161 protein-coding genes, 2 tRNA genes and 2 pseudogenes (1 of these 165 only partly in view) are annotated in these 172,036 nt (G+C 33.3%); 94 read left to right on the top strand and 71 right to left on the bottom strand.

Going from position 1 to position 172,036, the window contains the following annotated elements:
- The 7 genes from msrA to OF897_RS02270 form a co-directional block, all read right to left on the bottom strand.
- A protein-coding gene (gene msrA, locus OF897_RS02240; protein WP_267264060.1) for a peptide-methionine (S)-S-oxide reductase MsrA crosses the window boundary here: on the bottom strand, window positions 1-233 show its 5' portion. 322 nt of this gene lie to the left of the window's left edge; 233 of the gene's 555 nt are visible here — the first part of the coding sequence; it begins with the start codon at window positions 231-233; its stop codon lies beyond the left edge, outside the window.
- 227 nt (window positions 234-460) lie between these two features.
- Window positions 461-1,429, bottom strand: coding sequence for an ROK family protein (locus OF897_RS02245; protein WP_267264061.1), 969 nt, complete (start codon window positions 1,427-1,429; stop codon window positions 461-463).
- 81 nt (window positions 1,430-1,510) lie between these two features.
- On the bottom strand, window positions 1,511-2,719 hold the full coding sequence (locus OF897_RS02250) for a PepSY-associated TM helix domain-containing protein (RefSeq protein WP_267264062.1): 1,209 nt from the start codon (window positions 2,717-2,719) through the stop codon (window positions 1,511-1,513).
- Window positions 2,720-2,832: 113 nt separating this feature from the next.
- A complete protein-coding gene (locus tag OF897_RS02255) occupies window positions 2,833-5,019 on the bottom strand; it encodes a TonB-dependent siderophore receptor (RefSeq protein WP_267264063.1) in 2,187 nt (728 codons plus the stop codon).
- Window positions 5,020-5,171: 152 nt separating this feature from the next.
- Window positions 5,172-8,246, bottom strand: a complete 3,075-nt coding sequence (secA, locus tag OF897_RS02260) for a preprotein translocase subunit SecA (protein ID WP_267264064.1) — start codon at window positions 8,244-8,246, stop codon at window positions 5,172-5,174.
- Between the two features lie 115 nt (window positions 8,247-8,361).
- Window positions 8,362-8,583, bottom strand: coding sequence for a DUF2795 domain-containing protein (locus tag OF897_RS02265; protein WP_027382805.1), 222 nt, complete (start codon window positions 8,581-8,583; stop codon window positions 8,362-8,364).
- 139 nt (window positions 8,584-8,722) lie between these two features.
- Window positions 8,723-9,745: a GDP-mannose 4,6-dehydratase gene (locus OF897_RS02270; RefSeq protein ID WP_267264065.1), complete on the bottom strand. Its 1,023-nt coding sequence runs from the start codon at window positions 9,743-9,745 to the stop codon at window positions 8,723-8,725.
- A 189-nt stretch (window positions 9,746-9,934) separates the two neighbouring features.
- On the opposite strand from OF897_RS02270, the gene OF897_RS02275 reads away from it, so the two are divergent.
- Both OF897_RS02275 and OF897_RS02280 read left to right on the top strand, forming a co-directional pair.
- A complete protein-coding gene (locus OF897_RS02275) occupies window positions 9,935-10,726 on the top strand; it encodes a DUF2797 domain-containing protein (RefSeq protein ID WP_267264066.1) in 792 nt (263 codons plus the stop codon).
- Between the two features lie 31 nt (window positions 10,727-10,757).
- Window positions 10,758-13,457 carry an AsmA family protein gene (locus OF897_RS02280; RefSeq protein WP_267264067.1) on the top strand — a complete coding sequence of 900 codons (2,700 nt, stop codon included), beginning with the start codon at window positions 10,758-10,760 and terminating at the stop codon, window positions 13,455-13,457.
- A gap of 30 nt (window positions 13,458-13,487) precedes the next feature.
- On the opposite strand, the gene OF897_RS02285 is transcribed toward OF897_RS02280, so the two are convergent.
- A complete protein-coding gene (locus OF897_RS02285; protein WP_267264068.1) occupies window positions 13,488-13,832 on the bottom strand; it encodes a hypothetical protein in 345 nt (114 codons plus the stop codon).
- A 162-nt stretch (window positions 13,833-13,994) separates the two neighbouring features.
- Between OF897_RS02285 and OF897_RS02290 the strand changes: the two genes are divergently transcribed.
- Together OF897_RS02290 and OF897_RS02295 are read left to right on the top strand one after the other, a co-directional pair.
- Window positions 13,995-14,186: a hypothetical protein gene (locus OF897_RS02290; RefSeq protein WP_267264069.1), complete on the top strand. Its 192-nt coding sequence runs from the start codon at window positions 13,995-13,997 to the stop codon at window positions 14,184-14,186.
- A 131-nt stretch (window positions 14,187-14,317) separates the two neighbouring features.
- Entirely contained in the window at window positions 14,318-15,361 is a 1,044-nt protein-coding gene (locus OF897_RS02295) for a PA0069 family radical SAM protein (RefSeq protein WP_267264070.1), read from the top strand.
- Window positions 15,362-15,412: 51 nt separating this feature from the next.
- Here OF897_RS02295 and OF897_RS02300 read toward each other — a convergent pair whose 3' ends face one another.
- The 3 genes from OF897_RS02300 to OF897_RS02310 form a co-directional block, all read right to left on the bottom strand.
- Window positions 15,413-15,577 carry a bacteriocin-like protein gene (locus OF897_RS02300; RefSeq protein ID WP_267264071.1) on the bottom strand — a complete coding sequence of 55 codons (165 nt, stop codon included), beginning with the start codon at window positions 15,575-15,577 and terminating at the stop codon, window positions 15,413-15,415.
- Window positions 15,578-15,679: 102 nt separating this feature from the next.
- Window positions 15,680-16,291, bottom strand: coding sequence for a response regulator transcription factor (locus OF897_RS02305; RefSeq protein ID WP_267264072.1), 612 nt, complete (start codon window positions 16,289-16,291; stop codon window positions 15,680-15,682).
- A complete protein-coding gene (locus OF897_RS02310) occupies window positions 16,288-18,105 on the bottom strand; it encodes a tetratricopeptide repeat-containing sensor histidine kinase (RefSeq protein WP_267264073.1) in 1,818 nt (605 codons plus the stop codon). Before OF897_RS02310 ends, OF897_RS02305 begins: the two co-directional genes overlap by 4 nt.
- A 159-nt stretch (window positions 18,106-18,264) precedes the next feature.
- On the opposite strand from OF897_RS02310, the gene OF897_RS02315 reads away from it, so the two are divergent.
- The 14 genes from OF897_RS02315 to OF897_RS02360 all read left to right on the top strand — a co-directional run bounded on the left by OF897_RS02315 (window position 18,265) and on the right by OF897_RS02360 (window position 26,557).
- Complete coding sequence (locus OF897_RS02315) at window positions 18,265-18,693, top strand: hypothetical protein (RefSeq protein WP_267264074.1); 429 nt, start codon at window positions 18,265-18,267, stop codon at window positions 18,691-18,693.
- Window positions 18,694-18,829: 136 nt separating this feature from the next.
- Window positions 18,830-18,994, top strand: coding sequence for a bacteriocin-like protein (locus tag OF897_RS21645; protein ID WP_407648261.1), 165 nt, complete (start codon window positions 18,830-18,832; stop codon window positions 18,992-18,994).
- Between the two features lie 101 nt (window positions 18,995-19,095).
- Window positions 19,096-19,290 carry a bacteriocin-like protein gene (locus OF897_RS02320; protein ID WP_267264075.1) on the top strand — a complete coding sequence of 65 codons (195 nt, stop codon included), beginning with the start codon at window positions 19,096-19,098 and terminating at the stop codon, window positions 19,288-19,290.
- Between the two features lie 67 nt (window positions 19,291-19,357).
- A complete protein-coding gene (locus OF897_RS02325) occupies window positions 19,358-19,549 on the top strand; it encodes a bacteriocin-like protein (protein ID WP_267264076.1) in 192 nt (63 codons plus the stop codon).
- Window positions 19,550-19,717, top strand: a complete 168-nt coding sequence (locus tag OF897_RS02330) for a bacteriocin-like protein (RefSeq protein WP_407648267.1) — start codon at window positions 19,550-19,552, stop codon at window positions 19,715-19,717. It abuts the gene before it with no gap.
- A gap of 60 nt (window positions 19,718-19,777) precedes the next feature.
- Window positions 19,778-19,915 carry a bacteriocin-like protein gene (locus tag OF897_RS21650; protein WP_407648262.1) on the top strand — a complete coding sequence of 46 codons (138 nt, stop codon included), beginning with the start codon at window positions 19,778-19,780 and terminating at the stop codon, window positions 19,913-19,915.
- A gap of 342 nt (window positions 19,916-20,257) precedes the next feature.
- The gene (locus tag OF897_RS02335) at window positions 20,258-21,766 is read left to right on the top strand and encodes a vitamin K epoxide reductase family protein (protein ID WP_267264078.1); all 1,509 of its coding nucleotides are present in this window, start codon (window positions 20,258-20,260) and stop codon (window positions 21,764-21,766) included.
- A 95-nt stretch (window positions 21,767-21,861) separates the two neighbouring features.
- Window positions 21,862-22,005 carry a bacteriocin-like protein gene (locus tag OF897_RS02340; RefSeq protein WP_263002858.1) on the top strand — a complete coding sequence of 48 codons (144 nt, stop codon included), beginning with the start codon at window positions 21,862-21,864 and terminating at the stop codon, window positions 22,003-22,005.
- A 33-nt stretch (window positions 22,006-22,038) separates the two neighbouring features.
- On the top strand, window positions 22,039-22,185 hold the full coding sequence (locus OF897_RS02345) for a bacteriocin-like protein (RefSeq protein WP_267264079.1): 147 nt from the start codon (window positions 22,039-22,041) through the stop codon (window positions 22,183-22,185).
- 10 nt (window positions 22,186-22,195) lie between these two features.
- Window positions 22,196-22,354 (top strand): bacteriocin-like protein, encoded by a 159-nt coding sequence (locus OF897_RS02350; RefSeq protein WP_267264080.1) that lies wholly within the window; start codon window positions 22,196-22,198, stop codon window positions 22,352-22,354.
- 109 nt (window positions 22,355-22,463) lie between these two features.
- Window positions 22,464-22,697, top strand: a complete 234-nt coding sequence (locus OF897_RS21655) for a bacteriocin-like protein (protein ID WP_407648263.1) — start codon at window positions 22,464-22,466, stop codon at window positions 22,695-22,697.
- A 107-nt stretch (window positions 22,698-22,804) separates the two neighbouring features.
- Complete coding sequence (locus tag OF897_RS21660) at window positions 22,805-23,005, top strand: bacteriocin-like protein (RefSeq protein WP_407648264.1); 201 nt, start codon at window positions 22,805-22,807, stop codon at window positions 23,003-23,005.
- A 62-nt stretch (window positions 23,006-23,067) separates the two neighbouring features.
- Complete coding sequence (locus OF897_RS02355) at window positions 23,068-25,263, top strand: peptidase domain-containing ABC transporter (RefSeq protein ID WP_267264081.1); 2,196 nt, start codon at window positions 23,068-23,070, stop codon at window positions 25,261-25,263.
- Entirely contained in the window at window positions 25,253-26,557 is a 1,305-nt protein-coding gene (locus tag OF897_RS02360) for an HlyD family secretion protein (RefSeq protein WP_267264082.1), read from the top strand. Before OF897_RS02355 ends, OF897_RS02360 begins: the two co-directional genes overlap by 11 nt.
- A gap of 125 nt (window positions 26,558-26,682) precedes the next feature.
- Here OF897_RS02360 and OF897_RS02365 read toward each other — a convergent pair whose 3' ends face one another.
- Window positions 26,683-27,633, bottom strand: coding sequence for an isopenicillin N synthase family dioxygenase (locus tag OF897_RS02365; protein WP_267264083.1), 951 nt, complete (start codon window positions 27,631-27,633; stop codon window positions 26,683-26,685).
- 87 nt (window positions 27,634-27,720) lie between these two features.
- On the opposite strand from OF897_RS02365, the gene menD reads away from it, so the two are divergent.
- Window positions 27,721-29,397 (top strand): 2-succinyl-5-enolpyruvyl-6-hydroxy-3-cyclohexene-1-carboxylic-acid synthase, encoded by a 1,677-nt coding sequence (gene menD, locus OF897_RS02370; RefSeq protein WP_267264084.1) that lies wholly within the window; start codon window positions 27,721-27,723, stop codon window positions 29,395-29,397.
- Window positions 29,398-29,597: 200 nt separating this feature from the next.
- On the opposite strand, the gene OF897_RS02375 is transcribed toward menD, so the two are convergent.
- The gene (locus OF897_RS02375; protein ID WP_267264085.1) at window positions 29,598-30,224 is read right to left on the bottom strand and encodes an aminotransferase class IV; all 627 of its coding nucleotides are present in this window, start codon (window positions 30,222-30,224) and stop codon (window positions 29,598-29,600) included.
- Window positions 30,208-31,185 carry an aminodeoxychorismate synthase component I gene (locus OF897_RS02380; protein ID WP_267264086.1) on the bottom strand — a complete coding sequence of 326 codons (978 nt, stop codon included), beginning with the start codon at window positions 31,183-31,185 and terminating at the stop codon, window positions 30,208-30,210. The genes OF897_RS02375 and OF897_RS02380 overlap by 17 nt, the downstream gene beginning before the upstream one ends.
- A gap of 48 nt (window positions 31,186-31,233) precedes the next feature.
- Here OF897_RS02380 and OF897_RS02385 point away from each other — a divergent pair, with 48 nt between their 5' ends.
- The 5 genes and pseudogenes from OF897_RS02385 (at window position 31,234) to tnpA (ending at window position 34,698) form a co-directional block, all read left to right on the top strand.
- Window positions 31,234-31,968, top strand: a complete 735-nt coding sequence (locus tag OF897_RS02385; RefSeq protein ID WP_267264087.1) for a hypothetical protein — start codon at window positions 31,234-31,236, stop codon at window positions 31,966-31,968.
- A gap of 69 nt (window positions 31,969-32,037) precedes the next feature.
- Complete coding sequence (locus OF897_RS02390) at window positions 32,038-32,772, top strand: beta-carotene 15,15'-monooxygenase (protein WP_267264088.1); 735 nt, start codon at window positions 32,038-32,040, stop codon at window positions 32,770-32,772.
- Window positions 32,772-33,866, top strand: a complete 1,095-nt coding sequence (locus OF897_RS02395) for an AI-2E family transporter (RefSeq protein ID WP_267264089.1) — start codon at window positions 32,772-32,774, stop codon at window positions 33,864-33,866. The genes OF897_RS02390 and OF897_RS02395 overlap by 1 nt, the downstream gene beginning before the upstream one ends.
- Window positions 33,867-33,883: 17 nt before the next feature.
- Entirely contained in the window at window positions 33,884-34,138 is a 255-nt protein-coding gene (locus tag OF897_RS02400) for a DUF3820 family protein (RefSeq protein ID WP_267264215.1), read from the top strand.
- Window positions 34,139-34,232: 94 nt separating this feature from the next.
- Window positions 34,233-34,698, top strand: a pseudogene (tnpA, locus tag OF897_RS21745) (IS200/IS605 family transposase).
- Window positions 34,699-34,804: 106 nt separating this feature from the next.
- Here the strand turns inward: tnpA and uvrB are convergent.
- The 3 genes from uvrB to OF897_RS02420 form a co-directional block, all read right to left on the bottom strand.
- Window positions 34,805-36,796 carry an excinuclease ABC subunit UvrB gene (gene uvrB, locus OF897_RS02410; protein WP_267264090.1) on the bottom strand — a complete coding sequence of 664 codons (1,992 nt, stop codon included), beginning with the start codon at window positions 36,794-36,796 and terminating at the stop codon, window positions 34,805-34,807.
- A 160-nt stretch (window positions 36,797-36,956) separates the two neighbouring features.
- Window positions 36,957-38,744, bottom strand: coding sequence for a M56 family metallopeptidase (locus tag OF897_RS02415; RefSeq protein WP_267264091.1), 1,788 nt, complete (start codon window positions 38,742-38,744; stop codon window positions 36,957-36,959).
- Window positions 38,745-38,746: 2 nt separating this feature from the next.
- Window positions 38,747-39,118 carry a BlaI/MecI/CopY family transcriptional regulator gene (locus OF897_RS02420; RefSeq protein ID WP_267264092.1) on the bottom strand — a complete coding sequence of 124 codons (372 nt, stop codon included), beginning with the start codon at window positions 39,116-39,118 and terminating at the stop codon, window positions 38,747-38,749.
- A 108-nt stretch (window positions 39,119-39,226) separates the two neighbouring features.
- Between OF897_RS02420 and OF897_RS02425 the strand changes: the two genes are divergently transcribed.
- Window positions 39,227-40,426, top strand: coding sequence for a PQQ-dependent sugar dehydrogenase (locus OF897_RS02425; RefSeq protein WP_267264093.1), 1,200 nt, complete (start codon window positions 39,227-39,229; stop codon window positions 40,424-40,426).
- Window positions 40,427-40,660: 234 nt separating this feature from the next.
- Window positions 40,661-41,914 carry a pyridoxal-dependent decarboxylase gene (locus tag OF897_RS02430; protein WP_267264094.1) on the top strand — a complete coding sequence of 418 codons (1,254 nt, stop codon included), beginning with the start codon at window positions 40,661-40,663 and terminating at the stop codon, window positions 41,912-41,914.
- Here OF897_RS02430 and OF897_RS02435 read toward each other — a convergent pair.
- The 4 genes from OF897_RS02435 to OF897_RS02450 form a co-directional block, all read right to left on the bottom strand.
- On the bottom strand, window positions 41,911-42,537 hold the full coding sequence (locus OF897_RS02435) for a DUF502 domain-containing protein (protein WP_267264095.1): 627 nt from the start codon (window positions 42,535-42,537) through the stop codon (window positions 41,911-41,913). The two genes, OF897_RS02430 and OF897_RS02435, sit on opposite strands and share 4 nt — an antisense overlap.
- Window positions 42,538-42,547: 10 nt before the next feature.
- Window positions 42,548-43,129 (bottom strand): tRNA-(ms[2]io[6]A)-hydroxylase, encoded by a 582-nt coding sequence (gene miaE, locus OF897_RS02440; protein ID WP_267264096.1) that lies wholly within the window; start codon window positions 43,127-43,129, stop codon window positions 42,548-42,550.
- Window positions 43,130-43,357: 228 nt separating this feature from the next.
- Window positions 43,358-44,449: an acyltransferase family protein gene (locus OF897_RS02445; RefSeq protein ID WP_267264097.1), complete on the bottom strand. Its 1,092-nt coding sequence runs from the start codon at window positions 44,447-44,449 to the stop codon at window positions 43,358-43,360.
- A gap of 1 nt (window position 44,450) precedes the next feature.
- Window positions 44,451-44,993, bottom strand: coding sequence for a hypothetical protein (locus OF897_RS02450; RefSeq protein ID WP_267264098.1), 543 nt, complete (start codon window positions 44,991-44,993; stop codon window positions 44,451-44,453).
- A gap of 75 nt (window positions 44,994-45,068) precedes the next feature.
- Between OF897_RS02450 and OF897_RS02455 the strand changes: the two genes are divergently transcribed.
- From OF897_RS02455 to rpmA, 3 genes and pseudogenes are all read left to right on the top strand, one after another.
- Window positions 45,069-45,962: a GLPGLI family protein gene (locus OF897_RS02455; RefSeq protein WP_267264099.1), complete on the top strand. Its 894-nt coding sequence runs from the start codon at window positions 45,069-45,071 to the stop codon at window positions 45,960-45,962.
- 79 nt (window positions 45,963-46,041) lie between these two features.
- A pseudogene (rplU, locus tag OF897_RS02460) lies at window positions 46,042-46,419 on the top strand (50S ribosomal protein L21); the annotation flags it as partial.
- Between the two features lie 31 nt (window positions 46,420-46,450).
- Window positions 46,451-46,708 carry a 50S ribosomal protein L27 gene (gene rpmA / locus OF897_RS02465; RefSeq protein WP_034677604.1) on the top strand — a complete coding sequence of 86 codons (258 nt, stop codon included), beginning with the start codon at window positions 46,451-46,453 and terminating at the stop codon, window positions 46,706-46,708.
- Window positions 46,709-47,124: 416 nt separating this feature from the next.
- On the opposite strand, the gene OF897_RS02470 is transcribed toward rpmA, so the two are convergent.
- From OF897_RS02470 to OF897_RS02495, 6 genes are all read right to left on the bottom strand, one after another.
- Complete coding sequence (locus tag OF897_RS02470; protein ID WP_267264101.1) at window positions 47,125-49,653, bottom strand: DUF5686 family protein; 2,529 nt, start codon at window positions 49,651-49,653, stop codon at window positions 47,125-47,127.
- 268 nt (window positions 49,654-49,921) lie between these two features.
- Window positions 49,922-50,248, bottom strand: a complete 327-nt coding sequence (locus tag OF897_RS02475; RefSeq protein ID WP_267264102.1) for a GIY-YIG nuclease family protein — start codon at window positions 50,246-50,248, stop codon at window positions 49,922-49,924.
- A 40-nt stretch (window positions 50,249-50,288) separates the two neighbouring features.
- Window positions 50,289-50,362 (bottom strand) — tRNA-Asn (locus tag OF897_RS02480).
- Between the two features lie 181 nt (window positions 50,363-50,543).
- A tRNA-Asn gene (locus OF897_RS02485) sits at window positions 50,544-50,617 on the bottom strand.
- 80 nt (window positions 50,618-50,697) lie between these two features.
- A complete protein-coding gene (gene rseP / locus OF897_RS02490) occupies window positions 50,698-52,044 on the bottom strand; it encodes an RIP metalloprotease RseP (RefSeq protein WP_267264103.1) in 1,347 nt (448 codons plus the stop codon).
- Window positions 52,045-52,149: 105 nt separating this feature from the next.
- A complete protein-coding gene (locus OF897_RS02495; RefSeq protein WP_267264104.1) occupies window positions 52,150-52,587 on the bottom strand; it encodes a DUF6646 family protein in 438 nt (145 codons plus the stop codon).
- Window positions 52,588-52,773: 186 nt separating this feature from the next.
- Between OF897_RS02495 and OF897_RS02500 the strand changes: the two genes are divergently transcribed.
- Window positions 52,774-53,526 (top strand): nitrilase-related carbon-nitrogen hydrolase, encoded by a 753-nt coding sequence (locus OF897_RS02500; protein WP_267264105.1) that lies wholly within the window; start codon window positions 52,774-52,776, stop codon window positions 53,524-53,526.
- Between the two features lie 130 nt (window positions 53,527-53,656).
- Here the strand turns inward: OF897_RS02500 and OF897_RS02505 are convergent, their stop codons facing one another.
- The 3 genes from OF897_RS02505 to OF897_RS02515 all read right to left on the bottom strand — a co-directional run bounded on the left by OF897_RS02505 (window position 53,657) and on the right by OF897_RS02515 (window position 56,566).
- A complete protein-coding gene (locus OF897_RS02505) occupies window positions 53,657-53,956 on the bottom strand; it encodes a thioredoxin family protein (RefSeq protein ID WP_267264106.1) in 300 nt (99 codons plus the stop codon).
- A gap of 32 nt (window positions 53,957-53,988) precedes the next feature.
- Window positions 53,989-55,398 (bottom strand): MBL fold metallo-hydrolase, encoded by a 1,410-nt coding sequence (locus tag OF897_RS02510; RefSeq protein ID WP_267264107.1) that lies wholly within the window; start codon window positions 55,396-55,398, stop codon window positions 53,989-53,991.
- 112 nt (window positions 55,399-55,510) lie between these two features.
- Entirely contained in the window at window positions 55,511-56,566 is a 1,056-nt protein-coding gene (locus OF897_RS02515) for a hypothetical protein (RefSeq protein ID WP_267264108.1), read from the bottom strand.
- Window positions 56,567-56,731: 165 nt separating this feature from the next.
- Between OF897_RS02515 and OF897_RS02520 the strand changes: the two genes are divergently transcribed.
- The 14 genes from OF897_RS02520 (at window position 56,732) to OF897_RS02585 (ending at window position 71,742) form a co-directional block, all read left to right on the top strand.
- The gene (locus OF897_RS02520) at window positions 56,732-58,258 is read left to right on the top strand and encodes a helicase HerA-like domain-containing protein (RefSeq protein ID WP_267264109.1); all 1,527 of its coding nucleotides are present in this window, start codon (window positions 56,732-56,734) and stop codon (window positions 58,256-58,258) included.
- Window positions 58,259-58,381: 123 nt separating this feature from the next.
- Window positions 58,382-59,605, top strand: coding sequence for a 3'-5' exonuclease (locus OF897_RS02525; RefSeq protein ID WP_267264110.1), 1,224 nt, complete (start codon window positions 58,382-58,384; stop codon window positions 59,603-59,605).
- A gap of 259 nt (window positions 59,606-59,864) precedes the next feature.
- Window positions 59,865-61,064, top strand: a complete 1,200-nt coding sequence (gene lysA / locus OF897_RS02530; protein WP_267264216.1) for a diaminopimelate decarboxylase — start codon at window positions 59,865-59,867, stop codon at window positions 61,062-61,064.
- Window positions 61,065-61,217: 153 nt separating this feature from the next.
- On the top strand, window positions 61,218-62,456 hold the full coding sequence (locus tag OF897_RS02535; RefSeq protein ID WP_267264111.1) for an MFS transporter: 1,239 nt from the start codon (window positions 61,218-61,220) through the stop codon (window positions 62,454-62,456).
- Window positions 62,457-62,561: 105 nt separating this feature from the next.
- Window positions 62,562-62,981, top strand: coding sequence for a hypothetical protein (locus OF897_RS02540; RefSeq protein ID WP_267264112.1), 420 nt, complete (start codon window positions 62,562-62,564; stop codon window positions 62,979-62,981).
- 97 nt (window positions 62,982-63,078) lie between these two features.
- Entirely contained in the window at window positions 63,079-63,561 is a 483-nt protein-coding gene (locus OF897_RS02545; protein ID WP_267264113.1) for a hypothetical protein, read from the top strand.
- A gap of 3 nt (window positions 63,562-63,564) precedes the next feature.
- On the top strand, window positions 63,565-63,978 hold the full coding sequence (locus OF897_RS02550; RefSeq protein ID WP_267264114.1) for an energy transducer TonB: 414 nt from the start codon (window positions 63,565-63,567) through the stop codon (window positions 63,976-63,978).
- Window positions 63,979-64,073: 95 nt separating this feature from the next.
- Window positions 64,074-64,796: a hypothetical protein gene (locus OF897_RS02555; RefSeq protein WP_267264115.1), complete on the top strand. Its 723-nt coding sequence runs from the start codon at window positions 64,074-64,076 to the stop codon at window positions 64,794-64,796.
- A gap of 154 nt (window positions 64,797-64,950) precedes the next feature.
- The gene (miaB, locus tag OF897_RS02560; protein ID WP_267264116.1) at window positions 64,951-66,387 is read left to right on the top strand and encodes a tRNA (N6-isopentenyl adenosine(37)-C2)-methylthiotransferase MiaB; all 1,437 of its coding nucleotides are present in this window, start codon (window positions 64,951-64,953) and stop codon (window positions 66,385-66,387) included.
- A 64-nt stretch (window positions 66,388-66,451) separates the two neighbouring features.
- The gene (locus tag OF897_RS02565) at window positions 66,452-66,883 is read left to right on the top strand and encodes a hypothetical protein (protein WP_267264117.1); all 432 of its coding nucleotides are present in this window, start codon (window positions 66,452-66,454) and stop codon (window positions 66,881-66,883) included.
- A 95-nt stretch (window positions 66,884-66,978) separates the two neighbouring features.
- Window positions 66,979-68,283 carry a sigma-54 interaction domain-containing protein gene (locus OF897_RS02570; protein ID WP_267264118.1) on the top strand — a complete coding sequence of 435 codons (1,305 nt, stop codon included), beginning with the start codon at window positions 66,979-66,981 and terminating at the stop codon, window positions 68,281-68,283.
- Window positions 68,284-68,299: 16 nt separating this feature from the next.
- Entirely contained in the window at window positions 68,300-69,007 is a 708-nt protein-coding gene (locus OF897_RS02575) for a hypothetical protein (RefSeq protein WP_267264119.1), read from the top strand.
- A gap of 19 nt (window positions 69,008-69,026) precedes the next feature.
- The gene (lptE, locus tag OF897_RS02580) at window positions 69,027-69,548 is read left to right on the top strand and encodes an LptE family protein (protein WP_267264120.1); all 522 of its coding nucleotides are present in this window, start codon (window positions 69,027-69,029) and stop codon (window positions 69,546-69,548) included.
- Window position 69,549: 1 nt separating this feature from the next.
- Window positions 69,550-71,742: a hypothetical protein gene (locus OF897_RS02585; protein WP_267264121.1), complete on the top strand. Its 2,193-nt coding sequence runs from the start codon at window positions 69,550-69,552 to the stop codon at window positions 71,740-71,742.
- 42 nt (window positions 71,743-71,784) lie between these two features.
- Here OF897_RS02585 and OF897_RS02590 read toward each other — a convergent pair whose 3' ends face one another.
- From OF897_RS02590 to OF897_RS02605, 4 genes are all read right to left on the bottom strand, one after another.
- Entirely contained in the window at window positions 71,785-72,393 is a 609-nt protein-coding gene (locus tag OF897_RS02590) for a DUF4126 domain-containing protein (RefSeq protein WP_267264122.1), read from the bottom strand.
- A 191-nt stretch (window positions 72,394-72,584) separates the two neighbouring features.
- On the bottom strand, window positions 72,585-72,974 hold the full coding sequence (gene rnpA / locus OF897_RS02595; protein WP_267264123.1) for a ribonuclease P protein component: 390 nt from the start codon (window positions 72,972-72,974) through the stop codon (window positions 72,585-72,587).
- Complete coding sequence (locus tag OF897_RS02600; RefSeq protein WP_267264124.1) at window positions 72,974-73,699, bottom strand: tRNA threonylcarbamoyladenosine dehydratase; 726 nt, start codon at window positions 73,697-73,699, stop codon at window positions 72,974-72,976. The genes rnpA and OF897_RS02600 overlap by 1 nt, the downstream gene beginning before the upstream one ends.
- Window positions 73,692-74,318: a TatD family hydrolase gene (locus OF897_RS02605; RefSeq protein ID WP_267264125.1), complete on the bottom strand. Its 627-nt coding sequence runs from the start codon at window positions 74,316-74,318 to the stop codon at window positions 73,692-73,694. The genes OF897_RS02600 and OF897_RS02605 overlap by 8 nt, the downstream gene beginning before the upstream one ends.
- A 94-nt stretch (window positions 74,319-74,412) precedes the next feature.
- Here OF897_RS02605 and OF897_RS02610 point away from each other — a divergent pair, with 94 nt between their 5' ends.
- From OF897_RS02610 to OF897_RS02650, 9 genes are all read left to right on the top strand, one after another.
- Window positions 74,413-75,042: a TetR/AcrR family transcriptional regulator gene (locus OF897_RS02610; protein WP_267264126.1), complete on the top strand. Its 630-nt coding sequence runs from the start codon at window positions 74,413-74,415 to the stop codon at window positions 75,040-75,042.
- A gap of 97 nt (window positions 75,043-75,139) precedes the next feature.
- Window positions 75,140-76,135: an outer membrane protein assembly factor BamD gene (locus OF897_RS02615; RefSeq protein ID WP_267264127.1), complete on the top strand. Its 996-nt coding sequence runs from the start codon at window positions 75,140-75,142 to the stop codon at window positions 76,133-76,135.
- 41 nt (window positions 76,136-76,176) lie between these two features.
- A complete protein-coding gene (locus OF897_RS02620; protein ID WP_267264128.1) occupies window positions 76,177-76,500 on the top strand; it encodes a DNA-directed RNA polymerase subunit omega in 324 nt (107 codons plus the stop codon).
- 125 nt (window positions 76,501-76,625) lie between these two features.
- Window positions 76,626-77,828: a bifunctional phosphopantothenoylcysteine decarboxylase/phosphopantothenate--cysteine ligase CoaBC gene (coaBC, locus tag OF897_RS02625; RefSeq protein WP_267264129.1), complete on the top strand. Its 1,203-nt coding sequence runs from the start codon at window positions 76,626-76,628 to the stop codon at window positions 77,826-77,828.
- A 37-nt stretch (window positions 77,829-77,865) separates the two neighbouring features.
- Window positions 77,866-78,765 carry a type IX secretion system protein PorD gene (gene porD, locus OF897_RS02630; RefSeq protein ID WP_267264130.1) on the top strand — a complete coding sequence of 300 codons (900 nt, stop codon included), beginning with the start codon at window positions 77,866-77,868 and terminating at the stop codon, window positions 78,763-78,765.
- Window positions 78,766-78,835: 70 nt separating this feature from the next.
- Window positions 78,836-80,485: a DNA repair protein RecN gene (locus OF897_RS02635; protein ID WP_267264131.1), complete on the top strand. Its 1,650-nt coding sequence runs from the start codon at window positions 78,836-78,838 to the stop codon at window positions 80,483-80,485.
- Window positions 80,486-80,677: 192 nt separating this feature from the next.
- Complete coding sequence (locus OF897_RS02640) at window positions 80,678-82,720, top strand: prolyl oligopeptidase family serine peptidase (protein WP_267264217.1); 2,043 nt, start codon at window positions 80,678-80,680, stop codon at window positions 82,718-82,720.
- 337 nt (window positions 82,721-83,057) lie between these two features.
- Window positions 83,058-85,175, top strand: coding sequence for a methylmalonyl-CoA mutase (gene scpA / locus OF897_RS02645; protein WP_267264132.1), 2,118 nt, complete (start codon window positions 83,058-83,060; stop codon window positions 85,173-85,175).
- A 68-nt stretch (window positions 85,176-85,243) separates the two neighbouring features.
- Entirely contained in the window at window positions 85,244-85,744 is a 501-nt protein-coding gene (locus tag OF897_RS02650; RefSeq protein ID WP_267264133.1) for a hypothetical protein, read from the top strand.
- Between the two features lie 52 nt (window positions 85,745-85,796).
- On the opposite strand, the gene OF897_RS02655 is transcribed toward OF897_RS02650, so the two are convergent.
- Genes OF897_RS02655 through OF897_RS02665 form a run of 3 tightly spaced genes read right to left on the bottom strand, consistent with a single transcriptional unit; the run spans window position 85,797 to window position 89,037 of the window.
- Window positions 85,797-86,957: an FtsX-like permease family protein gene (locus OF897_RS02655; RefSeq protein WP_267264134.1), complete on the bottom strand. Its 1,161-nt coding sequence runs from the start codon at window positions 86,955-86,957 to the stop codon at window positions 85,797-85,799.
- Between the two features lie 6 nt (window positions 86,958-86,963).
- Window positions 86,964-87,611 (bottom strand): ATP-binding cassette domain-containing protein, encoded by a 648-nt coding sequence (locus tag OF897_RS02660; protein ID WP_267264135.1) that lies wholly within the window; start codon window positions 87,609-87,611, stop codon window positions 86,964-86,966.
- Complete coding sequence (locus tag OF897_RS02665; protein ID WP_267264136.1) at window positions 87,604-89,037, bottom strand: DUF4836 family protein; 1,434 nt, start codon at window positions 89,035-89,037, stop codon at window positions 87,604-87,606. The genes OF897_RS02660 and OF897_RS02665 overlap by 8 nt, the downstream gene beginning before the upstream one ends.
- 589 nt (window positions 89,038-89,626) lie before the next feature.
- Here OF897_RS02665 and OF897_RS02670 point away from each other — a divergent pair.
- The 5 genes from OF897_RS02670 to OF897_RS02690 all read left to right on the top strand — a co-directional run bounded on the left by OF897_RS02670 (window position 89,627) and on the right by OF897_RS02690 (window position 93,613).
- Window positions 89,627-90,376 (top strand): hypothetical protein, encoded by a 750-nt coding sequence (locus tag OF897_RS02670; protein ID WP_267264137.1) that lies wholly within the window; start codon window positions 89,627-89,629, stop codon window positions 90,374-90,376.
- Window positions 90,377-90,386: 10 nt separating this feature from the next.
- Entirely contained in the window at window positions 90,387-91,778 is a 1,392-nt protein-coding gene (locus tag OF897_RS02675; RefSeq protein WP_267264138.1) for an RtcB family protein, read from the top strand.
- Window positions 91,779-91,864: 86 nt separating this feature from the next.
- Window positions 91,865-92,410: a nucleotidyltransferase domain-containing protein gene (locus OF897_RS02680; RefSeq protein ID WP_267264139.1), complete on the top strand. Its 546-nt coding sequence runs from the start codon at window positions 91,865-91,867 to the stop codon at window positions 92,408-92,410.
- Window positions 92,411-92,412: 2 nt separating this feature from the next.
- Window positions 92,413-93,111, top strand: a complete 699-nt coding sequence (gene prfH, locus OF897_RS02685) for a peptide chain release factor H (RefSeq protein ID WP_267264140.1) — start codon at window positions 92,413-92,415, stop codon at window positions 93,109-93,111.
- The gene (locus OF897_RS02690) at window positions 93,098-93,613 is read left to right on the top strand and encodes a tetratricopeptide repeat protein (RefSeq protein ID WP_267264141.1); all 516 of its coding nucleotides are present in this window, start codon (window positions 93,098-93,100) and stop codon (window positions 93,611-93,613) included. Before prfH ends, OF897_RS02690 begins: the two co-directional genes overlap by 14 nt.
- Window positions 93,614-93,626: 13 nt before the next feature.
- Here OF897_RS02690 and OF897_RS02695 read toward each other — a convergent pair whose 3' ends face one another.
- Window positions 93,627-93,914, bottom strand: coding sequence for a cytochrome C (locus tag OF897_RS02695; RefSeq protein WP_267264142.1), 288 nt, complete (start codon window positions 93,912-93,914; stop codon window positions 93,627-93,629).
- 26 nt (window positions 93,915-93,940) lie between these two features.
- Window positions 93,941-94,234, bottom strand: coding sequence for a c-type cytochrome (locus OF897_RS02700; protein ID WP_267264143.1), 294 nt, complete (start codon window positions 94,232-94,234; stop codon window positions 93,941-93,943).
- 132 nt (window positions 94,235-94,366) lie between these two features.
- Between OF897_RS02700 and meaB the strand changes: the two genes are divergently transcribed.
- Window positions 94,367-95,350, top strand: a complete 984-nt coding sequence (gene meaB / locus OF897_RS02705; RefSeq protein WP_267264144.1) for a methylmalonyl Co-A mutase-associated GTPase MeaB — start codon at window positions 94,367-94,369, stop codon at window positions 95,348-95,350.
- Here the strand turns inward: meaB and OF897_RS02710 are convergent.
- On the bottom strand, window positions 95,347-95,892 hold the full coding sequence (locus tag OF897_RS02710) for a DUF4251 domain-containing protein (RefSeq protein WP_267264145.1): 546 nt from the start codon (window positions 95,890-95,892) through the stop codon (window positions 95,347-95,349). The genes meaB and OF897_RS02710 overlap by 4 nt on opposite strands.
- Before the next feature lie 104 nt (window positions 95,893-95,996).
- On the opposite strand from OF897_RS02710, the gene OF897_RS02715 reads away from it, so the two are divergent.
- Together OF897_RS02715 and OF897_RS02720 are read left to right on the top strand one after the other, a co-directional pair.
- A complete protein-coding gene (locus OF897_RS02715) occupies window positions 95,997-96,803 on the top strand; it encodes a M48 family metallopeptidase (protein ID WP_267264146.1) in 807 nt (268 codons plus the stop codon).
- A 65-nt stretch (window positions 96,804-96,868) separates the two neighbouring features.
- The gene (locus OF897_RS02720; protein ID WP_267264147.1) at window positions 96,869-97,186 is read left to right on the top strand and encodes a hypothetical protein; all 318 of its coding nucleotides are present in this window, start codon (window positions 96,869-96,871) and stop codon (window positions 97,184-97,186) included.
- Between the two features lie 30 nt (window positions 97,187-97,216).
- Here OF897_RS02720 and OF897_RS02725 read toward each other — a convergent pair whose 3' ends face one another.
- The 9 genes from OF897_RS02725 to OF897_RS02765 form a co-directional block, all read right to left on the bottom strand.
- Window positions 97,217-97,855: an outer membrane beta-barrel protein gene (locus tag OF897_RS02725; RefSeq protein ID WP_267264148.1), complete on the bottom strand. Its 639-nt coding sequence runs from the start codon at window positions 97,853-97,855 to the stop codon at window positions 97,217-97,219.
- On the bottom strand, window positions 97,839-98,654 hold the full coding sequence (locus OF897_RS02730) for an ABC transporter ATP-binding protein (protein WP_267264149.1): 816 nt from the start codon (window positions 98,652-98,654) through the stop codon (window positions 97,839-97,841). Before OF897_RS02730 ends, OF897_RS02725 begins: the two co-directional genes overlap by 17 nt.
- Complete coding sequence (locus tag OF897_RS02735) at window positions 98,654-99,406, bottom strand: MlaE family ABC transporter permease (RefSeq protein ID WP_267264150.1); 753 nt, start codon at window positions 99,404-99,406, stop codon at window positions 98,654-98,656. The genes OF897_RS02730 and OF897_RS02735 overlap by 1 nt, the downstream gene beginning before the upstream one ends.
- A 61-nt stretch (window positions 99,407-99,467) precedes the next feature.
- Window positions 99,468-100,838: an exopolysaccharide biosynthesis polyprenyl glycosylphosphotransferase gene (locus tag OF897_RS02740; protein ID WP_267264151.1), complete on the bottom strand. Its 1,371-nt coding sequence runs from the start codon at window positions 100,836-100,838 to the stop codon at window positions 99,468-99,470.
- 37 nt (window positions 100,839-100,875) lie between these two features.
- Window positions 100,876-101,505 (bottom strand): 7-carboxy-7-deazaguanine synthase QueE, encoded by a 630-nt coding sequence (locus OF897_RS02745; RefSeq protein ID WP_267264152.1) that lies wholly within the window; start codon window positions 101,503-101,505, stop codon window positions 100,876-100,878.
- A gap of 6 nt (window positions 101,506-101,511) precedes the next feature.
- Window positions 101,512-102,396 carry a bifunctional 5,10-methylenetetrahydrofolate dehydrogenase/5,10-methenyltetrahydrofolate cyclohydrolase gene (locus tag OF897_RS02750; RefSeq protein WP_267264153.1) on the bottom strand — a complete coding sequence of 295 codons (885 nt, stop codon included), beginning with the start codon at window positions 102,394-102,396 and terminating at the stop codon, window positions 101,512-101,514.
- Window positions 102,397-102,507: 111 nt separating this feature from the next.
- Complete coding sequence (gene pgi, locus OF897_RS02755; protein ID WP_267264154.1) at window positions 102,508-104,148, bottom strand: glucose-6-phosphate isomerase; 1,641 nt, start codon at window positions 104,146-104,148, stop codon at window positions 102,508-102,510.
- Between the two features lie 126 nt (window positions 104,149-104,274).
- On the bottom strand, window positions 104,275-105,123 hold the full coding sequence (locus tag OF897_RS02760; protein WP_267264155.1) for a hypothetical protein: 849 nt from the start codon (window positions 105,121-105,123) through the stop codon (window positions 104,275-104,277).
- Between the two features lie 155 nt (window positions 105,124-105,278).
- Window positions 105,279-106,190, bottom strand: a complete 912-nt coding sequence (locus tag OF897_RS02765; protein WP_267264156.1) for a DUF4349 domain-containing protein — start codon at window positions 106,188-106,190, stop codon at window positions 105,279-105,281.
- A 204-nt stretch (window positions 106,191-106,394) separates the two neighbouring features.
- On the opposite strand from OF897_RS02765, the gene OF897_RS02770 reads away from it, so the two are divergent.
- Window positions 106,395-107,753 carry an acyl-CoA dehydrogenase family protein gene (locus tag OF897_RS02770; RefSeq protein WP_267264157.1) on the top strand — a complete coding sequence of 453 codons (1,359 nt, stop codon included), beginning with the start codon at window positions 106,395-106,397 and terminating at the stop codon, window positions 107,751-107,753.
- Window positions 107,754-107,842: 89 nt separating this feature from the next.
- Here OF897_RS02770 and OF897_RS02775 read toward each other — a convergent pair whose 3' ends face one another.
- The 3 genes from OF897_RS02775 to lon all read right to left on the bottom strand — a co-directional run bounded on the left by OF897_RS02775 (window position 107,843) and on the right by lon (window position 111,922).
- The gene (locus OF897_RS02775) at window positions 107,843-108,220 is read right to left on the bottom strand and encodes a MauE/DoxX family redox-associated membrane protein (RefSeq protein WP_267264158.1); all 378 of its coding nucleotides are present in this window, start codon (window positions 108,218-108,220) and stop codon (window positions 107,843-107,845) included.
- 110 nt (window positions 108,221-108,330) lie between these two features.
- A complete protein-coding gene (locus OF897_RS02780; RefSeq protein WP_267264159.1) occupies window positions 108,331-109,443 on the bottom strand; it encodes an AI-2E family transporter in 1,113 nt (370 codons plus the stop codon).
- A 70-nt stretch (window positions 109,444-109,513) separates the two neighbouring features.
- Window positions 109,514-111,922, bottom strand: a complete 2,409-nt coding sequence (gene lon, locus OF897_RS02785) for an endopeptidase La (RefSeq protein WP_267264160.1) — start codon at window positions 111,920-111,922, stop codon at window positions 109,514-109,516.
- Window positions 111,923-112,180: 258 nt separating this feature from the next.
- On the opposite strand from lon, the gene OF897_RS02790 reads away from it, so the two are divergent.
- The 11 genes from OF897_RS02790 (at window position 112,181) to serS (ending at window position 125,475) form a co-directional block, all read left to right on the top strand.
- Entirely contained in the window at window positions 112,181-114,322 is a 2,142-nt protein-coding gene (locus OF897_RS02790) for a peptidylprolyl isomerase (protein ID WP_267264161.1), read from the top strand.
- Between the two features lie 130 nt (window positions 114,323-114,452).
- Window positions 114,453-115,403, top strand: a complete 951-nt coding sequence (locus OF897_RS02795) for an MlaD family protein (RefSeq protein WP_267264162.1) — start codon at window positions 114,453-114,455, stop codon at window positions 115,401-115,403.
- A 9-nt stretch (window positions 115,404-115,412) separates the two neighbouring features.
- Window positions 115,413-116,744, top strand: coding sequence for a (Fe-S)-binding protein (locus tag OF897_RS02800; protein WP_267264163.1), 1,332 nt, complete (start codon window positions 115,413-115,415; stop codon window positions 116,742-116,744).
- Window positions 116,745-116,827: 83 nt separating this feature from the next.
- On the top strand, window positions 116,828-117,613 hold the full coding sequence (locus tag OF897_RS02805) for a (Fe-S)-binding protein (RefSeq protein ID WP_267264164.1): 786 nt from the start codon (window positions 116,828-116,830) through the stop codon (window positions 117,611-117,613).
- A gap of 32 nt (window positions 117,614-117,645) precedes the next feature.
- A complete protein-coding gene (locus OF897_RS02810; RefSeq protein ID WP_267264165.1) occupies window positions 117,646-118,776 on the top strand; it encodes a hypothetical protein in 1,131 nt (376 codons plus the stop codon).
- A 23-nt stretch (window positions 118,777-118,799) separates the two neighbouring features.
- A complete protein-coding gene (locus OF897_RS02815; protein ID WP_267264166.1) occupies window positions 118,800-119,288 on the top strand; it encodes a hypothetical protein in 489 nt (162 codons plus the stop codon).
- 5 nt (window positions 119,289-119,293) lie between these two features.
- Window positions 119,294-120,415, top strand: coding sequence for a glycosyltransferase (locus OF897_RS02820; protein ID WP_267264167.1), 1,122 nt, complete (start codon window positions 119,294-119,296; stop codon window positions 120,413-120,415).
- A complete protein-coding gene (locus OF897_RS02825) occupies window positions 120,412-121,644 on the top strand; it encodes an oligosaccharide flippase family protein (protein WP_267264168.1) in 1,233 nt (410 codons plus the stop codon). The genes OF897_RS02820 and OF897_RS02825 overlap by 4 nt, the downstream gene beginning before the upstream one ends.
- A gap of 3 nt (window positions 121,645-121,647) precedes the next feature.
- Entirely contained in the window at window positions 121,648-123,549 is a 1,902-nt protein-coding gene (gene asnB, locus OF897_RS02830; RefSeq protein WP_267264169.1) for an asparagine synthase (glutamine-hydrolyzing), read from the top strand.
- Window positions 123,550-123,583: 34 nt separating this feature from the next.
- Window positions 123,584-124,093 carry a hypothetical protein gene (locus OF897_RS02835; RefSeq protein WP_267264170.1) on the top strand — a complete coding sequence of 170 codons (510 nt, stop codon included), beginning with the start codon at window positions 123,584-123,586 and terminating at the stop codon, window positions 124,091-124,093.
- 113 nt (window positions 124,094-124,206) lie between these two features.
- On the top strand, window positions 124,207-125,475 hold the full coding sequence (serS, locus tag OF897_RS02840) for a serine--tRNA ligase (RefSeq protein WP_267264171.1): 1,269 nt from the start codon (window positions 124,207-124,209) through the stop codon (window positions 125,473-125,475).
- 168 nt (window positions 125,476-125,643) lie between these two features.
- Here the strand turns inward: serS and OF897_RS02845 are convergent, their stop codons facing one another.
- The 9 genes from OF897_RS02845 to OF897_RS02885 all read right to left on the bottom strand — a co-directional run bounded on the left by OF897_RS02845 (window position 125,644) and on the right by OF897_RS02885 (window position 135,523).
- The gene (locus tag OF897_RS02845; protein ID WP_267264172.1) at window positions 125,644-126,660 is read right to left on the bottom strand and encodes an alpha/beta hydrolase fold domain-containing protein; all 1,017 of its coding nucleotides are present in this window, start codon (window positions 126,658-126,660) and stop codon (window positions 125,644-125,646) included.
- Between the two features lie 12 nt (window positions 126,661-126,672).
- Complete coding sequence (locus tag OF897_RS02850) at window positions 126,673-127,434, bottom strand: sulfite exporter TauE/SafE family protein (RefSeq protein WP_267264173.1); 762 nt, start codon at window positions 127,432-127,434, stop codon at window positions 126,673-126,675.
- Window positions 127,425-127,877 (bottom strand): FixH family protein, encoded by a 453-nt coding sequence (locus OF897_RS02855; protein WP_267264174.1) that lies wholly within the window; start codon window positions 127,875-127,877, stop codon window positions 127,425-127,427. Before OF897_RS02855 ends, OF897_RS02850 begins: the two co-directional genes overlap by 10 nt.
- Before the next feature lie 19 nt (window positions 127,878-127,896).
- Window positions 127,897-129,351 carry a cytochrome c oxidase accessory protein CcoG gene (ccoG, locus tag OF897_RS02860; protein ID WP_267264175.1) on the bottom strand — a complete coding sequence of 485 codons (1,455 nt, stop codon included), beginning with the start codon at window positions 129,349-129,351 and terminating at the stop codon, window positions 127,897-127,899.
- A 96-nt stretch (window positions 129,352-129,447) separates the two neighbouring features.
- Window positions 129,448-130,326, bottom strand: a complete 879-nt coding sequence (locus OF897_RS02865) for a c-type cytochrome (RefSeq protein ID WP_267264176.1) — start codon at window positions 130,324-130,326, stop codon at window positions 129,448-129,450.
- Between the two features lie 9 nt (window positions 130,327-130,335).
- Window positions 130,336-130,533: a cbb3-type cytochrome oxidase subunit 3 gene (locus OF897_RS02870; RefSeq protein ID WP_267264177.1), complete on the bottom strand. Its 198-nt coding sequence runs from the start codon at window positions 130,531-130,533 to the stop codon at window positions 130,336-130,338.
- 16 nt (window positions 130,534-130,549) lie between these two features.
- Window positions 130,550-132,811 carry a cytochrome-c oxidase, cbb3-type subunit I gene (gene ccoN / locus OF897_RS02875; RefSeq protein ID WP_267264178.1) on the bottom strand — a complete coding sequence of 754 codons (2,262 nt, stop codon included), beginning with the start codon at window positions 132,809-132,811 and terminating at the stop codon, window positions 130,550-130,552.
- A 5-nt stretch (window positions 132,812-132,816) separates the two neighbouring features.
- Window positions 132,817-133,038: a cbb3-type cytochrome oxidase assembly protein CcoS gene (gene ccoS / locus OF897_RS02880; protein WP_267264179.1), complete on the bottom strand. Its 222-nt coding sequence runs from the start codon at window positions 133,036-133,038 to the stop codon at window positions 132,817-132,819.
- A gap of 109 nt (window positions 133,039-133,147) precedes the next feature.
- Window positions 133,148-135,523: a heavy metal translocating P-type ATPase gene (locus OF897_RS02885; RefSeq protein WP_267264218.1), complete on the bottom strand. Its 2,376-nt coding sequence runs from the start codon at window positions 135,521-135,523 to the stop codon at window positions 133,148-133,150.
- Window positions 135,524-135,614: 91 nt separating this feature from the next.
- Here OF897_RS02885 and OF897_RS02890 point away from each other — a divergent pair, with 91 nt between their 5' ends.
- The 5 genes from OF897_RS02890 to OF897_RS02910 all read left to right on the top strand — a co-directional run bounded on the left by OF897_RS02890 (window position 135,615) and on the right by OF897_RS02910 (window position 140,305).
- Window positions 135,615-136,328: a Crp/Fnr family transcriptional regulator gene (locus OF897_RS02890; protein WP_267264180.1), complete on the top strand. Its 714-nt coding sequence runs from the start codon at window positions 135,615-135,617 to the stop codon at window positions 136,326-136,328.
- A 64-nt stretch (window positions 136,329-136,392) separates the two neighbouring features.
- Window positions 136,393-137,208 carry a 3-methyl-2-oxobutanoate hydroxymethyltransferase gene (gene panB / locus OF897_RS02895; protein WP_267264181.1) on the top strand — a complete coding sequence of 272 codons (816 nt, stop codon included), beginning with the start codon at window positions 136,393-136,395 and terminating at the stop codon, window positions 137,206-137,208.
- Window positions 137,208-137,540: a hypothetical protein gene (locus tag OF897_RS02900; protein ID WP_267264182.1), complete on the top strand. Its 333-nt coding sequence runs from the start codon at window positions 137,208-137,210 to the stop codon at window positions 137,538-137,540. The genes panB and OF897_RS02900 overlap by 1 nt, the downstream gene beginning before the upstream one ends.
- Window positions 137,541-138,221, top strand: a complete 681-nt coding sequence (locus tag OF897_RS02905) for an RluA family pseudouridine synthase (protein WP_267264219.1) — start codon at window positions 137,541-137,543, stop codon at window positions 138,219-138,221.
- Window positions 138,222-138,478: 257 nt separating this feature from the next.
- Complete coding sequence (locus OF897_RS02910) at window positions 138,479-140,305, top strand: T9SS type A sorting domain-containing protein (protein ID WP_267264183.1); 1,827 nt, start codon at window positions 138,479-138,481, stop codon at window positions 140,303-140,305.
- Window positions 140,306-140,373: 68 nt separating this feature from the next.
- Here OF897_RS02910 and OF897_RS02915 read toward each other — a convergent pair whose 3' ends face one another.
- The 3 genes from OF897_RS02915 to OF897_RS02925 are packed head-to-tail and all read right to left on the bottom strand — an operon-like array spanning window position 140,374 to window position 145,568.
- Complete coding sequence (locus OF897_RS02915; RefSeq protein WP_267264184.1) at window positions 140,374-142,503, bottom strand: outer membrane beta-barrel protein; 2,130 nt, start codon at window positions 142,501-142,503, stop codon at window positions 140,374-140,376.
- 55 nt (window positions 142,504-142,558) lie between these two features.
- Window positions 142,559-144,685 carry a TonB-dependent receptor domain-containing protein gene (locus tag OF897_RS02920; RefSeq protein ID WP_267264185.1) on the bottom strand — a complete coding sequence of 709 codons (2,127 nt, stop codon included), beginning with the start codon at window positions 144,683-144,685 and terminating at the stop codon, window positions 142,559-142,561.
- Between the two features lie 34 nt (window positions 144,686-144,719).
- Window positions 144,720-145,568, bottom strand: a complete 849-nt coding sequence (locus OF897_RS02925; RefSeq protein WP_267264186.1) for a DUF5694 domain-containing protein — start codon at window positions 145,566-145,568, stop codon at window positions 144,720-144,722.
- 169 nt (window positions 145,569-145,737) lie between these two features.
- Here OF897_RS02925 and OF897_RS02930 point away from each other — a divergent pair, with 169 nt between their 5' ends.
- From OF897_RS02930 to OF897_RS02940, 3 genes are read left to right on the top strand one after another with little or no spacing between them, the layout of a single operon-like run.
- Window positions 145,738-146,085 carry a hypothetical protein gene (locus OF897_RS02930; protein WP_267264187.1) on the top strand — a complete coding sequence of 116 codons (348 nt, stop codon included), beginning with the start codon at window positions 145,738-145,740 and terminating at the stop codon, window positions 146,083-146,085.
- On the top strand, window positions 146,082-147,098 hold the full coding sequence (locus OF897_RS02935; protein WP_267264188.1) for a sensor histidine kinase: 1,017 nt from the start codon (window positions 146,082-146,084) through the stop codon (window positions 147,096-147,098). Before OF897_RS02930 ends, OF897_RS02935 begins: the two co-directional genes overlap by 4 nt.
- Window positions 147,085-147,768 (top strand): LytR/AlgR family response regulator transcription factor, encoded by a 684-nt coding sequence (locus OF897_RS02940; RefSeq protein WP_267264189.1) that lies wholly within the window; start codon window positions 147,085-147,087, stop codon window positions 147,766-147,768. The genes OF897_RS02935 and OF897_RS02940 overlap by 14 nt, the downstream gene beginning before the upstream one ends.
- A 49-nt stretch (window positions 147,769-147,817) precedes the next feature.
- Here the strand turns inward: OF897_RS02940 and OF897_RS02945 are convergent, their stop codons facing one another.
- Window positions 147,818-150,085 (bottom strand): aconitate hydratase, encoded by a 2,268-nt coding sequence (locus tag OF897_RS02945; RefSeq protein ID WP_267264190.1) that lies wholly within the window; start codon window positions 150,083-150,085, stop codon window positions 147,818-147,820.
- A 308-nt stretch (window positions 150,086-150,393) separates the two neighbouring features.
- Window positions 150,394-153,174, bottom strand: coding sequence for a bifunctional aconitate hydratase 2/2-methylisocitrate dehydratase (locus tag OF897_RS02950; protein ID WP_267264191.1), 2,781 nt, complete (start codon window positions 153,172-153,174; stop codon window positions 150,394-150,396).
- Between the two features lie 388 nt (window positions 153,175-153,562).
- Here OF897_RS02950 and OF897_RS02955 point away from each other — a divergent pair, with 388 nt between their 5' ends.
- The 8 genes from OF897_RS02955 to OF897_RS02990 all read left to right on the top strand — a co-directional run bounded on the left by OF897_RS02955 (window position 153,563) and on the right by OF897_RS02990 (window position 162,851).
- Window positions 153,563-154,330 carry a WG repeat-containing protein gene (locus OF897_RS02955; protein WP_267264192.1) on the top strand — a complete coding sequence of 256 codons (768 nt, stop codon included), beginning with the start codon at window positions 153,563-153,565 and terminating at the stop codon, window positions 154,328-154,330.
- Window positions 154,331-154,600: 270 nt separating this feature from the next.
- Entirely contained in the window at window positions 154,601-156,703 is a 2,103-nt protein-coding gene (locus OF897_RS02960; RefSeq protein WP_267264193.1) for a TonB-dependent receptor, read from the top strand.
- A gap of 229 nt (window positions 156,704-156,932) precedes the next feature.
- Window positions 156,933-157,706 (top strand): HU domain-containing protein, encoded by a 774-nt coding sequence (locus OF897_RS02965; RefSeq protein WP_267264194.1) that lies wholly within the window; start codon window positions 156,933-156,935, stop codon window positions 157,704-157,706.
- A complete protein-coding gene (locus OF897_RS02970) occupies window positions 157,694-158,221 on the top strand; it encodes an acyl-CoA thioesterase (RefSeq protein WP_267264195.1) in 528 nt (175 codons plus the stop codon). Before OF897_RS02965 ends, OF897_RS02970 begins: the two co-directional genes overlap by 13 nt.
- A 53-nt stretch (window positions 158,222-158,274) precedes the next feature.
- Window positions 158,275-159,204, top strand: coding sequence for a 2-hydroxyacid dehydrogenase (locus tag OF897_RS02975; protein ID WP_267264196.1), 930 nt, complete (start codon window positions 158,275-158,277; stop codon window positions 159,202-159,204).
- 128 nt (window positions 159,205-159,332) lie between these two features.
- A complete protein-coding gene (locus OF897_RS02980; RefSeq protein WP_267264197.1) occupies window positions 159,333-160,595 on the top strand; it encodes a serine hydrolase domain-containing protein in 1,263 nt (420 codons plus the stop codon).
- 25 nt (window positions 160,596-160,620) lie between these two features.
- Window positions 160,621-162,393, top strand: coding sequence for an Ig-like domain-containing protein (locus tag OF897_RS02985; protein WP_267264198.1), 1,773 nt, complete (start codon window positions 160,621-160,623; stop codon window positions 162,391-162,393).
- On the top strand, window positions 162,393-162,851 hold the full coding sequence (locus tag OF897_RS02990) for a heme-binding domain-containing protein (RefSeq protein ID WP_267264199.1): 459 nt from the start codon (window positions 162,393-162,395) through the stop codon (window positions 162,849-162,851). The genes OF897_RS02985 and OF897_RS02990 overlap by 1 nt, the downstream gene beginning before the upstream one ends.
- Window positions 162,852-162,918: 67 nt before the next feature.
- On the opposite strand, the gene OF897_RS02995 is transcribed toward OF897_RS02990, so the two are convergent.
- From OF897_RS02995 to OF897_RS03015, 5 genes are all read right to left on the bottom strand, one after another.
- On the bottom strand, window positions 162,919-163,434 hold the full coding sequence (locus tag OF897_RS02995; protein WP_267264200.1) for an NUDIX hydrolase: 516 nt from the start codon (window positions 163,432-163,434) through the stop codon (window positions 162,919-162,921).
- The gene (xerD, locus tag OF897_RS03000; RefSeq protein ID WP_267264201.1) at window positions 163,431-164,345 is read right to left on the bottom strand and encodes a site-specific tyrosine recombinase XerD; all 915 of its coding nucleotides are present in this window, start codon (window positions 164,343-164,345) and stop codon (window positions 163,431-163,433) included. The genes OF897_RS02995 and xerD overlap by 4 nt, the downstream gene beginning before the upstream one ends.
- 14 nt (window positions 164,346-164,359) lie before the next feature.
- A complete protein-coding gene (locus OF897_RS03005) occupies window positions 164,360-164,791 on the bottom strand; it encodes a deoxycytidylate deaminase (protein WP_267264202.1) in 432 nt (143 codons plus the stop codon).
- Between the two features lie 33 nt (window positions 164,792-164,824).
- A complete protein-coding gene (locus OF897_RS03010; RefSeq protein WP_267264220.1) occupies window positions 164,825-165,592 on the bottom strand; it encodes an enoyl-CoA hydratase-related protein in 768 nt (255 codons plus the stop codon).
- A gap of 103 nt (window positions 165,593-165,695) precedes the next feature.
- The gene (locus tag OF897_RS03015) at window positions 165,696-167,183 is read right to left on the bottom strand and encodes a catalase (protein WP_267264203.1); all 1,488 of its coding nucleotides are present in this window, start codon (window positions 167,181-167,183) and stop codon (window positions 165,696-165,698) included.
- A 108-nt stretch (window positions 167,184-167,291) separates the two neighbouring features.
- Between OF897_RS03015 and OF897_RS03020 the strand changes: the two genes are divergently transcribed.
- From OF897_RS03020 to OF897_RS03040, 5 genes are all read left to right on the top strand, one after another.
- Window positions 167,292-168,242, top strand: coding sequence for a LysR substrate-binding domain-containing protein (locus OF897_RS03020; protein ID WP_267264204.1), 951 nt, complete (start codon window positions 167,292-167,294; stop codon window positions 168,240-168,242).
- Window positions 168,243-168,472: 230 nt separating this feature from the next.
- Window positions 168,473-169,753 (top strand): methionine adenosyltransferase, encoded by a 1,281-nt coding sequence (gene metK, locus OF897_RS03025; protein ID WP_267264205.1) that lies wholly within the window; start codon window positions 168,473-168,475, stop codon window positions 169,751-169,753.
- A gap of 88 nt (window positions 169,754-169,841) precedes the next feature.
- A complete protein-coding gene (locus OF897_RS03030) occupies window positions 169,842-170,324 on the top strand; it encodes a hypothetical protein (RefSeq protein WP_267264206.1) in 483 nt (160 codons plus the stop codon).
- A 187-nt stretch (window positions 170,325-170,511) separates the two neighbouring features.
- A complete protein-coding gene (locus tag OF897_RS03035) occupies window positions 170,512-171,099 on the top strand; it encodes an RNA polymerase sigma factor (RefSeq protein WP_267264207.1) in 588 nt (195 codons plus the stop codon).
- A 200-nt stretch (window positions 171,100-171,299) separates the two neighbouring features.
- Window positions 171,300-171,995 carry a YjjG family noncanonical pyrimidine nucleotidase gene (locus OF897_RS03040; RefSeq protein WP_267264208.1) on the top strand — a complete coding sequence of 232 codons (696 nt, stop codon included), beginning with the start codon at window positions 171,300-171,302 and terminating at the stop codon, window positions 171,993-171,995.
- The last annotated feature ends 41 nt before the right edge of the window (window positions 171,996-172,036 follow it).

Raw genomic sequence — 172,036 nt, forward strand, 5'->3', positions numbered from 1 at the left:
AATACATCCATCAACTGTTCGTAAGAAATAATTGAAGAATCATAAGTAATTTGTACAACTTCAGCATGACCGGTTTCCCCAGTGCAAACTTCCTCATACGTCGGATTATCTTTATGACCTCCGGAATAACCTGAAATGGCAGACTCTACACCTTTCAACATATTAAAACAGCTTTCCACACACCAAAAACATCCACCTCCAAAAGTGATTTGCTGTACATTATTTTTATCCATTTTTAATTGATTTTTTGTTTAAATAGTTTTTCCTTTTTAGCCATTGAATGCTTATGAAAAACTTATCAAAAATAAGAAAATATTGAGCCAAAATTGAACTAAACTAAGCTTTAAACACAAATCACACTAATAGATTTCACAAATAATCTCAAATAAATATTTGTTAAAAATATTAATTAAAAAAGCACCCCAAAAAGGATGCTCAATATTACTTATGTAAATTAAATCTATTTTTCCCAAACCAAAGCACTTGCTCCTAAAATTGCAGCATCAGCTTCGTCCAGTTCAGAGAAAACCAATCTTACTTTATTTCTGAAAATAGGAAGGAGATTTCTTTCCATATGAAGTTTTGCTGGTTTTAAAATAAAATCTCCTGCTTTAATAACTCCACCAAATAATAAAATTGCTTCAGGAGAGGAGAACATGACGAAGTTTGCCAATGCTTCACCTAATTTCTGACCTGTATATCTGAATACTTCAATCGCAACAGGATCTTCTTTTAATGCACATTCGTGAACAGTTTTAGAATTAATTGCTTCTTCAGGAAATTGATTCAACATCGAATCCGGAAATTCTGCTCTCATCTTTTTTGCTGTAATTGCAATTCCTGTTGCAGAAGCATAAGCTTCAAGGCTCCCTTCAGAACCAGTACTCCAGTGTTTTCTTCCGCCTGGCTTTACGATGGTGTGACCCAATTCGCCTGCAAAACCATCATGACCGTAAATTAAATGTCCTCCGGAAACAATTCCGCTTCCTACACCTGTTCCCAAAGTAATCATGATGAAATCTTTCATACCTCTTGCTGCACCGTACATCATTTCACCTAAAGCTGCAGCATTGGCATCATTGGTCATTTTACACGGACTTTTGAACTTAGCAGTTACTAAATCTGCAAAATTGATAACTCCTTTCCAGGGAAGGTTGGGCGCGAGTTCTATAGTTCCTCTGTAGTAATTTGCGTTGGGAGCACCTACACCGATGCCTTCAATAATTCCATCTACTGCGTGTTCATCAATTAAGGGTTGAATATTTTCGTATAATGCATCGATAAATGCTTCCGGTGTGCTGTATTGATCGGTAGGAATCGAGCCTTTGGCTAAAATTTCTCCTCTGTGATTTACAAGACCAAATTTAGTATTGGTTCCACCGATATCGATACCTAATGCAACCTGTTTTGACAAATCTACTACTGACATTTTCTTATTGTATAATTTCGAGGCAATAAATTTATAAAAAAGATTGTATTAATAGTTATCAAACCCAATTTATTTGAGAAATCAGATTGCTTTTTTAGTCTTTTTTCTTCTTCCCCACCAAACTAAAAATCCTGTTACAGGTAGTGAGGCACAAATTAAGCTGACAATAAATGCAATAATCTTTGTAGGTAATCCTAAAATAGATCCTACATGAATGTCGTAATTGGCTGCAACTGTTTTTTCCCCGAAGTTTTTATCTTCGTGATTATAAGTGTGCAAAAGTTCTCCTGAGTTTTCGTCAAAAATCAAACTGCTGTTTTTGTGATAAGAATATGAGAGATGTTTTACGAAAACTGAGAAATTGGGATGTTCGTGGTCGTCCATATGCGGATGTCCTAAATCAATTGAAAAACCATAAGAATTTGGATATTTTGCCTGAACTGTAGAAATAACTTTGTCTAAAGTACTTTCAGTTCTTGCTTCAATCGGAGCTTTTGTAGTGATATGTGAAAAGTCAGGATAAACAGTATTCCCTCCTGAAAAAACAAAATACATCATCATCTGAACGACTAAGAAAGCATAAAACAATCCTGTAATTGAGAAGATTAAAGCGAAAATTGAAGCGTAAAAACCTAAGATGTTATGAAGGTCATAATTTTTTCTTTTCCAGCTTTTGATATTTTTCCATTTGAATGAAAATCTTTGTTTTCTTGCAGCTTTGTTTTTAGGCCACCAAAGAATGATACCGGAAATTAACATGATAACGAAAATGATAACCGGAATTCCTACAACATATTTCCCCCAATCCTGCTTAAGCAAAAAGCTCCAGTGAATCATTTTTACAATTTGAAAGAACCCGTTTTTTTCATCATAAACCCTTAAAACTCTTCCGTCATAAGGATTCACGTAGGCAACTTTGTAGATGGGAAATTCATCAAAATAATTCCATGCTTCAGTATTGTGCTCGTACCAATAAAACTGATAAGCCATTTCTTTATCAATCGGAACATTTACCCAATGGATTTTATATCTTTCTTTTACCTGAGCGTCAACAGCTTTTTCTAATACACGAATGGGCAAAACTTTTTTTTGAGCAATGTTTTCTTCGCTATGATAGATAACCTCTTTTCTTGTAAAGTTTTCTACTTCATCTTTAAAGACGTACAAAGCACCGGTTATTGAGACAATGAAAATAATCAGACCAATAGATAATCCGAACCAAAGATGCAGTTTACCTGTCCATTTTTTGAAAAGACTTGGTTTCTTTTTATGATGATGTTTTTTCTTCATGAATTTCTAAAGTTGTGCAAAGATATAATTTTCAATTTTTATTTAGATTAATTCAAATTAACCTTAAATAAATCTGCCAAACTACGGTTGCAGTTTGGCAGGTTTTTTTAATTTTAGAACTTATAAGTAACTGTTCCCAATGCGTTAATAAGTTTTTGTGGATTTGCTGTTGTGTAGCCTGTCCAGTAATGTTCGTTGGTAAAGTTATCCACTTTTACTCCAATTCTGAATTTCTTAGCATCAAAGAATGCGTTTGCATTTAATACAAAATATTTTGGAAGAGTAAATTTGTCTGTGATTGTATTTAAGATTTTATTATCGTTGGCATAGTTTCCTCCTATACCAAATCCTAATCCTTTAAGTTGACCTTCTAAGAATTGGTAACTTGCATTAAAGTTAGCTAGCCATGGAGATCCTGAAGTATTTGGTCTCAAATTAAGCAAACCTTTATTGGCTTCATCCATTTTGGTATATCGCGTATCATTATAGCTTATACCTCCAATTAAAGAAAATCCTTTTACTAGATAAGCATTTACTTCAAGCTCAACTCCTTTACTTTGTAGTTCACCCGCTTCGCTTTGAATTGCAATAGAGCCTATATAACCTGAAGTCAATAGAGAATTTTTTACCTTAATATCATAGTAACTTACTGTTGCATTAATTTTTCCGTTGATAAGGTTCGTTTTAAAACCACCTTCAAATTGGTTAGCTCTTTCAGGATTTGATAATAATGTATTTAAAGCTTCATCTACTGCATAATAACCGTTACTTTTGAAACTGTTTTGATAATTACCAAAAATGGAGAATTTATCTTTTACGATTTCATATACTAAGCCTGCTTTTGGTGAAAAAGCAGATTGATTGTAGGCATCAACAACTCTTCCAGCTGTTTTTCCCTCTTTAGCATTGTTGTTTTCATATCGCAAACCAATCACAATGTTTAAGCCTGTAACAGGAGTGAATACGTTAGAAATATAACCACTGTAAGTATTAAGATCCGCATCAATATCATAATTACCAATGTTTGCAGGATTTGCGTAAAGGTTGCCCAAAGTGGTACCATTAAAATCTGAATAATCTGCTCCGTTTGCAGCAACCGGATTGTTGAATGCTTCTGCGCCGCTTACACCCAAATAAATAAAACGGGATCTATCTTTTGTTTTAAGATAATCAAAACCAGCTACCGTTCTGTTTCTCATGCCGTTTCCGAAAGTGTAATCAAAATTAAAGTTCTGCTGTACCTGAAAATATTTTTTTCTGCTATCTTTTGTTCCTTGATCGAATCTTGAAACTGTTAAAGCATCGTTTGTATTTAATCCTACTGAAAAATATGGACCGAATCCATCAGAATAGCTACTTGAAGTATTTATGTTTGTAGATGATTTAATATTATCATTAATTTTATAATTAATCTGTCCGAAAATATTATTTACTCTTGCTGTTGTGTAAAGATCATCACCGATATAAGATTCTTTGTAGTTCAAACCTTTTGCTTCAAGATCCTTCATATTATCAACACCTAAAGCTGGAGAAAGATAGAAAAAGAATTGATCTCCTACGGCTCTTGTATTGAACGTTTCATATTCAACATTAAACTGAAGTTTATCACTTGCGTTATATGTTATTGAAGGTGTAAAGGCAAAATAAGAGTTTTTTGCATCGGTTTTTTGAAAAGTTCCTTCGTTTGTGTAAGCCGTATTAACTCTGAAAAGCAGTTTGTTATCTTTAGTAAGTGGTGTGTTTATATCAGCTTGAGCTCTGTAAGTATTATAGCTTCCTCCCATAAGAGAAACATTTCCACCAAATGTTTCAAAAGGTTTTTTTGTAACTCTGTTAATAAGACCTCCATAAGAAGCAACGTTACTTCCATATAGAGTTCCTGAAGGACCTTTCAATACTTCAAGTTTTTCTAAATTTATTGCATCAATACTTGTTGTAACAGGAGACACTAAACCATTTCTCATCGAACTGTTGGAAACAAATCCTCGTAGCGATACAAAAGAACCACCATCTCCTGCTCTGCTTGTTGCTGACCACATTTTTTGTAATCCTGTTACATTTCTATATGCATCATCTACTGTAAAAATAGCTTGATTTTCTAAGGCCACTCTGCTTACTGATGATAAAACTTGAGGATCTTCGATAGCCTTTAAAGGCATTTTGTTAGAATAATCGCTATCTTTTTTTGATATAGTATTAATAATTACTTCTTCAATATTTTTTGTTTGAGCAGAATCTTTCACTTGAGCAAATGTTGTCATTGAACCTAATATTGATATACTCACCAATAGTTTCTTCATAATAGAAATTTTTTGCAAATATATTCTTTTTAATTATTCTAAATAAATTAAACAATTGATATTTATCATATTTAATTCATAAGTATTATTCATTAAATAAGAAAAACCCACTTCAATTGAAGTGGGTTTTTCTGAAATTTATAATTTGTCTCTTATGCGGGAATTTCTCCTCTGTATAAGAATGAAATAATTTCTTTGTTCATTTTGTCAACCATTTCGCTAAACAATTGGAAAGATTCTTGTTTGTAAATTACCAAAGGATCTTTTTGTTCGTAAACAGCTCCTTGAGAAGATTTTCTCAAATCATCCATTTCACGAAGGTGAAGTTTCCAGTTTTCATCGATGATTGATAAAGTAATGTTCTTTTCAAAATCATTGATTAAACTGTCACAATTTGTATCGTGAGCTTCTTTCAAATCAGTTACAATTGTGGTGGTTTTAATACCGTCTGTGAAAGGAACCTGAATCATTTTAAACATTGAACCTTGATTCTGATAAACATTCTCAATAATTGGGAACGATTTTTCTTTTAAAAGATTCAGCTTCATGTCGTAATCAGCCTGAGCCGCTTTGAAAAGCATATCAGTCAATTCAGGAATCTGTTTAGATTTAAAATCATTTTCAGAAACAGGAGATTCCATTGTGAAGTTTTTAATCACTTCAAATTCAAAATCTTTATAGTTTCCAGTTGCTTTACCTTTTGCTACAATAGAATTTGCAACATCAAAGATCATATTCGCAATATCATACTTCAAGTGATCTCCAAATAATGCATTCTTTCTTCTCTTGTAGATTACGTCACGCTGCTTATTCATTACATCATCGTATTCAAGAAGTCTCTTTCTTGTTCCGAAGTTGTTTTCTTCAACTTTTTTCTGAGCTCTTTCGATAGATTTAGAAATCATAGAATGCTGAATAACTTCACCTTCTTTATGACCCATTCTGTCCATCATTTTTGCAATTCTTTCAGAACCAAATAAACGCATCAGGTTATCCTCCAAAGAAACATAAAACTGAGAACTTCCCGGGTCACCTTGACGTCCCGCTCTACCTCTCAACTGTCTGTCAACACGTCTAGAATCATGTCTTTCTGTTCCGATAATTGCTAAACCTCCAGATTCTTTTACTTCTTTAGAAAGCTTAATATCTGTACCACGACCTGCCATATTCGTTGCAATAGTTACAACTCCCGGTTGACCAGCTCCTGCAACAATTTCAGCTTCTTTTTTGTGAAGTTTCGCATTCAACACTTGGTGCTGAATTTTTCTTAAACTTAGCGCTTTTGAAAGTAATTGTGAAATTTCAACAGAAGTTGTTCCCACCAATACAGGTCTTCCTGCAGAAGTTAGGTTTTCAATTTCTTCAATTACGGCATTATATTTTTCTCTGTTGGTTTTGAAAACCAAATCTTGTCTGTCGTGTCTCTGAATAGGACGGTTGGTAGGAATTACTACAACATCTAATTTATAAATCTGCCAAAGTTCGCCAGCTTCAGTTTCTGCTGTACCCGTCATTCCCGCCAATTTGTTGTACATACGGAAATAATTCTGAAGTGTTACCGTTGCAAAAGTCTGAGTTGCTGCTTCGATTTTTACACTTTCTTTAGCTTCAATCGCTTGGTGAAGACCGTCTGAATAACGTCTTCCTTCCATGATACGGCCGGTTTGCTCGTCAACGATTTTTACTTCACCATCAATGACTACATACTCATCATCTTTTTCAAATAAAGTATATGCTTTCAATAATTGACTCATGGTGTGAACTCGCTCAGATTTTTCAGCAAAATCAGAGAATAGTTTTTCTTTAGCTTCAAATTCTTCTTCTTTAGATAAATTTTTAGCTTCCACTTCAGCGATTTCAGTTCCGATATCCGGAAGAACGAAGAAGTTGGCATCAGAATTTCCTTGAGACATGTATTCAACACCTTTGTCTGTCAAATCAACCTGATTGTTCTTTTCTTCAATTACGAAGTAAAGATCTTTATCAACGATCGGCATATCACGGTTGTTGTCCTGCATATATTGCGCCTCAACTTTCTGAAGCAATGCACGGTTTCCGCTTTCCGATAAGAATTTAATTAATTGTCTGTTTTTAGGAAGACCTCTGTAAGCTTGAAGTAATTTGAATCCTCCCTCTTTTGTGTTTCCTGCTCCGATTAATTTTTTAGCTTCGTTAAAAATAGCAGAAACAGTTTTTTTCTGTACTTCAACGATTCTGTCAATGGAAGGTTTAAGAATGTCAAATTCTTGTCTGTCTCCTTGAGGAACCGGACCAGAAATAATCAACGGTGTTCTTGCATCATCTACCAATACAGAGTCAACCTCATCTACAATGGCAAAGTTTAGTTCTCTCTGCACCAATTCTGTAGGTGAAGTTACCATGTTGTCTCTCAAATAATCGAAACCAAATTCGTTGTTGGTTCCGTAAGTAATATCAGAGTTGTATGCTTTTCTTCTTCCGTCTGAATTCGGTTGGTGATTATCGATACAATCGATAGACATACCGTGGAATTGGTACAATGGTCCCATCCAAGCCGAGTCTCTTTTTGCAAGATAGTCATTCACGGTTACAACGTGAACTCCTCTTCCAGGAAGTGAATTTAAATAAATAGGAAGTGTTCCCACCAAAGTTTTACCTTCTCCGGTTGCCATCTCAGCAATTTTTCCGCTGTGAAGAATTACACCACCAATAAACTGAGTGTCGTAATGCACCATATCCCAAAGTACGGGTGTTCCGGCTGCGTTCCATGAGTTTTTCCATACTGCCTGATCTCCTTGAATTTCAATGAAATCTTTTCCGGCAGCAGCAAGTTCTCTGTCCCAATCTGTAGCAGTTACACGAATTTCTCCGTTTTGTGCCCATCTTCTAGATGTTTCTTTAATCAAAGCGAAAGCTTCAGGAAGAACCTGTAAAAGAACTTTTTCTTCGATTTCGTAAGAATCTTTTTTCAAAGCTTCTATTTTAGAAAAGAAAGCTTCCTTCTCATCAACATTGGTAGAGTTTTTTATCTGCTCTTTAATTTGTTCTATCTGTGCTGTGATACTGCTTGTCGCTTCTTTAATTTTAGATTTAAATTCAGCGGTTTTTTCTCTCAAACCATCATCAGATAATTCTCCGATTGCAGGCTCAACAGCTTTGATTTTTGTTACAACTTTTTTTACTTCCTTTAGGTCCTGCGCTTTTTTGTCTCCCAAAAACCCTTTAAGAACTTTATTTAAAAAACTCATAGAATTTGATTTAGGCTCAAAGCAAATTGCTTTAAGCATATTAAAATTACACGCTTTGGTGTATGTTATATATTTAAAAAGCTTTAAGTATACTACCTAAAGCTTAATGCTTTTCTTAATATTCGTCTTCGTTCCAAAGATAATCCTCATCTGTTGGATAGTCGCTCCAAATTTCGTCGATTGCATCGTAAATTTCTCCTTCGTCTTCGATTGCCTGAAGGTTTTCTACTACTTCCATTGGTGCACCAGTTCTAATCGCGTAATCGATAAGTTCTGCTTTTGTCATTGGCCAAGGTGCGTCGCTTAGGTATGATGCTAATTCTAATGTCCAGTACATAATTCTTTATTTTTTTGCAAAAGTATAAAAATAGGTTATATTATAAACTTTTTTTATGACTTGATTTTCAATTCTTTTATTAATTTTTATCTATACTGACGGCAATCGCTGTGTTGAGCATGATTGCGGTCGATTGATGTCATTTTCTCAAAAACCATTCCACAAATATTTTTGTGCCATTTTGGAAGTTTGTTGTAGGTTTATAACCGATTAAATCTTGTGCTTTTGTAATATCGGCGCTGGTTTTTTGCACATCACCTGGTTGCATTGGCAGATTTTTCTTAATGGCAGATTTTCCTAAAAGATTTTCGAGCGTAGAAAGCATTTCATTTAAATTAATAACTTCACTTTCTCCCAAATTCAAAACCTCATAAATATTCGTGTTATTTTCTAAATATTTAATCGACTTTATAATTCCATCAATAATATCATCGATGTAAGTGTAATCTCTTGCTGTATTTCCATCGCCGTAGAAAGGGATCTCTTTGTTTTCAGAAATAAGTTTTGTGAATTTGTGAATGGCTAAATCTGGTCTTTGTCTCGGTCCGTAAACCGTGAAAAACCTTAACTGAATCATGTCGATATTATAAAGACTGTGATAAACGTGACCTAAAATTTCACTACTTTTTTTTGTTGCGGCATAAGGTGAAATTGGGCAATCTACATTATCAGTTTCAGAAAAAGGAGTTTTTTCGTTATTTCCGTAAACACTTGATGATGATGCACAAACAAACTTTTTAATATTAAATTGATTACAAAATTCCCAAAGGTTCATCGTTCCTCGAACATTTACTTCTTCATATTCTAAAGGTCTTTCAATAGAAGGGCGAACTCCCGCAAGAGCCGCTAAATGAATAATTTGATCAATTTTATGCTTTGTGAATATTTCTTCTAAACCACTTTTGTCTCTTATGTCTTGGAAATATAAAGTATAATTATCAGATTTTGAAATAGAAACTAAATTCTGAATATCGCTTTCTTTATTAGAGAATTCAGATTCAATATTTTTTCCTAAAGATTCTAAAGTGTTTTTAATTTTCACTTTATAATCATAAAAATCATCAAAATTGTCAATGTTTATGACAGAATGTCCTTCTTTCAATAATTTTTCTACCAAATGAGAACCAATAAATCCGCTTCCTCCTGTTACGAGATATGTCATCTGAGTGTTTTAGTTGCACAAAAGTATAAATTTAAGAATTTCTTTCCTTTAATAAATTGATAATATTTAAAGATTTCAAGCTGAAAATAAAACGATTTTTTAAATTAGGCGAAAAAGTATGAATGTATTTAAAAAAACGATGGCTTGAGTATTTCTTGTTTTTGTACTTTTACTTTCAAATTATTTAACATGCAGTTTAAAGGGCAAATTTTAAAAATGACGAGTTTCGATGCTCAACCTATCCAATATTACCTCAACCTTTCAGGTGATCTTATTCACATGAATGAATTGTTCGGAAAGGAATTAAACATAAAACATACAGGTTTTCAATGTGTGAATTGCGGTTTAGATAAAACAATTTACAGAATGGGATTTTGCAAAAGTTGTTTTTTTGAAAGTCCTTATGCAAGTGATACCATCATTCGCCCCGAACTTTCCACGGCACATTTGGGAGTTGGCGAAAGAGATTTAGAAATAGAAAAACAAATCCAATTGCAGCCACATACCGTATATTTAGCTTATACAGGTGATGTGAAAGTGGGCGTCACGAGAAATACGCAAATTCCTACGCGATGGATCGACCAAGGCGCAACATTTGCTTTACCGATTGCCAGAACAGAAAACCGCTACGAAGCCGGAATGATAGAAGTTGCATTAAAGGACCATCTTCCAGACAAAACCAACTGGAGAAAAATGCTTCAGGATGATTTTGAAGATGAGATTGATTTAGCAGATTTTCAGCGAAAAATAAGAGAATATTTTCCTGAAGATTTCCAGCAGTTCTATTCGGAAGGTGAAGATATGTGGAAATTTGATTATCCGTTTTCGAAACCTGAAAAAGTGACCTCTTTTACTTTAGATAAAAAACCTGAATTTGCAGGGAAATTAATTGGAATTAAAGGGCAGTATCTGAGTTTTGAAGGTGGAAATTTTATGAATGTAAGAGGGCATGAAGGATATGTGATTGAGTTAACTGTTTAAAAATAATTATAATGCGTTTAAATTTATAATCATGAAAAAACCTTGGGTTAAAAAGCTTTTAATAGGTCTTGGAATTTTATTTGGAATCGTTCTGATTGCCAATTTCGGACTCAATATTTGGCTTAAAACCCAGCTTCCTGATTATATCAAGAAAAATACAGATTACAAGGTTTCTTACAAATCTTTGGATGTCGATTTGGGAACCGGAAATATTTTCGCAACAGGAATTACCGTTAACAATAAAAATCCACAAAACATTAATGTAATTGGACTTCAAGGAACGATTGATACTTTAAAAATCAGTCGTTTCGGGATTTATGATGCGTTGTTTAATAAGACAATTAGTTCATCAGATTTATTGTTGTCAAAACCTAATCTGAATATTATCCTCGCAAAACCAAAAGATGTAAAAACAGGAAAGAAACCTAATCCTGTCAATTTTGAAAATATCAGAATCAATAAAGGAACAATCAATGTTTTTAAATATACCAAGCAGAAATTTGTAAGCGTTAACGAACTCGATTTATACGTCGAAAACCTTCAATTGACCGAAGAATCCGTAGAAAATAATCTTCCTGTCGCTTTTGATGAATATAAAATTACCGGAAAAGATTTTTTCTTTCAGCCGGATGAAATTTACACTTTAAAAATTGCTAAAATCACCACTACTAACGGACAAATGTTGGTGGAGAACTTTCAGCTGTTGCCTATTATTTCGTTTGAACAGTTTAAAAAATTGTACCCGAAAAAAACTCAAATGTTCCAATTCAATATTCCTAAAATGAATTTTAAGGATATTGTTCTGAAAAAAAATAAGGCTTCTTTATCAAATGCAGATTTCCAAAATGCTTTTTTGAAAGTTTATAAAACGGGTGTTGCAGCAATAAAAAAAACAGCGAAAAAGCAAAATTTCGAGCTAAATTTAGACGATATTAAATTAAATAATGCTAAAATTCAAATTGTAAAAACGAACAATACAGATTTGTTTTTGGCAGAAGATTTAAACATAAATATTAATAAACTTCAATTTACCGAAGAAAGTTCGCAGGAAGTAATTCCGGTTTTATATAAAGATTTTAAAATCGCAGGAAAAGGAATTCACTATAATGATGCACAGGATATTTCTGTTGAAAGTTTTAATCTAAATCCCAAAGGCGGACAAATACGAAATATTGTTGCAAAGCCAACCAATTCTCCAAAAATGACATTGGATTTTAAAACAAATCTGATTCAGTTTAATATTAATGAGTTTAAATTTGTTGATAAAAAATTAAATCTTGATGTAAAAGATGTTTTAATCGACGGAATCAACGGAAAAATTGCTGCCGGAAAAACTGTTCCAAAGAAAAAAACAGCAGTGAAAGGAATTCAATTTCCTATTGTTTTGGGAAAAGTTTCACTTAAAAATTCAAATATTACATACGAAAGTGAAAACCAACCTTTAACATTCAATGATTTAAATGCGACTGTAAATCAACTTGAATTGGTTGAAAACAAAGCAAAAAATGGAATGGCTGTTAAAGTAAAAGATTATGCTTTAACAACAAAAAATTTCGTTTACAAAACGAAGTTCTATAGAATGAGCGGTGGAAATTTGGCTTTAAATAAAAACAAAGTTGAAATCAATCAGTTTGCAATGATTCCTTTGGTTTCGAGAGCGCAGTTTATAAGAATGATTCCTGTTGAAAGTGACTTGTATGACATTAAAGTTAATCAAATTTCTGCGCAGGGAAATTGGGATTTGTTTTCGGAAAATAAATCGATTAATGCGACAAATGTTACGGTAAATTCTGCGAATGCTAATATTTTCAGATCTAAAATTCCTGCAGATGACCCGAAAATAAAACCTTTGTATTCAAGAATGTTAAGGTCGATAAAAATTCCGATGTTTATCAATCAGCTTCAATTGAAAAATTCGGTTTTAGAGTATGAAGAAGATACTCCGAAAAGTAGCGGACCAGGAAAACTGACATTCACAAATTTTAATATGAATGTCAAAAATCTGAATTCTGCCAAAATGAAAGGGAAGCCAACGAATGTTCAGATAAAAATTGACTGCACTTTCATGAAAACTTCGCCACTTTCAGTGAATTGGGGCTTCAATACGGCAGATCAGGGAGATCATTTTACAATTGCTGGAAATTTAGATAATATTCCAGCGACTGCTTTAAATTCTTTTGTAGTTCCTTATTTAAGTGTTTCTGCAACCGGAACAATCCAGAAGATGCTTTTTAATTTTAAAGGAAACCCGAAAGGAATTGGCGGAACTTTTAATATAAAACATAAAGATCTTAAAGTTTCGATTTTAGATAAAAACAGCAAAGAGAAAAAAGGAGTTTTGAGTGCGGTTGCTAATATTTTCATTAAATCAGATTCAGGGAAATTTCCTGAATCAGTGATTGTTGAAGGTGTAGAAAGAGATCCTACAAAATCATTTTTCAATATGTTTTGGAGAGGAATCGAGGATGGTTTAAAGAAAACACTTATCGGAATTGATGTTGATAAAACTAAAAAGACCGTTGAAGGAGCTGTAAATACCGTGAAAGATGTAAAAAGTGGAGTGAAGGATGTGAAGAATTCTGTGAAAGAGGCAAAAAAAGATATTTCAAAAGAACTGGGTTCGTCAAAAACAAATGTCTCAACTCAGAAAAAAGAATCTGAAAAACCGAAAGAAAAGAAAGGTCTGTTTAAAAGAGTTTTCAATAAAAAAGAAGCTCCCAAAACTGAATAATTTAGGGAGCTTTATATAAATTAGTTTGATTTAATATTCATCACTTTCCTGAATCGGAATAGCTCGCAAGAAAGTATCAAATTCTTCTCCGGGATAATTACTGTCTGCACCGTAAGAATCAATAATAATTCCTAAATTCTTATCATTATCCTGCAAAACGTACAAAGCAACATTGTCATCGGGATTGCTGTCACCTTCAAAACGGTAGGTTTTTAGAATGACCAATTCCTCCGGAAGGTAACTTTTTTCAGAATTATCATATTTCATTTGGCATTCGTCATTCATTCTGAATTCTCTGTGAATACCCCTTTTTCTCAAGGTTTCCATGACTTGGCTTAGGGTTGACATTTGGTCATTGTTTTCTGAATTTTCCATAATAATATTTATGTTTGTCAGTGCAATTATTAAACCATAAATTAGGAAGCAGATTTTAACTCAGCATTAATAAATTCGCTATAAATATTAACAAAAATTGTCATATCAAAAATATAAAAAGGTATACTATTTGATAGAACACAATACAAAATCGTGAAAAACATGAAAAAAGAAGTAGGAGTTTTACTGGCAGGAGGAGTAGGTCTTTTGGCAGTAATAAGTTTTTTAAGCGTAAAGAAAATTTTAGGTAAAAAACACAAAAAGTATAATGAATACTATTCGGATCATCACAGACACTTTGATAAAAAGAGTGATGATGACGATCATGGTATCGAGTTTTACGCATTCAAATAGGAAGTAGTAACAGATATAAATTTTTTATAAATCTGGTGTCCATTTTTTGGATTGCCGGATTTTTTTTGTGGAAAACTTTAGTGTTAAAACTTATTATTTTCCAATTAAAGGTTTATAATTTTACATCAGAAATGCAGAACGAAAATATCATAAAAGGTCAGGGAGCGCAGCGAAATGTTATCAACCGTTTCGACAGATATACCTTTGAGCCTGAAGATGAAGATTTTGAAACTGTAAAAACCACTTTCACTGAAGTTTTTCCGAAAAGTATTGTGAATCAAGTTAAAAGTGAAGATTTACCGATGGAATATTCGATGAATCCATACCAAGGTTGTGAACATGGATGTTCTTATTGCTTCGCAAGACCAACTCATGAATATTGGGGTTACAGCGCCGGAATTGATTTTGAAAGAAAAATCATGGTCAAAAAAAATGCTCCTGAATTACTCGAAAAATTTTTCAAAAAAAGAGGTTACAAACCTGAATCTATTTTGCTTTCCGGAAACACCGATTGTTATCAACCTGCCGAAAAACAATTCGAAATTACAAGAAAAATTCTACAAGTTTGTCTTGATTACAGACATCCTGTCAATGTGCTGACAAAAAATGCTTTGGTTTTAAGAGATATTGATATTCTGAAACCGATGGCTGAGCAGAATTTAGTTTCTGTATCATTAAGCATTCCGACCATCAACGAAGATCTTCGCAGAAAAATGGAACCAAGAACGAGTTCTTCCAAAAACAAACTGAAAGCAGTAGAAATTTTGTCTGAAAATGGAATTCCTGTTAACGTCATGGTTGCGCCGATTATTCCGGGATTGAATAGTGATGAGCCTTTAGCGATTTTAAAAGCAATTTCTGATGCGGGAGCTCATAGTTTTGGCTATACTTTGGTGAGATTAAATGATACGGTAGAGCCCGTTTTTGTAAAATGGATTGAAGATGCGTTTCCCGACAGAGCTCAGAAAGTTTTAAATCTTATCCGTTCCACGCGTGGCGGAAAATTAGGAGATAAAAGAATATTTGAAAGGCAGAAAGGAGAAGGAAATATTGCTGAAATGATTCATAATACTTTTAAGATTGGTAGGAAAAAATATTTTGACGGCAGAGAATTTCCTAAGCTTTCCACGGATGGTTTTACTGGAGCGAAAGAGCAGCAGTTGAGATTGTTTTAAACAAAAAAACCGCTTCATAAGAGAAACGGTTTTTATCATTACTGATATTTTTTAAATAGAATCATCCGGACATTTAAAATCTTTACTGCAAGTTGCACAGACAACAACACCATTACAGTAATACATACAGAAATCTGGTTCCGGAGATCCTTTGATTCCGCCTGCTCCAGAGATTGATTTTAATTGGTCTTTGCTTAATTTTTTTAGATTTTTCATAACGTTTTGTTTTAAAATTTGATGGTTTAGTAAATATAATTAAAATTTAATTATATTTTATATTTGTTGGAAAAATTATTAAAACATTATGCTATACTTTTATTAAACATCAATTATCCCTAAACTAATTGATTTTTTCACAAGTCCCGCAATATTATTTACCTGAAGTTTGTTGAAAATGTTTTTTCGATGCGTTTCTACAGTGTGTTTGCTAATATAAAGTTTTTCAGAAATTTCATCGGTTGTAAATCCTTTACTTATAAAATTAATGATTTCCTTTTCTCTTTTGCTTACAATGCTTTTGTTAAAATCATACTTTTCTGCTGTCTGAAAATCTTTGTGAAAAACTTTTTCGTCATCCAACACAATTTTTTTAATACTATCGATCAATATTTCAGAGTTTGTATCTTTAAGTAAGTAACCATCAACATCAGAAGCAGAGATCATATTAGAATAAGAACTCATCACCAGTATTTTTATAGTGGAATAAGTCTGTCGCACCATTTTGGAAAGTTCAATTCCATTGATTTCCGGCATTGATATGTCTGTAATCAATATGTCTGGTTTTTGAAGCTTTAAATTTTTTATTAAATCAGAATAATTGCTACAGGCATATATTACTTCAAGATTTTCATCTTGTTCCAAAAGCATGTTGAGACCTTTCAAAAAAATGAGATGATCATCAATAATGGCAATTTTTATTCTTTTTTTCATAATTTGATTTCAATAATGATTGAAGTGCCTTTATTTGTGTTTGATTGTATATTAATTTCACCTGATATTATATCTAATCTTTCCTGAATGTTTTTTAACCCAACTCCTTTCTTATCAACAGAAAATCCTATTCCATTATCGGTAATAATGATATTGAGATCATTAAAATGTCTGTTAATGGATAATTCTACTTCTGTAGCTTTGGCGTGTTTTGATATATTGTTGAGTAATTCCTGCAAAACCCTGTAAATATTTATCTTTTTTGTCTCGTTTAAATCATCAAGAGCATTTTCAGGATAAATATGAATATCAAAATTGAATTCATTTCTTTTCCGATAGCTAAGCTCCAAATCTAATATAAGATTCCTGAGATTTTTTTCTTTGAGATTATTGATACTCAGATTGTGAGAAATCTCTCTTATTTCCTGAAATACATCAGAAAGGTTATTTTGGATTTTTTCTAAATTTTCATTATTAAGATTAACATTTTCTTTAGCTAATAATAATTTTATTCCTGCCAAATCTCCTGCAACGCCGTCGTGTAAATCTTTAGCAATTCTGTTTCGTTCAAAATCTTGTCCTTTTACAAGAGCGCTCATTTCTTTAAGTTCCTGATCCTGTATTAATTTTTCTTTTTCCTGTTGATGATTGATACTTTCCTGTTGTCTCAATTTTTTCTGAAACTGCGATCTTTTATACATAAAATATAAAAATCCGATCAATATAAAAATAAGCAATACAGAAGTGATAATCATTAGTTTGCTCTTTTTACTCTGTAGTTCTCTTTGTTGATTTAACAGCTGAATTTGACTGTTTTTTTTATCAACTTCATATTTGGTTATAATTTCATTGATGCTTTTAGCTTTTTCTATAGTAAAAATGCTGTCATTTAATCGATTAAATATTTTTTGATAGTGATATGCTTGTTGGTATTCTCCGTTTTTTTCGAGAACGGTATTAAGATCATCCATTAAAGACATTCTATAATCTAAAGGAACAGAATGGTTTTCTGCAACTTTTTCTGCTTTAAAATAATAATCTCTCGCCTGAGAATACTGTCCTTTTTTGTAGTAATATCCTCCGAAATTGTAGTAGTACAAAAAATAAAGGCTGGAATCATCCAAATCGTCAATCAGTTTTTTTGCAGCATTGAGGTGTGATAGTGTTTTATCAAAATTTCGATATTTATTTTCACTCATATAAAGAACAGACAAATTGATATGAATGTCATACTGTTTTTGTTTGTTTTCAAGTTGTTTGGCTATTGAAAGTGCAGTATTAAAATATTTTAGTGCAAGTCCCGGATTTTTCTTTCGCTCAATCATTCCTAAATTATTACAGCTACCGAATTGATCTGCGATTAAGTCATTTTCTTTTGTAAACTGATAGTCTTCTTTATAATATTTCATCGCCTGAATCGTATCATTTTGCGATAAGAACAGGTTTCCTAAATTTTTTAAAGCAATGGTTTTTTCTTTAAGTTTATTTTTTTCGGATATTTTCAATGATTTAAGGAAAAGCTGAATGGCAACAGGATAATTACTTTCATTTTTTTTAATAAGTCCCAACTGATTGTATGCTAAAGCAAGCGTTTGATAATTATTAGATTCATTAGCAATAGGAATTGAAGTATTGATATATTTTTGAGCCTTATTAATATCTCCTTTTTGATAGAAACAATATCCTAATCCATAATATCCTTTTGAAAGGTAAAAATTATCTCCCTTTTTCTCACTAATTATTCTGACCTGATTAATGTAATAGATTGAAGAATCTAAATCTTTTGTCAGGTTGCTTCTATAATTTGTAAGCATTTTTTCAATTTCGGAATCTTTTTTTTGACCTTTGTAAAAAATACTAATAAATAGGCAGATTAATATAAAATGTTTCATCATCTAGAGTAAATATACCATAATTATGGGATGGTTTGTAAAATATATTAAAAATACATTTGTATTATAAAATCCCAAACGATGCTAAAGTCTACATTATTATTTTTATTTGGATGCTCTTTTTGTTTTGCGCAGATTCAAGTTAGCACAACTTCAACAATGAATTTGGAGGGTGACGGAACTAAAGTAAAAAGTACTGACGGACAGGGAAGTGGAAGTGGACCGAGTACTCCACCACCTCCGACTTATAATAATACACAAGTAATGAGAGATAATACAGATGTATTTATCGACCAAGGCAAATTAAATGTGATTATTAACCAACAGGACAAAAAAATAAGTAGATATTTTGTAAATGACGGATATGGCAATAAAAAGATAGACGAAATAATATCTGCGACAAATTCTTTCAAGGTAGATATATCTAATCTGAACTCGGGTCATTATTATATTTCAGTTGTGCTTGTCTCGCCTAATGTAGTTCTAACCAAATCATTTATAAAACCGTAACAAAAAATATTAGTAATAAAGTATTCAAATATAAAATTAATATTGATATTCTGGAAAACACAAATCTATATACACGAGTGATCAAATGCCGTATCCGAAAAGCTAAAATAAAGTAGGAAAATTAAAACAACTATTTATGAAAAACTTAAAAAAAATTTCAAGAGAAGATTTAAAATCTGTAAATGGAGGATACATGCAATGCTCATCAAGAGGTTGTTGTGATTATGTTAGAAATCCACACCTTGCTCCACCGTGTTGCAATAGAATAATTCCTCTTTGCCCTGTAACTAATCCAGTTTAATCAAATGTTATTAAATTGATTCTGTGGTGCTCTAATAATCCAATCCCAGTCTAAGCTGAGAAAAAGATACACTTGGACTGGAGATTTTAATTGCTTTTAATATGAAAAATTTAAAAAAATTATCAAGACAAGATTTAAAATCTGTTAGTGGAGGAATATATACTCAACCTCCTAGTGTTTGGTGTGCACTGGGTAAACAGCCAGTGAAATGTGTTGATCCCGATACTGGAGCTATATCTTGGCAATGTATAGTAAATGGAAATCCAATGTTTTGCGTGAGAGTTATACCAGTTTAAAAAGCTATATAACAAAAATAGAATGTATTAACTTAAACAGGCTTTAAATCAAAAAATAATTTCTATTATGAAAATTTTAAAAAATTTATCAAGAGAAAGTTTAAAAACAATCAAGGGTGGTTATAAGTATTGTGATACAGCTGCAGATTGTGGTCCGGGATTTTGTTGTTCATTAGATAAAAATAATGGAAAAGGATGTAGAACAATATCTGGAGCAGGTGGAACAGGATCAAATGCTTATTATTGTAATGTGGATTAAATTTTAAATTATTTAAATATGAAAAAACTATCAAGGCAAGATTTAAAATCTGTGAATGGAGGGATTGATAACCAAAAAAAATGTTGTGCGAGAGATACTTGCGGAAACTGTGTTTATTGGGTTCCTAATAATCAAATCTGCCCATCAGTTATTATTCCAGCTTGTTGATGAATAATGTCTTTTATATAAGATTGATAAATAAGCAAAATCTAAAATAAATATTAAACTATGAAAAATCTGAAAAAACTTTCAAGAGAAAAATTGAAATCAGTTAATGGGGGTGTTATGGAGTCAATTATTAGATGTTGTAAACTTAAAACTTGTCCAACAAACCCATATTGTCATAGGGTTATTACTCCTGTTTAAATAGACTTCTAAGTTCCTAAAAACTTGTACAAACTGAGCAAACCAAATCATGTAAAATACGATGTGTTTTTTAGAGAACAAAGAGTTAATAATTTATAATTAAAAAAAGTTGAGAAACATATATGTCTCTCAACTTTGTATTTATTGTAGGATATTTATTTCTGAGCTTTCAAAGCTGTATTCTCTTCTTTCATTAGAAATCTATGGTATCAAAATCACATAATCATGTTATTTTATTTTCATATCGCAATAAATATATTTAATGAAAAAAATAATAGAATATAATTCTAAATAAAATAACTATTTTTATTATCTTCATAAAAATTAATAATACACCAATTCATGAATTTTGACCGTCTCATAGACCACTTCAAACTTGACAAGCAAGAATTTTACTTCCAATTCAATTCTCATCCTAATTACCCATCTGCATTGGCTTTCAGTGATACTCTCAATTTCTTGGGATTAAAAAATGATGCTTACGAATTGGATAAAGAATATTGGGACGAATTGCCTGAAGAATACATGGCTTTGGTTGATAATTCGTTTTCTCTGGTAAAAAAGAAGGGCAGCGATTACACGATTTATTCTGATAAAGTAAAAACACTGACTAAAGAAGAACTTTACAAAAACTCTGGTGATTTTGTACTCCTTTTTGAGAAAACTGAGAATGTAAAAACAAAGTCTTTCTTCAATTTTAAACCATTTATTTATCTTGTTTTTGGGATTATTATTCTCTATTCATTCTTGCAATTTAGATGGTATGAAAGTATTTTCAACATATTGTCACTGGTCGGAGTTTATATTTCGTTAGAACTTTTCAATCAAAAATTTGGTCAGGAATCTGCTGTTGTAAGTAATATTTGTGGCGGTGCTGCAAATAGTTCTTCTCAAAGCTCATGTTCAAAGATTTTTTCTTCCGATAAAACAGATGTTTTAGGATTAAAACTTTCAGATTTTAGTTTAATTTATTTCTTAGGAATTACTTTTAGCGGTCTTCTTTTTCCACAATCTCAGGTTATTTTGCGAATTACTGCAATGATTTCAATTCTTGTGATTTTTTACTCTTTTTATGTTCAGGCTTTTGTTGAAAAATCGCTTTGTAGAGTTTGTTTGGTTATTATTCTTGTTTTGCTAGGTCAGATTGCATTAAGTTCTTTCTATTTTAGTTGGGACATAAATTTGTCTGCTGTCTTTACAAGTATTATACTATTCATTTCTCTATTTTTCACAGTTGCTTTTTTAAACAATCTGATGAATCAAAAAGAAGAACTCAAAAAATCTAATGCAAAAAATCTTAGATTTAAAAGAAATTATGATCTATTCAAAAGGGAACTTACCGATAATGAAAAAATTGATTTTGCAGATAAACACACATTTTTCTTAGGAAACAGAGATGCCAAAATGCATATTTCAGTCGTTTCTAATCCTTATTGTGGATTCTGTAAAGATGCTCACAAAATTATTGAAGATTTGTTGTTGCAATATCCGGATGAGATTTCTGCACAGATAAGATTCAATTATTCAAATGAGAAAACTGATGAGAAATATACCAGGCTTATTTCAGACTTTTTAAATATTTATAAAAATAAATCACAAAAAGAATTTTTAAATTCCGTTGATACTTGGTTTAAAAATAAAGACGAGAATGAAATTAAGAGAAAATCCGGAACAGAAAATATGGAAGATCTTACCAGTCTTATTCAAATGACAGCAGAAAATAGTTCTGCCGGTCTTAATTTCACACCGGTCTTTATCATCAATGGTTATCAGTTCCCGGAGAAATATGACCGTGAAGATATTCATTATTTTATCAGCGAATTGATTGAAGATGAAGATTTTCCGTCGTAATTATTTTCATTTAATTAAAATTGTTTAATTTTAAATTGATTAAAAGCGAGATCCGAAAAGCTTAAAAAGAGTAGGAAATTACCAAATCAATTTTTATGAAAAATTTAAAAAAAATCAACCGACAGGAAATGAAAACAATTCAGGGCGGTCTTACCTGCAAAGGCGGACAACTTTGCCTGATCGACGGAAAATGGAAATGTATGCCTTACGACGGCTGCGGTGGCGGAAATCAGCCATAAATTAATCATCAAATCAAACTAAATTACAGTATTATGAAAAATTTTAAAAAAATCTCAAGAAGTCAATTGAAAGACATTAACGGTGGCGCTTCAGGTTGCTCTCAGGCATGTTGCCCACCTCCGGGAATAAAAAGATGCCCAAATATTTATTGTTTTGCACCATGTCCTGTAGAATCTTAAAATTAAGAATATGAAAAATCTGAAAAAATTAGGAAGAAACGAAATGAAAGACATTTTTGGAGCCGGCCCAATTCTGATTGGCTGTTCTAAAAGTTGCTGTCCTACAGACGGAAGACCAAGATGCCCGAAAATCTACTGTCCGGCAGTTGTTTGCCCACAGTATATTTAAATTAAATAAAATTTTAAAAATTTCTTTAGTGTTAGAAAAAATCCCTTATATTTGATTTATAGCGGATTCCGAAAAGCTAATAGAGTAGGAAAACAAAATATTATTTATTATGAAAAATTTAACAAAACTTTCGAGACAACATTTGAAATCCATCAGCGGAGGCTTGCGAGCTTGCAGAGATGGTTGTGCACCAAACCAATGTTGCCTGACTGGTAATGTTTGTGGCACTCCTGGGAATGGAAGGCTGTGTCAGGCGCCAGACAGTAATGGTTGTGCAGCTGGAACTTACTATTGTGATTATACTCTTAGCTGTATTTCTGAGAGCCAATTATGCGCTCTATAAATTATTCTTTATAAATTTCACTGTCGTTAAAAAATCCCTTATATTTGATTTATAGTGGATTCCGAAAAGCTAGTAGAGTAGGAAAAAATAAAAACAAATTATTTATTATGAAAAATTTAAAAAAATTATCAAGAGAAAATCTTAAAAAATTAAAAGGAGGAGGAAGAATAATGCACGAGCCATTATATCCATGTTATGACATACGTGATGTGAGTCATTGTTATGGTGATTATTATAATTGTGCAGTTCATTCTAATAGTTGTACGCCGATGGAATTCTGTGGTCAAACACTATATTGCATGTGGTAATAACCTTTTAAAAATATCTTAAATTAAGGCTGTATTTATACAGCCTTTCTAATATAAAACCTTTGAAAAAAAAATTCCCCTTTTACCTTCAGCCCGATTCCAAAGATTGCGGTCCCACATGTCTCAGAATTGTCAGCAAACATTACGGCAAAAGCATTTCGTTACAACAGATCCGTAATCTTTCAGAAACGACAAGAGAAGGAAGCAGTCTGCTTGGTTTGAGTGATGCTGCCGAAGATTTGGGCTTCCGTTCTTTGGGAGTGCAGATCGATTTTAATACTTTGGCTGAAGAAGTTCCGTTCCCGTGTATTGTACACTGGAATAAAAATCATTTTGTAGTTGTTTATAAAATTGATAAAAACAATGTTGTCTATATTTCAGATCCTAGTTATGGTTTGATCACCTATACACGAGAAGAATTTATCAAACGATGGATCGGCGAAAATGCCAATGAAAACACCGAAGAAGGAATTGCTTTGATTCTCGAAACTACTCCTGCATTTTTTCAGACCGAATTTGACGATCAGGAAAGTAAAGCCAGTTTTTCTTTTCTTTCAAAATATTTGTTGAAATATAAATCGCTGATCGTTCAATTGGCAATTGGTTTGTTAGCGGGAAGCTTATTGTCACTTATCCTGCCCTTCCTTACTCAAAGTATTGTGGATGTTGGAATTCAGAATCAGGATTTGAATTTTATTTATTTGGTTTTACTCGCTCAAGTCATGCTTTTTCTTGGTAGAATGGGAATCGAGGTTATCCGAAGCTGGATTTTACTTCATCTTTCCACTAGGATCAATATTTCCATCATCTCAGATTTCTTTATTAAATTAATGAAACTTCCAATCAGTTTCTTTGATACAAGAATGACGGGTGACATCATGCAGAGAATCAACGACCATCATAGAATTGAGCAGCTTTTGACCAATTCATCTTTGAATACATTATTCTCTTTAGTCAATCTGATCATTTTCAGTATCGTTTTACTATTCTATGATTACAGATTATTTGTTGTTTATTTAGTTGGAGCAATTTTATATATCGGATGGATCACTTTTTTCCTCGGAAAAAGAAAAGAGCTCGATTACAAAAGATTTTCACAGGTTTCTCAGGAACAAAGCAAAGTTATTGAGCTGATTAACGGAATGCAGGAAATCAAAATGCATAACGCTGAAAAGCAAAAACGATGGGATTGGGAGTTTCTACAGGTTAAACTGTTTAAACTAAGAATAAAATCCTTATCATTAGAACAATGGCAATCTGTTGGTGGAAATTTCATCAATCAGATGAAAGATATTTTGGTGAGTTTTCTTTCTGCTAAATTGGTTTTAGAGGGAAATCTTACTTTAGGGATGATGCTTTCCGTTCAGTACATTATCGGACAACTAAACAGTCCTCTTTTACAGTTGATAGATTTCATCAAACAAACTCAGGATGCTAAGATTTCGTTGGAAAGATTAGGTGAAATCCATGACAAAGAAGATGAGGAAAACAAAGATGAGCAATATGCTACTGAAGTTCCGGAAAAAGATATCGAGATTAGCAATATGTCGTTCAGATACATCGGTTCGGATGTTCCGGTTTTTGAAAATTTAAGCTTAAACATTCCTTATCAAAAAACAACGGCAATCGTCGGAGCCAGCGGAAGCGGAAAAACGACCCTATTAAAATTATTAATGAAATTTTATGAACCCAATGAGGGCGAAATAAAAATAGGAAATACTCAGATGAAAAACATTTCACCAAGATTCTGGAGAGATCAGTGCGGTGTGGTGATGCAGGAAGGTTATGTTTTTAATGATACGATTGCCAATAATATTGCTATAGGTGAAGATTATGTAGATAAAATAAAACTGAGAAAAGCAGTTGAAATTGCCAATATCAAAGAGTTTATTGAAGGATTACCGTTAAGTTACAATACAAAAATCGGAAACGAAGGACTTGGCGTGAGTGGCGGACAAAAGCAAAGACTGTTCATCGCAAGAGCGGTTTACAAATCCCCGGAATATATTTTCTTCGATGAAGCAACAAGTGCGTTGGATGCTAACAATGAAAAGGTAATTATGGAAAATCTTGAACAGTTTTTTGAAGGTAAAACAGCCATTGTGATTGCACATAGATTATCAACTGTAAGACATGCCGATAAAATAATTGTTTTAGACAAAGGTAAAGTCGTGGAAGAGGGAAATCATACAGAATTAGTAGCTTTGAAAGGTGAATATTACAGACTCGTTAAAAATCAGCTAGAACTTGGAAACTAAAAAAGACATTTTAGACAATATAGAGCTCCGCTCAGAAAGCGTTCAGGATATTCTCACGGAACCGCCACATTGGATGTTCCGATGGGGAAATACAATTATATTTATTATTCTCTTGCTCATTCTTGGGATGAGTTACATTATAAAATATCCTGAATTTGTTCCTGCTCCTATTATTGTGACCTCGAAAAATCCACCTGAGAAAATCGAGGCAAGAAGCAGTTCGAAAATAGAAAAAATATTTATCAAAGATCATCAAAAGGTCAAAAAAGGTGATGTAATGTTGGTTTTGCAATCTACAGCACATTATGAAGATGTTTTAAAATTAAAAAAAATAGTAGATTCTATAGCTTCAGATCAGTTGCTGTCGTTTCCTGTTACTGAAGTTTCTCATTTTAAATTGGGTGAACTACAGGGAGATTACAACAGTTTTGCAAAAGCTTTTCAGGATGAACATCTGTTTACAAGATTACAACCTTACGCTCCGGAAAATCTAGCAGCCAATCAAAGTATTTCAGAATCGAGAAGTAGAATCACGAATTTAAGACAGCAAAGAAATCTTGAAGCTGCAAAAACTGAGCTTACTCTGAAGAATTATAAACGTTCACAAGAATTATTCAATCAGGGCGTAATTGCGGCAGTAGAATTAGAAGGTGAAAAACTAAAATACCTTCAGGCTCAGCAGAATTTAGAAAACATAAGCATTTCTTTATCTCAAATGCAGGAAAGTATTTCGAATCTCAATAAAACAAAAAGCGGAGCGGCTATCAATACCGAAAAAGATAAAATCACGTATTCATCGCAGACTCTACAGTTATTTGAGCAGTTAAGAAAATCTCTTAAACAATGGGAGCAAAGTTACCTTATTGTTTCTTCTACCGACGGAATGGCGAGTTTTCAGCAGTTTTATGGGGAGAATCAATTCGTAAAAGCTGGAGACCCAATTGTTTCAATTTTACCAGATCATACAGAGCAGTTGGTGGGAAGAATGTCTGTGCCGACAGCAAATTCCGGGAAAATTATTCCGGGAGAAAAGGTTTTAATTAAATTAGACAACTACCGTTTCCAGGAATACGGAATTATTGAAGGGAGAGTGCAGAACATCTCTTTGATTCCCGATGACAAAGGGAATTATTACGTAGATGTTGTTCTGCCAAAAGGTTTGAAAACATCATATAACAAGACATTAAAGTTTGATAAAGAATTGAGAGGAAATGCTGAAATCGTAACGCAGGATCTAAGATTGATTGAAAGGTTTTTCTATCAGATCAGAAAATTGCTGGGATATCAATCATAAATCTGATTCAACTTAAAAAAATCTGTGTCAATCTGTGAAATCTGTGGGAAGAATTACTCTCCATGGATTTCACAGATGATACTGTTTGAAAATAAAAAAACCGAACTCAACGTCCGGTTTCAAAATTATTTTTTAATCAATCCTAATTCAATTAATCGTTCATGTAGAAACTCTCCTGCAGTTGTATCTTCGTACAGTTTAGGATGATTTTCATCTACACAATTTTCTAAGGCATTCAGCGACATTTCGCTTACCGGGTGCATAAAGAAAGGGATAGAATATCTTGAAGTTCCCCACAATTCTCTCGGCGGATTGACGACTCTGTGAATGGTAGATTTCAGCTTATTGTTGGTGTGTCTTGAAAGCATATCTCCAACATTAATCATCAATTCGTCTGGCTCTGCAATCGCATCGATCCATTCTCCATTGTGATTCTGAACCTGAAGACCTTTTCCCTGAGAACCCATCAAAAGAGTAATCAAGTTGATGTCTCCATGAGCAGCAGCTCTTACCGCATCATCGGGCTCCTGAGTAATTGGCGGATAGTGGATGGGTCTTAAGATCGAGTTGCCTTCTGCAATTTTATCATCAAAATAAAACTCATCGAGACCAAGGTACAATGCCAACGCTCTCAAAACATATTTCCCAGTTTTTTCAAGCATCTGATAAGTTTCTTTACCGACTTCATTGAACTTTGGAAGTTCGTCTACGATCACATTGTCAGGATATTGGCTTTTGTATTTTGAGTCATCCGAAACGTATTGTCCGAAATGCCAAAACTCTTTCAAATCACCTTTTTTAAATCCTTTTGCAGTTTCTTTTCCGAAACCTACATAGCCTCTTTGTCCGCCAATTCCGGGAATCTCGTACTTTTGTTTGGTTTCTGTGGGAAGTTCAAAGAAGTTTTTAACTTCTCCATAAAGATCACCTACGAGTTTGTCATCAAGGAAATGTCCTTTTAAGGCGACAAAACCAATTTCTTCGTAAGCTTTTCCGATTTCATTTACAAATTTCTGTTTGCGTTCCGGTTCACCCGAAAGGAAATCACGCAGGTCTACACTAGGTATTTTATCCATTTTATAGAAATTTTACGTGGGGCTAATTTACAGATTTTTTGGCTTAAATGATTTTACAATTAATTATTTATAAACTAAATTTGCTCTATGAAAAAATATTCCTCCAAGAGAAGTATTCAGGTACTTGCCAATCTTTTTCAGCAATACAATATTTTAGACGTTGTCATATCTCCGGGATCTCGAAATGCTCCTTTGGCGATTCATTTTTCGGAAATGGATGATTTCAACTGCTTCAGTATTGTAGACGAAAGAAGCGCAGCATTTGTCGCTCTTGGAATGGCGAAAAGTGAGAAAAAACCAGTTGCAATTGCTTGTACAAGCGGTTCGGCCGCAGCAAATTATTACCCGGCAGTGACAGAAGCTTTTTATTCAAACGTTCCGATGTTGATTTTGACGGCAGACCGACCTACAGATTATGTTGACTTGTTTGACGGACAAACCATAAGGCAAAACAACCTTTTTCATCAGCATTCTTACGGAGATTTTCAATTGGTGGAAGACAGTAAAGATGATGCGGAAAACATCAATTCAAATATTATAAAAAAGGCAATCGAGCTTTGTTTTGAGAAGCAAGGCCCGGTTCATATCAATATTCCTTTGGAAGAACCTTTGTATGACTTGGTTTCTGAGCTTCCGACTTTTCCTAAGGTTGAGAAAACAATCAAGAAAAAAGAATACGAAATTCCATCCAACTTGGTGGCAGACTGGAATACTTCACAGAGAATCATGATTCTAGTCGGGACAAAAGATTACAGTCCGGAACTTGAAAATCAGTTGACGCAATTGGTGAAAAATCATTCGGTTGTGGTTTTAAGTGAGGCCAATTCAAATTTGTATCACGAGAAGTTTTTCAGACATATCGACCGTTATATTTTTGCGTTTACTGATGAAGATTTTAAAACGTATGCTCCGGATTTGTTGATCACTGTCGGGCAAAACGTGGTGTCAAAAAAAGTAAAACAGTTTCTAAGAAATGCGCACCCAAAACAGCATTGGCATTTGGATGAAGTTTGGCAACCTGATACTTATTTTTCTCTTACGCAGAAAATAGAAATCAAGCCAGAGCTTTTCTTTTCTAAACTTTTGAATTTCATTAATTTAGAGCCAAAACCATATTATAATCTTTGGGATGTTTTAAGGGATAAAAAAGATAAAAAACATTCTGAGTTTTTGAATTTGATTGAGTTTTCTGATTTTTATTTCTTTAATAAAGCTTCGCAAAGCATTCCTGAAAATTACAATATTCATTTCAGCAACTCGTCGGCAATTCGTTATGCACAGTTGTTTGATTTTGGTAAAAGAAAAATGTATTGCAACAGAGGAACCAGCGGAATCGACGGTTCAACTTCCACAGCAATGGGTTTTGCCATAAAAAATGCAAATCCGACTTTGTTGATTACGGGAGATCTAAGCTTTTTCTACGACATCAATGGACTTTGGAATCAATATATTCCGCCATTTACGAGAATTATTATTTTTAATAATGGCGAAGGAAATATTTTTAAAATTATTCCCGGACCAGGAAACGCAAACTCAAATACCGTTGACGAATTTATATCAACAAAACATCACAAGAATGCAGAGTTTTTAGCAAAACATTTCGGATTTTCTTATGTGAAAGTTGATGATGACGGAACTTTAGATAGGGTTTTTGATAATTTCTTCAAGCCCGATGCACAGCCTAAAATCATGGAAGTTAATACACAAGGTAAAAATAATGCGGATACGCAGAAAGCTTATTTTAATTTTTTAAAGGAAATCTAAGAAATATTGAACCATTAAGAAAAGTTAAGCAGTAAGATAGGTTAAGAAAAATCTACAGATTTTTTAAGAATGAATTTTTACAGCGAAGCTAAATCTTAATATTCTAAACTCTTTAAAAAATCTTAATGGCAAAAAAATAGCAGATTTATGTAATCATAAATCTGCTTAATTCTTTTAATCTGCGAGAGTATATTGTAAATCTACATATCCAAATAATCATCATTTCCCGGAAGGTTAGTAATCTTCGAAATCGGATAAATAAACATATCGTCAAAATCATTCAAAGCATTAATCAATTGAAAATGTGAGAATTCTTTGATGTTTTGTAAAGTGATTTCTGCTTCTTTGATCTTCTTTTTCTTTAAAAGATATTGTCTCTGAACTCCGTTTAAAAGATAAGTTGAGGGCGTAAACCATTCTTTCCCTTTTTGGAATAAAAGATTTGAAAATGAAGTATCAGTAATGTGATTGTTTTTTACAATGATGATTTCTTCAGCTTTAGATTTCATCTTCATTTTCTCCAGCTCTTTTCGATCCTCAAATTTGAAGGAATAATCATAAATATTATTCTCCACCAGTTGGAAATCTTGTATTTCCGGAATTGCGTAAGGAATCATCATGGTTCTGAATTTCTTATCCAGATCATAAGTCAGTCTTAGTTTGTACAAGCCATCCTCATCATGATTCAGGTTTTTAAAGATTTTTTCCAAATCAATAGAACCTTCCTTCCCAAAATGGGCGAAAGTTTCGTTCACACGCTTCTGATGAAATTCCAAAAGGAATAACTCTTGATCTTCTACTTTAATGCTTTCAATGAATTGGGACATAGATTTTATTTTTCATTTCTTCGTACTCGTCTTCTAACTTGCTCATGTGCGTGATTCCGCCGCCGCTTTTGAAATACAGTTGATTGCCTTCTTTTTCGATAAAACGAATCATCACGCAACTGTCAAGATTTTCACCGTCAAACCAACCGCAAACTCCGGTATAAAAACCTCTGTCAAAGCCTTCAGCTTCCAAAATTATTTCTAAAGTTTTTGGCTTTGGAGCTCCTAAAATAGAACCTGCAGGAATAAGTTTCTGCATAATGCTTCCTATTTTTCCTTTAAACTCTGGTTTTAAATTTCCTGAAATTTCCGAGCTCATTGCAAAAAGATCTTTTTGATGGGTTTTCAGAAAATCAATGTACTGAAATTTATCAACCTTCACATCATCTGCGACCATACTTAAATCATTTCTCAGCAAATCCACAACGGTGTAATGTTCGGCTTTTTCTTTTTTATCGTTCTTCAAAACTTCTGCAGCATTCTCTAAAGATGCGTCGATAGTTCCTTTCATCGGATAAGTGAAGATTTTATCACTGATTATTTTGACGAAAGTTTCAGGAGAAAAAAATACGAAAAAATCTTTATATAAAACCTTGTATTTTGCCTGAGAATGATGAAAAATTTCTTCCAAACTTAAATTAGTTTCAATTTTCGTTTTTCGGGTGTAATTTGTTAAGTATGAATTTCCTAACCGAATATTATCCTGAACAATATCAAAACCTTTTTGGAAACTTTCCAGCGTTTCAGGATAGAATTTCCATTCCGTTTTTTTGTCTAATGCTTCCTGTTTTTTTGTGTTTGAAAATGACTGAAAATCAATTAATAAACCATTTTCTTTAATTTCGTTTTCTCTGAAAACTTCAATCTTATCAACAAGAAAATCGATGATAAAGAAAAAGGGAACTTTCTGTTGTGAAAGTTCGTCCATTTCAATAAATTTTTGATGATTTGCCGAAAACATTCCGCAAAAGTAGTTATTGATGTTTACTTTTGCACAAAATATTTTTTAATGCAGGAGAATTATCCACAAAAACCGGGAATCGATTTTATTTTAAAGCAGGCATTTTTTTACTGGAATAAAACTTTGGTGTATCAACTGATGTTTTCGCTTATTTATTTAACTCTGTTCTTTACGGTTTTCTTTTATTTTTCCGGACAGTACGGTATTATGGATCAGTTTTTTGGCGCAATGTCAAATTACATGAAAGTTGGTCCATCAGGAATGGAACAGTATAAAACAGATATTTCCATGATAATTGCAGGAAAAGGATTTCAAAATTTTTATCTTGGAATGGTGGGAACTCAGATATTCCTTTATCCATTAAATTTAGGTTTTTTTCAGATTTTCAGAAAAATTGATTTGAAAGAACCTATTGAATGGAGAGATCTGTTCGCCGGATATAATGGTCTGAACTTCTTCAGATATGCAAGCTATTTTATATTTTGGTATTTTTTATACAGTTTTATTGCTCAGACTCTTGTGCTTCCAATCTTTTGGGTAATGATTACATTATTTGTTGCGCCGTTAATGTTTTTCCAAAACAAAACTATTTTTGAAGGAATTGCCTTAAACTGGAAAGCATTGAAGATGTATTTTGTTGAAATTTTAGTTTGTACGATTGTTGCTGTTTTATTTAAATATTTAGGTTTCGGAATATTTTTGATTGGTGGATTGTTCACTTTACCCTTTTGGAATGCAATGATTTATTCTCTTTACAAAACTATTTTCACAGAGAAAGTTTGATTTTGGCAATTGTGTAACGTTTTTGTTCTCAAAAAAAATTAAATTTGAGAAACATTAAAAATAAACACCATGTCAGAATTTAACGAATTTGATCAACAAGGTTCTGTTCCCGAAAGGAACACCAGTTCTATAATTTCTCATGCTTTCGAAATGTATAAAGGGGTTTTTCTTTATGGTCTCGTTATCATGATTATATTTTTTATCGGAGATTTTGTTATTCAGAGCATTACAGGCTACAATTCTTGGAGTGGTTTTAGAAATTTCAGAGATTTTGATGGAGATTATTCTGATTTTGTTAGCTGGAACCGACCGGGTGTTTCATCCTATTATTCGGGATATAGTTTTCTGGGTATTCTCATGTCTCCATTGTATGTTGGTTTAATTTATATCACTAATAAATTTAATACCAAAGAACAAATAGATTTTTCAGACCTTTTTATAGGTTACCGCCAAAATTTGGGTAATATTTTATTGTATAGCTTGATTACAACGATCATACTTTGGATCTCCTTTGCGATGTGTTTTATTCCTGTTATATTTGTTTATCCGCTGTTTTTCCTTGGTTATCCTATTTTATTATTTGAAAATGCAACTGCGATGGATGCACTTTCAAAAACGTATAATCTTGTAAAAGAAAATTACAGTGTATTTTTAGGAACTGCTATTTTGGGAGGACTTATAAGTCTTTCAGGAATTGTTTTATGTTGCGTTGGTATAGTTTTTACTGCGTGTTTTATGGAAGTCGCTATGTACTCTGCATACTGCGCTTATTTAGGCAGACCACGACAAATAACAAATAAATAATGAAACCACACGACAAAGAAAATCAAATCAGCAGCGTAGTAATCAAGCAGATTTTTCTACTTGCGATTATTCTGATTTTAGTAGCTTTAGTTTGCTTTAATCTTGCCATGTTTATTCCTTCTGTTCTAGGAGCGATTACGATTTATGTCGTTTGCAGGAAATACAATTTTTACTTGCAAGAAGAGCGAAAATGGAAACCTTGGGCTTCTTCTTTGGTTTTGATGTTGGCAAGTTTGATTATTATCATCCTTCCAATTTATTTTATTATTGATTTGCTGGTTGAAAAGTTGGGTAATGCACAAGCTTACATGGATAAATTCAATGTTTTTGTAGACAAAATACATGATTTTGTTTATTCGAAAACCAATATTGATCTTTTAAGTAAAGAAAATATGAGCAAACTGAAAAGTTTTGCAGGAAAATATTCAACCTCAGCATTGAGCGGGACTTTTAATGTCTTGACGGTAGTGATGTCGATGTATTTTATTCTTTATTTTATGTTTGAAAAGCCAAGACTTTTTGAAAGAATTTTGGCTTCTGCAGCTCCTCTGAAAAGAGCTAACGTTTCTATGATTGGAGAAAAAATGCGTAAATTGATTTTGGCAAATGCAATTGGACTTCCTGTAGTCGCAATCGGACAGGGAATTGTGGCTTTAATTGGATATCTTATTTTTGGAGCTCCAAGTGCGATTTTACTTTTTGCGCTTACTGCAGTTGCTTCAATGATTCCGATTGTGGGAGCTGCAATTGTGTATGTTCCTATCTGTATTTTTATGATTGCGGAAGGACAAACCGGACCTGGAATTGGTCTTGCAATTTATTGTTTGGTTGTTGTTGGTTTAACAGATAATGTACTTCGATTTACATTGCTTAAAAAATTAGAAGATATTCACCCATTAAATACCGTTTTCGGAATTATCATGGGAATGAATTTATTTGGCTTTATGGGATTGATTTTCGGGCCGATTTTGGTTTCTTTTACACTTCTATTAATTCAGGTGTATAGAAATGAATTTTCTGATGATGAAACCCCTGAATTACAACTTTCAGGAAGAGATGATACTCTAGAAAATAATACTGATTTAATAATTTAGAAAAAATGGAGCAAGGAATAAATCCCGAAATTCTGCAGGAAATATGTGTAGTAAAAATGCCTTTTGGGAAATATAAAGATACCGTTTTAGCTGATCTTCCAATTAGTTATTTGGAATGGTTTCAACGCCAAGGAATGCCTCCCGGAAAATTAGGAATGCAACTTTCTACAATTTATGAAATAAAATTAAACGGGTTGATGGATTTACTGACTCCGCTTCGCAGTGGAAAAGTAAGTTATGATACGCCTAAAACTAAAATTTATAAGTTTTAAAATGTGCGGCTCCGTAGGAATCGAATGTGTGTAGAAATTTTAGCAATTAGTTAAGAGTGTTCCGTAGGAACGGTATGTTTTAAAAATTAGTAATATACCAAATATCTATTCACAAATCTATCTTCAATTTGTTTTTGCTGTTAAAGGTAGAAATAATCTGATACAAGAATCTTTTAGAGAAGAATTACAAAAATATATTTTCCGGAATAATTGAAAACAAAGGACATAAACTGATTTCAATCTATGCAAATCCTGATCATATTCATATTTTCATCAGTCTGAAAAATCTAAATGTTGCTATTTCTCAATTGGTAAAAGAAATAAAAGTTTCATCTACCAATTTTATTAATGAAAAGAAATTTCTAAATATACCATTTTATTGGCAGTAAGGATATGGTTGTTTTTCTTATTTCAAAAGCCAAAAAGATGCTGTTGTTAATTATATAAAAAATCAAAAAGAGCATCACAAGAATAAAAGTTTTCGACAAGAATATTTAGAGTTCTTAAGAAAATTCGATATTAATTTTGATGAAAAATATGTGTTTGAATTTTATGATTAAAATGTAGATTTAGACATTGCGTTCCTACGGAACGCCTTTTTAATGGCAAACAATTTACTGTGCTACACACATTTGGTTCCTACGGAACCACCCATATCAAACAAATTTATCCTTTTAAAGCGGCGATTTCATCTCTTAATTTTGCAGCTTTTATAAAATCGAGATTTTTTGCTGCAGCTTCCATTTCTTTTTGCTTCTGAACAATGATTTTTTCTACATCTTCTGAAGAATAATTAGCTTTAGTTTCGGCAACTTTCTGTATAATTTCTTTTTGTGTGTATTTTTCGTCAGGGAAATCTTTGCTTCTTCCGACGAGATTTTCGGAGATTTTTTTATTTAAAGCAGTCGGAACTTTGCCGTGTTCTTCATTATGGGCAATCTGTTTTGCTCTACGGTATTCTGTTTCATCAAGAGCGGCTTGCATCGATTTTGTGATTTTATCGGCATACATAATGGCTCTTCCGTTGATATTTCTCGCAGCACGACCAACCGTCTGAATCATCGATCTTCGGCTTCTCAACATTCCTTCTTTATCGGCATCTAAAATCGCAACTAAAGAAACTTCAGGTAAATCTAAACCTTCTCTCAGTAAGTTTACTCCAATTAATACATCAAAAAGTCCGAGACGAAGATCTTGCATAATCTGAATACGTTCAAGCGTTTCAACATCAGAGTGGATATATCTCGTTCTGATCCCGAATTTTGTGAAATATTTGGTCAGTTCTTCCGCCATTTTTTTGGTCAGCGTTGTCACTAAAACTCTTTCGTCAATTTCTGCTCTTTTTCTGATTTCTTCAATCAAATCATCAATCTGATTTAATGAAGGTCTCACTTCAATAATTGGATCTAAAAGTCCGGTCGGTCGGATGATTTGTTCAATATATTCTCCGCCTGTTTTTTCCAATTCATAATCTGCTGGAGTTGCAGAAACATAAATAACCTGATTCTGAACTGCCTCAAATTCTTCAAATTTCAAAGGTCGGTTATCCATTGCAGCGGGAAGTCGGAAACCATATTCCACCAAAGCTTCCTTACGGCTTCTGTCGCCTCCATACATCGCATGAACTTGTGGAACCGTAACATGACTTTCATCGATTACCATTAAATAATCTTTCGGAAAATAATCTAAAAGACAGAAAGGTCGAGATCCAGGAACTCGTCCATCGAGATAACGAGAATAGTTTTCAATTCCGGAACAGTAACCTAGTTCTTTGATCATTTCAAGATCAAGCTCAGTTCTTTCCTGAAGTCTTTTTGCTTCTAAAGGTTTTTCAATGGATGAGAAAAAATCAACCTGTTTTACCAAATCATCCTGAATATCTCTGATTGCTCCGTTCAGTGTTTCTTTTGTTGTTACAAAAAGATTGGCAGGATAAATTTGAATCGATTCAAAATTTGAAGTTACATTTCCTGAAACGGAATCAAAACTCTGGATTTTTTCAATTTCATCTCCGAAAAACTGAATTCTAATTCCATTATCAGCATAAGCAGGATAAACATCAATCACATCCCCTTTTACACGAAACGTTCCTCTTTGAAACTCCCCCAAAGTTCTGGAATATAAAGCATTCACTAAAGAATGGAGTAGTGCTGTTCGTGTAGTTTTTTCTCCGATTTCAAGTGAGATTAAGGATTTATGAAATTCAGAAGGGTTTCCGACACCATAAATACATGAAACTGAGGCAACAATCAAAATATCTCTTCTTCCCGAAAGCAAACTTGCAATGGCGGAAAGTCGAAGTTTTTCAACCTCTTCGTTTATGCTTAAATCTTTCTCAATATAAGTTCCGGAACTTGCAATATAGGCTTCGGGTTGATAGTAATCATAGTAACTGACAAAATATTCAATCGCATTTTCGGGGTAAAATTCTTTAAACTCCATGAAAAGCTGGGCTGCCAAAGTTTTGTTGTGTGCTAAAACTAAAGTCGGCTTTTGTACATTATTCACGACATTGGCAATGGTAAAAGTTTTCCCTGAACCTGTAACCCCAAGCAAAGTCTGGTATTTTTCACCGATTTCTATTCCGGCAGTTAATTTTTCGATTGCTTTAGGCTGATCTCCCGTTGGTTGATATTCTGATTGAAGTTTGAATTGCATATAACAAATTTAGGAAATTAAAAATGTAGGGAAGTAGAGTAAGATCATAAATATTATTTCTGATTTTAATAAGTTTATCAAAATATATGATTAAAAAATAAAAAACCGCAAAGCATTCACTTTACGGTAGTTGTAATATCACTTGGTGAAATTATTATATTTATTGTGTTTTTTTGTAAGCCTCAAAATTCATTGTTAAAGGAATCTGATATCTGTATTTTATAGCTTTGCCATCTTTTTGTGCTGGTTTCCATACTGCATCTTGGTTTGCAAGTTTTACTACTCGTATTGCTTCGGTGTTGAATTTTTCATTTTCTCCTGTTGCATTAAAGTTATTTACTTTTCCATTTTCATCGACATTAAAATATATTACTGATTTTAAAGTGCCTTCATCTCCTTTCATTATCGAGCCATCAAAATTTGAAGCAACAAGACTTCTTAATTTATTTGCTCCACCAGGATATTCTGCAGGTGTAAGGTCTGTTGCTTCACTGGCATCTATGTTTTGTATTTTTTTGTCAACAGCTTTTGCTTCAATATTTTTTTTGATAGGAATGGTATCTTTTCCTTTTACAAAATTTTTAGCTTTGAAACCCATTAAAACTCTAGGTTCTTCTTTGCTGTATTTTTCATAGTATGCATTAGTCATCAAGTTTATCTGAAAAGGCTGTGGGTTTTTTAGACTGATTGCATTTTTATATCTTTTACTAACAGATTTTTGAGAGAAATCCGATGCCTTATAATTTTTTAGAAGAGAATTTCCAATTTTATTTTCATCAATCCAAACACCATATTTTGATGCATTTGAAAATTCCTTGAGATCATTTTCGCTTACAGGATTCTTATTTGATTTTTTAGTCTTTGTGAAAATAAATGGTAGCTCATCTTTTTGATGTTCAGAAAGTTGTGGATAAAGTTTCATCAATGTCTCTCTGTCTTCCTGACTGATTTTTCTGTCAAATTCTGCATACTTTTTATCCTTTAATAAAGCTTGATATTTGTTTAGGATTTTTTGAACTTCCCCGAAAGGATCGTTTGATAAAACTTTAGAAATAATATTATCTTTTTCAATGCTTAAAATTTCTGAACTTTCTTTCGCATAAGTCTTTTCAGCAAATACAATTGCCAATACCGCAAATGCAGGAATTGCAAGATATTTCTTAGCCTTCGCAAATTTTGAATTTTTACTTGTCATCATAATAAATCTTTTTTTAGTGTTATTAAAGTTAAATTGATGTATAAGAGCTAAATTTTGCTGCTTTAAAATCTCTTGTAAAATCAGTTCTTGATAATTTTTCACATTTTTACCCTCGAGAATTACGCTTTCATCGGCAATAAATTCATGATTATTGATCATCGCTTTTTTATAGAAATACATAAATGGATTGAACCAAAAGACAGCTTTTAAAATCTCTACAAAAAGAATATCAGCAGAATGTTTTTGCTTCACATGAATTTCTTCGTGAAGAAAAATGGCATTATCAATTTTTGAATCTTTAAAGTAATTTTCTGAGAGATAAATCGTATTCCAAAAGCTGAAAGGTGCAAGATTCTGCTTTAAAAGAAATATATTTCTGTTCTGATAAATGATTTTTCGTCCTTTTAATCTCTTAATTTTAAAAACTGAATAAACTATTTTTAAAAGTAGAATTGCTGTGATGATAAAGGATGCGATGATAAGAATTTCAGTAAAATCAAAACTTTCCTGCTGAACAATTGGAGCTTGTAAAATGGGCTGTTCAATTTCTCCTACAAAAACAGTTTCAGGAATTTCTTTTTCCACTTGTTTTGTTTCTATAGTAGCAAATGGAATTGAAAATGAAAAGATTAAAGCCGAAATCAGATAAAAACGATTGAATATAAAGGTTCTTTCTTTTGCCAGAAATAAATGATACAATCCCAACAAAACTCCTGAACAAAGGATTGTTTTTAGAATTATAGTTTCCATGATTACTTTTCTATTTCTTTATCAATAATATCACGAAGCTCTTTCAATTGTTTCTGCGAAAGCTTTGAATTAGAAGTAAAAAACGATGCAAACTGCGTCACAGAACTGTTAAAAAAACGGTCAATCATCGAAGTCATTTCTTCTTTGAAATATTCACCTTTGGCTACTTTCGGAAAGTATTCGCGTGAATTTCCATACAATGTAAAGCCTACCAAATCTTTATTCTGCATTCTTTTTAATAAAGTTGCAACGGTCGTTGCTGCAGGTTTGGGTTCGGCATAAGCTTCCAGAATATCTTTCATGAATGCTTTATCTTTTTCCCAAAGAATATCCATCAAAGTTTTTTCAGAATTGGTTAATTTTATCTCATTCATATTCTACAATGTTTAAATTTGTTCTACAAATGTAGAATAAAAATTTAACTGCACAAATTTTATGGCATTATTTTTCCACTTAAAAAGTAAACCAACTTTAAATATATTATGAATAAATTACTCTTACCCATTTTATTAGCTTCTGCAACGACGATTGTTTCGTGTCAGGGAAAAGGACAACCGAGTGAGCCATCTGCAAAAGAAGAAAAAGCAAATACCGATTACAAACCTGCTTTCGCTGGTCAAACCAGAGTTAAAGCTGTAAAAACAGAAACGCCTTATCATGTTGAAGTTTTAACTAAAGATTTAGGCAAACCTTGGGGAATTATCAATTTGCCCGATGGAAAGTTTTTAATTACTGAAAAATCAGGTTTTATGAATGTTGTTTCAGCCGACGGAAAACAAATTTCTAAAATTGGAGGTTTCCCAAAAGTAGATTCAAAAGGACAAGGAGGAATGCTTGATGTAGCGCTCGATCCTGACTTTAAAACAAACAATATCATCTATTTCTGCTATTCTGAACCTTATGAAGGCGGAAATCATACTGCTGTTGCAAAAGGAAAACTTTCTGCAGATATGAAGAGTATTTCTGAGGTAAAAGTGATTTTCCGTGCAACGCCAACCTATGACGGCGACAAGCATTATGGAAGCCGATTGGTTTTCGATAAAGATGGAAATCTTTTTGTGAGCACAGGTGAAAGATCAGATAAGGAAACCCGAGTTTATGCTCAGAAAACAGATAATTATTTAGGGAAAATTTTAAAAATCACTAAAGACGGAAAACCGGCAGCAGGAAATCCGTTTATTGGAAAAGATGGTTACAAACCTGAAATTTATGCTTTTGGAATTCGTAGTCCGCAAGGTCTGGCTTTAGATGAAAAAGGGCAGCTTTGGGATATTGAAATGGGACCTAGAGGAGGAGATGAAATTAATCTTATTCAACCTGGAAAAAATTATGGATGGGGCGATGTGACCTACGGAATTGAATATTCAGGAGAAAAAATCAATAACGGAACAACGCAAAAAGCAGGAACCGAACAACCTGTTTATTATTGGGATCCTGTAGTTTCTCCGAGTGGAGTAACATTTTACACCGGAAATATTGAAGAATGGAAAAATAATTTATTCATTGCTTGTTTGAGCGGGCAACATATCAACAGAATTGTGATGAAAGACAATAAAGTTGTAGGAGAAGAGCGCTTGCTTTTAGATCAAAAAGAAAGATTTCGTGATGTTTTAAGTGGAATGGATGGAAATCTTTATGGAATTACCGATAGCGGAAAATTATATAAAATTTCTAAAAAATAGTTTCAAAGGAGTCACGAAGTGACTAATTTCTAAAGGATAGGACTTAATCCTATCAATAAAAATAATCAAATCCTAAGAAATTCGGGAGCAAAATTTCAATTTTGCTCCCGAATTATAATTTCAACTAAATTTTCAATATCAGTAAAAATTTTCTATTCTTCTAAAATATTGTAATTTTGGAAATCTTGTCATGAACAGATAATTGCTAACGTTTAATTAAAAAAAGAAAAAGAAATGCATTGGCCAAAACTATCACCGGAAACCTTAAGGCAAACCGTATTTGATGCATTAGATAAGAATCTCAACTATTCTTCAGAGTCTATTCTTGGGCTTCCAGGAACTTTTTTAGACAGAAAGCAATTTCATGACTCAGATTTTTTGAAAGAAGCTGCTTTTCTTTCGGTTTTAGTAAATAATCCCAATCATATTGGTTGCCATACTTATACCGAAGGAGAAAACTATTTTTCCGGAACGCAAAAACTGGAAATTGATGTATTGAGAATTTGTGCTGAGGAAATTTTCGGAGCTGAAAAATCGGGATATGACGGTTATGTTGCGCCTGGAGGAACGGAAGCAAATATTCAGGCTCAATGGGTTTACCGAAATTATTTTGCTAAAAATCATAATGCGAAGCCCTCCGAAATAGCAGTTATATTTTCCGAAGATGCTCACTATTCGGTATATAAGGGAGCTAATCTACTTGGAATTACTCCGGTTTCAGTTAAAGTGAATTTTGATGACAGAAAGATTTTGCTTGAAGACCTTGAGCAAAAACTTAAAGAACTCTATGATAATGGCATTCGATATTTGATTATTCATTTGTCAATGGGAACAACGATGTTTGGAAGTGCAGATAATTCAAAGGCTGTTTTGGATGTTGTGAAAAAACATTTTACTCATTATTTTGTACACGTAGACGCTGCATTTGGAGGTTTTATTTATCCTTTTTCGTCTGATAAAAGAGATCTTACTTTTGAAAATCCTGAAATTAGTTCTGTTACAATAGATGGCCATAAAATGCTGCAGTCTCCTTATGGAACAGGTGTTTTCCTTTGCAGAAAAGGACTTATAGAATACACGCAGACTGAAGAGGCTTCTTACGTTTACGGATCAGACTTTACGCTTTGTGGAAGTCGTTCAGGAGCAAATGCAATTGCAATGTGGATGATTTTAATGATTCACGGATCTGAAGGTTGGTCTAAATTAATTCAAGGTCTTTTAGATATTACCAATCATTTATGTAATGATCTTGATGAGATGGGAGTGAAATATTACAGAAATCCGTCCATGAATATTGTTACGATTGTCTCAGAAGATATTTCAGAAAATCTTGCTAAAAAATATCATCTTGTAGCCGACAATTATCAAGACCCAAAATGGTGGAAAATTGTGACGATGGCACATGTAAATCAGGAAATGATAGATAACTTTTTGTCGGATTTGAAAAACGAAAGACAGTCGAAAATTGTAAATCCTGAATTAGTTTAATTTTCTGGATCAGGATTAAATAATCCGTTTTCATCAGAATGAAAACCGGCAACACCGCCGCTTACCGCAAACTTCATTGCTGTAGCTGCTGTCATTCCTACAACAGGTTTGATGTTTTTTTCTTCGGTAACAATCACCCAGCCAGAAATTGCGTAAGAATGCGGTAAATAAACTGCAACATAATTGTGTTTATCAACGGCTGCCATTTCTTTTTGGGTTAAAAATCCTATTCTCCAGATTTCTGGGTTTTCGTTGGTTTTTACCCAAACAGGATCGCTAAATTTTTTCTTATCACCAACAAACGAAGACATTACGTCTTTTGTAGGCGAATAAATATGCTTGATTCCCGGCGTTTTTTCTAAAAGTCTGTCAACTGCATCAACAAAGAATCTTCCGACAACAAATTTATTTCCTAAATAACCTAATAAAGCAGTTACAAATAGAGTTGAAATAAATACCAATCCCGGAATTTCTTTCGCAACCGACGGAATAATGTTATCTATAGAAGTGATTACAAACCAAATTACATAGATTGTTAACCCAATTGGACCAATAATAATCAACCCCTGAAAAAAGTTTTTCAAGAAGAAGTTGGTTATGTTTTCGAATGTTGGTTTCTTCAATTGACGCTAATTATCCGTGTATAGTTTCTTTATTTCCGTAAGATTTTATGATTTTTGCTTCATATTCCAGCCATTCTTCCCATCTCTTATTTACTTGTTCAGGATCGCCAAGTTCTCTTGCGAACCCAATAAAAGTGGTGTAATGATTAGCTTCAGAAATCATTAATTCTCTATAGAAATCTCTTAATTCTTCGTCTTTAATATTTTCGGTTAAAACTTTAAATCGCTCACAGCTTCTCGCTTCGATCATTGCTGCAAAAAGCATTTTGTCAACAATTAATGTGTCTCGATGACCACCTTTTTGGATGAAATTCACCAATTCATTCACGTAATCGTCTTTTCTGGTGCGACCAAATTTATAACCACGCTTTTTGATGATTTCAAGAACCTGTCCGAAATGTTCTAATTCTTCCTGAGCAATTGCCAAAAGTTCTGTTACAATATCGGGACGCTCCGGAAGCATGGTGATAAGACCAATCGCATTGGTTGCTGCTTTTTGTTCGCACCAAGCATGATCGGTTAAAATTTCCTGAATGTTGTCCTCTGCAATATTTGCCCACCTTGGATCGGTTGGGAGTTTCAACTTAAACATATGCTAAAAATTTCTGTAAATTTAGAATAATTTGGATTAAGATGGAAAAATTATTTGAACCGCTTCATGTTTCAAATTTGAAATAATTAAATTTGAAACATGAAGATAATTAATTGTTTAAGACTGATTAAGGTTTAGATCAATCTAAATTAAGCAATATGCTTTGATAATATCTTTAGATTTTTGCTTAATCCGCCTTTCAACTTTAAAATTCTTAACGAATTCAAGCTATCTTGAAGCAGTTTTCAATTTTAAAAATTCAAGAATTTTCCAGCCAAATGCATCAAATCTTTTCAAACCTGTAGCGATGATGAAGGCTAAGACAACATTAATAACATAAATTAAAATCATCAAAATCCACCAAGGCATTAACTCTTTCATTGGAACGACCAAGAAATAAACGAGTGACGAACTGATTCCTTGCCCAAAATAAAAGAAAATGGCGTTTTTTCCGATATGCGTGACGAAGCTTTCTTTGGTGATCTTTAATCGGTTATAAAAAACAAATAAAGTTGTCAACGAAAAAAGTGTCCAAATAATATAAGGGATTTTTGGAGGGAATTTTTGTTTGTTGATTTTAAAGAAAATTTCGTTTCCAAAATACCAAAACATCCACAGTAATGCAGCTGCAACCAACCCGTAAAGTACAGGAATCATTTTTGTCGGAATTGTTTTTCCTTTCAATCTGTTGGCAACCAGAAAAACGGTCATGTAAAAAGCGACGTAACCTACTTGTCCGTTAGGATAGATTTCCGGGAAAATATTAAATATTAAAGTTAAAGCGATACAAATTCCGATAAACCAATTGACGTGTTTCGGGAAAAATCTTAAAATTAAAACTCCGAAAACGGTTAAAATAAAATAGACTTTCAAATACCAAAAACTTCCCATGACAACCGGAAAAGTATCTGCATTTGAATACTCATGAAGATACCAATTCCCTAAATTCTGCCATTGCGGAACCGTTGAAATGCTTGTTGCAGCATATTTCGAACCGAAAGTAGAGTAGATTTTCTGTAACCATTCGAGTGAGAAAAAAGTAAGTCCGAAAATTTTAAAGAAATAATCTAAAAAGAAAAGCAACGTAACGAAGATCATATACGTTATTTGCAGTTTCAGTAATCTGTAAAATGTTTTTTCGATGTTTGAGCCTGAAGTAATTCCGCTTAAAGCGTAGAAAAGAGCAACATCAAATACCAATGAAAATACTCTGAGTTCCGGAATAATATAAAACTGTCCCGACCAAAATGCAGTATGGATAAATATAATGGAAAGCGTTGCCAATCCTTTCGCAAAATCAATGTAAAGATCTCTGTTCATGCTATTGAGGTAAATCTCTGGTTATTTTTTCTAATTTGTCATAATTAAAAAAATATAAACTTCCTTCCCATTCCGGTTTTGCTTTTTTTTCTATGCCCCGTAATTCGTTTGCAAAAAGTCTGTGATATCTTACTGAATACCAAGAATTGTACGAATCGTTATCAATGGAATATAGAGGTTGTTTAAAAACTTCTGAACGTTGTTCTATGGTTTTATTTAGGTGTGAATAGCCTTCCATCACAAGAAAAAGTTTGTAATTGTTTTCTTCTGCAAACCTTTCATAATTCGACATAGGAAGACAATATTGTGAAGTACATCCGTTTGTGAAAATATAAACTAATGATTTTGGATGTTTTGCTAATTCTGATTTAAGCTGTTGACCGTTTATTTTGTAAACGTGCTGAGTATCAGTTTTGTCAAAACTTTCTAAAGCAACAACTGTTGTTTTTTCTTTTTCTGAAAGTTTTTTATAGTCGTTGGTCACACCGTAGACAGTACATGATGTAAGCGATAAACAAAGTAAAATGCTTAAAATTATCTTCATTGTAAGTTTTTTCCAAAAGTACAAATAATACGGAACTAATTTAATTTCTATATTTGGAGAATTAATCACAAAATTATGAAGCATATTTTTAGCCTTGTTTTGACTGTTTTATTTTGTTTAAACTTTTCAGCGCAGGGAAATCGTTTCACTTACGAATATCAATTCAGGATTGATTCTACAAAAACTGACAGCCTGAAAAAAGAATTTGTAAATCTGGATATTTTCCCGACGAAATCTTATTTCTATGGTCAGGCGAGTTTTGCTAATGATTCTATAGTTAATAATTCGATTATTGAACAGAGAAAATCTACACCCAATCACATCAGTTTTTCTTCACACGCAGAAGATTGGAATATTTCTTATTTAATTGAAAAAGCATATCCAAGTTTTAAAACAACATGGTTTACCAATATTGAGCAAACCAATATGATTGTTGAAGAAACTCCGGTTTTTAAGTGGAATATTCTTCCTGAAACTCAGAAAATTGAAAATTACAATTGCCAGAAAGCAACTACAAATTTCGGTGGAAGAGTTTGGGAAGCATGGTTTTCAAAAGATTTGCCTTTTCCGGATGGCCCGTATAAATTTAATGGTTTGCCGGGATTAATTGTAAAACTAGAGGATAAAACAAAATCCCATCAATTTTTATTAAAAGGTAATAAGAAATTGAAAGCTGAAGATCATTCCTGGGACTATATTTTAGCATTACAAAAAGAGGCGGATCATGAATTTAAGGGTGTGAAAGTAAACCCTGCTCAATACAAAAAGCAATATATGTCTTATAAAAATGATCCTGCAAAAGATGTGAAATTAGATTTGGCAGATCCTCATACAACGATGACTGTAACTACAGAATCTGGAGCAAAACTGACAAGCAATGCAGAGGTTATTAAATACATGGAAGAATCGATGGGAAAAAAATATAAAACTAATAATAATCAACTTGAATTAAATTTACACAAAAAATAGAAAAATTCTCAAAATCATATTGTTACTATCAAAATAATCAGTACATTTGCACCTCGAATTAACTAAAAATTTATAGACAATGTTTGCAATTGTAGAAATAGCAGGGCTTCAATATAAAGTTGAGCAAGACCAGAAGTTGTTTGTGAACCGTTTGAAAGGAGATAAAGGAGGAAAAGTATCTTTCGATAAAATCTTACTTACTGTAAACGGAGCAATCACTGTAGGCGCCCCAGCTGTAAGCGGTATCACTGTAGAGGCAGAGATCCTTGACCACGTAAAAGCTGATAAAGTAATCATCTTCAAAAAGAAAAGAAGAAAAGGTTATGAAGTTAAAAATGGTCACAGACAATCTTTATCTCAAATCAAAATCACTGGTATTACAGGATTTGAAGGAAAAAAAGCAGAGAAGCCTGCTAAAAAAACAACTAAAAAAGCTGACGCTGCTGAAAGCGCAGAATAATTGTTAAACCAAAAAACCTTAGAATAAAATGGCACACAAGAAAGGAGTTGGTAGTTCCAAAAACGGTAGAGAATCTCATTCTAAAAGATTAGGTGTGAAGATTTTCGGTGGACAAGACGCTATTGCTGGTAACATTATTATCAGACAAAGAGGTACTCAACATCACCCAGGTGAAAATGTTGGTATGGGTAAAGATCACACTTTGCACGCTCTTGTTGACGGTAAAGTAGTTTTCAGAAAGAAAGCAAACAACAGATCTTACGTATCTATTGAGCCGAACGCATAATTAAAAAGCGTTCTATAAAAATAAAATCCTCAGCATTATTGTTGAGGATTTTTTGTGTTCTTATGAATCTGTAATAGATTTTTTTCTTGCAATTTGGATAAAAATAATATTTCTATAATTCCTATTGACCACCAAACAGGATATTTAAAGAGAAGATACCAAAGATTAAAGCTATCAACAATTGTAAATTTTTTATAAATGTTTTTAGTTTCGATTATGTTTGATGTATAAGGAATTAATATAAAGAAAAGTAAAAATATAGATATTTTCGTAAAACGATTTAGCTTAATTTTTTTTCTATTTCGAAATATATAAATATTGATTGCTAAGACTAAAATAAAGAATACAATGTCATAATATGTAAACGACATAAAAGGTTCCGCTGGTTCATTAAAGAAATACATTGTTGAGAAATCTTAAAATCCAAACTGGAAACCTGCTTTAATTCCAAACTTAGAAACATCTTGTCTGTCTAGATAATTTCCTCTCCAGTTGAAATCTACACGGAAAATTCTGATATTTCCAAAACCAATATTTTCAATACCAAAACCATATTCGTAATAAATTTGCTGATCCGGAGCTGAATATTTTAAATTGTCGACGTTAATATTTTTAGAATCATCACTCAAAGAACCATAAGCTCCTCTGATAAAGGCAACCTCTCTTAATTTCAACTTTTTAATTAAAGGAATAAAAGAAAGAATCTTACCATTAAAATGATGCTCAATATGCATTGTTGAATAGGTATCTGCTACAAATTCATAATAATTTAATTGAGCAAAAGTGTTCGGAACCAAACCATACGACTGGTTTCCGGGAATAATGTTCTGTAAAGCTAATGGAACTGTATCAAAGTTTTTCCCTGCTTCAAAGCTGAATAAAGTTCTACCCCAGCTTCCCAAAAGAATCGGTTTGTAGAACATAAACTGCAGCTTGTTATAATTAAAATCAGCATTGAATAAGCCTTCAATTCCTCTCGTGTATTTTAAAACAATTGTTGGAGCTAAAGTTCCATGTTCATATCGGTCAACTCCGGTTTGAGAGAATTTTGCGCCCGGTCTTGCAATTAAACTGAATGTTACGTGAGAATCATTCGTTGTTTTTCTCAAATTTCCATTTTGATAATACATCAAATTAAAGCCATCAGGATTAGCGGATTTAATACTTTGCATCGTTCCGTCAACTCTTATTTGAAAGTTTTTCCAGGGCTCGATTGATGTAAAAACACTGGTTTGGTTAACTGAACTTAAAGATGCATTTTCTCCTCTCGCAAAAACCGTTGAAGAGGCAAATGAACGTGATAAAATTCCGTCTTCAGTTGTTAATTGTACTCCAAGCTGCGTGATGTCTCTTTTTGTTCCGGCTCCAACCATAAAACGGTTCACTCGGTTAAACATATAACGTCCTTCAACTCCATATTTGAATTGATGGTCTTTAAAGCCGTAAGCGTTGTAAAATTCAACTCTCCAAGGGTCATTTTGGGTAAAATAAGTTCTGGCTCCCAATCTGATTCTATCGCCTTCTACTTCGTTTTTGCCGTAGATTGAAGTAATTGGTCCTAAATCGATTCCTTTTGTAACGTTGTAATATCTTGAAGCTAGTGTTTCGGTAAGCTTTATAATTCTGTTGAATTTCGGAGTATGTTGAAGTTTATCGAGCATTTCGTAAACTCCTTGTTCTTGTTTTGAAAGAGAATCTGGTCTTGCTGTTGCCCAAAAAGCTTCATCTTTTTCTACAAAACTGTCGTCATATTCCTCTTTTTTCCTTGTGAAAATAGAGTCTGCTAAAGGTCTGTTGAAATCATATTCCGAGTAATCTACAGATCGTTTGGCGATAATACTTTTTGCACTTTTCTTTTTTGCAAAAGGAGTCATTTCAATTTCTGTAACGAATTTTTTTGGGAGAAAAGTTTCATTATCCGGATTATCGTATTCCAATTCGGTAGAAATTGCATTGATGAAATTGACGTTGATCTTATTTGTAGACTTTAATGTAGCACCTAAAACTGCATAAGAATCGGTGTCAATGTAAAGATACCCCTGAAAAGCTAAAACTTCTGTTCTTCGTGGTTGATATCTTATTTTGTAAGCATTTTCTCCATTTACAGCAATTGTATCTACTAAATTATAATCATACGTACTAAAACCATCAGTTCCGACTGGACTTGGAAATCCAATGTCGAAATAGTTTAAAGTATTGTCGTAAATATTAATATCTCGGTATAAATTCTTTGCCGTAAGCGTAATGACTTGGTTATCCTGAAAACCTGACGTTTTCTGAGCAACTAACAGTTTTTTACTTTTTTTGTTGGGTTTGTTTTCTCCGAAGTTTTTATAAATTGATTCATTTAAGAAAATTGGGAGAGCCATTTTACCACTTGCAGTAGAATCAGCATAATCAAAGATAAAATCAAGTTTATTGAAGATTTTACGATTCATAAATGCGCTGTCGAGATTATTGGCATCAAACTGAATCTTTTCGTATTCTTTGAAAGTATAAGTATCAAATTTTTCTAAACCGTTATTTCTTTTACGCTTCCAGACTTCCTGCATAATTCGGTAAGCAGGGTTTTCTTTTTTGCTTTTGTATTTGGTTTTTTCGTTGTGAATCACAACTTCTTCAATGCTGCTTACTTTTTCCTGAGAAAGTTTTATAACTAAATTATTTGCGTTGTCAACTGAAATATCAACGGTTTCAAAAGCGTAGTTTTTTCGTGTAAATTTTAACTTGTAAATAATCGAATCAGATTGTACGCTGAAATTCCCTGTAGTGGTTGTTAATGCAGCTTTATTGCTGTCATTAATGAAAACTTCAACGCCTGAAATTTCTTTATTGGTTTTTTCGTCTATAATTTTACCGTTTGCTGCGTTTTGTGCATAAGATAATCCTGAAAATAGGAGACAAATATATAGGAAACAGTATTTTAATTGGTTGGTTGACATCATTCGTTTCTTCGAGCATTTAGCTTAAACAAAAAGTGTGCTGATTATTTCAAATTATGAAATGTTTTCATAGATTTTTACCATCGGTCACAAAACTGCAAAGGTAACGAAAATAAACCTACGAATATTGCGCTGAGATAGCACTTGGTTTAGAAAAATGATAATTGTGAGATTATTGAAAAATAAAACATATTAAAATCAAAAAAGACTTACAATAATGTAAGTTTTTTTCTCCTCCTCTTGGATCCCGCAAGTGCGGGGGACCCTCTGATTAATCCCGAAAGTTCGGGACTCTAACCAACTGAGCTAATATTCCTGATAATTGAAAGTTTGTATCGCACAGCGTCTCAAGTAATTTTCTTGATTTTTGCTTTTTAATAAACCGTTCAATTATAATGGCAATTGTTTTATCTTCTGAAACCTCAAAAAGTGCAACCATTTTCCAGGGTCTGAATTTACGTGTAAAAGTATTAAAGTTTTCTTGCTCGTTATGTTTCAAAAGTCTTTCTTTCGGAGATTGGGTATATCCGATGTAAAATTTATCTGCTGCTTCTGAAAATAAGAATATAAATGTAATGCATGCGAAAACCAGGATCATTAAAATCAAAAAAGACCTACAATAATGTAAGTCTTTTTTGCTCCTCCTCTTGGGCTCGAACCAAGGACCCTCTGATTAACAGTCAGATGCTCTAACCAACTGAGCTAAGGAGGAATGTTCCTCTTTTAAGGTGCTGCAAAGATAATATGAAAAATAATATCAAGCAAATATTTTTTTATCAAAATTACCCGAAAAGTGCTATCGGATTATATTTCAGGAATTTAAATTTTAAAATAATTTGAAACAGGAAGGTATTAAAATCAAAAAAGACCTACAATAATGTAAGTCTTTTTTGCTCCTCCTCTTGGGCTCGAACCAAGGACCCTCTGATTAACAGTCAGATGCTCTAACCAACTGAGCTAAGGAGGAATGTTCCTCTTTTAGAGTGGTGCAAATATAATACTGATATTTAAACCACGCAAGTTTTTTATTTATTTTTTTAAATAAAATTAAAATTTATTGGTAATAATTTTAAATATGTCTGCTCCAAAAATCAGTAACATTAAGCCTAACAGGAAGATAACTCCAACCATTTGTGCGTTTTCTAAAACTTTTTGCGGGACAGGTTTTCCTACGATCATTTCATATAATGTGAAAATAACGTGACCTCCATCTAATCCGGGAATAGGAATTAAGTTTAAGAATGCTAACCAAACCGAAAACATTGCCGTAAAACTCCAGAAAGCAGTCCAGTCTATAGATACACTTCCGTCTTGAGCTTTGTCAACTGGCATGTTTTTAATGATAGCTAAAGGACCGCCAACTTTTTTATACCCCTGAACTTTTGAGTTGAAGATGAGTTTAAATTGCTTAATCTGGTAAGTTAAACTTTCAATTGTCAAAGTGAATCCTCTTTTTATAGATCCTCCAAAATTATAGTCAATATGATTATTAAACTTATCAAGTTGTTTAGTAGCATTAATTCCGATAGCTCCTTCTTTAGAGACAGGCATTTTTAAATCTAAAATTTCAGCATTTCTGGAAACTTTCAGATCAATTGTTTTCCCGGCAAAAGGAACTACAATGGGTCTTACCTCATCAAAAAAAGTGATTGGTTTATTATTAACAGCAAGAATTTTGTCTCCAACTTTTAAACCTGCGTCAGATGCTTCTTTGAAAGCTATAGTGTCAATTACAGGAATTAGTCTCGGTGTTAAAAATGATTTTGGTTCAGGATCGTTGAATGCCAAAGCTTTTCCGTCGTCATTTGTGTGGAAAGTAACTTCCTTTCCGCCTCTTTCAACCGTGATTTCGTCACTTAATAAGATATCGAGAGCAAGTTTTTTAAAGTCTTTCTGAGTTTTTCCGTCAACTTTTAAAATTTTATCACCATCCTGGAAGCCCATTTTCTTTGCTGCTTCTGTATAATGAAGTGGAGTAGTCATTCTTTCAGCCTCAAAAATGTTTTCGCCATTGTTTCCAATAAGGCATGAGTAAATTAACCAAGCCAAAAAGAAGTTCACAGTAACACCACCCAACATGATAATCAATCTTTGCCAAGCCGGTTTAGCTCTAAATTCCCAAGGTTGTGCAGGTTGTTTTAATTGTTCGGTATCCATGCTTTCGTCAACCATTCCGGCAATTTTCACATAACCTCCGAAAGGAAGCCATCCGATACCATATTCGGTTTCGCCAATCTTCTTTTTAACTAAAGAAAAATAAGGGTCGAAAAAGAGATAAAATTTTTCTACTTTGGTTTTGAAATATTTTGCGGGTAAGAAATGCCCAAGCTCGTGAAGAATTACTAAGATAGAGATGCTCAATATAAATTGAAAGATCTTGATTGCTAATTCCATTAATTGTTTTTAGATTATAATTTGCAAAGGTAACAATTATCAAAAGGATGCCAAATAAAAAAGCTCCTCTAAATGAGAAGCTTTGTCATATATTGTGACAGGTTTTTAGAAATTGAAAGAAACGCCTAAACTTCCGTTGTTCCCAACTTCTGCGAAAACTCCGAATTTATCGGTAAAGAAATATCTTGCGCCAATGTGAGCTCCAATTCCGAAATCTCTTCCTAAAACTCCCAAATCAACACCCGGATAAATATCTAATTGCTCAGGTAATTCTAAGGCTTCTCTTAAATGAAAATTCACTCGACCGAAAATAAAAACTCTGTTGTCTTTATTGTTGTCTTTATAATTTTCAAAATAAGCATTTCCTCCGGCTCCAACTGAGATTAGTTGATTTAAACCGTAATCATAAGTTGCAGAAATTCCTGTTCCGTATCCCCATGCATTAAGTCCCAAGTTGACTTTTTGATCTCCTTTTCCGGTGTAGGCTTGTGCACTGACTGTCGCTCCGATGAAAATCATCAACATAAAAACCAATTTCTTCATAGATTTTATTTTTAAATTATTACTAATGACAATTTGCAGCAAATATAAAACCGAAACCATTTAAAAACTGTAATTTTATACAAGTTATGAAATAGAAATGTGAAATCGCCATGTTTGTTTTTAAATCACTGATGTAATTTTAAAAAGGCGATTCCATACAGCAATTAAAAAAATAGAAATCAGCGTATGAAAATTATAGGATTAAATCAGGATATTGTCTGGAAAGATAAAGCAAAAAACTTCGAACTGATTACGCAACAATTGGAAAATGAAAGCGCAGATCTTTTTCTTCTGCCCGAAATGTTTTCTACAGGATTTTGCATGGGTGCTGCTGAAGTTTCAGATAAAAATGAAGAATCTCTGGAGTTTTTAAAGCAAATATCAAAAGAAAAAAATGCGGCTTTTTGTGGAAGTGCTTCAGTTGAAGTTGATGGTCAATTTTTCAACAGAATGTATTTTGTAAAGCCAGATTCTGAAGTTGTTTATTATGATAAAAGGCATTTATTTTCTTTTTCGGGGGAAGATAAAGTTTACATTCCCGGAAAACACAGAGTAATTGTTGAGTATAACGGAATTCGTTTTATGTTACAGGTTTGCTATGATTTAAGATTTCCTGTTTTTGCAAGAAATAATGATGATTATGATGCAATTTTGTATGTTGCCAATTGGCCTGAAAAAAGAGTGGGAGCGTGGGAACATTTGCTGAAAGCGAGAGCTATTGAAAATCTTTCTTTTGTTTTTGGTTTAAACCGAATCGGAACTGATGGGAATGATTTGTTATATAAAGAAAGTTCGCATTGTTTTTTTGCTGACGGAAAAGAAATTTCAGAAAAAAATGAAAATCTTATTTCTGCGGAATTAGATATCAATGAGCTGAAAGATTTCAGGGAACATTTTCAGTTTTTGAATGACAGAGATAATTTTGAGATTAAAATTTGAAGCTGAGATTGAGTTTTAGTAAAAAAAAATCCCACAGATTTAACAGATTAATACAGATATTTATTCTCATTCATCTGTGGAAATCCGTGAAATCTGTGGGTGTAATTTATCTATTTTTTTTAATCTAAATTTAAATGTACTGTTCCAAAAGTTGAGTCAAACGATTAACGTCATGAACTCCGCTTTCTTTGTACAACAATTCTCCTCTTTTGAAAACTGCTAAAGTGGGAACTCCACGAACTCCATACTGAGAAGCAATCGCGGGATATTGGTCGATATCTATTTTTACAATTCTTGCACCTTCGCCAATTTTTTCTTTTACTGTCGTTAAAACCGATGACTGTACTTTGCAAGGTTGACACCATGTAGCGAAAAAGTCGATGAGTACAGGTCTTTCAGATTCTATTAATTCTTGAAATTTTTGTGACATTGTTTTAATTTTTAATTGAAATGAGTGATTTCTTACAACGTTTTAGATTGGCAAACAAAATCCGAAACCGGAAGTTTTTCTGTTTTTTTTATTCCGTTAAAACCACCTTCGATTTCGGTGAAATTTCTGATTCCGTGTGAGTTAAGGATGCTTGCGGCAATCATGCTTCTGTAACCTCCTGCGCAATGCAAAAAGAAATGTTCAGAATCATCAACTGTTGAAACCCAATCACTAATCGTGTCTAAAGGTCTGCTGTAAGCGTTGTCGATATGTTCGGCAGAATATTCTCCGAGTTTTCTTACGTCAATCACTTTAGAATTTTCATTAAACTGTTCAGCAAATTCAACTGGCGAAATCCTTTTCACTTCATCGATTTCTTTTGTAGAATTTTTCCATGAATTAAATCCTCCTTTCAAATATCCCAAAACATTATCAAAACCAACTCTGCTTAATCTTGTGATTACCTCCTCTTCAGTTCCTTCGTCAGAAACCAATAACAATGGGTGTTTTACGTCAACAATAAGACTTCCAACCCACGGTGCAAAATCTCCTTTCAAACCAATATTAATAGAATTTGGAATAAAACCTTTGTGAAAATCTACAGGACCACGAGTGTCTAAAATCAAAGCTCCGGTTTCTTCTGCAAAACTTTCAAAATCTTCTACGGAAACTGGGTTTAGACCTTTATCCATCACATCATCAAGGCTATCGTAACCGCCTTTGTTCATGGCAACGTTCATCCCGAAATATTTTGGTGGAGCTGTTAAACCATCCAAAACTTCTCTAATGAAAGATTCTTTATCTGGTTGATTGAGAGCGTAATTGGTCTTTCTTTGATTTCCAAGAATATCAACTGTTTCTTTCTGCATGTTTTTTCCGCAAGCCGAACCAGCTCCATGAGCCGGATAAACAGTAATGCTATCATCCAAAGGTAAAATTTTCGAATGAAGACTGTCATATAAAATTCCGGCAAGATCTTCCTGAGTTACACTTCCTGCTTTTTGAGCTAAATCTGGTCTTCCAACATCTCCTAAAAATAAAGTGTCTCCCGTAAAAATAGCAGTTTCCACACCATTTTCGTCAATCAAAAGGTAAGTTGTGCTTTCCATAGTGTGACCTGGAGTGTGAAGTGCTTTTATTTTTACATTTCCGATTTCGAAAATCTGATTGTCTTCAGCAATAATTGCTTCAAATTCCGGTTGAGCGGTTGGTCCGTAAACAATCGGAGCATCGGTTTTTTTACTTAAATCCAAGTGTCCCGATACAAAATCTGCGTGGAAGTGAGTTTCAAATATATATTTTAAGGTAACGTTGTCTTTTTCAAGGCGGTCCAGATAAGGTTTTACTTCTCTTAGCGGATCTATAATTGCGGCTTCATTTTCCGATACGATATAATATGCGCCTTGTGCTAAACAGCCTGTATATATTTGCTCGACTTTCATCTTTGGGGTGAGAATTTTTTTGTTCTTTAATCTACAAAAATCGTATTTTATTTTTTAAAATCTGCTAAAATAAAATATCTGTTATGATAGAATAAATCTATAAAGTTTTTGTTTATTCTAATTTATAAAAAATCTTATAAAAAATCTCGTTGGTATTTTCGGATATATCTTTATCAATTTTAAATTGAATGTAGCTTTCTTTTTGTGATTCACCTTCCGGATAATCAATGACTGAATGGAATTTTTCGTAGATATGATTTTTCGTTCTTTTGTTATCGACAATATTGGTCATTTCAGTAAAATACTTTTCTGTTTCGGGAGACATTTTCCAGTCGTTTTTATGAAGTTTATAAAACTCAATCATTTTTTCAATAGCATACACTTCAGAATCAATTTTCATATCACTGAAACCTGTAGAAACTTCTTTGGCATCTAAATTTTTCTTCAGCCATTCTATTTTAGATTGTGCAGCAACTATGGTTGCATTTGCCATCATTGAATCTCTTTTAACAACGGGAGAAAGCACAATGTCTGGAGCATTGTCAATTGGTAAAGGCTTTACTTTAGCAATATTGAGTACTTTAAAGTAGGTTTCCACTTTTTGTTTTAATTCTTGTAATTGCTCTTTTGTGATATCATCACTCGTGACTCTTATTTTAAATCTCCATCCACCACATTCATAAATGGCAAGTAGTGACTGTTTGTCTACATATTTTACACCTTTAAAGAAATCTGCTTGACCTAAAGAGTTGCTGAATATAGAATAAACGTAATTGACCTTTAGTTTTTCATTAGAAAGCTCTCCAAATGAAGGTTTAAGATCAACTCCTGGTGAAGAGTTTTGGTTTAGGGCATATTCGTATGACAAAAATTCATCTCTCAGAAGATGGTTGTCAATTTCATTTTGCGGATAAATATATATGGAAAGTACAGTTTTATTCTTTTTTGATTTTTGCTGAATATAGCTGATTCCCATGTTCTGATTTTTAGAATCGTAAGAACGCACTGTTTCTCTTGTAAATCCTGCCCATAATACTGGGAAATTAGTTTTTGTCCATTGGTGTTTGTAATCATCTGTAACTTTCAGATCAACTGCCTTTTGTGTTTTTTGTGAAAAGAGAATTGCTGACAAAAAACAAAAGAAAAAAAGTAGATTTTTTCTAAACATAATTAATATTTTTCTTGATGCTATATTTAGGATTTACTAAAAAACGCTATTTCTATGCTAAATTAATCCATTTTAAGAAAGAAGCGCAAAAATTAATGCTACAAAATAATGAGACAACTAAAAACTTTTGTAAAAAACTTTATCTTTAGATGTTAAAAAAATCAAATGGCAGACAAATCAAAATTTATTGAAGAACTTAGTACAAGATATACTCCAAAAGGAGAACATATTATATTAGGAAAAGGAATGTTGGATGGTGAAGTTGTGACCGAGGTCAACGTTACGATTCCCTTAAAAACAATCAACCGCCACGGATTGATTGCCGGAGCCACCGGAACAGGAAAGACAAAAACACTTCAGGTTTTTGCAGAACAACTTTCTCATAAAGGAATTCCATCTTTGGTTTTAGATATTAAAGGGGATTTTTCTGGAATTGCGGCGGAAGGGGAAATGAATTCGATTATAGAAGAACGCTATGCTAAAACGCAGCTTCCTTACAATCCTCAAGCTTTTCCGGTTGAATTAATGAGTATTTCCGGTGGAAAAGGGGTGAAATTACGTGCTACAGTTACAGAATTTGGACCTGTTTTATTAAGTAAAATTTTAGAATTAAATGATACTCAACAAAGTATCATGTCCATCGTTTTTAAATATTGCGACGACAAAGGTTTGCCTTTAATTGATTTAAATGATTTAAAAAAAGTTTTACAATACGTAACAGATAATCCACAAGGTAAAGCTGAATTGTCAGCTAATTACGGCTCAATCGCTCCAGCTTCGTTGGGTGCAATTTTAAGGTCGATTGTTGCTTTGGAACAGCAAGGAGCTGCTGATTTTTTCGGAGAATTTAGTTTTGATGTTCACGATTTGCTCGAAACGAGAGATGGAAAAGGCGTTGTCAATATTTTAAGAGTTTCAGATATTCAAAATAAACCGCAGCTTTTTTCAACATTTATGCTTTCGCTTTTTGCTGAAATTTATATGACTTTCCCTGAAGAAGGCGACAGCGGAAAACCCAAATTGGTTCTATTCATTGATGAAGCCCATTTGATTTTTGATGAATCTTCAAAAGCGTTGATTTCACAAATTGAAACGATGGTAAAATTAATTCGTTCAAAAGAAGTAGGAATTTATTTTATCACTCAAATTCCTGGTGATGTTCCTGAAAATGTACTTTCGCAATTAGGTTTAAAAATTCAGCATGCGTTAAGAGGATTTACTGCAAAAGATAAAAAAGAGATTTCTAAAGCTGTTGAAAATTATCCGACTACGGAATTTTACAACGCTTCAGAATTAATTCAGAATTTGGGAATTGGTGAAGCTTTTGTAACGGCTTTGGATGAAAAAGGAATTCCGACTCCGCTTGTTCACACATATTTAATTTCTCCTGAATCCAGAATGGATGTTTTGAATGATGCTGAAGTTTCAGATTTAACTTCAAGATCTGCAATGGTTTCAAAATATGAAAAACCAATCGACAATGAATCTGCTTACGAAATTTTAGTAAAAAGAATGGAGCAAGCTGTCGAAAATTCTGCGCCAACGCAAAAAACAAAACCGGTAAAAGAGGAGCCGGGAATGTTTGAACAGGTTTTAAACAGCCGACAGGGAAGAACTTTTACCAATACTTTGTTGCGTGAAGGAGCTAAAGCAATTTTAGGAATGCTAGGTTTGGGAGGAAGAAGAAGATAAATGTAAATGGATAGTTTTTGGATTCTTTAATGTAATTTCATTATTTTAGCAGAATTGCCTTTTCGCAAAATCATTTTATTGAAAGGTTTGGTTTTTGATTATAGAAGTTTAAGTTAGCATATAATGTATTCAATTATAGATATAGAAAGCAATGGTGCAGGTTTTAGGAAAGAATGCATTATAGATATAGCCATTTTTAAATATGATGGTCATAAAATTGTAGACCAGTTTATTTCGCTTGTCAATCCGGAAAGTGATATTACCCCTTTTGTTCAGAAATTAACGAATATTAGTCCGAAAATGGTGAAAACTGCTCCGAAATTTCATGAATTGGCAAAAAGAGTTGTTGAAATTACTGAAGGTACAACTTTGGTTGGTCACAATATCGATTTTGATTACAGAATGCTTCGCCAATCGTTTCAAAGGCTTGGTTATGATTTTAAAATCAATACTTTAGATACAATTCCTTTAGCTAAAAAACTGATTCCGGATGAAGTAAGTTATTCTTTACAAAAATTGGTAAAATCTTTAGGAATTCCTATCATTAATGCGCACCGTGCAGAAGGTGATGCGAGAGCGACTTTAGAATTGTTTAAGCTTTTGGTTTCAAAAGACACTGAAAACGAGATTATTCAGAAGCAGCACGACGAAACGAATGCCAAGACTTACATTAATAAAATCAAGCTCTTAACTCAGGATTTGCCGAGCGACAGAGGGTTTGTTTATTTCCAGGACGGAAACGGAAAAATTATTTTTTCTGACCACGCTCAGGATATCAATAAATTTTCAAAAAAGATTTTCAATTCCAAGACAAAAAAATGGGAACAGATTCAGAAGGATGTCGAGCAGATTCATTTTGAACTGACCGGAAATGATATTATCGCAAAACTGATCCAAAATTCTAAGAACATCAGGAAAAAAGATATTTTGGCTTACGGACTGTATTTTAGAAATAATCATTATTTAGTTGAAAAAACAAAGCTGAATAAGGTTGAAAAACCAATCCTCAAATTCAAATCTTACACTCAAGGAGCAAAAGCGATTACTTTTTTAGCTTCACAACCTGAATTTGAGTTTGCAGAAGTTCTTCAAAGTAAAATTGATTTTAAAAAGAGAAACGAACTTTGGTTGGGTTCAGGCAGGAAATTAGGTGAAAAAATGTTTATCATCATTGAAAACGGAAAGGTAATTTCTTATGGTTTCTATGAACTTTTCACCCAAATTCAGACTTTAAGCAAATTATCAAAGCTAAAGGTCGACACTTGTTATCAATCTGCGGATTTGATCAATGACCTTCAGATAGCTTTACTCAGAGGTGATTTTGAGACTTTGCCTTTGCCGAAATAATTTATAATTTAGTACATCGGTTATATTTAATGAAAAGGGAAATGATTTTCGATTTCAAATTCTCAAAATAAATAGTACTTTTGCAAAAGAATAAAAAATAGCAATGCAGAATTTTAAACATAAACAAACCGGAAAGAAGGGAGCTGTAAAGTTTTCAAAGGTTTGGAATACCTAAAAGAGTTGTGTTGCATAAAAAATAATTGTAATGGCAGACTCTTTTCACGAAGGTTCTGCCTTTTTTTATGTTAAATTTAAAAATATGAATTCAAAAGAATTACTAAAGATCGCCAATGAATTTGGCACACCGGTGTACGTTTACGATGCAGAATCGATCAAAATTCAATACGAAAAACTTACATCTTCTTTTTTAAAACACACTAAGTTTTTTTATGCTGCAAAGGCATTGACCAACATTAATATTCTAAAATATGTCAAGAACTTGGGTGCATCTTTGGATTGTGTATCAATAAATGAAGTAAAATTAGGTCTTAAAGCAGGTTTTCCTAAAGAAAAAATCCTGTTCACACCAAACTGCGTTGATTTGGCTGAAATTGAGGAGGCGATGTCTTTTGGAGTTCATATCAATATAGACAATATCTCGATTTTAGAGCAGTTCGGAAACAAATACGGAAGTTCTTATCCTATTTTAGTTAGAATTAATCCACATATTTTTGCAGGCGGAAATTATAAAATTTCTACAGGCCACATCGATTCAAAATTCGGTATTTCTATTCATCAGGTTCGTCATATTGAAAGAGTGATGAAGTCGACCAATCTTAATGTAGAAGGACTGCACATGCACACCGGAAGTGAGATTAAAGACCCGGATGTTTTCCTTCAGGCTTTAGATATTATGCTTGAATTATCTGAACATTTCCCGAATTTAAAATATCTGGATATGGGAAGCGGTTTCAAAATCCCTTATCAAGACAGCGAGGAAGAAACTGATGTGAAAACTTTAGGAAAAAAAGTTGAAAAAGTGATTGCCGAGTTTTCAAAATCAACTGGAAAGAAATTTGAGCTTTGGTTTGAACCGGGGAAATTCTTAGTTGGAAAAAGTGGTTATTTAATTGTAAAAGCAAACGTAATTAAACAAACAACAGCGACAGTTTTTGTAGGAGTAAATTCAGGATTTAATCATTTAATTCGTCCGATGTTTTATGACTCTTACCATCAGATTGAAAATTTATCAAACCCAAAAGGCGCTGAAAGAATTTATACAGTCGTTGGAAACATTTGCGAAACAGACACTTTCGCTTGGGACAGAAAATTGAATGAAGTGAGAGAGGGTGATATTTTGGCATTTCATAATGCAGGAGCTTACGGTTTTGAGATGAGTTCAAATTTCAATTCAAGATTAAAACCTGCTGAAGTTCTATATTTAGATGGAAAAGCGCATCTAATCAGAAAAAGAGACGAGTTTGAAGATTTGCTGAGAAATCAGATTGAAGTAATTTAATACGATATAGCTCCACAGAAATTGTGGAGTTTTTTTATATTTAAAATTTAATGCTTCATTTTGAATCTTTAATTATTCAGTATCTTTGAAGATTAAATATTTTGCATCAGAGAATCTGTTCGATATGATTTAATATTCAATTTTCTTTTCGTGATGAGTGATTCTTTGAAGAAGTTTTATGTGATTGCCTGGATTTTTGGGCTGGTTTTTTATTTTCTTGATTACGTTATCAGATCTGCTCCAGCAGTGATGTTACCACAACTTTCAAATCATTTTAATACCAATAATTTAGATTTGATTTGGATGATTGGGACCTATTATTACACCTATTCCACCTGTAGTTTGCTTGCGGGTATCGCCTTAGATAAATTTGGAGGAAAAAAATCGCTTTTTGTAGGAACGTTTATTTTAGGAATCGGAGCGTTATTGTTTCTAATTTCCAGTCAGTTTGCAGGAATTTCGGGAAGGCTTTTACAAGGAGCTGGCTGTGCTTTTGCATTTCCAGGGTGTGTTTATCTTGCTAGCAAAGGTTTTTCCTCTAAATCTTTGGCAACAGCAATCGGTTTTACTCAATGTATCGGAATGTTGGGCGGAGCTTCCGGACAATTTTTAGTGGGTCCATGGGTAGATTCTGGTATGGATATCAATACTTTTTGGCTTTGGTCAGGTATTTTTACGGTGATTACTGCGTTTGCACTTTATTTTATAACTCCAAAAGAAAATTCTGAAAAAGGAACTGATGAGAATTCTAAAAAAGTCGGTTATTTTGAAACCTATAAAGTTGTTTTTAAAAATCCTCAATCTTGGCTTTGTGGCTTAATCTCAGGATTATTATTCGCACCGACAACTATTTTTGCTATGACTTGGGCGGTTGCTTTTTTCGAAAAAGACAAACAGTTTGCGTTTCATGATGCGGCAGTAACAAGCGGAATGGTAGCGTTCGGTTGGGTTTTTGGCTGTCCGTTGTTAGGGTTTATTACGGATAAATTAGGTCGAAGAAAACCTGTTTTAATTGGTGGAGCAGTTTTAATGATCTTAAGTTTGCTACAATTGATTTTCCTGCCGGAATTATTGCCTGCAAAAACCAGTATGTTTATTTTAGGTGTTGGTTCTGGAGCGGCGATGATTCCGTATTCGGTTATTAAAGAAACCAATCCGGATTATGTGAAAGGAAGTTCGACGGGAGCGATAAATTTCATCACTTTTGGAGTAACCACTTTATTGAGCCCGATTTTTAGTAATGTTTTTGGTGAAAATTTAGGAAATGTATCTTCAGGAGATTTGCACTTTCAAAATTCAATTTTATTTTGGATTGGCGGAATTGTTTTGGCAATTTTAATTTCATTCATGCTAAAAGAAACTGGAAGAAAAGTTTCAAATGTTGTGAATTAAGTTAGAGTTAGTAATTATTTGGTTTTAAATCAATCTTTATTGAAAAATTAATATTGATGTTCGAAAATTAAAAAGTAACTTTATAAAATTAAAGATTAACAGATTATGAAAAAAATATTTTCCCTTTTAGCTATTGTAATGTTTGCGTTTTCTTTTTCTCAGCAAAATAAAACAAGTATAGAAATTAAAACCGATAAAGATAAAATTGAAAAAGTGTATTCTAAAGGTTTTGAAAAATTTAAAAATGATTTAGCCAATAATTTACAATATACGGCAAACTCATTTCAGGTTTTGGGTGATTTTAAAGTAAATTTTACGATTAACGAAAATGGAAAAATTTCGGATGTTAAGGTTTTTCCTGAACTTTTTGATAAATCTTTTGAGAATGAAGTGAAAAGAGATGTTTCAAGAATGCAAAAACATTTTACTTCAAATCAAAAAGAAAATATTTCTATTAATTTGAGTTTTTCAAGAGGGTACAGAGATTTTAATGAAAGAGTACAATTTGCATATTACAGCAGATAATCTTATTTAAAATATAGTAAAGAAACTTCGTTATAATGCGAGGTTTTTTTCTTTTTTGGCATAATTTTGCCTTCTATTTTTCAGTAAAAATAAATTTATGAAAACACTCGCTTTATTTATAGGACTTTTTGCGGCAAATTTTGCATTTGCTCAAGATCTTGAAGACAGAGATGACTCTTTCATCGTTGAAAACAATAAAAATCTTATAAAAATTGATATCAAAGAACCTTTTATGCAGGTTGCAATTAAAGGTTGTAATGATTTTCAGGCAGCAAGTTTCGAAGGTGGCGCTACTGCATATAGAGAGATTTTGAGAAAATATATGTACACCTACCTAAATTCTGATTTTTATACTTTAACAGGTGATTTTACGTTTACTTTGACGATCGATGCAATGGGAAAAGTTGTAGATGTAACGGGAGATCCAAAAGTTTTGAATAGTGAAGTTTTCTTTGACGATATGCAATATGTGGTGAGAAGAATTAAAAAAAATTGGAAACCTGCAATGTGCAACGGAGAACCTGTAAAATCTGAGATGAAATTGAAAATGAATTTCTCATCTTTGTCAGCAGATATGTAATTTATGAATAAATATTTTTTTGTACTCCTTTTATTAATAGGATTTAAAAGTTTTGCACAGGAAACAAAAGTTAGCTCTGAAAACTTGACGGTAAATAAAACTGCTGAATTTCCAGGTGGAGATGCTGCTTTTAGTAAAGAATTTCTAAGAATGATTCACGGATATATTGACATGAGCAAATATGCGGTGAACGGACAATTTACCTTTCTTTTTGATATTTCTGCAGAAGGAAAAGTAGAAAATCTAAATGTTTTACCAAAAGTGAAAAACAGCGAATTGTTTATAGAAGACATGGATTTTGCCATCAAAAAAGTCAAAAAGAAATGGAAACCTGCAATGCAAGATGGAAACTCTGTTAGTTCGAAAAAAGTAATTAAAATAAATTTCACATCAGATCATTTCGATCACGGAGATTAGACTAAATTAATTATCATTAAAATACACTAATAAATGATTTAATTCGTTTATTTTCGCCGTTACATTTAGTAATGGCTTTTTTTAATATTTTTATCATGAAAATTAAAATTTTAATTCTTATTAGTTCATTTATTTTTTGCTGTATAAATGCACAGGTTTTATATAACTATCCTACTGGTCAGGACTTTTATGAAGGAGGGAGACAAGGCTACACTAAGGAAATTCAGGAAGCTGTTGTAAAAAATAATCTAAAACCATGTGAAAAAACTGAAGCTTTATTTATGAGATTCATTGTTTATCCGGATAATAAGGTAAAATATGTTGCAGATACTGATTTAAATGCTGTTGAGAATAATAAATGCATGAAAGATAAGGTATTGGAAGTTATGAAGCATATGAAAAACTGGAAAGCAGCAGAAGTTAATGGAAATAAAACTGCCGCAATGTTTTGTACTCTTTTTACTGATGATTTGCTATTTGAAGGTAAATTCAGTGAAGACGAATTTTCAAAGCCTGTTTATATGCATAAAGACAAAGAAAGCAATATTATGAAGTTCAGAGAAAATTTTGTTAAATGTTTTGATGCAAATGGTTATAAATCTAATATTGACTATTCTTTCACAATTAATTTTGATGTAGATACAAAAGGAGAAGCTGGTTTTTTCTATATTGATAATGAATCAAATTTAGAAAAGTTTAATAAAATGGTTGTAGATTGTGCTTCAAATACGAAAAAATCTTATTGGAAACCAAGTTATTATAAAGGTGTTCCTATAAAACAGGTTTTTAGAATGCCAATAAGATTTAATGCAAATTAATCTTTAGTGTGTTTAAGAAAGTCTTTTAACTTCAATCATTTGGCTCTGACAATCTGTCACAATATTTTGTATCTTTGCAAATCCAATTCCTTCAAAATTAAAATTCATTATTGCATAATCTTGGGTTTTAAATTTGAACTTTAAATCGATTACTGTGCAGGAAAAATATATAGACGAAACAAAACAGGGCGAAGCATTTGCCATTGCAGAAAAGACTGGAAATTCTAAAAAACTATTTTTAGAAAGTTATGGCTGTCAAATGAACTTCTCAGATTCTGAAATTGTTGCGTCGATTCTTAACGAACAAGGTTATAATACCACTTTAAAAGTAGAAGAAGCAGATTTAATTCTCCTTAATACTTGTTCGATTCGTGAAAAAGCTGAGCAAACCGTGAGAATGCGACTTGCGCAATTCAAAAATCTAAAAAAAGAACGTCCAAACATGACAGTTGGTGTTCTTGGTTGTATGGCTGAAAGACTGAAAACCAAATTCTTGGAAGAGGAACAATTGGTTGATCTTGTGGTTGGTCCCGATGCGTACAGAGATTTACCCAATCTTTTAAAAGAAACTGAAGACGGAAGAGACGCAATTAATGTAATTCTTTCAAAAGAAGAAACATACGCAGATATAAACCCGGTTCGTTTAGGAGGAAATGGCGTTACTGCTTTCGTTACCATTACGAGAGGTTGCGATAATATGTGTACTTTTTGTGTTGTTCCATTTACGAGAGGTCGTGAGAGAAGTCGTGATCCGCATTCTATTTTGGATGAATGTAAAAGTCTTTGGGAAAGCGGTTACAAAGAAATTACCTTGTTAGGTCAAAACGTAGATTCTTACCTTTGGTACGGAGGCGGTCCTAAGAAAGATTTCGCCAAAGCATCCGAAATGCAGAAAGCAACGGCTGTAAATTTTGCGCAATTGCTTGATTCTGTTGCAAAAGCAGTTCCTCAAATGAGAATCAGATTCTCAACTTCGAATCCTCAGGATATGGATCTGGAGGTTTTCAGAATGATTGCAAAACACGATAATATTTGTAATTATGTGCATTTGCCGGTTCAAAGCGGAAGCAATAAAATGTTGGAAGCGATGAACAGACAGCATACCCGTGAAGAATATTTAGATTTAATCAGAAAAGCGAAAGAAATTGTTCCGGATATTTCTTTTTCACAAGATATGATTATTGGTTTCTGCAACGAAACGGAAGAAGATCACCAAGATACTTTAAGTTTGATGAGGGAAGTAGAGTTCGATTACGGCTATATGTTTTCGTATTCTGAGAGACCGGGAACTCCGGCTCACAAAAAGATGGAAGACAATATTCCGGCTGATGTTAAACAAAGACGTTTGGCAGAAGTTATTGCTTTACAGGGCGAACTGTCAAGAAAAAGAATGCAAAGTTACGTTGGAAGAGTACACGAGGTTTTGATTGAAGGAATTTCAAAGAAAAATAAAAACCAATGGAAGGGAAGAAATTCTCAAAATGCAGTTTGTGTCTTTGATATGCAGGAAGGTCAGAAATTGGGAGACATTGTGAACGTTTTTGTGTTTGACAATACTCAAGGCACACTTTTAGGGGAAACGGTGAAATAGTAAGTTGGCCTAAAACTTAGAATTAAATAAAATTATTATCAACATTAACTCAATAAACTAGACAATGGAAAAGTTTCAAAAATATTGCCTCAGTGTTTTATTGGTAATGATTTGCAGTAATATCTCGGCACAGGTAAGCAATGGATCTATCAAAAATGAAGATTGCAAGCAGCTGTTCGAGATTTATAACCGAATTTTAGGGCATGAATGTGAAATTTCAAAAGAGTATTGTTTAAAGAATGGAGCAATTCGCAATTTTGCAATCGGTCATAAACAAAACGCCATTGATCTTATTGAGAAATTCTTCTCGGGAAAACAAAAAGATAATTCTTATAAAAATAAATCGGAAGCAGATTTTTCTGAAAAAGAAAAACATAATCAACTTCTGAAAAGCTTTGAGAAAAATAGTAAAGAAAATCTCTTTACTGATATTTTATATTTTAAAACTAAAGTTTCAAAAATCAGAAATAAAGATTATTTAAATGTAATTAGTTAATTGCTAAAGAGATATAAATACATTCATTCTTAACAAATTAACTAAACTTCTACAGATAAAAAATTGAACTGTAGAAAAATAATCTAAAATTGACTATGAGCAGCGAGCTACAAAATATAAAAAACCGTTTCGGTATTATTGGAAATTTTCCGGCATTAAACCGTGCTTTAGAAAAATCAATTCAAGTTGCACCTACAGATATTTCAGTTCTTGTAATTGGAGAAAGTGGTGTTGGTAAAGAATTTATTCCAAAAATTATTCATTCAGAATCTAAAAGAAAACATCAACCATATATTGTTGTAAACTGTGGAGCTATTCCGGAAGGAACCATTGATTCAGAACTTTTCGGACACGAAAAAGGAGCTTTTACCGGAGCAACGGCAACAAGAAAAGGATATTTTGAAGTTGCCGATGGCGGAACAATCTTCCTCGACGAGGTAGGTGAATTGCCTTTGCAGACGCAGGTTCGTTTGTTGAGAGTTCTGGAAAGTGGTGAATTTATGAAAGTAGGTTCTTCGCAGGTTCAAAAAACCAATGTGAGAATTGTTGCGGCAACCAATGTGAATATGATGAAGGCAATCCATGACGGAAGATTCCGTGAAGATTTGTTTTATCGTTTAAATACAGTGCAAATCGACATGCCCGCTTTGAGAGAAAGAAAAGGGGATATTCATTTGTTATTCAGAAAGTTTGCGATTGATTTTGCCGAAAAATACAGAATGCCGGAGTTGGAACTTGACTCAAGCGCAATACAGTATATTGAAAGTTATGCTTTTCCGGGGAATGTTCGTCAGTTGAGAAATTTGGTTGAACAAATGACAGTTGTAGAGCGTGAGCGAAATGTTACGGTTGCGAAATTGGCAGAGTATATTCCGATGGATGCGCATTTGCCGATGGTGGTGAATAATGTTCAAAACCATCAGAAACAGACAGATTTTGGCAATGAAAGAGAAATTATGTATAAAATTCTCTTCGATATGCGTAATGATTTAAATGATTTAAAATCCTTAACTTCGGAACTGATTAAAAATAGAGGAACTGCAGATCTGAGCAATCAGGAGAAAAATTTAATCAACAGAATTTATACTCCCGAAACACAGCAAACTGCAAACGCGAATTCTTTGTTGTATTTTGAAAATAATAACAACAATAATCAGAATCATCAAAATATTCAGAATCCAACGATTATATCAAATTCGGATGACTCGTACGAAGATTTTGAAGACATTGAAGTAGAAGAAAATACTCCCGAATCATTGTCTCTTCAGAATAATGAAAAAGATTTAATTATCAAAGCATTAGAGAAACACAATGGCAGAAGAAACAGAGCGGCAGATGAATTGGGAATTTCACAAAGAACTTTGTACAGGAAAATAAAACAATACAACTTAGAAGAATAAAATAATACACTAAATTATGAATGTAAATTTAACACCTAAACTAATTAATTTTAAATTTGGCGAGTACATCAACAAAGGCTTTGAGCTTTTAAAGAAAGATTTCGGAAGCGTTTTCGTAGGCTTTTTGGTAACTTTTCTGATGTCGATTATCCCGTTCTGCGGACTTCTAGCAATGGGGAATTTCTACAAATATTTACGTAAACTAAACAAAAATCAAAATCCAAGTGCGGGAGAAATTTTCGATTTTAAAGACTTTATGCCTTATTTTATTTTACAGTTGATTATAATTGGAGGTGTGTTTGTTTTGTACATTCCGTTTATTATTTTCGGAGGATTAGCTGCAATAACTTCTGATGGAAATGGAGAAGCAAACCCGATGTTTGCGGTACTAATATTCCCATATATGTTCGTCATGTTTTTTGCTATTTACTATTTCTTATTGAAAGGGTTTTACATCTCACCATTAATTAGTTTTAAAGGTGTGACAGATATCAAAACAGCTTGGAATATTTCTAAAGTAATGACTAAAGGAAATCTTTTAAACATTTTCTTATTCTCATTGGTTGCAAGTCTTTTGTCTCAAATTGGTATTCTTGCATGTGGAATCGGGCTTTTTTTAACCATGCCTTTTCTCTATTCTGCAAATTATTTTGCATTCGAAGACGCTATTCAACAAATTGAATACGACGAAATTACCGAAATCGGTATCAAAGAAAAATATTAAGATTAAAATATAATTTAAAATGAATCAGCTTAAAAATCTTTTACTTTTAATTGTATCTGTAGGATTGCTCAATTCTTGTTACAGCTTTACCGGATCGTCTCTTACCGACGAAAAAACTGTGCAGATTAATGAGTTTCCTAATAATTCTGCGTTGGTAAATCCTACTTTATCACAGCAGTTTTCTACAGATATTCAAAACAGATTTTTACAGCGTACCACCCTGAAAGGAACAAAATCAAATCCCGATATTCTGATTGAAGGAGAAATCACAGATTATACAATTTCTCCAACGACGATTACTTCCACAACCCAGCAAACTTCTGCGGGAACGATTCAGGAATCTCAGAATAAACTGACAATCACGGTGAAAGTTCGTTATGAAAATAAATTACATCCAGACCTGAATTTTGATAAAAATTTCTCTGATGAGGCAGTTTTCAATTCAAGTCTTTCGCAAGATCAGATTGAAACTTCCCAGGTGAAAATTGCAACAGACAGAATTATCAACAAAATATTTAACGACATCGTAGCGAACTGGTAATATGATGAATACTAGAGTTTTAGAATTATTAAAAAATCCGAAAAATATACAGTCAGAAGATCTTCATCTTTTGAAGGAGGAAATTAGTTCTTTCCCTTATATTCAAAACATTCGTGCCCTGCATTTATATGGAGTTCATCTTTTCGATAAAGAAAATTATCAGAAAGAATTGTCAACTACGGCAGCTTATACAACAGACAAGAAAATTCTTTATCATTTAATTAATGGTAAAATTCAGCAGATAAAAACAGAAAAAGTTGTAGAAGAAACTCCTGTTATTGAAGTAAAGGGAGAAGAAACTTCAATCCAAAAAACAGAAGATTCTGAAGTTTTAGTTGTTGAAAATGTCGCTCCAAAACACGATTATGAAGCTGTTTCTGAGTCTTTATTAACTCCAAAACCGGAAATAAAACACGTTTTTGTTGATGGAGAGCGCAACCGAATTTTATTTGAAGGCGAAGAAAATTTCCTTGAAGAAGTAAATAACGAAACCATTGATCTTGAATCTACTTTAGAATCAGGTGTAATTGTTACTCAAAAGCCAATTTCATCGCAAGAAGAAAATGTTTCGGATAAAGAGGAAATTAAATTTGAAAATGAAGCTGATTTTGTCGCTGCACCTTCAGAAACTATCATCAATGCAGATAAAATTGATTCTGAAAAAGTAGAAGAAAAGGTAAATGATGAATCTGAAATAAGCTTTCAAAAAGTCGAAACTTTTACGCCTGAAACAGAGGTTGTAGAAGATGAGAAGCCGGTTGAAAATGAAACCGTTTTAGATTCTAACCCAACCGAAGAAATTTCTGAAGATTTAAATATTGAAACGGTTATCAATGAAGATAAGATTGATTCAGAAAAAGTTGAAGAAAAAATTAATGATGATTCTGAATTAAGTTTTGTAAAAATAGAATCTTTTAAACCTGAAACTGAAATTTTAGAAGAAAGTATTCAAGCAGATAATCGTATTGAATCTTTAGAATCAAAAGTGATTTCAGAAGTTTTGAATCCTGAAACGATTATCGAAGAAGATAAAATTGATTCTGAAAATGTTGCCGAAAAATTAAACGATGATGCGGAATTGAGTTTCCACGGAACCGATTCTTTCCTTCCTGAAATAAAAATTGAAGCCAATAAATCTGAGCAAGAAGCTGTTGCTGAAATTCCAAAATCTAATATCAACAAACATGAAGACGAAATGCGTCGCCTGATTGAAGAAGTTGAAAAAAAGATGAAGACTCAGAAAAAAGAGGTTCAAGAAAAACCTGAAATTCAGGAAGAACTAAGTGGAGAAATCAGTTTTGCTGAAACCCAGGAGTTTCATGTTGGTGAAGAGCAAAAAGCGGCAGAAGAAACGGTAGTGAAAATCGCTGAATCAATTGTTGAAGAGAGATTAGAAGAAGGAAATTCTGACGAAAAAACGGTAAATGTAATTGAAGAAGTAGTTTCAGCTTGGAAACCAATGAGTTTTGAATCTCATACTCCGGATTCTTTTAGCAGAAAAGTTGATGTTAAATCTGAAGACGTTTTAAAAACAGAAGATATTAAAGAGATTTCTGAAGAAATTGTTTCAGAGGAAAAGAACTCAGAAGTTGTAGCAGAAAATAATTCAGAAGAAATTGTCGATGAAGTTGAAAATGTTGAAGAAAATCCAGAAACTGAACAAATCTTAATAGAAAAAGATGACGTTCCTGTGATGAATGTTTCATTTTTCGGAACTGATATTTCAAGCTTGCCGATTAAAAAAGAAGAAGAAGAAGAAGAAGAAGAAGAAGAAGAAGAAGATCAACCAGTTGAGGGAAAAATTCAAAAACCGATTTTAAGTACGGAATCTAAAATTCTTGACGATAGTAATGTTCCCGGATTCATCAACACTTGGCAAAGCTGGCTGAAAATTGACAGAACCGAAGAAGTTGAAAAGGTTAAAATTGAAAACAAGAATAAAGTCATTGAATCATTCATTGAAAACAACCCAAAAATCAGTCAGCTGAAAGATGAGGTAAGCTTTGTTGTAAAAGAAAAAACAGACGATATTTCGCACTTAATGACCGAAACTTTGGCAAATCTTTACATTGAGCAGAAATTGTATACAAAAGCGATTAATGCTTTTCAAGTATTGATTAATAAACATCCTGACCGAAAAGAATATTTTGAAAATAAAATTCAGGAGATTAAAGATAATCGAGGGAAAAACTAAATTAAAATACAAACGGCAGAATTTCAAAGTTCTGCCGTTTTTTTATAAATAATTAGAAGTTTCTTTTCGTTTTCGTAATTTTTTTAAAGCTTTTCTTCCTAAGATTACTACTATAATTACCGTTGCGATTGCCAAAAATGCTGCAATTACCGGAGCGATCATTGCTAATATTGCCATAATTCCAGCTCCTGCGGTTTCTGTAGTTCCAACTATGGAATTTCCCAATCCGCCCGTTGTTGCTGTTGATGCCGCTCGAATTCCTGCAAATCCCGAACTGATTGTAGCTGCGGTTCCTCCTCCCGCAATTAAGGCCAATCCCCATTGTGAAAATGTTCCCAGATCTGCAAACTGACTCGCAAAAAGTAACGAACCGGCAATTGTTGCCATTGGAACAGAAAGTGTGTCTAAAAAATTATCAATAACAGGAATATAATACGCTAAAATTTCTGCAATCGTCGCAATTCCCGTTGTAATCAAGGCAGGAAGACCAGAAAGCCAATCAAAACTTTCATGAGTAGGAATCCATTGAAAATACGATGCTAAACTCACCGCAAACAATGGCAGAAAAACTCTGAAACCTGCAGATGCAGCAAGTCCGATACCAATAAATGCACTCAGAACATACGGAAGATAAGGAATTTGGTCAAGCATTTTAATTCGTCAATTGTTTTCTTAAAGCTACAAAAAATATTCAAATAGAATTTAGAAACAATTTTTATGAAGTTGCAGTATTGAAAATCGTTTTGCTCCTATGGAGCAAAACCTTTGTAGAAAAATGATAACCAAAGAAAATTGCGCTCCGTAGGAGCGCAACAATTATATATAAATCGAAATTGTTTAATTTAAACAGATTGTGATTTTTTTTGAGATTGAGACTGACATAGTTTTATGAATTCCGTCTCCACATCCTGAAACTTTTCGGGAAGTTCATTAGAAACCCAAAACAACATTGCAATCGTCTTGTCTCCAAAGCTTTCTCTAAAAAGGTCTTTATTTAAACGATAGCATTCTCGCAAAAGTCTTTTGACACGGTTTCTATAAACAGCTTTTTTAAAATACCTCTTTGAAACCGAAACTCCTAGTTTTACATTTTCAGTTTGTAAATCAGCATGATTTTTAAGAATAATAATTCGCAAATTCCCACAACTTCTCCATTTACCTTTTGCGAAAAGTAAAGTAATCTCAGTGTCTTTTTTGAGTTTTTCTTGTTTTGGATATTTAAAATCAGACATTAATCTTTATTCACTAAATAATTGATGACTTCTGCAGCGGCATACAAACCGAAAATTGCAGGAATAAAACTTATAGTTCCATAAAAAGATCTTTTGTAATTGCTTCCGTCGGTCATTTTTAAGCTGTCTTCATCTTGAATTTCATCAGAAAATACACAACGAATTCCTTTATCGATTTTCACTTTTTTTAATCTCTTTCTCACTTCACGGGCAAGATGACAATGCTGAGTTTTACTCAAATCACGTACTGCAACTTTAGAAGGATCAGATTTCCCACCTGCACCCATCGAGCTTACAACCTTTATTTTTCTTCGTTTTGCGGCAATTAATAAAGTGACTTTTGGAGTGACACTATCGATACAATCTAAAACGTAATCGAAATTTCCGGCATCCAAAACTTCCTCCATCCTTTCCGGATTCAAAAATTCATTAATTTTTAAAAGTTCAAGATTTGGATTAATGTCCATCAATCTTTCTGCGACAACGTCTACTTTGTGTTTTCCGATGGTAGAATGCAAAGCGGGAAGTTGTCTGTTGATGTTGGTAATATCTACTGTGTCGCCATCAACAATAGTCATTTTTCCTATCCCGGCTCTGGCTAAAAACTCAGCTGCAAAAGAGCCAACTCCTCCCAAACCGACAACTAAAACAGCTGCTTTGCTTAGTTTTTCTACACCTTCTTCTTTTATCAATAACTCTGTTCTTTCAAGCCAAAATTTATCCATTTTGTATCTTTTCTAAATTTTCTACAATTTGTTTGTTGAGCTTTTCTAAAGAAATTTCTTTTAATTCTGAAACTTTCAGGTATAATTCTTCGATATTAAAATCTTCATTATCAGTTTCTAAAAATATTTTATCTAAAGGAATTGTCTTTAAAACGTTCTGCAAAGATAGATTATACAAAACAGGTTTTCCAAAACTCAAATAAAAATTATTTTTCAGCAAATCGTCGGCAATGCTTTGTTTTTTATTAAAACCATGAATAATCATCGCTTGATGAGCATGTTTTTTAAATGAAATCACTTCATAAAACTTTCTTACGCAATGAATAATCAAAGGTTTTTTTAACTCATTTGATAGTTCAATTTGCTTTTTAAAAACTTCTCCCTGAGTTTTTTGATCAACTGAAATCAATCCATCCAATCCGCATTCTCCAATAGCAAAACAGTTTTCTGTAATATTGGAATTTAACCAAATAAATTGATTTTCAATATTTTCTTCTTGAATGTCCTGCGGATGAATTCCAATTGAATACAAATGTTGAGGCGGAGTTTTACCATAATCCAGATTGTAAATTCCAAGCTCTTTATTTTCTTTATGATGATGAAAATCAAAAAAATCCATATTCAAAAATACTACAATTAAGCAAGATTTAAAATAATTAAACATCCGTTTATAGATATGTTAAAAATTTGCTAACTTTACTAAAAACGTAACTATGGGAAAAAAATTCTCTGAGAAGCAAATTCATATTCTTGATATTGCCGAAGAACTCATCGCAAGAAAAGGCTATGAAGGCACATCTGTAAGAGATATTTGTACAAAAGCCAACATTAATGTGGCTATGATTTCTTATTATTTCGGTTCTAAAGAAAAAATGATGTCTTATCTTTATCAGTATCGTGTTTTGAAAACGAGAGAAAATTTTTCAGAATTTGCAGATACAATCAAAGATGGCAGGCCGGAAATGCAGATGAAAGAAATGATTAAATATATTGTCAGTCAGCTTTTCAGATATAATTATTTTCACGGTTTTGTTACTCAGGAACTTCGTCATACTGAGAATTTGAAAGATGAACTTTTAGATTTTTACCAGCTTTTCGTTAGAAAATTGGATGAAGTTATTAAAAAAGGTGTTACTACAGGAGTTTTTACTTTCACTCCAAAACCTGAAGATATTTTGACTACCATTATTGGTTCTACTTTATTCGTCATAAGAAATAAAAATTTCTACGAATTGTATGTTCCTCACAAAGATGATGAAACGTACACCAAAGAAGCCGAAAAAAAGGTGAGAATGAATCTTTTAATGAACATTTTTGCTGTTTTGGGATACGCAGCTGACTAAATTTACGTTAAATAATCATAAAAAAAAAACTTTTAGCAAAAAAGTTATATTTTTGCAAATTAATAGGTCGGTAAACCCGAGAACTGTTACATTTTATATGAAAAAGTATATTTTAGGTATTTTCGCTATTGCTGTTTTAGCAGCGTGCAAGAGTCAACAGGAAAAAGCATTGAGAAGTGCAGACAAAACCTTTATTCTTAAAGCTGCAAACGAAAATTTTGCTAAAAAGAAGTGGAAAAATGCATTGGCGCTTTACGACAGACTTCCCAATTTGGTTGCGGGTACAGATGATGCTCCGAACGTAGTTTTCAATTCTGCGTACGCCAATTATTATGATAAAAATTACAGATTAGCCGGAAATCAGTTTAAGAATTTTGCTGTAAGTTTCCCTCAGGATAACAGAAAAGAAGAAGCGGCTTATATGTCTGCATTGTGTTACTACAACGGTTCTATGGATTATAACTTAGATCAGTCGAGTACAGAATTGGCAATCAATGAGCTTCAGGAATTTTTGAATAATTACCCAAATTCTGAAAGATCAAAAAACATCAATACTTTAATTGATGAGCTTTCTTATAAATTAGAATTTAAAGCATACGAAAATGCTAAGCAATACTACAAAATGGCAGATTACAAAGCTACATCTACCGCTTTTGAAAATGTTTTAGACGATTTCCCAAGTACAAAGCTTCGTCCGAAAATCTATGATTATATGATGAAAGCTCGATATGCATTAGCTGTAGGGTCTACTTATGAATTGAAAGATGAGCGTATTACAAGTGCTTTAGCATTTACAAGACAGGTTGAAAAAGAACTTCCGAATACAGAATATGCTAAGACAGCTTTAGATTTAAGAGAAAAACTTGAAAAAGAAAAGAAAGATTTTGTTGTAGTTAAGAAACAAAACGAAGAAAGAATTGCACTGTTTACTGCAAAACAGAAAAAGATCGCAGATAAGCTTGCAGAGCAGAATAAGACACAGCAGCAAGTGAAAGATCAGATTTCAAATGAGAAGAGTGCGATGCAAATGCAAAGAGATAGTGCAGCGTTGCAAACTCCTCCTCCTGCGGCGACTTTCAAAATCCAAAGATAATTCGTAAATTTGCCAACTTATAAATAATTAATTTTCTCAAAATGAGCGTAAAAGATACAAAAGCAGAAGTAAATACTATTACTTACGATAAAGACAAGATTGAAGAGAAAGTAGGTTCAATCTATGAAGCTATTGTAATCATGGGGAAAAGAGCAGAGCAGATCAATGCAGAAATCCGTACTGAATTACACAATAAATTAGACGAATTTGCTGTTCACAACTCTACTTTGGAAGAAGTTTTTGAAAACAGAGAACAAATCGAAATCTCAAAACATTACGAAAAACTTCCGAAACCAACATCTATCGCTATCCAAGAATGGTTAGATGGTGATGTTTACTTCAGAAAAACTGAAGAAAGAAAATAAAATAATTTTATTTTTATAAATCTAAGGTCATAGAAGATTCGGTTCTTTTATGACCTTTGCTGTTTTGATATATACAGATTGATTTAAGAAAAAAATAAGTAAATTAGTGCTTTAAAAAAATCTACATGAGTATTTCCGGGAAAAAGATTCTCATTGCCGTTTCTGGCGGAATAGCTGCGTACAAAATTCATTTTCTTATCAGAGATTTGGTAAAAAAAGGTGCCGAGGTTCAGATCATTATGTCTCCTGATGCGGAACATTTTGTAACGAAACTGAGTCTTTCCACACTTTCAAAAAATCCTGTTTATACTGAATTTTACAGCGACAACGGAACTTGGAACAGTCACGTAGAAATGGCTCTTTGGGCAGATGTGATGATTGTTGCACCTTGCACGGCAAATACTTTGGCGAAGGTGATTCATGGGATTTGTGATAATCTTTTGATTGCAACGTATATGTCTGCAAAATGCCCCATTTTTATTGCTCCCGCAATGGATTTGGATATGTATCAACATCCATCAACCAAAAACAATCTGAAACTTGCCGAAGAATTTGGTAACACTGTAATTCCTGCAGAAAGTGGTGAACTAGCAAGTGGTTTGATTGGTCAAGGAAGAATGGCAGAACCAGAAACGATTGTTAAAACGATTGAAGAGTTTTTTAATTCAGATCAAAAAAAATCATTAGAAGGAAAAACGGTTTTAATTACAGCGGGACCAACTTATGAAGCAATTGATCCTGTGCGTTTTATTGGAAATCATTCTTCTGGGAAAATGGGGTTTTCATTAGCTGAAGAAGCTGCAAAAAGAGGAGCGAAAGTGATTCTTATTTCAGGACCAAGTTCTTTAAAATCGACTCATCAAAATATAGATTTGCACAGAGTTACATCTGCAAGAGAAATGCTTAACAAAGTTTTTGAATATTACGACACTATCGATATCGGAATTGCAAGTGCGGCTGTAGCGGATTATGCTCCAAAAGTAGTAGCCTCAGAAAAGATTAAAAAAAATGAAGATACTTTTTCGATAGAATTAATCAAAAACCCGGATATTCTGAAAACGATGGGTGAGAAAAAAACGAATCAGTTTTTAGTCGGTTTTGCTCTTGAAACGCAGAATGAAGAAGAAAATGCAAAAGGAAAACTTGCGAAGAAAAATTTAGATATGATCGTTCTGAATTCACTTCGTGATGAAGGTGCAGGTTTTAAAAATGATACCAACAAAATCAAGATATTTACCAAAACAGAAAAGCTGGAATTTGATCTAAAATCAAAAGAAAATGTGGCAAAAGACATTCTCGATTGTATTGAAACTCAACTTTTAAAATAAATGTTATAAATTTCCGTTTTCAATTTTTAATTAGATAATGAAAAAAATAATTATACTCTTTTTTCTGATAGTATTCAATTTCGGGTTTTCTCAGGAAATTCTCGCAACGGTACAAATCAACAATCAGCAAGTACAGGGAAGTAACCAAAGTGCTTTTAAAGCTTTAGAAAAAAGTCTTAGAGATTTTATCAATAATACAAGCTGGACAGGAAAAAAACTTCAGAATTTTGAGAAAATCAAATCAAATTTCGCCATTGTTATAAGCAATCGGGATGGCAATAAATTTACGGCACAGATTGTCGTTCAGGCGGTTCGTCCTGTTTTTAGCAGTTCTTATGAATCCCCTTTATTAAATTTAAAAGATAACAGATTTACTTTTGAATATGCTGAAAATGAGAATCTTATTTTTAATGAAAGACAGTTTTCAGGTAAGAATTTGATTGATGTTATTAGTTTTTATGTGTATGTAATTTTGGGTTACGATGCAGATAGTTTTCAGTCAATGGGCGGAACTCAATGGTTTTCAAAAGCACAGCAGATTGCTCAGAATTCTCAAAACAGAGGTTATGAAGGATGGAATCAAATTAACGAACCAAGGAGCCGTTCAATTTTAATCGGAGAAATTCTTAACCCGAATATGAGTCAGTTGCGTTCTACGATTTACACGTATCACAGAGCAGGTTTAGACGGTTTATTTAATCAAGATCAGACACAGTCAAAGAAAATTATTTTTGATGCTTTAATGCAGTTGAAAACATACGAGAACTCTTTCCAGCAGAATTATTTCTTCAATCTTTTTATGGATACAAAAGCGGATGAGATATTTAATATTTTCAATTCCGGAAATAACGGTTCGGTAAACATCGGCACGCTGAAACAGCAAATGATTATTTTTTCGCCTAAAAATGCAGAATCTAAGTGGAATAAATGGAAGTAATTATAATTCCTAACTTTTGATTTCTAAATTTTATATTTGCAGTACCAAAACGTAATCTGCATCAGAATCTATGCTTTCAAGAATTTACATTAAAAATTTTGCCCTCATTGATGCCCTCGAAGTATCTTTAAAAAATGGTTTACAGGTCATTACCGGTGAAACAGGAGCGGGTAAATCTATCATTTTGGGTGCGTTACGATTGATTTTAGGCGAAAGAGCAGATATAAAATCGATTTCTAAAGCGGAAGAAAAAAGTATTGTCGAGACAGAATTTGACCTAAATAATCAGTTTAAAAAATTCTTTATCGAAAATGATCTCGACTACGAACATCAAACGATTATCAGACGCGAAATTTTGCCTTCGGGTAAATCCAGAGCCTTTATCAATGATGTTCCTGTGACGTTGGATATTTTGAAAGAACTTACTTCACAGCTTATCGATATTCATTCACAGTTTGAAACATCTAATCTTTTTACTTCTGAGTATCAGTTTAAAATAATCGACGGACTTTCAGATAATAAAAAACTGATTGAAGATTACCAACATGACTTTTACGAATATCAGACTTTAAAAACTCAGCTTAAAAAATATCAGACTCAACTTTATGAAAGTACTAAAGAAGGGGATTATAAGGAATTTCTTCTAAGTGAACTTGAAGATTTGAAAATGGATGATGTAAATTATGAAGATTTACAAAATCAGCTTTCTGTACAGGAAAACGCTGGAATGATCTCTGAAAATTTAGCTCAGCTTTTATCAAGATTTCATCAGGAAGAAATCGGAATTTTTTCATTTTTTAATGAAGCAAAATCTAAACTTTCTAAAATAGCCGAAGTTTCAACCAATTTTTCTGAGCTTAATACGAGATTGGAAGGTTCTTTTGTCGAATTGAAAGACATCATTTCTGAATTGGAAGATGAGTCTGAGAAAATTGAAATGAATCCTGAAACGTTAGCCCAGCTTTCGGAGTTTAACAATAAAATAAATATGCTTTTCCTTAAACATAATGTTTCAGACATTGAAGCTTTAAGAGAAATCAGAGATCAGCTTTCGGGTGAACAAAAAGGGACAGCAGAAATTGAAGTTTATATAGCAGAAATTCTTGAAAATATTTCTAAAAAAGAAAAATCTCTTGAATCTTTAAGCCAGAAACTTTCAAAAAACAGAAAGAAAAGTATTCCTGTTTTCATTAAAAAAGCAGAAGATTTGCTTAAAAAACTTGGTCTTGAAAAAGCAAAAGTTGATATTGAAATCAAGAATTCTTCAGAATATAATCAGTTTGGAAAAGAAAATATTCAGCTATTATTTCAGGCAAATTCAGGATTTCCTTTAAAACCTATTCAAACTGCAATTTCAGGTGGTGAAAGATCTCGAGTAATGCTTGCTGTTAAAAAAATTATTGCGGAAAGTGATGAACTTCCAACATTAATTTTAGACGAAATCGATACCGGTGTTTCAGGAAAAGTTGCCGAAGAAATCGGAAATCTGATGCGTGAAATGTCTGAAGATATGCAGTTAATTGTTATTTCTCATTTAGCACAGGTTGCCGCAAAAGGAAATGACAACTATAAAGTCGTGAAACAAGATGTAAATGGGAAAACACAGTCTACAATTATTCCTCTTAGTGACGAAGAAAAACTAAACGAAATTGCACAGCTTCTTTCTGGAAGTAAAATTACTGAAGCTGCTTTAACGCAGGCTAAAGAATTGATAGGGTAATTTTAATAAAAGTCTAATGGCTTCTTTTTTTTCTTTGCTCAATTTAAATAAACTTACAAAAGCTTCTCTCCACAGAAGCTTTTTTTATTCCCACAACTTTACGTATTTTTGAGAAAATCCTTCACAATGAATTTTAGACCAATCTTATTAACTGCTGGAGTTTTGTTTTCAGCAACTATTTATGCTCAGAAAATGACGTATCCTAAAGCTACAAAAGGTAATCAAACCGATACTTACTTCGGAACTGCTGTTGCAGATCCATATAGAGATTTAGAAAATGATTCAGAACCAACAAAAAAATGGGTTGACGAAGAAGTAGCTTTTAGCCAGAGATATTTGTCACAAATTCCTTACAGACAGGAAATTGTAAAGCAATTAACCGACATCTGGAATTACGAAAAGATTGGTGCTCCTTTCAAAGAAGGTGATTATACATATTATTATAAAAACAATGGGTTACAGGCGCAATCAGTTTTGTACAGAACAAATAATAAAACAAAAGCGACAGAAGTATTTTTAGATCCGAATAAATTTTCTGAAAAAGGAACAACTTCTCTTGCCAATTTATCATTTAACAAAAAAGGAAATTTAGCAGCCTATTCAATCTCAGAAGGTGGTAGCGACTGGAATAAAATTATTATTCTTGATGCTATTACTAAAAAACAAATCGATGAAACCATCGTTGATGTAAAATTCAGCGGAGTTGCATGGCAAGGTGATGAAGGTTTCTATTATTCAAGCTATGATAAACCGAAAGAAGGTACAGTGCTTTCTGGAATGACCGATAAACACAAGGTATATTATCATAAATTAGGAACAAAACAGTCTGCGGATAAATTAATTTTCGGTGGAGAAAAAACTCCTAGAAGATATTTGGGAGCTTATCTTTCTGAAGATGAAAGATACTTAATTATTTCTGCGGCGAATGCAACCAACGGAAATGAAGTTTATATTAAAGATTTGAAGAAAGGTGGTGATTTCATTCAGATCAATAATGGCTTTGATATTAACGCAAGTATTGTTGATACAGATGGTGATAATCTTTACATTTTTACAGATAAAGATGCTCCAAATATGCGTTTGGTAAAAACTACCATCCAAAATCCATCTCCTGAAACGTGGAAAGATGTTATTCCTGAAACAGAAAACGTATTAGGAATTTCCGGTGGTGGTGGTTATTTCTTCGCAACATATATGGTTGATGCGATTGATAAAATAAAGCAGTTTGACAAAGATGGGAAGCTGATTAGAGAAATTTCTCTTCCTGGAAAAGGTAATGTTGGAGGTTTTGGGGGTAAAAAAACGGAGAAAGAGCTGTACTATTCTTTCAGTAATTATATTACTCCGGGAACAACATATAAATTTAATGCAGATACAGGAAAATCTGAAATTTATCAAAAGCCCAAAGTAAAATTTAATCCTGAAGATTATGTTTCGGAACAGGTATTTTACACATCAAAAGACGGAACAAAAGTTCCGATGATGATTAATTATAAAAAAGGAATTAAACTCGACGGAAAAAATCCAACGATGCTTTATTCTTACGGAGGTTTCAACATCAGTTTACAGCCTTCTTTTTCTGTAGTCAACGCAATCTGGATGGAAAATGGAGGAATTTACGCCGTTCCAAACATTCGTGGAGGTGGAGAATACGGGAAGAAATGGCACGATGCAGGAACGAAGATGCAGAAGAAAAATGTATTTGAAGATTTCATCGCAGCTGGAGAATATTTACAATCTAAAGGATATACTTCTAAAGAATATATGGCACTTTCAGGTAGATCAAATGGAGGATTATTAGTGGGTGCAACGATGACGATGCGTCCGGATTTGGCAAAAGTTGCCTTTCCGGGGGTTGGAGTTTTAGATATGTTGAGATATAACAAATTTACAGCTGGAGCAGGTTGGTCTTACGATTACGGAACCGCAGAAGACAATAAAGAAATGTTTGATTATTTGAAATCATATTCTCCGGTTCATAATGTTAGAGCAGGAACTTGTTATCCATCAACGATGATTATTACGAGTGATCATGATGACAGAGTTGTTCCGGCGCATTCATTTAAGTTTGGTGCAGAATTGCAGGAAAAACAGAAATGTGCAAACCCTATTTTAGTAAGAATCGAGAAAAATGCAGGTCACGGAGCAGGAAGAGCCACCGATCAGGTAATCAGCGAAAATGCAGACTTGATTTCTTTTGCGTTGTATGAGATGGGAATTAAAAAATTAAAATAAATAATCGCCATCGTCATTTCGAGTAACGAAACGAAGTGTAGTGTATCGAGAAATTTTTAATAAAAGCGAGATTGTAGAGGACAGTCTCGCTTTTTGTTTTAATTAAAAAGCTCTTGTCATGTGTAAGTCACATAAACTTTATAGAAATGAGTGAAAAAATTAGAGCAGATAAGAAAGAAAATCAAAAATTTTCAAAAAATTAATATGTTCTTTTCTGCGGATTGATTTTAAAAACTATCTGTGACTAATGTGTTTAAAATTCTTCTTTTTATATTGAAAATCAAACACAAAACATTATTCCAAAAATGCTTACTTTTAAAATCTTAAATCAGAACTCATGAGAAGGGAAATTCAAAACAAAAATCCCCAGTTTAGCATATCAGAAAAGCATCTTGAAATTTATCAATTTGAGAAAGACGGATTAGAATTAAAGTCAAAATATACGGCTGAAGATATTAAAGATAAAAGTATTGCAGATAGTTCTCCCGGAATTGCACCTTATTTAAGAGGTCCCTACTCAACGATGTATGTTCAAAAACCTTGGACAGTTCGTCAGTATGCTGGTTTTTCCACTGCAGAAGAGTCCAACGCTTTTTACAGAAGAAATTTAGCAGCAGGACAAAAAGGGCTTTCGGTAGCTTTTGATTTGGCGACGCACAGAGGTTATGATTCAGACCATGCAAGAGTTGTAGGAGATGTAGGTAAAGCGGGGGTTGCAATTGATTCTGTGGAGGATATGAAAATTTTATTCAATGAAATTCCTTTGGATGAAATCTCGGTTTCCATGACAATGAATGGTGCAGTTTTGCCGATTCTTTCGTTTTATATAGTTGCTGCAGAAGAACAGGGCGTTTCTCAGGATAAGCTTTCAGGAACCATTCAGAATGATATTTTGAAAGAATTTATGGTGCGTAATACTTACATTTATCCACCAACTCCTTCTATGAAAATTATTGCGGATATTTTTGAATATACCTCGAGAAATATTCCGAAATTCAACTCTATATCTATTTCGGGTTATCATATGCAGGAAGCGGGAGCAACTCCGGTTTTGGAAATGGCATATACTTTAGCAGACGGTTTAGAATATGTAAGAACAGGAATTAAAGCAGGAATGAATGTCGATGATTTTGCCCCAAGATTATCGTTTTTCTGGGCAATCGGAATGAACCACTTCATGGAAATTGCAAAAATGCGTGCTGCAAGATATATTTGGGCAACGTTGTTGAAACAATTTAACCCTCAAAATCCAAAATCTTTAGCTTTAAGAACGCACTCTCAAACTTCGGGTTGGTCTTTAACGGAGCAGGAACCCTTCAATAATATTACAAGAACTGCCATAGAAGCGTTGTCTTCAGCTTTAGGCGGGACTCAATCTTTGCATACAAATGCTTTAGATGAAGCAATTGCTCTTCCTACAGATTATTCAGCGAAAATTGCAAGAAATACACAAATTATCCTTCAACAGGAAAGTGGAATCTGTGATGTTGTGGATCCGATGGGAGGAAGTAATTTGGTTGAATCTTTGACTCAGCAAATGATCGAAGAAGCCATGAAGTACATTGATGAGGTCGAAAAAGAAGGTGGAATGACAAAAGCCATCGAAGCAGGAATTCCAAAGATGAGAATTGAGGAAGCAGCTGCAAGAAAACAGGCAAAAATAGACAGCAGTGAAGAATTTATTATTGGGGTAAATTCTTTTAAATCAGCTTTAAAACAGACTCCAATCGAGATTTTAGATATTGATAATACAGAAGTTCGTAGAAAACAAATCGAAAGATTAGATTCCATAAAATCTAGCAGAAATTCTGAATCTGTTGAAGATGTTTTAAATCAAATCCGAGAATCTGCAAAAACAGGAAACGGAAATCTTTTGGCATTGTGCATTGAAGCAGCTCGCAGAAGAGTAACTTTAGGCGAAATGAGCGATGCGATGGAAGAAACTTTCGGTCGTTATAAAGCCAATATCAGAACAATTCAAGGGGTTTATGCTATGAATGCAGGAAAAAACGAATACTTTGGAAAAGCTTTGGAGCTGACTCAAAAATTTGAAGAAGAAGAAGGTCGTCGTCCAAGAATTATGGTGGCAAAAATGGGGCAGGATGGTCATGATCGCGGAGCAAAAGTAGTTGCTACTGCATTTGCAGATATGGGATTTGACGTTGATGTCGCACCTTTATTTCAAACTCCGGAAGAGGTTGCAAAACAGGCAGTTGAGAATGATATTCATATTTTAGGAGTTTCAAGTTTGGCGGCTGGTCACAAAACTTTGGTTCCACAAGTTGTTGAAGAACTGAAAAAACTTGGAGCAGAAGATATTACAATTGTTGTTGGTGGAGTAATCCCGCAACAGGATTATGAGTTTTTATATGCGAACGGAGCCGACTTTATTTTCGGTCCAGGAACTAATCTTCCGAAATGTGCGGTTGATATTTTGAACCGTTTTTTAGATTAAAATGTGATTAGAATCCAATAAGTTGCACGACGTTTGTATTGTAGACCATAACCAAAAAATAAAATGTTATGGCTTATACAGTAATTTCAGTATTTCCGGAGACTGTGGATACAGCGGAAATCAAAACACAACTCATCAACAACGGATTTCAGGAAGAAGATATCGTTGTTTCTACGTCAAAATTTGATAATAATTCCACTTTAGAAGATTATCAGGAAGATGAAAAAACAAAAAGTTTCTGGGATCATGTTTTTGTTAACGATAACGAGATTTTAGCAGCTTACAGTAAGCAAAGTGTTGGGAAAATTAATTTGGTGGTTTATGCATCCACGCTTATAGAAGCGCAAAATGCTAAGAAAATTTTAGATCAGCACGGAGCTCTGAAAATTTATAATAAACCTTCTTTCAACGAAGCAAATTCTGAAACAGCAGGTTTACCGGAAGATGTTTACAACGGTATCATTGCAAAAGCTAAGCATGATGTTTACTTTTTGGATCAGGAAAGAGTATATTCTCCAAACAGCAAAGGAATGGGCGATACAATGGACGGATTAGGTTCTAAAGATTAAAAAAACATCCACTTTATAAAACAAAAGTGACCATCAATTTGATGGTCACTTTTTATATTTTCCAGGATTTTATCAGCCATCGATAAATAAGAATATTCACAAAGAAATAAACTAAAATTGGAATGATGATAATTGCTGTCAAAAGCAAAGGATTGATATACATCGAGAGTAAACCATTAGAAACATCAGATTTTGCAATAAAGTATTGACCTGCCGCAATCATTCCTAAACTTAAAATTAGTACAAACATCAAATTCAAACTGAATTTTCTGCTGATATCACTCACCATTTTCTTTGGAGAATATCCTAAACTGTTTTTAATAGAAACTTCTTCCTGCTTTTCTAAAAACTGAATCTTTATAAAACTTACGATAATATAAAGACACAAAGCAAAGATAAAAACTCCCAAAACAGCAATTATTTTTAAAACTAAAAACAGTTTTGACTTTATTTTTGCTGAACGAAGACTTTCCTGATTCGATTCGTAGCCGTTTTCTTTCATTTTAGAAATCAAGCCTTCATCACCGGAATCTTTTACCTGAACCAAAACCCGGTTGTAAATTTTGGGTTGTGTAGCAAGTTGAGGTTTCGCTGCGATGTTCAGAGAATCAAGGAATTTTTTTGGAATTAAAACAGAATGAATCCTGTCTGAAAGTCCAACCATTTTTCCTTTATAAGTCTTATTTTCATTGTTAACGGTGATATTGATGTTCACAACGATTTTCTTGGCAAAATCTTCAGAAATCTGCGGTAAGCCTTGGTTTAAAGCAAATCCGTAATTGTAAAGATTCAAATATTCTCTTGAAATAATAATCGGAATTTCATCTCCTTTTGCCTGAAATTCTTCCTCAGTCAAATCAGTATCAATCGCTTTTAAATCTAAACCTTCAAAATACAAATCAGTATAAAAAGGAATAAAATCCCCACCATTTGCCGAAGCTTTAAACTCATTCGCAGAAAAAGGATAAATACTTTTTACTTCAGCCCAGTTTTTAATTTTTGAAACGTCATTTTCATTAAAGCCAAGAAGTTCTTTCCTTCCGATATTATCAGGCGTAATTTTCTTGCTGAAAGTCAGCCAGTAATTGCTGTCACTGCTTTTACTTCCGAAAAGACGGTTTGCATTTTCGTACAGTTGCAGACAAGACAAAACCAAAATAAAGGCAATGAATAATCCTGCGTATAAAATAATTGAATTAAAAATTTTCTTCATAAGCTTTTATAAATGAAGAATTTGATAATCATGCTCGAAAGAAAACTTATTCAGCTCAAAAAAAATAACTGAACTTCCGCTTTCCGTCGATACTTCATCAATCAATGAGAAAGCAATCTGCTTATTATTCATATCCAAATGACTGAAACATTCATCGTAAATCAGAAAATCTGTAGGATTGATAAGGCTTCTCACAATCGCACTTCTTTGGCGTTCTCCGTACGAACAGTTTTCTGCTTTTTTATTCAGAAGATTTTCTATTCCCAGTCTTTTAGCATATTCTTCCATTTTAGGAATAAATTGTTTTCGGTCTTTATTAAAAACACGAAGCAGAATATTTTCCGAAATCGTAAGGTTTTTAATTAATCTTACATCCTGAAAAAGCAGACTTACTCCATCTTTTCTGTTTTTTACAATCTCTTCCAGATGAAGATTTTTCACAGTTTGCTGGTCATATTTTATATTTCCTTCATACTGAAAATGAGCACCCAAAATTGCGATTGCCAAAGTAGATTTTCCACTCCCGGAAGGTGCGACAATCAGAAACTTTTTTCCTTTTGAGAAAGAAATGTTTTTATTCCAGATTTCAGATTGTTCGATATTTCTGGGAGTGAAATATTTTGGGGAAATGTTTTCTAATATTAAATTAGTCATTCATTATAAAATAATACAGTGCATTTTCGTCTTTCTTGTCTAAAGTAATTACCGATTTAGAAACTAAATTGCCCGCATTTTCTTTAGATTCGTTTGAGATTTCGACAACTTTTGCCGGAGCGGCTTCTTTTCTGTTGTAATCACTTCCGTCAGACCAAGAGTAAGAAGTAATTCCTGATTTTTTGTTAAGTTTAGAATTTTTTGCTGCTTTTTTCGCCTGAAATTGTGCATTTATACTTTGATCATCAGAGAAAATGATCTGATTATCTACAATAGTGTATTTTTTACTTTCACCTAAAGGACCTTGAAGCAACGAAGTAAGAACACCTTTTTTCTTAGGATTAAAACCTAAAACCATTGCTTTTTTGTTATTATAATATCCGTATCCAGAAGAGTCTGCAGGATTTGGTTTCGACTCCAAATAAGCATAATCTCCTGTGAAAGTTGTCGTAATATCTTCTAATGTTGTATTGGTTGATGCTAAATAATGATTAACAGTTGCTTCAAACCCAGCCTCTTTAATCAAATATTTCATGAAATCTAAGCTGAAATATCCAATTGAGAAAGATTTTGCGTTGTCAAGTTCTACATTTTTTACAAGATCGTAATTCACATTGTTTTTGTTGTAATATTTCTCCACAACCTTTTTCATATCGCTGTTGAAGAACGTTTTCATATCAACTTCTACTTTTCCTTTGTCGAAACTGAAATCAAAGCCAAGCCCTGAATCTTTTATCAATTTATTTACAGCAAGTGTTTCGATGTAGCCTTTAGAAACATAGCTTGCAACAGCTCCAAGATTCATCCATCCGCTAATGTCTTTTTCGCTTACCAAAGATTCGTTTATTTGGTCGATAATTACCTTGTTTGAAGTTCCTTTTCTTGCCCAGAAATCTGTAAAGTATTTTTCTGTAAACTGAGACGGGTTATATTTTGTGTAACCTCTCATTGAGTTTTCATTTGCCATTACAGCGATGTCACCCTTGATGCTTCCGGTAAGTTTACCATCTGCAAAAATAAAATCTTTTTTATCAATGGTAATTTTAGATTTAGTAAGATCAGACATGCTTTTCTGGAACTTTGCTTTGTCGCTTATCCAAAAGACAGCCTTTACATCAGGCTCAGAATTTGTCGATTTTCCAGCTTCTACCATTAGATAAAAAGGTTTGTCTACATCAATACCTGATTCTTTTGGTTTACTTACAAGCTGTAAAAATAGTTTTCCCTCATTTTCGAGATTTTTCTTTTCCTTAAGAATTTTTTCCACCGGAATTTTATCTGAAATAGAGTTCAGATTTATTCTTGTTAAACCTAGAGTAGTGTCTGTAGTGTACTTTAAAACATCGTCATTCTTGTTCGAATTACAAGAAAATAGAATTGCAAATGCAAATACATAAAACAGAGATTTCATTAATGTGTTTTTCATATATTTTTTTAGTTAAGAAAACAAATATAACATTTTGAATCTAATAGAACTCATTAATAAGTGATAAATAATTTTGAAATTTTATTTTGTTTTTCAGAAAATTGTATATCTTTGCATCTGAAAATCAAGTTTAACCAATTAAAAACAACGAAGCAATGTTCAAATATAATCTACATTCAACAGTAGGATTGCCTTTTGCAAAGGCGAGGCTTCGTGGTTTGGTACACTCATAGAATAACAGTATATCAAAACCCGAAGTCGTAAGATTTTCGGGTTTTTTATTGCGCAATATTTCAAACTAAAAAAGTTTCCCCGAAATCAATTTTTATTAGGAGCTTAATCCCGCTTTCCGCTATATCTTTTTTTGCCAACGCTTTTTTCAAGCCAACGCAAAAAAAGGATGTCGCTGCAATCGGGGCTAAGAAAACTCCTCTGTCATTCTGACGAAGGAAGAATCTCTTTTTTTTGTTGACAAAAATGACATAATTTAAAATCAACTAATCTTTTAGTTGATAAAAGATTTGATGCAAAAACGCAGCTTTAGAAAGTATGAAATCTGACGTCTTGCATCTAATAATCTAATTGATAAATGGAAAAATACAATCTTCTGTTTTACCGACTGCGAAGTCTGAGAAGCAGAAAAAGAATTATAAGAAAAGATGTAGAAAAACAGATCAGAAAAAAGTATAAACGTAGTAATGAACTTTGGGAATTGAGAAGAAATATTCCGTTAATTCTCCTTGAACAGCCTTACCAAAAGGGATTTGTAAGATTCTTCGTGGTGAGAGATGATGTAAAACGTTCCAAAGACGTCGATTTTTTCGAAGGAATTCTGAACAAAATCAATACAAAAATGTATTCCCCAACTCGAAAATTCTTAAAGAAAAAAAGAAAATTCGGACGAAGAGTTTATGTCGACAGAGAGCAAAAATTAGTTCAGCTTTCAACCTATCAATGGAATGATCCAAAGCTGGGTTTAACAACAAGAGAAAGGCAATATTTTCTGAAAAGAGAAGAATATAATCTGTTCAGAAAAAGATATAATATTTACTACGAATTTATCGAACCTTGGAGATTTGTATTAAGAGTAAAACCAAATATGATTACTCATTACAAACCTTTAGATTCAGATTTAGAGAAAGAAATAGATGAACTCGATTCTTATTTAGATCAGCATAAAATAAAGGCGATTATTCATAAAACAATTTATGGAAGACCCAATCCATGGAAAGAGAAATACAAACGTGATCAGTTGAAAAGCAGAAAATGTTTTCACTACAAAATGTCTGCAATAACTATTGCAGAGAGTTTAGAGGACAATTATGTCCGAAAATTTTAAAACAAAAACAATGGGAAATTTAAAACTTAAAGGAAAAGATATATTAAAATTAGGCTATCCAAATAATCAAAGCGTGAACATCGCTTTGGAAGTCATGAAGAGAAATTTTGCAACCAAAAATATTCATTATGTGAAATCTCTTTTAAAAGAAATTCAACAAAATCCGGAGAATTTCGAGAAAGATTTAACCTTCGGACAAATTGCAGAAGCCTTGCTTTCATCCAAGAAGACAGAGAAAAGAATGCTCAATACAAACCGTGCATCTTTCCAGATTTTCGGAAACAACATTTCAGATGAAGCAAAAAACCAATTGTACACGGCTTTGAAACTTCCAATTTCAATGCAGGGAGCGTTAATGCCCGATGCACACAGCGGTTACGGACTTCCAATCGGAGGCGTTCTCGCAGTAGAAAATGCCGTGATTCCGTACGGAGTTGGGATGGATATTGGCTGCAGAATGAGCCTCAGTATTTTGGATACGCCCATTTCATATCTTGACGGCGCAAGAGACAAATATGAAAAAGCTCTTGCGGAACATACCAAATTCGGAATGTATGAAACGCATAAATCTCACGTCGAACACGAAATTTTCGACAGAGACACGTTCGATTTGATTCCGATTTTGAGAAGATTAAAAGGAAAAGCCATCAAACAAATGGGAAGCTCCGGCGGTGGAAATCATTTTGTAGAATTCGGAGAAGTTGAAATCACGGAAGAAGACGAACAAATCGGACTTCCAAAAGGAAAATACCTCGGAATCCTTTCTCACAGCGGTTCGCGTGGGTTGGGAGCCGAAATCGCCCAGTATTATTCCAGAGTGGCGACAGAGCAATGTCCGTTACCCAAAGAAGCGCAAAACTTCGCCTGGTTGGATTTGAACACGCATCTCGGTTTAGAATACTGGACAGCGATGAATCTCGCAGGAGATTACGCATCCGCTTGTCACGACGATATTCACAGAAGATTGGTGAAAGCTGTCGGAGGAAGAGTAAAAGCTAGAATTGAAAACCATCACAACTTTGCGTGGAAAGAGATCCATAACGGAAAAGAAGTGATCGTTCACAGAAAAGGTGCAACTCCGGCGAATGAAAATGAATTGGGAATGATTCCCGGTTCGATGACTGCAAAAGGTTTCATCGTTCGTGGAAAAGGAAATCCAGATTCGCTGAACTCAGCTTCGCACGGAGCAGGACGCGCTTTTTCAAGAGGCGAATGCAGAAACCGTTTCACGCAAAATGACATTAAGAAAGAATTAAAACTCAAAAATGTCACCTTGATGGGAGGAAATGCAGAAGAAGCACCAATGGCGTACAAAGACATCAACGAAGTGATGAATGCACAAAGTGAATTGGTCGATATTCTTGGAACTTTCCAACCTCGAATTGTGAGAATGGATAAGTAAAATGGTTGTTAGTTTTTAGTTGATGGTTGTTAGGATTTTTAACGCCATCAACTGACAACCATCAACCGACAATAAAAATTAGTAAAATGGGAGCACCACATAACATAAAAAGATACGGTGAAGTCTGGCCGGAATTTAGAATTAAAAGCGGACTGGAAATTTTAGAAAAATTAAAAAATAAAGTCATTTTATCAGGAGGTTGGGCATGGCATTTTATGTCTGAAATTGGGCATACGGAATACAAACACGCTCACGACCATAAGGATATTGATGTTTTTGTAAATAAAGAAAATGTGGCTGAAGTGGTTATGATTCTTCAGCAGGAAGGTTTTCAGAAAGTCTGGACAAGATATGATCATCTTACAAGCGAAGAAAATTTTCGCAGATATGAGAAAACAATCGAAATGGAAAACGGAAAATTTCACAGAATTACAATTGATTTCTTTGAAAGAAGCGACTTGGAAACTGTCGAAACCAATGGATTTACGGTTGTAAAACCTGAAGTTTTACTTTCATTTTACAAAAATATTCATTCCAGTGATAAATGTTGGGCAGTCATGGCTGCAAAAGATTTATTGGAAAAAGGAATTGATCCTGTTGGTCATCCAAGATTAAGTGAAATGCCAAAATAACAATGGACAAAATAATACAAATCACCTCGGGAAGAGGACCTTTGGAATGTCAATGGGTAGTTGCCAAAGTTCTGAAGGTCTTCCTTGAGGAAGCAAAACAAAATAAAATCGATTACGAAATCATCCATCGTGAAAATGGCGATGAAAACCTGACTTTGAAATCTACGACCTTGCTTTTAAAAGGAAAAGAGGTCAATGAATTTCTAAAAAGCTGGCTCGGAAGCGTTCTCTGGATTGGGAAAAGTACTTTCAGAAAATTTCATAAACGAAGCAATTGGTTTATCGGGATTTTTGAACTGGAAGGTTTGGAGAAAATGGAATTTAATGAAAAGGACATTCAGTTTCAGACGGCGAGAAGTCAGGGAAGCGGCGGACAAAACGTGAATAAAGTGGAAACCGCTGTTCGTGCAACTTACTTGAGAACTGGGCAAAGTGTTTTTGTGCAGGATTCACGCTCGCAATTGGAGAATAAAAAACTTTCCATCATCAGATTAAAAGAAAAAGTGATGGAATTTCATATTCAACAATTGGAAAAACAAATGCAGGAAACGTGGAATAATCATTTGAATGTTCAGAGAGGAAATCCAGTCAGAACATTTTCGGGGACCGATTTTAAAAAGAATCATCAGGATAAATCTTTCAAAAAAGAAAGAAACAAACTGAAAAATGAATTAAAAAACTACAGAAATGACATTAACTAAAAGTAAATATTATTTCGAAGCTTTGGATAACTATCCTTACAATTTGCCAGAATGTATGGAAGCTTTGAATTACGCTCTTTCTTACGATTCTGAAGATGCAGACAGTTTGTGTCTGATGGGAAGAATCTATTCCGAGCAACTAAAAAATTATGATTTGGCTAAACAATATTTCGAAGAAGCAATGCAGTGTGATATTACCAATTTAAATGTTCCGCAATATTATATCAGTTGCCTTCTGAATAACGAAGATTTCCATGAAGCTGAAAAGCTGATTAGATATTCCTTAAAAATAAAAGGAATCGACAAATCTACAATTTGGTTCTGCAGATCTTTGCTTTCTGAAAAAAGAGGAAGCTTTGTCAATGCTTTGATGTTTTTAAAGCAGGCTGAAAAATATTGTTTCAATTCGTACAGTTTAGACGTTGTAAAAAATCGTAAGAAATTTATTAAATCTAAAATGCCAAAACAAAAGAAAGTAAAAAAGAAAAAGGAGACCAATTGAGTCTCCTTTTATGTTATTTTTTATTTACAGAAACCAAATAATCATAAACCATTTGATGCTGTTCATCACTCAATTTCGCTTTTGGAGCCATTCTGCTTAATGTTTTTATCCATCCCTGATCGTCATGCTTTGCGGGATCAGGTAATTTATGACATCTGTTGCAGGAATTTTCAAAAACCGTTTTTCCTTGTGCTAAATGTTCAGCTGAAGAAAATTTCGGTCCTGTTACGGCTGTACTTTTCGGTCCGCATGAAACCATAAAAGCTGACCCTAAAATTATGCTCAAAACTACTTTTTTCATAATGATATTTTTTGTTGGTTGAACACTTATTTCTTCACAGAAACTACATAATCATAAACCCACTGATGTTGTTCTTCAGTTAGTTTTGCTTTTGGAGCCATTGCATTCATAATTCCTACCCATTCTACAGACGTAAATTGTGTAGGTTCGTATAGTTTATGGCACCTTTTACAAGATGCTTCGTAGATTGTTTTCCCTTGGGCAATTTGTTCGGCTGTGCTTGTTGCGGATTTTGGAGCTTCTGTTACAGTGGTTGCTTTTGGAGTACAAGAAGCTAATAAAATGAGGATAAATGTTGCAGAAGCAAATAAACTTTTCATGAATTTTTATTGTTTAAAACAAAAATAATCAATTTTGCAGGCGATTGTTACTAAGAAGTTTAATTTAGAAGCATTAAAATTAACGAAGTTTTACTCGGATTTTGAAGCTTATTTTTATATTTTTGAATTCACATGAAAATATCAACTGAAGATTTTATCGATGGAATTAAATCAGGCAACAAGCGTCTGATTGCGAAAGCCATTACTTTAGTTGAAAGTACAAAACCCGAACACAGAAATCAGGCAGAAGAACTTCTGAAACAAATTCTTCCTTTAACGGGGAAATCAATCCGAGTTGGAATTACCGGAGTTCCAGGAGCCGGGAAATCTACTTTTATCGAAAATTTTGGAAGATTAGTTATTGCACAAGGTAAAAAAGTGGCTGTTTTAGCAATTGACCCAAGTTCAGCGATTAATAAAGGAAGTATTTTAGGTGATAAAACAAGAATGGAAGAATTGGCGAAAGAAGAAAATGCTTTCATTCGTCCTTCCCCGAGTTCAGGTTTTTTGGGAGGAGTTGCCAATACAACTTTTGAAACGATGATGATTTGTGAAGCTGCAGGGTACGATTATATTTTAATTGAAACCGTTGGAGTGGGGCAGTCTGAAGTTTTGGTTTCAGATATCACTGATGTCTTTTTATTTCTAAAAATTATCGGTGGCGGAGACGAACTTCAAGGGATCAAACGCGGAATTATGGAAATGGTTGATGTAATTTTTATTAATAAAGTGGAAGAATCTAATCTTCAGAAAGCAAAAAACACCAAACTCGAATTAAAACGGGCATTAGATTTTCTTCCTTCGAAAGAGAAAGACTGGAAAGTTCCTGTTTTATTAGGTTCAGCCTTAAATAATATCGGTTTGAACGAAGTTTATCAAAAAATCGATGATTTTATTTCTTTAAAAAAGAAAACAAACCGTTTTGGTGAGGTGAGAACTCAGCAATCTGAAAAACGCTTTGAGTATTGGGTTCAGGAATATATTTTAGCGATGATGAAAAAAAATGATTCTGTGGAAGAAGCTTATATTCAACATAAAAAAAATGCTTCAGACCTGATTTCCAATCCAAGTACTGAAGCAAAATTATTTGTTGAAAAATTCCTCAAGAAAAATTAAAGTTTCTCTTTTTCTTTTGTTTCTTCGTTTTTAGAAATATATCCGTCATAAGAAATCGGCTGTCTGTCATTACTTCTGATTGAGGTGGAAGCTCTACCATTTTTGAAAATTTCAATATTGATGTCAGAAACATTTTTCACATCATTTGGTTTAATTTTATACACCCAATTTCCTTTTTTACTTTGAGATTTAGTTACTGCATAATCTTTTGATGTAAATCGATAACTTGTATCTGAACTGCCATATCCGGCGTTAAATGATCTTCCAAAATAAGGAAGCGTTACTTCCATCACGCCTTTTTTAATTTCTATTCCATAGTTTTCGCCAGAAATTTGAAATGTTCTAAGTTGCTGAGCATTCGGCATTGAATTGACAACATTGATAACATCGAAATTCGTGGGATTTGCTTTTTCAGCATGAAATGTAAATTCATCAATGCTTACCAAATTATTTACTATTTGTGGATCAGTCTTTTGCGCTGTACAATTTTGAAAAAATAAAATTAAAATAAAAGCTGATATGATTTTTATATAATTCTTCATGATAATAAAATTAGTAAATTTATACATCAAAATACGTGCAAAAATAAATTTTAAGATTTTTTTTGGAATGGAAATTGTTAAGGTTCAGATATAATAAGCAAATTATGAAAATTACTCATCTTTTAGGACTAGGTGCAATTGCTTTGACAGTTGCTGCGTGTACTACAAACCCGATGACGGGAAGACAATCATTGCAAATAGGAACATTAAATCCTCAAATAACATCATCTGCTGTTCAGCAATATCAACAGACCTTAAAAGAGTCAAAAGTTGTAACTGGAGCTCAGGCTACAATGGTAAAAAAAGTTGGTAACAATATTAAAACTGCTGCTGAAAAATATTACGCAAGTATTGGTAGAAGCTCAGATTTGTCGGGTTATCAGTGGGAATTTAACCTTCTTCAGGATAATCAAATCAACGCTTGGTGTATGCCGGGTGGAAAAGTGGCTGTTTACACGGGAATTCTTCCCATTACTAAAGATGAAACTGGATTAGCCGTTGTAATGGGACATGAAGTTTCTCACGCTTTGGCCGGTCATGGAAATGAAAGAATTTCACAGGCAATGGTAGCTCAATATGGTGGACAGATTCTTGGAGGATCAATCTCCAATGCACAATTAGCGAAAGTGTTTGAAGCAGCCTATCCGATAGGTTCTCAGGTTGCACTTTTAAAATATGGCAGAACTCAGGAATCAGAAGCTGATGAAATGGGTCTGAATTTAATGGCAATTGCAGGATATGATCCAAAGCAGGCAATTCCTTTCTGGAGCAGAATGGAATCTGCATCTTCGGGAGCGAGACAACCTGAGTTTTTATCAACTCACCCAAGTCCGCAAACGAGAATAAGTGACATACAAAAAGATTTACCAAAAGCTTTAGAATATTACAGAGCTGCAGGTGGAAAAGGATAATTATCTTGAAAACTTAAACCCTTTCTTGAATTTAGTAAGGGTTTTTAATTCTAAAAAATATAGATATGAAAAGTCTCTCAGTAATCGGAATGATACTTCTTGCAGTATCGGCTTTATTATTTTATCTCACGACAGATTTTACCGTTGAAAAAATAACCATCTCTCACGTTATGGGAGTAATGGCAGGAATCGGAATCGGTTTGATTTTTGGCGGAATGGTTGGCTACGTAAGCAAAGGTAGTGCTATAAAGGCTGAAGCGAAAAGAAAAGAATTTTTACAGCTTCAAAAAGATAAAGTTGAGCTTGAAAAACAGGCTTTAGAAATTGAGAAACGTCAAGCTGAACTTGAACGGGAAAATACAAATAAAAATCCTCAAATTTAATTTGAGGATTTTTTATGTTTTAAATCGAAATTAGAATTTATATCCTAAACCTAATAAAAATAAGCTTGATCTGTTATCATAATCAATCTCTTGGCTTGATCCTGCAACATTATTGATGAATTTTCTCTGATCTTTAGAAAATGCTCCTTCGTATCTTGCAGAAAGAATAATCTTCTTAATTTCACTTTGTACACCTAATTGGTATCCTACTCTGAATTCTTTAGCATCAACTTTCTGAACGAAATTATCAAAATTATCGCTTTTAGCTAAGTTAAAACTTCCAACAGGTCCTGCGTAAGCGCTTAATAAGTTCCCCAAAACATTTACACCAACCAAAACAGGAATATCTACTCTGCTGTTTTTAGCTTTAATGGTTGTTTGAGCTGCATTTACGTCATTTTGAACCGTAACTTCATTGCTGAAATTAGTGTAATAAATTTCGGGCATTAAATATAATGCAGTTGGCAAATCGATTTTCAAAGATAGACCAACATTGAAACCTGTTATATTTTTTCCATTTTGTTCTACAGTATTCAATGCTGCAGTTTTAAAATTCTTCCAAGAAGCTGAGCTTGTAGGTATTGCGACATTTGCCTTTGCTGCCAAAGAAATCTGCGCCGAAGCAAAAACCGAAAAACCGATGAGTGCTGCACTAATTATTTTTTTCATTATCGTCAATTTTTGTAATTGTATTTTCAATAGTTTTATTATTCTCTAATAAATACTCTCTCAATTCTTTAAATAGTTCTGATGAATAAACGAAATCGATCAGATTTTTATTACCTGCAGTAATAAGAACATCTTTATTACCTTCCCATTCTTTGATTCCCAACCTCAGATATACAATCTTTTCACCAATAGTCATCACCGAGTTCATATCGTGCGTGTTGATAATCGTTGTGGTGTTGTATTCTTTGGTAATTTCAAGCAATAAATCATCAATTACATTGGAAGTATAAGGATCTAATCCTGAGTTTGGCTCATCGCAGAAAAGATATTTTGGGTGATTTACAATTGCTCTTGCAATTGCGACACGTTTTTGCATTCCTCCTGAAATCTCTGATGGAAATTTTCTGTTTGCTTTATCTAAATGTACTCTTCCGATTACCTCAAAAACTCTTCTCTTCTTTTCTCTAAAAGTAAGATTGGTAAACATATCGAGTGGAAACATGATGTTTTCTTCAACAGTTAAAGAGTCAAACAAAGCACTTCCCTGAAATAGTGTACCGATTTCAGAGCGTAAATGTTGCTTTTCTTCACGGTTCATGACATTGATATCTCTTCCATCAAACAAAATTTCTCCTGAGGAAGGTTGATAAACATTCAATAAACTTTTTAGGAAAACTGTTTTTCCGGATCCACTTTGCCCGATAATAAGGTTTGTTTTTCCTTTTTCGAAAGTGGTTGAAATTCCTTTAAGCACTTCAACATCACCAAAACTCTTTTTAAGATTTTTTACCTCAATCATCAGCTTAATATTAATTGTGTTAAAAGTAATTCAGAAATAATAATGAAAACCATCGTCCAAACTACAGCTTGTGTACTTGCTCTACCAACTTCCAACGAACCTCCTTTCACAAAATATCCAAAATAAGAAGGAACAGTGGCAATTACGAATGCAAAAACAATAGTTTTGGCAAAGGCGTAATAAATGAAAAGATTTGGCATATACATCTGAACTCCGGTGATATAATCTGCAGTCGTCCAACTTCCTGTAATCATCCCTGCAAGATAACCTCCCCCGATACCAAAAACGATACTGATGGCAATCAAAATTGGATTAAAAATTAAACATGCTATAATTTTAGGTAAAATCAAGAAATTCGGAGAATTTACTCCCATAATGTCTAAAGCGTCAATTTGCTCAGAAACCCGCATTGTACCGATTGTAGATGCGATATATGATCCTACTTTTCCTGCTAAAATCAAACTGATAATTGTTGGTGCAAATTCCAAAATTAGAACTGCTTTTGTAGCATATCCTACAAAAGCTGGTGGAATTGGGAATGATGATGCGTCAAAGTTATTAAACATCTGAATGGCAACAACCGCTCCCACAAATATAGAGGTGAAGATAACCAACCCAAAAGAGTTGACTCCCAAATCGTTTATTTCCCGCATAAACAGCTTCCAGAAAACTCTCATTTTCTGAGGTTTTTGCATAGATTTACCGATAAGAATCATATATTCTCCTACCGCTGAAAAAAACTTTTTTAACATTCTGCTAAATTAGACTATTTTTATTTAATTAGGTCAACATCGAGGTCGACTGATATTAAGCTTATTTTGCGTTTTTATCTCCTTTTATAACCAATAAAATGGTTTTTAAAATAATTATAAAATCTAAAACAAAGCTCCAGTTTCTTACATAAAATGCATCAGCCAAAATACGTTTGTTCATTTCAATTTCTACGTCTCCTGCATCTCCTCTTAAGCCATTTACTTGTGCTAAACCTGTAATTCCGGGATTGGTATGACTTCTCAAACTGTATCTTCCAATTTTAGGCTTATAATAATTATCAACGGCCAACATGTGAGGTCTTGGTCCTACAACAGACATTTCACCTTTCAAAACATTGATAAACTGCGGCATTTCATCAAGACTGGTTTTCCTCAAAAACTTCCCGATTTTTGTTATTCTTGGATCATTCTCATTCGTTGTTTTCTTTGTTGAATCTTCATTCACAATCATCGTTCTGAATTTGATACAACTAAAAACCTCTTCATGAAAACCATATCTTTTCTGAACGAAAAATACAGGACCTTTAGAACTTCTTTTAATTAAAAAAGCTATTAAAGGAAATAACCACGAACAGATAAATAGCAAAACAAATACCGAAAAAATAATATCAAAAGTTCTTTTCAATAAAAAATTAGAATAATAGTCTAAAGGATATTTGGTCTGCGTTAAAACCGGTTGAGTCTGAATGTAATCTAAATCATAAAAGAAAAAGTTATTCTGAGAAATATTGGGAATCAAAGAAATGTGTACTTTGTTGGCTTCAGCTAATCTGAAAATTTTATTTTGTATTTCTTCATCAAACGAATTTTCTGTAGGAAGAAATAGAGTGTGAATTCCGTTTTTTTTCCAAAAATTAACCAAATTCTCAGGATTAATTTCAGAAAAATTATAATTAAATGTTTTGTAGCCGAAATCTTTTTTTTCTTCAATTATCTTTTTTAAAACATCTGTTGAATTGTTTTCGTTCAAAAACATTACATTCCTATGGTTGATTCCCATTGTCCGGATGTATCTTATCAAAAAATAAACACCCGATTTTAATAGAAAGATGAAAAAGAAAAGATAAAGTGACAACCAAGTCAATTCTGAACCAAAAAACTGATTGCTGCTTACTTTTCGAATAAGAACCAAGCCTATAATGAATAGTAGAAAATGTACAATGATACGTTCTACAAACAGAATGTAGGTAAGATTTCTTGAAATATTATAAATTTTTGTTCTTCCGCTTAGTAGAACCCAAAATGAAATAACCAAAAGCAATGGAAAAGAATTTTCGTACCAAATGTCCTGATTATGAACCAAATCACGGTTTGTATTTATAAAATAGAATATAAAAACCGCTGCAATAACCAAAAGGTCAAGCAAAATGATTAAGGATTTCAGATATCGGGAATATCGTATTCTTTGCATTTATCTTTTATAGAACACAGAAGCTAATATAAGAATTTTACGGAATATTCAAGTATTTATGAGTCTGAACAGAAGCTTGCCAACGAGGGTTTGCAAGAATAAAGTCGGTGATTTTAGGATAAATTTCTTCACGCTTGCTCCATTCACTTTGCAGATACAATTTACAGTTTTCCGAAACTTTTGCAGCCTGTTCCTCTGCAAATTTTAAGTCATTATTATTAAAAACAATCACTTTTAGTTCATGAGCCTTTTGATAAATTTCTTCTTTTGGTAGACCTGTTTTTTTAGGCGAAAGCGTAATCCAATCCAATTGACCGCTCATGGGATAAGCTCCAGAGGTTTCTATGTGAACAGTACAGCCTAATTCCTTTAACTTTCCAGTTAAAATATCTAAATTCCACATCAATGGTTCGCCACCTGTTAATACAACAATTTTACAGTGTTTCGCAGCTGTTTCTGCAATTTCCTCAGCATTCATTAAAGGGTGAAGTGTAGGATCCCAGCTTTCTTTCACATCACACCAATGACAGCCTACATCGCAACCGCCAAGTCTGATAAAATAAGCTGCTTTTCCTGTATGAGCACCTTCTCCCTGAATAGTGTAAAAATGCTCCATCACCGGGAGCATTTTACCTTCTTTTAATAATATATCTTCTACTAAATCCATTTTAAATTAGTCGTTATAGACTGAAGTTTTGTAAGCAATGATGGTGTTTTTCATTAACATCGCTCTTGTCATAGGTCCAACTCCTCCCGGAACTGGCGTGATCCAGCTTGCTTTTTCGGCACAGCTTTCAAAATCTACATCACCTGCCAGATAATATCCTTTTGGAGAATCATTGTCTACTCTTGTAATTCCTACGTCAACGATTACCGCACCGTCTTTGATCATTTCACCTTTCAAAAAGTGTGGATCTCCTAATGCTGTAATCACGATGTCTGCTTTTTTCGTGTATTCTTCGATGTCTTTTGTGTAAGAGTGCGTTAAGGTAACCGTTGAGTTTCCAGGGAAATCTTTTCTTCCCATCAAGATACTCATTGGTCTTCCTACTATTTTACTTCTTCCGATGATGACACAGTCTTTACCTTTCGTTTCGATATTGTATCTTTCCAATAATGTTAAAATTCCGAAAGGCGTTGCGGGTAAGAAAGTATCCATTTCCAATGCCATTTTGCCGAAATTGGTAGGGTGGAAACCGTCAACATCTTTTCTCGGATCGATTGCGTTGATAATTTTCTCCTGATCAACCTGATCGGGTAAAGGCAACTGAACGATAAATCCGTCTACAGATTTATCTTTATTAAGTTCCTCGATTTTTTCCAACAATTCAGATTCAGAAACCGTGCTTGGAAATTTAACTAAGCTAGATTGAAAACCAACTTCTTCACAGTCTTTCACTTTAGCATTTACATACGCCTTGCTCGCTCCGTTGTTTCCAACAAGAATCGCCACCAAATGCGGTGCTCTTCTTTTGTTTTCTAAGATTTTATCAACTTCAACCTTGATTTCTGCTTTTATTTCTTTGGAAACTTTTAATCCGTCAAGAATTTCTGCCATTTTTACTTTTATTACTTTATTAGACTTTTAGATATTTAAAATAAATGTATTTAAGATGAGTTTTTACTTTCATTATTTCATCAAACATTCACCTGTTATCCTTTTATTTATTTATTTATTTGATTTATAATAATTAATCAACCCATTTGTAGAAGAGTCATGAGAGCTAATTGCTTCATTATTTTCAAGTTCCGGCAAGATTTTGTTTGCTAAAACTTTTCCTAATTCAACTCCAAATTGGTCAAAACTGAAAATATTCCAAATAACACCCTGTACAAATATTTTGTGCTCATACATTGCAATCAACTGACCTAAAGAAAAAGGAGTTAATTCATTTATTAACAGTGAGTTTGTAGGCGTATTTCCGTGGAAGACTTTGTAATTTAATAAGAAATCAATTTCTTCTTCAGATTTTCCTGAAGCTTTTAATTCAGCTTCAACTTCTTCCTCGTTTTTACCAAAAGACAAAGCTTCAGTTTGTGCAAAAAAGTTTGCCAACAATTTATCCTGATGGTCAGAAACTTCATTTGGACTTTTCGCATACGCAATAAAATCGGCAGGAATTAATTCTGTTCCCTGATGAATCAACTGATAAAAAGCGTGCTGCCCGTTTGTTCCTGGTTCACCCCAAATGATTGGTCCTGTTTCATATTCAACAAATTCACCGTTTCTGTCGACACATTTTCCATTGCTTTCCATATCTCCCTGTTGAAGATAGGCTGCAAATCTGTCTAGATATTGAGAGTAAGGAAGAATTGCATGAGTTGTTGCAGCATAGAAATTACGATACCAAATTCCTAAAAGTCCCATCAACACAGGAACGTTTTCAGAAAAATCTGCCGTTTGAAAATGCTGATCTGTGTTTTCAGCACCTTTTAATAATTGCTCAAAATTGTCATATCCTACGGCAAGTACGATGCTTAAGCCAATTGCGCTCCACAAAGAATATCTTCCGCCAACCCAATCCCAGAATTCGAAGATATTTTCTTCTGCAATTCCAAAGTCTTTAACTGCTTGAACGTTAGTTGATAAAGCTACAAAGTGTTTTGCCACATCTTCCTGTTTTCCAGCTTTTAAGAACCAGTCTTTAGCAGAATTAGCATTCGTCATTGTCTCCTGCGTCGTAAAGGTTTTAGAAGCAATTATGAATAAAGTTGTTTCAGGGTTTAAATTTTTAACAACCTCTGCAATATGATTTCCGTCTACATTGGAAACGAAATGAACGTTTAATCTTGTTTTAAAATGCTTCAAAGCTGAAACCACCATAACAGGTCCCAAATCTGAACCTCCGATTCCGATGTTCACAACATCAGTAATTTCTTTTCCACTGAAACCTTTGTGATTTCCTGAAATTACGTTTTCAGAAAAAGATTTCATGTGGTCAAGAACTCTTTTTATTTGGGGTTTGATGTTTTCTCCATCCACCAAAATTTCCTTATCCGAAAAATCTCTTAATGCTGTATGTAAAACTGCTCTCCCTTCTGTTTCGTTGATTTTATCTCCTGAAAACATTTTAGAAATTGCATCCTTCAACTGACATTCTTCTGCAAGATTTAATAATAATTCTTTTGTTCTTGTATCAATCAAGTTTTTAGAATAATCGAATAGAAAATTATCTTTTTTGATAGAAAACTCTTCAAAACGGTTCGGATTGTATTGAAAAAGACTTCTCAATTCAAAATCATTATCTCCAAAATGTTCGTCGAGAGCTTTCCAACTATTAGTTTGTGTAGGATTTATTTTAGATAGCATATTTAGGGTTAAATTATAAGATTTCAGGAATTAATTGGAATGAAATTCTCTAAAATCGGTGTTGTTAAATTCTGATTTGCAAATTTACGGAATTTTCATGCAATGATGTTAATTGTGGATTAAAAATCAGTTGGTGAGCTTCAATTCTATTCCAAGATTTCCGATACTTCGGTTGTTATTATTTGAACCATTTACAAATGTCCAGCCTTTATCCGATAAATTACCGAGAATAATATTTTTAGTAGTTTCTTTAATAGAACCAATCATTGGGTCATGTGCGGTAATTTCTTTTTTCTCACCATTCATAATCATCATTTTCTGATATGAATTTTCCTGATTCAAAATCCATTCAAATCCTACAATAATTCCTTCTTTTGGAAGAAGAAATGCTTTTGGAAAGATATATTCTGTAATTTTTTTATTTTTAAAACATGTCACAATAACTGATTTGTATAGCTCACCCGGAATCCCGTTTTCATTATAATAAATGTTGACTTTTATTGTGGCAGATTTTTTAGAAAATAACCTTGAGTAAAACTTTAGTGATTGTACAAATAATGGTTCCTCAGAAACGTCACTTTTCAATTCTTTAGCAACCATCCAAATGATACTGTTCACTCCGTAAAAAGTACTTTCTTTTGCTACTTTTCCTATGATAAATGTTTTAGAAGATTTAGGCTTAGCAATTTTAACTTCATCAATATCGGTGAATTTGGGCTTTAATAAATAAGTTTTTTGGACTTGTTTTACTTGAAAATTTTCATATCCAAAAGATTGTATTTCCGATATTTCTTCATCTTGTTCCAGAGTAATTTCTCCATTTTCTTCTGTGTTTTTGTAATAATCCTTGTCTTTTAAAATGAGTTTAGCGTAAGGAATCGGCTTTTGGTTTTCTGAATCTAAAATTTTGATTCGATTTTGAGAAAAAATTGATAAGCTTAGAATAAAAAAAAGTGCAGTAAAAATTTTGGTCATTGTTTTTATTTGAATGATTAACGCACTTTCCCGAGTTTTATTGAATGGATAAGGAATAAAATATCTTCTTGTGTAGATTTATTTTTTATAAAACAAAATAAAAAAACCTCCGCAAAAGCGAAGGCTCAGAAAAATCTATGTTGATAACCTAAAGGTTAGGATGCCGTATTTTGTTCTTTTGTCTGTTGTTTATTATTAGATTTGTTTTTTCGGTAAAAGTAAAATGCGATGGCTGCAATTAGTACAATTGGCCAAATCATAATTAATCCAACAATCAATCTTTGAATCAAATAATACCCTTCCACAAAGGCATTTTTGGCGCTGTAAAAGAAATTGAATTTATATTTATTGTCAATATTTTTCGAGTTAGTAACGGCAATTTCAGCAATCCTCAGTTTTGGTTCTTGGATGTAAATATCAACGGTGCTGTATTTTAAATTATCCGAAACATCCATATTGGCTAGCTGCTGCAGGTTTCCGTCGGACATATTTTCGTTATCTAAAGTTACCTTGTCTTTATTTGCCTTGAGTTGTGAAATATTTTCTTCATTTTTCTTGATTCTTTTTCCTTCCAATTCTGCATATTTAATACTTGAAGTCACATCTTCGGCATTGATAATTCTTGAATTCAGAAATAGTTTTTTATCATTAATTAAAGTTAAAAACTTACCTAATTTTTCTGTTGGTACACGAACCAGCATCGAATTTTCAGTCTGATATTTTTTCACAAGCATTGCGTCTTCATCGGAAGTATTATAAGTTTCCTCTGAAATTACTCTGCTTTGTAAATCGCTGTGCGTAACAAATCCTCCAAGTTCCTGTACTGATTTCTCAATGGAAATTGTTGCATTATAAACATCTTTTACTTCCATGTTTACATTGGCTGTTTTGATGAATTGTTTGTCTTTCACGGACATTGTTGCAACCGAGGAAATACTGTCTGCTACAATTTCTTTATTGGCTTCCAAATTTTCATAATCACTTGCGGTTGCTTCGCCTTTTTTACATGAGTAAACTCCCAATAATAGTGCTGTTGCGATAGTTAATCTGATGTGAGTAGTTTTCATAATATTTGATTTTTTAATGTTTTGCTTACTTCAAAGTTGAAAACGAAACCTTTGTAATGTTTGAAAATAGGAAGTAAAAAAATTGTAAATAAAATATTCTGTTTAAATTATTATAAATCAAGGTTTTGTAAAATGTTAAAGTCTGTGTCTGTGGTATTTCGGATTGATTTTTGCTTAAATTTTACAAATCAAACCAAAATCAATATGTCTAATACTTTTTCCAAAATCAGAAATGCCATAGAATTATTTAAATCAATCGATTTTGATCAGCTTAGCCAAATTTCGCAAAAAGTAAATCTTCCCAAACTCATGGAAAACTTTTCCAAATTGGATGATAAGCAACTCAGTGGAATGATGAAAATGCTCGACCCAAATAAGAAAAAGAAAGAACTTCCGCCTATTGATGGAGATTTCTATGACATTTACCACACTTTAACTCCCGAACAAAGAGAAGTTCAGCTAAAAGTAAGAGCGTTCATGGAAAAAGAAGTAAAACCTTTGGTCAATCATTATTGGCTAAGAGATGAATTTCCACATGAATTAATTCCAAAATTTCAGAAATTAGATATTTGTGGCGTAACATACGAAGGTTACGGCTGCAAAGGAATGCCTTTTCTCATGGAAGGAGTTATTGCAATGGAAATGGCAAGAATCGATGCGTCTATCGCAACTTTCTTTGGCGTTCAATCTGGTTTGGCAATGGGCTCAATCTACATTTGCGGATCTGAAGAACAAAAACAAAAATGGCTTCCACAAATGCAAAAGTTTGAAAAAATCGGCGCATTTGGTTTGACTGAACCTGAAGTGGGTTCCGGAGCTGCAGGAGGTTTAACCGTAACATGCAAAAAAACTCCAGAGGGTTGGGTTTTAAACGGACAAAAAAAATGGATTGGGAATGCAACTTTTGCAGATTTAATTATTATTTGGGCAAGAGATTTAGATGACGGTGAAGTAAAAGGTTTTATCGTTGAAAAAGATAATCCTGGATATTCTGTTGAGAAAATTAAAGGGAAAATGGCTTTAAGAATCGTTCAGAATGGTTTGATCACCTTAAAAGACTGTATTGTAACAGAAGAGAATCGTTTACAAAATGCTAACTCCTTCAAAGACACCGCAAAAGTTTTAAGAATGACTAGAGCCGGAGTTGCCTGGATGGCGACAGGTTGTGCAAGAGGAGCTTATGAAAGTGCATTAGATTACACAAGAACAAGAGAGCAATTTGGAAAGCCGATTGCCTCATTTCAAATGATTCAGGGACATCTAGTCGAAATGTTATCAAATCTTACTGCAATGCAGACGATGGTTTTCAGACTTTCTGAAATGCAGGATGAAGGTATTTTAAAAGACGAGCATGCTTCTTTAGCCAAAGTTTTTTGTACGATGAGAACAAGAGATGTCGTTTCAAGAGCACGAGAAGTAATGGGCGGAAATGGAATTTTGCTCGAATATGATGTGGCAAGATTTGTTGCCGATGCCGAAGCGATTTATTCTTATGAAGGAACAAAAGAAATCAATTCACTGATTGTTGGAAGATCAATTACAGGTTTCAGTGCATTCGTATAATTAATGTGAATGGTCAATTGTCAATTCGCTTTGCTTGTCAATTTTAAATTCACTTGCGAAGCAAAATTCACCATTGACCATTCACCTCTTTATTTCACTAAAGCTTTATACTTGTCTTTATTATCGATAATCATCCAGATATTAATCAGGAAAAGAACTCCTGCAATCGACATTCCCATTTGAGATTTGTCAATTGTGAAAACATGGAGAACAATTCCGACCATTACCGGTAAAATCATAATAGCTCCTAAAGCTCTTGTTTTTGGAAAAATAAATAATAATCCGCCAATTACTTCAACGGCACCAACTAAAGGCATCAACCAATGCAATTGATTAAACGCTTCGAAGATTTTCATTTGCTCTGGTGTTGGTTTCGGCATTGGCATGTAATTGAGGAACTTGTTTAATCCGGCATTGATAAACATTAAACCGAAAAGAAGACTGATAATAAATTTAATGATTTTCATGAGTTGATTTTTTATTAAAATTAAATAAAATTCCAATTCGGTGTGAAAAAATCAATAAAAATTAAATTTTAGCGGAAATTACCAATTGCTCATTGCTAATTACTCATGACTTAGTCCATTTCTTTCAAAGTAATATTCTTTGAAATTTTGTAGCTTTTCTTTTTCTTGTTGGGTTTTTCATCTTCGCCGAGAAGTTTTCCCCAAGGTTGTAAACCTTCAACTCTTTCAAAAATAATTTTAATAATCGCAATGGCAGGAATACATAAAAACATTCCTGAAATTCCCCAAAGATGCTCGCCTAAAAGAATTCCGATAAAAGAAAATAGTGCGTTAATTTTCACTTTTGAACCAACAACGAAAGGAAGAATAATATTTCCGTCAATCGCATGAACAATAACGTAACCAATCGCAACATATACACAAGTTGAAACCGTTCCCGTTGCAAAAGCGATAAAGCATGAAATTATTAGCGAAATACAAATTCCAATATAAGGAATAACGTTTAATAAACCAGTTAAAACACCTAACAAAATCGCGTATTTTACACCTAAAATAGTCAAAACAATCGTAGTCAAAACAGAAACAATAATCACTTGAAGACATAATCCGATGATGTATCTTTTTGTCATAATTCTTACTTCAGAAACGACTTCCTGAACGCTCGCTTTATGCTTTTCATTGAAAACATTAACAATAAAATTATTTAAAATTCTTCTGTAATTTAAAATGAAAATAAAGAATAAGATAAAAAAAGCTAAAAATCCCAAACTTGAAGAAAAAATTCCAAAAGTAAAACCTAAAATTACTCCAGATGAAGACAAGAGTTTGCTTAAACCTTGATCCAGATAATCCAGCTGTTCATCTATTTTTACGTTAAAAGTATGTGAAACCCAAGTCTGAAGATTATGGAAAACCAGATTAAACTGCTTCGTCAGATGCGGAACATCACGACTGAAACTGGAAATTTGAGAACCAAAGAAAAAAATCATTCCAGTCAAAATAATCAACATCATCATCACTGAAATAATGGTAGAAATTGATCGTGGAAGTCTTAGTTTCTTTTCTAAAAAATTAGCAATCGGCAGAAAAAGCATCGCCATCAAAAACGCTAGAAAGAAAGGAGCTAAAATGCTCTGCCCTAAATTGATAAGGTAGCCGATTCCAATAATGGAAACGACTGCTAAAGCAAGTTTAAGAAGAAAAGGAAGTTTAAAAAAGTTCATGGGAAAGTTTTTCTACACATAACAAAAACCTCACCGTTTACGATGAGGTTATAAATTTATAAATAAAAAATTATTTTTCGATAGCCAGTTCGAGAACTTCATTCATCCAGCTTACATAGTTTACTTTCAGATTTTTCAGATAATCTTGTTTGATTTCTTCTACGTCTTTTCTGTTGGCTTCACACAAAATTACTTCTTTAATTCCTGCTCTTGTTGCAGCAAGAAGTTTTTCTTTGATTCCGCCTACAGGAAGCACTTTTCCTCTTAATGTAATTTCCCCGGTCATTGCCAAATGAGGTTTTACTTTTTTGTTTTTAAAAGAAGAAACCATCGAGGTTAACATGGCAATTCCGGCAGAAGGTCCGTCTTTTGGAGTTGCTCCTTCAGGAACGTGAACGTGAATGTTTTTCTTTTCTAAATCATCTTCGCTAATTCCTAAATCTTCATATTTAGCTTTAATATATTCCAAAGCAATCGTTGCGGATTCTTTCATTACGGTTCCAAGATTTCCAGTCATCGTAAGATTTCCTTTTCCGTTGCTGATTAAGCTTTCGATAAATAAAATATCTCCACCAACGCTTGTCCAAGCCAAACCTGTAACAACTCCCGGTACATCAGTTGGTTCCGATAGACTTTTCGGTCTTGGAACGCCTAAAATCTCGTCTACTTTATCTACAGAAATTTTAGCATCATATTCTCTTACCAAAGCAGTCTGCAAAGCAACCCAACGAGCAATTCCAGCGATTCTTTTTTCTAAACTTCTCACGCCACTTTCAGAAGTATGGGCTTCGATAATATGTTTCAGTTCAGGATTTCCAAGTTTGAAAGATTTTGCAGTCAAACCGTTTTCATCCTGTTGTTTCTTAATTAAATGTCTCTTAGCAATTTCAATTTTTTCCTCCAAAGTATAACCTGCAATCTGAATGATTTCCATTCTATCCAAAAGCGGAGTTTGAATTGTTGAAAGTGAGTTTGCGGTCGCCAAAAACATTACTTTAGATAAATCATAACCCATTTCAAGGAAATTGTCATAGAAAGCATTGTTTTGTTCAGGGTCAAGAACTTCTAATAAAGCCGAGCTCGGATCGCCATGCATTCCTTTTCCTACTTTATCAATTTCGTCTAAAACAATTACGGGATTTGAGGTTCCTGCTTTTTTAATAGACTGAAGAATTCTTCCTGCCATCGCACCGATGTATGTTTTTCTGTGGCCTCGAATTTCACTTTCGTCATGAAGTCCACCCAAAGAAACACGTACATATTTTCTTCCCAAAGCATCAGCAACAGATTTTCCTAAAGAAGTTTTACCAACTCCTGGAGGACCTACCAATAATAGGATAGGCGATTTCATGTTGTTTTTCAATTTTAAAACAGCCATGTGTTCCAAAATTCTTTTTTTGATGTCTTCTAAACCGAAATGTGCTTTATCTAAAACTTTTTCGGCTTTTTCTATGTCAAAAGTATCTTTTGTGAAAGTATCCCAAGGTAAATCGGTAAAAAAATCCAGATAGTTTCTTTGGACATTATAATCCGGAGAATTCGGATTTTGACGTTGCAGTCTTCCGATTTCTTTTTGAAAATGTTCTTCAACCTCGGCGTTCCAGTTTTTAGCTTTTGCTTTTTTTAGTAAATCTTCAACATCGCTTTCTGGGCCACCACCCAATTCATCCTGAATCGTTCTGATTTGTTGGTTTAAGAAATATTCTCGTTGTTGTTTGTCAAGATCTTTTGAGGTTTTTTGATGAATCTGATTTCTCAATTCCAGCTTTCTGAAATCTTCATGCATCATTTCATAGCAAGTGTTTGCTCTTTGCATCAAGCTTTTTTCCTCCAGAAGTTTTTGCTTTTCAGAATATGGAAAATTGGCATTTGTACTGATGAAATTTAAAAGATCATCATTATTACTAATGTTTTTTATCGCAAAATTAGCAGCATTCGGAATGTTAGGATCAAGCTCAATAATTTTTAAGGCTAGATCTTTTACATTTTCCAATAATGCTTCGTATTCTTCTTTATTTTTAGCCTTTACATCTTTTAACTTAGTAATTTCAGCTTTAAAATAAGGCTTAGAGTCTACAATTTTTTTGATTTTAAATCTGTGAAAACCTTTTGTAATCGCTGTAATATTTCCTTCAGGAAGCTTAATGATTTTGATAATCTTTGCTAAAGTTCCTATTTGATAAAGATCTTTTTCGGTGGGTTGCTCAATATCTGAGTTTTTTTGGCTCACAATACCGATGTAGTCACCGTTTTGCTGAGCTTCTTCAAGCAATTGAATAGATGTTTTTCTTCCTGCAGTAATAGGAATTACCACATTCGGGAACATTACCATATTTCTTACGGGAAGTATTGGGAAAATGTCTTGATCTGAGTTTTTCTCGTTGTCAACATTCAGGTCTGAAAGGTTGATTTCTTCGGCTACAATATTAAAGCCCTCACCAAGAATATCCTCAAAATTTATATCTTCAAATTCTGTCATAATAAATCGAATGACAAATTGTCATTTTCAGTTAAATTCGTTATAATGATATTTCACAATATGCTTCAAAAAAGCATTATATATGAACTGTGCATAAATTTGTCAAGATTAGTGCCATTTCTTAATCGTTAAAAAATACGGTCAAAATTTCCATTTTAATAGTATTTGAATTTTAAAAATTAAAAACACGACTTATATTTCTGTAATTTCTTAAAAATGTGTATTTTCGCACACTGATATAAAAACTATATTTATAAAATGGCAATTTTAGGACAGATTAGAAGTAAACCTTGGCTCTTGATGGGAGTTATCGCATTAGCACTTTTGGCTTTTTTGGTAAATCCTGACAGTATTGATAAGGTTTTCGGAAAAAACCCTGATGTTTTAGGAAAAGTAAATGGTGAAAAAATTACTCGTGAAGAGTACAATGATCAGCTTTTCGTATTACAGCAGCAAGCTGAGCAGCAACAGCAACCAAAAACCGGACTTGAAGAGCAGGCTTGGCAATTGCTTGTACAATCGAAATTGGTAAAGCAGCAATTTGAAAAAATGGGCTTTGAAATGACAGACGATTTGTTCTGGAATCAAATTCAGTACGATCAAATGTTTGCTCAAAATCAACAGTTGTTTGACGAAAAAGGTAATTTCAAACTTCAGGAATTGAAGAAAGAAGTTGAAACTTTACAAAATACTAACCCTGAAGCATACAGTCAATGGTTGAAAACAAAGAAAACTATTGAGTACAGAATTATGGCAAGACAGGTTTTTGCTAATATTTCTACAGGTATCACAACTGGTAAAAAAGAAGCTGAAGAATTAATGAAAGAAAGAGATCAGCTTGCTGATATCGATTTCGTGAAAGTTGATTACGCTTCTTATCTTCAGAAAAATAAAATCAAAGTTACGACTGAAGATTTAAAAAAATACATTGATCAGCATCCGGTACAATTTAAAACTGAACCAAGCAGAAACTTAGGAATTGCATTTTTCCCTTCTCAGCCGAGTCCTGCTGATGAAGTTGCGGTACAAAAAGATATTACAAAAATCTTTTCAGGAGGTACTGATGCAAGTGGAGGAAAGGAAAACTTCCAAAACACGACAAACGATTCTATGTTTGTAATGGCAAATTCAGATATGCCTTACAATAATACATATGTTCAGGCAAATCAAATGCCTCAAGGTTTACAAGGTAAAATCGAAACTGCTGCAATCGGACAAGTTTTTGGTCCTTACAAAGAGCAGAATCTTTATGTGCTTTCTAAATTAATTGATAAGAAACCGTCTGATTCTACATTGTCAAATCATATCTTAATCGCTTATAAAGGTGCTGAAAGATCTACGGCAACAAGATCAAAAGAAGAAGCTAAAAAAATTGCTGACAGCTTAATGGCTGGAATTAAAGCTAATCCTGCGAAATTTGCTGAAGGCCTTAAGCTTTCTGATGAACCAGGTGCTGCTGAAAGAAAAGGAAGTGTGGGTTGGACGACTCCTCAAAGTCAGTTTGCTCCAGGATATTTAGCATTTTTGGCTAATAATCCTAAAGGAACAACAGGTTTAGCTGAAACAGCTTTTGGTTACCATATTATCAATATCGAAGATAAAAAAGCTGGAACGATGGGGTATAAAGTTGCTCACATTGTAAAAACAATCAAGCCTTCTGAAGCTACTGAAGCTGACGTAGATAAAAAAGCTAGAAGATTTATCCAACAAATTCAAGGGAAATCTTACAATGATTTCGTGAATATTGCTAAAAAATCAAACTACCAATATTCTAATGCTAAAACAGCAAAAAGATTTGATGGTCAGTTACAAGGTTTAGGAACTGATAAAGATGGAGAAATCATAGCTTGGGCTTTCGATAAGAAAAGAGAAAAAGGAGATACAGAATTCTTTACAGTAGAAGGTACAGGTGATAAAGTTGTTGTTTACTTAAACGGAAAACAAGAAAAAGGTCTTGCAGATCCTGAATCTGTAAGAGAGCAAATTGAAACAATTGTTCAAAATAAAATGGCTGCAAAACAGATTTCAGAGAAAATCGGAAAAGCAGGGAATTTAGATCAAGTTGCTAAAACTTTTGCTACAACAAAACAGTCTGCACAGGTTAATATGCTTAATCCTTCTGTAGCTGGAGCAATGGAGCCTAAAGTTGCAGGTGCAGCATTTGGTATTGCAAAAGGTAAAACTTCAAACCCAATTGAAGGTGGAACCGGGGTTTATGTTATCGTTAAGAAAAACGAAACTGTAAACAAGCAGCCAGGAGATGCAAAACAGTTTACAGAGTCTGTTACTCAGAGAAATCAAGGAATGTTTGGTCAGGCTTGGTTGAAAAGTTTACAAGATAATGCAGATATCGATGATTATAGAATCGAAATTTGGAGCAAAGTTGGAAATCAACAATAAGAATCTGATTTAAAAAATATAAAAGCGTCAAAATTATTTTGGCGCTTTTTTTGTATTTAACGCAGTGCAATAAAGAGATGCATTAATTTAAAATGTACTATATTTGCTAACATTAGAAAAAATTTAACAAGTGAAATTCAGTAAAGAATTAAAAGCTGGTTTAATATCGCTTTTGGCCATTATTGGCTTCGTGATTTTATTTCAGTTTATGAAAGGCAGAAGCCTTTTTACTACCGACAATATATTTTATGCAAAATATGATAATGTGGAAGGTTTAACGCAATCTTCTCCAGTTTCCATCAATGGTTTGAAAGTAGGACAGGTTGACAAAATCCTTCCTCAAACTTCTAAAGATGGAAAAATTCATTTTATTGTTAAGATTACTGTTGATGATAATTTTGAATTTTCAAAAAACTCCAATCTTGAGATTTTTGAACCTAGTTTAATGGGCGGTAAAGAGATGAGAGTAAATCTTTTTTACGGCGGTCCTACTGCAAAAGACGGAGATACTTTGAAAGGTGCTTTCAAATTGGGAATGATGAACAGTCTTTCTTCTCAGGTTGGTCCGGTTAAAGATCAGTTGCAAACTGTTTTGCATAGAGTAGATTCTTTGATGGCAAATGCAAACATGGTGATGAATGCTCAAAACAGAGAAGAAATCAAAGCTTTGCTTCATAATTTAAACAAAACTGTTGGTGCATTAGAAACAACTGCAGGAAGTGTAAATAAATTGGTTGGAAACAACGATCCTAAGCTTCAGAAAGTTTTGGATGAAGCAAGTCTTACCATGAAAAGTGGTAAAGTTACTTTAGATAAATACGGAAATCTTGCAGAAAGTATCGATACAAAACAATTGAATCAAACAATTGCTAATTTGGATCAAACTGTTGGTAAATTGAACAGTGTAGTTTCTGGAATTGACAAAGGTGAAGGTAGTTTAGGTAAAATCATGAAAGACGATCAGTTGTACAACAATTTGAATTCTGCTTCTACCAACTTAAATTCTTTAATTGAAGATATGAAAGCCAATCCTAAGAGATACATTAATTTCTCAGTTTTCGGTAAGAACAGTAAAGACTAAATCTACACTATGCAGTATCTTGATAATGTATTATTCCTGATTTTACTTATTGCAGGTTTCGGATTATTTGGAAAAAGTCTTCAAAAAATCTACAGAAACATCAGATTAGGAAAAGAAATCAACAGAAGTGACAGAAAAGCGGAACGCTGGGAAACTATGGCAAGAGTTGCGATGGGACAAAGCAGAATGTCTGCAAGACCTATTGCGGGAATTCTTCACCTTTTTGTGTATGTTGGTTTCGTAATTATTAATATTGAATTAATCGAAATCATTGTTGACGGTATTTTCGGAACTCACCGTTTTTTAGCAACAATTTTCGGACATACTTTTTATAACTTTTTCACAGCAACATTAGAAGTTTTAGCACTTTTAGTGATTGTTGGTGTTGTACTTTTCTTTATCCGCAGAAATTTTTATGGAGTGAAAAGATTAACAATGAAAGAACTTTTCGGATGGCCAAAAAATGATGCAAACTGGATTTTGATTATCGAATTTGCTTTAATGGTCGCTTTCTTTACGATGAATTCTTCAGACTTTATTTTACAGCAAAGAGGAGTTTTGGCAGAGCATGGAAGTTTTCCAATCAGCCAAATCACTTTAGTTCCGTTTCTGGAGATTTTCAGTTTCGACAATATATTTTTAGAAGTTGTTGAAAGAGGAGCATGGTGGTTTCACTTTGTGGGAATCTTGTTCTTTATGAATTATCTTTATTATTCTAAACACTTACATATTATTCTTGCTTTTCCGAGTACTTGGTACGCAAATCTTGATTTGTACGGAAAGTTTAATAATCTTGAATCGGTTACCAAAGAAATTAAATTGATGATGGATCCGAATGCAGATCCTTACGCAGCTCCGGCTGAAGGTGCAGAAGAAGCTCCGTCGAAATTTGGTGCGGAAGATGTTTTTGATTTAAATCAGGTTCAGCTTTTAAATGCATATTCTTGTACAGAATGCGGAAGATGTACTTCGGTTTGTCCGGCAAATATTACAGGTAAAAAACTGTCTCCGAGATTGATTTTAATGAAAACGAGAGACCGTTTGGAAGAGGTTGGAAGAAACATCGATAAAAACGGAAAATTTGAAGATGACGGTAAGAAGTTGTTGAACGATTACATCACGAAAGAAGAACTTTGGGCTTGTACCACTTGTAATGCTTGTACACAGGCTTGTCCGGTATTGCTTGACCCGCTTTCTATTATTTTCGAAATGAGAAGATTCTTGGTAATGGAGCAATCTGCAGCGCCACAGGAATTAAACCTAATGATGACCAATGTAGAAAACAATGCCGCACCTTGGCAATACAATCAGGCAGATCGTCTGAACTGGGCAAAAGACTAATTAATCTAATAATGTAAAAATGTAACTATGTAACAATCAATGGTAAACTGTTACACTGTTATATTGATAAATTTGAAACTGATATGGATTTCAATATAAAAACAATGGCGGAATACGCAATGGAAGGCAAATCTCCGGAAGTTCTTTTCTGGGTAGGATGTGCTGGAAGTTTCGATGACAGAGCCAAAAAAATAACCAAAGCTTTCTGTAAAATTTTAAATAAAATCGGAGTTGAATTTGCTGTCTTAGGACAGGAAGAAAGCTGTACAGGTGATCCCGCAAAACGTGCAGGAAACGAATTTGTTTTCCAAATGATGGCAATGACAAACATTGAAGTTCTGAATGCTTACGAAGTGAAAAAAATCGTTACGGCTTGTCCGCACTGTTTTAATACGCTTAAAAATGAATACCCGAATTTAGGCGGAAATTATGAAGTAATTCATCACACTCAGTTTTTGAGACAATTGATGAATGAAGGCAGATTAAAAATTGAAGGCGGAACTTTCAAAGGCAGAAGAATTACTTTTCACGATCCATGTTATTTGGGGAGAGCAAATGGTGAGTACGAAGCTCCAAGAGAACTTTTGGAAAAACTTGATGCCGAATTAATTGAAATGAAGCGTTGTAAAACCAACGGTCTTTGTTGTGGAGCTGGTGGAGCACAAATGTTTAAAGAACCCGAAAAAGGAAATAAAGACATCAACATTGAAAGAACTGAAGAAGCTTTATCTTTCGAGCCCAAAGTAATTGCAACAGGTTGTCCTTTCTGCAATACGATGTTAACGGATGGGGTGAAGCATTTCAATAAAAACCATGAAGTAGAAGTAAAAGATATTGTAGAACTTTTAGCAGAAGCTGAAGATCTATAAAATTTTTTCCTGAAAGGATAAATCTTGTGTTTATGAAATTAAAATGGGGTTTATCCTTTCTTTTTTTTATTATTGGATTAAGCTTTCTTACTTATTCCTGTTATCAAAATAGAGTTTACGATTGGGATATGCCGGGTTATTTAGGCAGTATTTATTCTTGGGATTTTCCGGATAATCCACAAAAAGTACATGAGCTTACTTATTCCAGTATGAAAAGTGAAGCTCCGGAATATAAGTACAAAGATATTGTGGGTTTAAATTTACCCAACAAAGTTTTCGAGAAAAATTACAGTGCATTTTCTGAACAAATTCCTTACTATAAAATAAAAGTAGGCTTTAATGCTGCAATTTATGTTTTGTATAAATGCGGTTTTTCAGGACCAACTTCGGTTCTGTTGGTCAATATTATTGCTTATTTTATTTCTGGGATTCTTCTTTTTTTATTTCTGAAATATTTATTTCCGGATAATTATTTTATCGCTCCGATTCTTTCTCTCTTCGTAATGTGGATTCCAGCTATGAGAGGAATGGCAGAAAATCCTACACCCGATATGTTTTTGCTTGTATTCATGATGCTTTTTTTAATAAGTGTATTGCAAAAAAGAAGCAGTTTAATACAATTTTTCTTTTTACTGTGCTGTGTTTTAATACGTCCCGATTATATTCTATTCGCATTGAGCTTTCTGTTTGTTCATTTTATTTATAAATATTTTATAGAGTCAAAAAAAATCAATTATTATCTCATTTTACAAGGTTTTCTACTTGCTTCAATCTATATTTTTATTATTAAAATACATGACTATCCGGGTTGGAAAGACGTTTTTTACGACAGTTTTATCTCAAGAAGAGTTGTTATATCAGCTGAAAAAGCAGATTTTACTTTTAAACAATATTGGGATATTCTGATTTTTAAATTGATTAATTTTAAAAAAATAACGCTTATTTCTTCTATTTTGGTTTTTTTGATTTTCTATTTTTCAAAAGAGATGTGGATGAGAGTTTTGGCAGTTTTATTTTTTGTAAATATTTATATAAAATTTGTTTTCTTTCCTGATGGTGGTACTTTGAGATTCTTTTTAGGATTTGTATTCTTGCTTTTTATTGTTCTTCTGTATGTTTTAGGTAAAAAATACGATGGTTTTAAACTCAGGAAAATTGCGTAATTTTATACTTTAATTTATGCAAAATGAAAATTGAAGAATCTAATATTGTTGAAGCAAACGATTACAGAGTTATCATATATCCTGCCTCAAGGCCTTTCACTACAAAAGAAGCAAAAGTAATTACCGAGAAATTATACGACTTTTTAGCAGGTTGGGCAGCGCACGGAAAACCACTTTCCTCATCATTTAAAATCGAAAAAAATCAGTTTATCATTATCTGCGTCGATGAAGAAAAAGAAATGGCTTCAGGATGCAGTATCGATGCTTTAGGTAAAATAATGAGAGAAATTGATGCAGACTACCAATTGGGGTTGTTCGACAGAATGAAAGCCAGTTTTGTAGAAAATGGTGAAGTAAAAACTTTAAAATTAATAGAATTTAAAAATCAAATCAGAAGCGGTGAACTCTCAAAAGAGATTGAAGTTTTCGATTTTTCTAAAAATACTTATCTTGAGTTTTTAGGAAACTTCCTTTTACCATTTAACAAAAGCTGGGCTGTTACGATAAAATAATTTTTTTGAAAATACTCTTTGTTTCTTCGTGGTTTCCAAGTAAGGTAGAGCCTACAAACGGGAATTTTGTACAACGTCATGCCGAAGCAGCAGCTCTTCTGAACGACGTTGAAATATTGCATTCCATCGGAGATTTTTATCAGAAAGAAAAGTATAGAGTAGAAGAGAATATTATTAATGGGATCAGAACCTTAATTGTTTATTATAAAAATTCAAAAAATCCGGTTCAGAATTTTTACCGCCGCATGAAATCTTATCAATTAGGATTTTCAAAAATGAAAAAACCAGATATTGTTCATGCTAACGTAATGCACAACTCGATGCTTTTTGCGGTGTATTTGAAGAAAAAATTTAATATTCCGTATGTTATTACCGAACATTGGACTGCTTTTCAGGAAAATGCCTCAGATTCTTTAGGTTTCGTGGGGAATTTTATTGCAAAAGTTATTGGTAATAATGCGTCAAAAATTTTACCGGTTTGTGAAAGACTCGAAAGAGGAATACGAAATAATGGGGTAAAAACGCCCATAGAAATAATTCCAAACGTTGTAGATACGGATGTTTTTAAATTAAGAAATGATGATGGGAAAAGAGCTAAATTTCTCCATATATCAAGCCTGACTTACATGAAAAATATTCCGGCTATTTTGGATGTTTTTCTGAAACTGCATAAAAATGGATATGAATTTGAACTTTCCATTGGCGGTGATGGCGACACCAAACCTATCGCTGATTTCATAAATGAACATAATTTAGACAGTAAAATAAATTATTTTTCTACACTTTCTCATGCTGAAGTAGCCAATAAAATGAGAAATCATGATGCTTTTGTTTTATTCAGCAGGTATGAAAATCAACCTTGTGTGATCAGTGAATCGATGAGTGTGGGATTATTTGTTTTCAGTTCTGATGTTGGTGGAATTTCAGAGTTTTTTCCGGATAAATTTGGTGTTTTAATTGAAAAAGAAGATTCTGAGAGCCTTTATAAAGCATTAGAAAACTATCTTCAATATAAAACTGAAGTTACATCAACCGACGAAATGCACCTTTATGCGGTGGAAACTTTTGGTAAAAAAGCGATTTCAGAAAAATTTGATAAAAACTATCGTGAGGTTCTGCAATCATGAAAGCTTTCATTCAGGATTTTATTGCAAAGAAAGGAATTTGGGTTGGTTCATCGCTTCTCATTTCAAGGCTTTCTGCTTTTCTGCTCACTATTTTTGTTGCAAGAATTTTAAAGAGTGAAGATTTTGGAGCTGTCACTTTTGGATTAAATTTCCTGACAATTTTTTTCGCATTTCTGGGTTTTGGAGCTTCACAAGGAGTTTTAAGATTCGGATCTGTTTTAAAAGATGAAGAATCTAAAACCAACTTATTTAGATACGCATTTTCTTACGGTCTGATTTACAATTGCATTCTCACGATAATTATGTTTTCAACCGCGTTGTTGCTTTATTGGAACGAAATTTCAAAAATACAACTCATCGGACTTTTCAGCATTCGGTTTTTAGGAATTTATCTTGTCGAACAAAAAAAAGCCGAATACAGAGCTCAACATGATAATCAGTCTTTCGCCAAACTTGATATTTTTCTTTCGATTTCTGCACTGATTCTAGGAATCACTATGACTTATTTTTTAGGAATGAAAGGATTTATTGCAAGTTTATGTATCGCTCCATTCTTTCTGTTTTTTTATAATTTTAAATTAAATTTTTCTTTAAAAAAGTATCATTTTGAAGATTTTACGACAAAAGAATTCTGGCGATTTTCCTGGACAACAGCATTGACTACACAAATCGGCGAACTTGTTTTTATCCTTGATATATTTTTTATCGGATTATTAATGAATGATCATGATGTGGCAAACTATAAAGTGAGCTCAATGATTCCGATGAATATATTGGTTTTAGGATTTATTTTTATGCAGACCGAATATCCGAAACTTTGTCAGCATCACAAAGACAGAAAATACCAATATCATTTTATTTTCAATTACTGGAAGCTTTTTGCGATTCTGAGTATTGTCATTTTAGGAATTGGTTTTTTCTTTGAAAATGAAATTCTGTCAATTTTTGGTTCACAATACAAGAGCACAGAGATTTACAAGATACTTCTTTGTGGAGCAGTTGCATCGCTTTTATTTAGGGTTTTATTTGTCTACATGCTTGCTTCAATCGGAAAACCAATTTGGAATTTGGTGATTTCAATTTTTATGTTGTTACTCACTTCTGTAAGTTTATATTTAATTATTCCACAATACGGTTTGCTTGGTGTTTCGTATGTGACTTTGGGCTGTCTCGGTTTATCAGGTATTTTGCCGATGTTTGCGTATTTTTACGAATCTAAAAAGCTTTAAAATATGTGTGGAATCTGCGGTTATTATTCATTTAAGAAAGAAATTTCTTCTAAAAATATTTTAGATATGAATAACGCAATCCGTCACCGAGGTCCGGATGATGAAGGATTTTGGATTTCTGATGGTTTTTATGGTAAATCTTTTTCAGGAAATGATTCTACTCAGAAAATCAAAGAAACTTTTCCAGTTCTAAATGAAGCTTCTTCAAAAATTGCTTTAGGTTTTCGCAGACTTTCGATTCTTGATTTATCTGAAAAAGGTCATCAACCGATGCTTTCCGAGGATGAAAAAATTACCATCACTTTCAATGGTGAAATTTACAATTTTAAAAAAATCAGAAAAGAACTTGAAGATTTAAATTATGAGTTTGAAAGCAATTCGGATACTGAAGTTATTCTAAAATCTTACGAAGAGTGGGGAATTGAGATGTTTTCTAAGTTCGATGGTATGTTTGCGATTGCCTTGATTGATTTAAATGAACAGAAACTTATTCTTGGAAGAGACAGAATCGGTTTGAAACCTCTATTTTATTTTAAAAATGATCATATTTTAGTTTGGGCTTCAGAAATAAAGTCTATTCTGAAAAATGAATTCATCAAACCTGAAGTCAATTGGAATGGAGTTTATACCAATTTTCTTTTTCAGACAACATTAGCCGCGGAAACGTGTTTTCAGAATATATTTTCTTTAGAACCTGCCTCTTTTTTAAGTTTAGATTTAAATGATTTAACAACATCAAAACAATTTTATTGGAATTTTCCTTCTCAGAAAAATGAAAATGTAAAGGAAGAAGAAGCGGTTGCAAAAGTCGATCAACTCCTTTCTGAAAGTGTAAAAGAGCAGCTTTTTGCAGACGTTCCTGTCACAAGTATGATGAGCGGCGGAATCGATTCTACTCTGATTACTGCTAAATCTAAACCCTTTAAAAATGATATTAATGCATTCACTATTTCTTATCAGTTTTCTGAAAGTGAAGTTGAAAATGCCTCTTTGTTAGCTGAAAAAATTGATATTGAACATCATGTTAAAAAAGTTTCAGATGATGAAATTTTAGATCAACTAAAAGAAAATATTCAGCATTTTGAAGAACCTTACAGCAGTCTTGAAGTTTTGATGAATGCTGCGGAATACGCAAAGAATCTTGGTTTTAAAGTTGTTTTAAGCGGAAACGGTGCCGATGAACTTTTTGCGGGATATTCCCATTCTTTGAAACTGAATAAGTGGCTCTTAACAAGAAAATTCAATTTTGTCCGTCATTTTATTTTTACAAAAGATGATTTTTCAAAAAAGGTTAAGAACTATTTTTCTCAGGATGATATGCTTGATTTTTTCAGACAGAGTCAGGTTGGAATGAAACCATTTGAAGCTAAATCTGTTTTTGGAAAAAATATTTTTAATTCAATTCAAACCAATTTAAAAGACAAAAAATTATCTGAAACTAAGGATTATCAAGGACTTTTTGAATATGACATAAAATATTCTTTGTCATCGCATCATGTTTTCAGAGACGATTTGAGTGCTATGAAATATGGCGTTGAATTCCGTTATCCTTATCTGAGTAACGATTTGATCGATTATGTTTCTTCTTTACCTGAAAAATTACGCTATAATGGAATTCAGAATAAACCGCTTTTAAGAAAAGTTGCTGAAAAGTATCTTCCTTCCAAGATTTTACAAATGCCAAAACGTGGATTTTCATTTCCTTTATCGCATTTCATTAAAACTGAACCAAAAGTGAGAACTTTTATTATAGAGAATTTAGAAAGTTTAAAAAAGAGGAATTTTTTCAGTTCTGAAGTGATTGATGAGTGGTGGAATAATCAAAAAAATGAATATGACTGCGTGAAAATCTGGCAATTGGTCACTTTTGAACTTTGGTATCAGAAATATTTTGAAAATGAGTAAACTTTTTTTTCATTAATATTTTATCTTTGTGGTAATGAAGAAATTATTTCCCTTATTGATGCTTTTCGGGCTTACACTTTTCAGCTGCGGAAGTGATGAAGATTCTCTGCAGAAAATCGATCAGATTATGAACATCTATATTCAGGATGCTTCGGGTAATAATTTGTTGATTCCGAATAAGATTGGATCTTACTCGACAGTAGGTTTCAATGACGAATTAGCGCCTAAAGACGATGCTCCTATCAGTATGTCTCGTAAAGAAGTTATTATCGATTCGATTTATAATTTAGAATATATTTCTGGAGCGACTAGAGAATTTGTAGAAGATGCAGCAGATGGAAGTAAAATCTATAAATCTGATCTGGAAGTTTCTTTAATCAAAAAATTGTCTGATACACAGAATGCTCCTGTAGTTTTAGACAGACTCGTGATATTTTACCGATCATCTGCCAATGTTTTTGAAGTCTCAAGGGTACTTTACAACAATCAACAGGTTTTCACCAAAATTCCTGATCAACCAAATACGATTACAATCATAAAATAATCTTAAATTTGCACAATCGCGGGATGTATGATGCATGATGATGAAAGTTTTAAACAATTTTCTTATCAAATTTAGCATCAAGCACCCATCATCAAACACCCAACAACTAATTTATGTTACAGGTTCAATTTTTGCGCGACAATAAAGAACGCGTTTTAGAAGGTCTTCAGAAGAGACAATTCAAGAATCTTGAGTTGGTAGACGAGGCTATCGTTACCGATGAAGAAAGAAAGAAAATTCAGTTTGAATTAGATTCGCAACTTTCCGAAATCAACAAAATTTCCAAAGAAATTGGTATTTTAATGAAAGAGGGAAAAAGAGAAGAAGCAGAATCATCCAAATCTAAAACAGCACAGTTCAAAGAGTCGAGCGCAGAGTTGAAATCTCAATTGGAAGCTATCGAAAAAACATTGCTTGATATTTTATATCAAATTCCAAACGTTCCTTACGAATCGGTAAAAGCAGGAGTTTCTGCTGATGATAACGAAATTATTTATCAGTCTCATGATGTAGAAGGCTTAGGTGAAGGGGCAATTCCTCACTGGGAATTGGCAAAAAAATACAATTTGATTGATTTTGAATTGGGGGTGAAAATTGCCGGAGCAGGTTTTCCTGTGTACTTCGGGAAAGGAGCGAGATTGCAGAGAGCTTTGGTTCAATACTTTTTAGATAAAAATACTGATGCAGGTTATCTTGAAGTCAATCCACCTCACGTTGTAAATGAAGCTTCTGGTTATGGAACGGGTCAGTTACCGGATAAAGAAGGGCAGATGTATTATATTAATGCAGATGATTTATATTTAATTCCAACAGCCGAAGTTCCGGTAACGAATTTATACCGTGATGTTTTGTTGGATGAAAAAGATCTTCCGATTAAGAATACAGCTTTTTCTCAATGTTACAGAAGAGAAGCAGGAAGTTACGGAGCTCATGTAAGAGGTCTGAACCGTCTTCATCAGTTTGAAAAAGTAGAGATTGTGAGAATCGAAAAGCCTGAAAATTCTTATGCTGTTTTAGAAGAAATGGTAGAGCATATTAAAGGGATTTTAGAAGATCTTGAATTGCCTTACAGAGTATTGAGACTTTGTGGTGGCGATACAGGTTTTGCTTCAGCAATGACTTATGATTTTGAAGTTTGGAGTGCTGCTCAGGAAAAATGGTTGGAAGTAAGTTCTGTTTCAAATTTTGAAACGTTTCAGGCGAATAGATTGAAGTGCCGTTACAAAACAGACGGAAAATCTCAGTTGGTTCATACTCTGAATGGTTCTGCAATGGCATTACCGAGAATTATGGCAGCTTTGCTTGAGAATAACCAAACGGAAGAAGGAATTAAGCTTCCTAAGAAAATCGCTGAGTATGCGAGATTTGAATTGATTAATTAATTTTCTCACATTTTAAATATTTTAAAGTCATCCATTTTGGGTGACTTTTTTAATAGCTATAGCTAAGAAACTAATTTGGACATCTAAAGTTGAAGATTTATAAGTCGCTTTGATTGGTAAAATATTTTGAAAAGTTATTTAAATTGTGGCTTTATATTTTAAAATCATTTATTTCAACGTCCATTTCACAAAATCATCCATCACTTCTTCCCAATGCGGTTTGTCATGGTTTGTTTTTCCGTTTTCCACTTCAAAGAAATTGTGTTCGAGGTTTAAATATCTTTTCAGCGTCAGATTATTTTTGTTTTCTCTGATAAAAAAGAGTGGAACTATATCATTCAAATCACTTGCAATATCATGAGTTCCGTAAGCGATATAAATAGGTTTATTGAAATTTAACCAATCATCCAATAAAGGAACAGAAAAGGATTTCCAAGCTAATAAATTAGGATTTTCTTCCACTTTTTTGGGATTGTAAGCATCACGTAATGTTTGATATTCTTTCTCGATTTCTTTGTCAGCTTTCTCCCATGAAATACGGTTCTGTTCTGCATCTTTTCTGTAATCTCTAATCATTTGGTCAATTCTTCCAAAAGGATTAGCAGAAAATAGTCCGAGTTTAGACACATTTTTGTTAGCAATAGCAATTTTAGTGGCCACTTTTGAACCTTGGGAAGAACCAGCTACAATCAACTTCGAATGATCTACCCATTTCTGTTTATTTAGAAATTTCAATACTTTCTGAGCCCGGTTGACATAGTTTTCCAGATAATCTGCTTTTTGGAATTCAATAGTTGGTTCATTTTTATTTTTAGAATTTCCAAAATACCAATAAGATTCATTAATGTCTTTTTCATCAGCAATTAATGGTGTTTCCGGCATTGCGATTACCACAAGGTGATAATACTTAACGATGGTGGAAATGTCAAAATTGCTTATTCCGCCGCCAATCATCCAAATTCCTTCTTCTTTTGAATTCACATAAAGCGGATAGGGAAGTGAACCTTGACACCAAAGAAAAATAGGCTTTTTATCTTTCAGTTCGGTATCAACGACCATAAATTCTATCTTTTCATTTTTATTTGAAATTTCAAAAGCAGTCGATTGATTGTTAATTATTTTTCCCTGTTGAGAGATAAAAAATTGAGACAGAATTATAAATAAAAAACTAATTTTAAGTTTCATAAAAATTATTTATTAATGACAGGTTGCCGGATTATGTTTATGATTCGGGTCTGTATTATGACAATTAATATCATGCTCCGGGGAAACCTTCATTGCTTCCGATGGCGGAGAAATGTAAGGAATACCGAGTTCAAGACCTCTTAGAATAAACAATCCACCAAGGATAATCATTACAACAGGAACAAATTTTAACACTTTAATTCTGAAAGACTGGTTAATTAAATTTCCGACCAAAACAACTGTAAACATAAACGGAAGTGTTCCCAACCCAAATAAAGCCATATAGGAAGCACCTTGCCAAATTCCGCCGCTTGCGAGACTCGCCGTTAATGCCATATAAACCATTCCGCATGGTAGAAATCCGTTTAAAATTCCTGTAGTGAATCTTGAGCGGTAATCTGCTTTTTGTAGTAATCTTCCTAAGTTAGATTTAACTTTAAAAAGAAATTTTGAGATGAAAGGAATTTTTGAAGCAAAATCTTTTCCGCCAAATGAAAATAATGCCATGATAATCAATAAAATTCCTACTCCAATCGTAAGATATTGTTGAAAACCTGCCATTTCAAATCCCTGTCCGATAATTCCTAAAACAGCTCCCAAAAAAGCATAAGTAGAAATTCTTCCGAACTGATAAGTAAGATTCTGAAGATAATAATTGGTTGCCTGCTTTTTGGTTAAACCCATTGATAACGCAATGGGACCACACATTCCGATACAGTGAAAACCGGATGCGAAACCTAAACCAATTGCAGATATAATCAATGCTATTTCCATATCACATCATAGTCGAGTCTGTAGTCAACTTTATCTTTTGTCCACATCAGTCTTAAGGTATAATTTCCATTTTTTAAAACTGTTTTTGGTATTGTGAATGAACGAGTAGCGTCTAATGTTTCTTTTCTTTTTACATCTAAATTCTGGTCATCTGATCTGTTTAAAACAAAGCTGATTTTAGAATTTGAATTGTTGATGTCTTCAGGAAAAGTTAATTTAATTCCTGTCGGAGATTGAGAATATACCGGTTTTTCAGCCAAATCATCTGCACGCTTCTTAGCATCGATTACTGATTGGTACTGAAGTTCTTCTTCATAATAATGTTCGGTCACCATTTCGGAGTTTTTTTGTCCGTTTGGAAATAAGAACAACATCGATAAAATAAATATGATAAAAGAGGCAAGTGCTAAAAATACGCCGTGTCCCCAAGTGAAATTTTTCATAATGTAAAACTTAAAATATTTAAAACTGTAATTTAAAAGGACCTTCAAAATAGGTTTGATACGAGTCGATCAAGTTACCTTTCATGTCGTAAACTCCTATCGTGATGTTTTGTTTAGATAAACTCATTTCGGCTTCCGGAAAGCTGATGTTGATGGTTCCTTTTGAAATTTTATCTCTGTCAACTGTAATTTTGCTGGATGCACTGAAACCTATTTCGGCATGAGCAGGATCAATTACTTTAATGGTAACGATTTTCTTGTCGTTGGTTTTATTCAGGAAAGTATAATTGTAAGTGTTGATGATTTTTCCGTCTCTTACAAAGAATGTACTTCCTGCAGGTTTGATGAATTTTGCTTCCATTTCGCCACGGTTGTATAGTAAGAATCCTAAAAATCCTACCAGAAAAACTAAAACGACTGCAAAACCTTTCATTCTTCCTGTGAATTTATATGGAGTTCCTGTTTCGATTTCTTTTTCAGAAGCATATCTTACCAATCCTTTTGGAAGCCCCACTTTCTCCATCACTTCATCACAGGCATCGATACAAGCAGTACAGTTGACGCATTCCAATTGTTGCCCGTCTCTGATATCAATTCCGGTCGGACAAACCACTACGCATTGATAACAATCGATACAATCTCCTTTTCCGGCTGCTTTTCTGTCTTCACCTTTTCTCCATTTGGAACGATTTTCACCTCTTTTAAAATCATAAAAAACGTTGATGGTTTCCTTATCAATTAAAACACCTTGTAACCTTCCGTACGGACAAACCAAAGTACAAACCTGTTCTCTGAACCACGCAAATACAAAGTAAAATGCTGCGGTAAAAAGAATCATTACTATGAAATTTGTTGTATGCGCAAACGGACCGTCTGATACAATTTGGATTACTTGTTCGTAACCCACAATGTACATAAACATGAAGTGTGTAATGATTAGTGAAATCACAACGTAAACTGACCATTTCAAACTTCTTTTCCAAATTTTCTCACTGTCCCATTCTTGTCTGTCCAGCTTCATTTGCTTGTTACGGTCTCCTTCAATCCAAAATTCAATTTTACGAAATACAGATTCCATAAAAATTGTCTGAGGGCAAATCCACCCGCAGAAAATTCTTCCGAATGCTATCGTAAAAATAATAATGAATATAAGAGAAGCAATAGCGCCTAAAGTAAGGATAAAGAAATCCTGAGGATAAAAAGGCTGTCCTGCAATGAAAAACTCTCTGTCGATTACATTAAACAAAAAAAACGGATTTCCATTAATTTTGATAAATGGTACAGCAAAGTAGATAATGAGAAGAATGTAACTTACTAATTCTCTTTTGTTGGTGTATTTACCTTTTGGTTTCTTTGGAAAAACCCATTTTCTTTTTCCGGATTGTTCCATTGTGCCTATAGAATCTCTATAGGTTTCAGGGTCTAAAACCTGTCCCTGTCCGCCACGAGCGATGTCTTCATCTATTTTTGACATTTTATTCTAGGTTTTAAAAAAGAAAAAACATAATTCGTTACTATTTTTATCTAATAACAAATTATGTTTTTTCATATATTTTCTATTTTTTTTAAATTACTTTTTTTCCCAATGAGCTTCGTCACCGTATGGAGGTGCACCGCCTTCTGCAGGAGTAATTGGTTTTTTCATCTGATTGATTGAGTAAACATAAGCTGCAACATTTTGGATGTCTGTACCTGTTAAAACTCCGTTTTTACCCCAAGCTTGCATCGCTGTTCCAGTTACACCATTTTCAACAACATGGAATACGTTTTTAAATAATGTTTTCTCAGGTTGGTTGTGCCAGAAATTATCTGTCAAGTTAGGACCAATCCCACCTTTACCACCATCTGAGTGGCAAGATACACAGTTGCTTTTGAAAATTTCTTCACCTGCTGCGATATTATCTTCAGAGAATACAGCTGTTTCAATTGTTACAGGTGGCTGACTTTCGTTAAAAATCTCAATTGCCGCCATTTGCTCTTTATATTCTTTATCATACTCACTGATTGGGTGAGCAAAATCTGTAAATGCATAAGCGCAAATATAAACGATACAAAATACAGTTCCGAAGTAGAATAAACCTAACCACCATTTTGGTAATTGATTGTCTAATTCCATAATTCCATCAAAACCGTGGTCAATTAAGATGTCTTTTTCGTGAGAATCAGATTGCTTTTTGAAAGCTGCGTCATATTGTCTCTTTAAAAAAGGAATTTTCTTTTCGTTAAGATAAGCAGATTTTTCTTCAACAGATAGTTTTTTGAACTTATTGTTTTCAATTAAATCTCCAATCGCACTGTGAATGAATGCTAAAATTGCACTGATCACAACTGTTCCCCAGAAATATGGTGAAGCTAAAAACGAGTAGCTCTGAACAAATAAATAATAAAATATTACTAATAATACTGTTATTATCAAGATGTTTACAACAACCGGTGTTCTTTGTTTCATAATAATTGTTTAATTTTTTAAATTAAAATCATCTTCGTCATCCTCAAGAGGTGCATGCTCTTCTTCTTTATAATATTTTTTAGGCCTGCTAAAAACATATATAATAAGAGAAACGAAAAACAGCATAAAGAATATCAGAGCCAATGTTTGGTAAAAACCTGCATTGTCGGTATTGGATAATATGTCTTTAAAGTTTTGAGGAATCATCTTACGCTTTTAATGTTTAGTTATTACTAGCTGTTTTTATTTCTGTCGTTTTGATATCTGTACCCAATCTCTGTAAATAAGAAATTAAAGCAATGATTTCTTTCTTCTCAAGTTCACCTTTAGGTCTTTTTGCATAAGCATCTTTTAAGTCAGCTGCTTCTACAAAAATGTCTTTTACAATTTTTGCTGCTTGATTATCTGCCCACTTATCAGCAGAGTCAATTTGAGCTTTTGTATAAGGTACATCGTAAGTACTCTTCATAAACTTGATTTTATCAACCATTTTAGATCTGTCTAAATTGTTTGAAATCAACCAAGGATAACGAGGCATGATAGAACCTGCAGACGTAGATCTTGGGTTATACATGTGTTTGTAATGCCAAGAACTTGGGTTTTTACCACCTTCTCTGTGCAAATCTGGTCCTGTTCTCTTAGAACCCCATAAGAATGGTCTGTCGTAAACGAATTCCCCTGCTTTAGAGTACTGTCCGTTTTTACCGTTAAATCTTACAATCTCGTCTCTGAATGGTCTTACCATCTGAGAGTGACAAGCGTTACAACCTTCACGGATATATAAATCTCTACCTTCCAATTCTAATGGTGAATATGGTTTCACCGCAGAGATTGTAGGTACACTTTTCTTAAGAGATAGAGTAGGAATGATTTCTACCATACTTCCTATTGAAATAGTAAGCAATGACATTACTGTTAATAGCATCGGCATTCTTTCCAACCAAAGGTGGAATCCTTCTCCTTCTTTTCTTTTGTTGCTGATATTTGCCAAAGCCGGAGCTTCTGCAGGAACTTCTTTTTGGAATGATCCTTTTCTAATTGTCTTATAAACATTCACAACTAATAACAGACCTCCAGAAAGATAGAATAAACCTCCTAAGAATCTTAATTTATAGTAAGGAATAATTGCAGTAACAGTATCTAACCAGTTTTTCCACAATAAAGTTCCATCAGGATTAAATTGTTTCCACATTAACCCTTGTGTAAATCCAGCGATATACATTGGTACAGCATAGAAAATAATTCCTAAAGTACCCAACCAGAAATGCCAGTTTGCTAATTTTACAGACCAGATTTTGGTTCTCCACATAATTGGTACCAAGTAATAGATAACACCGAATGCCATGAAACCATTCCATCCTAATGCTCCTAAGTGAACGTGACCAATTACCCAGTCGGTAAAGTGACCAATTTTGTTGATGTTTTTTGTTGCCAATAAAGGTCCTTCGAAAGTTGCCATACCATAACAAGTAACTGCAACAACAAAGAATTTAAGAATAGGATTTTCTCTTACTTTATCCCACGCTCCTCTTAAAGTAAGAAGACCGTTTAGCATTCCTCCCCAAGATGGAGCAATTAGCATGATTGAGAAACCTGTTCCCACCGCTTGAGCCCATGCTGGTAATGCTGTATACTGAAGGTGGTGAGGACCAGCCCAGATATATACGAAAATTAATGACCAGAAGTGAATAATCGAAAGTTTATACGAGAATACAGGTCTGTCTGCTGCTTTTGGTAAGAAATAATACATCAAACCAAGAACTGGAGTTGTCAATACGAATGCAACTGCATTGTGACCGTACCACCATTGAACGATAGCATCTTTTACCCCTGCATATGCTGAATAAGATTTCCATCCAGAGAATGATAAAGGTACTTCAAGGTTGTTGAAGATGTGTAGCATCGCTACCGCTACCCAAGTTCCTAAATAAAACCAAATTGCAACGTAAAGGTGTCTTACTCTTCTCTTTTTGATCGTCAATATCATGTTTACTCCGAAGATAATCCAAGATATTGCAATTAATATGTCGATTGGCCACTCGTGCTCAGCATATTCTTTTGAAGTATTTATCCCCATAAAGAATGTGATGAAAGTCGCTACAATCATGATTTGCCAAGTCCAGAAATGAACCCAAGAAAGTGTATCGCTATACATTCTTGTTTTTAGTAATCTCTGTGTAGAATAATAAACTCCTACATAAACAATGTTACAAACAAATGCAAAAATTACCGTGTTGGTGTGTAGCATTCTTATTCTACCAAACCCTAACGCACCGTTGGTATTAATTAATCCTTGTATGTTTCCTGATGCCAAACTGTTGATTGTTGTATCGTCAGTTCCGAACAAAAACTCAGGTAACTCAGGATAGAAAAGCATCAATGCTGCCGTCAAACCAAACACGAAACCGATAATTCCAAAAACTATGGTCGCGTAAAGGAATGCTCGAACAATATTGTTGTCATAACTAAACTTTTGTGTCTCCATATTAACTATTCACTTTTTTCTTCAAATTTATTATTATCCTCTTTTTCCTTTTTATTTTCGTTGCCAGTTTCTTTTTTATCCTTTATTTCACCGGAATCAAAGAGTATTCTCACAGCTGGAGATTCATCATCTTCAAACTGTCCTTTTCTGGCGTTTACTATAAAAATAACCAAGAAAACTGCAGCCAAAGAAACGCTGCATAAGATCATTAAATATAGAATATCCATCTGACAACAAAATTAACCTATTTTCGGGGTTCAAAATTAGTGAAAAATAATGACAATTATCACGAAATAGCGGCTTTGTCTAATTTAAAATCAGTCTAAATAAGGGCTTTTAAGCCTGTTTTTTGAAATATTTCTTCCCAAGAATCCATGTTGAAATGGTGGTGAAAGAAATCACGGTAATCGAACTTGCCGGCATAATTAAAGCTGCAAAAAGTGGACTCATATTTCCGGTTACGGCGAACGATAATCCCACAACATTGTACAAAAAGCTGATTAAAAAAGTCAGTTTTACAATCGTAATCGAACCTTTACAAACATTAAGATAATTATCAAGTTGCGATACTTTTTCACCGTTCATGATGACGTCTGAAGATGGTGTAAAGCTGTTGCTGTCGTCAGAGATTGCGATTCCCACGTTGCTTTGTTTTAAAGCTCCGGCATCATTTAGTCCATCACCAAGCATAATGACTTTCAAACCTTCATCCTGAAGATTTTTAATATAATTCAGTTTGTCTTCCGGATTTTGATTAAACGCCATCGAGCTGTAGTTCGGAATGATTTCTTTCAGCTGATTTTCCTCAGAAGAATTGTCGCCACTCAGAATAAAAATCTTATAATTAACAAGTTTTTTGAAAAGATTGCTTAGGTTTTCACGGTATTCATTTTTAAAAATAAATTTACCGATAAACTCATTGTTTTTGCTGATGTAAACCGCAGTTTCAAGATTTTTAGACTCTTGATTATTGTATTTTGCAGAACCGATTTTGTAAATATTGCTTCTTACGCTCGCTTCATAACCTTTTCCTGAAATTTCTTCAAAATTGTCAACAGGGAAATAATCATCCTGAACTTCCAAAAATTCATATAAAGATTTAGAAAGTGGGTGGTTTGAATTTTTAACTAAACTTTTAATATTTAATAAATCAAATTCCTGAATTTCAGAACCTTGGTATTTGATATTCGATTTTTTTCTGTGCGTAATTGTTCCGGTTTTATCAAAAACTAAGGCGTTTACTTTGGCAATTTTCTCAATCGTTAAAGTATCTTTTACATAGAATTTATTTCGACCTAAAATTCTCATTATGTGGCCAAAAGTAAATGGGGAAGATAAAGCCAATGCGCAAGGACAAGCAATAATCAAAACTGCAGAAATAACTTGGAACATCGTTTCCAAATCAATAAAATACCAATAAATTCCTGCAACCAATGCAATTCCTAAAATAATGAATGTGAAGTACTTGCTGATGTTGTTGATAAGCGTGTCAAGTCCGGTTTCATGCTTTTTGAAAGCTTCTTTGTTCCAAAGCTGGGTAAGGTAACTCTGATCAACATTTTTAATCACTTCAAGTTCAAGGGAAGAGCCAATCTGTTTTCCGCCGGCGAAAATTTTATCTCCCGGATTTTTAGAAATGCTTTCACTTTCACCCGTGATAAAACTATTGTCAATATTTCCTTTTCCGCTAATTAAAACAGCATCAACGGGGATGATTTCCTGATTTCTAACTAAAATTCTGTCTCCGATTTTGATTTCAGAAAGTAGAATATTTTCCTGTTTTCCGTGAAAATCAACTTTAGTCACTGCAATCGGATAAAAAGATTTGTAATCTCTGTCGTAAGAAAGCGAGCTGTATGTTCTTTTTTGGAAAATTTTCCCCAAAAGCATGAAGAATAAAAGTCCACACAAGGTGTCAAAATATCCAGGTCCGTAATCGGTCGCAATTTCGTAAATGCTTCGTCCAAACAAAACAAAAATTCCCAAAACAATCGGAACATCAATGTTGACGATTTTATTTTTTAAACCATACCAAGCTGATTTGTAATAATCTGAAGCAGAATAAAATACAACTGGAACAGAAAGTAAGAACATCAAAATTCTGAATAAACCTTTATAATGCTCCATCCAGAAATCTTCACCGCCAATATATTCCGGAAAGGCTAAAAACATTCCGTTTCCGAAAGCAAATCCGGCAATTGCCAGTTTTACCAACAAAGATTTATCTAAATTATCTTCGTTTTTGTCAGCAGTTTCAAGATTGATAGCAGGTTTGTAACCAAGATTCGTTAAAAATTTAGCTAAATCGCTTAATTTTAATTCGTTATGATTGAATGAAACCTGTAAGGTTTTTCTTGTGAAGTTAACTTGAGAATAATGAATGTGTTCGTGTAAAGTATGAAGACTTTCTAAAAGCCAGATACAAGATGAACAGTGGATTACTGGAATTCTAAATGTGACTAAACTTGTGTTTCCCTCTGAGAAATCTGTAATTCTGTCGAAAATTTCGGGAGTATCGAGATAATCAAACTGCGAAGAATTTTCATCAGGTCTTATTCCTGCATTCTTATTTAATTCATAGAAATTGCTGAGATTGTTGATGTTTAAGATTTCATAAACAGATTTGCAGCCGGTACAGCAGAAAATTTTTTCGTCAAAAGAAATTCTTTCTTTTTCTATCCCTTGTCCGCAATGAAAACAGTTCTCGCTCACCTTCATAAATTATTGAGACACAAAATTATAACATTTTTTTTTTGTTTATCGATTTAAAATGTTCTATTTTTGTGACAAATGTCATATAAGAATGTCGCAGGAACAACAGATTGCTATTGAAGAAAGATTTGCCAGGGTTTTTAACGATAAATCCTTCAAAGAGAGGCTTTCCAATACTGATTTTGAAAGATACATTAATGCTAAAAAGAAACTGACTTTTCAGAAACATGACATCATTTTTGATGATGGTGAAATTCCGAAAGGAGTTTATTTTTTGGAAACAGGAGCTGCTAAATTATCGAAGTCCGGATCTTTTGGAAAAGATCAGATTTTAAGATTTATAAAGGAAGGCGATATCATCGGCTACAGAGCTTTGCTTTGTGGTGAAAATTTTCAGGCAAAAGCTGAAGCAATGACGGATGTAGAATGTACATTTCTTCCAGCCGATATTTTTATGTCTTTATTGGAGGTAGATCCTCAACTTTCTTTCATCATGCTTCAGAAAATTTCATACGAATTAGGAGAGTCTTCCAATACGATTACTTTCTTGGCTCAAAAAACGGTACGTGAAAGATTGGCAGAAATTCTTATTCTTCTGGAACAAAAATTAGGTACAGATCCTGAAGGTTTTATCAAGATTTCTTTAACAAGAGAAGAAATCGCCAATATCATCGGAACGGCTACAGAAAGTGCAATCCGTTTGATTTCTGAGTTTAAAGGAGATCAGCTCATCGAAGTAGACGGTAGAAATATCAAAATTCTTAACCACGACAAATTAATGAAACTAGGACACGTAGTTTTATAAAATTCAAAATAAATATAAGTCGGCCCAGTGCCGACTTTTTAACTTTAAAACAATCATAAAGAATATGTCTGTTCATTCTGAAATTAAAAGAGTTACGACCGAAACCTTGCGTAAAATGAAATTCGACAAGGAGAAAATAACAATGCTTACTGCTTACGATTTTACAACTGCTAAAATGGTTGATGCAGGAGGTGTAGATACTATTCTTGTTGGTGATTCTGCTGCAAATGTAATGGCGGGTTTTGAAACGACGCTTCCAATCACTTTAGATCAAATGATTTATCATACGCAAAGTGTTGTAAGAGGTACCGACAGAGCTTTGGTGATTGCAGATCTTCCTTTTGGAACCTACCAAAGTAATCCGGATATCGCTTTGCAATCTGCAGTAAGAATGATGAAAGAAGGTGGAGCTCATGCAATTAAAATTGAAGGTGGTAAAGAAATTTCAAAATCAATTAAGAAAATCATCAATGCCGGAATTCCTATTATGGGACATTTGGGATTAACGCCACAATCGATTTATCAATTCGGAACTTATAAAGTAAGAGCTAAAGAAGAAGCTGAAGCTGAAAAATTAATTAACGATGCGAAATTGCTTGAAGAATTGGGCTGTTTTGGAGTTGTTCTTGAGAAAATTCCAGCTGATTTGGCGAAAAGAGTGACTGAAAGTATTTCTATCCCAACCATCGGAATCGGAGCCGGAGCTAATTGTGACGGACAGGTTTTGGTATATCATGATATGGTAGGGATGAACAAAGGATTTTCACCGAAGTTTTTAAGAAGGTATTTAGATTTATATACAGAAATTACAGGAGCAGTTTCACAATATGTAAAAGATGTGAAAGGTGCTGATTTTCCTAATCAAAATGAAAGTTATTAATGAGAAATAATTTACAAACCGCACAAGGGATCATCTCCATTTTGGCAATTATTTGTCTTGCAGTAGGATGGTTTAAAATTTTCCCGGGAGACATTAATTATTTTCTTTCTGCAAGATTATTTTATATTTTAATAGGAATCAGTTTTATTGTTCAGGGAAGAATGTTGATGTTGACGAATCCTAAATTTATGTATCCAATGTATGCAGCGGCAGGTTTGTGTATTGTTGGAGCTTTTTTACCAGTTAATTCAAGTTTAAATATTATTAAAACGATTGGCCTTTTAGGGGGAGTTGTTATTTCTTTTATCAGCAGATCTCAGTATCGTCAGTAAATTATGGAGGAACAAATCGTCTATGAAGACAATCATCTTTTAGTTATTAATAAAAAAGTGGGGCAACTCGTTCAGGGAGATAAAACCGGCGACGAACCTTTACTTGAGTCCATCAAAAATTTCATCAAAAAAAGAGATAATAAACCCGGAAATGTTTTTCTGGGTTTAGTTCATCGTATTGACAGGCCAACTTCTGGATTGGTCATTTATGCTAAAACTTCGAAAGCACTTTCTCGTTTGACGCAAATGGTTAAAAACAGAGAAATCAAAAAAACATATTGGGCGGTTGTTGCTAAAGAAATGATTCCGCAAAGTCAAAGATTGGTTCATTTTTTACAAAAGAATGAGAAAAATAATAAGGCTATTGTTTTTACTAAAGCTACTGAAGGAGCTAAAGAGGCAATTCTTACTTATAACATCATCAAAACTTTAGATAATTATCTTTTGCTGGAAATTGATTTAGAAACCGGAAGACATCATCAAATTAGAGCACAGTTATCAAAAACTGGAGTTCCGATTAAGGGAGACTTGAAATATGGAGCTCCTCGTTCAAATCCTGATGGCGGAATTAATCTTCATGCAAGAAAGCTTCAGTTTATTCATCCTGTTACAAAGGAAACTGTAGAAATTGTTGCTCCAGTTCCGCAGAATGATGCGATTTGGCGGGCTTGTGAAGGGTAATATATGTTTCTTTTTAATTAGTTTCTTAAAATGAAAGATGGTTCATTATAATCAATCCAAGAAATTAAAAAAATAAATCAAAAAATATTTTATTTAATACCGAATTCTATAGAATTCGGTATTTTTTTTAATTTGATTGAATTGCGATTAATACAGGTTTTTGATTGTATTTGTAAAATTTATTTATTGTTTTGCCTTTGTTTTTATTAATATGAATTTAATATTGAGTATATTTAAGACATTCTAAAATTAATAATATGATGAATTTTTACCAATTTTTTTCAAAATCAAAAACAGCTTCTGCTCTTAAAAAGTTAGGGGTCTTCGTATTTCTATCCACGGGTTATGCGATCAATGCCCAAGTCAGCACCTATAGTGTTGCACAATCTACAGGAACTTATTCTCCGATTACCGGAACGGTCTTAGAAACTGCAACTGGAAACACTGCTACTACGAGTCTAAACAGTAATGTTTATGCGGTGACACTTCCGTTTAATTTTACATTTAATGCTACTTCATATAGCTCTTTAAATGTAACAACAAATGGTTTTGTAACTTTTGGAGCAACTGCTCCAACTTCCACAAATATTACTCCTATTTCAAATACAGCTACTTATGATGGAGCTGTTTCTGCGTGGGGACGAGATCTCAACAGTGTTTTTGACCTCAACAGTGTAACAGGAAATATCAGTTGGGAAACCGTTGGAACTGCTCCTAACCGAGAAGTGGTTATCCAGTGGAAGAATTTTAGACCTGCTTATTCTATTTCTACTACTGCAGCGTATGCATTTTCTTTCCAAATAAGACTGCAGGAAACTTCTAATGTAATCAAAATGGTTTACGATAGTGGGGCTTTTTTAGTTGGAACAACTGGAGCTTCTACAACAGCTCAAATTGGTTTAAGAGGTGCTACCAATGCAGATTTTAATAATAGGCTCAATGCAGCGACTTTAGATTTTATGGCTTCTGGTGTTGGAACAGCAAACAGTAGCACACAAGCTTCCCATACTACAAATGCTACTCCTGGGATGCCGGTTGCAGGATTTACATATACCTGGACTCCACCTACGTGTTGGATTCCGAATGGAGTAAATGTTAATGGTATTACAACCTCTACTGCAACAGTTAACTGGTTAGCTCCTACAATTGCTCCCGCAAATGGTTATGATGTTTATTATTCAACTACCAATACTGCACCTACGTCATCTACTACTCCAAATGTTAGCAATGTTCCGGGGTTGTCAACTCCATTAGGTTCTTTGCAAAATTCTACTAATTATTACGTTTGGGTAAGATCGAGTTGTAGTTCTTCTGATAAAAGTGCTTGGACTTCTGTTACTAATTTCGCTACACAATGTAATACTTTAACGGGGTCTTATTTTGAAGGATTTGAAGGATATACAGGAACAACTAATGGAAATGCCGGAGTTTTACCTATTTGCTGGACAAATCTGGGAACGACAAATGGTGGCCATATTTCAAATAGCACGACGATTACCGGAAGTAATACTCTTTATTTATGGACATCGGGAGCACGTATTGCCTATGTAGCTTTACCACCTATGTCTACATTGCAGTCTGGAGAATATAAATTGAAATTTGATGCGAAAGCGTCTGTTACTGCAAATGGAATTCTTCAGGTAGGATATGTGGATGCTTCGAATAATTTTGTTGAAATGACAACATTTAGCGTTCCGACTACAAATACAACGTATCCTTTTTCATTTGATATTCCTGTTCTTCCAGCGGGTGTAACTCAGTTAGCATTGAAAAATCCGGGAACACCGGCAAACAGTTTGTCAATAGATAATCTTTCTTATGAGCTTAAAGCTTTAGGAACTTCAGATGTTGTGGCTAAAAATAAGCTGAGAATTTATCCAAATCCATTTACGGATGTTATTAATATCGATAATGTTGAAAATGTGAAATCTATTTCAGTCATTGATATCTCTGGAAGAGTTTTAAAATCATTTAATGATGTTTCATCTACAATCAATTTATCAGATCTAAAAGAGGGGATGTATATTCTTGCTTTAGATTATAAAGATGGTTCAAGATCTTCACATAAAATTATAAAGAAATAAGTTTTAATTTATAATTTCCAATAAAAATCGGCTCTAAAAATTTTAGAGCCGATTTCTTTTATATAAATTTACTGTTGCAAAATTCCACCGTTATTTTCACTTTGAGTGGTTTGCTTGATCATATTAGGGTCTTCTTTTGCGAGTTTATTTTTAGTTGGAATTTTATAATTCACCGAAACACCGAAACTTCTGCTGTCGAATTTATTTGATGTAAATACTTTTCCACCTAGAGAATTTGCCACAATCACACTTTTATTCTGATTAAAAATGTCTCTTGCATAGAGCGAAAGATTTAGGCGATCGCTCATAAATTTTTTAGATACCGTTATATCAAAAGCATTGTTCAGTGGTTTTTCAATTTCAAAATAATAGAAATTTCCTCCTTTTGGTATTACGTTATAATTCGCCTGAAGTCTGATGTCTTTCGGAAGAATAAACTGCCCCATCAAACTGAAAACCCAAAATCCTTTAGATTTAATATCCGGCATTTCCTGAATCTGATATCCTGTATAAACATATAATAAGTTCATCTTATCAGGGTTTACATTAAATTTCATCAGCTCGCTGAAAGGTGTGGTGAAAAGCATAAAAGGAATCGGCATTCCAAAATTGAAATTGTGTGTTCGGATACTATTAACCTGTAACTGTTCGTTTTTAATCAAATTTCCTTCCCTCGAAACTTTCTGTACAATCTGATTTTTCACCCAACTTGTGTTATAACCAATATAAGCATAGTCGAATGCGCTGATCTTGATTTCTGCATTGTCATAGATTGTTGGTTGTAGATTTGGGTTACCGTTTGATGTAAGTGTTTCAGTTGAAAGTGTATTATTATTGGGATTCAAAAGAGATACACTCGGAAGGCTGATTTTCTTGTTGTAATTTAAATTCACAAAAAGCTGCTTCATTAAATTATACTGCACACTTGCATTTGGAAAAACTTTAAACTTTTTGAATGGATTTAAATTGTCCTCCTTTAAAACATTGTTTTTGTCATAGTATCTTGTAATTCCAGTAATGTCATAGTTTTCAGCTCGTGCTCCGGCAATGAAATCAAATTTTTTCAAAGTTGCCTGAAATTCTAAATAGGCAGAAGTTGTCTGTCTTGTATAATCAAGATTGACAATGCTTCTGTTTTTGGTTTCAAAATTTTGCTGATCATATAAACCTCCGAAGCTCATTTTTCCTTCATCCAAAATTTTCAAAGGCTGAGAATAATCAATTCTGAAATTATATGAATTGAATAAAGATGAATTGTCTAATGATTTTTCACCAAACTGATTAAACTCTGAATCATTGTTGGAATAAATCGCTTTAAAATCAAGCTTCTTGTTTTTATCGTCAAATTTTTTCTGATACGTTGCTGCAACTTCTTGTCTTAAACCTTTAGAATCACTCGTAAAATTAGATCTTGTCACTCCGTTTAGAAACTCATCTGTTACAATTGACGAACCTCCATTGCTATGATTGATGTCGTAGTTTAACAACAATCTGTCTTTTCCAAGTTCAAAAGTGAAAGCAGAATTCATGTAATACGTTCTTCCTAAAGAATTAGAATTATTTCTACTTAAATTGTCAAATTCAGAAAGAGATAAACTCTCACGATAATACTGTCCAAGATTCACTTGCCATCCAAACCATTTATTTCTTGAATTTAATGCAATGGAATTATTAAATCTACTTCTGTATTTATCGTAGCTGGAAAAACGGTAACCTCCGTTGTAAACTGCAGTAAGGTAATTTTTTGCTGATTTACTGGTAATAATATTTAAAATAGCGCCTCCTGAAGTTGCAGGGAATTCTGCTCCGGGTTGCGTAATAATTTCGATTCTTTCAACAGAGTTTGCTGGCATTCCTTCAAGAAATGCATTCAGTTCGTTGCTGGAAATATTCAAAGGACGGCCATCCATATAAACATCCAATGGTTTTCCCTGATACATCATTCCCACCATATCGGAAACCACCAAACCCGGAAGTTTTTTCACACCTTCCATCAGTGATCCTGAATTTAAGCTTGGTTGCTCAGAAAAATCAAAAATTGTACGGTCGGCTTTTTGCTCAACGGCTTTTTTAGTTTTAGTAATGACAACGCCTTCAATTTGTTTTTCTTTTTCGTTGGTTTCTTTGTTGTCTTTAGTTTCCTGTGCAAAACTTAAAACTGAACCTAAAAGTGAGAGAGTAAATAAAGTTTTCTTCATAATGTGAGTAAATCTATTCAGTTAGACGATAAAAAATCTCATTTGTTACAAAACTTTACTGTGCTCTGTCTTTTTCTTCAAAATTGATGCTTTTTGTACTGACTTTCTTTTTATTATTTCCTAATATATAATTTACACTTAAGCGGAAACCTCTTCCATCCCAATAATTATTAAAATGTTGGCTGTTATCACTGAAATACATGTCTCCACGATACTTTTGAGCAAAAATATTGGTTACTGTAGCGTTAATTTGAAGCTGCTTTTCCATGAGAGAAATCTTAATCCCTGAATTTAAATTTGAAAAATTATGGAAAGAAGAATTCACGTTTTTGTAAGGTAAATCCTGGCTGTAGTTTAGAAAAAAGAATAACGTCTTATTTTTATTTAAAGTAAATGTGTTGTTAAAAGAATAACTTACAGAATGACCTTTTTGTGGTTGAGCTTCAATATTGTAGACTTTAGAATCGGTTAACGACCCATTTAATGAAAGACTTGTTTCCCAAAATTTGAAAAATTTATCGGTATAAGAAACATTAAATCCATAAAAATTATTGTCATAATAATTAAGATAAGTCCCGATTTGTGAAATTCCATCTAATAAAGAGAATTGACCGAAACCATTTTTTAGTTTTAAATAATAAATACTTGCAGAAAATTTGCTGTTATAAGTATATCCTAATTCTAAATTATTGATATAAGATGGCTTTAACAAAGGATTTCCTGAAGAATAAGAGTAAGGATTTTCATACCATCTGAAAGGATTTAAATTGCTCATGCTTGGTCGGTTAATTCTTCTTGAATAAGAAAGGCTGAAAACATTTTTCTTTTCTTTATACGAAACAAAAGCTGATGGAAACCATTGTCCGTAATTGTAATGATTACCAAGATTTGTTGATGGAGTGAAACTTTTTGCCTGTGTATTTTCATAACGAATTCCGGCTTTTGTTTCCCAATGTTCACCAAAACTTTTAGCGTAACTGAAATAAGCAGCGTAATTTTCTTCCTGATATTCAAATAAATTAACTCTTTGTAAATCAGAGATATATTGATTGTTGATGATGTTGAAATACTGAAGGTCAGTTGAATTTTTAAACTGATTAAATTTCAAACCTGTTTCAATGGTTCCGAATGAAAAAGGTAATTCCAGATCGCCTTGCAAAGAGAAAACCTGTGGAGCAACAATTGAAGTTGTTTTTACATCCTGAATCGAGTTATCACTTTGTTTTAAAGTTGAAAAATTTACATTTGTATCCGAATTATTCTTGAAAAAGTTTCCTGCAAAACTCAGTTTTTTCCCTAATGAATCTAATTTCAAATCATAGTAAACACTTAAAGTATGCGTAGGATTTTTCTCACGATGAAATGTATTGGTCAAAAGGTTTTCAACAGTAGAATTAGAGCTGATATTTTTTGTTTCATTAGCGATATCCATTCCTGATTTTTCGTGAGCATAAATGTATTCCATACCGATTTCAGAATTCTTATTAAGCTTGTACGAAAAATTTAGGTTGGGCGTTAATTCTTTCCACATATCCTTTCTTACGGAACGGCTGTAGTTTTGAGAAGCTCCTAAAATCGTATAATTTTCCACCGAGCGTTTTGCTCCGTCCAGATATCCGGTTTTTAAAGATAAACTCAATTTTTCAGTTTGGTAATTGAGCGTTCCGTTTATATTTCCGCTTGAATATGTTCGCTGATTTAATCCCGTATTTAGAGAACCGCTCCACCCCAAGTTTTGATTTTTTTTCAAAATAATATTAATCAATCCACTGTTTCCCTGGGCTTCATATTTTGCAGGTGGAGTAGTGATGACCTCTATTTTGGCAATATTTTCTGAGCGAATTGTTTTTAGATAATTCAGAAGCGCAGTTCCTGAAAGGTTCAGCATTCTCCCATTAATCATAACATTTACACTACTTTTTCCGGTAATTGAAATATTTCCCAGATTGTCATCAACTTTCAGCATCGGAACATTGGCTAAAGTTTCTGCGCCATCCATTCCCTGTGATGCAATTGATGCTTCTACATTGAAGATTAGTCGGTCTGCTATCCTTTCGAGAAGTAATTTTTTCTTTCCGTTAATGGTAACAGCATCTATATTTTTGACTTGTAAAGTATCTTGTTTTTGAGCAAAAAAGGAAATGTATAAAAATGTAGCAGCAATAATGAATGTCTTTTTCATGGGTAATTACAGTTTTATTTTGAAAAAAGAAGAATTATTTTTTTTGATCTAACGTTGAAAACTCAACGTAATCATATTCAGGAGATGAAGTGAAAAGTTGTCTTAAAACCGAGGCATGACCGTTCCCTGCAATAACCAAGATTCTGTCTTCATTATTTTTCGGAATCTCCTGAATCTTTCTGAACATTCTGAGATTTCTGTTATACCAATATAAAGCAAGCAAATCTGCACCGTCATGTTCTCTCAGTCTAAAATCTCCGGTTAAATACGCTCCGTATTCATATTGATGATATTCTTTGCTGTTCATGTATTTGAACATATCAAGAAGTGATTTGAAATTTTTTGGTTCTGTACTTTTAATGAAAATATTATACTGTTTAGAAACTGCATCATCACTTAAGAAATCATAATCCTCTAAAAGATTTTTAAAATACACTGAATCTTTTTTACCAAAGGTTTCTGAGTAATCATCCAAAACGGATCTTGCATCAATACTGAACAATTCAGGCAAATTAAGTTCATTAGCAAGACGCATGGCAACTTGATAACGCTCATCTCTTTGATCTCTGTGCTTTCCGTTTTTGTATTCTTTCAATTTTTCATTAGCTTTCCAATCTGGCCAGGCTTCAATAGCAATTTTTGTAGGCTTAAATTTTTTGATGTAATTAATAATTTCTGTTATTTCTGCTGCTCTTTTAGGTTCTAAAACATCTACTTGGTTATTTTTCTCTGTTTTATGGGCATCCATATTCGGATAATCAAAATGAAATGAACCGACTACCAAAACTTTAGTTTTAGGATTGGTAAAATATTCAGAAGGTTTTTTCTGTCCGAATAAAAAAGTTGATACTGTTAATAATACTATTATAATTGAGAATTTCATAATGATTTGTTTTAAATATTTTTGACAAATTTATACCTCACAACAATTTGATAAAATAAGGTTTCGACCAATCAGGGAATATGTCAGCTTAAAATATTTTCGTCGGGAAAAAACGGGTGTTCATAGATTTCAAAGGTTTTAGAAATGCTTTTGTATCTATTTTTGGTACATGAAAAATATAATTCTTCTTTCGAGTGTGATTTTTATACAGCTTTTTGCGGGTAATCACAAAGTAGATGTTTGGAAAACAATAACAATTGCTCCAAACGAAAGTATTGATATTAATAAAGTAAAGGCGCCCGCAACTTTAGAAATAAAAAATCTTTCAGATGAAGATATAGCTTTAGTTTCTGAGCTGAAAATACTTGCTAAAATTTCGGGTAAGTCCGAATTCAAATATAGATTGCCTAAAAAAAGTAGTTTAAAATTAGAAAACAGAAATACAAAACCTGTTTCAATATATTTGCATTATTACTCATCCAAAAGTATTTTTATTAACAACAAAGAATTAAGATGAAAGCAAAACAAATTATATTTCTGCATATTTTCTATTGGATTCTTAACCTGGTTTTTTCAATCATTACCCCTATTGTAGCAGGTAATACGGAATTTTTAATATTGAATATTACTTTTTTTGTAGTCAGTTTACTTGCGTTTTATATCAATTATTTTTTTATTGTTCCTTTCTTTTTCAACATTGATAAATTGTATTATACAATTCTGGGATTTTTTATTAGTGTAGGCTGTTTTGTATTTTTCCGCTATATGGTTGAAGAATTAATCCTGCCTTTGTTTATTGGACATGGTAATTATGCTGAGGGAACTTCACTTTTGTTTTATTATTATGACAATGTATTTTATAGTTCTACCACTCTGTTCATCAGTACTGTATTGTCTTTGTTTAATATTTTCTTAAAAAGAGAACAAGAGCGTCAGCAATTAATCAGTGAAAAAAAATCTGCAGAACTTCAAGCTTTAAAAACCCAAATCAATCCGCATTTTATTTTTAATACTTTAAATAATATTTATTCTTTAGTCTATCAAAATTCAGATAAAGCGTTGTCTGCAATTGAAGAATTAGGACAATTATTAAGATACAGCACTAAAGATCTTGAGAAAGATTTCATTACTTTAGATAAAGAAATTGGATATTTAGACAGTTTGATTGCTTTAGAAAAATTGAGAATTAAAAATCCCGAACTATTAATTGTTGAAAAAAAACTGATTCATCCAAAACTGAATATTTCGCCAATGCTTTTAGTTCCTTTTGTTGAAAATGCTTTTAAACATGGTGATTTTAGAAATAAAGGTTTTGAAATGAAAATTTCAGATGAAAATAAAATACTGCATTTTTATCTTTCAAATTATAAAAAAGAGAAAATGAAAGATGTTGTTTCCGGAATTGGGATTGAAAATGTCAGAAAACGTTTAGAGATTTTGTATTCTAAAAAATATGAACTGAAAATTACAGAAACAGAAACCGATTTTACAGTAGATTTAAAGATTGATTTGAAGAATGAAGAAAATTAAATGTATTATTGTAGACGATGAACCGCTTGCGGTTTCACTTCTCGGAAATTATGTAGAAAAAATCCCGTTCCTCGAACTTGTTTTCTCTACCGAAAATCCAATTGAAGCTTTAGAATTTATTCAAAAAAATGAAGCAGAACTTGTCTTTCTCGATATTCAAATGCCAGAATTAACGGGAATAAATTTCATGAAAATTGTCGGCGATAAAATGAAATACATTCTTACAACAGCGTATTCAGAATATGCTTTGGAAGGCTATGATCATAATGTGGTCGATTATCTTTTAAAACCGATTTCTTTCGACCGCTTCAATAAAAGTGTACTGAAAGCTCAGGAACGTTTTCCTTTAGAAGAAACAAAAGAATCGAATCATTTTTTCGTAAAATCTTCCGGTCAACAATATCGTATAAATTTTGATGAAATTTTGTACGTGGAAAGCATCAAAGATTACGTCAACATCAAAACCGAAACTCAGGAATACATTGTCTTAGAAACTTTAAAATCTTTAGAAAATCAGCTTCCTGAAAACTTTACAAGAGTTCACAAGTCTTTTATTCTGAATTTAGATAAAGTGAAAAGTTTAGGCTTAAAAAAGATAAGTCTTAACTCAAATCACGAAATTCCGATTGGAGAAAGTTATAAAATGAATCTTTTAGAAAAGCTAAAATAAAAAAGCAACTCCAATTTTGAAGTTGCTTTCATTATATATAACAGAAATTTTAATTTTCCTGTTGTTTAATCAAATTCAGAGCAGAACCTGCTTTAAACCAATCAATCTGCTGATCATTGTAAGTGTGGTTTGCCAAAACAATATCTTTCGTTCCGTTTGTGTGAATGAATTCCAAAGTCAATTGTTTTCCTGGAGCAAACTGATCCAAATCTAAGAAATTGACAACGTCATCTTCCTGAATTTTATCATAATCTGCTTCATCAGCAAAAGTTAATCCCAACATTCCTTGTTTCTTAAGGTTGGTCTCATGGATTCTTGCAAATGATTTTACCAAAACTGCTTTTACACCAAGATGTCTCGGTTCCATCGCAGCGTGTTCTCTTGAAGAACCTTCACCATAGTTCTGATCTCCCACAACTATAGAAGGGATTCCTGCAGCTTTATAAGCTCTTTGTACAGCAGGAACTTCACCGTAAGCACCATCTAACTGATTTTTTACTTTGTTGGTTTCCATGTTGTAAGCATTCACTGCACCGATTAACATGTTGTTTGAGATGTTATCTAGATGTCCTCTGTATTTCAACCATGGTCCTGCCATAGAAATGTGATCCGTCGTACATTTTCCGAAAGCTTTAATTAAAACTCTCGCTCCGGTAATATTTTTACCATCCCAAGCAGGGAATTCTTCTAATAGCTGAAGTCTGTCAGAAGTCGGGCTTACCTTCACAACAACTGACGAACCATCTTCAGAAGGAGCTTGGTAACCATTATCATCTACAGCAAAACCTTTCGCTGGTAATTCAAAACCTTGAGGTTCATTTAATTTGATCTGCTCTCCGTTCTCAGCAGTTAATGTATCTGTAATTGGGTTAAAATCTAATCTTCCTGAAATCGCAATTGCTGCAACCATTTCCGGAGAAGCTACAAATGCGTGAGTGTTCGGGTTTCCGTCGGCTCTTTTCGCAAAGTTTCTGTTGAAAGAGTGAATGATAGAGTTTTTCTCGCCTTTATCTGCACCTTCTCTGTCCCATTGTCCGATACAAGGTCCGCAGGCATTGGTAAAGATTCTTGCATTTTCAAACTTTCTGAAAGAATCTAAAAACCCGTCTCTTTCTGCGGTAAATTTCACCTGTTCAGAACCTGGGTTGATTCCTAAAATTGCTTTAGGTTTTACACCTTTTGCTACGGCATCTTCAACGATTGAAGCCGCTCTTGATAAATCTTCATACGAAGAGTTGGTACAAGATCCAATCAATGCCCATTCTACTTCAATAGGCCATCCGTTTGCTTCAGCTTTCGCTTTAAATTCAGAAACTGGAGTTGCTAAATCTGGAGTAAATGGTCCGTTCAAGTGAGGCGCCAATTCTGAAAGGTTAATTTCAATAACCTGATCGAAATATTGTTCTGGGTTAGCATATACTTCTGCATCACCTGTTAAGTGTTCTGAAACTTGGTCTGCAGCATCTACTACATCCTGTCTTCCGGTAGAAGCTAAATATCTTCTCATGGAATCATCATATCCAAATGTAGAAGTAGTAGCACCAATTTCAGCACCCATATTACAGATTGTTCCTTTACCTGTTGCAGATAAGGAAATTGCACCATCACCGAAATACTCTACGATGCATCCTGTTCCTCCTTTTACAGTAAGAATTCCAGCAACTTTTAGGATAACGTCTTTTGCGGAAGTCCAGCCTGACATTTTACCGGTTAATTTTACACCAATTAATTTAGGCATTTTTAATTCCCAAGCCATTCCTGCCATTACGTCAACGGCATCTGCACCACCAACTCCGATGGCAACCATTCCTAAACCTCCGGCGTTTACCGTATGAGAGTCAGTTCCAATCATCATTCCACCTGGAAATGCGTAGTTTTCTAAAACAACCTGATGGATAATTCCGGCTCCCGGTTTCCAAAAACCGATTCCGTATTTATCACAAACAGAACCTAAAAAGTTAAAAACCTCAGAATTTTTATTGATTCCTTCCTGTAAATCTGATTCAGCACCCACTCTCGCCTGGATCAGGTGATCTGCGTGAGCAGTTGAAGGCACGGCAACTTTAGGTTTTCCGGCCTGCATAAACTGTAAAAGAGCCATCTGAGCCGTGGCATCCTGCATGGCAACTCTATCCGGAGCGAAATCCACATAAGAATTTCCTCTTTCATGTTCTTTTGTTGCGTTTCCTTCCCACAAATGGGTGTAAAGAATTTTTTCTGAAAGTGTTAGCGGTTTTCCTGTGATCTGTCTTGCTGCTGCAATACGTTCAGGATAGCGTTCGTACACTTTTTTGATCATGTCAATGTCGAAAGTCATATCTTAATTTAATTTTTCTGTTTTCAATAAATCTTTTGTTTCAAAATAAATTTAAAGCAAAAAATTATAATCATTTATAATTCATCAAATACTGTTCCTCCAATTTATAGAAAGGGATAAATACGATGAATGACTGAGATTATTTATAACTATCAAGTTAAGGAAAAATAAAATTTCGGTTATTGATCTAAGATAAAATAAATAAGATGAGGCTTAAATGGAAACGTTCTAAACAAAAAATGGAAGACTTCAAAAGAAATCTTCCATTTTATATTTAAAAAAGTCTTTCGACTGAAATTTAAAATATATTAGTGACCAACTGTAACCAATTCTTTGATAGAAGGAACGAAAGTCGTTAAGTCAATGCCTTCAACTGCTGCTTTGTATTCTTCAATATTTGGAATTCTTCCGATAATAGCTGAAAGTACAACAACCGGAGTCGATGCCAATAAAGATTCTCCTTTTTTACGCTCAGAATCTTCAACTACTCTTCCCTGGAAAAGTCTTGTAGAAGTTGCCAAAACAGTATCTCCTTTTTCAGCTTTTTCTTGGTTACCCATACAAAGGTTACATCCAGGACGCTCAAGGTACATCATGTTTTTGTACTCAACACGTGCTGCACCTTTTGGAGCATTGTCATCAAATTCAAAACCTGAATATTTCTCTAATAATTCCCAATCTCCTTCAGCTTTTAATTCATCGATGATATTGTAAGTCGGAGCAGCAACAACTAGTGGTGCTAAAAATTCAACTTTACCGTCTCTTTTTTCGATGTTTCTTAACATTTGAGAAACGATTTTTAAATCGCCTTTGTGAACCATACAAGAACCTACGAAACCAAGATCTACTTTTTTGTCACCTCCGTAATAAGTCAAATCTCTGATGGTATCGTGCGTATATCTTTTAGAAACATCTTCGTTGTTTACATCTGGGTCAGCAATCATTGGTTCTACAATAATATCCAAATCAACAACAACTTCTGCATAATAACTAGCATTTGAATCTGGAGTTAAAGCTGGTTTTTCACCAGATTTAATTTCAGTAATTCTCTTATTTGCTTTATTGATTAATCCTTGAAGAACTTGGTTATGGTTATCCATTCCTTTATCAATCATAATCTGGATTCTGCTTTTTGCAATTTCCAATGATTCGATCAAAGTATCATCTTCAGAAATACAGATGGAAGCTTTTGCTTTCATTTCTGCAGTCCAGTCTGTAAATGTAAACGCCTGATCCGCAGGAAGTGTTCCGATGTGAACCTCAATAATTCTACCTTGGAAAACGTTTTCTCCTCCAAATTGCTGAAGCATTTGTAATTGTGTAGCGTGAACTACATCACGAAAATCCATGTGGTGTTTCATGTCACCTTTGAAAGTCACTTTTACAGATTCCGGGATCGGCATAGATGCTTCACCAGTTGCTAAAGCTAAAGCTACAGTTCCTGAATCAGCTCCAAATGCTACACCTTTTGACATTCTTGTGTGAGAATCTCCTCCGATAATGATCGCCCATTCGTCAATCGTGATATCATTCAGAACTTTGTGGATAACGTCCGTCATTGCGTGGTATTCACCTTTTGGGTCACGTGCAGTGATCAAACCGAAATCATTCATAAATTTCATCAATCTAGGAATATTCGCCTGAGCCTTTTTATCCCAAACTGAAGCAGTGTGACATCCAGATTGGTAAGCACCGTCAACAATTGGAGAAATCACTGTTGCAGCCATTGATTCTAATTCCTGAGCAGTCATTAAACCGGTTGTGTCTTGAGAACCAACAATGTTTACTTCAACACGAACGTCTGAACCTGCATGCAATACTTTACCTTGAGGTAAACCAACAGCATTTTTGTTAAATATTTTTTCAACAGCTGTAAGTCCTACACCTTCTTTTGTAATTTCTTTTGATGGAGCGTAAACTAAAGGAATTTCAATTCCTAAAATCCCTGAAGCCCAAGTTTGAAGCTTTTTACCAAAAACGATAGCATAAGAACCTCCTGCTTTGATGAATTCCATTTTTTGCGGAGTGAAAGATTTAGAAATATCTTTCAATTCCTGATCGCCGTTATATAATTTTTTTTCTTTAATATTAATGGTAAGAACAGTTCCCGTAGCTACAGAATATTTTTCTTCAAGGATTGGTTCTCCGCTTTCATTACGAACAACATTTCCGTCTGCATCCAAAACTTTCACCCAGTTTTGAAGATCAATTCCAATTCCACCCGTTACATCAACAGTTGTCAGGAAAATTGGAGAGATCCCGTTTGTTCCAGCAACAATCGGAGCAATATTCACAAATGGAATATAAGGACTTGCTTGTTTACCTGTCCAAAGTGCAACGTTATTTACACCAGACATTCTAGATGAACCAACACCCATTGTTCCTTTCTCAGCGATCAACATGACGCTTTTGTCAGGATGTTGAGCCTGTAAAGCTTGAATTTCTTTCTGAGCTTCGGGAGTCATCATGCATAATCCGTGAAGTTCACGGTCTGATCTTGAGTGTGCTTGATTTCCCGGAGACAATAAATCTGTAGAAATATCACCTTCACCAGCAATATAAGTTACCACTTTGATTTCTTCAGCAGCTTCAGGAAGCTTTGTGAAGAAATCAGCCTGTGCATAACTTTCAATAATTTCTTTTGCAATTTCGTTTCCATTATGGAATGCCGCTTTCAAACGATCAGTATCTGCTTCATAAAGGAAAACCTGAGTTTTTAGAACATTTGCAGCTTCTTTTGCAATTGCTGCATCGTTGCCTAAAGCTAAATCCAACAATACCTCGATTGAAGGACCACCTTTCATGTGAGATAATAACTCAAATGCGAACGCCGGAGTAATTTCTTCTAATACGGATTCACCTAAAATGATTTCTTTCAAAAATTGAGCTTTCACACCTGCAGCACTTGTCGTACCTGGTAAAGTGTTGTAAATAAAGAATTTTAGAGAATCTGCTCTGTATTCATTATTCCTATCTTTAATTTGTGCAATGATTTCGCTTAGTAATTCTGCGCCATCAATAGGTTTTGGGTGAAGACCCTGTGCTTTTCTTTCTTCAATCTCTTGGATGTAATCCTGATAAATATTCATAAATAGAAGTTCTTTTTATAATTAAAGTAGATTATTGATTGGTAGACATCTGTTAAGTACAGAAGCAGGTTGTATAATCTACAACATTTATGAAAATGTGAGATAATAATCTGTCCCAATGGGTAAATATTAAAAGGACTTTCTCTGAAAATGTAAGAATTTACTTTGCAATCGATTTCGCCATAAACTCTTTTTCGGATAAAACGTTTGTTAGATTTTAAATGATAAAAATCAAATGTGATACCTTAAAACGTTTTAAAAATTATCGTACATTTAAAAATGTTCCCAAAAATACGGAATTTTAATTTTTTTCTTAGGCTAAATTATTTAGATTCTTTATAAATATGTTTTTTATATTTTCTATTTTTGGCACAAATTTACACGAAAGATGATTTTAAGAAAATTAATGTTGAGTTTTTTAGTTTTAGTTTTTAATTTTAGCTTTTCTCAGTATAAAGCTTTGAAAAATAATAATTTAAATAAATCAAAAGGTGTTTCTAATTTAGCAGCGGAAAAGAAAACTTCTCACATTCTTCCAATGGTTAATGAAAATATTCCGTTATTGATTCCGCAAAAAAAGAACGGAAAATCTGGTTTTGTTAATCAAAAAGGAAAATTTATGGTTCAGCCGGAGTATGATTTTGTGATGTTTTTTGGTGAAGATTGCAATCTTTTAAACTCTCCCAATGAGAAAGTTAAGAAATTTGGAACATTGGATTTTGCAACTGTAGAGAAAAATGGAATTACTTTCAGAATCAATAAATCAGGCAAAAAAGTATATCAATATAAAGATGTTGATTTGGGCAAATGTAAATTGGAGTTGAAGAAAGCGCTATTCCATGCCTATATTCTTAACGGAAAATACGGGATTATTGAAGATTCAAAATTTAAAAATCCGTCAGATAAAAATCAATTCACTATTTATCCCAATTACCAATATCTCTATATTCTGGAAGGTGATGATGTTTCAAATCCTATGATTGTCGCAACGTATAACGATAAGTTCGGAGTGATTGATGTTAATAATAAAATTGTTATTCCATTTGAATATTCAGACATAAAAAGAAATTACAGTTGGAAATTGGGTAAAATGTTTGATGTAACCAAAGATGATAAAAATTACTACTATATCGATTCTGATAATCGCTCGTATTAAATTCTATGTAAAAATTTAGATCAAAAAATCATATTTTTTGAGTTAAAATATTTTTTGTAATTTTGCCGCTGAAATTAAAGGGGTGCCCCAATCGGAGCTGAGATTATACCCAATGAACCTGGAACAGGTAATGCTGTTTAGGGAAACATTTATTATAAATGATAAATAATAGAGATAAAGGATATTTTAAAAATCATTTATCAATCATAATTCATCAGATATAAATATAGTCGCCCCTTTTATTCCATTAAATTTTTAAAATTTATAAGAATGAAAGGATTATTTTTTTTAGGACTTACCGCAAGTTCTTTGAGTTTCGCACAAACTCAAAACCCAGATTCTCTGAAAGCCAGAGAAATTGAAGCTGTAAACTTCACCAAAAGGCTTCCCGTTGCCAAAGAAATCATCAATGTTCAAAAAGATCTCGACAGTAGAAATCTTGGACAAGATTTACCGATTCTTTTGAAAAATCAAACCTCAATTATCTCAACTTCCGATGCCGGAAACGGAGTTGGTTACACAGGATTTAGAATTCGTGGGGTTGCAGGAAGAGGGATTAATGTGATGATGAATGGTGTTCCGTTCAATGATTCAGAAAGTCAGGGAACTTTTTTTGTAAATGTTCCGGATTTAACGAGTTCGGCGTCACAAATTGTCATTCAGCGTGGAGTTGGAACTTCAAATAATGGAGTTTCTGCTTTCGGAGCGAGTATCAATGTAATTTCTAAAGAGCCTGAAGACAAGTTTTATTTTAAAACAGATGACAGTTACGGTTCTTTCAATACGTACAAATATTCGGCAGAAATTGGTTCAGGAAAATTCTGGAAAGACCGTCTTTCTGTGATGGGAAGATATTCTACTATTCATTCTGACGGATATATTGACAGAGCTGCTTCAGATTTAAATTCATACAATTTCACAGCATTATTTGAAGAAGAGAAAACAAAACTTCGTTTGATGGCTTTTGGTGGAAAAGAAAAAACGTATCAAGCTTGGAATGGTGTTGATCGTCAAACTTGGGAAACCAACCCCAAAACTAATTTGTCAGGAGCCATCTATGATGCAAACTGGGAAAATATTGTCGGTTTTTATGATAATGAAACCGATAATTACAGACAAAATCATTATCAATTGCTTTGGGAACAAGGTTTAAATGATAACTGGAATCTCGAAACAACGCTTCACTACACAAAAGGAAGAGGTTATTATGAGAATTACAAACAGGGTGATCCTTACGCAAGATATAGTTTGCCTGATTTTAATGGAAATAAATCTTCAGATTTTATTAGAAAAAAATGGTTAAATAATGATTTCTACGGTGTAGTTTCTACTTTATACGGGAAATTCGATTATCTTGATCTGAATTTCGGAGTTGTCGGAAACCAATATTACGGTAGACATTACGGAAATGTAAGAGATGTTTTCTTCGCAGAAATTCCGCAACATGAATATTACCGAAATCGTTCGGTGAAGAATGAAGTTGCAGGTTTTGCGAAAGCTTTGATTAAAGTAAATGATTTTGAATTCTTCGGAGATTTACAGTTAAGAAACATCGACTACGATACCAAAATTTTGATGGAAGGTGATGATGAAGGTGCAAATTTGAAAAAAAACTGGTTGTTTTTCAATCCAAAAGCTGGTGTAAATTATAAATTAGGAAACGGAAAAGTCTTTATTTCGTATGCTCATGCGCAACGTGAGCCGAATCGTGATGATTTAATATCAAACAATGACGTAAAATCTGAAAGTCTTCATGATGTAGAAGCAGGAATCGAAAAACAGTTTGGTCCGGTTGCTTTTACGGCTAATCTATATTATATGTATTATCTGAATCAGCTGGTTTTAAACGGGCAGATCAGCAATATAGGAGAATTCATCAGAACCAATTCTGGGAAAAGTTACAGGAGAGGAATTGAAGTTGGAGCTTTGGCGAAACTTTCAAAACAATGGGAAGTTTCTGGAAATGTAAGTTTAAGTCAAAACCGAAACCTTGATTTTAGAATTGAAAATGAAAGTGGAATAAACAATCTCGGAAATACTGAAATTTCTTTCTCACCAAACGTGATTGCTAATGTAAGCCTGAAATTTAATCCTACTAAAAATTTCCATTTTGCTTTAATGAATCAATATGTTGGAAAGCAGTATTTAGACAATACAGAGACGCAGAGTTTATTGTTGAAAGATTATTTTCTGACAGATTTTAATGTACAGTATGACTTTAAAATTTCGAAACACGATGTCGCTTTAAAGCTTTTGGTCAATAATATTTTCGATCAAAAATATGTGAACAACGGCTATGTTTATAATGGTCCGATTTACTTCGCTCAGGCTGGAACAAATTTCATGTTCGGAATCAGCTGGAAAATTCAATAATCAATAAAACACCATTTCATTTTATTATAGTTAGTTTTCTTATTAAATTTTTTAAAGACTGTTTCGGCAGTCTTTTTTATTAGATTTAAATTAAGAGTTAAACAAAATCTGCAGAATCAATTTAATCTGCGAGAGACAAAATCTCAATATTTTATTTATGATTTTTAACATTTTAAACTCAAAATAAATCTCTCAAAAAGTCACGAAAAAGTCATAAATTTGCGGTCAAATGAATATTTCAGCTTACATTTTAGAATATCTGAAGCAATTCGGAACAGTTGTAGTTCCGCAGTTTGGCGTTTTCTCACTCGAAAATACCAAAGCAGTTATCAATTCTGAAAACGGAAGTATTCTTCCGCCTTCGAGCAAGATTGCTTTCCATTCAGATTATCAGGTTTCATCGGATGATTTAGCAGAATTTATCAGCACTCAGAAAAATGTTTCTAAGAATTCTGCTGAAAGCGAACTGCAGGTTCAGACCGATTTCTGGAAGAAAAAACTTCAGGCAGAGCAAACTTTAGAAATACAAAATCTTGGAACTATTTTTATTGAAGACGGAATTTTGACTTTCAAAGGAAATCGCCTTGAATCTGATCATCCGGATTTTTATGGTTTGGAAGAAATTCGTTTTTCTGACATTAAAAATGATGAAAGCTCAATTCCTACGGTTAATAAAGAGAAAGATTATAAATTCAACAAATCTATTTTGTGGATTTTCCTTTTCATCATTCCGGTTCTAGGAATTCTGTATTTTGGTTACACACAACAGGAATTGCTTTTCGGTAAAAAATCTTTTGATGATGTTTCGGTACAAACCAAGACCAAAAGAATTGAAAAAACCGTTCCGGTAAAGATTGATTCTGCTCAATTGAAAATTAATGATTCTATACAACAGGCTCAACTGAAAAAAGATTCTTTAATTCAGGATTCTATTAAAAAAACAGCCGTGAAATCTGTAAAAGTTCCGGCAACTCAAAAATCAAAATCTAAATGGCAAAAATAAAAAAAGCGTCAGAATCTCTTACGGTGATGACGAATATCGTTCTTCCGAATGATACCAACCAGCTTAGAAACCTTTTCGGAGGTGAATTGTTGGCAAGAATGGATCGTTGTGCGTCGATTTCAGCAACAAGACACTGCGAAAGAAGAGTAGTGACAGCTTCTGTAAATCATGTTTCTTTTGATCATCCGATTCCAGAAGGTGGAATTGTTGTAATGGAGTCTAAAGTTTCTCGCGCATTTGGAACTTCTATGGAAATTTATGTTGATGTTTGGTTGGATGATCCTATTAATCATAAAAAAATTCAGACCAATAAAGGAATTTACACTTTTGTTGCAGTTGATGAATTCAATAGACCGATTCCAATTCCACAAATGGAACCAGAAACAGAACTTGAATTAGAAAGATTTGATGCAGCATTAAGAAGAAAAGAATTGTCTTTAATTCTTTCAGGGAGAATGAAACCAACAGATTCTGTAGAATTGAAAAAATTATTTGCAGGAGAGATAGAACAATAATTTACAACGGAAGGATTTTTTCTTCCGTTTATTTTTAAATGTAAGTTACAAAAATGAAAATCCTATTATTAGATAAAAACCATCCTCTTATTACCCAGCAACTTTTAGAAAAAAACTTTATTCTGGAAGAAGATTTTACATCTTCTTACGATGAGGTTTGTGCTAAAATTCAAAATTATGATGGTGTAATTATCCGAAGCAGAATTCCTTTGGATGCTAATTTTTTGGAGAAAGGTAAAAACTTAAAATTCATTGCAAGAGTAGGAGCGGGAATGGAAAATATTGATATTCCTGTTGCTGAGAAATTAGGAATTCAATTGATCAATTCTCCAGAAGGAAATCGTGATTCTGTTGCAGAACATGTTGTCGGAATGCTTTTGATTTTAATGAACCGACTTTTCATCGCTTCTCAGGAAGTAAAAAACGGAATCTGGCTTCGTGAAGAAAATCGTGGTGACGAACTATTAGGAAAAACTGTCGGATTAATTGGTTATGGAAACATGGGAAAGGCGACTGCAAAAAGACTTTCTGGTTTCGGTTGTGAAGTGATTTTCCATGATATTCTGCCAAATCTTTCAGATGAATTTGCAACACAAGTAAGTTTAGAAGAATTAAAGGAAAAAGCTGAGGTTTTAAGTCTGCATATTCCGCTTACTGCAGAAACTCATTATTTAATTGACGAAAAGTTTATTTCAGAAATGAAAAATGACTTTTATTTCGTTAATACAGCGAGAGGAAAAAATATTGAAACGAAATATTTAGTTGAGGCATTAAAGTCCGGAAAAGTAAAAGGCGCGTGTCTTGATGTTTTGGAATATGAAAAGTCTTCATTTGAAAATCTTGAAGTAGACAATGAAGATTTAAGCTATCTTTTAAATTCAGAAAAAGCAATAGTAACGCCTCATATCGCAGGTTGGACGCATCAAAGCAAAGAAAAATTAGCACAAGTTATTGTTGATAAAATTATAGCTTCGTTTTGTTAAAATGAAAATCAGTCAAAAATGTTTACTCTTTTACGGTGTGAAATTTTATGTTAAATAATTCATAATTAATAACTGCATTTTCATATTTGAACTGAGTTTTATTAAATTGCCACTCATTTTTTGAACCCATGAAGAAGCTTAACCTTGTACTCGTTACAACCTTATTTTTATTCCTATTTTCCTGTAAAAATAAATCTGAAAACAATGCTGCAAGTGCAGAATCTACAACCAATCTTCCGAATTACGGAAATGTAGATTTAAGTAAAGTTTTTGCAGATGGTGATTTCAGTTTGGTTGATAAAAAACAAGCTGTAAATTATATTAATCAGTATTATAAAAAAGTTTGGGAAGGTGGTAATCTGAGCGGAAGTTTTTTGGTAGCGCAAGGTGATGATATTTTATATGAAAATTACCGCGGTTTTGCACGAGAAGGAAATCAAAATCCGATAGATAAAAATACAGCACTTCATGTTGCTTCAGTTTCAAAAACAATGACGGCAATGGCAATGATGAAATTAATCGAAGCCGGAAAAATAAAATTATCAGATCATTTAACGCAATTCTTTCCAGGATTTCCTTATCCTAATGTCACAGTTCAGACTTTATTAGATCAAAGAAGCGGACTGCCGAAATACGAATATTTTATTACTAAAATTCAACCAGCTCCCGCAGAACTTTCCAAGACTTACATTACGAATCAGGATGTTTTAAATATGATTATTAAATACAAACCTGAGTTGGCAAGAGATACCGATACGGGTTTTATGTATTGCAATACCAATTTTGCGCTTTTGGCTTTGCTGATTGAAAAAGTGACGAAAACTCCTTTTCCACAGGCAATGAAAGAGATAGTTTTCACTCCGTTGAAAATGACGAATACTTATATTTTTCAGGAGAAAGATGTTCCAACCGCATCACAATCTTTTTATTATGGTGGAAATAAATTGTATCCTCTAGATCGATTAGATTTAATTTATGGTGATAAAAATGTGTACACAACACCAAGAGATTTGTTGAATTTTTCCAAAGCAATGTTTTCTAAAGATTTTTTAAAGCCAGAATTGATGCAAATGGTTTTCACACCTTACAGTAATGAGAAAGCCGGGCAAAATAATTATGGTTTAGGTTTTAGAATGAAGATTTTTGACAATGGAGAAAAACTGACATATCACAATGGTTGGTGGCATGGAACAAATTCTGTTTTTGCTCATCTTCTTAAGTCTAAAGTGACGATTGTTGCCATTGGGAATAAATATTCAGGAAAAGTATATACTGCTCTGGCTTTGTCGGGATTATTTGAAGATTTTCCGGCTCAAAAAGACAAGCTTCACAGCGTTATGAATGATAATCAGGATACTTTGAAAACGCAAACGGAAGTTTTTGGAGAATAATGTTTATTTTTGCTCAAATAATTTCATGAAAAGATTTCTTCTTTTATTTATCATTGGGATTCTTGTACAGTCTTGTGCGAGAGTTGGTTCGCCAGTTGGAGGTGCAAAAGATACTTTGGCTCCGCAAGTTGTCAGTTCAAATATCGATACAACGAGAGTGAATGTAAGAAGAGACATCAAAGAACTTCGAATTGATTTTAACGAATATATTACTTTAAAGGATATTAATAAAAATCTTAATATTTCTCCGCCGATTAAGAATATTAAAAGAATCCTTCCTTCGAATATTGCCAATAAATATATGGTCATTCAATGGACCGATACTTTGCAGGCAAATACGACATATAATTTCAATTTTGGAAATGCGATTGTAGATAACAGCGAAGGAAATCCTTTGAGGTATTACAATTTTGCTTTTTCAACGGGTGAAAAATTAGACGATTTATACATCAGTGGTGAAGTTACAGATGGTTTTACAATAAAAAAGAAAAGCAGCTCTGATAATAAAATGGTTGTAGGTCTTTATCAGTTGAAAGACAGTATGGATTATCGACAAAAACCTTACTACATTACAAAAGTTGATGATGACGGTTATTATGAATTAAATTATTTAGCTCCCGGAAAATATAAGATTATTGCTTTCGATGACGATAATGAAAATTCTATTTATAATCCTGGAAAAGAAAAAATTGCTTTCAGAAAAGATACCGTAACTGTTGAAAAATCTGTTTCCGGCTTAAAATTAAAACTTTACCCATCAAAGAAACCGTTCAAAAAACCTGAATTTAAAGATATGGCAGGTGGAGTGATGATGTTATTTGAAGGAAATCCTGATGAAGTAAAAGTACTTCCTGTAAGCGAAAAACTGAAAGATATTAAAGTTACTCATACTCCAAAATCAGATTCTGTGAAAATTTGGTTTGATGCGGTAAAAAGTGATGTTGGACAAACCGTTAATGAGAAATTAGAATTCAGCTATGATACAGGAAAAGTACAGGATACTGTTTCTACGTTCTATAAGTATAACAAGAAGAATGTGATGAATATTAACAGTGATAACGGCGGATCTTTATTGCCTCCAAAAACTGATTTTAAAATATTATCAAATTATATAGTAGACAAAATTAACTTTGACAAATGGTCTTTAAAAATTGACAGCACAATCGTTCAGCCTTTCACGGCAAGAATTTCTGAAACGAATCCGTACCAGATTTTGATTCAGTCAGATTTTGTTTCCGGGAAAAAATATCAGTTGACGATTCCTAAAACAACAATTTCTTCTTATTTCGATAAAAATCCAGAATCAAAACGTTTTGATTTTGAAGTTGATAAAATTGAAAATTATGGACTTTTAAAGGTTATTCTTGAAAATGCTCCTGATAAAAAGTACTGGTTGCAGCTCCTAGATTCTAGTGAAAAACCTATTTACCAAAAATATACAAGCGGAAGTGAAGTAACTTTTGATGTACTCAAACCTGGCGAATATATTCTCCGAATTTTGGTTGATAATAATGAAAACAAATATTGGGACGAAGCAGATTTCGAAAACGGAACTTTTGCCGAAGATTCTTACATTTATTACAAAACCGCACTTATACGTTCTTTATGGACTTCAAAAGAAACTTGGGATTTAAAAGATACAAGAGTTCTTGATACAAGTAAAATGGGAACAACTACTACAACAGATAAAAACACTAAATCTCAGCCAACTCAGACCAGGCCAACAACGAATACTACGATTCAAAATAACAATTCTGGAACGAGAGGAAACGGTAGAGAACTTCAATTAAACAGATAATGCAGAAGTTTAAGAAAATAGTATTTTGGTGTTTGGTTGGTTTTGCAATAATTCAATTTATTCCTATTGATAAAGTGAATAAACCTGTAGATAAAAGCAAGAATTTTGTTGATGTTAAAAATACTCCCAAAGAAGTTTCAGATTTAATCAAAAATGCTTGTTATGACTGTCATTCAGATGAAACAGTTTATCCGAAATATGCTTACATTGCTCCATTTTCATGGTCTGTGAAAAGTCATGTTAATGACGGAAGAAGACATCTTAATTTTTCAATTTGGGAGACTTATAATAAAGATTTAAAGCAAAGTATGCTCAAAAATTCGGTTCAGACAATTGAAAATAAAGTAATGCCAATGCCGGCTTACATTATTTATCATGACGAAGCAAATCTTACTACAAAAGATAGAAAAGTTTTGACTAAATATTTTGGAGAAATTTTGAATTCAAAAACGTACTAAACTTTAAAACAAATAAAAATTCCCGCAGATTTCTAAATTTGCGGGAATTTTATTTTTAAGACTATGATTAAATATTCTTGATATAGCTTTCAAAGAATATTTTTTGAGAATCAAAAGCAATATCATCTAAATTGATTTCTGAAATTTTAATCCATTGCGTTTCAGAAATTTCTGACAAGGCTAAATTAACTTCAAACTTCTCAGAGACATTGTACTCATAAAACAAATCAATTGTATTGTAATCAATTTCTTTGTATTGATAAACATTGGGAAGACTTTTAAGATATTTTAAATTTTTGATGTCTATTTCGAGTTCAAGTTCTTCAAAAAGCTCTCTTTTACAAGTGTTTTCGGCACTTTCTTTCGGATCTACAAATCCTCCTGCCAAATCAAGTTTTCCTTTTTTAGGCTCTTGATTTCTTTTTGTTAAATAAACTTCATCACCGCAACGGATGACCACCGCAACGGCTCCTGCAACATTATTATATAAATTGAAGCTGCATTCTGGGCAGCTCCATTTTTTTTCTCCATCCCAATTGAGGGTTTCTTTTCCGCAATTCGGACAAAATTTTAATATTTTCATTCAACAATATTAGCATTTCTCGGGTGAAAATTCAATATTACATCCCGAAGTTCTTCTGTTTTTAGATGGGTATAAATTCCGGTTGTTGTAATACTTGAATGCCCCAACATTTCCTGAATATAGCGTAAATCTGCTCCGTTTTGCAACAAATGTGTAGCAAACGAATGTCTGAAAGTGTGCGGAGAAATTTTCTTGCTAACTCCAGCTTTATCGGTAAGTTCTTTAATGATAATGAATACAATCACACGAGACATTGAAGTTCCTCTACTGTTAAGAAAAAGAACATCTTCATGTTTTTTGTTGATTTTACATTTAGAGCGTACCTCATTAATATATTCTTTCAAAAGCTTTGCGGTATATTGAGCTAAAGGAACAAAGCGTGTTTTTTCGCCTTTTCCTGTAATTTTAATGTAATTTTCTTTAAAGTTGATATTAGAAATTTTAATATCGATCAATTCAGAAACCCTTAGTCCGCATCCGTAAAGCACTTCAATGATGCAGTGATTTCTACGTCCTAAATCTGAAGTTATTTCGATAGCCTGAATGATTCTTTCAATATCGGTAAGACTTAAAGTATCTGGTAAATACAAACCTAGTTTCGGCCCTTCCAATAAAGATGAAGGGTTGTCATCACGAATTTCGTCTTCCAAAAGGTATCTGAAGAAAGCTTTAATGGAAGAAATCCATCTTGCTTGCGATCTTTCGCTAAATTTTTGTTTTGATAATTTGAAAATATACTCCTGAAGATTATCATACGTAATTGTTTCAGGCCCTGTATTTTCAAGGTCTCCTAAAGCGTAGTCTTTAAGTTTTTTGATGTCGCGAATGTAAGCGTCGAGTGTGTTTTCTGAAAAATTTCGTTCAAAACGAAGAAAAATTTCAAAATCTTTAATTTTTTCATCCCAAGTCATTGTGTTGTGTTTTTTTAAATTTTTAACTCATTTTCTGAAACCTGTATTATTTCAATCCGGTGTTCTTTTAAAAAAGCAATTCCTTCATTATCCGAATAAGCATTTATATATACCAGTTTTGAAATTCCTGCCTGTAAAATCAGTTTACTACATTCTTTACAAGGCGATAATGTAAGGTACAAAGTTGCACCACGAGCAGATTGTGTAGAGCCTGCCAATTTCAAAATTGCGTTTGCTTCTGCGTGTAAAACATACCAGTGGGTTTTGCCGGTTTCGTCTTCACAACAGTTTTCAGATCCTGATGGAGTACCATTATATCCATCTGAAATAATCATCCTATCTTTTACGATAAGAGCTCCTACTTGTTTTCTTTCACAGTAGGAAAGTTTTGCCCATTCGAGAGCCATTTTTAGATAAGCTTTGTCAAACTTATTGTACATCTGCATCGGTTTTTTCGAAATAATCTGTGATGTGGACTATCAGAAATTTGGCTTTCTTTTTTCAATGAAAGCGGTCACTCCTTCTTTTTTGTCGTCAAGTTCAAAAAGTTCACCGAAGAATTTAATTTCGGTTTCAAAACCTTTATCTGTATCAAACAGGTTGGTTGCTTTAATAGCTTTTGAAATTGCCATTGGAGAATTATTAGCAATTGTTTTTGCCAGTTCTTCTGTCTTCGAAAGAAGTTCACCAATCGGGAAAACCTCATTTACCAAACCAATTTCTTTTGCTTTTTGTGCAGGAATCATCTTTGCTGAGAAAATCATCTCATTAGCAATTCCTTTTCCTACTAATTTTGGAAGTCTTTGGGTTCCTCCATACCCTGGAATAAGACCTAAAGTTACTTCAGGAAGACCAAGCTTAGCATTTTCTGAAGCATATCTTATGTGACAAGCCATCGCTAATTCTAAACCGCCACCTAAAGCGAATCCATTAACAGCAGCAAGTACAGGTTTGGACAAGTTTTCGATTTTATCAAAAAGAATGTTTTGTCCGTTTCTTGCAAGCTCTTCTGCTTTTTCCTGATTAAAGTTACTAAATTCTTTTATATCTGCACCAGCAACGAATGATTTTTCTCCGCTTCCGGTTAAAATAATTACTCTTACTTCATTATCAGACTGTAATTCATCCAAAGCAGAACTGATTTCTTGTATTGTTAATGCATTCAATGCATTCAAACTTTCAGGTCTGTTGATAGTAAGTACAGCAATTCTCTCTTCTTTCTTTAATAGGATATTTTCGTAAGTCATTATTCTCTTATAATCTTTAAGAACTTGCAAATTAAAAATTTTTTGCAAATAAAAAGGGAAAAAATTAACTTTTTTCCCTTTTAAGTGTTTATTATTTAATAGCTTACTTTGAATGATTCATCATATTTGTATCAATATTGACACTTAAACCTGATGCTACTTTCATGCCAAGCTCAATATTTGCTCTGAAAAAGTGGCATAATTGGCGGTTGATGATCTCATCTCTTTTGGGTCCGTCAATTCCACTCATCGCATCTATGATATTGTTTACTAAATGTTCTCTGTCTTCCTGATTCATTGCTTTTGTGTACAAAAGCCCGGGTTGAGTATAATGATCGTCATCATTTTCATTTCTGTTGAAATTTGCAACATGATTGCTGTCTAATTCATACTCGAAATTTTTATACGAAGAATCTGGTACGATGTCATCAAAACTGTTTGGATGGTAATTTGTCTTATCCTGATATTCGCTTGAATCTGCCATAAAACCATCTCTCTGATAATTATTTATAGCAAAAGGACATCTGTTAACTTCAAGCTGATGAGCATTCACCCCAACTCTATATCGATGAGCATCAGGATAAGAGAATAATCTTCCCTGAAGCATTTTGTCTGGTGAAAAACTAATTCCGTTAATTAAATTACTAGGAGAAAATGTTGATTGCTCTACATGAGCAAAGTAATTAACAGGAACTTCATTCAATTCCATTTCGCCCACTTCAATTAAAGGGAAATCTCCTTGGAACCAAACTTTTGTAATATCAAAAGGATTCCATCTGAATTCTTTTGCCTGTTCTTCAGTCATTACCTGAATGTAAACTGCCCATTTTGGGAAATCACCGTTGTCTATAGCGTTGCAAAGATCTTCTTGCGCAAAATCTGGATTTTCACCTGCCATTTTTGTAGCTTCATCATTGCTGAAATTTTTAATTCCCTGTTTTGTTTTAAAATGAAATTTCACCCAAACTCTTTCATTCTTATCATTAATCATTGAAAAAGTGTGAGATCCAAATCCGTGCATGTGCCTGTATCCGTAAGGTGTTCCACGATCAGACATTAAAATTAAAACCTGATGAAGAGATTCTGGATTTAAACTCCAAAAGTCCCACATCATTGTTGCGCTTTTTAGATTAGTTTTCGGAACTCTTTTTTGAGTATGAATAAAATCGGGGAATTTTTTAGCATCTTTAATAAAGAAAACAGGAGTGTTATTTCCTACCAAATCCCAATTTCCGTCTTCCGTATAGAATTTTAGAGCAAATCCTCTTGGATCTCTCGCTGTATCTGCACTTCCTTTTTCTCCACCTACGGTAGAAAATCTAGCAAACATTCTGCAAGAATTTCCAACTTTTGAAAATATTTTTGCTTTTGTATATTGTGAAATATCATGTGTCACGGTAAAAGTTCCGTAAGCACCAGTTCCTTTAGCATGAACAATTCTTTCGGGAATTCTTTCTCTTACGAAATGAGCAAGATTTTCCTGCAAAATAAAATCCTGCAACAAAACCGGACCACGTGATCCTACTGTTTGTGAATCTTGATGTTCAAAATAAGGTGCTCCACTGCCTGTCGTTAATTTCTTATTATCCATATAGTTCTGATTTGAGGTTTATTTCTGTTTTTCAACATCAAATTTATGCCAATTTTTAATTGCTTATGCTAAAAACGTCATATCTTTGTCATAGATAATATTAATCAAATGAACATTCAGCAATTGGAATATCTTATCGCTGTAGATAAGTACAAACATTTTGGTAAAGCAGCTCAAGCGTGTTTTATAACTCAACCCACATTGAGTGCAATGATACAGAAGTTTGAAGACGAGCTGGATGTAAAAGTTTTTGACAGAACAACTCACCCAATTAGAACTACTGATGTCGGTTTACAAATTATCGATCAGGCAAAAGTTATTATTGAAGCGGTAAATGAGCTGAAGAATAAAGCCAATTTGCTGAATAATATTTTGGGTGGAACAATTAATTTAGGAATCATTCCAACGGTTTCTTCATTTATTCTGCCAACTGAAATTTTCCATTTCCTTCAGGATAATCCTAAAATTCAGATGAATGTAAAGGAAATGACGACAGATAATATTATCAAAGCTTTAAAAGCTGGAGAATTAGATGCCGGAATTATTTCTACGCCTTATGATAATGCCAACGAATTTTATCAGGACTTCTTGTTTAATGAAGAATTAATGATATACAGTTCAGATACTGAAGCAAATAAGAAAAATACTTTTATCGTTCCTGAAGAATTAAATGTTGAAAAAGTTTGGCTTTTAGAAGAAGGAAATTGTTTGAGAAATCAGTTTGAAAACATTTGTCATTTAAAAGAAAATACATTGAAGCCTAAAAATTTAGATTTCTTAGCATCAAATATTCAGACTTTGGTTCATATGGTTGATAAAGTAGGCGGAATCAGTATTTTACCTGAATTAGCTTTAAATCAGCTTTCAGAAGAGCAGAAAAGCAAAGTTTACAGATTTAAAAAACCTTTTCCTTACAGAGAAATCAGCATTATTTATTATAAGCCGACATTTAAGCAGAAAATTATTGACGAATTAGGTTCGTTTATTAAGTCTTCTTTAAATACAAAACTTAATTATAACAGTGCTCCGAAAGATTATGTAAGCATTAAACCTCAATAACTTATTGGGATTTAACATAAATCACTAATTTCAAGAAAATTAGAATAAACAACGAAAAGTTTTGAGTATTAAAAAATAGTACTTAAATTTGCAGACGTTTATTAACCGAGGAAAAATTTGACCTGATTGCAACCTCTCTAAAAAAATGCTAAAACAGTAATTCTTTTTAGCATTTTCGGGCAATTATCATTTTTTCTTCCTATTTTTAATTTAAAAATACAAAGAATTATATGTCTTATTTATTTACATCTGAATCTGTTTCAGAAGGACATCCGGATAAAATCGCCGATCAGATTTCCGACGCACTTATCGATAACTTTTTAGCATACGACAAAACTTCAAAAGTTGCTTGTGAAACTTTAGTTACTACAGGACAAGTTGTTTTGGCGGGAGAGGTAAAATCTGATGCTTATTTAGACGTTCAGACCATTGCGAGAGAAGTAATCAACGGAATTGGCTACACAAAAGGTGAATATATGTTCAACGGAGATTCTTGCGGAGTAATTTCTGCAATCCACGAACAGTCACCGGATATCAATCAAGGTGTTGACAGAGTAGTTGCTGACGAAACTTTCGAAACAAAAGCAAATGCTCAAGGTGCGGGAGATCAGGGAATGATGTTTGGTTATGCAACCAACGAAACGGCAAACTACATGCCTTTAGCTTTAGATTTAGCGCATACGATTCTTAAAGAACTTTCTGCAATCAGAAGAGAAGATTCTGAAATAAAATATCTTCGTCCGGATGCAAAATCTCAGGTTACCATTGAGTATTCTGATGATCACAAACCGGTAAGAATTGATTCTATTGTAGTTTCTACCCAGCATGACGATTTCGCAGCTGAAGAAGAAATGTTAAACAAAATCAGAGAAGACATTAAAAACATTTTGATTCCTAGAGTGGTTGCTTTGCAGACTGAAGAAATCAAAGCTTTATTTAATGATCAGATCAAATATCACATTAATCCGACTGGAAAATTCGTAATCGGTGGTCCTCACGGAGATACAGGTCTTACAGGGAGAAAAATTATTGTTGATACTTATGGTGGAAAAGGAGCTCACGGTGGTGGTGCTTTCTCTGGAAAAGATCCTTCAAAAGTAGACAGAAGTGCTGCTTATGCAACAAGACACATTGCTAAAAATTTAATTGCTGCAGGTCTTGCTGATGAGGTTTTGGTACAGGTTTCTTACGCAATTGGTGTTGCAGAACCTTGCGGTTTGTACATTAATACTTATGGAACTTCTAAAGTTGGTTTAAATGACGGTGAAATCGCTAAAAAAGTGTCTACAATTTTCGATTTGAGACCTTATGCAATTGAGCAGAATTTAAAACTTAGAAATCCTATTTATCAGGAAACGGCTTCTTATGGTCACATGGGAAGAGAGCACTTTGTTGCTGATAAAACATTCAATAAAGGTCACAAAAATGAGTTGACTTTGGAAGGTTTGGAATTCTTCACTTGGGAAAAATTAGACAAAGTAGAAGAAATTAAATCCGCTTTCGGAATTTAATTCTTCTTTTCGGTATAGAAACTGCTTTAACATGAAAATGCTAAAGCAGTTTTTTTTATTTTTACACCCTAAATACTTTATAATGAATATGCGATCTGCAATCACGATACTTTTTCTTTTTTTTGTAGGAACTTTGGTAGAAGCTCAATACACTGTTCATAAAATGATTAATGTAGGCTATGTTTACCAAAACCAAAGTTTCGGTGAAGTAGGAGGAAAGTTGATGTTTCTAAAAAATGATGATGTGATTTACAGATTGGGAGCTTCTGCTTTGATGGGATCTGCAAATTCTGAATTTGCCATTATGCCTAAATTACAAGGAGATATTTTGTTTAATTTTGAAAGAAACGTAGACTTTTATCACTCTTATTATTTTCTTGCTGGTGCAGAAGCAACCAATAAATATGTAGCTCCAAAAATCGGAGTTACTCTTTTCGGAATTTTAGATTTAACGGGAGGTTATGCTTTCCCTTTAGGAAATTCAGGTTTAAACGGTAAAGAATTAAAGGGTCTAAATGTTAATTTCTCATTAAATATTCCTACATCCTTCTTACATGATATGCTAAAGTAGATTTTTTTAAATAATTCTTCAGAATATTTAATAATTACTTAACAGTTATTAAAATTTTATTTATATTTACAGCATAATTTAATGCTTATAGATAAGACTTTACTCTAATACCGATTGCGGCGAACTAAAAATATACTTGATCCTAGTCAAGAAAAACGTTTGTCGGCGGATAAATTTGAGAAAAGTTATGAAATCAACAGATAGCCTATTAATTTCTCTGTACCAGAAAGGAGACGAAGAAGCATTATCAACATTAATCCATCGCCACCAAAGAGAGCTTTTTACATTTATTTTATACAAAATAAATGATCAGGATCTTGCGAATGATGTTTTCCAAGATACATTCATCAAAATCATTGTAATGCTTAAAGAAGGACGTTACAACGAAGAAGGTAAATTTATTCTCTGGGCAAAAAGAATCGCTCAGAATCTTATTATAGACCATTTTCGTGCCAAAGCAAAAAATGTAAAAGTTTCTGAAACTACTTTTGATAATGATGAATTCTCTATTTTTGATTTAATAAGAGAACCTTCGGAAAATATTGAAGATCAATTGGTAAGTCTACAGATTCAGGAAGATTTATTGAAAATGTTACAATTTCTTCCAGATAATCAACAAGAGGTGATAAAACTCAGGTTTTTTGACGGACTGAGTTTTAAAGAGATCGCAGAACATACAGATATGAGCATTAATACGACTTTAGGTCGTGTAAGATATGCTTTGATTAACCTCCGAAAAATCATGGAAGAGAATAATATTATTTTAACTAGATAATATTTCATAAGGTTTCACGTTTTAAAGAAAAAGTAATTTTCGCCTATGAAAAAAATCGACTCTTTAAAATTAAAAAGTTTGAAACCCAAAAAACAAACCATTGATTTTTTGCTTAGTTTCTCAAAAAGTCTTGATGTGGTAAAGGTTAAAAATAATCATTATCATCTTTCAAAAAATTAAAATCATTAATTTTGTGCTGTATGAAAATTCAGCACATTTTTTTTGACCTCGACAATACGCTTTGGGATCACCGAAGAAACGCCTATCTTACCATAAAAGATCTTTTCGAAAAAGAAGAAATCACTTTAAAATACAATATTGATTTTGAAGAATTTCATTCTGTTTATCATGAAATTAACGAAAGACTTTGGGAGCAAATAAGAGACGGCGAAATTGATAAAGAATATCTTAGAAAACATCGTTTTTATGATACATTCAACCGTTTTGGGATTGATGATCTTGAATTATCAATGTATTTTGAAGAACATTTTTTAGATAAAATCCTTAATTATAATCATCTCGTTGAAGGTGCAGAATACATTTTAGATTATTTAAAAGCTAAAAATTACACGCTTCATATTATTTCAAACGGTTTTCAGGAAGTGACCGAAAGAAAATGTATTCTTTCCAAAATTGATCATTATTTTCAAACGATTACAAGTGCAGATTCTGTTGGTGTAAGAAAGCCAAATCCTGCTATTTTTGAATATTCTTTAGGTCTTTCTAAAGCTCAAAAAGAAGAATGTATTTTGATTGGCGATGACTGGATTGCGGATATTATCGGATCTCAGCAATTTGGGATAGATTGTATTTTCTTTGATGTTTTAAATGAAAATCCCACTCAGGAAAATTTAAAAGTGATTAAACATCTTTTGCAGATTAAAGAATATTTGTAAAGACATAATAAATAACGTTTCGGGGGCACCTTTGGTGCCGC

The sequence above is a fragment of the Chryseobacterium formosum genome (assembly GCF_026460885.1).
GTDB lineage: Bacteria > Bacteroidota > Bacteroidia > Flavobacteriales > Weeksellaceae > Chryseobacterium > Chryseobacterium formosus.

Bases quoted from the DNA above. Each gene is read 5' to 3' on its own strand.
- OF897_RS02245 (WP_267264061.1), bottom strand. From the start codon at position 1,429: ATGTCAGTAGTAGATTTGTCAAAACAGGTTGCATTAGGTATCGATATC.
- OF897_RS02250 (WP_267264062.1), bottom strand. From the start codon at position 2,719: ATGAAGAAAAAACATCATCATAAAAAGAAACCAAGTCTTTTCAAAAAA.
- OF897_RS02255 (WP_267264063.1), bottom strand. From the start codon at position 5,019: ATGAAGAAACTATTGGTGAGTATATCAATATTAGGTTCAATGACAACA.
- secA (WP_267264064.1), bottom strand. From the start codon at position 8,246: ATGAGTTTTTTAAATAAAGTTCTTAAAGGGTTTTTGGGAGACAAAAAA.
- OF897_RS02265 (WP_027382805.1), bottom strand. From the start codon at position 8,583: ATGTACTGGACATTAGAATTAGCATCATACCTAAGCGACGCACCTTGG.
- OF897_RS02270 (WP_267264065.1), bottom strand. From the start codon at position 9,745: ATGACATATCTCGTAACAGGAGGAAGCGGATTTATTGGTTCTCATTTG.
- OF897_RS02275 (WP_267264066.1), top strand. From the start codon at position 9,935: ATGCAGTTTAAAGGGCAAATTTTAAAAATGACGAGTTTCGATGCTCAA.
- OF897_RS02280 (WP_267264067.1), top strand. From the start codon at position 10,758: ATGAAAAAACCTTGGGTTAAAAAGCTTTTAATAGGTCTTGGAATTTTA.
- OF897_RS02285 (WP_267264068.1), bottom strand. From the start codon at position 13,832: ATGGAAAATTCAGAAAACAATGACCAAATGTCAACCCTAAGCCAAGTC.
- OF897_RS02290 (WP_267264069.1), top strand. From the start codon at position 13,995: ATGAAAAAAGAAGTAGGAGTTTTACTGGCAGGAGGAGTAGGTCTTTTG.
- OF897_RS02295 (WP_267264070.1), top strand. From the start codon at position 14,318: ATGCAGAACGAAAATATCATAAAAGGTCAGGGAGCGCAGCGAAATGTT.
- OF897_RS02300 (WP_267264071.1), bottom strand. From the start codon at position 15,577: ATGAAAAATCTAAAAAAATTAAGCAAAGACCAATTAAAATCAATCTCT.
- OF897_RS02305 (WP_267264072.1), bottom strand. From the start codon at position 16,291: ATGAAAAAAAGAATAAAAATTGCCATTATTGATGATCATCTCATTTTT.
- OF897_RS02310 (WP_267264073.1), bottom strand. From the start codon at position 18,105: ATGCTTACAAATTATAGAAGCAACCTGACAAAAGATTTAGATTCTTCA.
- OF897_RS02315 (WP_267264074.1), top strand. From the start codon at position 18,265: ATGCTAAAGTCTACATTATTATTTTTATTTGGATGCTCTTTTTGTTTT.
- OF897_RS21645 (WP_407648261.1), top strand. From the start codon at position 18,830: ATGAAAAACTTAAAAAAAATTTCAAGAGAAGATTTAAAATCTGTAAAT.
- OF897_RS02320 (WP_267264075.1), top strand. From the start codon at position 19,096: ATGAAAAATTTAAAAAAATTATCAAGACAAGATTTAAAATCTGTTAGT.
- OF897_RS02325 (WP_267264076.1), top strand. From the start codon at position 19,358: ATGAAAATTTTAAAAAATTTATCAAGAGAAAGTTTAAAAACAATCAAG.
- OF897_RS21650 (WP_407648262.1), top strand. From the start codon at position 19,778: ATGAAAAATCTGAAAAAACTTTCAAGAGAAAAATTGAAATCAGTTAAT.
- OF897_RS02335 (WP_267264078.1), top strand. From the start codon at position 20,258: ATGAATTTTGACCGTCTCATAGACCACTTCAAACTTGACAAGCAAGAA.
- OF897_RS02340 (WP_263002858.1), top strand. From the start codon at position 21,862: ATGAAAAATTTAAAAAAAATCAACCGACAGGAAATGAAAACAATTCAG.
- OF897_RS02345 (WP_267264079.1), top strand. From the start codon at position 22,039: ATGAAAAATTTTAAAAAAATCTCAAGAAGTCAATTGAAAGACATTAAC.
- OF897_RS02350 (WP_267264080.1), top strand. From the start codon at position 22,196: ATGAAAAATCTGAAAAAATTAGGAAGAAACGAAATGAAAGACATTTTT.
- OF897_RS21655 (WP_407648263.1), top strand. From the start codon at position 22,464: ATGAAAAATTTAACAAAACTTTCGAGACAACATTTGAAATCCATCAGC.
- OF897_RS21660 (WP_407648264.1), top strand. From the start codon at position 22,805: ATGAAAAATTTAAAAAAATTATCAAGAGAAAATCTTAAAAAATTAAAA.
- OF897_RS02365 (WP_267264083.1), bottom strand. From the start codon at position 27,633: ATGGATAAAATACCTAGTGTAGACCTGCGTGATTTCCTTTCGGGTGAA.
- menD (WP_267264084.1), top strand. From the start codon at position 27,721: ATGAAAAAATATTCCTCCAAGAGAAGTATTCAGGTACTTGCCAATCTT.
- OF897_RS02375 (WP_267264085.1), bottom strand. From the start codon at position 30,224: ATGTCCCAATTCATTGAAAGCATTAAAGTAGAAGATCAAGAGTTATTC.
- OF897_RS02380 (WP_267264086.1), bottom strand. From the start codon at position 31,185: ATGTTTTCGGCAAATCATCAAAAATTTATTGAAATGGACGAACTTTCA.
- OF897_RS02385 (WP_267264087.1), top strand. From the start codon at position 31,234: ATGCAGGAGAATTATCCACAAAAACCGGGAATCGATTTTATTTTAAAG.
- OF897_RS02390 (WP_267264088.1), top strand. From the start codon at position 32,038: ATGTCAGAATTTAACGAATTTGATCAACAAGGTTCTGTTCCCGAAAGG.
- OF897_RS02395 (WP_267264089.1), top strand. From the start codon at position 32,772: ATGAAACCACACGACAAAGAAAATCAAATCAGCAGCGTAGTAATCAAG.
- uvrB (WP_267264090.1), bottom strand. From the start codon at position 36,796: ATGCAATTCAAACTTCAATCAGAATATCAACCAACGGGAGATCAGCCT.
- OF897_RS02415 (WP_267264091.1), bottom strand. From the start codon at position 38,744: ATGGAAACTATAATTCTAAAAACAATCCTTTGTTCAGGAGTTTTGTTG.
- OF897_RS02420 (WP_267264092.1), bottom strand. From the start codon at position 39,118: ATGAATGAGATAAAATTAACCAATTCTGAAAAAACTTTGATGGATATT.
- OF897_RS02425 (WP_267264093.1), top strand. From the start codon at position 39,227: ATGAATAAATTACTCTTACCCATTTTATTAGCTTCTGCAACGACGATT.
- OF897_RS02430 (WP_267264094.1), top strand. From the start codon at position 40,661: ATGCATTGGCCAAAACTATCACCGGAAACCTTAAGGCAAACCGTATTT.
- miaE (WP_267264096.1), bottom strand. From the start codon at position 43,129: ATGTTTAAGTTGAAACTCCCAACCGATCCAAGGTGGGCAAATATTGCA.
- OF897_RS02445 (WP_267264097.1), bottom strand. From the start codon at position 44,449: ATGAACAGAGATCTTTACATTGATTTTGCGAAAGGATTGGCAACGCTT.
- OF897_RS02450 (WP_267264098.1), bottom strand. From the start codon at position 44,993: ATGAAGATAATTTTAAGCATTTTACTTTGTTTATCGCTTACATCATGT.
- OF897_RS02455 (WP_267264099.1), top strand. From the start codon at position 45,069: ATGAAGCATATTTTTAGCCTTGTTTTGACTGTTTTATTTTGTTTAAAC.
- rpmA (WP_034677604.1), top strand. From the start codon at position 46,451: ATGGCACACAAGAAAGGAGTTGGTAGTTCCAAAAACGGTAGAGAATCT.
- OF897_RS02470 (WP_267264101.1), bottom strand. From the start codon at position 49,653: ATGATGTCAACCAACCAATTAAAATACTGTTTCCTATATATTTGTCTC.
- OF897_RS02475 (WP_267264102.1), bottom strand. From the start codon at position 50,248: ATGATCCTGGTTTTCGCATGCATTACATTTATATTCTTATTTTCAGAA.
- rseP (WP_267264103.1), bottom strand. From the start codon at position 52,044: ATGGAATTAGCAATCAAGATCTTTCAATTTATATTGAGCATCTCTATC.
- OF897_RS02495 (WP_267264104.1), bottom strand. From the start codon at position 52,587: ATGAAGAAATTGGTTTTTATGTTGATGATTTTCATCGGAGCGACAGTC.
- OF897_RS02500 (WP_267264105.1), top strand. From the start codon at position 52,774: ATGAAAATTATAGGATTAAATCAGGATATTGTCTGGAAAGATAAAGCA.
- OF897_RS02505 (WP_267264106.1), bottom strand. From the start codon at position 53,956: ATGTCACAAAAATTTCAAGAATTAATAGAATCTGAAAGACCTGTACTC.
- OF897_RS02510 (WP_267264107.1), bottom strand. From the start codon at position 55,398: ATGAAAGTCGAGCAAATATATACAGGCTGTTTAGCACAAGGCGCATAT.
- OF897_RS02515 (WP_267264108.1), bottom strand. From the start codon at position 56,566: ATGTTTAGAAAAAATCTACTTTTTTTCTTTTGTTTTTTGTCAGCAATT.
- OF897_RS02520 (WP_267264109.1), top strand. From the start codon at position 56,732: ATGGCAGACAAATCAAAATTTATTGAAGAACTTAGTACAAGATATACT.
- OF897_RS02525 (WP_267264110.1), top strand. From the start codon at position 58,382: ATGTATTCAATTATAGATATAGAAAGCAATGGTGCAGGTTTTAGGAAA.
- lysA (WP_267264216.1), top strand. From the start codon at position 59,865: ATGAATTCAAAAGAATTACTAAAGATCGCCAATGAATTTGGCACACCG.
- OF897_RS02535 (WP_267264111.1), top strand. From the start codon at position 61,218: ATGAGTGATTCTTTGAAGAAGTTTTATGTGATTGCCTGGATTTTTGGG.
- OF897_RS02540 (WP_267264112.1), top strand. From the start codon at position 62,562: ATGAAAAAAATATTTTCCCTTTTAGCTATTGTAATGTTTGCGTTTTCT.
- OF897_RS02545 (WP_267264113.1), top strand. From the start codon at position 63,079: ATGAAAACACTCGCTTTATTTATAGGACTTTTTGCGGCAAATTTTGCA.
- OF897_RS02550 (WP_267264114.1), top strand. From the start codon at position 63,565: ATGAATAAATATTTTTTTGTACTCCTTTTATTAATAGGATTTAAAAGT.
- OF897_RS02555 (WP_267264115.1), top strand. From the start codon at position 64,074: ATGAAAATTAAAATTTTAATTCTTATTAGTTCATTTATTTTTTGCTGT.
- OF897_RS02565 (WP_267264117.1), top strand. From the start codon at position 66,452: ATGGAAAAGTTTCAAAAATATTGCCTCAGTGTTTTATTGGTAATGATT.
- OF897_RS02570 (WP_267264118.1), top strand. From the start codon at position 66,979: ATGAGCAGCGAGCTACAAAATATAAAAAACCGTTTCGGTATTATTGGA.
- OF897_RS02575 (WP_267264119.1), top strand. From the start codon at position 68,300: ATGAATGTAAATTTAACACCTAAACTAATTAATTTTAAATTTGGCGAG.
- lptE (WP_267264120.1), top strand. From the start codon at position 69,027: ATGAATCAGCTTAAAAATCTTTTACTTTTAATTGTATCTGTAGGATTG.
- OF897_RS02585 (WP_267264121.1), top strand. From the start codon at position 69,550: ATGATGAATACTAGAGTTTTAGAATTATTAAAAAATCCGAAAAATATA.
- OF897_RS02590 (WP_267264122.1), bottom strand. From the start codon at position 72,393: ATGCTTGACCAAATTCCTTATCTTCCGTATGTTCTGAGTGCATTTATT.
- rnpA (WP_267264123.1), bottom strand. From the start codon at position 72,974: ATGTCTGATTTTAAATATCCAAAACAAGAAAAACTCAAAAAAGACACT.
- OF897_RS02600 (WP_267264124.1), bottom strand. From the start codon at position 73,699: ATGGATAAATTTTGGCTTGAAAGAACAGAGTTATTGATAAAAGAAGAA.
- OF897_RS02605 (WP_267264125.1), bottom strand. From the start codon at position 74,318: ATGGATTTTTTTGATTTTCATCATCATAAAGAAAATAAAGAGCTTGGA.
- OF897_RS02610 (WP_267264126.1), top strand. From the start codon at position 74,413: ATGGGAAAAAAATTCTCTGAGAAGCAAATTCATATTCTTGATATTGCC.
- OF897_RS02615 (WP_267264127.1), top strand. From the start codon at position 75,140: ATGAAAAAGTATATTTTAGGTATTTTCGCTATTGCTGTTTTAGCAGCG.
- OF897_RS02620 (WP_267264128.1), top strand. From the start codon at position 76,177: ATGAGCGTAAAAGATACAAAAGCAGAAGTAAATACTATTACTTACGAT.
- coaBC (WP_267264129.1), top strand. From the start codon at position 76,626: ATGAGTATTTCCGGGAAAAAGATTCTCATTGCCGTTTCTGGCGGAATA.
- porD (WP_267264130.1), top strand. From the start codon at position 77,866: ATGAAAAAAATAATTATACTCTTTTTTCTGATAGTATTCAATTTCGGG.
- OF897_RS02635 (WP_267264131.1), top strand. From the start codon at position 78,836: ATGCTTTCAAGAATTTACATTAAAAATTTTGCCCTCATTGATGCCCTC.
- OF897_RS02640 (WP_267264217.1), top strand. From the start codon at position 80,678: ATGACGTATCCTAAAGCTACAAAAGGTAATCAAACCGATACTTACTTC.
- scpA (WP_267264132.1), top strand. From the start codon at position 83,058: ATGAGAAGGGAAATTCAAAACAAAAATCCCCAGTTTAGCATATCAGAA.
- OF897_RS02650 (WP_267264133.1), top strand. From the start codon at position 85,244: ATGGCTTATACAGTAATTTCAGTATTTCCGGAGACTGTGGATACAGCG.
- OF897_RS02655 (WP_267264134.1), bottom strand. From the start codon at position 86,957: ATGAAGAAAATTTTTAATTCAATTATTTTATACGCAGGATTATTCATT.
- OF897_RS02660 (WP_267264135.1), bottom strand. From the start codon at position 87,611: ATGACTAATTTAATATTAGAAAACATTTCCCCAAAATATTTCACTCCC.
- OF897_RS02665 (WP_267264136.1), bottom strand. From the start codon at position 89,037: ATGAAAAACACATTAATGAAATCTCTGTTTTATGTATTTGCATTTGCA.
- OF897_RS02670 (WP_267264137.1), top strand. From the start codon at position 89,627: ATGGAAAAATACAATCTTCTGTTTTACCGACTGCGAAGTCTGAGAAGC.
- OF897_RS02675 (WP_267264138.1), top strand. From the start codon at position 90,387: ATGGGAAATTTAAAACTTAAAGGAAAAGATATATTAAAATTAGGCTAT.
- OF897_RS02680 (WP_267264139.1), top strand. From the start codon at position 91,865: ATGGGAGCACCACATAACATAAAAAGATACGGTGAAGTCTGGCCGGAA.
- prfH (WP_267264140.1), top strand. From the start codon at position 92,413: ATGGACAAAATAATACAAATCACCTCGGGAAGAGGACCTTTGGAATGT.
- OF897_RS02690 (WP_267264141.1), top strand. From the start codon at position 93,098: ATGACATTAACTAAAAGTAAATATTATTTCGAAGCTTTGGATAACTAT.
- OF897_RS02695 (WP_267264142.1), bottom strand. From the start codon at position 93,914: ATGAAAAAAGTAGTTTTGAGCATAATTTTAGGGTCAGCTTTTATGGTT.
- OF897_RS02700 (WP_267264143.1), bottom strand. From the start codon at position 94,234: ATGAAAAGTTTATTTGCTTCTGCAACATTTATCCTCATTTTATTAGCT.
- meaB (WP_267264144.1), top strand. From the start codon at position 94,367: ATGAAAATATCAACTGAAGATTTTATCGATGGAATTAAATCAGGCAAC.
- OF897_RS02710 (WP_267264145.1), bottom strand. From the start codon at position 95,892: ATGAAGAATTATATAAAAATCATATCAGCTTTTATTTTAATTTTATTT.
- OF897_RS02715 (WP_267264146.1), top strand. From the start codon at position 95,997: ATGAAAATTACTCATCTTTTAGGACTAGGTGCAATTGCTTTGACAGTT.
- OF897_RS02720 (WP_267264147.1), top strand. From the start codon at position 96,869: ATGAAAAGTCTCTCAGTAATCGGAATGATACTTCTTGCAGTATCGGCT.
- OF897_RS02725 (WP_267264148.1), bottom strand. From the start codon at position 97,855: ATGAAAAAAATAATTAGTGCAGCACTCATCGGTTTTTCGGTTTTTGCT.
- OF897_RS02730 (WP_267264149.1), bottom strand. From the start codon at position 98,654: ATGATTGAGGTAAAAAATCTTAAAAAGAGTTTTGGTGATGTTGAAGTG.
- OF897_RS02735 (WP_267264150.1), bottom strand. From the start codon at position 99,406: ATGTTAAAAAAGTTTTTTTCAGCGGTAGGAGAATATATGATTCTTATC.
- OF897_RS02740 (WP_267264151.1), bottom strand. From the start codon at position 100,838: ATGCAAAGAATACGATATTCCCGATATCTGAAATCCTTAATCATTTTG.
- OF897_RS02745 (WP_267264152.1), bottom strand. From the start codon at position 101,505: ATGGATTTAGTAGAAGATATATTATTAAAAGAAGGTAAAATGCTCCCG.
- OF897_RS02750 (WP_267264153.1), bottom strand. From the start codon at position 102,396: ATGGCAGAAATTCTTGACGGATTAAAAGTTTCCAAAGAAATAAAAGCA.
- pgi (WP_267264154.1), bottom strand. From the start codon at position 104,148: ATGCTATCTAAAATAAATCCTACACAAACTAATAGTTGGAAAGCTCTC.
- OF897_RS02760 (WP_267264155.1), bottom strand. From the start codon at position 105,123: ATGACCAAAATTTTTACTGCACTTTTTTTTATTCTAAGCTTATCAATT.
- OF897_RS02765 (WP_267264156.1), bottom strand. From the start codon at position 106,190: ATGAAAACTACTCACATCAGATTAACTATCGCAACAGCACTATTATTG.
- OF897_RS02770 (WP_267264157.1), top strand. From the start codon at position 106,395: ATGTCTAATACTTTTTCCAAAATCAGAAATGCCATAGAATTATTTAAA.
- OF897_RS02775 (WP_267264158.1), bottom strand. From the start codon at position 108,220: ATGAAAATCATTAAATTTATTATCAGTCTTCTTTTCGGTTTAATGTTT.
- OF897_RS02780 (WP_267264159.1), bottom strand. From the start codon at position 109,443: ATGAACTTTTTTAAACTTCCTTTTCTTCTTAAACTTGCTTTAGCAGTC.
- lon (WP_267264160.1), bottom strand. From the start codon at position 111,922: ATGACAGAATTTGAAGATATAAATTTTGAGGATATTCTTGGTGAGGGC.
- OF897_RS02790 (WP_267264161.1), top strand. From the start codon at position 112,181: ATGGCAATTTTAGGACAGATTAGAAGTAAACCTTGGCTCTTGATGGGA.
- OF897_RS02800 (WP_267264163.1), top strand. From the start codon at position 115,413: ATGCAGTATCTTGATAATGTATTATTCCTGATTTTACTTATTGCAGGT.
- OF897_RS02805 (WP_267264164.1), top strand. From the start codon at position 116,828: ATGGATTTCAATATAAAAACAATGGCGGAATACGCAATGGAAGGCAAA.
- OF897_RS02810 (WP_267264165.1), top strand. From the start codon at position 117,646: ATGAAATTAAAATGGGGTTTATCCTTTCTTTTTTTTATTATTGGATTA.
- OF897_RS02815 (WP_267264166.1), top strand. From the start codon at position 118,800: ATGAAAATTGAAGAATCTAATATTGTTGAAGCAAACGATTACAGAGTT.
- OF897_RS02825 (WP_267264168.1), top strand. From the start codon at position 120,412: ATGAAAGCTTTCATTCAGGATTTTATTGCAAAGAAAGGAATTTGGGTT.
- asnB (WP_267264169.1), top strand. From the start codon at position 121,648: ATGTGTGGAATCTGCGGTTATTATTCATTTAAGAAAGAAATTTCTTCT.
- OF897_RS02835 (WP_267264170.1), top strand. From the start codon at position 123,584: ATGAAGAAATTATTTCCCTTATTGATGCTTTTCGGGCTTACACTTTTC.
- serS (WP_267264171.1), top strand. From the start codon at position 124,207: ATGTTACAGGTTCAATTTTTGCGCGACAATAAAGAACGCGTTTTAGAA.
- OF897_RS02845 (WP_267264172.1), bottom strand. From the start codon at position 126,660: ATGAAACTTAAAATTAGTTTTTTATTTATAATTCTGTCTCAATTTTTT.
- OF897_RS02850 (WP_267264173.1), bottom strand. From the start codon at position 127,434: ATGGAAATAGCATTGATTATATCTGCAATTGGTTTAGGTTTCGCATCC.
- OF897_RS02855 (WP_267264174.1), bottom strand. From the start codon at position 127,877: ATGAAAAATTTCACTTGGGGACACGGCGTATTTTTAGCACTTGCCTCT.
- ccoG (WP_267264175.1), bottom strand. From the start codon at position 129,351: ATGTCAAAAATAGATGAAGACATCGCTCGTGGCGGACAGGGACAGGTT.
- OF897_RS02865 (WP_267264176.1), bottom strand. From the start codon at position 130,326: ATGAAACAAAGAACACCGGTTGTTGTAAACATCTTGATAATAACAGTA.
- OF897_RS02870 (WP_267264177.1), bottom strand. From the start codon at position 130,533: ATGATTCCTCAAAACTTTAAAGACATATTATCCAATACCGACAATGCA.
- ccoN (WP_267264178.1), bottom strand. From the start codon at position 132,811: ATGGAGACACAAAAGTTTAGTTATGACAACAATATTGTTCGAGCATTC.
- ccoS (WP_267264179.1), bottom strand. From the start codon at position 133,038: ATGGATATTCTATATTTAATGATCTTATGCAGCGTTTCTTTGGCTGCA.
- OF897_RS02890 (WP_267264180.1), top strand. From the start codon at position 135,615: ATGTCGCAGGAACAACAGATTGCTATTGAAGAAAGATTTGCCAGGGTT.
- panB (WP_267264181.1), top strand. From the start codon at position 136,393: ATGTCTGTTCATTCTGAAATTAAAAGAGTTACGACCGAAACCTTGCGT.
- OF897_RS02900 (WP_267264182.1), top strand. From the start codon at position 137,208: ATGAGAAATAATTTACAAACCGCACAAGGGATCATCTCCATTTTGGCA.
- OF897_RS02910 (WP_267264183.1), top strand. From the start codon at position 138,479: ATGATGAATTTTTACCAATTTTTTTCAAAATCAAAAACAGCTTCTGCT.
- OF897_RS02915 (WP_267264184.1), bottom strand. From the start codon at position 142,503: ATGAAGAAAACTTTATTTACTCTCTCACTTTTAGGTTCAGTTTTAAGT.
- OF897_RS02920 (WP_267264185.1), bottom strand. From the start codon at position 144,685: ATGAAAAAGACATTCATTATTGCTGCTACATTTTTATACATTTCCTTT.
- OF897_RS02925 (WP_267264186.1), bottom strand. From the start codon at position 145,568: ATGAAATTCTCAATTATAATAGTATTATTAACAGTATCAACTTTTTTA.
- OF897_RS02930 (WP_267264187.1), top strand. From the start codon at position 145,738: ATGAAAAATATAATTCTTCTTTCGAGTGTGATTTTTATACAGCTTTTT.
- OF897_RS02935 (WP_267264188.1), top strand. From the start codon at position 146,082: ATGAAAGCAAAACAAATTATATTTCTGCATATTTTCTATTGGATTCTT.
- OF897_RS02940 (WP_267264189.1), top strand. From the start codon at position 147,085: ATGAAGAAAATTAAATGTATTATTGTAGACGATGAACCGCTTGCGGTT.
- OF897_RS02945 (WP_267264190.1), bottom strand. From the start codon at position 150,085: ATGACTTTCGACATTGACATGATCAAAAAAGTGTACGAACGCTATCCT.
- OF897_RS02950 (WP_267264191.1), bottom strand. From the start codon at position 153,174: ATGAATATTTATCAGGATTACATCCAAGAGATTGAAGAAAGAAAAGCA.
- OF897_RS02955 (WP_267264192.1), top strand. From the start codon at position 153,563: ATGATTTTAAGAAAATTAATGTTGAGTTTTTTAGTTTTAGTTTTTAAT.
- OF897_RS02960 (WP_267264193.1), top strand. From the start codon at position 154,601: ATGAAAGGATTATTTTTTTTAGGACTTACCGCAAGTTCTTTGAGTTTC.
- OF897_RS02965 (WP_267264194.1), top strand. From the start codon at position 156,933: ATGAATATTTCAGCTTACATTTTAGAATATCTGAAGCAATTCGGAACA.
- OF897_RS02970 (WP_267264195.1), top strand. From the start codon at position 157,694: ATGGCAAAAATAAAAAAAGCGTCAGAATCTCTTACGGTGATGACGAAT.
- OF897_RS02975 (WP_267264196.1), top strand. From the start codon at position 158,275: ATGAAAATCCTATTATTAGATAAAAACCATCCTCTTATTACCCAGCAA.
- OF897_RS02980 (WP_267264197.1), top strand. From the start codon at position 159,333: ATGAAGAAGCTTAACCTTGTACTCGTTACAACCTTATTTTTATTCCTA.
- OF897_RS02985 (WP_267264198.1), top strand. From the start codon at position 160,621: ATGAAAAGATTTCTTCTTTTATTTATCATTGGGATTCTTGTACAGTCT.
- OF897_RS02990 (WP_267264199.1), top strand. From the start codon at position 162,393: ATGCAGAAGTTTAAGAAAATAGTATTTTGGTGTTTGGTTGGTTTTGCA.
- OF897_RS02995 (WP_267264200.1), bottom strand. From the start codon at position 163,434: ATGAAAATATTAAAATTTTGTCCGAATTGCGGAAAAGAAACCCTCAAT.
- xerD (WP_267264201.1), bottom strand. From the start codon at position 164,345: ATGACTTGGGATGAAAAAATTAAAGATTTTGAAATTTTTCTTCGTTTT.
- OF897_RS03005 (WP_267264202.1), bottom strand. From the start codon at position 164,791: ATGCAGATGTACAATAAGTTTGACAAAGCTTATCTAAAAATGGCTCTC.
- OF897_RS03010 (WP_267264220.1), bottom strand. From the start codon at position 165,592: ATGACTTACGAAAATATCCTATTAAAGAAAGAAGAGAGAATTGCTGTA.
- OF897_RS03015 (WP_267264203.1), bottom strand. From the start codon at position 167,183: ATGGATAATAAGAAATTAACGACAGGCAGTGGAGCACCTTATTTTGAA.
- OF897_RS03020 (WP_267264204.1), top strand. From the start codon at position 167,292: ATGAACATTCAGCAATTGGAATATCTTATCGCTGTAGATAAGTACAAA.
- metK (WP_267264205.1), top strand. From the start codon at position 168,473: ATGTCTTATTTATTTACATCTGAATCTGTTTCAGAAGGACATCCGGAT.
- OF897_RS03030 (WP_267264206.1), top strand. From the start codon at position 169,842: ATGCGATCTGCAATCACGATACTTTTTCTTTTTTTTGTAGGAACTTTG.
- OF897_RS03035 (WP_267264207.1), top strand. From the start codon at position 170,512: ATGAAATCAACAGATAGCCTATTAATTTCTCTGTACCAGAAAGGAGAC.
- OF897_RS03040 (WP_267264208.1), top strand. From the start codon at position 171,300: ATGAAAATTCAGCACATTTTTTTTGACCTCGACAATACGCTTTGGGAT.